This window comes from Exiguobacterium sp. CH10 (genome assembly GCF_018617635.1).
GTDB lineage: Bacteria > Bacillota > Bacilli > Exiguobacteriales > Exiguobacteriaceae > Exiguobacterium > Exiguobacterium aestuarii_A.
In genome coordinates this window covers 1-230,686 of the sequence record NZ_JACSKO010000002.1, presented here as the reverse complement: position 1 = coordinate 230,686, position 230,686 = coordinate 1, and the positions used below count along the sequence as shown (strand labels likewise).

The 230,686-nt window shown below is 47.4% G+C and carries 222 protein-coding genes, 2 tRNA genes, 1 pseudogene and 1 other annotated feature (1 of these 226 cut by a window edge); of the genes and pseudogenes, 73 read left to right on the top strand and 152 right to left on the bottom strand.

From position 1 onward, the window contains the following. The 4 genes from KNP04_RS07980 to KNP04_RS07965 all read left to right on the top strand — a co-directional run. Positions 1–1,369, top strand: partial view of a protein adenylyltransferase SelO gene (locus tag KNP04_RS07980; protein ID WP_214875291.1) — the 3' portion only. Its footprint begins 68 nt before the window's first position; the window shows 1,369 of its 1,437 coding nt (coding positions 69–1,437); its start codon lies off the left edge, out of view; it ends in the stop codon at positions 1,367–1,369. Positions 1,370–1,459: 90 nt separating this feature from the next. Then, complete coding sequence (locus KNP04_RS07975) at positions 1,460–1,636, top strand: hypothetical protein (RefSeq protein ID WP_158024788.1); 177 nt, start codon at positions 1,460–1,462, stop codon at positions 1,634–1,636. Then, positions 1,633–1,824, top strand: coding sequence for a hypothetical protein (locus tag KNP04_RS07970; protein WP_214875290.1), 192 nt, complete (start codon positions 1,633–1,635; stop codon positions 1,822–1,824). The genes KNP04_RS07975 and KNP04_RS07970 overlap by 4 nt, the downstream gene beginning before the upstream one ends. Beyond that, entirely contained in the window at positions 1,821–1,997 is a 177-nt protein-coding gene (locus tag KNP04_RS07965) for a hypothetical protein (protein WP_214760521.1), read from the top strand. Before KNP04_RS07970 ends, KNP04_RS07965 begins: the two co-directional genes overlap by 4 nt. 16 nt (positions 1,998–2,013) lie before the next feature. On the opposite strand, the gene KNP04_RS07960 is transcribed toward KNP04_RS07965, so the two are convergent. The 24 genes from KNP04_RS07960 to KNP04_RS07845 form a co-directional block, all read right to left on the bottom strand. Then, complete coding sequence (locus KNP04_RS07960) at positions 2,014–2,769, bottom strand: hypothetical protein (RefSeq protein WP_214875289.1); 756 nt, start codon at positions 2,767–2,769, stop codon at positions 2,014–2,016. An 82-nt stretch (positions 2,770–2,851) separates the two neighbouring features. Further along, positions 2,852–3,607: a hypothetical protein gene (locus KNP04_RS07955; RefSeq protein WP_214875288.1), complete on the bottom strand. Its 756-nt coding sequence runs from the start codon at positions 3,605–3,607 to the stop codon at positions 2,852–2,854. Positions 3,608–3,701: 94 nt separating this feature from the next. After that, positions 3,702–6,353 (bottom strand): valine--tRNA ligase, encoded by a 2,652-nt coding sequence (locus tag KNP04_RS07950; RefSeq protein ID WP_214875287.1) that lies wholly within the window; start codon positions 6,351–6,353, stop codon positions 3,702–3,704. A gap of 57 nt (positions 6,354–6,410) precedes the next feature. Further along, positions 6,411–6,633: a binding site (T-box leader), on the bottom strand. Positions 6,634–6,680: 47 nt separating this feature from the next. Beyond that, positions 6,681–7,985: a glutamate-1-semialdehyde 2,1-aminomutase gene (gene hemL, locus KNP04_RS07945; protein WP_214813698.1), complete on the bottom strand. Its 1,305-nt coding sequence runs from the start codon at positions 7,983–7,985 to the stop codon at positions 6,681–6,683. Beyond that, positions 7,982–8,962, bottom strand: coding sequence for a porphobilinogen synthase (hemB, locus tag KNP04_RS07940; protein ID WP_015881120.1), 981 nt, complete (start codon positions 8,960–8,962; stop codon positions 7,982–7,984). Before hemB ends, hemL begins: the two co-directional genes overlap by 4 nt. Next, on the bottom strand, positions 8,959–9,624 hold the full coding sequence (locus KNP04_RS07935; RefSeq protein ID WP_251129889.1) for a uroporphyrinogen-III synthase: 666 nt from the start codon (positions 9,622–9,624) through the stop codon (positions 8,959–8,961). The genes hemB and KNP04_RS07935 overlap by 4 nt, the downstream gene beginning before the upstream one ends. After that, on the bottom strand, positions 9,617–10,534 hold the full coding sequence (hemC, locus tag KNP04_RS07930; protein WP_214875286.1) for a hydroxymethylbilane synthase: 918 nt from the start codon (positions 10,532–10,534) through the stop codon (positions 9,617–9,619). The genes KNP04_RS07935 and hemC overlap by 8 nt, the downstream gene beginning before the upstream one ends. Positions 10,535–10,587: 53 nt before the next feature. Further along, positions 10,588–11,934 carry a glutamyl-tRNA reductase gene (gene hemA / locus KNP04_RS07925; protein WP_214760507.1) on the bottom strand — a complete coding sequence of 449 codons (1,347 nt, stop codon included), beginning with the start codon at positions 11,932–11,934 and terminating at the stop codon, positions 10,588–10,590. 184 nt (positions 11,935–12,118) lie between these two features. Continuing rightward, entirely contained in the window at positions 12,119–13,288 is a 1,170-nt protein-coding gene (locus tag KNP04_RS07920) for an AI-2E family transporter (protein ID WP_214875285.1), read from the bottom strand. A gap of 110 nt (positions 13,289–13,398) precedes the next feature. Further along, positions 13,399–13,992 (bottom strand): ribosome biogenesis GTP-binding protein YihA/YsxC, encoded by a 594-nt coding sequence (gene yihA / locus KNP04_RS07915; protein WP_074032795.1) that lies wholly within the window; start codon positions 13,990–13,992, stop codon positions 13,399–13,401. Then, on the bottom strand, positions 13,993–16,293 hold the full coding sequence (lon, locus tag KNP04_RS07910) for an endopeptidase La (RefSeq protein ID WP_214875284.1): 2,301 nt from the start codon (positions 16,291–16,293) through the stop codon (positions 13,993–13,995). It lies immediately after the preceding gene. A 73-nt stretch (positions 16,294–16,366) separates the two neighbouring features. After that, positions 16,367–17,635 carry an ATP-dependent protease ATP-binding subunit ClpX gene (gene clpX, locus KNP04_RS07905; protein ID WP_015881113.1) on the bottom strand — a complete coding sequence of 423 codons (1,269 nt, stop codon included), beginning with the start codon at positions 17,633–17,635 and terminating at the stop codon, positions 16,367–16,369. 211 nt (positions 17,636–17,846) lie between these two features. After that, positions 17,847–19,139, bottom strand: a complete 1,293-nt coding sequence (tig, locus tag KNP04_RS07900; RefSeq protein ID WP_214749748.1) for a trigger factor — start codon at positions 19,137–19,139, stop codon at positions 17,847–17,849. 89 nt (positions 19,140–19,228) lie between these two features. Then, positions 19,229–20,140: a hypothetical protein gene (locus KNP04_RS07895; protein ID WP_214819372.1), complete on the bottom strand. Its 912-nt coding sequence runs from the start codon at positions 20,138–20,140 to the stop codon at positions 19,229–19,231. 124 nt (positions 20,141–20,264) lie between these two features. Next, positions 20,265–20,338 (bottom strand) — tRNA-Arg (locus KNP04_RS07890). Positions 20,339–20,398: 60 nt separating this feature from the next. Beyond that, the gene (locus KNP04_RS07885) at positions 20,399–20,911 is read right to left on the bottom strand and encodes a metallophosphoesterase family protein (RefSeq protein WP_214875283.1); all 513 of its coding nucleotides are present in this window, start codon (positions 20,909–20,911) and stop codon (positions 20,399–20,401) included. Positions 20,912–20,916: 5 nt separating this feature from the next. Next, complete coding sequence (locus KNP04_RS07880; protein WP_214875282.1) at positions 20,917–21,507, bottom strand: XTP/dITP diphosphatase; 591 nt, start codon at positions 21,505–21,507, stop codon at positions 20,917–20,919. Beyond that, positions 21,504–22,253, bottom strand: a complete 750-nt coding sequence (gene rph, locus KNP04_RS07875; protein ID WP_214875281.1) for a ribonuclease PH — start codon at positions 22,251–22,253, stop codon at positions 21,504–21,506. Before rph ends, KNP04_RS07880 begins: the two co-directional genes overlap by 4 nt. After that, a complete protein-coding gene (gene racE / locus KNP04_RS07870) occupies positions 22,246–23,049 on the bottom strand; it encodes a glutamate racemase (protein WP_214819366.1) in 804 nt (267 codons plus the stop codon). Before racE ends, rph begins: the two co-directional genes overlap by 8 nt. A 113-nt stretch (positions 23,050–23,162) precedes the next feature. Next, positions 23,163–23,426, bottom strand: coding sequence for a phosphocarrier protein HPr (locus tag KNP04_RS07865; RefSeq protein WP_015881106.1), 264 nt, complete (start codon positions 23,424–23,426; stop codon positions 23,163–23,165). 74 nt (positions 23,427–23,500) lie between these two features. Continuing rightward, the gene (locus tag KNP04_RS07860) at positions 23,501–23,941 is read right to left on the bottom strand and encodes an acyl-CoA thioesterase (RefSeq protein ID WP_074032771.1); all 441 of its coding nucleotides are present in this window, start codon (positions 23,939–23,941) and stop codon (positions 23,501–23,503) included. Positions 23,942–23,949: 8 nt separating this feature from the next. Next, positions 23,950–24,738 (bottom strand): succinate dehydrogenase iron-sulfur subunit, encoded by a 789-nt coding sequence (sdhB, locus tag KNP04_RS07855; protein ID WP_193343274.1) that lies wholly within the window; start codon positions 24,736–24,738, stop codon positions 23,950–23,952. Positions 24,739–24,746: 8 nt separating this feature from the next. Next, positions 24,747–26,504 carry a succinate dehydrogenase flavoprotein subunit gene (sdhA, locus tag KNP04_RS07850; RefSeq protein WP_074032768.1) on the bottom strand — a complete coding sequence of 586 codons (1,758 nt, stop codon included), beginning with the start codon at positions 26,502–26,504 and terminating at the stop codon, positions 24,747–24,749. Between the two features lie 16 nt (positions 26,505–26,520). After that, positions 26,521–27,138 carry a succinate dehydrogenase cytochrome b558 subunit gene (locus KNP04_RS07845; RefSeq protein WP_015881102.1) on the bottom strand — a complete coding sequence of 206 codons (618 nt, stop codon included), beginning with the start codon at positions 27,136–27,138 and terminating at the stop codon, positions 26,521–26,523. Between the two features lie 222 nt (positions 27,139–27,360). Between KNP04_RS07845 and KNP04_RS07840 the strand changes: the two genes are divergently transcribed. Further along, the gene (locus KNP04_RS07840) at positions 27,361–27,753 is read left to right on the top strand and encodes a YslB family protein (protein WP_251125650.1); all 393 of its coding nucleotides are present in this window, start codon (positions 27,361–27,363) and stop codon (positions 27,751–27,753) included. 208 nt (positions 27,754–27,961) lie between these two features. Here KNP04_RS07840 and uvrC read toward each other — a convergent pair whose 3' ends face one another. Beyond that, complete coding sequence (gene uvrC / locus KNP04_RS07835) at positions 27,962–29,752, bottom strand: excinuclease ABC subunit UvrC (protein ID WP_074032756.1); 1,791 nt, start codon at positions 29,750–29,752, stop codon at positions 27,962–27,964. A 70-nt stretch (positions 29,753–29,822) separates the two neighbouring features. Here uvrC and KNP04_RS07830 point away from each other — a divergent pair, with 70 nt between their 5' ends. Continuing rightward, positions 29,823–31,136, top strand: a complete 1,314-nt coding sequence (locus tag KNP04_RS07830; RefSeq protein WP_214875280.1) for a dihydrolipoyl dehydrogenase family protein — start codon at positions 29,823–29,825, stop codon at positions 31,134–31,136. 42 nt (positions 31,137–31,178) lie between these two features. On the opposite strand, the gene mnhG is transcribed toward KNP04_RS07830, so the two are convergent. The 16 genes from mnhG to KNP04_RS07750 all read right to left on the bottom strand — a co-directional run bounded on the left by mnhG (position 31,179) and on the right by KNP04_RS07750 (position 44,893). Beyond that, on the bottom strand, positions 31,179–31,538 hold the full coding sequence (gene mnhG, locus KNP04_RS07825) for a monovalent cation/H(+) antiporter subunit G (protein ID WP_015881097.1): 360 nt from the start codon (positions 31,536–31,538) through the stop codon (positions 31,179–31,181). Continuing rightward, complete coding sequence (locus KNP04_RS07820; RefSeq protein WP_026826530.1) at positions 31,516–31,812, bottom strand: Na(+)/H(+) antiporter subunit F1; 297 nt, start codon at positions 31,810–31,812, stop codon at positions 31,516–31,518. Before KNP04_RS07820 ends, mnhG begins: the two co-directional genes overlap by 23 nt. Then, entirely contained in the window at positions 31,812–32,297 is a 486-nt protein-coding gene (locus tag KNP04_RS07815; protein ID WP_214875279.1) for a Na+/H+ antiporter subunit E, read from the bottom strand. The genes KNP04_RS07820 and KNP04_RS07815 overlap by 1 nt, the downstream gene beginning before the upstream one ends. Positions 32,298–32,304: 7 nt before the next feature. Then, entirely contained in the window at positions 32,305–33,789 is a 1,485-nt protein-coding gene (locus KNP04_RS07810) for a Na+/H+ antiporter subunit D (protein WP_214875278.1), read from the bottom strand. Next, positions 33,782–34,123 carry a Na(+)/H(+) antiporter subunit C gene (locus KNP04_RS07805; RefSeq protein ID WP_015881093.1) on the bottom strand — a complete coding sequence of 114 codons (342 nt, stop codon included), beginning with the start codon at positions 34,121–34,123 and terminating at the stop codon, positions 33,782–33,784. The genes KNP04_RS07810 and KNP04_RS07805 overlap by 8 nt, the downstream gene beginning before the upstream one ends. Then, the gene (locus KNP04_RS07800; RefSeq protein WP_214789438.1) at positions 34,123–34,560 is read right to left on the bottom strand and encodes a Na(+)/H(+) antiporter subunit B; all 438 of its coding nucleotides are present in this window, start codon (positions 34,558–34,560) and stop codon (positions 34,123–34,125) included. The genes KNP04_RS07805 and KNP04_RS07800 overlap by 1 nt, the downstream gene beginning before the upstream one ends. Continuing rightward, the gene (locus tag KNP04_RS07795) at positions 34,532–36,973 is read right to left on the bottom strand and encodes a Na+/H+ antiporter subunit A (RefSeq protein WP_214875277.1); all 2,442 of its coding nucleotides are present in this window, start codon (positions 36,971–36,973) and stop codon (positions 34,532–34,534) included. The genes KNP04_RS07800 and KNP04_RS07795 overlap by 29 nt, the downstream gene beginning before the upstream one ends. Before the next feature lie 347 nt (positions 36,974–37,320). Beyond that, positions 37,321–37,635, bottom strand: a complete 315-nt coding sequence (gene trxA / locus KNP04_RS07790) for a thioredoxin (protein ID WP_015881090.1) — start codon at positions 37,633–37,635, stop codon at positions 37,321–37,323. A 107-nt stretch (positions 37,636–37,742) separates the two neighbouring features. Continuing rightward, positions 37,743–38,708 carry an electron transfer flavoprotein subunit alpha/FixB family protein gene (locus KNP04_RS07785; RefSeq protein WP_214695236.1) on the bottom strand — a complete coding sequence of 322 codons (966 nt, stop codon included), beginning with the start codon at positions 38,706–38,708 and terminating at the stop codon, positions 37,743–37,745. Positions 38,709–38,722: 14 nt separating this feature from the next. After that, the gene (locus tag KNP04_RS07780) at positions 38,723–39,496 is read right to left on the bottom strand and encodes an electron transfer flavoprotein subunit beta/FixA family protein (protein WP_031421365.1); all 774 of its coding nucleotides are present in this window, start codon (positions 39,494–39,496) and stop codon (positions 38,723–38,725) included. An 80-nt stretch (positions 39,497–39,576) separates the two neighbouring features. Beyond that, complete coding sequence (locus KNP04_RS07775) at positions 39,577–40,155, bottom strand: fatty acid metabolism transcriptional regulator FadR (RefSeq protein ID WP_214695232.1); 579 nt, start codon at positions 40,153–40,155, stop codon at positions 39,577–39,579. A gap of 79 nt (positions 40,156–40,234) precedes the next feature. Further along, a complete protein-coding gene (locus KNP04_RS07770) occupies positions 40,235–41,908 on the bottom strand; it encodes an AMP-binding protein (protein ID WP_214875276.1) in 1,674 nt (557 codons plus the stop codon). Between the two features lie 136 nt (positions 41,909–42,044). Next, complete coding sequence (locus KNP04_RS07765) at positions 42,045–42,509, bottom strand: DUF4825 domain-containing protein (protein ID WP_214875275.1); 465 nt, start codon at positions 42,507–42,509, stop codon at positions 42,045–42,047. Positions 42,510–42,521: 12 nt separating this feature from the next. Continuing rightward, positions 42,522–43,646, bottom strand: a complete 1,125-nt coding sequence (locus tag KNP04_RS07760) for an ABC transporter permease subunit (protein ID WP_214875274.1) — start codon at positions 43,644–43,646, stop codon at positions 42,522–42,524. After that, positions 43,636–44,517, bottom strand: a complete 882-nt coding sequence (locus KNP04_RS07755) for an ABC transporter ATP-binding protein (RefSeq protein ID WP_214695225.1) — start codon at positions 44,515–44,517, stop codon at positions 43,636–43,638. Before KNP04_RS07755 ends, KNP04_RS07760 begins: the two co-directional genes overlap by 11 nt. After that, a complete protein-coding gene (locus KNP04_RS07750; RefSeq protein ID WP_074032742.1) occupies positions 44,504–44,893 on the bottom strand; it encodes a GntR family transcriptional regulator in 390 nt (129 codons plus the stop codon). Before KNP04_RS07750 ends, KNP04_RS07755 begins: the two co-directional genes overlap by 14 nt. Positions 44,894–45,076: 183 nt before the next feature. Here KNP04_RS07750 and KNP04_RS07745 point away from each other — a divergent pair, with 183 nt between their 5' ends. The 6 genes from KNP04_RS07745 (at position 45,077) to KNP04_RS07720 (ending at position 48,055) form a co-directional block, all read left to right on the top strand. Further along, positions 45,077–45,841 (top strand): hypothetical protein, encoded by a 765-nt coding sequence (locus KNP04_RS07745; RefSeq protein WP_251129888.1) that lies wholly within the window; start codon positions 45,077–45,079, stop codon positions 45,839–45,841. Positions 45,842–45,948: 107 nt separating this feature from the next. Then, positions 45,949–46,359: a MarR family winged helix-turn-helix transcriptional regulator gene (locus KNP04_RS07740; protein ID WP_159561951.1), complete on the top strand. Its 411-nt coding sequence runs from the start codon at positions 45,949–45,951 to the stop codon at positions 46,357–46,359. A 23-nt stretch (positions 46,360–46,382) separates the two neighbouring features. Next, complete coding sequence (locus KNP04_RS07735; protein ID WP_214875272.1) at positions 46,383–47,021, top strand: nitroreductase family protein; 639 nt, start codon at positions 46,383–46,385, stop codon at positions 47,019–47,021. Between the two features lie 27 nt (positions 47,022–47,048). Beyond that, positions 47,049–47,333, top strand: coding sequence for a putative quinol monooxygenase (locus tag KNP04_RS07730; RefSeq protein WP_214760475.1), 285 nt, complete (start codon positions 47,049–47,051; stop codon positions 47,331–47,333). A 1-nt stretch (position 47,334) separates the two neighbouring features. Beyond that, positions 47,335–47,697, top strand: a complete 363-nt coding sequence (locus tag KNP04_RS07725; RefSeq protein ID WP_214875271.1) for a DUF1304 domain-containing protein — start codon at positions 47,335–47,337, stop codon at positions 47,695–47,697. A 79-nt stretch (positions 47,698–47,776) separates the two neighbouring features. Continuing rightward, positions 47,777–48,055: a CPCC family cysteine-rich protein gene (locus KNP04_RS07720; protein ID WP_214875270.1), complete on the top strand. Its 279-nt coding sequence runs from the start codon at positions 47,777–47,779 to the stop codon at positions 48,053–48,055. A gap of 30 nt (positions 48,056–48,085) precedes the next feature. Here the strand turns inward: KNP04_RS07720 and KNP04_RS07715 are convergent, their stop codons facing one another. The 4 genes from KNP04_RS07715 to KNP04_RS07700 all read right to left on the bottom strand — a co-directional run bounded on the left by KNP04_RS07715 (position 48,086) and on the right by KNP04_RS07700 (position 50,908). Continuing rightward, positions 48,086–48,508, bottom strand: coding sequence for a stage III sporulation protein AH (locus tag KNP04_RS07715; protein ID WP_251129887.1), 423 nt, complete (start codon positions 48,506–48,508; stop codon positions 48,086–48,088). Between the two features lie 12 nt (positions 48,509–48,520). Beyond that, a complete protein-coding gene (locus tag KNP04_RS07710) occupies positions 48,521–48,883 on the bottom strand; it encodes a hypothetical protein (RefSeq protein ID WP_214875269.1) in 363 nt (120 codons plus the stop codon). A 91-nt stretch (positions 48,884–48,974) separates the two neighbouring features. Then, the gene (locus tag KNP04_RS07705) at positions 48,975–50,513 is read right to left on the bottom strand and encodes a hypothetical protein (RefSeq protein ID WP_214747869.1); all 1,539 of its coding nucleotides are present in this window, start codon (positions 50,511–50,513) and stop codon (positions 48,975–48,977) included. 128 nt (positions 50,514–50,641) lie between these two features. Continuing rightward, on the bottom strand, positions 50,642–50,908 hold the full coding sequence (locus KNP04_RS07700) for a hypothetical protein (protein WP_214875268.1): 267 nt from the start codon (positions 50,906–50,908) through the stop codon (positions 50,642–50,644). 137 nt (positions 50,909–51,045) lie between these two features. Between KNP04_RS07700 and dndD (KNP04_RS07695) the strand changes: the two genes are divergently transcribed. The 7 genes from dndD (KNP04_RS07695) to KNP04_RS07665 all read left to right on the top strand — a co-directional run bounded on the left by dndD (KNP04_RS07695) (position 51,046) and on the right by KNP04_RS07665 (position 60,132). Continuing rightward, positions 51,046–53,292: a DNA sulfur modification protein DndD gene (dndD, locus tag KNP04_RS07695; protein WP_214875267.1), complete on the top strand. Its 2,247-nt coding sequence runs from the start codon at positions 51,046–51,048 to the stop codon at positions 53,290–53,292. 124 nt (positions 53,293–53,416) lie between these two features. Further along, on the top strand, positions 53,417–53,692 hold the full coding sequence (locus tag KNP04_RS07690) for a hypothetical protein (RefSeq protein ID WP_214875266.1): 276 nt from the start codon (positions 53,417–53,419) through the stop codon (positions 53,690–53,692). 156 nt (positions 53,693–53,848) lie between these two features. Then, positions 53,849–54,949, top strand: coding sequence for a DNA sulfur modification protein DndB (gene dndB / locus KNP04_RS07685; RefSeq protein WP_015881068.1), 1,101 nt, complete (start codon positions 53,849–53,851; stop codon positions 54,947–54,949). 28 nt (positions 54,950–54,977) lie between these two features. Continuing rightward, the gene (dndC, locus tag KNP04_RS07680; RefSeq protein WP_214875265.1) at positions 54,978–56,633 is read left to right on the top strand and encodes a DNA phosphorothioation system sulfurtransferase DndC; all 1,656 of its coding nucleotides are present in this window, start codon (positions 54,978–54,980) and stop codon (positions 56,631–56,633) included. Then, the gene (dndD, locus tag KNP04_RS07675) at positions 56,623–58,635 is read left to right on the top strand and encodes a DNA sulfur modification protein DndD (RefSeq protein ID WP_214875264.1); all 2,013 of its coding nucleotides are present in this window, start codon (positions 56,623–56,625) and stop codon (positions 58,633–58,635) included. Before dndC ends, dndD (KNP04_RS07675) begins: the two co-directional genes overlap by 11 nt. After that, on the top strand, positions 58,632–59,012 hold the full coding sequence (locus tag KNP04_RS07670) for a DndE family protein (protein ID WP_214875263.1): 381 nt from the start codon (positions 58,632–58,634) through the stop codon (positions 59,010–59,012). Before dndD (KNP04_RS07675) ends, KNP04_RS07670 begins: the two co-directional genes overlap by 4 nt. A gap of 1 nt (position 59,013) precedes the next feature. Then, complete coding sequence (locus KNP04_RS07665) at positions 59,014–60,132, top strand: cysteine desulfurase family protein (protein WP_214875262.1); 1,119 nt, start codon at positions 59,014–59,016, stop codon at positions 60,130–60,132. 44 nt (positions 60,133–60,176) lie between these two features. Here the strand turns inward: KNP04_RS07665 and dptH are convergent, their stop codons facing one another. The 3 genes from dptH to dptF are packed head-to-tail and all read right to left on the bottom strand — an operon-like array spanning position 60,177 to position 67,945. Continuing rightward, positions 60,177–64,214 (bottom strand): DNA phosphorothioation-dependent restriction protein DptH, encoded by a 4,038-nt coding sequence (gene dptH / locus KNP04_RS07660; RefSeq protein WP_214875261.1) that lies wholly within the window; start codon positions 64,212–64,214, stop codon positions 60,177–60,179. Beyond that, entirely contained in the window at positions 64,195–65,604 is a 1,410-nt protein-coding gene (gene dptG / locus KNP04_RS07655) for a DNA phosphorothioation-dependent restriction protein DptG (protein ID WP_214875260.1), read from the bottom strand. The genes dptH and dptG overlap by 20 nt, the downstream gene beginning before the upstream one ends. A gap of 22 nt (positions 65,605–65,626) precedes the next feature. Beyond that, a complete protein-coding gene (gene dptF, locus KNP04_RS07650; protein ID WP_214875259.1) occupies positions 65,627–67,945 on the bottom strand; it encodes a DNA phosphorothioation-dependent restriction protein DptF in 2,319 nt (772 codons plus the stop codon). 111 nt (positions 67,946–68,056) lie between these two features. Between dptF and KNP04_RS07645 the strand changes: the two genes are divergently transcribed. From KNP04_RS07645 to KNP04_RS07630, 4 genes are read left to right on the top strand one after another with little or no spacing between them, the layout of a single operon-like run. Then, the gene (locus tag KNP04_RS07645) at positions 68,057–69,445 is read left to right on the top strand and encodes a DNA phosphorothioation system restriction enzyme (RefSeq protein WP_214875258.1); all 1,389 of its coding nucleotides are present in this window, start codon (positions 68,057–68,059) and stop codon (positions 69,443–69,445) included. 20 nt (positions 69,446–69,465) lie between these two features. After that, a complete protein-coding gene (locus KNP04_RS07640) occupies positions 69,466–69,654 on the top strand; it encodes a hypothetical protein (protein WP_214789504.1) in 189 nt (62 codons plus the stop codon). 1 nt (position 69,655) lies between these two features. Further along, a complete protein-coding gene (locus KNP04_RS07635) occupies positions 69,656–71,674 on the top strand; it encodes an AAA family ATPase (protein WP_214875257.1) in 2,019 nt (672 codons plus the stop codon). Continuing rightward, complete coding sequence (locus KNP04_RS07630; RefSeq protein ID WP_214695173.1) at positions 71,674–72,138, top strand: hypothetical protein; 465 nt, start codon at positions 71,674–71,676, stop codon at positions 72,136–72,138. Before KNP04_RS07635 ends, KNP04_RS07630 begins: the two co-directional genes overlap by 1 nt. Positions 72,139–72,226: 88 nt before the next feature. Here the strand turns inward: KNP04_RS07630 and KNP04_RS07625 are convergent, their stop codons facing one another. The 5 genes from KNP04_RS07625 to KNP04_RS07605 are packed head-to-tail and all read right to left on the bottom strand — an operon-like array spanning position 72,227 to position 76,936. Next, the gene (locus tag KNP04_RS07625) at positions 72,227–72,685 is read right to left on the bottom strand and encodes a hypothetical protein (RefSeq protein WP_214875256.1); all 459 of its coding nucleotides are present in this window, start codon (positions 72,683–72,685) and stop codon (positions 72,227–72,229) included. A gap of 33 nt (positions 72,686–72,718) precedes the next feature. Beyond that, on the bottom strand, positions 72,719–74,638 hold the full coding sequence (locus tag KNP04_RS07620) for a coiled-coil domain-containing protein (protein WP_214875255.1): 1,920 nt from the start codon (positions 74,636–74,638) through the stop codon (positions 72,719–72,721). A gap of 3 nt (positions 74,639–74,641) precedes the next feature. Then, complete coding sequence (locus KNP04_RS07615; RefSeq protein WP_214875254.1) at positions 74,642–74,812, bottom strand: hypothetical protein; 171 nt, start codon at positions 74,810–74,812, stop codon at positions 74,642–74,644. Positions 74,813–74,814: 2 nt separating this feature from the next. Continuing rightward, complete coding sequence (locus tag KNP04_RS07610) at positions 74,815–76,689, bottom strand: DEAD/DEAH box helicase family protein (protein WP_214875253.1); 1,875 nt, start codon at positions 76,687–76,689, stop codon at positions 74,815–74,817. Between the two features lie 43 nt (positions 76,690–76,732). Beyond that, positions 76,733–76,936 carry a hypothetical protein gene (locus KNP04_RS07605; protein ID WP_214875252.1) on the bottom strand — a complete coding sequence of 68 codons (204 nt, stop codon included), beginning with the start codon at positions 76,934–76,936 and terminating at the stop codon, positions 76,733–76,735. A 152-nt stretch (positions 76,937–77,088) separates the two neighbouring features. On the opposite strand from KNP04_RS07605, the gene KNP04_RS07600 reads away from it, so the two are divergent. Both KNP04_RS07600 and KNP04_RS07595 read left to right on the top strand, forming a co-directional pair. Continuing rightward, complete coding sequence (locus tag KNP04_RS07600; protein WP_196430389.1) at positions 77,089–77,781, top strand: ABC transporter ATP-binding protein; 693 nt, start codon at positions 77,089–77,091, stop codon at positions 77,779–77,781. Next, positions 77,774–80,998 (top strand): FtsX-like permease family protein, encoded by a 3,225-nt coding sequence (locus tag KNP04_RS07595; protein WP_214875251.1) that lies wholly within the window; start codon positions 77,774–77,776, stop codon positions 80,996–80,998. Before KNP04_RS07600 ends, KNP04_RS07595 begins: the two co-directional genes overlap by 8 nt. A gap of 38 nt (positions 80,999–81,036) precedes the next feature. Here the strand turns inward: KNP04_RS07595 and KNP04_RS07590 are convergent, their stop codons facing one another. The 6 genes from KNP04_RS07590 to zapA form a co-directional block, all read right to left on the bottom strand. Further along, positions 81,037–81,501 carry a hypothetical protein gene (locus KNP04_RS07590; RefSeq protein ID WP_214875250.1) on the bottom strand — a complete coding sequence of 155 codons (465 nt, stop codon included), beginning with the start codon at positions 81,499–81,501 and terminating at the stop codon, positions 81,037–81,039. A gap of 142 nt (positions 81,502–81,643) precedes the next feature. After that, positions 81,644–82,054, bottom strand: a complete 411-nt coding sequence (locus tag KNP04_RS07585; RefSeq protein WP_214760452.1) for a DUF350 domain-containing protein — start codon at positions 82,052–82,054, stop codon at positions 81,644–81,646. Between the two features lie 13 nt (positions 82,055–82,067). Beyond that, positions 82,068–84,422 (bottom strand): endonuclease MutS2, encoded by a 2,355-nt coding sequence (locus KNP04_RS07580; RefSeq protein ID WP_214875249.1) that lies wholly within the window; start codon positions 84,420–84,422, stop codon positions 82,068–82,070. Between the two features lie 15 nt (positions 84,423–84,437). Then, on the bottom strand, positions 84,438–86,132 hold the full coding sequence (polX, locus tag KNP04_RS07575; protein WP_214875248.1) for a DNA polymerase/3'-5' exonuclease PolX: 1,695 nt from the start codon (positions 86,130–86,132) through the stop codon (positions 84,438–84,440). Between the two features lie 67 nt (positions 86,133–86,199). After that, the gene (locus KNP04_RS07570; protein ID WP_074032727.1) at positions 86,200–86,736 is read right to left on the bottom strand and encodes a CvpA family protein; all 537 of its coding nucleotides are present in this window, start codon (positions 86,734–86,736) and stop codon (positions 86,200–86,202) included. Positions 86,737–86,744: 8 nt separating this feature from the next. After that, positions 86,745–86,966: a cell division protein ZapA gene (gene zapA / locus KNP04_RS07565; protein ID WP_015881047.1), complete on the bottom strand. Its 222-nt coding sequence runs from the start codon at positions 86,964–86,966 to the stop codon at positions 86,745–86,747. A gap of 217 nt (positions 86,967–87,183) precedes the next feature. Between zapA and KNP04_RS07560 the strand changes: the two genes are divergently transcribed. The 4 genes and pseudogenes from KNP04_RS07560 (at position 87,184) to KNP04_RS07550 (ending at position 89,522) form a co-directional block, all read left to right on the top strand. Beyond that, positions 87,184–88,392 carry a dicarboxylate/amino acid:cation symporter gene (locus KNP04_RS07560; protein ID WP_251129886.1) on the top strand — a complete coding sequence of 403 codons (1,209 nt, stop codon included), beginning with the start codon at positions 87,184–87,186 and terminating at the stop codon, positions 88,390–88,392. Positions 88,393–88,462: 70 nt separating this feature from the next. After that, complete coding sequence (locus KNP04_RS07555) at positions 88,463–89,041, top strand: hypothetical protein (RefSeq protein WP_251129885.1); 579 nt, start codon at positions 88,463–88,465, stop codon at positions 89,039–89,041. Between the two features lie 15 nt (positions 89,042–89,056). Next, positions 89,057–89,308 (top strand): annotated as a pseudogene (locus KNP04_RS15365) (GNAT family N-acetyltransferase); the annotation flags it as partial. A 43-nt stretch (positions 89,309–89,351) separates the two neighbouring features. After that, positions 89,352–89,522: a hypothetical protein gene (locus KNP04_RS07550; RefSeq protein WP_198929991.1), complete on the top strand. Its 171-nt coding sequence runs from the start codon at positions 89,352–89,354 to the stop codon at positions 89,520–89,522. A gap of 34 nt (positions 89,523–89,556) precedes the next feature. Here the strand turns inward: KNP04_RS07550 and KNP04_RS07545 are convergent, their stop codons facing one another. Together KNP04_RS07545 and KNP04_RS07540 are read right to left on the bottom strand one after the other, a co-directional pair. After that, a complete protein-coding gene (locus KNP04_RS07545) occupies positions 89,557–90,849 on the bottom strand; it encodes a murein hydrolase activator EnvC family protein (protein ID WP_353047918.1) in 1,293 nt (430 codons plus the stop codon). 303 nt (positions 90,850–91,152) lie between these two features. Beyond that, positions 91,153–91,671, bottom strand: a complete 519-nt coding sequence (locus KNP04_RS07540; RefSeq protein WP_214819319.1) for a VanZ family protein — start codon at positions 91,669–91,671, stop codon at positions 91,153–91,155. 161 nt (positions 91,672–91,832) lie between these two features. On the opposite strand from KNP04_RS07540, the gene KNP04_RS07535 reads away from it, so the two are divergent. Continuing rightward, positions 91,833–92,306, top strand: coding sequence for a glutathione peroxidase (locus tag KNP04_RS07535; RefSeq protein ID WP_214875247.1), 474 nt, complete (start codon positions 91,833–91,835; stop codon positions 92,304–92,306). 35 nt (positions 92,307–92,341) lie between these two features. On the opposite strand, the gene KNP04_RS07530 is transcribed toward KNP04_RS07535, so the two are convergent. Further along, positions 92,342–93,256, bottom strand: a complete 915-nt coding sequence (locus KNP04_RS07530; RefSeq protein ID WP_214695147.1) for a CAP domain-containing protein — start codon at positions 93,254–93,256, stop codon at positions 92,342–92,344. A 13-nt stretch (positions 93,257–93,269) separates the two neighbouring features. Beyond that, on the bottom strand, positions 93,270–93,722 hold the full coding sequence (locus KNP04_RS07525; RefSeq protein ID WP_214819315.1) for a MarR family winged helix-turn-helix transcriptional regulator: 453 nt from the start codon (positions 93,720–93,722) through the stop codon (positions 93,270–93,272). Between the two features lie 117 nt (positions 93,723–93,839). Here KNP04_RS07525 and KNP04_RS07520 point away from each other — a divergent pair, with 117 nt between their 5' ends. Together KNP04_RS07520 and KNP04_RS07515 are read left to right on the top strand one after the other, a co-directional pair. Further along, positions 93,840–94,253 (top strand): organic hydroperoxide resistance protein, encoded by a 414-nt coding sequence (locus KNP04_RS07520; RefSeq protein WP_074032719.1) that lies wholly within the window; start codon positions 93,840–93,842, stop codon positions 94,251–94,253. A gap of 94 nt (positions 94,254–94,347) precedes the next feature. After that, positions 94,348–95,190 carry a metallophosphoesterase gene (locus tag KNP04_RS07515; RefSeq protein ID WP_214819313.1) on the top strand — a complete coding sequence of 281 codons (843 nt, stop codon included), beginning with the start codon at positions 94,348–94,350 and terminating at the stop codon, positions 95,188–95,190. A gap of 28 nt (positions 95,191–95,218) precedes the next feature. Here KNP04_RS07515 and KNP04_RS07510 read toward each other — a convergent pair whose 3' ends face one another. The 3 genes from KNP04_RS07510 to abc-f all read right to left on the bottom strand — a co-directional run bounded on the left by KNP04_RS07510 (position 95,219) and on the right by abc-f (position 98,698). Continuing rightward, positions 95,219–96,121 (bottom strand): cation diffusion facilitator family transporter, encoded by a 903-nt coding sequence (locus tag KNP04_RS07510; protein WP_214875246.1) that lies wholly within the window; start codon positions 96,119–96,121, stop codon positions 95,219–95,221. A 109-nt stretch (positions 96,122–96,230) separates the two neighbouring features. After that, the gene (locus KNP04_RS07505) at positions 96,231–96,989 is read right to left on the bottom strand and encodes a hypothetical protein (RefSeq protein WP_214875245.1); all 759 of its coding nucleotides are present in this window, start codon (positions 96,987–96,989) and stop codon (positions 96,231–96,233) included. 11 nt (positions 96,990–97,000) lie between these two features. Continuing rightward, entirely contained in the window at positions 97,001–98,698 is a 1,698-nt protein-coding gene (gene abc-f / locus KNP04_RS07500; RefSeq protein WP_214875244.1) for a ribosomal protection-like ABC-F family protein, read from the bottom strand. Between the two features lie 368 nt (positions 98,699–99,066). Here abc-f and KNP04_RS07495 point away from each other — a divergent pair, with 368 nt between their 5' ends. From KNP04_RS07495 to KNP04_RS07485, 3 genes are all read left to right on the top strand, one after another. Beyond that, positions 99,067–99,972 (top strand): MBL fold metallo-hydrolase, encoded by a 906-nt coding sequence (locus tag KNP04_RS07495; RefSeq protein ID WP_251129884.1) that lies wholly within the window; start codon positions 99,067–99,069, stop codon positions 99,970–99,972. Positions 99,973–100,033: 61 nt separating this feature from the next. Then, positions 100,034–100,867: an aldo/keto reductase gene (locus KNP04_RS07490; RefSeq protein ID WP_214819303.1), complete on the top strand. Its 834-nt coding sequence runs from the start codon at positions 100,034–100,036 to the stop codon at positions 100,865–100,867. A gap of 12 nt (positions 100,868–100,879) precedes the next feature. Further along, positions 100,880–101,494, top strand: coding sequence for a PH domain-containing protein (locus KNP04_RS07485; RefSeq protein ID WP_214747806.1), 615 nt, complete (start codon positions 100,880–100,882; stop codon positions 101,492–101,494). Positions 101,495–101,537: 43 nt separating this feature from the next. On the opposite strand, the gene KNP04_RS07480 is transcribed toward KNP04_RS07485, so the two are convergent. Next, positions 101,538–102,056 carry a DUF1836 domain-containing protein gene (locus tag KNP04_RS07480; RefSeq protein ID WP_214875242.1) on the bottom strand — a complete coding sequence of 173 codons (519 nt, stop codon included), beginning with the start codon at positions 102,054–102,056 and terminating at the stop codon, positions 101,538–101,540. A 127-nt stretch (positions 102,057–102,183) separates the two neighbouring features. Here KNP04_RS07480 and trhA point away from each other — a divergent pair, with 127 nt between their 5' ends. The 3 genes from trhA to KNP04_RS07465 all read left to right on the top strand — a co-directional run bounded on the left by trhA (position 102,184) and on the right by KNP04_RS07465 (position 104,926). Continuing rightward, on the top strand, positions 102,184–102,828 hold the full coding sequence (gene trhA, locus KNP04_RS07475; RefSeq protein ID WP_074032708.1) for a PAQR family membrane homeostasis protein TrhA: 645 nt from the start codon (positions 102,184–102,186) through the stop codon (positions 102,826–102,828). A gap of 87 nt (positions 102,829–102,915) precedes the next feature. Beyond that, positions 102,916–103,611, top strand: a complete 696-nt coding sequence (locus KNP04_RS07470; protein ID WP_214875241.1) for a DsbA family oxidoreductase — start codon at positions 102,916–102,918, stop codon at positions 103,609–103,611. A gap of 97 nt (positions 103,612–103,708) precedes the next feature. Further along, positions 103,709–104,926 (top strand): MFS transporter, encoded by a 1,218-nt coding sequence (locus KNP04_RS07465; protein ID WP_214819297.1) that lies wholly within the window; start codon positions 103,709–103,711, stop codon positions 104,924–104,926. Between the two features lie 22 nt (positions 104,927–104,948). On the opposite strand, the gene KNP04_RS07460 is transcribed toward KNP04_RS07465, so the two are convergent. Next, complete coding sequence (locus KNP04_RS07460; protein ID WP_214875240.1) at positions 104,949–106,043, bottom strand: MBL fold metallo-hydrolase; 1,095 nt, start codon at positions 106,041–106,043, stop codon at positions 104,949–104,951. Positions 106,044–106,224: 181 nt separating this feature from the next. Between KNP04_RS07460 and KNP04_RS07455 the strand changes: the two genes are divergently transcribed. Next, positions 106,225–106,947 (top strand): DUF4386 domain-containing protein, encoded by a 723-nt coding sequence (locus KNP04_RS07455; RefSeq protein ID WP_214875239.1) that lies wholly within the window; start codon positions 106,225–106,227, stop codon positions 106,945–106,947. On the opposite strand, the gene KNP04_RS07450 is transcribed toward KNP04_RS07455, so the two are convergent. The 4 genes from KNP04_RS07450 to KNP04_RS07435 all read right to left on the bottom strand — a co-directional run bounded on the left by KNP04_RS07450 (position 106,907) and on the right by KNP04_RS07435 (position 109,267). Next, the gene (locus KNP04_RS07450; RefSeq protein WP_214875238.1) at positions 106,907–107,500 is read right to left on the bottom strand and encodes a Crp/Fnr family transcriptional regulator; all 594 of its coding nucleotides are present in this window, start codon (positions 107,498–107,500) and stop codon (positions 106,907–106,909) included. The two genes, KNP04_RS07455 and KNP04_RS07450, sit on opposite strands and share 41 nt — an antisense overlap. Positions 107,501–107,603: 103 nt before the next feature. After that, positions 107,604–108,191 carry an SCO family protein gene (locus tag KNP04_RS07445; RefSeq protein ID WP_483297970.1) on the bottom strand — a complete coding sequence of 196 codons (588 nt, stop codon included), beginning with the start codon at positions 108,189–108,191 and terminating at the stop codon, positions 107,604–107,606. Positions 108,192–108,195: 4 nt separating this feature from the next. After that, positions 108,196–108,609, bottom strand: a complete 414-nt coding sequence (locus KNP04_RS07440; protein WP_214875237.1) for a disulfide oxidoreductase — start codon at positions 108,607–108,609, stop codon at positions 108,196–108,198. Between the two features lies 1 nt (position 108,610). After that, the gene (locus KNP04_RS07435) at positions 108,611–109,267 is read right to left on the bottom strand and encodes a DsbA family protein (RefSeq protein ID WP_214819287.1); all 657 of its coding nucleotides are present in this window, start codon (positions 109,265–109,267) and stop codon (positions 108,611–108,613) included. A 123-nt stretch (positions 109,268–109,390) separates the two neighbouring features. On the opposite strand from KNP04_RS07435, the gene KNP04_RS07430 reads away from it, so the two are divergent. Further along, the gene (locus tag KNP04_RS07430) at positions 109,391–110,983 is read left to right on the top strand and encodes a diguanylate cyclase domain-containing protein (RefSeq protein ID WP_214875236.1); all 1,593 of its coding nucleotides are present in this window, start codon (positions 109,391–109,393) and stop codon (positions 110,981–110,983) included. Positions 110,984–111,030: 47 nt separating this feature from the next. On the opposite strand, the gene KNP04_RS07425 is transcribed toward KNP04_RS07430, so the two are convergent. The 3 genes from KNP04_RS07425 to KNP04_RS07415 all read right to left on the bottom strand — a co-directional run bounded on the left by KNP04_RS07425 (position 111,031) and on the right by KNP04_RS07415 (position 115,996). Beyond that, a complete protein-coding gene (locus tag KNP04_RS07425) occupies positions 111,031–111,705 on the bottom strand; it encodes a DUF6241 domain-containing protein (RefSeq protein ID WP_214875235.1) in 675 nt (224 codons plus the stop codon). 145 nt (positions 111,706–111,850) lie between these two features. Further along, positions 111,851–113,125 carry a 2-oxoglutarate dehydrogenase complex dihydrolipoyllysine-residue succinyltransferase gene (gene odhB, locus KNP04_RS07420; RefSeq protein ID WP_214696050.1) on the bottom strand — a complete coding sequence of 425 codons (1,275 nt, stop codon included), beginning with the start codon at positions 113,123–113,125 and terminating at the stop codon, positions 111,851–111,853. 18 nt (positions 113,126–113,143) lie between these two features. Beyond that, positions 113,144–115,996, bottom strand: a complete 2,853-nt coding sequence (locus KNP04_RS07415; RefSeq protein ID WP_214875234.1) for a 2-oxoglutarate dehydrogenase E1 component — start codon at positions 115,994–115,996, stop codon at positions 113,144–113,146. A 337-nt stretch (positions 115,997–116,333) separates the two neighbouring features. Here KNP04_RS07415 and KNP04_RS07410 point away from each other — a divergent pair, with 337 nt between their 5' ends. The 3 genes from KNP04_RS07410 to KNP04_RS07400 all read left to right on the top strand — a co-directional run bounded on the left by KNP04_RS07410 (position 116,334) and on the right by KNP04_RS07400 (position 118,342). Then, positions 116,334–117,266: an ABC transporter ATP-binding protein gene (locus KNP04_RS07410; RefSeq protein WP_214696054.1), complete on the top strand. Its 933-nt coding sequence runs from the start codon at positions 116,334–116,336 to the stop codon at positions 117,264–117,266. Next, a complete protein-coding gene (locus KNP04_RS07405) occupies positions 117,244–117,981 on the top strand; it encodes an ABC transporter permease (RefSeq protein ID WP_214696056.1) in 738 nt (245 codons plus the stop codon). The genes KNP04_RS07410 and KNP04_RS07405 overlap by 23 nt, the downstream gene beginning before the upstream one ends. 166 nt (positions 117,982–118,147) lie before the next feature. Next, the gene (locus tag KNP04_RS07400; protein WP_214696058.1) at positions 118,148–118,342 is read left to right on the top strand and encodes a hypothetical protein; all 195 of its coding nucleotides are present in this window, start codon (positions 118,148–118,150) and stop codon (positions 118,340–118,342) included. Between the two features lie 42 nt (positions 118,343–118,384). Here KNP04_RS07400 and KNP04_RS07395 read toward each other — a convergent pair whose 3' ends face one another. Together KNP04_RS07395 and KNP04_RS07390 are read right to left on the bottom strand one after the other, a co-directional pair. Then, positions 118,385–119,164, bottom strand: coding sequence for a sulfite exporter TauE/SafE family protein (locus KNP04_RS07395; RefSeq protein ID WP_214696060.1), 780 nt, complete (start codon positions 119,162–119,164; stop codon positions 118,385–118,387). Between the two features lie 33 nt (positions 119,165–119,197). After that, positions 119,198–119,572: a rhodanese-like domain-containing protein gene (locus KNP04_RS07390; protein WP_214875233.1), complete on the bottom strand. Its 375-nt coding sequence runs from the start codon at positions 119,570–119,572 to the stop codon at positions 119,198–119,200. 115 nt (positions 119,573–119,687) lie between these two features. Between KNP04_RS07390 and KNP04_RS07385 the strand changes: the two genes are divergently transcribed. From KNP04_RS07385 to KNP04_RS15500, 3 genes are all read left to right on the top strand, one after another. After that, positions 119,688–119,984, top strand: coding sequence for a rhodanese-like domain-containing protein (locus tag KNP04_RS07385; RefSeq protein WP_015881009.1), 297 nt, complete (start codon positions 119,688–119,690; stop codon positions 119,982–119,984). 28 nt (positions 119,985–120,012) lie between these two features. Then, on the top strand, positions 120,013–121,413 hold the full coding sequence (locus KNP04_RS07380) for an MBL fold metallo-hydrolase (protein WP_214875232.1): 1,401 nt from the start codon (positions 120,013–120,015) through the stop codon (positions 121,411–121,413). Between the two features lie 66 nt (positions 121,414–121,479). Then, positions 121,480–122,601: a TlpA family protein disulfide reductase gene (locus KNP04_RS15500; RefSeq protein ID WP_214875231.1), complete on the top strand. Its 1,122-nt coding sequence runs from the start codon at positions 121,480–121,482 to the stop codon at positions 122,599–122,601. A gap of 41 nt (positions 122,602–122,642) precedes the next feature. Here the strand turns inward: KNP04_RS15500 and nfsA are convergent, their stop codons facing one another. Next, on the bottom strand, positions 122,643–123,392 hold the full coding sequence (gene nfsA / locus KNP04_RS07370; protein ID WP_214875230.1) for an oxygen-insensitive NADPH nitroreductase: 750 nt from the start codon (positions 123,390–123,392) through the stop codon (positions 122,643–122,645). Positions 123,393–123,563: 171 nt separating this feature from the next. Here nfsA and KNP04_RS07365 point away from each other — a divergent pair, with 171 nt between their 5' ends. After that, positions 123,564–124,457, top strand: coding sequence for a DNA/RNA non-specific endonuclease (locus tag KNP04_RS07365; RefSeq protein ID WP_214819268.1), 894 nt, complete (start codon positions 123,564–123,566; stop codon positions 124,455–124,457). Between the two features lie 84 nt (positions 124,458–124,541). Here the strand turns inward: KNP04_RS07365 and KNP04_RS07360 are convergent, their stop codons facing one another. Further along, the gene (locus tag KNP04_RS07360) at positions 124,542–126,011 is read right to left on the bottom strand and encodes a catalase (RefSeq protein WP_214875229.1); all 1,470 of its coding nucleotides are present in this window, start codon (positions 126,009–126,011) and stop codon (positions 124,542–124,544) included. An 83-nt stretch (positions 126,012–126,094) separates the two neighbouring features. Then, positions 126,095–126,691, bottom strand: coding sequence for a DUF2238 domain-containing protein (locus KNP04_RS07355; protein WP_214875228.1), 597 nt, complete (start codon positions 126,689–126,691; stop codon positions 126,095–126,097). A 155-nt stretch (positions 126,692–126,846) separates the two neighbouring features. Between KNP04_RS07355 and KNP04_RS07350 the strand changes: the two genes are divergently transcribed. After that, positions 126,847–127,260 carry a VOC family protein gene (locus KNP04_RS07350; protein ID WP_214875227.1) on the top strand — a complete coding sequence of 138 codons (414 nt, stop codon included), beginning with the start codon at positions 126,847–126,849 and terminating at the stop codon, positions 127,258–127,260. Positions 127,261–127,304: 44 nt separating this feature from the next. Here KNP04_RS07350 and KNP04_RS07345 read toward each other — a convergent pair whose 3' ends face one another. From KNP04_RS07345 to KNP04_RS07295, 11 genes are all read right to left on the bottom strand, one after another. After that, complete coding sequence (locus KNP04_RS07345) at positions 127,305–128,030, bottom strand: class I SAM-dependent DNA methyltransferase (protein ID WP_047795583.1); 726 nt, start codon at positions 128,028–128,030, stop codon at positions 127,305–127,307. Continuing rightward, complete coding sequence (gene rsfS, locus KNP04_RS07340) at positions 128,030–128,377, bottom strand: ribosome silencing factor (RefSeq protein WP_074032684.1); 348 nt, start codon at positions 128,375–128,377, stop codon at positions 128,030–128,032. Before rsfS ends, KNP04_RS07345 begins: the two co-directional genes overlap by 1 nt. A 10-nt stretch (positions 128,378–128,387) precedes the next feature. Further along, entirely contained in the window at positions 128,388–128,945 is a 558-nt protein-coding gene (yqeK, locus tag KNP04_RS07335) for a bis(5'-nucleosyl)-tetraphosphatase (symmetrical) YqeK (protein ID WP_214696077.1), read from the bottom strand. Beyond that, on the bottom strand, positions 128,935–129,504 hold the full coding sequence (locus KNP04_RS07330) for a nicotinate-nucleotide adenylyltransferase (protein ID WP_214696089.1): 570 nt from the start codon (positions 129,502–129,504) through the stop codon (positions 128,935–128,937). The genes yqeK and KNP04_RS07330 overlap by 11 nt, the downstream gene beginning before the upstream one ends. Further along, the gene (yhbY, locus tag KNP04_RS07325; protein WP_074032681.1) at positions 129,501–129,797 is read right to left on the bottom strand and encodes a ribosome assembly RNA-binding protein YhbY; all 297 of its coding nucleotides are present in this window, start codon (positions 129,795–129,797) and stop codon (positions 129,501–129,503) included. Before yhbY ends, KNP04_RS07330 begins: the two co-directional genes overlap by 4 nt. Before the next feature lie 6 nt (positions 129,798–129,803). Then, on the bottom strand, positions 129,804–130,589 hold the full coding sequence (gene aroE, locus KNP04_RS07320) for a shikimate dehydrogenase (protein ID WP_214761054.1): 786 nt from the start codon (positions 130,587–130,589) through the stop codon (positions 129,804–129,806). Continuing rightward, entirely contained in the window at positions 130,586–131,698 is a 1,113-nt protein-coding gene (yqeH, locus tag KNP04_RS07315) for a ribosome biogenesis GTPase YqeH (RefSeq protein WP_015880995.1), read from the bottom strand. The genes aroE and yqeH overlap by 4 nt, the downstream gene beginning before the upstream one ends. A gap of 133 nt (positions 131,699–131,831) precedes the next feature. Beyond that, positions 131,832–132,458: a YqeG family HAD IIIA-type phosphatase gene (locus KNP04_RS07310; RefSeq protein WP_214696095.1), complete on the bottom strand. Its 627-nt coding sequence runs from the start codon at positions 132,456–132,458 to the stop codon at positions 131,832–131,834. 125 nt (positions 132,459–132,583) lie between these two features. Further along, positions 132,584–133,363, bottom strand: coding sequence for a phosphatidylserine decarboxylase (locus KNP04_RS07305; RefSeq protein WP_214875226.1), 780 nt, complete (start codon positions 133,361–133,363; stop codon positions 132,584–132,586). Further along, entirely contained in the window at positions 133,360–133,782 is a 423-nt protein-coding gene (locus tag KNP04_RS07300) for a thioredoxin family protein (protein ID WP_214696100.1), read from the bottom strand. The genes KNP04_RS07305 and KNP04_RS07300 overlap by 4 nt, the downstream gene beginning before the upstream one ends. Before the next feature lie 76 nt (positions 133,783–133,858). Then, positions 133,859–134,053 carry a YjzD family protein gene (locus KNP04_RS07295; RefSeq protein WP_074032676.1) on the bottom strand — a complete coding sequence of 65 codons (195 nt, stop codon included), beginning with the start codon at positions 134,051–134,053 and terminating at the stop codon, positions 133,859–133,861. A 162-nt stretch (positions 134,054–134,215) separates the two neighbouring features. Here KNP04_RS07295 and KNP04_RS07290 point away from each other — a divergent pair, with 162 nt between their 5' ends. Further along, complete coding sequence (locus tag KNP04_RS07290; RefSeq protein WP_214875225.1) at positions 134,216–135,028, top strand: Cof-type HAD-IIB family hydrolase; 813 nt, start codon at positions 134,216–134,218, stop codon at positions 135,026–135,028. Between the two features lie 168 nt (positions 135,029–135,196). On the opposite strand, the gene KNP04_RS07285 is transcribed toward KNP04_RS07290, so the two are convergent. The 9 genes from KNP04_RS07285 to KNP04_RS07245 form a co-directional block, all read right to left on the bottom strand. Next, entirely contained in the window at positions 135,197–135,868 is a 672-nt protein-coding gene (locus KNP04_RS07285; protein WP_214875810.1) for a 5'-methylthioadenosine/S-adenosylhomocysteine nucleosidase family protein, read from the bottom strand. 73 nt (positions 135,869–135,941) lie between these two features. Further along, a complete protein-coding gene (locus tag KNP04_RS07280) occupies positions 135,942–136,790 on the bottom strand; it encodes a YitT family protein (RefSeq protein ID WP_074032674.1) in 849 nt (282 codons plus the stop codon). Positions 136,791–136,936: 146 nt separating this feature from the next. Further along, positions 136,937–139,234: a glycoside hydrolase family 65 protein gene (locus KNP04_RS07275; RefSeq protein WP_214875224.1), complete on the bottom strand. Its 2,298-nt coding sequence runs from the start codon at positions 139,232–139,234 to the stop codon at positions 136,937–136,939. 214 nt (positions 139,235–139,448) lie between these two features. After that, a complete protein-coding gene (locus tag KNP04_RS07270) occupies positions 139,449–139,862 on the bottom strand; it encodes a YflT domain-containing protein (protein WP_214875223.1) in 414 nt (137 codons plus the stop codon). Positions 139,863–139,978: 116 nt separating this feature from the next. Then, on the bottom strand, positions 139,979–141,034 hold the full coding sequence (locus KNP04_RS07265; RefSeq protein WP_214875222.1) for a LacI family DNA-binding transcriptional regulator: 1,056 nt from the start codon (positions 141,032–141,034) through the stop codon (positions 139,979–139,981). 55 nt (positions 141,035–141,089) lie between these two features. Next, the gene (locus tag KNP04_RS07260; protein ID WP_214875221.1) at positions 141,090–142,592 is read right to left on the bottom strand and encodes an alpha-amylase family glycosyl hydrolase; all 1,503 of its coding nucleotides are present in this window, start codon (positions 142,590–142,592) and stop codon (positions 141,090–141,092) included. A 23-nt stretch (positions 142,593–142,615) separates the two neighbouring features. Next, positions 142,616–143,449, bottom strand: a complete 834-nt coding sequence (locus KNP04_RS07255) for a sugar ABC transporter permease (RefSeq protein ID WP_214696113.1) — start codon at positions 143,447–143,449, stop codon at positions 142,616–142,618. Position 143,450: 1 nt separating this feature from the next. After that, positions 143,451–144,803, bottom strand: a complete 1,353-nt coding sequence (locus tag KNP04_RS07250; RefSeq protein WP_214875220.1) for a sugar ABC transporter permease — start codon at positions 144,801–144,803, stop codon at positions 143,451–143,453. A 105-nt stretch (positions 144,804–144,908) separates the two neighbouring features. Beyond that, positions 144,909–146,174 carry an extracellular solute-binding protein gene (locus KNP04_RS07245; RefSeq protein ID WP_214875219.1) on the bottom strand — a complete coding sequence of 422 codons (1,266 nt, stop codon included), beginning with the start codon at positions 146,172–146,174 and terminating at the stop codon, positions 144,909–144,911. 370 nt (positions 146,175–146,544) lie between these two features. Between KNP04_RS07245 and KNP04_RS07240 the strand changes: the two genes are divergently transcribed. Both KNP04_RS07240 and KNP04_RS07235 read left to right on the top strand, forming a co-directional pair. Next, complete coding sequence (locus KNP04_RS07240; RefSeq protein WP_214875218.1) at positions 146,545–148,329, top strand: glycoside hydrolase family 13 protein; 1,785 nt, start codon at positions 146,545–146,547, stop codon at positions 148,327–148,329. Positions 148,330–148,489: 160 nt separating this feature from the next. Beyond that, the gene (locus tag KNP04_RS07235; protein WP_211781580.1) at positions 148,490–149,848 is read left to right on the top strand and encodes an MATE family efflux transporter; all 1,359 of its coding nucleotides are present in this window, start codon (positions 148,490–148,492) and stop codon (positions 149,846–149,848) included. Positions 149,849–149,871: 23 nt separating this feature from the next. On the opposite strand, the gene KNP04_RS07230 is transcribed toward KNP04_RS07235, so the two are convergent. After that, positions 149,872–150,612 (bottom strand): enoyl-CoA hydratase/isomerase family protein, encoded by a 741-nt coding sequence (locus KNP04_RS07230; RefSeq protein ID WP_251129881.1) that lies wholly within the window; start codon positions 150,610–150,612, stop codon positions 149,872–149,874. A 145-nt stretch (positions 150,613–150,757) separates the two neighbouring features. Here KNP04_RS07230 and ybaK point away from each other — a divergent pair, with 145 nt between their 5' ends. From ybaK to KNP04_RS07200, 6 genes are all read left to right on the top strand, one after another. Then, complete coding sequence (gene ybaK / locus KNP04_RS07225; RefSeq protein ID WP_214761060.1) at positions 150,758–151,222, top strand: Cys-tRNA(Pro) deacylase; 465 nt, start codon at positions 150,758–150,760, stop codon at positions 151,220–151,222. 19 nt (positions 151,223–151,241) lie between these two features. After that, positions 151,242–151,940, top strand: coding sequence for a CDP-diacylglycerol--serine O-phosphatidyltransferase (pssA, locus tag KNP04_RS07220; RefSeq protein ID WP_214747683.1), 699 nt, complete (start codon positions 151,242–151,244; stop codon positions 151,938–151,940). 89 nt (positions 151,941–152,029) lie between these two features. Continuing rightward, a complete protein-coding gene (locus KNP04_RS07215; protein WP_214875216.1) occupies positions 152,030–152,779 on the top strand; it encodes a carotenoid biosynthesis protein in 750 nt (249 codons plus the stop codon). Next, positions 152,745–153,443, top strand: a complete 699-nt coding sequence (locus KNP04_RS07210) for a lysophospholipid acyltransferase family protein (protein ID WP_214875215.1) — start codon at positions 152,745–152,747, stop codon at positions 153,441–153,443. The genes KNP04_RS07215 and KNP04_RS07210 overlap by 35 nt, the downstream gene beginning before the upstream one ends. Continuing rightward, positions 153,440–154,507 (top strand): glycosyltransferase family 2 protein, encoded by a 1,068-nt coding sequence (locus KNP04_RS07205; RefSeq protein ID WP_214875214.1) that lies wholly within the window; start codon positions 153,440–153,442, stop codon positions 154,505–154,507. The genes KNP04_RS07210 and KNP04_RS07205 overlap by 4 nt, the downstream gene beginning before the upstream one ends. A gap of 30 nt (positions 154,508–154,537) precedes the next feature. Then, positions 154,538–156,004, top strand: a complete 1,467-nt coding sequence (locus KNP04_RS07200; protein WP_214875213.1) for a phytoene desaturase family protein — start codon at positions 154,538–154,540, stop codon at positions 156,002–156,004. A gap of 442 nt (positions 156,005–156,446) precedes the next feature. Here KNP04_RS07200 and KNP04_RS07195 read toward each other — a convergent pair whose 3' ends face one another. The 12 genes from KNP04_RS07195 to addB all read right to left on the bottom strand — a co-directional run bounded on the left by KNP04_RS07195 (position 156,447) and on the right by addB (position 176,245). Next, complete coding sequence (locus tag KNP04_RS07195) at positions 156,447–157,286, bottom strand: phytoene/squalene synthase family protein (RefSeq protein WP_214875212.1); 840 nt, start codon at positions 157,284–157,286, stop codon at positions 156,447–156,449. Next, the gene (locus KNP04_RS07190; RefSeq protein WP_214875211.1) at positions 157,255–158,733 is read right to left on the bottom strand and encodes a phytoene desaturase family protein; all 1,479 of its coding nucleotides are present in this window, start codon (positions 158,731–158,733) and stop codon (positions 157,255–157,257) included. Before KNP04_RS07190 ends, KNP04_RS07195 begins: the two co-directional genes overlap by 32 nt. Beyond that, positions 158,730–160,223 (bottom strand): phytoene desaturase family protein, encoded by a 1,494-nt coding sequence (locus tag KNP04_RS07185; protein ID WP_214875210.1) that lies wholly within the window; start codon positions 160,221–160,223, stop codon positions 158,730–158,732. The genes KNP04_RS07190 and KNP04_RS07185 overlap by 4 nt, the downstream gene beginning before the upstream one ends. Before the next feature lie 69 nt (positions 160,224–160,292). Continuing rightward, the gene (locus KNP04_RS07180) at positions 160,293–161,324 is read right to left on the bottom strand and encodes a class I SAM-dependent methyltransferase (RefSeq protein WP_214875209.1); all 1,032 of its coding nucleotides are present in this window, start codon (positions 161,322–161,324) and stop codon (positions 160,293–160,295) included. A 100-nt stretch (positions 161,325–161,424) separates the two neighbouring features. Then, positions 161,425–161,808 carry a YisL family protein gene (locus KNP04_RS07175; protein WP_214747656.1) on the bottom strand — a complete coding sequence of 128 codons (384 nt, stop codon included), beginning with the start codon at positions 161,806–161,808 and terminating at the stop codon, positions 161,425–161,427. Positions 161,809–161,924: 116 nt separating this feature from the next. Further along, positions 161,925–164,483, bottom strand: a complete 2,559-nt coding sequence (locus KNP04_RS07170; protein ID WP_214875208.1) for a sensor histidine kinase — start codon at positions 164,481–164,483, stop codon at positions 161,925–161,927. Beyond that, entirely contained in the window at positions 164,480–164,842 is a 363-nt protein-coding gene (locus tag KNP04_RS07165) for a response regulator (RefSeq protein ID WP_074032651.1), read from the bottom strand. The genes KNP04_RS07170 and KNP04_RS07165 overlap by 4 nt, the downstream gene beginning before the upstream one ends. A 134-nt stretch (positions 164,843–164,976) precedes the next feature. Next, a complete protein-coding gene (locus KNP04_RS07160; protein WP_285801228.1) occupies positions 164,977–166,848 on the bottom strand; it encodes an ABC transporter ATP-binding protein in 1,872 nt (623 codons plus the stop codon). Then, positions 166,845–168,569: an ABC transporter ATP-binding protein gene (locus KNP04_RS07155; RefSeq protein ID WP_214875207.1), complete on the bottom strand. Its 1,725-nt coding sequence runs from the start codon at positions 168,567–168,569 to the stop codon at positions 166,845–166,847. Before KNP04_RS07155 ends, KNP04_RS07160 begins: the two co-directional genes overlap by 4 nt. Further along, on the bottom strand, positions 168,562–169,035 hold the full coding sequence (locus KNP04_RS07150; RefSeq protein WP_251129879.1) for a MarR family winged helix-turn-helix transcriptional regulator: 474 nt from the start codon (positions 169,033–169,035) through the stop codon (positions 168,562–168,564). The genes KNP04_RS07155 and KNP04_RS07150 overlap by 8 nt, the downstream gene beginning before the upstream one ends. Positions 169,036–169,212: 177 nt before the next feature. Further along, entirely contained in the window at positions 169,213–172,830 is a 3,618-nt protein-coding gene (gene addA / locus KNP04_RS07145) for a helicase-exonuclease AddAB subunit AddA (RefSeq protein ID WP_214875205.1), read from the bottom strand. Then, positions 172,808–176,245: a helicase-exonuclease AddAB subunit AddB gene (addB, locus tag KNP04_RS07140; protein WP_214875204.1), complete on the bottom strand. Its 3,438-nt coding sequence runs from the start codon at positions 176,243–176,245 to the stop codon at positions 172,808–172,810. The genes addA and addB overlap by 23 nt, the downstream gene beginning before the upstream one ends. Positions 176,246–176,404: 159 nt before the next feature. Here addB and KNP04_RS07135 point away from each other — a divergent pair, with 159 nt between their 5' ends. After that, positions 176,405–176,785, top strand: a complete 381-nt coding sequence (locus tag KNP04_RS07135) for a truncated hemoglobin (protein ID WP_214696163.1) — start codon at positions 176,405–176,407, stop codon at positions 176,783–176,785. A 55-nt stretch (positions 176,786–176,840) separates the two neighbouring features. Further along, the gene (locus KNP04_RS07130; RefSeq protein WP_214785391.1) at positions 176,841–177,230 is read left to right on the top strand and encodes a hypothetical protein; all 390 of its coding nucleotides are present in this window, start codon (positions 176,841–176,843) and stop codon (positions 177,228–177,230) included. Positions 177,231–177,262: 32 nt separating this feature from the next. Here KNP04_RS07130 and KNP04_RS07125 read toward each other — a convergent pair whose 3' ends face one another. The 10 genes from KNP04_RS07125 to KNP04_RS07080 form a co-directional block, all read right to left on the bottom strand. Next, positions 177,263–177,673 carry a hypothetical protein gene (locus KNP04_RS07125; protein WP_015880958.1) on the bottom strand — a complete coding sequence of 137 codons (411 nt, stop codon included), beginning with the start codon at positions 177,671–177,673 and terminating at the stop codon, positions 177,263–177,265. Between the two features lie 127 nt (positions 177,674–177,800). Continuing rightward, positions 177,801–180,869, bottom strand: coding sequence for an efflux RND transporter permease subunit (locus KNP04_RS07120; RefSeq protein WP_214875203.1), 3,069 nt, complete (start codon positions 180,867–180,869; stop codon positions 177,801–177,803). Between the two features lie 86 nt (positions 180,870–180,955). Continuing rightward, positions 180,956–181,426: a competence protein ComK gene (locus KNP04_RS07115; protein ID WP_214875202.1), complete on the bottom strand. Its 471-nt coding sequence runs from the start codon at positions 181,424–181,426 to the stop codon at positions 180,956–180,958. Between the two features lie 127 nt (positions 181,427–181,553). After that, the gene (locus KNP04_RS07110) at positions 181,554–182,894 is read right to left on the bottom strand and encodes a sensor histidine kinase (RefSeq protein WP_224860216.1); all 1,341 of its coding nucleotides are present in this window, start codon (positions 182,892–182,894) and stop codon (positions 181,554–181,556) included. Positions 182,895–182,920: 26 nt separating this feature from the next. Continuing rightward, positions 182,921–183,583, bottom strand: coding sequence for a response regulator transcription factor (locus KNP04_RS07105; RefSeq protein WP_015880954.1), 663 nt, complete (start codon positions 183,581–183,583; stop codon positions 182,921–182,923). Between the two features lie 309 nt (positions 183,584–183,892). Continuing rightward, positions 183,893–184,099, bottom strand: a complete 207-nt coding sequence (gene copZ / locus KNP04_RS07100; protein WP_074032640.1) for a copper chaperone CopZ — start codon at positions 184,097–184,099, stop codon at positions 183,893–183,895. Then, on the bottom strand, positions 184,096–186,207 hold the full coding sequence (locus tag KNP04_RS07095) for a heavy metal translocating P-type ATPase (RefSeq protein WP_214875201.1): 2,112 nt from the start codon (positions 186,205–186,207) through the stop codon (positions 184,096–184,098). The genes copZ and KNP04_RS07095 overlap by 4 nt, the downstream gene beginning before the upstream one ends. An 11-nt stretch (positions 186,208–186,218) precedes the next feature. Beyond that, on the bottom strand, positions 186,219–186,521 hold the full coding sequence (locus tag KNP04_RS07090) for a metal-sensitive transcriptional regulator (RefSeq protein ID WP_214696181.1): 303 nt from the start codon (positions 186,519–186,521) through the stop codon (positions 186,219–186,221). A 92-nt stretch (positions 186,522–186,613) separates the two neighbouring features. Continuing rightward, positions 186,614–188,161, bottom strand: coding sequence for a long-chain-fatty-acid--CoA ligase (locus KNP04_RS07085; protein WP_214875200.1), 1,548 nt, complete (start codon positions 188,159–188,161; stop codon positions 186,614–186,616). 100 nt (positions 188,162–188,261) lie between these two features. Next, a complete protein-coding gene (locus KNP04_RS07080; protein WP_214875199.1) occupies positions 188,262–188,735 on the bottom strand; it encodes a PTS sugar transporter subunit IIA in 474 nt (157 codons plus the stop codon). A gap of 190 nt (positions 188,736–188,925) precedes the next feature. Between KNP04_RS07080 and KNP04_RS07075 the strand changes: the two genes are divergently transcribed. Then, entirely contained in the window at positions 188,926–189,789 is an 864-nt protein-coding gene (locus tag KNP04_RS07075; RefSeq protein WP_214875198.1) for an aminoglycoside phosphotransferase family protein, read from the top strand. Between the two features lie 62 nt (positions 189,790–189,851). On the opposite strand, the gene lplA is transcribed toward KNP04_RS07075, so the two are convergent. From lplA to KNP04_RS07045, 6 genes are all read right to left on the bottom strand, one after another. Continuing rightward, positions 189,852–190,841, bottom strand: a complete 990-nt coding sequence (lplA, locus tag KNP04_RS07070) for a lipoate--protein ligase (protein WP_214875197.1) — start codon at positions 190,839–190,841, stop codon at positions 189,852–189,854. 71 nt (positions 190,842–190,912) lie between these two features. Next, entirely contained in the window at positions 190,913–191,800 is an 888-nt protein-coding gene (locus KNP04_RS07065; protein WP_214785398.1) for a Cof-type HAD-IIB family hydrolase, read from the bottom strand. Positions 191,801–191,887: 87 nt separating this feature from the next. Then, positions 191,888–193,273 carry a protoporphyrinogen oxidase gene (gene hemG, locus KNP04_RS07060; RefSeq protein ID WP_214875196.1) on the bottom strand — a complete coding sequence of 462 codons (1,386 nt, stop codon included), beginning with the start codon at positions 193,271–193,273 and terminating at the stop codon, positions 191,888–191,890. Next, entirely contained in the window at positions 193,266–194,195 is a 930-nt protein-coding gene (gene hemH / locus KNP04_RS07055; RefSeq protein WP_214696193.1) for a ferrochelatase, read from the bottom strand. The genes hemG and hemH overlap by 8 nt, the downstream gene beginning before the upstream one ends. Beyond that, positions 194,192–195,241, bottom strand: coding sequence for a uroporphyrinogen decarboxylase (gene hemE, locus KNP04_RS07050; RefSeq protein ID WP_074032631.1), 1,050 nt, complete (start codon positions 195,239–195,241; stop codon positions 194,192–194,194). Before hemE ends, hemH begins: the two co-directional genes overlap by 4 nt. 116 nt (positions 195,242–195,357) lie before the next feature. Then, a complete protein-coding gene (locus tag KNP04_RS07045) occupies positions 195,358–195,663 on the bottom strand; it encodes a MerR family transcriptional regulator (RefSeq protein ID WP_074032630.1) in 306 nt (101 codons plus the stop codon). A gap of 121 nt (positions 195,664–195,784) precedes the next feature. Between KNP04_RS07045 and KNP04_RS07040 the strand changes: the two genes are divergently transcribed. Then, positions 195,785–197,089, top strand: a complete 1,305-nt coding sequence (locus KNP04_RS07040) for an ammonium transporter (RefSeq protein ID WP_251126008.1) — start codon at positions 195,785–195,787, stop codon at positions 197,087–197,089. Between the two features lie 341 nt (positions 197,090–197,430). Here KNP04_RS07040 and KNP04_RS07035 read toward each other — a convergent pair whose 3' ends face one another. Continuing rightward, positions 197,431–198,564, bottom strand: coding sequence for an ABC transporter permease (locus tag KNP04_RS07035; protein ID WP_214875195.1), 1,134 nt, complete (start codon positions 198,562–198,564; stop codon positions 197,431–197,433). Next, positions 198,561–199,298, bottom strand: a complete 738-nt coding sequence (locus KNP04_RS07030; RefSeq protein WP_251129878.1) for an ABC transporter ATP-binding protein — start codon at positions 199,296–199,298, stop codon at positions 198,561–198,563. Before KNP04_RS07030 ends, KNP04_RS07035 begins: the two co-directional genes overlap by 4 nt. 170 nt (positions 199,299–199,468) lie before the next feature. Between KNP04_RS07030 and KNP04_RS07025 the strand changes: the two genes are divergently transcribed. Continuing rightward, positions 199,469–199,720: a GlsB/YeaQ/YmgE family stress response membrane protein gene (locus KNP04_RS07025; RefSeq protein WP_031421191.1), complete on the top strand. Its 252-nt coding sequence runs from the start codon at positions 199,469–199,471 to the stop codon at positions 199,718–199,720. Between the two features lie 48 nt (positions 199,721–199,768). Here the strand turns inward: KNP04_RS07025 and KNP04_RS07020 are convergent, their stop codons facing one another. Beyond that, on the bottom strand, positions 199,769–200,818 hold the full coding sequence (locus KNP04_RS07020; protein ID WP_214875194.1) for a hypothetical protein: 1,050 nt from the start codon (positions 200,816–200,818) through the stop codon (positions 199,769–199,771). 129 nt (positions 200,819–200,947) lie between these two features. On the opposite strand from KNP04_RS07020, the gene KNP04_RS07015 reads away from it, so the two are divergent. After that, positions 200,948–201,376 carry an HIT family protein gene (locus tag KNP04_RS07015; RefSeq protein ID WP_214819206.1) on the top strand — a complete coding sequence of 143 codons (429 nt, stop codon included), beginning with the start codon at positions 200,948–200,950 and terminating at the stop codon, positions 201,374–201,376. Positions 201,377–201,414: 38 nt separating this feature from the next. Here the strand turns inward: KNP04_RS07015 and KNP04_RS07010 are convergent, their stop codons facing one another. Continuing rightward, entirely contained in the window at positions 201,415–201,720 is a 306-nt protein-coding gene (locus KNP04_RS07010; protein ID WP_251126089.1) for a hypothetical protein, read from the bottom strand. Between the two features lie 198 nt (positions 201,721–201,918). Here KNP04_RS07010 and KNP04_RS07005 point away from each other — a divergent pair, with 198 nt between their 5' ends. Beyond that, positions 201,919–202,275, top strand: a complete 357-nt coding sequence (locus KNP04_RS07005) for a hypothetical protein (protein ID WP_214696209.1) — start codon at positions 201,919–201,921, stop codon at positions 202,273–202,275. A 61-nt stretch (positions 202,276–202,336) separates the two neighbouring features. Continuing rightward, positions 202,337–202,900: an HTH-type transcriptional regulator Hpr gene (locus KNP04_RS07000; protein WP_015880933.1), complete on the top strand. Its 564-nt coding sequence runs from the start codon at positions 202,337–202,339 to the stop codon at positions 202,898–202,900. Here KNP04_RS07000 and KNP04_RS06995 read toward each other — a convergent pair. Then, positions 202,884–203,222: a DUF1878 family protein gene (locus KNP04_RS06995; RefSeq protein ID WP_274664144.1), complete on the bottom strand. Its 339-nt coding sequence runs from the start codon at positions 203,220–203,222 to the stop codon at positions 202,884–202,886. The two genes, KNP04_RS07000 and KNP04_RS06995, sit on opposite strands and share 17 nt — an antisense overlap. Before the next feature lie 153 nt (positions 203,223–203,375). On the opposite strand from KNP04_RS06995, the gene KNP04_RS06990 reads away from it, so the two are divergent. After that, positions 203,376–204,362, top strand: a complete 987-nt coding sequence (locus tag KNP04_RS06990) for a peptidylprolyl isomerase (protein ID WP_214875192.1) — start codon at positions 203,376–203,378, stop codon at positions 204,360–204,362. A gap of 47 nt (positions 204,363–204,409) precedes the next feature. Here KNP04_RS06990 and KNP04_RS06985 read toward each other — a convergent pair whose 3' ends face one another. Next, a complete protein-coding gene (locus KNP04_RS06985) occupies positions 204,410–205,369 on the bottom strand; it encodes an HD domain-containing protein (protein ID WP_214875191.1) in 960 nt (319 codons plus the stop codon). Between the two features lie 81 nt (positions 205,370–205,450). On the opposite strand from KNP04_RS06985, the gene KNP04_RS06980 reads away from it, so the two are divergent. Genes KNP04_RS06980 through KNP04_RS06970 form a run of 3 tightly spaced genes read left to right on the top strand, consistent with a single transcriptional unit; the run spans position 205,451 to position 207,760 of the window. Beyond that, a complete protein-coding gene (locus tag KNP04_RS06980) occupies positions 205,451–206,374 on the top strand; it encodes a magnesium transporter CorA family protein (RefSeq protein ID WP_214875190.1) in 924 nt (307 codons plus the stop codon). 35 nt (positions 206,375–206,409) lie between these two features. Beyond that, positions 206,410–207,501, top strand: coding sequence for a DNA polymerase IV (gene dinB, locus KNP04_RS06975; RefSeq protein ID WP_214875189.1), 1,092 nt, complete (start codon positions 206,410–206,412; stop codon positions 207,499–207,501). A 40-nt stretch (positions 207,502–207,541) separates the two neighbouring features. Beyond that, complete coding sequence (locus KNP04_RS06970) at positions 207,542–207,760, top strand: YhzD family protein (RefSeq protein ID WP_074032616.1); 219 nt, start codon at positions 207,542–207,544, stop codon at positions 207,758–207,760. A gap of 50 nt (positions 207,761–207,810) precedes the next feature. On the opposite strand, the gene KNP04_RS06965 is transcribed toward KNP04_RS06970, so the two are convergent. The 3 genes from KNP04_RS06965 to KNP04_RS06955 all read right to left on the bottom strand — a co-directional run bounded on the left by KNP04_RS06965 (position 207,811) and on the right by KNP04_RS06955 (position 211,216). After that, on the bottom strand, positions 207,811–209,589 hold the full coding sequence (locus tag KNP04_RS06965; protein ID WP_214875188.1) for an SLC13 family permease: 1,779 nt from the start codon (positions 209,587–209,589) through the stop codon (positions 207,811–207,813). Between the two features lie 127 nt (positions 209,590–209,716). After that, positions 209,717–210,088, bottom strand: a complete 372-nt coding sequence (locus KNP04_RS06960) for a YlbF family regulator (protein WP_074032614.1) — start codon at positions 210,086–210,088, stop codon at positions 209,717–209,719. A 36-nt stretch (positions 210,089–210,124) separates the two neighbouring features. Next, complete coding sequence (locus tag KNP04_RS06955; RefSeq protein ID WP_214875803.1) at positions 210,125–211,216, bottom strand: DUF445 family protein; 1,092 nt, start codon at positions 211,214–211,216, stop codon at positions 210,125–210,127. Positions 211,217–211,285: 69 nt separating this feature from the next. On the opposite strand from KNP04_RS06955, the gene KNP04_RS06950 reads away from it, so the two are divergent. Beyond that, complete coding sequence (locus tag KNP04_RS06950; protein ID WP_353047917.1) at positions 211,286–212,137, top strand: PucR family transcriptional regulator; 852 nt, start codon at positions 211,286–211,288, stop codon at positions 212,135–212,137. 104 nt (positions 212,138–212,241) lie between these two features. Further along, positions 212,242–213,339, top strand: coding sequence for an ABC transporter ATP-binding protein (locus KNP04_RS06945; RefSeq protein ID WP_214875186.1), 1,098 nt, complete (start codon positions 212,242–212,244; stop codon positions 213,337–213,339). A gap of 42 nt (positions 213,340–213,381) precedes the next feature. Here the strand turns inward: KNP04_RS06945 and KNP04_RS06940 are convergent, their stop codons facing one another. The 3 genes from KNP04_RS06940 to KNP04_RS06930 all read right to left on the bottom strand — a co-directional run bounded on the left by KNP04_RS06940 (position 213,382) and on the right by KNP04_RS06930 (position 216,641). Next, entirely contained in the window at positions 213,382–214,032 is a 651-nt protein-coding gene (locus KNP04_RS06940) for an amino acid ABC transporter permease (protein WP_015880920.1), read from the bottom strand. Continuing rightward, positions 214,029–214,787, bottom strand: coding sequence for a transporter substrate-binding domain-containing protein (locus tag KNP04_RS06935; protein ID WP_074032611.1), 759 nt, complete (start codon positions 214,785–214,787; stop codon positions 214,029–214,031). Before KNP04_RS06935 ends, KNP04_RS06940 begins: the two co-directional genes overlap by 4 nt. Positions 214,788–214,913: 126 nt before the next feature. Beyond that, complete coding sequence (locus KNP04_RS06930; protein WP_214696236.1) at positions 214,914–216,641, bottom strand: phospho-sugar mutase; 1,728 nt, start codon at positions 216,639–216,641, stop codon at positions 214,914–214,916. Positions 216,642–216,741: 100 nt separating this feature from the next. On the opposite strand from KNP04_RS06930, the gene KNP04_RS06925 reads away from it, so the two are divergent. Beyond that, complete coding sequence (locus tag KNP04_RS06925; RefSeq protein WP_214875185.1) at positions 216,742–217,557, top strand: sulfurtransferase; 816 nt, start codon at positions 216,742–216,744, stop codon at positions 217,555–217,557. Between the two features lie 53 nt (positions 217,558–217,610). Here the strand turns inward: KNP04_RS06925 and KNP04_RS06920 are convergent, their stop codons facing one another. From KNP04_RS06920 to KNP04_RS06905, 4 genes are read right to left on the bottom strand one after another with little or no spacing between them, the layout of a single operon-like run. Next, the gene (locus KNP04_RS06920; protein ID WP_214875184.1) at positions 217,611–220,043 is read right to left on the bottom strand and encodes a glycogen/starch/alpha-glucan phosphorylase; all 2,433 of its coding nucleotides are present in this window, start codon (positions 220,041–220,043) and stop codon (positions 217,611–217,613) included. A gap of 22 nt (positions 220,044–220,065) precedes the next feature. Then, positions 220,066–221,499, bottom strand: coding sequence for a glycogen synthase GlgA (gene glgA, locus KNP04_RS06915; protein ID WP_214875183.1), 1,434 nt, complete (start codon positions 221,497–221,499; stop codon positions 220,066–220,068). 10 nt (positions 221,500–221,509) lie between these two features. After that, on the bottom strand, positions 221,510–222,715 hold the full coding sequence (glgD, locus tag KNP04_RS06910; RefSeq protein ID WP_353047916.1) for a glucose-1-phosphate adenylyltransferase subunit GlgD: 1,206 nt from the start codon (positions 222,713–222,715) through the stop codon (positions 221,510–221,512). Continuing rightward, complete coding sequence (locus KNP04_RS06905) at positions 222,645–223,799, bottom strand: glucose-1-phosphate adenylyltransferase (protein WP_214875182.1); 1,155 nt, start codon at positions 223,797–223,799, stop codon at positions 222,645–222,647. The genes glgD and KNP04_RS06905 overlap by 71 nt, the downstream gene beginning before the upstream one ends. 154 nt (positions 223,800–223,953) lie before the next feature. On the opposite strand from KNP04_RS06905, the gene KNP04_RS06900 reads away from it, so the two are divergent. Beyond that, positions 223,954–225,741, top strand: a complete 1,788-nt coding sequence (locus tag KNP04_RS06900) for a transglycosylase domain-containing protein (protein ID WP_214875181.1) — start codon at positions 223,954–223,956, stop codon at positions 225,739–225,741. A 47-nt stretch (positions 225,742–225,788) separates the two neighbouring features. On the opposite strand, the gene KNP04_RS06895 is transcribed toward KNP04_RS06900, so the two are convergent. From KNP04_RS06895 to KNP04_RS06865, 7 genes are all read right to left on the bottom strand, one after another. After that, the gene (locus tag KNP04_RS06895) at positions 225,789–226,664 is read right to left on the bottom strand and encodes a hypothetical protein (RefSeq protein ID WP_214875180.1); all 876 of its coding nucleotides are present in this window, start codon (positions 226,662–226,664) and stop codon (positions 225,789–225,791) included. Then, positions 226,661–227,218: a DUF5366 family protein gene (locus tag KNP04_RS06890; RefSeq protein ID WP_074032604.1), complete on the bottom strand. Its 558-nt coding sequence runs from the start codon at positions 227,216–227,218 to the stop codon at positions 226,661–226,663. The genes KNP04_RS06895 and KNP04_RS06890 overlap by 4 nt, the downstream gene beginning before the upstream one ends. A 228-nt stretch (positions 227,219–227,446) precedes the next feature. Continuing rightward, positions 227,447–227,920 carry a tRNA (uridine(34)/cytosine(34)/5-carboxymethylaminomethyluridine(34)-2'-O)-methyltransferase TrmL gene (gene trmL / locus KNP04_RS06885; RefSeq protein WP_026826698.1) on the bottom strand — a complete coding sequence of 158 codons (474 nt, stop codon included), beginning with the start codon at positions 227,918–227,920 and terminating at the stop codon, positions 227,447–227,449. Positions 227,921–227,932: 12 nt separating this feature from the next. Further along, entirely contained in the window at positions 227,933–228,373 is a 441-nt protein-coding gene (locus KNP04_RS06880; protein ID WP_214815494.1) for a methylated-DNA--[protein]-cysteine S-methyltransferase, read from the bottom strand. Then, the gene (gene queG / locus KNP04_RS06875; protein ID WP_214875179.1) at positions 228,354–229,502 is read right to left on the bottom strand and encodes a tRNA epoxyqueuosine(34) reductase QueG; all 1,149 of its coding nucleotides are present in this window, start codon (positions 229,500–229,502) and stop codon (positions 228,354–228,356) included. Before queG ends, KNP04_RS06880 begins: the two co-directional genes overlap by 20 nt. A gap of 67 nt (positions 229,503–229,569) precedes the next feature. Beyond that, a tRNA-Gly gene (locus tag KNP04_RS06870) sits at positions 229,570–229,640 on the bottom strand. A gap of 591 nt (positions 229,641–230,231) precedes the next feature. Next, positions 230,232–230,686: RNA-guided endonuclease TnpB family protein (locus tag KNP04_RS06865; protein ID WP_214875178.1), on the bottom strand; the 455-nt coding region annotated here is incomplete at its 5' end.

Below are 230,686 nucleotides of genomic sequence, written 5' to 3'. Positions count from 1 at the left end.
CATCCATCCGGTCGACAATCCGACACTCGTCTTGTTTAACGACACATTAGCCGCTTCACTCGGGCTTGATGCACAAACACTCAAACAAGACATCGATTTACTTGCCGGCAATCGTCAAACCGAGACGTCGTTCTCGCAAGCCTACGCCGGACATCAATTCGGCAACTTGACGATGCTCGGGGACGGAAGGGCCCTTATGCTTGGGGAGCACGTGACTCAAGACGGGAAACGTGTCGATGTGCAACTCAAAGGCTCTGGGCCGACCGAATACTCAAGAGGTGGCGACGGACGAGCCGCACTCGGGCCGATGGTAAGGGAATTTATCATCAGCGAGGCGATGCACGCACTCGGTATCCCGACGAACCGGGCACTCGCCGTCGTTCAGACAGGGGAAGCCATCATGCGTCAAGGTCCTAAGCATGGAGCCGTCCTGACCCGGGTCGCCTCGAGTCACTTGCGTGTCGGGACGTTCCAATTCGCGGCAGGTGCCGGCTCCATCGATGACGTCATCGCGCTCGCGGAGTTTGCAATCAAACGTCACGACCCTGACTTGATTGATGCACCCGATCGCTACGAACAGTTTCTCGGACGCGTCGTCGAAAGACAGGCGAGACTCATCGCTAACTGGCAACTCGTCGGGTTCATTCACGGGGTGATGAATACGGACAATATGTTCATCAGTGGAGAAGGTCTCGATTACGGACCGTGCGCATTTATGGATACGTATCATCCGGAGACGGTCTTCAGTTCGATCGACCGGGAAGGACGCTATGCCTACGAAAATCAACCGTACATCGGGTCTTGGAACCTTGCCCGACTCGCAGAGACATTGCTGCCGCTCCTTGGTGAGACGAAAGAAGAAGCAGTCGATGTGGCAAACAAACAGCTCACCCGCTATACGGAGCTATATAAAGAAGCCTACTTTACCGGACTCGCGCACAAGATCGGCATATACGTCCGAAAAGACGGTGACGATGCACTAACCGATGAACTGCTCCGCTTGATGATGGAGACAGAGGCAGATTATACGAATACGTTCCGCTCGTTGACGCTCGGTGAAATCGATTCGCTTTCATTCGCAACTCGGGAAGATGGGAAGGCATGGCTTGACGCTTGGCAAAAACGCCTAAGCGAACAAGGTCTACCAGACGAGGACGTAAGTCGAATCATGCGCCAATACAACCCGGCCATCATTCCACGTAATCATCATGTCGAAAAAGCGATTCAAGCAGCAGAACGAGGCGACTTCGGCCCGACCGAGGCGCTACTCACGATTTTGCGTGATCCTTATAACTACGACCAACCGTCTGAGTACGTATCGGCAGGTCCACCGCGGACGTATCCATACCAGACGTTTTGTGGCACATGAACCATTTCGCATTCGCGAGATGGTTTTTTTTGAATCATTTTCTAATCTTCCAACGTAAGATAAGGTATTACAAAATGGAGGTACCTATAAATGCGCTTACTCACCTCACTCGTGTCACTAGGATTTGCCTGTTTACTCGCACTCGAACTTTGGCAAGCCCCATACTTAAGCAATATCGTTTGGGCGATGCCCGTCTTTTTCTTGAGCGTGTCGTTCGTCCAGTACATGAAACATCTGAATGAGTCGGAATGGAGTGACACAAAATGAAAAAACTGATTCCATTGATCCTCATCACCACTTCAGCATCATATGTAGTGTATAGTCTATATTTAACTTTAGTCGGTCAACCGATTCAGCCACAGTTGACCGGTGTGGCAATCGGTCTTCTTTTCACGTCTTCATACTACATCACAACAGGCCGTGTGCCGTTTTGGAGTGAAGAGGAAGAGGCATGAAACGCATCTATATCGCTCTCTTGGTTATTGGTGCGACTCTATATTCCACGTATATCGTCCACCTGTTTCGAATCGGTTTCACCACCCCACTGTATACTCAACTCCCGATGCTATTGGGGATTGGAGTCATCGTCTGGTGGCTCGTACAAACAAGACCCGAACGTCGCTCTTGACGCTCGGGCCTTGATATTATTCTGAATCCTGAAAAGGAAACGATCCTGATGAAGGTTCCGGTAGAGAATCAGCTAGCTTCAACAACTCCTCTTCCGAGATATTTCCCGTTACGATGATCAGCTTACCTTGAGATAAGTAATATAAGCCGTTCCCGTATGCTTGCTCCAGTAGGTATGGTTTTGGCTGATCCGACATCTCCCCTTCGATTTCAGTGAAATCGTCCGTCTCAATGATACTGATGAGGTGTGTCTCATCGTATAACGTCCAAAGCTTCACCGGCCAATCGTTAACTGAATAGTCAGAGCTGATGACTTCCATCTCTTTGACTGGAAGATTTAATCCCTGAGTAGACGCACTGGACGTATCGGGTACCCCGAAGCGTTGCATCCCGCGATGCGCCCATCCCTTCTTTTCATCATGAATGAATACGCCAAACGGGTTCGCACGGTCAGGGACGGTCATCGCAACTAAACCGATTCCTCCGACCATCGTCTCCGTTAAAATGTGATCCTTCGACAACTGTTTTGTTGAGCCATCTTCATATTGAAGGGTGATTTGTGCCACGACCGCGTCAGAGACCTTTTCTGTCCCTGGTGGTACTTCGGCAATCATCGTCCCTGTCACTTCTGCGTCGGGAAATTGTGATTCATCGATTCCTTCCACTTGCTCTACTTTTTTCACCTCAACCGTCTCCACAGACTTCGTCTCTTTTGGTGCCATACACCCCGCTAGTCCCAACACAAGAACACAGATTACCCCGATTCGTTTCATTTCATATCCCCTCTACAATGATTCATAATGTTTACTTTCTCCAAAGCATCGATCCAAAATCTCTTTTGTACATGAAGAATCTTTATTCTGCATCATCAAAAGGAAACGACACAGATGAAGGTTCCGGTAAAGAATCAGCTAGTGTCAACAGTTCTTCTTCCAAGATGTTTCCCGTCACGAGAATTAGTTTGTCTTGACTGATGAAGTAGATTCCATTGCCGCTCGGCTGATTCAATCGATCATACTCCACTCCATCCGCCTGACGATTGATTCGCTCACCGTCGCCTACACTGAATGCATCAGTCATCAAAATGGTGACCAGTTGCGACTCATCATAGAACGACCACAGTTTTACCGGTCGTTCTACGTCATCGATTTCACTATCAATCGTATACATCAAATCTTGAGGAAGCACCAAACCGTGGCTTCTTTTTTCGGAAGCATCAGTGATTCCAAAATGCTTCATCCCATGCATGACCCATTCCCCGTCCCGTGAATAGTGATAGACGCCGAAAGAAGGCGTTTGGTTTGGATGAGCCATCGCAATCAATCCAATGTCTCCAACTGTCGTCTCATAGATGACATCCTTTGTGGAAAGGTGACCTTCCGATCCATCTTTATATTGAAGCGTGATTTGATGAACTACCGCATCTGCCAACGATTCGGTCCCTTTTGGTACGTCTTCAATGAGCGTGCCCACCCATTCACTCGTGGGTGCTTGGGACCCTTCACTCGTTTCAATTTTCTCTATATCTGTTTCGACCGACTCCGCCTTTTCCGGGGTCGAACACCCGGTCAAACATAATAATAGAACACCTAATAACCCGATTCGTTTCATCTTGTATCCCCTTTTCTACATCTATCTCTCCAAATTCTACCAAAACACAAAAAAACCTTCTTCAGAGAATTAATCTCCAAAGAAGGCCATGGTCTTACTTACGCAACTCTTCCAAACGGGCGCGGACCGCGTCACGCTTGTCGAGGTAGTCTTTTTCTTTTGCTTTTTCTTCGTCGATGACGTGAGCCGGTGCCTTGGCGATGAAGCCTTGGTTTCCGAGTTTCTTCTGTACGCGCTCGACTTCTTTCTCATACTTCGCCACTTCTTTTTCAAGACGCGCGATTTCTTCTTCGAAGTTGATGAGATCTGCGAGCGGGATGAAGAGCTCCGCTCCTGTCATGATTGCGGACATCGACTTATCCGGAGCCGTGAGGCCACGTCCGATTTCAAGCTCTGTCGCGTTCGTGAACTTGCCGATCGTCATTTCGTTCGCGCTCAAGTAACCTTGTGTCGCATCGTCGCTCGTCGAGATGAAGAGCTGGATTGGTTTCGACATCGGTGCGTTCACTTCGGCACGGATGTTACGAACCGAGCGGATGACGTTCATCACAGCTTCAAACGCTGGAACCGAATCGGCGAAGTGAAGGTCGTCACGACGCGTCGGGTAGCTTGCACGAACGATTGAATCGCCTTCGTGCGGCAAGTGCTGCCAAATTTCTTCTGTAAGGAACGGCATGAACGGGTGCATGAGACGCATGATTGAATCGAGCGTATGCGCGAGGACCGAACGTGTCGTGTGCTTCGCTGCATCGTCCTCACCATAGAGCGTGAGTTTCGCCATCTCGATGTACCAGTTACAGAACTCTTCCCAGATGAAGTTGTACAGGTAACGGCCAGCTTCACCGAACTCGTACTTGTCGACGAGGCGTGTCACTTGGTCGATCGTATCGTTCAAGCGTGTCAAGATCCACTTGTCAGCAAGCGTCTTCTCGCCCGTGAGGTCGATCTCTTCCACTTTGAGTCCATCCATGTTCATGAGAGCGAAACGGCTCGCGTTCCAAATCTTGTTCGAGAAGTTCCATGTCGACTCGATCTTCTCCCAATAGAAACGAAGGTCGTTCCCTGGTGTCGAACCTGTGAGGAGGAACCAACGGAGTGAATCCGCTCCGTACTGGTCGATGACTTCCATAGGGTCAACGCCGTTACCGAGTGATTTCGACATCTTGCGTCCTTCCGAGTCACGGATGAGACCATGGATGAGAACATCGTTGAACGGTTGTTTCCCTGTGAACTCGAGTGATTGGAAGATCATGCGCGATACCCAGAAGAAGATGATGTCGTATCCCGTAACGAGTGCGCTCGTCGGGAAGTAACGGTTGAAGTCCGATGCGTCCGTATCCGGCCAGCCCATCGTTGAGAACGGCCAAAGCGCTGACGAGAACCATGTGTCGAGGACGTCTTCGTCTTGTGTCCAGTTCTCACTGTCCGCTGGTGCTTCTTTTCCTACATACACTTCACCCGTCTCGTTATGATACCAAGCTGGGATGCGGTGACCCCACCAAAGTTGACGGCTGATACACCAGTCGCGGATGTTCTCCATCCAACGGAGGTATGTGCCTTCGAAGCGTTCTGGGACGAAGTTGACTTTCGTGTCGTCGTTTCCTTGTGCTTCGAGTGCCGCTTTTGAGAGTGGCTCCATGTCAACGAACCATTGTTTCGAAAGGTATGGCTCGATGACTGCGCCTGAACGCTCTGAGTGACCGACCGAGTGCGTGTGCGGCTCAATCTTCACGAGTGTGCCGTCCGCCTCTAAGTCTTTGACGAGTTGCTTGCGGCATTCGAAGCGGTCAAGCCCTTCGTAAATGCCTGCGTTCTCATTCATCTTCCCGCCTTCGTCCATGACGAGGATACGTGGAAGTTCGTGACGGTTACCGATTTCAAAGTCGTTCGGGTCGTGGGCTGGCGTGATTTTCACGCAACCTGTACCGAACTCCATGTCGACGTAGTCGTCCGCAACGATTGGGATCTCACGGTTCATGACCGGAAGCATGATTGTCTTACCGATGAGGTGTGTGTAACGCTCATCTTTCGGGTTGACGGCAACCGCCGTATCCCCGAGCATCGTCTCAGGACGTGTCGTCGCGATTTCGATGTGACCTGAGCCGTCAGCGAGTGGATACTTCATGTGATAGAACGCACCCTCGACTTCTTGGTAAATAACCTCGATATCCGAAACGGCTGTCTTTTGAGCCGGGTCCCAGTTGACGATATATTCGCCACGGTAGATCAAACCTTTTTCATACAAGCGAACGAATACTTCTTGAACGGCTTTTGAGAGCCCTTCGTCGAGTGTGAAGCGTTCACGTGAATAGTCGAGGCCAAGACCGAGTTTAGACCATTGGTCGCGAATCGTCTTCGCGTACTCGTCTTTCCATTCCCACGTCTTCTCGAGGAATTTCTCACGTCCGAGGTCGTAACGCATGACGCCTTCTTCACGGAGCTTTTGTTCAACTTTCGCTTGTGTCGCAATGCCGGCATGGTCCATCCCTGGGAGCCAGAGCACGTCATAACCTTGCATGCGCTTGAGGCGTGTCAACAAGTCTTGGAGCGTCGTGTCCCAAGCGTGACCGAGGTGAAGTTTCCCCGTAACGTTCGGTGGCGGGATGACGATTGTGTACGGTTGTTTCGAATCGTCCTCGTCTGCTTTAAATACATCGTTTTCTAACCAGTAGTCGTACCATTTTGACTCCGTCGCACTTGGGTCATACTTCGTCGGCATGGTGATTTCATTTGTCTCATGGGCCATGTGTGGCGCCTCCTCTATATCTTAATGAACACAAAAACGGCTTCTCTCGTCCTATACGCTAAGGACGAAAGAAGCCGTGATCTTCCGCGGTACCACCTTAGTTCGCCAACAAGTGGCGCACTCAAAATCGAATAACGGTCGATGGACCGAACTTTCTTACTCCATTCAGAAAGTCAGCTCCGAGGCGACTTCCGCGTCCATCCCTCGCAACCTTTCACCAAGCGGTCGCGTCTCTAAAAAGGAATGGATGATGCGTACTACTCCTCATCAATGCTTTTCATCGTATCTGTTAAATAATTGTAGCGACAGAAACGTCAGCAGTCAAGATTAGAGTGAAAACTCTTCTTGAAGCTCTTTAAACGTCGCTTCGACCGCTGCAATCGTCTTCTCGATATCCTCATCCGTATGCGCCGTCGAGAGGAACAATCCTTCGAACTGTGACGGTGGCAAGAATACGCCGCGCGCTGCCATCTTCTGATAGTACGAACGGAACATCTCGAGATTCGCCGATTTCGCTTTCTCGAAGTTCGTCACTTTCTCGTTCGTGAAGAAGAAACCAAACATCGAGCCGGCACGGTTCGTGTCGTGCGGGATGTTGTATTTCTCACCAGCCTTCGTGAAACCTTCCGCGAGACGGTCTGCTTTACGCTCGAACTCCGCATAGTGCTCCGGTTTGAGTTGCGAGAGTGTCGTGTAACCAGCAATCATCGCGAGTGGGTTACCTGAGAGCGTACCCGCTTGATAGATTGGACCTTGCGGCGCAATCTGTTCCATGATTTCGCGTTTCCCGCCGTAAGCACCGACCGGAAGTCCGCCGCCAATGACCTTACCGAGACATGTGAGGTCCGGTGTGACACCGAAGTATCCTTGAGCACAGTTATACCCGACACGGAAGCCCGTCATGACCTCATCAAAGATGAGAAGCGCACCATTTTGTTCCGTGATTTCACGGAGTCCTTCGAGGAATCCTGGTTGTGGTGGTACGAAGCCCATGTTTCCAGCCGCTGGTTCGACGATGACACCAGCGAGATCGTCGCCGTATTTCTCAAACGCGACGCGGACAGCGTCCAAATCGTTGTAAGGAACGGTGAGCGTATGGCTCGCGAGTTCTTTCGGTACACCTGGTGAGTCCGGGAGACCGAGTGTTGCGACACCAGAACCGGCTTTAATGAGAAGCGAGTCACCGTGTCCGTGGTAGCATCCTTCGAACTTCAAGATCTTCGTCTTCCCTGTATAGCCGCGTGCGAGGCGAAGTGCCGCCATCGTCGCTTCCGTACCCGAGTTGACCATACGAACCATCTCGATTGATGGGACGCGGTCGATGACGAGTTCTGCCATCTTCGTCTCGAGCTCGGTCGGCGTTCCGAACGTCCAGCCTTTTTCAGCTTGTTCTTGAATCGCTTTCGTGACGACAGGGTCACGGTGACCGAGGATGAGTGGTCCCCATGAGAGGACGTAATCGATATACTCGTTGCCATCGATGTCATAGACGCGTGAACCTTCACCACGTTCGGCGAAGATTGGCGTCATACCGACCGATTTATAGGCACGGACCGGACTGTTGACACCGCCTGGCATGAGTGGGCGGGCTTGTTCGAACGCTTCTTGTGAGCGCGTTTGGTTGTATGTCATGCGTAGTCTCCTTCCAAATAGCGACAGACGTCTTTTGCGAAATACGTGACGATGAGATCGGCACCGGCACGTTTGAATCCGACCATCGTCTCCATAACGATGCGCTCTTCGTCGACCCAGTCGTTGAGTGACGCGGCTTTAATCATCGCGTACTCTCCGCTCACGTTATACGCCACGATTGGCATATCGAGTGAGTCGCGCATATCACGGATGATGTCCATGAACGCGAGAGCCGGTTTGACGATCATGAAGTCGGCACCTTGTTCGACGTCCGATTGTGACTCGCGGAACGCCTCACGACGGTTCGCCGGGTCCATCTGATAACCTTTACGGTCGCCTTCACCAGGAGCCGATTGGGCAGCGTCACGGAACGGTCCGTAATACGCCGACGCATATTTTACGCCATAGCTCATGATCGGGATGTGGCTGAATCCGTTTTGGTCGAGACCTTCACGGATGGCTGCGACGAATCCGTCCATCATCGAGCTCGGCGCGATGATATCGGCACCCGCTTGTGCTTGCGTGATCGCCGTCTGGACGTGCAGTGGAAGCGATGCGTCGTTATCGACGTCCCCGTCCTTCACGAGGCCACAGTGACCTGTAGACGTGTATTCACACAGACACGTATCGGCGATGACCGTGAGCTGTGGCGCCCACTCTTTCACTTTACGGATCGCTTCTTGGACGATACCGTGGTCGTGATACGCTTCACTGCCTTCCGGGTCTTTATGTTCCGGCACGCCGAACAAGAGCACGGATTGGAGACCGAGGTCGACGATTTCTTTGATCTCTTCTTCGAGTCGGTCAAGTGAATAATTAAAGACGCCAGGCATCGAGCTGACTTCACGTTTAATGTTAGTCCCTTCAATGATGAAGAGTGGGTAAATCAAATCTTCTTTCCGAACATGATTTTCACGTACGAGGGCACGCATCGACTTCGATGAGCGAAGACGACGGTGACGGTCAAACTGGTTCATGAAAAATCCTCCCCTACACACTGTATTAATGCATCCATAGTATAACATTCTGGCACTCGTACCGGTAACGTCGACACTTGTCGGACGGCACGTTCGGTCACTTCGCCGATGGCGTACCACGTCCCGGTGAAGCGGGACAAGTGCGGTGTGAGCGCCTCGACGGCCGACGGGCTCAAGACGAGCAGCGCCTTCACGGTCTCGAGTTGTTGCTGTTGCGCCGGTGTCAACGGCACAGGAATCGTCTCGTAGACGACCCAGTCCTGCACGTGAGAGAGCATCGTCATATGCGACGTGTTCGCCAAATTGCCACGCGCGAACAAGACGACCTCATCGGCGGAAACGACATCGCGTAACTGCTCAAAGAGCGCCTCACCCGTATACGTCTCCGGCATGAGCGAGACGATAAACCCTTCCGCTTCAAGCGCCCGCTTCGTCTTCTCACCGACAGCAGCGACTTTAACGTCACGCTTCAGATTTCGAAGCGCGGGCACCGCGTTCTGGCTCGTGACGACGAGCCAATCGAATCGTTCCACGGGTGGTGGGACGTGCGTCTCTCTCGTCTGAATGAGCGGGACATGATGAACGGAAAGACCGCTCGCCTCGAGCAGCGCCCGTTGCGAAGCGGTCATTCGTTTCGTTCCCGTGTACCAGACGTCACTCATTGACCGAGGCGAGGATTTCACGCCCGCCACGTCCAAGCAATTCTTCTGCGACGTCCATTCCGAGTGCGACCCCGTCCTTTGACGTTTTCGTCACGCGGAGCACTTCTTTCCCGTCCACTGACGCGATGAGGCCCGTGAGCGTCACTTCATCACCGTCGACCGTCGCGTAACCGCCGACCGGGACGTGACAGCTTCCCTCGATGGCTTTTAAGAAAGTCCGTTCCGCTGTCGCGGCTTTTGCCGTCACATCATCATGTAACAACTGAAGCACTGCCGTTACCTCTGCATCGTCTTTACGGCTCTCGATGGCGAGTACGCCTTGTCCGACAGCAGGTACCATGACGTCCGGGTCAAGCGCTTCGAAGTCGACACGGCCCGTCCAACCCATCCGTTCGAGCCCGGCTTTTGCGAGCAAGATGGCGTTGTAGTTCTCCGAATCCAACTTCTTCAGACGAGTGTCGATGTTTCCGCGGATCCATTGAATCTCAAGGTCCGGACGTGCCGCTAAGATCTGTGCCCCACGACGGAGCGAGCTCGTTCCGACGATCGAACCTTTCGGAAGCGTCTCGAACGTGTAGCCGTTCTCGCAGATGAGGACGTCACGCGCGTCGACACGTTTTGGCATGCAGCTGATATAGAGTTCTTCCGGAAGTTCGGCTGGAACGTCCTTCATGCTGTGGACGGCGAAGTCGATATCTCCATCGAGCATCTGTTGTTGAATCTCTTTGACGAATAGACCTTTCCCGCCGACTTTTGACAATTGTACGTCGACGATTTGATCCCCTTTCGTCACGATTTCTTTAATCTCGAACTCATTTTGTGCTCCGGCTTGTTTCAATTGTTCGATGACCCATTTCGTTTGAGTCATGGCAAGTTGGGAACGGCGTGAGCCGACGATGATTTTTCGCATGTTGAGTCTCTCCTTCATAGAAAAAGGCGACACATGTCGCCTTTTATATCTTGTTAGCGCATCAATGCGCGAAGTGGTGCTTTGGCAGAAGTGGCATCTGTTTCTTCCACTTCGTCTACCGGCTGTTCTGGCAACTCGACATCGAGTCCGAACGTCTCGACAAACTGGGCAATTCGAACGTTTGCGTCCGGCTGTGCCGCTGCGTCTTTAATGTAGTCGATCGGATCACGAAGCATCTGGTTGATGATGGACTTCATATGCTTCCCGATGACTTTCTTGTCGCGCGCCGACAAGTGGTCGAGCTTACGCTCTAGACTCGTCATCGTGTCTTCTTGAATATCAAGGGCACGGGCACGCAACTCGTTCATGATCGGCACGACACCGAGCGTGACGAGCCATGTTTGGAACTCTTGAATCGCTTCATCGATCTTCATCTCGATCTTCTCGGCCTCGAGGAGACGAGCTTCGAGATTCTTGTTGACGATTCCATTCAAATCATCGACATCGAACAAATGAACACCTGGAAGTGTCGCGACCGCTGGATCGATATCTCGCGGCACAGCAATGTCAATGAGAAGAAGTGGACGTTCACGGCGCAACAATTGTGCAGCTGCTACATCGTCATATCCGATGACGGCGTCTTTCGCTCCGGTCGAACTGATCAAAATATCCGCATCGAGTAAACCACATGCGATTTCACGAATCGAATGGGCACGACCTTTGAACTTATCCGCTACTGCTTTCGCTTTGCTCTCCGTCCGGTTGAAGACGGCGATCTGTTTGGCACCAGCCTCGAACAAGTTGAGTGTCGTCAATTCACCGGTCTCTCCGGCCCCGACGACGACGACTTGCTTATCTTCGAGCTGTTGGTACATTTCTTGCGCGAGCGTCACGGCGGCCGAGCTGACCGATACAGACATTTCCCCAATTTGCGTGTCCGTATGGGCGCGCTTGGCGAGTGTGACCGCTTCTTTAAATAATTTGTTGAAGACCGTTCCTGTCGTTCCATGCTCTTGGGCACGGAAGAAACTCGTCTTCACCTGACCTAAAATTTGTGTTTCCCCGATGATCATCGAGTCGAGGCCCGATGTGACACGGAATAAGTGACGAATCGCCTCTTCCCCTTCTCGAATCGACAAGTATGGTGTGAACTGCTCCATCTCTAGGTTGAACCAGTTCGCCAAGAAACGTTTCGTGTAATAACGTCCAGTATGGAGTTGATCTGTCACGACGTACAGCTCCGTCCGGTTACACGTAGACAAAATAACCGACTCGAAAATGCTCTTCTCTTCGCGAAGTGCAATCATCGCATCCACGATTTCTTGCTCCCCAAACGAGAACTGCTCCCGAATCGCGACAGGGGCTGTCTTGTTATTTAGTCCAACGACGACAATATGCATGTATCTCTTCCCCTCATCTAAAATCCACCGACGGTTGTCTCTTCTTTTTTTCAATCTCTACCGTACATTATAACAGTTCTTATCTGGTAACTATAATCTTCTGTTTGATTTTCCTGAAATAAAATAAGAACTTTTTGTGACAAAAAGAAGTAGAAATGGCGAAACCCCATTTCTACCCTTATTCTTATGAATTTGGTGAATTCGGATCCGTGATAATCGAACTTTCTGTCTCTTCTTTGTCTAAATATTGTTCGCGCTCCCGTAATTTATAGATGCGAACGATATTCTGGACAACCGTTTTGGCGACCGCATAGAACGGTACGGCGATGAGCATCCCGATAATCCCGGCCAAATTCCCAGCCACGAGCAAGACGATGATGATCGTAAGCGGGTGGACTTTCAAGGACTTCCCTTGAATGAGCGGTGAGATAACGTTCGATTCGATCTGCTGCACGATAATGATGACGACGATGACCCAGATGACTTTGATTGGATCTTGAATGAACGCCACGATGACAGCCGGTACGGCACCTAAGAACGGTCCGACGTAAGGGATGATGTTCGTCACCATCATGAAGAGCGCAAGCAAGATAGCATAATCCACACCGACGATCCAAAGACCGATGAGTGACGTGATCCCGACGAAGAACGCGACGAGAAGTTGAGCGTTGACATAGCTTCGCACCGTCTCATGCATGTCATGCAAGATGTGGCGTGTCTCTTTCTCATAGCTCGAAGGCAAGAGTTTGACGATAGCGTCCGGCAGACGCTTCCCGTCAAGCAACATGTAAAGAAGCATGAATGGGATGACGACGATTGTGATGACCGCCGACGTCACGAATCCGACGACTTGCCCGAATGACGACGCGATGTTTCCGAACAAATCTCCTAAATACGACGTGATGTTCGTCGTCAAATTGCGGAACATCTCATCATTTTGCGCCATGAAGCGTGACAAGAACTCATTTTGGAGCAACGTGTCACGGACAGCGAACGCCTGTTGTTGAAGCTCTTTTGCGATACTTGGCATCGCATTGATGAGCGACGTGACTTGTTCAGCAAGTACCGGTCCGAGAATACTGAAGACAATGGTAAAGATGAGCACGAGACCGATCAATGTCATCGCGACCGCAAGTGCACGTTTCCCTTTCAACCGTTTTTCTAAAAAGTCGACGATACCGACCAAGAAATAGAAGAAGAGCCCGGCCACAATGAGTGGGACCGTGACGAGTGCCAAAATGACTTGAACCGGTTCAAACACGAACGAAATCTGTGTTCCGACCCAAATGACTAAAAAGATGGTCAGCGTCCAAAAGAGGGCGCGGTACCATTTGTTTTCAAACATGCGCTGCATTTCTCCACCTCGTTTACGATTATGACTATGTACTAACTATGATTATACGATAATTACCCGCTTGCGGGATGAGAAAAACAAAAAGGCGAAGGAATCCCTTCGCCCATACGTCATTCACCTTCCGTGATGAGTGCATAAATTGCTTTCCACGCATCGTCTTTTCCTTCTGCTGTTTCGGCTGAGAAAGCGACGAAACGGTCAGATGGATCGAACTGAAGCTTACGTTTTACCGCTGCCTCGTGCTTTTGACGCTGGCTCTTCTTGATCTTATCGAGCTTCGTCGCTACGACGATGACAGGAATGTCATAGTGCTTCAAGAAGTTGTACATCGTCACATCGTCACCCGTCGGTTCATGACGGATATCGACGAGTAAGACGACACCGCGAAGCGCCTCTTGACTCGTCAAATATTGCTCCATCATGACGCCCCACTTCTCACGCTCCGTCTTCGATACTTTCGCGTAACCGTATCCTGGAACGTCAACGAACATGATTTCATCATTGATGTTGAAGAAGTTGAGGGTCTGAGTCTTTCCTGGTTTTGAAGACGTCCGTGCGAGCGCCTTTCGTTGGCAAATCTTGTTGATGAACGACGACTTCCCGACGTTCGACCGTCCGGCAAGCGCCACTTCCGGTAACTCATGGACCGGATAATGGTCTGGCGCGACGGCACTCGTCACGAATTCTGCTTTGTTGATCTTCATTTAATTTCCTCCAAATGCTACATCTAGTACTTCATCGAGGGTCGTCACGGGAACGAACGTCAGTTTCTCACGCACCGTTTCTTGAATGTCATCGATGTCTCGCTCATTATCTTTCGGAATGACGATGGTCGTCAACCCGGCCCGATGAGCGGCGAGCGCTTTTTCTTTCAATCCACCAATCGGTAAGACGCGTCCACGAAGTGTGATCTCCCCCGTCATCCCGACATCGCGATGGACTTTCTTCCCGGTCAACGCGGAAATGAGTGCTGTCGCAATCGTGATCCCGGCCGATGGTCCGTCTTTCGGTACGGCACCTTCCGGAACGTGGATATGGATGTCTTGTCGCTCATAGAACGTCGGGTCAATCCCGAACCGCTCCGCATTCGCACGGACATAGCTATATGCCGTCTGTGCCGACTCCTGCATCACGTCACCGAGTTTACCCGTCAACTGAAGCTTGCCTTTACCAGGTGCGAGCGCCACTTCGATTGTGAGCGTGTCTCCACCGAACGCCGTGTAGGCAAGACCTGTCACTGCACCGATTGAGTCCTCGGTCTCTCCTTTTCCGTAACGATACTTCGGTTTTCCGAGATACGTGATGATGGCTTTCTTCGAAATCGTGACTCGTTTCTTCTCACCGATCGCGATTTGTTTCGCTGCTTTACGGCAGAGCGAACCGATGACGCGTTCTAAGTTCCGGACACCCGCTTCACGTGTGTAGCGGCGCACGACTTCATAGAGCGCATCTTCTTTGATCGTCAATTGGCTCTTCTTCAATCCGTGCTCTTTCAACTGTTTCGGCACTAAGTGACGCTTCGCGATTTCAACTTTCTCAAGCTCCGTATACCCACCGATTTGGATGAGTTCCATCCGGTCAAGGAGCGGTGCCGGAATTTGCGAGACATCGTTCGCTGTCGCGATGAAGAGGACGTTCGACAAATCGAACGGTTCTTCGATGTAGTGGTCCGAGAACGATACGTTTTGCTCTGGGTCGAGTACTTCGAGCATCGCCGACGCCGGGTCTCCTCTGAAGTCAGAAGCCATCTTGTCGATTTCATCGAGTAAGAAGACGGGGTTCTTGCTTTCCGCTTGCTTCAACCCGCGGATGACACGTCCTGGCATCGCGCCGATATACGTCCGGCGGTGACCACGGATTTCTGCCTCATCGCGTACCCCACCTAGTGAAACACGAACGAAGTGACGTTCAAGCGCCGAGGCGATCGAACGGGCGAGCGAAGTCTTCCCGACCCCTGGAGGTCCGGCGAGACAAAGGATTGGTCCACGAAGCGAGTTCGTCAACTGACGGACGGCCAAGTATTCGAGGATTCGGTCTTTTACTGACTCTAAACCGTAATGGTCATCGTCAAGGACTTCTGCCGCGTGTTTCACATCAAGCTTGTCTTCCGTCTCGATGCCCCATGGAAGGGATGCGACCCAGTCGAGATAGTTACGGATGACCGCATACTCCGGCGACGTTTGTGGGACAACGTTCAATCGCTCTGCTTCACGCATGACGTTCTTTCGAGTCGTCTCTGGCAAGTCGAGCGCTTCTAACTTCTCGCGGAGGCGAGTCGGCTCAGACTCTTGCGTTTGGTCGCCGAGCTCTTGTTGAATCGTCTTCATCTGTTCCCGTAAGTAATACTCGCGCTGCGACTGCTCAATCGACTTCTTCGTCCGCTCGCGCATCTCTTGCTCGAGTTCGATCACTTCCACCTCGTGTGCGATGATTTCAAGCAGTTCAAGCCCTCGTTTGACCGCATCTGCTTCTTCGAGCATCGCTTGGCGAAGTTCGACATCGACATCAAGTTTCGACGTGATATAGTCCGTGAGCGACTCAAGTCGCTCATACATCTCGAAACGACGACGTTCGTCCGGGGACATGCCTTTGATGTTGGCGACAAGTTTACCGAACTGCTCTTTCAACAGACGGACGAGCGCCGTACGTTCGACCTCTTCCCCTTCAGCGAGTTCAAGTGGTTCGACGTTAGCGAACCAGCCTTCATCCGTCGATTCGACCGAGTCGACGCGGACACGCTCTTTCCCGACGATGCGAACCCGAATCGTCTCGTTCGACAATTCGCTCATCTTGGCGATATGGACACGTGTTCCAATCGTGTACAAGTCTTCCGGTTCTGGTGACTCGTTCCCGGTTTCTTTTTGAGTGACGACAATTAAATCCGTTTCATGCTCCTTTGCAGCAAGGAGCGCCCGAAGTGATAACGGGCGTCCGACATCGATTGTCACACCGATGAGCGGATATACGACGACTCCTCGCAACGGAAGGATTGGTAATTTTTCCATCTACAACGCCTCCTGTGCAAAAAGGCCCAAAACTCGGAGTGTGCCGAGTGTTTGAGCCTTCTTCGTTAACAAATTATGCTGTCTCTTTGTTGTCCCCTGTCTGTTCGACAGTACCATCACGAAGGACGTATTTCGGACCGGCAAGACCCGTAATCGTTTCATCTGTGATGATGACTTTCTCGATATCGTCACGCGATGGGACGGTGAACATCACATCGAGCATCATTTCTTCGATAATCGAGCGGAGACCGCGTGCGCCAGTCTTACGTTTGATCGCAAGCTTGGCGATTTCGATCAATGCCTCGTCTGTGAACGTCAATTCGACATCGTCAAGCTCGAGCATTTTCTCGTACTGACGAACGAGAGCATTTTTCGGCTTCGTCAAGATTTCAACGAGTGCTTCCTCATCGAGTGTCGTGAGCGTCGCCATGACTGGCAAACGACCGATGAACTCAGGAATCAAACCGAATTTTTGAAGGTCTTCAGGAAGTGCGCGGGCGAGCAAGTCTTCTTGCGTCAACTCGCGATTCTCTTGATCGTTTCCGAAACCGATGACTTTCTTCCCGATTCGGCGTTTGACGACCGATTCAATCCCAGCGAATGCTCCGCCGACGATGAAGAGAATGTTTGTCGTATCGATTTGGATGAATTCTTGATGCGGATGCTTACGTCCACCTTGTGGCGGTACGCTTGCTGTCGTGCCTTCAAGAATTTTAAGAAGTGCCTGCTGAACGCCTTCACCGGATACGTCGCGCGTAATAGATGGGTTTTCAGACTTACGAGCAATCTTATCGATCTCATCAATATAGATGATTCCTTTTTCAGCCTTCTCGACATCGTAGTCAGCTGATTGGATCAATTTGAGCAAGATATTTTCGACGTCTTCACCGACGTAACCCGCTTCCGTCAAGCTTGTCGCATCCGCGATTGCGAATGGGACGTTCAAGACGCGAGCCATCGTCTGGGCGAGAAGCGTCTTCCCGCTACCAGTTGGTCCGATCATGACGATGTTCGACTTCGCAAGTTCGACATCATCTGAACGGCCGCCGGCGTTGATTCGTTTATAGTGGTTATAGACAGCTACTGAAAGCGCACGTTTTGCGCGGTCTTGTCCAATGACATAATCGTCTAGAATGTTACGAATCTCTTGTGGTTTCGGAATGTCTTTGAATTCGACTTCTTCCTCTACACCGAGCTCTTCCTCAACGATTTCATTGCAAAGTTCGATACACTCATCGCAAATGTATACGCCTGGTCCGGCGACTAACTTACGAACTTGTTCTTGCGATTTTCCGCAAAACGAGCACTTGAGTTGCCCCTTTTCCTCGTTAAATTTGAACATTCGATACACCCCTTCTGTGGTGAAAATGGATGTAAGTGCGATAAATCGCGATTTGTATTTTCTGGTGCGATGCACCGCGAAAAGACATTTTACATCTCTGCGTTGAAATAATTGTAGCATGAACATATTGCGACTTCAAAGAATTACACATCCAAAGTGTTGTGACAGAAAAAAGGACGACCGCTAGGCAGTCGTCCCACTAAAAATCAACTTACTTCGCTTTACCGTTTTCAACGAGGATGTCGATCGCTTTACGGAATTTGAGGTCACCTTTAAGTGTCTCAAGACCGCCTTGTGGAGCGAGCATCGTACGGAGTTGGTCCGGTGCGATGTTGTAAAGTTTAGACATTTCTTCAAGCTCTTTCTCAGCATCTTCGTCAGATACTTCGATTGCTTCTTTGTCAGCGATTGCTTTCAAGACGAGACGAGCTTTAACGCGCTCTTCAGCTTGCTCTTTCATCTCTTCGCGCATTGCTTCTTCAGAAGTACCAGTGAGTTCGAAGTACATGTTAAGGTCGATTCCTTGTGAAGATACACGTGAACCGAACTCTTGTACCATGCGGTCTACTTCTTGGTCAACGAGAACTTGTGGTACGTCGATTGTTGCGTTAGCAGTTGCCTGCTCAACGAGTTGGTCGCGCATTGTACCTTCAGCTTCTTGTTTCTTACCAGCTTCTAAACGCTCACGGATGCTCGCTTTCAACTCGTCGAGTGTCGAAACAGACTCGTCGATGTCTTTTGCGAACTCGTCGTCGAGTTCAGGAACTTGTTTTGTTTTCACTTCGTGAAGTTTGACTTTGAATGTCGCTGGTTTACCCGCTAAGTTTTCAGCGTGGTACTCTTCAGGGAATGTTACTTCAACGTCTTTTTCTTCACCAGCAGTCATGCCGACCATTTGCTCTTCGAATCCTGGGATGAATTGACCAGAACCGATTTCGAGTGTGTAGTTCTCAGCTGTGCCGCCTTCGAACTGCTCACCGTCAGCGAAACCTGCGAAATCAAATACAGCTGTATCGCCGTTTTCGATTGCACCTTCTTTAACAGCGAGTTCTGCGCCTTGCTGTTGAAGTGCTTCAAGTTCTGCTGTTACTTCGTCTTCTGTTACTTCAGTTGAAACAGCTTCGTACTCGAGGCCTTTGTATTCGCCAAGCTCAGCTTCTGGCTCAACCACGAATGTCACTTTGAAAGCGACTGGTTTGCCTTTCTCGAGCGTGCCGTCTACATCGATGTTTTCGAGCGCGATTGGTTCGAAACCAGCTTCTTCAACCGCACCTTGGATTGTGTCGCGGTAGAGAATGTCGAGCGCGTCTTGATAGAGTGCTTCTTCTCCATACATTTTGTTGAACATTGGGCGTGGCAATTTACCTTTACGGAAGCCAGGCACGTTCAAGTCTTTGACGACTGTTTTAAATGCGGCGTCAACTGCTTTATCAAAAGCTTCTGCAGGAGCTTCGTACGTGAGTACGCCTTGGCTACCTGATGTTTTTTCCCATTTTGCTGTCATGCTAAGTCCCTCCAACAATTCGTTTATACCGTACAAAAATGTACAACAATCCGTATTATAGCATAAATCCTCGGTATGCACACAAGGATTTAGTCTAATAACGCCTGTGTGAAGCGCAGATCCGCCTCTAAAATCGCAGCTGCCAAACCGTCGACTGCCTCGTCATGCAAAATCGCTTGTTTCGCCTGTACGAGCGCCTGCTCCACGTCCGCCATTTCAGCCGGCACATACGGATAATGCGTATACATATAGTTCATCAACAACTGAGTCCCGATCTCATCGCCCTCAACTGATTTCTGAAGCGAGAGGACGGTCTTCTCCCACGTCTCGATGTGCGATGTTGCCTCCATTTGCGACATCTCGTTCGTCGAATCCCCATCCGACCACTTGATGACCGCCAGTTCGGCAAAAGCTTTCTCTAACACGATTAATTTGACGAGCTTCGGTCGCTTGGATACGAGTAGCTCATGCAGCACATTGTCGAGCACCGAATCGATATTGAAATGAACATGTTGCAACGCCTCGATTTGTTCCCCTGTACTGCCGCGCGTCAACGTCCGTTTCAATTTGGCGATGGCCGCCGGAAACTCGGTCATCTTCAACACTTGAAGCACTTGATGTGCCTGTGTGTTGACCGTATCCTTTTTGTCTTGCCATTCGAGGTACTGGTTGATCCAGTGCGCCGCTTCAAACGGCTGGTCCCGCATGATGTAATACTGCGCGATCTGTAATCCGCCCGAAGCCGGTTCTTCCGCTTCCGCCATCTGGATGGCGACGAGTTCCTGCAACTTCTCGAGCGTTTCCGGGTCGTCCGGTTTTTCCATCGCACATTGGAAGATTTCCATGAAAATAAACGGGTCACCCGGAATCGCCTGATACCAATCCCATAAAATCGGTTCGATCCGCTGTCGCTCCCCAGAAGCATCTGCTTCTTGAATCATCTTATGCAGACGCGACCAATTCCCGGGGAACGGATAGTCCTGGTCCTTTTCCTTCTCCATCTTCCCTCACCCTCTCTTCCATTCCCTTTCATCTTCCGTTAGGACGCGATTCCTTGTCAATCGATTTCCCGGAAAATGAAAAAAGAGACGTTCTCCGTAGAGAACATCTCTATTTTAATGGAAGCGTCCCAAGAGGGATTCGAACCCCCGACCGACGGCTTAGAAGGCCGTTGCTCTATCCTGCTGAGCTATTGGGACATTGACATGAAAACTATAATAGAAAAATGGTTTCCTGTCAATCGATTTCCCATTCGAAACTCATAGTTTTCCTGCGATGTCCAAATCTTCGACGTGAGAACCGTCTTCCGAGCGATAAAAACGTACCGCTGCTTCCCCTTTTTCTAAGTCAAGAAGCGCATACGTTTTGTCCGAACGTCCACGTGGCATACGAATCGAACCCGGGTTGATGTAGACGACCCCATCCTCGATCAAAGCACCTGCCACATGCGAGTGACCGAACAAGACGACGTTCGCACCGACCTCTTCCGCCCGGTAACGCAATCGATTCAAGTCGAATTTGACGTCGTGATGATGCCCGTGGACGATGAGGATTGTGCCGGCATCCGTCGTCTCGATCCGTTCGAGCGGAAGGTCTCCACCAAAATCACAATTCCCACGGACCGTTCGATACGGCAATAGATGTTCATCGACAAGTGCGAGTTGTGAATCGCCGCAATGGAACGCGTCATCAATCTCTGCCTCGTGTCGTTCAAAAATCGTTGTCAATTCTTCCGTCAGACCATGACTATCACTCACTATTAGAAAACGCATAAGCTTCATCCTTTCATGAATGGAATGATTTCTGCCTCCAGTTTTCGTAATGCCTGTCCACGGTGACTGACGACCGCTTTTTCTTCACGTTCTAGTTCGGCCGCCGTCTTGTGGAGCGATGGGACGATAAAGAGTGGGTCGTATCCGAAACCGTTCTCGCCACGTGGGGAATAGCCGATTGTCCCTTCAATCGTTCCGCGAACGGTCAACGTCTCTCCTGTCGGTTTCGCCAGGCAGAGGGCACAGACGAAGCGAGCCACGCGATTCGTTTGCCCGTTCAATTTTTCAAGAAGAAGCGCATTGTTCGCCTCATCCGACTTTTCAGGACCGGCGAAGCGAGCTGAATATACACCAGGTGCCCCATCGAGCGCGTCGACTTCAAGACCGGAGTCGTCCGCGAGAACGGCATGCCCGAAATAGGCAGCTGCTTCCGTCGCTTTTAACGCCGCATTTTCTTCAAATGTCGTCCCTGTCTCATCTGTTTCCGGCGCATCCGGATAGTCGAGTAGTGATTCGACCTCAAATCCGAGCGGTGTCAACATCCCTTCTAGTTCTTTCACTTTTTCAGGATTGTGTGTCGCAATGATCAACTTCATAATGTCTCCTCCGAACGTTCTCCGACGTACCACCAAGAAGCACCAAGTGCCTCTTCAGCCGTCTTGAATAATGATTCGATTCCGTGTTGCGCGAGCGCGAGCATCTCGTTCATCTCTTGAAGCGTGAACGTCGCCTCTTCACCTGTCCCCTGAACTTCGACGAACCGACCGCTCGCCGTCATGACGACGTTCATGTCGACCTCAGCCGCCGCGTCTTCCATATAGTCCAAGTCGAGAACGAGTTCATCGGTCCGTCCGACCGAGATGGCTGCGACGCCTTCTTTGATTGGTGTATCATCGAGTTTCCCTTGACGGATCAACCGGTCGACGGCGAGGACGAGGGCACAAAAACCACCCGTGATGGATGCCGTACGTGTACCGCCATCCGCTTGGATGACGTCACAGTCAATCCAAATCGTGCGTTCGCCAAGACTTTCCAAGTCCACGACCGAGCGGAGTGATCGGGCGATGAGACGCTGAATCTCCATCGTCCGACCCGATTGTTTCCCACGTACCGCTTCTCGGACAGTCCGGTCACCTGTCGCACGTGGCAACATCGCATACTCGGCATTGATCCAGCCTTGCTTCTTCCCGCGAAGGAAGTTCGGAACACGTTCTTCGACAGTCGCTGTACAAATCACTTTCGTATCACCAATCGAAATGAGGACAGACCCTTCCGCATGCTTATTCACATGAGGTACGATCTCGACTGTTCGTAATTCATCAAATCGTCTCGTATCACGCAATGCCGGTCACCTCGACTTTCTCCGCATGAACCGGACGACCGAGCCATTCGCTCGCTAGTCGGTCAAACAGTTCAATATCCCCCGTCGCATAAAAGGCATGGGATGGGACAGTATCTAATCCGTTCTCAAGCTCTTGATAATCAAGCATCGCTGCGACTTCAAGCGCCGTCTCGTCACCCGACGAGATGAGGTGCACGTTCGGTCCGACCACGTCCTGGATGACAGGCGCAAGAATCGGATAGTGCGTACAACCGAGAATGAGTGTATCCATCTCGGAAGATTGTAGTGGACGCAGCGTCTCTTCCACAATTTGACGGACGCGGTCTCCCGACACGTCCCCCGCTTCGACGAGCGGGACAAAAGGCGGGCAAGCGAGTGAGTACACGTCGACTTCACCAGCCACGTGACGAAGCGCCTTCTCATACGAAGCGCTCTCAATCGTCATCTTCGTACCAATGACACCGATATGTTTGTTGCGTGTCCCTTTGACAGCCGCGCGGGCACCTGGGTCGATGACACCGATGACCGGGATATCGAGGCGTTTCCGCGCCTCTTTCAAAACAACCGCCGTCGCCGTGTTACAGGCGATGACAATCATTTTGACGTCTTTCTTCAATAGAAACTCAATGAGTTCCCATGTATAAGCTTCAATCTCATCGTGCGGACGCGGCCCGTATGGACAGCGTTCCGTATCGCCGATATAGATGATTTCTTCTTTAGGGAGTTGGCGCATCAATTCTTTGACTACCGTCAACCCGCCGACTCCTGAATCGAGGACTCCAATCGCTCGTTTCATTTTGCATCACTTCCATTCTCACCTATCTTACCAAAAAACATCAGACGGAAAAAGAAACGTTCCCATGACAAAAAAAGACGAGGTCGCCAGTGGCGCCTCGTCCCTTACCCGAATTACTGAGCAAGACCTTCGCTAGTGAGCATGTCAGAAAGCGTGTTGATCGCTTCTTCTGCATCTTCACCTTCAGCAGTGATCTTGATTGTAGAATCTTTTGCGATACCGAGTGAAAGTACACCCATGATCGACTTCAAGTTAACTGTTTTACCATTGTACTCGAGGTTGATGTCTGATTGGAACTTAGAAGCTGTGTTAACCAACTGAGTAGCTGGACGAGCGTGAATTCCTGAATCAGCAACGACTGTGAACGTTTTTTCCATGAGATGATGGTCTCCCTTCAAAATTCAATTCTACAGGCGAACCGGCAGAATATTTTTTGTTTGTGAACTCATTATCAAATGATAGCGGATTCGCAAAAATTCTGCAAGCGGTTTTTATATTCCGGAGTCCATTCCGTTGGACGACCTTCCTTCGTCAAATGAACGAGGCTCGTTCGTCCCGCGAAGAGGAGTTGTTCTCCGTCATATGCCCCGTAATGAATATCACATGAAGTGTTTCCGACCGTCAAGATATTGGCATGCACGGTCAGCTGTTGACGTGGCATGACTTGTCGAACATAGTCACATTGCGCATCGGCGACGACGACAAACCCGTCCTTCAAGGAGAATCCTGTCGCTTCTAACAACTCGATTCGCGCATCTTCGAAATAGATGAACGGGATCGTGTTGTTCATGTGACCGTACGGATCGCACTCCGAAAAGCGGACTTTCACATCGAGCGCGACCCCTGCTTTGACACGTGTTTCCCAACCTGGCTCTCGAAAGTACTTGGTCATCGGCTCGCTTATGCCTCGACCGCAGAACCGGTGCGACCTTTGTCACTACCGAAGAACTGTTTGAACGAGTGAAGCGTCGTTTGACGGTTCATCGAAGCGATAGACGTCGTGAGCGGAATGCCTTTCGGACAAACTTCGACACAGTTTTGTGCGTTTCCGCACTGCATGATGCCTCCGTCTTCCATAAGGGCTTCGAGGCGGTCTTCCGCGTGGAAGGCACCTGTTGGATGCGAGTTGAAGAGACGGACTTGCGAAATCGCAGCTGGACCGATGAAGTCCGACTTGTCGTTGACGTTCGGACACGCTTCAAGACAAACCCCACATGTCATACATTTCGATAACTCGTATGCCCATTGACGTTTGTTTTCTGGCATACGCGGTCCTGGACCGAGGTCATACGTTCCATCGATTGGAACCCATGCCTTCACTTTTTTCAACGCGTCGAACATGCGTTGACGATCGACTTGAAGGTCACGGATGACCGGGAACGTCTTCATCGGAGCGAGGCGGATCGGTTGCTCGAGTTTATCGACGAGCGCTGTACACGATTGGCGTGGCTTCCCGTTGATGATCATCGAGCAGGCACCACATACTTCCTCGAGACAGTTCATGTCCCAGTTGATCGGTGTCGTCTTGTCGCCGTTCGCGTTGACCGGGTTACGGCGGATTTCCATCAATGCCGAGATCACGTTCATGTTCGGACGGTACGGCACCGTGAATTCTTCAGTATATGTCGCTTGATCCGGTCCATCTTGGCGTTCAATGATGAAGCGGATGTCTTTTTGTTCAGATTGCATTGGCGTCGTCATTTCGTCTTCGCCCCTTTCTTCGAGTAATCCCGTTTACGTGGCGGGATTAACGAAACATCGATGTCTTCATACGAGATATCGACTTCCCCATCTTTGTAACGTGCCATCGTCGTCTTCATGAACTGCTCGTCATTACGTTCCGGGAATTCCGGTTTGTAATGGGCACCACGGCTCTCGTCCCGCTTGAGTGCGCCGAGTGTGATGACGCGTGCGAGGTCGAGCATGTGGTCGAGCTGTCGAATGAACGATGCCCCTTGGTTGCTCCAGCGTGCCGTATCCGTAGCCGAGATGTTATGGAAACGTTCACGCAATTCTTGGATTTTCTTGTCCGTCGCTTCGAGCTTGTCGTTATAACGAACGACTGTGACGTTGTCCGTCATGAGTTCACCGAGTTCACGGTGGATTTGATACGCGTTCTCTGTTCCGTCCATCGCAAGGATGTCGTTGAAGCGTTCGATTTCTTCACGCTCGTTGAAGTTGAAGAGTGCGTCAGAGACGCTTTCTGTCGCTTGGTCGAGACCACGCATGTAGTTGACAGCTGCAGGACCTGCTTCCATTCCGCCATGAACGGCTGAGAGGAGTGAGTTCGCACCGAGACGGTTCGCACCGTGCATCGAGTAGTCACATTCACCGGCTGCGAAGAGTCCAGGGATGTTTGTCATTTGATCGTAGTCGACCCATAGTCCGCCCATCGAATAGTGGACTGCCGGGAAGATCTTCATCGGTACTTTACGCGGGTCGTCCCCTACGAATTTCTCGTAGATTTCGAGGATCCCACCAAGTTTGATGTCGAGTTCTTTCGAGTCTTTGTGCGACAAGTCGAGGTAGACCATGTTCTCGCCGTTGACGCCGAGTTTTTGGTTAACACATACATCAAAGATCTCACGTGTCGCGATGTCACGCGGTACGAGGTTTCCGTATGCCGGATATTTCTCTTCGAGGAAGTACCATGGCTTCCCGTCTTTGTATGTCCAGACACGTCCACCTTCCCCACGAGCCGATTCACTCATGAGACGAAGTTTGTCGTCCCCAGGAATCGCAGTCGGGTGAATTTGGATGAACTCCCCGTTCGCGTAGACAGCACCTTGGCGGTAAACCGCTGCCGCTGCTTGTCCTGTGTTGATGACCGAGTTTGTCGACTTACCGAAGATGACCCCTGGGCCACCTGTCGCCAAGATCACCGCGTCCGATGGGAACGCTTTAATTTCCATCGAGCGCAAATCCTGACAGACCGCACCGCGGCAGATGCCTTCTTCATCGATGACGGCACGAAGGAATTCCCATCCTTCATATTTCTCGACAAGACCTTGTGCTTCATAACGACGAACCTGCTCATCGAGTGCATAGAGAAGTTGTTGACCTGTTGTCGCTCCAGCGTATGCCGTACGGTGGTGAAGCGTTCCACCGAAACGACGGAAGTCTAAGAGACCTTCTGGCGTACGGTTGAACATGACACCCATCCGGTCGAACATGTGGATGATTTTCGGTGCATTCTCTGCCATTTTTTGAACAGGTGGTTGGTTGGCGAGGAAGTCGCCTCCGTAGACCGTGTCGTCAAAGTGTTGCCAAGGAGAATCGCCTTCCCCTTTCGTGTTGACGGCCCCGTTAATACCACCTTGGGCACAAACTGAATGTGAACGCTTGACCGGTACAAGCGAGAATAGTTTTACCGGAACACCCATCTCTGCCGACTTGATAGTCGCCATGAGTCCAGCTAGACCGCCACCGATGACGATCAAACTTTGATTTGCCATGTAAAATTCCCCCTAATTACAAGATGCCTGCAAACGTCAAAATCGAACGGATGCCGACAAAAGATAGTGCCAAGAACACGACACCTGATACGTAGCTCATGAGACGTTGCGAACGAGGTGACTGTGTGATTCCCCACGTGATCGAGAACGACCAAAGACCGTTCGCGAAGTGGAACGTAGCCGAAAGGATTCCGACTATGTAGAAGATCAACATGAGCGGGTTGTCGACGATGTTTTGCATCATCTCCGCATTGACTTCTACCCCGCGTAATTTCGCTAAGCGCGTTTCCCAAACGTGCCATGCGATAAAGATCACGAGGAAGACCCCTGTGAAGCGTTGGAAGAGATACAACCAGTTGCGTGCGTATGAATAACGGTTCGAGTTAATCGATCCAAGAAACGCATAGTACACGCCGTACACTCCGTGGAAGATCATCGGCAATGCGATAATCGTCACTTCAAGGAAGTACAAATACGGTAAGTTCTCCATGAATTTTGCTGCTTTGTTGAATGACTCCACCCCATCGACGATGTAGTAGTTGACCGATAAGTGAACGATCAAAAACAAACCGATTGGAATGACCCCAAGTAGCGAATGGACTTTACGACTGAAGTAGTCACGATGCGCTGCCATTCTAGTTCCCCCTTTTCACGAGCATTGGCTCGTTTTGTCAATAAAAGCGTTTTCAAATGCAGATATAGCTTTCTGACTCCTATTCTACTCTTGTGAAAATTGTATGACAAGATAACCTAGCCGATTTGTGCCACATTCTTTTCAAAAATACAGGATGACCAAATTCCGATTGGTCGTTATAATGATATAGAGAGATTGGAGTGATGGGATAGAATGGAAACGATGAGCCAACCAATTTTCGCGATTGAACTTCTTCGCGACTATGTGTTGACGGACTTGCTTGGTGAAGATTACGCCCAAGTCATCTATTGGTCAGGAAAACGGGTCGCCCGCAAATTCCCGACGATGTCTGACGATGAACTGACTGCATTCTTCGACGAGGCAGGTTGGGGAGCGTTGACGCTCAAAAAGGAACGTGGGAGTAAATTTACATACGAACTCATCCCACCGCCCACGACCCAAGCCAAGGCGACCGGTTACTATCAGCTCGAAGCTGGATTTTTAGCCGAACAGATTGCAGGTCGTTTCCAGTGCGTCGCGGAAGGATATGCCGATCCCGCCCGAAAAATTGTCCAAATCACCGTCCAACTAGACCGGAAAGACGATTACGAATAAGAGTCGATGCGTTTCGCATCGACTCTTATTTTTGATTCTGCTGAAGTTGCTCGTTCATATACCGACGTACTTCACTGAGTTCGTGTTGATTAAACGTCACGTCTTCCCCTTCATAGCCCTGAGTCGCCTTACGAACGACCGTGACAACATTTCCCGGAAAATGTCCGTTTTCTATCAGCTAACCGAGCGCTTCACATGTTCAGATCTCTCATTCATCCGTATCCTCGTGCACATATTGAAGGACGGTCTCCGCCAGTTTTTCCGGTAGTCCCGCTTCTTTCAATTGTTCAAGCGAGGCCAGACGAATCTGTTTCATCGACCCGAAATGACGGATGAGCTGTTGACGACGTTTCGGACCGACTCCTGGAATCTCGTCTAAAATCGACTTCGTCATCTTCTTCGTGCGCAAGCTGCGGTGGAAGGTGATGGCGAAACGGTGTACCTCGTCTTGCATCCGCTGCAATAGATAAAACGCACTCGATCGTGGATGGAGTTCTACGACCGCACCATGTTCTCCAAACAACAGTTGACTCGTCCGATGTCGGTCATCCTTTTTGAGTGAGCCAACCGGCAAGTCGAGCCCGAACTCGTTTTGGATGACATCGAGCGCGGCATTCAACTGTCCGATTCCACCATCAATCAATAGGAGATCCGGTAACCGCTTGTCTTCTGTCAACAGGCGACGGAACCGTCGCCGTACGACTTCGCGCATCGTCTCATAATCATCAGGTCCTTGGACGGTCCGAATCTTATATTTCCGATACTCTTTCTTGAGCGGCTTCCCGTCTTCAAAGACGACGAGCGCCGATACGGCGTCAGCCCCTTGAATGTTCGCGTTATCGATGATGTCGACACGCGACAAGTTCGGGATACCGATTGCTTCCCCGAGTTCACGCATCGCGAGTAACGTCCGCTCTTCGTCCCGAGCGAGCAATTCGAATTTCTCGTTCAAGGCGATCGTCGCGTTCTTCGTCGCCAAATCGAGTAATTGCTTCTTCGCCCCACGTTTCGGTTGCATCACTTTCGTGCCGATGGCATCATTCAGTAAATCGAGCCGGACCGTCTCTGGTACGAGAATCTCTTTTGGCACGACGTTTTGTTCATAGAACTGGACGATGAAACTTTCAAGTTCTTCCGAAGGTTCCCCGTGCATCGGGAAGAGCGAGACATCTCGCTCAATCATCTTCCCGCCTCGCATGTAGAACACTTGGACACACATCCAGCCCCGGTCAAGTGTATAACCGAAGACGTCTCGTGCAGTCGGGTCGGCCGTAATCATGTTCTGCTTATTCATGATCGATTCGACCGCTCGAATCTGGTCGCGTAGTTCAGCAGCCCGCTCGAACTGCATGTCCTCAGCGGCACGTCCCATCTCGACATTCAGCTTCGCAAGCGTCTCGCTCGTCTCACCGTTCAAGAAACGACGAATCTCGTTGACAATCTCTTTTTGCGAATCCGTGTCGACCGCGAGCTCACAAGGTCCTAAGCACTGCCCGATGTGATAATAAAGACAGAGTTTCTTCGGCATCGGCTGACATTTGCGGAGTGGGTATAGTTTGTCGAGAAGTCGTTTCGTCTCGTTCGCCGCGTAAGCGTTCGGGTACGGTCCGAAGTAATGTCCACCGTCTTTCTTCAGCTTACGCGTCGTCAATAGACGCGGATATGGTTCGTTCGTGATTTTGATGTACGGATACGTCTTATCATCTTTCAGGCGAATATTGTACTTCGGGTCATGTTTTTTGATAAGCGTCATTTCAAGGAGCAACGCCTCGAGTTCGCTCGCCGTCACGATGTACTCAAAGTCACGAATCTCTGCGACGAGACGCATCGTCTTGATGTCGTGCGCGCCCGTGAAGTAAGAGCGGACCCGATTCTTCAGATTTTTCGCCTTCCCTACATAGATGACCTCACCATATTCATTTTTATGCAAATAGCACCCCGGTTCGTCCGGGAGCAGCGCTAATTTGTGTTTAATGTGGTCGGTATGACTCAATTCCATTCACCTCAGTTTAGCTTCCTCCTGGACGGGAAAAAGAGTGTGATATCTCGTCAGAGGAGGATTTTATATTATGAAACGATACGATGTCATCATTGTCGGTAGCGGGTCAGCAGCGAGCCAAGCCGCTTCCATTTTACGCGAAGCCGGTAAAGAGATCGCCATCATTGAAAACTGGACGTTCGGAGGAACGTGTCCTCAACGTGGATGTGACCCGAAAAAAATGCTCGCCGAAGGTGCCGAACTACTCGCCCGCACGGAACGTATGCGCGATCTCGGCGTCGAAGGAAGCCTATCCCTCGATTGGTCGTCCTTTAAAAAGCGGATTGATGAGTACCGTCTCTCTATCCCAACATCCAAAAAACAGCATTGGAACGAGATGAACATTGACTTATATCAGGGAGAGCCTCACTTTATCGATGAGGACTCCATCGTCATCGATGGTCACGAGCTCTCTGCCAACCAATTTTTAATCGCGACGGGTCAAACGCCACGCCCTCTCGATATCCCAGGTGGCGAACTGGCGATCACGAGCGATGATGTGTTCGACCTCGACGCGTTGCCTGAATCGATTCACATTGTGGGGGCAGGCTATATCGCATTTGAATTCGCCCATATTTTCCGGCGCTTCGGAAGTGACGTGACCCTTCTCATTCGTTCACGTGCGTTGAAGGCATTCGACCCGAACGTCGTCCATCGGCTCGTCGAGGAGTCGAAGCGAATCGGCATCACCGTCCGACATGACATCGAACCGACACGAATCGATGGGAACGTCTTAACGTTATCAGATGACTCTACCCTTGAAGGAGTTGTCCTTAACGCCACCGGGCGAATTCCAAGCATCGAGCGACTTCATCTCGATTCAGCCGGCGTCAATACCGATCATCATGGTGTTCAGGTGAACGAGCATCTCCAGACGAGTAATCCGAATATATACGCCGCCGGAGACGTCGCAAGCAGTCCAAACCCTGCGCTCACACCGTTCGCTGGTCAGGAAGGACGCCTCGCTGCATTGAACATGCTTCACGGGAATACACGGCCACTCCCGGAGCGTCCGGCGCCGACAATCGTCTATGCGACGCCGCCGATTGCCAAAGTGGGGCTCACTGTGGAGGAAGCGGAAGCCGAGGGCATCGACTTCGACGTGAAAGAAACGGACATGTCCCATTTCCTCACCTATTCACGCATCAATGACGCGACCGCCTATTCGAAAGTATTGTTGAGTGCGGAAGGTCATATTATCGGGGCACATCTGATTGGACACCATGCCCCGGAACTCATCAACCTGTTCTCTTTCATTATACAGAACAAACTGTCGCATCAACACGTGAAGCACTTAGAAGTCGCCTATCCGACGGCCGCCTCCGACCTAACCTATCTGATCTAAACAAAAGACGGGACTCGCCTCATGGCGAATCCCGTCTTTCTCTTATTCGATTCCTTTATCCTTGTCTTCTTTCAATGCGTCTTGTAACGACTTCTCCCAAAGAGGGACCCCTTTTGCGTGCGCCGCACGTGAGATGAGGTGCCCCCCGACAGGAGCCGTCAAGAGGACGAAGAAGAGACCGAGCAAGAGTCTTGCGTCAAATACCCGTTCATCGACATACACGTGAAGCACGGCCGCAAAGAGGACGAACATGACACCGAGTGTCGCACTCTTTGAGGCAGCGTGTGTTCTCGAATAAATATCTGGGAGACGGATGAGACCAATCGCGGCGACGACCGTGAAGAAGACGCCGATGATCGTGAAGATGCCGGTAATGAGATCAAAGATCATTGTCGCGGTCATGTTGGATAATCTCTCCCCTCTCTAAGAATTTCGAGAACGCCACCGTTCCGATGAAGGCCAAAATACTGAGTAGCAAGATGACTTCAAAATAAAGGGTCGTATCGAGCAGAATCGACAGTAACGCAACGACCGAGATGAGCGCGATCCCGATTGAGTCGAGCGCGATGACTCGGTCTGCCGTCGTCGGTCCTTTGACGACGCGATACAACATCATCAACATCGCAAGCAAGAGAATGGCGAGCGAGATGTAGATGAGAATGTCTAGTAAATCCATCACTCTGTCGCCTCCTTAATGCTTGATTCAAAGTTATCATAAATGTCTTTTCGTAAGGCATCCTTATCCGGCATGTTGAGCGCGTGGATATAGAGCACGGAATTGTCTTTTGACACCTGAACGACGAGCGTCCCTGGTGTGAGCGTGATCAGCATCGAGAGCAAGCTGATTTTCCAGCCTTTGTCGAGAGACGTCTCATATCGGAAGATTCCTGGTTGAATCTTGAGCTTCGGACTAAGGACGAGACGTAACACCTCGAAGTTCGCGAGGAACAGTTCCCGAATGAAGATGAGGAGCAATTTAAACAGACGCCAAACGCGTGTGAAGTAAAAGCTGCCTCCCCCTGACTTGAAGAATCGGCGCATCATGAACAAGATGAGCAATCCGAGTAGATATCCGACGAAGAATCCGCTCGTTGTGAACGATCCCGTGAGGAACATCCAGATGAACGCCAAGAAAAAGTTAATCAAAAGTTGATAAGCCATCTGTGTTTCACTCCTTTATCACGGCATCGATATAGATTTCTGGATTGACGAGCGGCTCAATCGCTTGCGTGATATACGGATGGATGGCTTCTGCCCCAAATCCGTATGCGACCGCAATGATGAGCAACAAGAAGACCGGTACAATCAAACGTTTCGTATAAGGGACGAGTGGTCCGTCATACTCCCGCTTCGCTTCTCCCCAAAATCCGTTCAAGAAGATTTTCATGACCGAGTAGAGGACGAAAAGACTTGATAAGAGGACAAGTAGCGGTCCGAACAGTTCTCCTTCGTCCATCCCACCTGATACGATCAATAACTTCCCGAAGAATCCACTGAGTGGCGGAATCCCTGCAAGCGAGAGCGCTGCGATGAAGAACGTCCATCCGAACAGCGGGAAGCGTGTGATGAGTCCACCCATATCGCGCAGTTGACCGGATTTGGTGATCCCAATCATCATCCCGACGAGCATGAAGAGAACTGCCTTGATGATCATATCGTGAATCAAGTAGTAGAGCGACCCTTCAAGGGACGTCTGTGTGTTGACGGAGATCCCGTACAAAATGACCCCGACCGCAATCATGATGTTGTAGATGATGATCAGCTTCACATCGTTATAAGCGATGGCACCTGTCATCCCGATGAAGATCGTGAGGACAGCGAGCACCATGAGGAACGTCTGTAAAAACTCACCGTTCCCATCAAAGAGTAGCGTGTACGTCCGTAAAATCGAGTAGACCCCGACTTTCGTCAAGAGGGCCCCGAACATCGCAAGAATCGGTGTCGGTGCTACAACATACGCTCCAGGGAGCCAGTAGTGAAGTGGGACGAGTGCCCCTTTCATCCCGAAGACGATGACAAACATCACACCGATGACGGTAATGACGTCCGGGTTATCGACGAGCGGAATCTTCATCGCCAAGTCTGCCAAGTTGAGCGTACCTGTAACGCCATAGAGCAAGGCGACCGACATGACGAAGAGTGCCGAGGCGATGATGTTCACGAGCAAGTATTTGATGGACTCACGTAACTGGACGCCACGTCCACCAAGCACAATCAACACGTATGAAGACATCAAGAAAACCTCGAAGAAAACGAACAAGTTGAAAATATCACCTGTCGTGAAGGCACCGTTCACCCCGACGAGCAAGAAGAGCATCGAGATGTACAAGTAGTTGCCTTCATATGAGTCTGAGAAGTAATGGACGGCGAACCACACGATGAAGAGCGTGAGGAGAGTCGACGTCGTCACGAGTAGGGCTGACAACATATCCGATACGAGTGTGATCCCGAACGGCGCTTGCCAGTTCCCGAGGTTGAGGGTTTGAATCCCCTCCGTGGAGACCGTGTGCACAAGGAAGAGTGACACGATCGCCGTAATAGCTAAAGCTCCAAGAGCCATCACACGCTGCAGCTGGACCCGTTTTGGCATGAACATCATGATGATGGCCGCAAGCGCAGGAATGACGATTGGAAAGACCGGTAAGTTAATCATACGATTCTGTTCCTTTCATTTCTTCCATATTGTCCGTGCTGAGCTCCTGATACGTGCGGTATGCAAGTACGAGGAAGAACGCCGTCACCCCGAAACTGATGACGATTGCCGTCAAGACGAGCGCTTGCGGTAACGGGTCTGTGAATTCAGTCACACCGTCGACGAGGACAGGGGCTGCCCCTGTCTTCAAACCTGCCGTCGTCAAGACGAGAAGGTGTGCCGCGTGACTGAACAAGGCTGTGCCGATGATGATGCGTAACAAACTTCTTGAGAGAACAAGATAGACGGCACACATCGTCAGGACACCGATGATGATGCTAACGAAGATTTCCATTATTCACTCTCTCCAATCGTTTGTATAATCGTTAGGGTGATTCCGATGACTACGAGATAGACCCCTAAGTCAAACGCAATCGCCGTATGGAGCGTCTGTTCACCGAGAAGTGGTAAGTCAAACTTCCCATAAGCATGCGTCAAGAACGGACGACCCAAGAATACCGAGTGAAGACCTGTTAAAAGTGCGATCAATAATCCCGTCGCAGTCATGAGACGGTAGTCAATTGGGAGCACGTTCGCAAGTGTCTTCGAATCAAATGCGAGTAGCAACAAGACGAGCGCGGCGGATGTCATCAATCCACCGATGAACCCTCCACCTGGTGAATAGTGACCGGCAAAGAACAAATCGATCGAGAAGATGACGATGATGAAGAAAATGATAATCGCGGCCGTCTGCAATATGACGTCATTGACGCGTTTGCTGTTTTGCTTCATGTGCACCTTCTCCTTTCGTACGTCGTGTTGTTCTAAATTTAATCATCGTGTAGATCCCGAAAGCCGCAATTCCGAGAACGACGATTTCAAACAAAGTATCAAATCCACGGAAGTCGACGAGGACGACGTTAACCATGTTTTTACCTGCTGCAAGCTCATACACGTTCTCTTTGTAATACTCCGAGATCGAAGTGAGCGATTTGTTCGTGAGCGCCATGAAGCTGAGAAGCGTCACGGTCGTCCCGACGAGAATGGCCACGATGGCATTCCCGACTTTGAAACGCATCCGTACTTCCTTCTTACTGATGTCCGGCATGTGATAGAACACGAGCAAGAACAAGGCAACCGAGACCGTCTCGATGACAAGCTGCGTGAGTGCCAAGTCAGGTGCACCGAAGAAGACGAAGAACAGTGCCACGCCGTAACCGACAACCCCGAGTAAGATGATGGACGGTAGACGCGAACGCATAAATAGAATCGCGAGTGCTGCAAGCATGACGACAGCTCCGAGCACGTATTCATACGGTGCGATCTCTGCCAAGTTCTCGAACGAGAATCGGTACATGTCGAACCACCAAATGCTAAAGAGCATCATGCCTGAGAGGAAGACGAAAATATAGATCAAATACGACCGGATGAAACCAGTCATGTAATTGTCTTTAAAGCGATATGCCGCCTTATTCGACCAGACGAGCGTACCATCGTACATCCCGTTGAGCGTCAAACGGTGCGGGATGCGGTTGTAGATGCCCATCCATTTGCCCATTTGCCAGAACAACAACGAACCGAGGAGAACGACCCCGATTGTCATGAACAACTCTGGCGTCAAACCATGCCAGAAATAGATGTGAACATCGACTTCTTGTCCTTGCGCGACGAGTGTCGGATAAATCGACTCGACGGCCGGTTTGATGAGCGAGTTCGACAAGACGTTCGGGAAGAACCCAAGACCGACAACGAGAAGCGCGAGAATGGCCGGCGAAATCAACATGCCGATCGGCGCCTCATGCGGTTGTTTCGGCAATTGATCGAACTTCGCTTTGCCCATGAATGTCCGTGTGAACAACATGATGCTATAGATGAACGTGAACACACTTCCGACGAACGCGATGATCGGAAGCAAAATCCCAATCGTATCGAGCGCGAAGAAGTCGGCCGAGAAGACTTTTGTCGTCGCCTTCAAGAACATCTCTTTACTCAAGAAACCGTTAAACGGCGGAAGACCGGCCATCGATAACGAACCGATGACGGCAATCGTGAACGTGATCGGCATGACCGTCATCAGACCGCCGAGCTTACGAATGTCACGTGTGCCCGTCTCGTGGTCGACGATCCCGGCCATCATGAAGAGTGAGCCTTTGAATGTCGCATGGTTGATCAAATGGAAGATTGCTGCGATCGTCGCGACCATAAAGATGTTGTCATCCATACCGTCATAGTGGAGCGCAGCCGCACCAAGACCGAGGAGTGACATGATCAATCCGAGCTGACTGACTGTCGAGAATGCCAAGATTCCCTTCAAGTCGGTCTGCTTCACGGCGTTGAACGAGCCCCAGAACATCGTAAACATCCCAACCCCGGCAATCGTCCATAGCCAGACCGATGACTCTTGGAACACCGGGCTCATACGGGCCACAAGATAGAGACCCGCCTTGACCATCGTCGCCGAGTGTAGGTACGCACTGACCGGAGTCGGTGCTTCCATCGCGTCAGGTAACCAGATGTGGAACGGGAACTGCGCCGATTTCGTGAACGCCCCGAGCAAGATGAGAATCATCGCGGCAAGGAAGAACGGGCTCTCGGCGATGACGCCAGAGTTCGCGACCATATCACGAATGCTGTACGAACCGACCATCGACTCGAGTAAGACAATCCCCCCGAGCATCGACAATCCACCGAATACGGTGAGAAGCATCGACTTCTGTGCGCCGTAACGTGAACGCTCTTTCTCATACCAGTAACCAATCAACAGGAATGATGAAATCGATGTGAGCTCCCAGAACATATACATAACAATCATGTTGTCCGAGAGAACGACCCCGAGCATCGCACTCATGAACATCAAGAGATACACATAGAAATGCCCGAGTGACTCTTTGTCCTTATTCAAATAATAAATTGAATATAAGACAACAAGTGCGCCAATCCCCGTGATGAGGAGGGCGAACAGTAGACTAAGTCCGTCAACGTATGCCGTGAAGTTAATCCCGAGGGACGGCATCCACGCAATCGTCTCTGTCACGACGTCCCCTGCACTCGTGATCGGAATGAATCCGGCGAAGTAGGTGACGAGCACGACCGGAACGATCAAGACGAACCAGCCTGTATGAATTTGCTTCATCCCCCGAAACAAGAACGGGATGAACGGTGCCGCGAGAAGCGGCAACAAAATAGCTAAATGTAACACCGACAAGAAAATTCCTCCTTCGAACAGAGTCGTACAATAGATTGAGCCGTAAAGTAAGGTCACTTGACTCCATCATGTCTTCCTCATGAGTATAGCGTAAATTTTCAGTCTGTTTCCATGATAAAAGCTTCCAGTCCGCGCACGCCCTCACTAAAATTCCGAATCTTTTAAATATGAAGGAAGCCGACGGAATTTCTTCAAAAAAAATTTTGAAATCAGACGATATGTATCGGATTTTTCCGTAAATGAGGGTGTGTGGAATAACTCAACCTATTCCCTACTTGCCTGTCCTTTTCCTTCTTTTCCGTTCGACAAAACAAAAAAGCAGCCGATTTCAATCGGCTGCTACGCAATTATTGTGCTGTTGCGATAAACTCTTTCAATGCTTCTTTTGGTTGGAAGCCCATTGTTTTCGAAACAGGCTCGCCATCTTTGAACATCATGAGTGTCGGGATACTTTGAATTTGGAAAGCACCTGCGACTTCAGGGTTTTCGTCGACATCGAGTTTCACGATTTGGACTTGGTCACCCATTTCTTGATCGAGTTCTTCGAGAACTGGCGCGATCATGCGACATGGTCCACACCAAGTTGCCCAGAAATCAACGAGGACTACGCCCTCTTTTACATCTTGTTCAAACGATTGAGTCGTTGCGTGTTTAATAGCCATTTGTAAAAACCTCCCCAATAAGATGAGAGAGTCCTGATGTAGAACTCTCATGCAATTCATGTTCAGAGTATACCACGGAGGGTAACAACCCCAAAACGTTTTGCTTATTAGCTATTGACGAGGTGCTTGCGGAACTCTTCTGTCAACATTGGAACGACATCGAACAAATCACCGACGATGCCATAATCCGCCACGCTGAAGATGTTCGCTTCCGGATCTTTGTTGATTGCGACGATGACTTTCGCGTTACTCATCCCTGCCAAGTGTTGGATTGCTCCAGAGATTCCGCACGCGATATAAAGGTCTGGTGTGACGACTTTACCGGTCTGTCCGATTTGAAGCGCATAGTCGCAGTAGTCGGCGTCACATGCTCCACGTGAAGCACCAACCGCTCCTCCGAGAAGTTCAGCCAACTCTTCAAGTGGTTTGAAGCCGTCTTCGCTCTTCACGCCACGTCCGCCTGCGACGATGACTTTCGCTTCCGCCAAGTCGACTTTCCCAGTCGCCTTACGAACGACTTCTTTGACGATCATCGCGAGGTCTTTCAATTCGACTGCTGGCGTTTCAACTGAGACGCTTGCACCTGCTTGACGTGCGAGTGCATCGATGTTGTTCGGACGGATTGTGAAGAACATGACCGAGTCTTTGAACTTCACTTTCTCGAACGCCTTCCCTGAGTAGATTGGGCGAACGAACTCAGCGTCACGACCTGTTCCTTCGATAGAGACGACGTCACTGATGAGTCCGGCATCGAGACGTGCCGCGAGTTTCGGTGCGATGTCTTTCCCGAGAGCTGTGTGTCCGAGGACGATCATGTCCGGACTTTCTTGCTCGATCAACTGACGGAGCACTTGCCCGTAGCCGTCTGGCGTATAGTGTTTGAGGCGATCGTCTTCAACGACGAGGACGCGGCTTGCGCCATACTCCCCGAGTTCTTGCGCGAGTGATTGCACGTGATCCCCAATCACGACTGCCGTCACATCGTCTGTCAATTGCTTCGCCGCAGCGATGGCTTCGAATGATACGTTACGTAACGCGCCTTCACGCGCTTCTGCGAGTACTAAAGCTTTCATCTATGATCTCCCCCTTAAATGACTTTCGCTTCCGTGCGAAGAAGTTGTACGAGTTCGCTCACTTGTGTCGACATGTCGCCTTCAAGGATACGGCCGGCTTTCTTCTCTTCTGGTAAGAATCGTTCGATCGTCTCGATTTTCGCTTCGATTTCATCTTCATCGAGGTCGATGTCCATGAGTTCGAGTTCTTCGAGTGGTTTCTTCTTCGCTTTCATGATCCCTGGCAAGCTCGGGTAACGTGGTTCGTTCAACCCTTGTTGCGCCGTCACAAGAAGTGGGAGTGCAACTTCGATGACTTCTGTATCCCCTTCGACGTCACGTGTGACCGTAGCCGTCGTGCCGTCGATTTCAAGAGCCGTGATCGTCGTCACGTAGTTCATGTCGAGAAGTTCTGCGACACGTGGTGCGACTTGTCCGCTACCGCCATCGATCGCAACGTTCCCTGCAAAGATGAGGTCTGCATCTTGTTCTTTCAAGTATGTGGCGAGCACTTTTGAAATCGTGACGTGGTCCGCATCTTCGACATCGTCCTCGATCGAGATACGAACCGCTTTGTCCGCTCCCATCGCGAGCGCCGTACGAAGCTCTTTGTCCGCGTCTTCTGGTCCTACCGTGACGACCGTGACCTCTCCCCCGAGTGCGTCACGTTTTTGAATCGCTTCTTCGACCGCATATTCGTCATACGGGTTGATGATGAACTCAGCGCCGTCTTCTTGAATTTCCCCATTCTCGAGCTGAATCGCTTCCTCAGTATCAAACGTACGTTTCAGCAAAACAAAAATATTCATGGTTGATCCCCCTTTAGTCAATTCTTTCCCATCATTCATGAATCAGCATTCATTTTTTGAGCTAGTGATAGGGCTCACTGTTAAGTAAGCCCCTTCTTTAACATATGGTGCACATTCGGAAGCGTCGACATCAAGTCATACTTGAAGCCGCTCGCCATCCAGCTCGTCACAACCTCATCGATTGTGCCGAAGATCATCTGACGGGCGAGTCGATAATCTAGATCCTTGTCGAACTCTCCTGTCTCGATTCCGTGTTTGACGACCGAATCGATTAAATTCAAGTATGGTTTGAGCACTTCTCCGATTTTTTGGCGAAGCACTAAGTTCGACTGTCGCAGTTCGATTTGTGTCACGACGGCAAGGTCGTAATCGGCCGACAGTTGTTTTAAATGTGATTCAATCAACTGATACAACTGATCTCCGGCTGTCGTCTCGTTCCCGATTTGTTGTTTCGAGTAGTCGATGAACAGCCCCATCTTCGCTTGGAACAACTCGATCAAGAGATGCTCCTTGTTTTTGAAGTACAAATAGATTGTGCCGTCCGCGACACCCGCCTCTTTGGCGATGGCTGTCACCTTTGCACCGTGATAGCCGTGATTGGCAATTACTTTGACCGCCGCATCAATGATTCGGTCACTTTTCGAAATATGATTTGTCATTAACCCCAAGCTCCTTACCGCTGCAGAAAAATGAATGATGGTTCATTCATTTATTATTCTATCATGCGTACGCTTGGTGTCAACTGCTTTGTTTCACTTGTTTCGCCTTCTCTTCGTCGACGAGGACACGGCGTAAAATCTTACCGACGAACGTCTTCGGCAACTCGTCACGGAACTCGTACAGCTTCGGCACTTTATAAGCCGCGAGCTTCTCACGACAATGCTTGTCGAGCTCTTCTTCGGTCACACTCGACCCGTCACGAAGGACGATGAACGCTTTGACCGTCTCACCACGATACGGGTCAGGGACACCGATACAGACCGCTTCCTTGACGGACGGATGTTCGTAGAGCACTTCTTCGATTTCACGCGGATAGACGTTGAATCCACCAGCGATGATCATATCTTTCTTCCGGTCGACAATATAGAAGAATCCGTCCTCACCCATATAACCGAGGTCACCCGTCGCGAGCCATCCATCTTTCAAAACGGCTGCCGTCTCCTCCGGTTTTTGCCAATAGCCTTTCATGACTTGTGGACCGCTCAGCATGATTTCACCGATCTCGCCGATATCTGCTTCCGTCTCTCCGTCTGCTTTTACTATTTTAGCAGAAGTATCCGACAGCGGCGCACCGATTGAGCCGACAATCCGTTTATCCCATAAGAAGTTCGCATGCGTAACCGGCGACGTCTCAGACAATCCATATCCTTCGACGATGCGACCACCAGTGATCTTCTCGAACTCCTCTTGTACCTCAATTGGAAGCGGTGCCGAACCAGAAATACACGCTTCAATCGATGACAAGTCGTACTTTTTCAGTTTCGGGTCGTTCAAGATCCCGACGTACATCGTCGGAGCACCCGGGAAGAAATGCGGCTTTTTCTTCTGAATCGTCTTCAGGACATCCGTCACTTCGAAACGCGGCACGAGGACGAGCTCATACCCGTTCGTGACACCGAAGTTCAGACAGCATGACATCCCGTAAACGTGGAAGAACGGAACGACACACAAGACACGCTTCTCGTCCCCGCGATTATACTTATAGAATAAGTTCGTGATTTGATCCGCATTCGCCGTCAAGTTGAAGTGCGTCAACATGACGCCTTTCGGAAGTCCCGTCGTCCCTCCTGTATATTGAAGAACCGCGACGTCTTCTTTTGGATCGATGTCGAGCGGCGTGACCGGATTAAAGTCTTTGTAGTCTTTAAACGGTGTCGAGCCGGTCGTATCGATCACGATATTATTTTCACGTTTCACTTTGATCGGATACAATTTGTTTTTCGGGAACGGTAAGTAATCGGCGATACTCGTCGTGATCACGGTCTGAATCTCCGTCTTCTCACTGACACGAAGCGTTTTCGGATAGAGCAAGTCGAGGGTGATGACAATTTTGACGCCCGCATCCGTGATGAGGTTATCAAGCTCCCGTTCCGTATAGAGCGGGTTCGTCTGGACGACAGTCCCTCCTGCATAGAGCACGGCATAGAACGAGATGACGTATTGAGGACAGTTCGGAAGCATGAGACTGACGCGGTCCCCTTTTTCAAGTCCTTTCGCTTGGAGCATCGTGGCGAGTCGACGTGCGGCATCATCGATTTCCGCGAATGTCCACTCTTTCCCGATAAAGGAGACGGCCGTACGATTCGGATAATCCTTTGCTGCGCGAGACAATGCCTCATAGAGCGGCTTTACCTCGTAATCAATCGACTGGGGCATACCTTCTGGATAATCTTGTAACCACGGTTTGTTCATCGCTGTTCCTCCTTGGAAATGAATACTCATTCAGTTAACTCTATTATAATGCTAAGAAAACGCTTTCATCTACCCTTTACCCGATAATTTTCAGAAAATATCAAAAAAAGCGATTGGATTTGTCATCCAATCGCTGTCATACCCGCCTAAAATAGGAATTGTTCGAATCCAGCTGTTCAAGCTTCTGATTCATTAATTGTTGTAACTCATTCTCGTGACGGATGTTCGAGAAATCCGTTCCGAACCACGCCTCCATCTCCGGTCTAGAGAAGGCATACGTCCGGTTCGGGAAAGCGAAGCGGACGATTTCCGCATTCGGAATGAGCGTGAAGTAAGTAGCCGCATTCCGAATCGTAAGACGCTCTTGCTCCGCTCGCTCCATCTCTGGATCTTCATAACGGACGGTCAACCCATAAGGACGCTTCTTCGTCTGCAACTCGACCGAGCGATAACATTCGTGTAGCGGCAAGCTCCCGGCAATCCCGACGATGGCGGCATTGTCCCCGACTTTCGAACCTCTATATTCAAAGGCGTTCGGTTCCGGATTCGTGCAACCTACTAGTGAGATGGCGAGAACGAGCAACAGACAGAAGCGTTTCATAGGTGTCCCTCCTTACGATTTGAGTTTCAAGTTGAAGCGGTAGAGCAAGCGTTTGGCGAGTAAGTGAGCCAGGAAGGCCGCAATCACAAATCCAATCACATACAAGATCATGTTTTGCGGGTACGAGATGACCGAGAACAATACGCCACCTAACATCGCGAAGCAAATGACGATGACGATATGGATGAGCCACAACCAGCTCGAGAACATGAAGAAGCGTCCGTTGTTCTCTTGCGGTGCTTCCTTGAACATCCACAACCCGAGACCGAATGTGAGCGCGATGTTCGCGATCGCAAGAATCGGGGCGTACGTGATAAAGTCAGTCCACACCGACTGATCGGTATACACTGAATACATATCGACATTGAAAATATTGTTTAGCGGTGACAAAATTCGCATCGGGATACTTTCAAACGCTTCTTCAACGAACAAGAAGAGTCGATCTGGGAAAAAGGCATAGAGTGAACCTTGGACGAGGAGTAAAATCCCCATCGGAAAGACGAGCGCGACAAACGTCCAGATGACTTGTGAGATGGACTCTCCTCCAAATGATCCCATCCATAACGAGAGCGAGAAGAATGAAATTCCAGACAGCATCAAGAATAGAATCATCGCGATCACCTTGAACTCTTTTCCTTCCATCAAGAAAGCGTAATCGGAGAAACGGATGATGAGGAACATCAACGTCCCACCGATCAAGGTCGACGTCACGATTCCTGTCGCACCGAGCACCCATTTCGATATGTATAGCTGGGTACGCGTGTACGGTAACGACATCGTGAAATCGGACATTTGGCTATTGCGTTCACTTCCGATCAACACGGACGCCATGAGGGCACCGAAGATGACAAACAAGAAAATGACACCGCCTGACGGAATGAGTCCGTTCAGACCTCCGAGGTATCCGTATCCAGATCCATCCCCGAAGAAGTCTTCCGGCACCATCTCGTTCACATCACCTGTCACGATATCTGGGAAGTCGCTCGGGTTTTGTTTAATTTCAAGAATCTGTTGTTCGTACGCATACATATCCGTCCATACCGGCACCGTGAAGGCGACGATCCCTAAGAAGACGAGCAAGATCCAAAGCAGCGACACTTGTTTCCAATCTTTCTTCAACAACACTTTAGACGGCATGGGCTTCTCCTCCTAACTGGATACGGAATACGTCTTCGAGAGACATCGGAATCTCTTCGATGAGCATCGGATTGTATGAATCGATGAACGCCTCGAGCTCGTCCGTCCGTTCTTTCGCCATGAACAGCACGACACGCCCTGTCACACTAATGATTTCAATATCTTTTCGTTCGAGCAACTCGACGGGGACATGGTCGTTGAAGACGACTTGCCACTTGATGCTGAGGGCACGCGCCTCTTCGAGCGACATGATCGCTTTGACGCGCCCTTTCTCGATCATGATGATGCGGTCGGCGATTCGTTCGAGTTCGTGTAATTGGTGGCTCGAGACGATAATCGAGCAGTTCCGTTTCTCGACCTGGGCGATCATCAGTTTCAACACGTCTGACTTGGCAACTACGTCTAAACCGTCCGTCGGTTCATCAAGCAGATAGTATTTCGCTTGGACGGCGAAAGCGAGCGATAACGTGACGAGCGCCTTCTGTCCTTTTGACAGTTGGCGAATCTTTTTGTTCTCAATGTTGTAACGCGTCAACGTCTCACGGAAAGCGGAACGATTGAACGATGGATAGATTGATTCGTATAAGTCGGTCGCTTCGTTCACCGTGTAGTGTTTGAGTGCATCCGCTGAATCCGGTACGAAGATGACGTCCCGTTTCAATCCTGCGTCTTTAAAGATACTTTTCGTTCCATATAACACGTCTCCCTGATCGGGGCGGATGATTCCGACCATTGTCCGGAGAAGTGTCGTCTTGCCGGCACCGTTACGCCCGACGAGCGCAACGATTTCTCCTGACTCGACGGTAAAGTCAATTCCATCAAGAATCGTCTGACGGTCGATTTGTTTACTCAATTGCTCAACTTTCAGCATTGGCTTCCCCTACTTTCTCATATTCGGTCCGCAATACGTCGATGGCTTCTTCTAATGGCACATTCGCATAATGGCAATCAATCGCAATCTTCTTAATCGATGCGATGACCGGTTCTCTTGATGCATCGTCGTCTACCCAGTCTTCGGAGACGAACGTCCCGCGCCCGCGCCGCATCTCGAGGAGTCCGAGTCGCTCCAACTCCTGATACGCCTTACTAACCGTATTCGGATTGATGACGAGGTCGGTGGCGAGTTCGCGTACAGACATCACCTTGTCTCCCGGACGCAAAATGCCGCGGATGACGAGCTCTTTCGTTTGATTGACGATTTGTTCGTATAGCGGTTCTGAACTCTTCATATCGATTTTGTATAACATGGGTCACACCCTCTCATAGTCAATGTCACTCTTTAAGTGTATTATATGTATTAGTACACGTAATTGCAATAGTATTTCGAGGGCACTTTCAGTTTACAGGGAAATGGAAATGATTTGAATAAGACTTTGGACCGAGGTTTCTCCACGACTTATCAGGTACATTGGGAAGGAGGTGACGAAATGATGAAAAAACGAATCGTAGCAGGCATTGTTGGCGGGCTTTTAGCTAGCGGCTTATTCGTGTATACGACACTTGAGAAATCCGAGGCACGGGATGCATATAGTACTTATGTAAAAGAAACGTATCAGGAACAACCCGACATCGAACTGTCACGGGATTGGAAGATGGGCGGTTATGTCGGGGAAGTGACATTGACAAAAGAACCATTCGCCGGCACTTATTTTCTAGAGACGTATGGCGACGGCTCCATCCATGACAACGTGCTCGAGACGTATTGGGAACGCGAGGCGGAGCGGACAATTCACGAACGGCTCGTGTCGGAAGGAATCCTAAAAGAGGAAGAGACCATCCGGGCGGAGGTGCCGATTGGAGTGTCCGATGATGCGCAAGCGAACGTCACCCCGACCCCGACGTCTATCTATGAAACGAGTCCGGAAACGTATCTCGACGTCTCGATCATGTTTCATGAAGACTGGAACAACACGGACGAACAGAAACAGCGCATTCTAAACGTCATCCGCGAAATCGAGTCTGACGTCTACTGGATCCATTTCTCGTTCGACGGGAAGCCAGGCGGCAATGACGACTATACGGAACGGTACATGATGTTCACGCGTGAAGCGTCTGATATCGATCCGTCCTTCCTCGACGTGCGGACGATTGAGGATTTGGACGCCTACGACCGTCTATACGGATTCGACGAGACGACATTCACGACAGAATATCATTTTGACGGCACCCCGATCGAAGACGAGACGACACGATAAATTTCGGTGTCGTCTTTTTTTGAGCGTTTGACTTTACAGGCAATCCAAAACGTTGTATCGTTTGACAAGTCAACGATTGATAAGTCAATTGAGAAAGGTGGGACGCAATGGACCTACGTGAAATCAGCCGATTACTTTACCAAATCAAGTTAGCGGAACAAAACGTCGCATCCTCGTTCGAACGGGAGACGGGCTTCAGCCTGACCCGCTACGAGATGCTACAAGTCGTCAAAGAACGAGGCGTTTGTTCGCAACGCGTGATTAAAGAAGAGATGAAAATCGACAATGCCGCGATCACCCGACATTTAAAGATCCTTGAGGAAAAAGGATATGTCGTCAGAGAGCGGAACGCGGAGAACCATCGCGAGATGTTCGTCCGTGTGACAGAGAAAGCAGAGCAAGACCTCGGTCACTGCGAGCGAGACGAACGGGCCAACCACCTCGTCTTACAAGCCTTGTCCGCTGAAGAGATTCAACACTTATCCGGACTGCTTCAAAAACTGAACAGTCACGCCTAAACAGAGAAAGAAGGAATTCACCAATGGCAACTACATTCGAAAACAACACATTCAAAGACGTCATGTTCGGTCGTAAATCAATCCGTGTCTATGACGAGAACGTGAAAATCTCACAAGAAGAGATGCTCGAGATGATTCAGGAAGCAACGACTGCCCCATCATCAGTCAACATGCAACCATGGCGCTTCGTCGTCGTCGAAAGCCCAGAAGCGAAAGAGACGCTCAAGCCGCTCATCCGCTTCAACACGCGTCAAAACGATTCATCTTCTGCGATGCTCCTCATCTTCGGAGACATGGAGTGCTACGAGTACGGCGAACAAATCTACGATCAAGCGGTCGCAGAAGGCAAAATGCCACAAGAAGTTCGTGATCAACAGCTCGGCGCAATCATCCCTTACTACAAAAACCTCTCGAAACAAGAGATGAACGATATCGTGAAAATCGATGCGAGTCTCGCAGCGATGCAATTCATGCTCACAGCACGTGCACATGGCTATGACACGAACCCAATCGGTGGTTTCGAGAAAGACCAACTCGCTGAAGCGTTCGGTCTCGACAAAGACCGTTATGTACCTGTCATGATCTTGTCTGTCGGGAAAGCTGCAGAAGAAGGTTACCAATCTGTACGTCTTGACGCTCAAACAGTCACTTCATTCAAATAATTTATTAAACAATCGGAGGAATTAACCATGATCTTAGTAAACGCCACATTTGATATCCAAGCTTCACAACGCGAGAACTTCTTGCGTGACATCCAAGTTTTAATCGACTCATCAAAACAAGAAGCGGGCTGCGTCGGATATGACCTATACGAGTCAACGTCTGTCGAGAACCGTTTCGTCATGATCGAGAACTGGGAAGACCAAGCAGCTCTCGAGCAGCACAACCAAAACCCGGCCCTCATCAACTTCGCACAAAACGTCGCGAACTACGTGTCAGCGAAACCAGTCATCCAAGTAGCAGCAGTCAACTAACATGTCGACGCTCACCCTTGTGCTCGGGACACTCGTCGCCATCGAATTCTTCTATATCTTCTATTTAGAGACGATCGCGACGGCCTCTTCCTCGACGTCACGTGTCTTCCGCATGTCGAAAGACGAGCTGACGAGAGACTCGGTGTCGGTTTTGTTCAAAAATCAAGGGGTGTATAACGGATTGATCGGGGTCGGGCTCTTATACGGGCTATACGTCTCCCCCAATCCGGTCGAGATTGTCACGATGATTCTGACATATATCATTCTCGTTGCCCTATATGGCAGTATCACGAGTGACAAGAAGATTATCCTGACACAAGGTGGGCTCGCCATGTTGACGTTGATCTCGATGGTGATGTCATGACAGAAAAAGCGTTCGACCTATTGAAAAGGTCGGACGCTTTTTTGCTTGTATCTACTATACTAAAGAAGAGGTGATGATTTTGAGATACACATGCCCATGTTGTGGCTACCAGACGTTAGAAGAAGAGCCGCCGGGCACATACGACATTTGTCGAATCTGTTTTTGGGAGGACGACGGGGTTCAATTCGACGATCCCGATTATGAAGGCGGTGCGAATACGGTGTCGCTTCGACAGGCTCAACAGAATTACATACGATTTGGTGCGAGTGAACGACTTTTTTCTAACTCTGTCAGAAAACCACATGAACGCGACAGAAAAGATCCGGAATGGAGACCGTTCCCCAACAAGCTGCCATAATAGTATAAGAGGTGACCTTAATCATTCATCTCATTGAATTTGCCCCCACATCGCTTCATCGACGACAAAGAACGATTCATGAGAACATACCGCGAGCACGCACGTATCCTCCGCATAAAACATCAAGTCTTCTGGAAGTTCTGGATGGATCCATCTGAACAATGAGCCACCATTCTCTTTTAGGAACTGGGCTGTCCGATAATTCATATGGAACGAATATAAATACGCCGTATCTCCAGGCAGTCTTGTCGTCTCCCATTCACTTACGATGGTTCGTTCCATCAAATCCCAACGAATCTTTTCCGTCAGTACATCCATATACGCCAAGCGCTCTTCTTCAATCTCCATTCGGCGCCTGTCTTCCACGAACGCAAAGTGAGTGCAGTGCTTAAGCAAATTATCGATGAGCGCCTCATAGCGCTTCCCCTTTATATCCTGAGTGATCATCAGCATGCTTCAAGTCCCCTATGGCGAAGAAACAAAGATACCTGTTTCTTCCGTAATCTCGAACGAATCTTGATTCCATCTCACTTCAATCGTCCCGACTCGTTCTGGTTCTTCGACACTTCGATATAATCGCCTTACCTCCATTTCGAAAGTGAAAAAGCCACTGGACTGTTTCATATACCCTTCTTCATTTACATATGTATTTGTCTGATCCCCAATCAGCGTAAATGCGTCACAGCTCTCATCTTCACATTGTACCGAATAGGTTTCCTCGAACCAGCTCACAAAGTCATCCATATCTGGACTTGTCGTATACATCGGTGTCACCCAGACTCTAGCTACAATCAACACAATGAAACCAAAGAACAACCATTTTTTCATATACTTTCCCCCGCTTTCACTATCCAAAGTCTACCATATCCAAATCATCAAATAAAAAAACCGCCCTGACCGAAGTCAGAGCGGAATCGTATTATAAAACGAAAATCGCTGCAGATACGCCGACGACACCAACGAGCGCCATCGCATATACCGGCACACGTGGCATTTCGCCATTGTTGTCGAGTGCTTTCCCGAACATGTAGAAGACGATCGGGTGCACGAGGAACGGCATCGAGAAGATGAGCGGGATGAGAAGCGATGCTTCCGTTCCGAACATACCGCCTTGGACCGCTGCGAACAAGCCGAAGTGCGAGATCGCTGACGATTGTGCCATCGTCGTGTAATCAAATGCAATCGTGCTGAACGTCAAGATGACGAGACCACCGAAGACGGCCATCATCTGCCATCCGAACGAGAACTGCATAAGGGCTTTGACTTCTTTGAAGTCTTCCCCGTTCGCCGCACGTAAGTTTTTCAACGCGAGCGCCGTGAGTGCGAGACCGATCAAGACGATGATGGCTGTCGGCCAAATCCAGAGCGCGCCGTTATCGGCACTGACTGCGAGGATCGAGAATACGAAAATGTGTCCGAAGAACGGGATGTTGATCATGATTGGCGCACGTTTTGCCGCCACTTGACCGAAGTCCCCAGCCGTACACGCACCTGTGAGACCACTGTGTGAAAGTGACCCCGCCATACCTGGCGCGAGGTTACGGATGTGACCCGTACGAGCGAACCACATGATGAGTGCGATTCCACCGAACATCCAGAACAACTGACCGAAGAAGCCGTACACGAGAATCGAGTTCATGCCTTCGATGGCGAACGCGTCACCGATTCGTGAACCACCAACCATGAAGTTGGCAGCCAAGACGACCGGAATCCCTGCGAAGAGAAGCGCGCGGACAGTCGGTCCATACGTCCAGTTATGGAAGATGGCACCGAGTGCTGACGAGATCAACATCGCGAAGAAGATTTGCGGAAGTGCGATGATCGGTTGAACTGCTGTCGCAATCAAGAACGAGACGAACAAGATGACAAGCAAGAGAACTGTCTCGATGACACCTTTTTGCATGTATACTTTCTTGTCCTGAATCTGTGCTTTATGGTCGATGAGTAAGAACGACACAGCGAGACCGAGAAGTGCGAGGATTGGGTAGTAAAGCGCAATCCCTTCTGCCGTACCTGGCTCGATTGCCATACGGAAGAACCCTTCCAAACCGACGAGCAAGAAGAACGAACGGAGGATAAAGATGAACTGCGTACGTCCTGTTCCGAGGAACATTTCCTCTTTTGCAGGAACGACGATGTCTTCCATGTCGAGCTCTTGTTTGCTTAAGATTTTACGAAGTTCCTGTCCACCGACGAAGAACGAAACGACTAATGCGATGATCGTCGTCCGTGACAAGAAGTCGACGAGCGGGAATTCAGGAAGTCCCGGTGTCGCGATGCCGAGCTCGACCATACCGAAGCCGAGACCAAGACCGAAGATGACGATGACGAGAATCGGCGAGAAGCGCGTCCCAGCCACGACCATACGAGATAAAATGACCATCGGGATGATGAAGGCCATAAGCAACCAGAATTGGTTGATGAGTTGCATTTGAGATAATTGCTGTACAAGTTCCATTGACTAACCCCTAACATAATTTTTAGCACACAATATCGAAGTGTACAGGAATGAACATTATGTGACAATAGGGTGTGATGTTTTGTAAACATTGAAAGCGGAACCAAGTGAAATTGGTCCCGCTTTCGTTAGTTATTGGATTGTCTGAGGCCCCAAATGCCTTTATTTCCTGTGGAATAAAAGAGGTCTTCTTTCCCAGTAAAGCTCGCTGAATCACTGGAATGCGCACGAATCTGTTTATTGACGTGCCCTTTCCAATCTTTATATCGATCGAGCTCGAGTTGATAATACGATTTTTCGACATACGCATAAATGTCTTTTAAAGATGCAGTCCCACCATGGTGCTGGAGGGCGAATTGGATTTTGCGTAGTAATAGGCGTTTCACATCTCTCATCTCCTTATATGAAAAGTAATTATGTATACCTAATTTATCCATACCCTTTCTAAAAAAGTTACAGGTTTTTAGGTGTATTTCCTTTATAATAGGAATATAGACCTGAATATCTCATGTTTGGAAGAAAGGAAATCGATATGACTCAAAAGCGTTACTCAAGTGAATTAGAAATTTTAGAAGAAATATCTTCTCATCATCAGCTATCACCTAGTCTTCTTCAAAATATTCTCACCACTTCAAAAGCTAATTATTATGGTGAAGCTACGTCTCCGACTAAACGCCAAAAAGAATTAGAAGAAGAATTGAAATATCTAATTAAAAAGGGGAACTCATTAACACATTCCACATCATCCAATAAAAAATCTGGGTTGAAACTTGTTCGTATTCAATTAAATAATTACAAAACATACTTAAATTCTCAAACAATTAACTTTGATACACATACAGATGATAAAAACATCGTTCTGATTGGTGGTTTGAATGGCGCTGGAAAAACAACCATTTTAAAAGCAGTTCGTTACTTATTATATGGCAAGCGTGGCATGACCGATACGGAGTTTCAACAACAGTTTACAAATACGATTAACAATTCATTCTTCGAACAAGGTGGTCGCGAAGCTAGTGCTTCTCTCGTTTTCGAACCTGGAGACGGGCATCATTACGAAATTAAAGTCGTTTGGCAATACAATAGTAAAAAACAAGTTGTGTCTGAAAGCAAGACGTTCAGTAAGCGAACGATTGGTGCAGCTCGTCCAAAACGTAATGAACAGATTGGTTCGCACAACGTAGATGATTTCAACCGTACCATCGATAAATTAATCCCATTTGAAGCTTCTCAATTCTTAATTTTTGATGGGGAAGAAATCCGACGCATTATTTCTTCTAGAAATTCTGCCGACTTTAAAGCGACAATCAGACGAATGAACGGAATGTCTTATTTCAACGAGTTAAAAGGTGACTTAGACAAAATCTATTCAAAGAAAGTCAACGAATTAGCTACCGCTCAGAAAAGTACCGAGTTGTTAAAATTCAACAAGAAAATAACTACACTCAAAGAACAATTACATGAGCTCACAGAAAAACGAAATAAAGCCGAGAGTAGAGTATCAACATACAATAAACAACTCGAGCACTTTAAGAAACTTCGAAACGAGAAGCTCATGCAGAACAACGAGTCGAGAGAACAATTTATTTCAACCATGAGTTCTTTAAGAGCACAGCATACTCAAGTATTGGAGCAAATTTCTAAGTTGTTTTTTGAGAAGGGGATTCCTTCATTTGCATCTAAAAAAATTGATGCGTTAAAAAAACGACTGACTCTAGAACAACAATTTACATCTGATCAGCAACGCGTGGAGCAGATTTTAGCACCTTATCACCAATTTATGTCTAAACTTCTTTCAGAGCCAATCGACCCACCATTGACTGAAGAACAACTGCATCAGGTTGAGGAAATTGGTAAGAATATTTGGTTATCGAAGGAGAATTATAAAGCTTCTACCACTTCAGTGAATCAGCAAATTTGGCACGACCTTTCGCCAAATGACCGTAGACTGATTATGAATGTAGACGCATCTCGCACTAAGGAAATGATTGTTGAACTAATCAAGAAAGAAAAGAATCTTAAACATTCAATTGATCAGCTTCAGCAAAAAATTGATTTAGCCCCTTCGGCAATCAGTGTTGATGAAGAAGATAAAAAGATTCAAGAAATTACTGAGGTGCTCGGTAAAACTAAGAGCATTTATCTCAACATTAAAAAGAAAGAACAAGAGTGCATTCAAGAAATTCGTTCTCTGGAATCAAAGCTAAAAGGAACAAAATCTACTGCAACAAATGCAATCGAGTTAGCTGATGATGTACAGCTTTATGGAAAAATCAAAGAAGCAATTGATGAGTATTCAACAAAAGTACTAGATTGGAAAATTGATTTGATTAGTGAGCAATTCGATCATATGTTGAACAAACTTATGAGAAAACAAGATGAATTCGGTCGTGCTTTCGTTGATCGCCGTAAAATGATGATACGCATTGAAAATGAGCGCGGCGCTGAAATTTCAGTCGAAGAGCGTTCAGCCGGTGAAATGCAAATTATCTCCTCTGCATTTATTTGGGGAATGATCAAAGCAGCTGATTTAGATTTGCCTATGATTATCGATACGCCACTTGGTCGCTTAGACAGCTATCATCGCAAAAATCTAGTCGAACATTTCTATAAACATCTCAGTAAACAAGTTGTGATTCTCTCAACTGATACGGAAATTACTCCGGAATATGTAGAGTTGATGAAGGAATATACTTCAAAACAAATCATGTTGGACTACAACCAAAAAGAGAAATATACGCTTATTCGCGAAGGTTATTTCGAATTAGTGAAAGGATAAGATTATGGATTCTAAAGGAATTAAATTGTCACAAATAAGTAAGAATCGAATCGATACTATTATTGGACACATCGAACATTACGTTCCGAAAGACACGAGACCATTTGTTGTAAAACTAAGTCTGATGCACGGAATTGAAAATCACTCCGTTTCATCTGTACTCCCTACCGAATTGAGTTCAAGTGCTTGGGATATGGGCTCAATCATTAATGGAAATGATTACTTACTCGCTAAACACCTTATCATCAACGAACTGCAAGAAGAAATCGATGATGAGAAAGTTGTTCGAGACCATATGAAACGTTTCATTGAGTTAGGTGTGAAAGACATTGCTTCGTTGCTCGAATCAGATGATGCAATTTTTGAAGAAGAATTTTTAATTAAACTTCTTTCCGTATAATCTCAGCGATTTCGCTGAGATTTTTCTTACGAAAATTTCTAATTTTTGTTGAGCTGTTCGCTTTTTTCATACGAACAGTTATGTTAGACTTTTTGTATAAAAACATTGTATTTATTTAAAATTACGTACGTAATTTTAAATAAAGGAGGATAACTCATGGATCCTAATTTCAGCTATAACTTCCCCGCATTACGAGGAAAACAGGCAGAAAAAGAATATTTCGTCGTTATGTGTCCATTAAAACTGATTCCAAAAATCTTCTTATTCGATGAAGAGGAAGTCCCGCCACAATATCGCTCACAGCGGATTTTGAATAAATCTAGAGTTCCAGACATTACAAATTACATCGTAGATCAGTCCAAGGACTATGTATTTTCATCCCTTACAGCTTCCATTGATGGTGAAATTCAGTTCACTCCATTTACAGATGAACCAAACTTTAAAGACTTAGGCAAACTCTCAATAGCACTGGATTCCCGTTTTTTAATTAATGATGGTCAACATCGAAGAGCAGCGATTGAAGAAGCTTTAAAAATCATGCCTGAGCTTGGTAATGAAACAATTTCTGTTGTATTCTTTCATGATGAAGGTCTAGAACGATCTCAACAAATCTTTTCAGATTTGAATCGACATGCCGTTAACACGACGTCATCTATCGGTATTTTATATGACCATCGCGATCAGTTATCGCTCCTAACTAAAGAAATCGTTGAAGAGATTCCGTTGTTAAAACGGTATACAGAAATGGAGAAAACGTCCCTCTCCAAGAATTCACCAAAACTTTTAGCGTTGAATCATATTTATAACGCGAATAAGCGATTGATTAATAAGAAAAAAGGTGCTCTTTTAACTGAAGAAGACGCATTGAACATCAAAACGTTTTGGCTAACTCTATGCAATAGTATTCATGAATGGGAACAAGTATTTAATAAAGAAATCTCCCCTCGTGATTTACGTATGATTTCAATTGCGGGTCAAGGTTTATTTATCGAAGCAGCGGCTGAAGTTGCGCGCTCTTTAATTGAACAAAAACCTGATACATGGACAGCCTACCTTACAAAATTTAAAGATATTGATTGGAGCCGTTCAAACGAAAAAGATTGGAAAGGTCGTGCCTTTAACGAAAACGGCAGAATTTTAAAGAACAACTACACTATTCGATTGACTGCCATACGAATAAAATCGCTAATCGGCATCAAGCTCACGAAAGAAGAGAAAGATTTCGATCAACAAAAATCAAGCATGAACGTATTATGACTGTTTTGGCACGAGAGGATGACAATTTATGACACAAGGTATTATTAGTAACTTATTTACTCAGCATGAAGGAAATACTGTTTCTAGACGCTCCATCGATTTGATCAAACGTGTGTATTTAAATGACACACGTCCATGGGTGGTCGGATTTAGTGGCGGAAAAGATTCTACACTAACGACTCAACTCATTTTCGAAGCGTTGCTAGAGCTTTCACCAGAACAGTTGCATAAGAAGGTATTTATCATTTCTTCTGACACTTTGGTAGAAAACCCACTCGTCGTTTCCATGATTAACGGCTCTTTACACCGCATGCAAGAAGCCGCTTTAAAATATAATCTCCCGATCGAAACACAAAAAGTTAAACCACTTACAGAAAAAACTTTTTGGACGAATATTATCGGACGTGGCTATCCTACTCCGAACCAAACGTTTAGATGGTGTACAGATCGTCTTAAAATCGACCCTGCTAACCGCTTCATTAAAGATAAAGTGTCGAAATACGGCGAAATTATTATGGTACTTGGTGTCCGTTCATCTGAGAGCACGAGCCGAGGCCAATCAATAAAAGACCATGAGATTTCAGGTAGCGAATTGATGCGACACACATCACTTGCGAATGCTTATGTATTTGCTCCAATTAAAGAATTTGTTCTAGATGATGTATGGAGCTACCTTCTTCAAAACCCAGCTCCGTGGGGAGAAGACCATCACAAGCTGCAGAAAATGTACATGGATTCAAGTAGCGAATGTCCATTAGTCGTTGACCAAAACATTAAAGAAAGTGCTGGTTCTTGTGGGAATAGCCGTTTTGGTTGCTGGACATGTACGGTTGTCAATCAAGATAAATCGCTTACTGGTTTTATTCAAACTGGTGAACATGACTGGTTAAAACCATTATTGAAATTCCGTAATAAAATGGTGCTCATTCGTGACGACCGTTCTAAACGAATGCATAAACGAATGAATGGTGCCTTCTATTTATTAGAAGTTCAACATGAAATCAAAGAAGATGGAATCTATATTGTTCAAAAGAAAAAAGGCGGTCGTGCTGCTACTTCTCATAAAGTAGTTGACCGAATTGAAGATTTGACTGATGAGTCTGTTCTTGCCGTTCCTAAAGCACAATTAAGTCAATTTATCGCAAAACACAATATTGACTTGAGCAAACCTGAAGAGTTTAATATTCAGTTTGTCGTTACCGAAACAAACGAGGATGGGCAATCTGTATACTCACACCTTGGTCTTGGTCCTTTCACACTAGCTACTAGAACTGAACTAATGCGCGACTTATTGATTTTACAACGTGATTTAAAAGTTCCAAATTCAGTCGAGTACAAATTAATTCAGGATGATGAGTTACGAGCAATTCGTCGCTTATGGCTCCGTGAAGGTGATTGGAACGATACGTTACCAGAACTTTATCGCGAAGTATTCGGCGTCGACCTGGATTGGGAACATGATGATCGTCAGATTCTAACAAGTGACCAAGCGAATGATTTAGAACTTCTTTCTCAAAAGCATGGTCTTGATTTCAATATGGTTCAAAAACTATTTACAACAGCAAATGATTTTCTAGGTGTAAAGGTTAAACGAGGATTTAATAAAGATGTCGCTGCGCTATTGAGCCAAGACTATTTAACCCTTTACAAAGAGCAAGGAGTTTTAGAGAGAGATGAAGATTGAATCGATTGTCTTAAAGAATATTGGAGCATATAAAAATCAAACATTTGATTTCAAGAATGAAAACTCTAATAAAAATGTTATTTTAATCGGCGGGAAAAATGGAGCGGGTAAAACAACCTTTTTAAACGCACTTCGCACTGGATTATATGGTAGTCAGGCGTTTGGGATTAAAGCACCCACTCCATCTTACTTCAAAGAAATTGAGAAATTAATCAATAGCGAAGTAAGAGATCAACGAGAAAGATATAGTACCACTAAACAAGTCTCAAAAATTCAAATTACGTTTACAACAACAACGAATCAAACAACATCACGCTATTTATTTGAACGATCCTGGGGAATCGATGCTAAGAATATTAAAGAATACTTTAATATCTATCGCGATGGAAATACCTTTGCACTAGCAGAGAAAGATAAGAGTCAAGTCTATTCATTATTCTTAGAACGCACTCCCCTCTATTTGTTTAATGTCTCATTATTTGATGGAGAGACAATTAATCAAATTATTAATGAAGGGAAACTATCTGAGTACCTAGATGATTTGATGAAAAGTGCATTTAAATTAGAGATTCCAGATTTATTAACGGAAACAATCGAATCACTTGTACGAGACGAAGCCAAGACTAAGCTATCTAAAGATAAATCAAAACGTTTAGATGAGCTTAAAAAACAGCTAAGTGAATCCGAACAAAAATTGCAAAACGTTCAAGTCGATAAGTCTCAGCTTCTTCAGAATATCGAAGTTAGTGAAGCAGAAATCACTGCCTTCTCTGAATCGTTACGCGCACACGACGTGATTAGTAAAGAAGAAGAAGCAAAATTGAAAGAGGAAATAAGAAACCTAGAGCAAGAACGACAGAAATTAAAGCAGTCTACGTCTGACTTTTTCAGTGAGTACTACGCTTTTTCTATCAATCATCACTTGCTTGAAAAAGCTGCAGAACAAGTAGAATCAGAACTATTGGTGAGAAGTGTAGAAGATTTAGAAAAAATCTTCACCGATGAGTTCTATAAGAATGTTTCACGTAATTTAGGAGGATCTGTAGAACATGATTCACTGAAGAATGAGTTCAATGCGGCTTTAAAAACGGCTGTTCCGAAAACTGAAATTATTCATGATGCTTCGTTCGGTTCGAAGGCAAAAGTTGAAAATATGATTTCTTCAGTAAACGCTCAATCTTCCTCATCTCTCTTGGCAAACATTAATCGCGATGACGAAATCATAGAGGAACTGAAGATATTACGACGAAAACTAGTGATTCGAGAAGAAAATCATGCGGATTTTGAAAAACAATTTGAGGAATTGAATCAACTCAAAGTTAGTCATCTTCATTTGAACGAGCAGTTAGAACGTATTGTTAAACTTGAAGAAGAGCTCCAAAATCAGTACTCGATGTTAGTGGAAGAAAACGCCTCACTTCAACAAGAAATCGAGAAAATCACTTCAAAATCGAGCTTATTATCGCAAAATGCGACTTCAACATTAGCTTTACTAGAAGACTTCAAACTTCAACAGCGATATAAAGTCATTCGGAGTGTTGAAGAAAATGCGTTACGCATGTTAAAAACATTGATGCGTAAAGAAGATTACGTAGATAAGCTATCGATTCTACCCGAAGATTTCTCGTTAACTTTGTCATCTAAGGACCAGTCTCAAATTTCTGTAGCTACGCTATCTTCTGGTGAGAAACAGATTCTACTTCTTTCATTAATCTGGGCAATTTTCAAAGTTTCCGAAAATCAAATGCCATTTATCTTCGATACTTTGTTAGGCCGATTAGATCGAGATCACCGTTATAACATTTTACGTAACTTACTTCCTAACTTTGGTGAACAAGTGTTAGTGCTATCTACAGACTCAGAGATTAGCAAAGATTACTATGATGTACTCAAACCATCGATTTCTAAAGAGTATAGTCTTCAGTTTGATAATGAACATTTAGAAACACGAGTCATTCCATCGTATTTTGAATTTGAAAACGCGCAGGTGAAAAACTCATGAACTACCGTCTTAAATTAACTGAACAAACGCATCTCTATTTTAAAGAGATTGCAAACTCAACTCATATCACACCAAACATCCTAGCTCGTTTCGCCGTTGGAATATCATTAAAAAACGAAAAAACTCCATCAAGCGTTAAAGGTCAGCCCATTTCTAATTTTGAAATCAATCGTGCTACCTTGACGGGAGAACACGACGAGATGTTTAAAATGATGATTCTTCAACATGCTAAACGCCATATTGAGGAAGAACGATATTTTCCAGATTACTTTAATGCACATATTACTCGAGGTGCCGAAGAGCTTTATCAAATGTTCCAATTTTCTAGAAGTACCAATCAATTCTTAAGAGAGTTATTGACTCTCCAGGAGGGATAACATGCTTTATCTAGACAACAGCTCAACGACACCTGTGTATCCAGAAGTACTTGAAGAGATGCTCCCCTACTTTCTTGAAGAGTTCGGAAATCCTTCGAGTAAGTATTATTCACTGGCAGAAAACTCCAAAAATGCTGTTGAACATGCTCGTGAACAGTTAGGTAAATTTCTTAACTGTTCTTCTACCGAGCTGTACTTTACTTCAGGAGCGACCGAAAGTAACAACTGGATTTTAAAGAGTGTAAGTTCAACCTTACCGGATCATCAAGTGATTACTACGGTAACTGAACATTCATCTAATTTAGAAATCGCAAAGTATTTAAATGAGCAGCTTAACATTCATGTTGAATACTTGTCAGTCGATCAATTCGGTAGAATCAATTTTTCTGAATTAGAGTCTCTACTAAAAAAACGCCCTACTTCACTCGTTTCAATCATCTGGGGAAATAACGAGTTAGGATCTTTAAATGACATTCAGAGAGCTTCTGAACTAGTTGCTCAATATGGTGCACTCTTTCATACTGATGCCACACATGTCGTCGGAAAGATGAGAATCAACCTGTCAGAACTGACGAACGTTCATTTCTTATCCGCTTCTGCGCATAAGTTCAACGGTCCAAAAGGTATCGGCATCGCTTATGTACAAAAAGATGAGGATGGCATCCCAAGGAAATTGACACCACTGATTCATGGTGGTGGTCAAGAACAAGGCATTCGAGGCGGAACACTTGCTGTTCCTTTAATTGTTGGAATGGGAAAGGCAGCAGAAATGCATCAGGCATCCTTGTCTAAGAACATTCAAAAATTGCAAAAACTTGAACACCAATTGGTTCAACTTTTATCTCAAAAATTCGGATCGAACATACGCTTCAATAGTGATCATACGGATAAAATACCGGGAATTGTGAATGTTCAATTTATCGGGATTAATAATGAAGTACTCGTGAAACAACTAGCTCCTGTCATGGCGGTCTCAACTGGATCTGCATGTAGCTCCAGTAAACCAAGCCATGTACTTCAAGCGATTGGATTAACATTAGATGAAGTACGATCATCCATTCGATTTTCACTAGCGTCAAACATTGAGTCAAAAGACTTAGAGATTTTCAAAGAACTGTAAGTAAACGACCGGCTTAAATTAAATTTAAGCCGGTCGTTTTACGTTCAAATATTATTAATTTTGAAGGTTTCAAGCATTTCTTCTCTTGGAATATCCTTTTTCCCATCTATAATAGATTGTCGGATTTCTTCAATCGAATACGATCCACCACTTATACCGTACTGTTCTGGTAAATTAAGCAACAGAATATCGTCATCAACTCGTTCAATAGATGAAGTTGTTTCTTCTGTTCTAAAAGAAACGACAACTCCTTTATTAAAGTATTCGGTTAGTTCATTTGAAATCTCATACTCCCCTTTCATCAATCTTTCGATGACTGAGAGTCGATTCTGCTCGAAGTCATAATTTTTTTCTCTCTCGCTCCACAACTTTCCTTCAAATAGTTTTTTAGCATTTGCTAAGAAGAGATGTGCAAAGAACATTCGATAGTACTGTTGAGAGAATGTAGTTTCTGTCTCACCCACACCCAATTCAAAATCGAAGAGAGATTTTGTACGAACAACTTGGTTTCTCGCTTTATCTATGACATTACTCAAGTTTCTACCGATTTTCACTTCAATTGGATAGAAGTGCATTTTTAACTTACCGTCCGTTTCCTGCATCCCGATCAAAAGTAAATCATCTGAATAACTACCTGATTTACCTAACGCTTTTACAGTGAAAGGTGAATTCGCGTGGTTTAACCCGATTGCTTTCGCCACACGCAAAATTTCCTCAAGGGAAATCGGAACCCAAGTAATATCATCAGTTGTGAACATCGCCAATGAATACTTGACGGCTGCCAACAAACTGAATTTCTCACGACTTTTATGCACGTTACGTGCCGTTTCATTACTAAGACCTTGTTGAATCATTGAAAGTAACCATTCTCCGTTGATGACGTTGAACGTTTGAATGATTTCTTTAATACTCTCATCCGTATTCAAATCCGGCTTCTCATGATTCAAGTAATCTTTAATCACTGCCTGATATTGTGCCGTTTTCTTCGTGACGGTAATAGCATCATATCGGTAAGAAGACGACTGATCATTATAATGAATGATAATCAATTCATTGTCTGGATTTCCTTGTTTAGAAGAAAAATAGCCTAAATCCACAGTAGGTTCAATTAATGTAACCCAGTGTGAGCTCTCATAAATATTTTGCAACTTATAGCCGTCGCGTGCATCTGTAATACTAGCCAGTGCTGTAACGCCATGTGCAAATGAGCTACTTCCGTTATCTTTCATGTGTACGTTTAATTCATTAAATGATTTGGCACATCGTAGTAACAAGTCTTCTTCTTCAATTGCATAACCTCGAAGACCGAACCCCATGCTAAATTGACCATCTTTGACTGTCGGTGCAAGTGTCGAATACAAGCCGTTCATGGCGTTACCACTTTTGATATACTCCATTTTGTCTGTGATGACTTGTTCTTCACCACTCATTTTATAGAAACTGATATGAGCATAGTCAAAATCATTAAAGTGCTCATTTTGAATATGGTAGTGATTAATCAGCGACTGAATTTTCTCCGCTACTTCTTGAGGAGAGAGAATGAAGTTTTTAGGAATAAGTGCGTATAGATATTCAAACTGTTCCCAGTCATCGTCCATAAAATCTTTTGCTGCAAATTGATCGAAAGCACTTCGGTATCGACCTGAATCGCAGTAAAGTCTCACTTCTACAGGAATGACTTCATCTCTGTTTTTTTCATAGCTGTCTTTTAGTTGTCGGAAAATCCATTCAACAATACCTTTTAGCACCATCTCATCATTACGAATTTCAATCACATTTAAATATAATGGTGCTCTAGCAACTTGATTTTTCTGATTAAAGAGTGACGTAAAGTGATCGACAAATTGATTTAGCTTTTCTTTAACCACTTCGGATAAAAAGCGATCGGCTTCAGCGACAACAACTTCTTCTTTTGCTCGATAGACCATCCATTCTGGCAAGTCCGATTGGGATTCTGCCTTGTAAGCTTTACCATCAAACCATAGATATGGGGCTAGTGCATCGGCACGTAAACGTTTCAGTACACTTTCCGAGATTTCCTCTTCACCAAGTTGAATATTTAATTCTAACTGAAATGCAACATTCACTGGATGGAATGGAGTAAAGTAAACAATCTGTTCTTTTTGGTTAAACAGTACACCTAATCTTAAAATTGAATACCCCACTTCAAACAATCGATCTGCTTCTTGAATCGATTCAATCGCCTTTACATAGGCTTGAACGTAATTTAAAGCAACTCGTTTGTATTCATCGTCCCAGTAAGCCAACATAGGCACAGTTTTTTTAATTTTAAAGTGGTTCAAGAACAGATTATATGCTTCTCTTAATTCATAATATGGTCCGAATTCCAAATCAATAGGACTGAGGACGCCTGCCGAAAGAACAGCAGTCTGCATACTTTGATTGACCCATTCCATTTCGTAGTCCAAAAAATCTTTATACTCGTTTTGTGGATAGTAAATTTGATTCTTCAAAATCAATTTCCCATCCGTACTAAGTACAATAGATGCTCGCTTTTCACGCTTTTCTTTATATAATCGGATATTTGGAATCGGGTGTGGCTTTGAAGCATCAACACTCAATTTAATATTAATTGGTTGCGATTCTCCAACAACTAGTTGCATAAACTGATCTTCTTCAAACAAATCCTGATCAAAGTGATACGTCACATTAGGTTCCTCTGATACTTTAACCAGGGATTGTTCTTGGAAAATAGGTTCGTGTGAGCCGTCCCCTAGACGTAATTCGCCTTCTTTATTACCGAGAGTCAGATATTCGGTATCATTCTCTTTTAAACGCTTCACTTCGTATGTTCCAGCATAATCTTTAAGAACTTCATTAGAAAACGGGAAAATCATAATATTTAGCTCTGAGTACAACGTATTTTCATTTTTCACTTTATACTTCACAGTACATTGCGCAGTATTTTGAACTTGATTAGAAGTTATTGTCAAATTAAGATTGTTCGTTTTCACATTCGAAGTTACTTCAAGTAACGGGTTACAATATTCAATTTTGACTTGCGACTGTTCTAAGCTCTTTCGAACACCTTTACCTTCTATAAGATATTTAAACTTTAAGCTGATTTCTTTTTCATGAGACGGATTAAAAATTGCAATGTAACGTATACGTTTTCCTGTTTTAGTCGTTTTATGTGGTCGATCCCACACCGCTACTGAAGAGTGATCATTAACATTTGTAACTTCCTCAAGTTCAAATACTTTTTTATTTTTTTCTGCTTTGAGTTTGATTACTTCTTGTAATGTTAATTCATTCCAGTGATCATGTTTGAGTTTATTGACACCTTGTTCGTTAAATTTTTTCGGTAATTGTGCTTCAGTCGTTTCATTAAAATGACTCTCTTGTACAAATTCATACAAATCTCTGTTCTCACGAAGTCGTTCTCGAATCTCTTTTTTGGAGGACGTTTGGATAAACGAATCAAGCTCCTGGTCGTGGAAGAACCTTAACTTCAGAAAATCTTTTTTTGAAAGTTCTGTTTTTTGCATGAGAGAGAGAATCTCTTCGAAATCAAAGAAAGATACTCCTTTAAATGAGTTAAACTCTTCTTCAATTTCTTTCAAGTGAAAATTAATCACTTCAACTAGTGCGCCCTTATTTTCAGACATTTGCTTAAGTTCATGCTTAAGTTCTTCTAAAATCTTTTGAGGATTTAATGGCATTCCTTCTTTTTGAAGATTTGCACCACCACCATCGATACTATCAAGTTGCCCGTGATAAATGACGAGTAATGAGCGATTTATTCCTTCTTCTTCTTGTTCACTAACCAAGTTTCGAAGTTTGACGAAGAAATCAGGTTGAATTCCTTCGCTTTGAGTAGCAATGATTAACTCACTTGTCCCGTAGTCAATCGTAATCGTTTCATATTCAGTAACTCCGTTTAACTTATATTCAAAAGCTTTAACCTGATCTTTCGCTTCCTGCTCGAGATAGTCTTTTAAATATTGAACATGACTCTCTTCTTCGAGTTGCAAAAAATACTTATCTCCAGGCTTAGGCGTGTTTACTAAAAAATGGCCATTTATTTTTTTCGTGACATACTCATAAAATTGGTTTGACATACTGCGCCTCCCCACTATCGCTCTTCTTATCGATAACATTAATTTTTTCTAATAGTTGTAAAAGGGCAGTTGATGATTCGTTATCAAAGTTAATGCCTCTTTTACTTAATCTTTCTAATAGTTCTACAAATGTGATTCGGTCATTTTTACAACTCACAGCGCACATCAGAATTAACATCTCCTGATTCAGAGACAATACATATCCAAGACGCCCACGACGCTTCGTAAAGTGCGATTTAGCAATATTTTTTGCATGATCTCCATAACGAGACTGTGCTTCTTTCGGAGTTGTCAGCTTCATCGCATTGAATAGTTGTTTAGCCGCTTCATTGAAGGTTTGAGTTTCATTCACATTATTCTCTAAACCTGCATAGGTGAGAATTCGCTCAGTCTGCAAATCAATATCTTTCAAAAATTGAACTTGATCAGCATCACTAAGCATGTTGAAGTGTTGAAAAATTTCATCATACGTCATGATTTTAGATTTTTCATTCTCTAATGATTGGTTAATAGAGTTACAACTCAACTGAGCCATCGTCAACTCATGAACAAATAAATTTTCACTCGCACTCGTTAGCAGTCCCATACCCGAGTTCATTGTTTTTCTTCTTGATGTAACAGTCGTTTCGTTATGAATTGTGTAGTACATTTTTGATGGATGATTCCAGTTAGACGTCTCAAAGTTATTAATCTTTATTGTCGTTTGAGAAACAATAAAGTGTAGGTAATACTTCAATAAATTATTAATTTCTTTCAAAAAATATTGCGGATGCTCTGCCAAATAGACAAAATCCTCACCTAATAGTTTTATTGGCAATGAAGAATAAAGGGCATGCTCTGCTTTATATTCTTTTTTCGTTAGATTCGGTAATAAATTTACAATCATTTTGTCTAACAAAGTTTCATTTTGGCCTGCTTCAAAAACCTGTTTAACCTTTTCGATTTGCACTTCATCTAACGCATGTTGCGTCAAATCCGCTAGAAAAGTACCTAACTTTTTCTTCGTCGCAGGATTGCCTTGGATGTACATGAACATACTTGGATGGGTAACGTTCAATCCTCCATCCCGTTGTAAAAGTAATTCACTAAAGAAAGTATGAATTTCATCTTCATGCTCCGGTTGATTCTCGACTCGCTCTAATACACCTTCTAAAAGATAGTCCGTATTGAAAGACTTAGCTGACAGTTCTACATTCAGAAGTCTTCTAGAATAAGCACCGATTTCCTTTTCCCAATCGGAAAGAGCGTTTTTAATTGAATCACTCTTTCCTGTTGTGAAAGGGAGTATTTGATAAAAATTCGAAGTTTGTCGCTTCGTGATTTTCTTTCGACTTTTGTCTAAGACAATGACTTGTTTTTCATCGAAAATTTTCTCTGGTAATAATCTCATTATTTACACCTGCTTTCACAACTTACAATTTACTAAATACGATTTTTTCTTCATTACTAAATGGGTCAGCTTCTTGTTTTAAAACGAAGGTTTCTCCAGTTTGGACAACATAAATCAACACTTCTTCGTTGTTTGTATTGTGTGTGCGAATCGCATTTGCGAATTCACTGAATCGGATGGCATCGTCGAAATCAATCTTAGAAGGTTGATATCCTTTATCTATTTTTGAAATCAAACTGAACATCTTATAATCGATTTCTAGCTTAATTCTTTGTTTGCGCTCACCCACTGCAAATTGAATAAATAAAGAGTTTCTGAATTGAACCACTTTCTCTTCATTTTTTATCGCCATACTGATTGGATCCAATGTAAAACTAACTGGTTTTGCTATACGATAACGCTTTGAAATTTTTGCATTCGTATCAAACAAATATTTTTTTTGATCTTTTTTAAATCCAAACCATAACATAAGTGCATTCTCAAATTTCTCGTAGAGAGTCTTTAGTTCATATTTTTGACCAGTGTAATAAGCAAATAGATATTTTGAGAATGATTCAACCGTTGTTTGTGTAATATTCATTTCTCTCGGATTGGACAAGTACAGTAGTCTTAGTAATGATTGTGTGTACTCAGTAACCAATTCACGATCTAATAGATCAAGTTCATATGTTTGACGAGTCAATTCATCAAATCTAGAGATAAACCCACTCACATCTGACTCTAAATTGATTTGAAGAATGATTTCATCTATCTCTTCGGAACGAGAAGCAACCGGATCTTCATTTCTTAGCATGATTGATATAGGTGAGTCATTTTGAGTTGTAAATATTTTTTGATGAAGACCGTGGATAAGTAACGTCTCAAGTACAATTTTTTGTTTACTAATATTTGTCCAATTTCCTGGAATCATGATTTCGTATATTAAGTTAAAAAATTGGCGCATAGATAAAACTGCTTTTTCTTTTAAGAGAGAACTTGCGATGATGTTTACGAAGTTGCGTCTCACTTGTTGATTACCCATAAGTAAAAAATTGCGGTGGATAATCGAATCGATTCCTCTCTTCACATCTTCTTGATAAGCCAAATAAAATGGGTTTTCTTCATTTGGATCGAACATCTTTGATAGAATGCCCATTAAGAAATTCGATTCTACGCCACCTTTAGTAAGTTCATACATTGGATAATCTGAGAAACTGACCATGGAAAAATGGTCATGTTGCGTTTCTTGGGAAATCTCATTCTCAAAAATACCTGATTGCTCAATATATGAAGTCAATGAAATGAACGTGTAATGATTGTCGATTGAACTCGCAAAGTCATATAAAAACTTATGTAGTACGCCTAAGTTGATTGCCAGCACAAACTCTTCCGAACCCTCTTGTAAATGTTGATCAGAAAACGGAATTAACTTCTCAAGTAAAGTTTCCATTGCAGTTTTTCGCGGAGAAAGGCTTTCTGTCGCATCATTCCAGATTTTATTTTTATATCGATTCATTAATTCAGGTTCAGCAGATTGAAGATGTGAAAGAATATGCGATTTCCCATCTCCTACACTACCGATTAAAAGCGTTAACCGTTTTTGTGCAGGTTGTTGCAACATCTGAATCAATCTATTTTCGATTGGACGTTCTACGTGTAAATATTGTTTTAAAGAACTTAATGGAAGTTCTGCACTTTCAACCGCCTCTTTTGAAGATTCATTTAGTCTGGACATCAGATTGTATAGATAACTCTCACTATCTTTTTCAATTTGAGGTAAGAAATCAAATAGTTTATTTGATTCATTTTTCTCCACACTTATTTTTTCAGTAGGTTCCTCTTTAGGCGAAACAGAACTGAGCGCTTTTAGTTTTTCCTCTAGTTGCGCTTCTAAGATTTTTAAAATATCATCATGCCCTCTGCCATTACTTTTTTCAGCTGGATGAGTAGGAGGAGCGTATCTAGGTATAGATGGTGGATTTTCATAACTAAGGACGTACGATTCTACAATGTTATATAAACTCGACCAGATTTTCGGGAGAATTTCGTGTGCCTCTTTTGTGAATAATTCATGGGCCGCACTATTTCCGTTCCTACGGACATAATGAAGATCTGAAGCTAATTCGCGGTCGATGATTTCTTCAGATTGCAACAAACGAATGTTATCGTTTAAATTGTATGTATTTTGCAAACCGCTCACTTCTAACCACTCATTCACGATTGCTTCAATCATTTTTCTGGCATTCAGAAGAGCAAAGTCTGTTTCTTTAGAATAGTATTTATCTTCTACAATCTGTGCCAACTCTTCCGCTTTCGGATTAATTGGTTTTAGAAATGAGAAAAAGTATTCCATGTCATTCATTCCTTTCAATCACCTTGATAACTTTTTTATTAACTATATTCTTTATTATATCTATAATAAGGGTATATGGTAGGTTTTACCTACTCCTATATATGATAAAGGAGCTATTATATGGATTCAACAATTCTATTTCCTTCTTTACCTAAATGGTTTACACCACGAGACTATCAATTAGATGCCATACAAAGATGGACTGAAAACGGATATCACGGTTTGCTGGAAATGGCAACGGGAACCGGAAAAACGCTGACAGCTCTCACAGCCATTACAAAGCGCTTTGAGGAAACCCAACGTTTAGCAGTCGTCATTCTATGCCCTTATCAACATTTAGTAGATCAATGGGCAAAAGATGCCGAATCTTTTGGAATGGATCCAATTCTATGCTATGGTTCAAAATCTCAATGGACATCACTCTTGTCCGGGAAAATTACTCAATATAATTTTAAAATAAAAAATTTTATATGTGTGATCACTACCAATAACACATTTAAAAATGCTCATTTTCAAGCTCATCTCAGTCGAATATCCGATGGTGGAATGATTGTTGCAGACGAGGCACATAACTTAGGTACAAAACAATCTCTTCAGTCACTTCCACCAACATTCAAAAATCGATTAGCACTGAGCGCTACTCCAATAAGACACCATGATGATATCGGAACGGAACAGTTATTAAATTATTTTGGTGGGTCAATATATAAGTTTACTTTGGAAGAAGCGATTAAAAAAGGGTTTTTGACAAAGTATTATTACTACCCTCACCTAGTCTCTTTAACAGAAGATGAACTGGAAATTTATCATGACCTTACGAACAAAATTTCGAAATTAATTAACCTATCTGATCAACAATCAATCGAAGCCACTGGAAATAACACTGGTGCATTAGAGATGTTATTAATTAAACGGGCTCGATTGATTAATTCAGCTCAACAAAAAGATATTTTATTGAAAAAACAGCTCAAAATGCAAGAAACTCTTAACCATACAATTGTCTATTGTGGCGACCATTCAAAGGATGATCAACGTCATGTAGATCACATTGCACAATTTTTACATGACGATTTGAACATATCAGCGAAAACCTTTACGTCAACTGAATCAAAAGAACTACGACAGACGCTATTAAAGGAGTTTTCTGATAATACGATTCAAGCACTTGTCGCAATCCGTTGCCTAGATGAAGGCGTAGACGTTCCTTCTGCTGAGACCGCATATATTTTAGCTAGTACGACGAATCCAAAAGAGTTCATTCAACGTCGCGGACGAATTTTGCGAAAACATCCCGGGAAAGAATATGCTTATATTCATGATTACATCGTCATTCCACGACCTTTGACAGAAATTGATTTACTAACAGATAAAGAATTTAATATTGAACGTCGATTATTGATGAATGAGCTAAAGAGGGTAAATGAGTTCGCATCAATATCAGAAAACCATTATCAAGCACTTCAAATTTTAAATCCGATTAAAGAGGCTTTCAATCTTGTCGACCTATAAACTAAGAAGAGGTGATTATGATGAATCCAAATCAATCAAATAGCGAAAATGATGTATATGCATTACTAAGCGAGTTATCAGAAACGGAACAGCAAATTCTACAAAATATTATTCGTTTAGAAAAAGACTACTTAGATAAAGAAGGTTCATTTACTGCTGCGCAATTACCAGATGAATTTTCTAAACTAATTAAAAAGGAGTACATCTGACATGATTCTTAAGCAAGTCATCATTGAAAACTTCCGTCAATACTACGGGCAGAATACGATTGAATTTGCACATGGATCAGGAAAAAATGTTACTGTCATCCATGGTGAAAATGGGAGCGGTAAAACAGCATTACTCACAGCTTTGATTTGGGGATTTTATGGACGAGAACTCAAATTACCGAACCCTGAATCTATTTTTAATAATAAGGCTGTTCAAGAGAGCACAAAGAGTCAAGATGATTTGATAACAGCAGTACAAATTAAATTTGAACATAATGATTATGAATACGAATTACGACGTACTTTACACGCAAAATTTGATCATGAACACAATATTCTCAATCTACCTAAAAACAAGACAATCAATCAAAAGGTTGAATTGATCAAACGTAATATCGATACGAATCAATCCACTAAAATTAAAGATATTTCATACGAAATTAATCGCATTTTGCCATATAAATTGCATACATTCTTCTTCTTTGATGGTGAACGAATGGATCATCTAGGAAAAAAAGAGGCATATACTGAAATTCGTGACTCAATTAAGCGAATGATGGGATTAGAGTTATTTGATAATTCAATCGAGCACTTAAGCAAAACCATTATTAAACTTCGTGATGAGGTATCCAAAAACGTCAAAAGTGAATTAAGTGATAAATACTTGCGCATAAATCAACTTGAAGATGAAAAGATTAAAAAGAAACAACAACTCACTGAGACACGACAAGAACTTTCTGCTGCTCAGAGTGAATTAAAAAGTATAGAAAATGCATTACGTAATGGGGAAGAAACAAGAACCTTTCAGGTCACGCGAGATCATCTAATTGAGTCAATCACAGAAACAAAAAATGCCTTTGATGAGAAACTAAAAGAGTTGAGAATCCTACTATCTCGGTCAAGTCATTTAGCTTTTTCAACCTTACCAATCAAAAGATTTCAGCGGATTGCTCATACAAATGACCAAGGTACGATCGAAAAATTGATTCATCCTGATTTAATCCCGACTTTACTATCAAACGGGAAATGCTTATGCGGACACGAACTTGAGACGACAACAATTGCATCTTTAGAAGAAGTTCAACAAGAGGTCATAAATCTATCTAGTTCAAAAAATGAAATGGACCAACTTTATTTCCAATTAAGCGGATGGGAAGTTGCTAGAACTCATTTTTACACGGAAATCAAAAGGCTTGTTGGTGAGCGTGAAGAATTAAGAGAAACACTCAGAGGATTGGAAGAGGAGTTACGAGAAATCGAAGAACGTATGAAAGCCAACTCTCGTAATATCGAAAATTCATCTAATCTAATTGAAAGAGAATCATCCGTTCGGACTGCAATCGTAAAAGCAGAGGCGAATATAGAAAATTTAATCCGTTCCATTGACGACATCTCAAAAGAAGAAGACCTCTTAAATAAAGAAGTTAGTAAACTGACTAAAGCAGAAGAAAGACAGTTAAAACTACAACTTGCTTTGGAGTCTGCTACAAAAGTAAAAAACACTTTGATTGGTCTATTAAAACTGAGAGAGTCTCAAGTGAAAACTGAATTGGAAGAAAAGATTAAGCTCACCTATTCTCAGTTATTACGAAAGGATTATCCGATCTCGCTTACTGATAATTACGAACTCCTCGTTTCAGATGTAAACGGAGGTAGTATCGGTTTATCACAAGGAGAATCACAAATTACGAGCCTTGCTTTTATCGGAGCCATTGTTGATTTAACACGAGAGTATAAAGACAAAGAAAAAGGCCATGCTTTAGATGAAGATTTGAAACTAGGAAATATTTTCCCACTTGTAATGGATTCCCCATTTGGAGCACTTGATGCAGATCATCGGTCTCGTGTGGCAACGAATTTACCGAAACTATCTGACCAGGTAGTTGTCATTGTATCTACTTCACAATGGCGTGGAGAAGTGGACGAAGCTATTAATCATCGGATTGGAAAGTCATATAAATTACTCAACTACACCAATGAAGATACAGGAGAATACACTGAGATTGCGGAGGTAATGTAATGGCAAAACGTTCTGTGCGTCGGGATAGCACGCAAGATCATATGTACGCAACGTTAAAAGAAGATGCTCAACTATTCGAAACTTATAAAGATGCTTTTATGGCCGCTTTGCTGTTTGGTTATAGCAATGAACGAAGAAAAAAAGTAAAGCCAGGTCCTGAAATTTTGTTAGGCATTTTTTCAGAACAAGATTTACAACTCATGAAATTGATTATGCATTTAGAAAATACGTTTGAACGGTTCTCAGTCGACAACGATTCTGAGGATGAATCAGAGGTGACACTCGAAAATTACGAGATTATCGAGGAATATGCTGCGGGAGGATTAGATGCTCTTTATCAAGAGCTAGAAATCTTCTTGAGCGATCCAGAGTCTGCACAAAATGCTTATTTAGATTTAATGATTGAATACGAAAACAAAAAGTTCAATACCGAAGATCTAATCAATGAACTTCCATTTAATTAAGAGAACCGCCTACAAACGTATCACTGATTTGTAGGCGGTTTATATTAATTTCCACATAAAAATATAAATCGAAATTCTATTTACGTCCTTAAAAATCATTAGAATTTAATAACCGATGATATGCCACTAAAAATATTTCTATATCTCCTGTTTTCGGAATATTGTCTTTTATAATATTCATACCTCCAGCAGCATAACTATTTAAAAGTTCAAACCCTTTCTCACTAAGTTTAGTACTTGAATCAGTTTCAATTAACTGTAAAATCAATTCCTCGACACTTGATCGATCTTCAGCATTTATTCCTTGTCTTTCCATCTCTGAGTTAATTAATAAACCAATAATTAAAGGGAATTTGCCTGTGTAAGATTGAGGATATCCTTCTATAAAATCAGCAATTTCATACTCACTTTGTTTTCCTAGCTTATTATTGTTCAATCCTATCAATAAACACAAATAATATTTATCAAATAACAGCTTAAATCTATTCTCTTTTTGATCTATCAATTTATAATATTCCCTTGCTTCTCTAGGTAATTTAAACCCCATATTTTTAGTCTCCATTTCTGTATTTGTTAATATTTAAATATCGGTTACCTCTTGAAACGTTGAGAATTTTTCTTTTCCTGAAACACAATGTGTTTTATCATTTCCCTTAAATATTGTTAAAAATTGGACGTCATTTTTAAGGGCATAGAAGTAGTCTGTAAAACCTTCTCTCTCCCCAGACGTTATAAAAATAATAAGCTGATTAAACAAATTAGGTATTATTCGAGAAACTTCCCGTCTTACAGACAAATCTAGTGAACCTGCAGGTGAATCGACTACAAAAGGTAAATCGTGGGCGGACGTTTCAAACATAGACCCTAAAAAAGAATATGCAATTGCTAAGGATTGACCTTCACTCGCACCCGATTTTCTAGCTAATTTTAGATAACCTTCTATCTCTTCTACTTCAATTCGTTCAGTTTTGATAATTTGTGAAAGTTTTTCATTTGTTTCATTCTTAATTCTTTCTTTTAACTTCTTTATCGTTAGTTGCTCTACCTCAGTAAGGATGTTTTTGAACTTTTCAGAATTTCTAAGCAATATCACTGTATCTGATGCTTCAGCTATTTTTTCTCTAATTTTAATTAGCTTTTCATGACATAATGGTATATTCTCTGTCTCGTTAATGGTTTGTTTTTCAAACTTGTCATTAGTAGTGAGTATTCGCTTTTTTTCTATTAAGGAATCTATAACTTGTTCCAATTCAATTTTTTCAATCTCTAATTTCTGTAGCTCAATGTCTCCTGCTTCAGATCTAATAGTTTGGATTCTATCCAATTCACTTTTCAAATCATTTCTTCTAATTATTAGCTTATTTAATTTTTCAATTTTTTGGTTTACTTCTTCATTATAACTTCTTAAGTTAATTGAACTTTTAATTAAATTGATTACACCAATTTGATCGTCGCCTAAGTAATCTTCCGATTTACTAAGAATATAATTTTTTTCGTCTGTCCCAATTGGTCTTCCACATATACAGCTCTGATTATTAGACAGATCCTCAAAAAACTGTTTTGACATAGTTCTAGGTAACTTTAATTTTTGCATATTAGAAGATAATAAAATCAATTTATCCGCCACTACTTTAGACATTAGAAATGGGTCTCTAATATCTTCTAAAATTTCATTTATTATTTTATTATTTTCAACTTGAATAGCTATACGTTCTTTTTCCAAATTCTCAAACTGATCTCTTAATTTATAGTCCGATTTAATATATTCTGATATTTCACTTGAAATTCGGTCACGTCTCGCTTGTTTTTCTACTATTTCATTTTCAAGTTTAGTTTTATATATACTTAATTCCATTAAATTTTTGTTGATTTTTTCTTCTTCATTTTTAAGACGAGACAATCCTGATATAGTTTTAGTACCAGTCTTCTCCACATTTCTTTGTTTTTCGGTTACTATTAAGGAGATTCTATTTTGAATGTCAGTTATTCGATTAAGTTGATATAAATAACGTATTGTTCTTTCTGCTTCAACACTCTGATTACCAATAATTTCTTTTGCTAATTCGCCATCGAAGATGAACCGTTTTACAAATTCGGTAGTAAATGTACTTTTTAAAGATGATGGCAACTTAAGTCCCATCTCTAGACCACCTATTTCACCAGATTTAGTTGTTTGATAATATGCTTTACCTTCCAAGTAATTTAATTTTAAAGCTACCAAATATGTCGTTCCATCAATTAACATTGTAACTTTGAATTCTCCAATACTTTCTTTAGATTCGGGTGGTTTAAAACTCAAAACTTGGTCTTGAGTCCACTCAACAGCTGACTCATCAAAAATTGCTCTTAATAAAGTTTGTGTAGTTGTTTTTCCATACCCATTAGGCATCATTATAAGATTTATTTTATACGGTGAATTTGTTTCATCCTCAACCGAAACGTACAAATTATTTACGCCTCTAATATTTATATATTTCCAATCAAGTATTTTTAAATTCATCCGTCAATCTCCCCTTTCCATTAGATCAATAACACTTAAAATGTCATCCTCATGGTATGTTTCTTGTAAGGCATTATTTATAAGACGTTTTACCCTTCTTTTAAATTCCTCGCTCTCTTTAATTTCTTGAAGCACTTCTTCAATGGCTTCGTTTAATTCTCTATTTTTATCCACGTCTATACCTCCGCTCTTGTTTTAGCTATCTCATTCAGCCAACTACTACGTTCTTTATCTGAATTTTCAGAATCGCTAATCTGCACAAAATCTAACACAAAAGCGCGCTTTTTAGGGTTAGAGAAATCTAGTCTTAAGCTTCGTCCAATTCTTTGAATAGTTTGCACTTTAGCCTTGTCAGCAGAAAATAGAATAATGTTATTTACTGAACTGATATCAATTCCTTCAGAAATTCTCTTGCTTGTAATTAAACAATTTAACTCTCCGTTACTAAAACGAATTAAATTTTCTCTATCGTCTTCTCCGTAATACGTATGATAGTTTGATTCGTATCTAATAATGATATCTTGTACATCTTTACCAAATTCTTTTGTCTCAACAAAAATAATTGATCTACTTAGAATCTCATTGTTTTTTTGTAAGAATGAGTAAAACACAGGCAATTTAGCTTTTGAAACTTTTTTTATTTTCGCTAGATCTCTATACAAATTTTCATTTGACACTAATTCTCCAGCTTTTTTCTTGGCATTAAAACTTGCGATAATACTCTGAGCTTTAGTTCTATCTTCTTCTGTTAATTTATACTCTAATGAAGTGTAGTCAAATTCACATAATATTCCCCGCTTTATTGCGTCCACTAGACTAAATTCAAATATTTTATAACCAATTTCTTCTTCAATAAATTTATTTCCAACATCATCAAATTCTCTTTCCGGCGTAGCACTAAGTCCTAATCTATACTTGAAAAGCTGTAATTTCCCGCTCAATTTTTCCACCAATCTTTCTGAACCTAGACCATGTACCTCATCACAAATAATAATAGAGTTATTAGCTATTCTTTTTTTTAGAAAATCAATATTCTCTATTAAAAATTCTCTTGAAATGACTAATATCGAATCTGTAGGATTTAATAAAAAATTTGCAATATCTTTGTAGTTTGCAAATTGCTTGAATACTTTCAACTTAGTCCGTAATCCAGCCTCTTTAGTCCATTGCTCCAATAAGTCCGTCCCACTCACAGTTATGACTGCACTTTTTATAGAGTCATTGTTTATAAAAAAATTGACTATACTCAACGCAGTTCTTGTTTTCCCGGTACCTGTCGCCATTTCAAGAATTCCATTTCCTACTTTCAAAAATTCTCGAATAGCATCCTCTTGATGTCTCCATTTATTTATTTCTTGTTGCTTATCTGAAAGTTTATAAGGTCGTTTTAGCGTACGTAATTTAAAGACCTCTTCTTTTATTGCAGAAGGCAAATCATATACAGTCAAATTCTCGTCAAAATTATTCCAAATTTTTTCAAATCTATTTATGTCATTCTCAACAAATTCATTTAAGCCCTTCCATGTAGGGAATACTTTTATACTTTCGTAATTACTTTCACCTTTTATACTGTCATTTACTGAACCGTTAAATGATACTATTTCATCCTCCCCGTAAAAAATTCCGAACTTATCATGAAAATCTCCCCCATTTAATTTTTTTGTAGGAATCGCAAATTTAAATTCTAAAATCCCATCATATATTAGCCATGAGATTGAGTTTAAAGTCTCTTCTTCCAGTAATTTTTGGATTTCTTTAACATCTTTTTTTAAAATTGACACTAAATCAATATCTTTTGGTTCAAGCACTCCATTAGAGAGTGATTCTAAGTCTTTGGCATCTAATATTGGACTAGTAATCCATCTAGCAGTGCCACCATTTGAAGCAAATTGACTTAATCCATGTGCATTTTTTGCTATCCAACCAGAAGTAAAATATCCTACTCCCCTGTCATACCTTTTTGCCCACTTAAAACAAGGTTCATACAGTTCCAATGTGAAATTGTTATCAGAAGTATTTAAAAATAAAGGGATATTTGGATAGTCATGCATTTAAAAAACATCCTCCTTCATGATTTAAAATTGTAGTAAAGCTCTACTCCACCACCTCAAACGCCTTCACATAAGCCACATGATCCAGCGTCACAATCAACTCGTCCTCAAATTGCACAAATCCATCACTCGCATGTCGAAACGATTGGTAAATCGACTCTAATGCCTCATATCGTGTATCAGCTTCCACCATATAAGTCAGCACTTCTTCGTTAATTAAATGGAATTCGATTTCGAATGATTTCATCTTCTCTCCTCCTCACTCTTCTATACCCGTTCCCGATTCGAAAAAATACAGCTATACATTGGAATGTTTTTCCTCTAATCTGAAAATAGTCAGAATATTACGCGCTCTTACATATTTTCACTAAACATTAGGTAAAGGAGAGAATTTACGGTATGGCTTATCACTTCACATGCGAACACTTAACAAAACGCTTTGATACTGGTGACGTCAAAACGGTCGCCTTGAAAGATATCAACCTCCGCTTCGAGCACGGGGATTTCATCTCCATCATCGGACCATCGGGGTCTGGGAAGTCGACGCTCCTCAGTCTGATCGGTACACTCGACCGTCCGACAGAGGGCACGTTGCTCTTCAACGACGAACCGATCTCGACGCTATCTGCGAAACAACTCGCGGACTTCCGATTCGAGAACATCGGCTTCATCTTCCAACAGTTCCACCTCATCCCGACACTGACGGCGCTTGAGAACGTCATGTCCCCGCTCTTCGGACGAAAAGTCGATTACGATGTTCACGAACGCGCGCTCGAACTGTTGAAAGAGGTCGGTCTCGCTGACAAGGTCGATTCGTTACCATCCCAACTGTCAGGTGGTCAGCAACAGCGCGTCGCCGTCGCTCGCGCCCTCATTCATCGCCCGAAATGGCTCCTCGCCGATGAGCCGACGGGGAACCTCGATACACACACGGGTGACGTCATCTTTGACCTGTTGATCCGGTTGAATCGCGAGAACGGATGTGGCGTCCTCTTCGTCACCCATGACCCGGAACTCGCCGACCGGGCCAACCGAAAAATTGAGATGCGCGACGGGCAGGTCGTCGCCATGAGCGACGTCCATCATGCTTAAGTTCATTTGGAATTCATGGTGGCGGAATAAAGAACGGTTCATCCTGCTCATGGTCGGGATGCTCATCGTCAGTACCGGGCTAAGCTATCTTCTCGGCGTGACCCAGGCGAATAACGGGACGGTCGTCAACGAGCTACAGAAACGTTGGGACTCGTCTTATCACATCGTCGTCCGTCCGGAAGGCAGCCGAAGCGTGACGGAGGACTTGAACTTGCTCGAGCCGAACTATATGAGCGGACTCGAAGGCGGGATCACGCGCGAACAATACGAGACGATTCAACAGATTGCCGACATCGATGTCGCGGCACCGATTGCCATGATCGGGTCGACTTATTCAAGCTCGTTCACGCAAACGCATACGTTTGATAAAGCGGGTCTCTATCGCCTCAAGATGAACACACTCATCGATACGGGCATTGAAAAAATCAATGACTTCCAAGACTTGAAAGCCTACTTTTGGGTTGGCTGGATGCCAAACGGTGATTCCACTCACATCGGAATTGGCCCGACCGCCCTATATGAAGAATTCCCACTCAGTTACGGAAGCGATGTCATGCTCGCGGGGATCGACCCGGTCGCCGAAGCGAAACTCGTCGGGTTAGACGATGCCGTACAAGCGACAGCGTTCAGTCGTTACTTCAATGAAGAGGATGTCCCAGAGCCTTACGATGAAGACATCACGACAATTCCGATTTTGATGAGTACAAAAGACTACGTCGATGCCTCGATCAACTACACCATCGAAGAAGTCGATGCCGATACGAGCGACGCAGAAAAATTCATCAATACGTATTTAGAGAACGGAAAAGAGGAATACCTGGATAGTTTGGAAGGGACAAAAGTCGTCTCATACGACTTTACAGCCCAACAAATGCACGACAATATCACAAAACACATTTTAGAAGGGAAACCGCAGCCACAAGACCCTCGTCTCACAATGGAATATACGTGGATTGCCGAGAAGGCGTCACCGCTCGTCTATGAAGGTGTGACGAGCCCGTTCCCGAAACGGTGGCCGTACTCGTATCAAATCAAACCGTTCCTCGCTGAGGGTGAAGTGAAGTATGGACAAGAAAGTATGTATCGTAAGTCCAATTTATACGCGGAAGACCTTAACGATGTGCCGAAAGTGAAATATAACTACATCGGCTTATTCGACCCATCGAAACTAAAGCTGTCGAAAGATCCGTTGACGGAACTTCCGATGGAGACGTATTTCCCGGCAAGCGCCGAATGGGTCATGAACTCGAAAGACGAGCCGGTCAACCCACCGACGACCGTCAAACCGACGAATAACCCATATAGCTTCTTGACGAAACCACCTTCGATGTTGACGACACTCGACGCGGCTTTCGCCATCGCCGGTGACAAGGCCATCTCGGCCATTCGTGTCAACGTGAAAGGCGTGGACGTCTTGAACGAAGAAAGTGAAGCGAAGCTCCAAGCAGTCGCCAAAGAGATCGAGGACAAGACCGGTCTCATCACGGACGTCACGCTCGGCTCATCTCCACAATACGCCGTCACGTATCTCCCAGGTTTAAAAGGAGAAAGTTCGCTCGGTTGGATCCAGCAGCCATGGATTAAGATTGGGTCGTCGATTACGATTTTCCAAGAAGCGAAACTCGGCTTCTCCGGTGTCGTCGCGAGTGTCATCCTCGTCGCGATGCTGTATGTGTTCAGCTCGAACATCATCATGTTGTACGCTCGGAAGAAAGAATTCGCCATCCTGTTGTCGCTCGGTTGGCGGCCGAGTCAGCTGTCGAAACTGTTATTCTTAGAAGCCACAATCCTCGGGTCGATGGTCGCGCTCATCTCGTGGATGATTCTCGGGACGTTCCTTTGGACGGCAGCCGGCTCGACATCGATTACCCGCATCCTATTGATTGGCCTAGCCGGTCTCTTGATTTACTGGCTCGGGACACTCATCCCGATTCGACTCGTCCGTCGCATCAAGCCATATGAAACGATGCAGTCTGGTGAAGTCTCAAAAGGACGACGTCTCGGCCGTTCGCGCTCAAGCGTCGGCATGAGCTTGAACCAACTCGTGACGTATTGGCCACGGACGTTGTTGTCGATTCTCGCTATCGCCTTACCGACGAGTCTCTTCGGCTTCTTCTTGTTCGTCACGTTCCGCCTCCAAGGTGTCTTGTATACGACGTGGATTGGTGAGTTCGTGGCACTTGAAGTCGGGACGATGCATTATGTCGCCATGGGTGTCGCCTTACTGATTGCGATGCTCACGACGACCGAGATCATGTGGCAAAACGTATCCGAGCGCAAGCCGCAACTCGCCGTCTTGAAAGCGCTCGGTTGGCAGAACACGTCCATCCGTCGTCTCGTCTTGACAGAAGGTGCGTTGACCGGATTCTTCGCAGGACTACTCGGTGTGACCTTCACCATCATCATCGTCACAATCATGTATCAACAGTTCCCGACGTCAGAGCTACCGTTCTTGTTTGCGACCATCCTCATCCCGGTCGTGACAGGTGTCTTAGGTGCACTGCTTCCTGCTGAACGTGCGGTCCGCATTACGCCGGCTGAAGCAATCGGTGGTCATGTCGTCAACCAGAAACAAGTCGAGAAACGATTCCGCTTCGTCCTAGGAACGACAGCGACGGCACTCGTCGTCGGGATCATCAGCTTGTTCGTCTTCACGTCACCAGAAGTCAAGCCGGTCACGGAAGAGGCGAAATCGACACCAGCCCCGACCGCACAGACGACGGGTGCAAAACAGGCTGATTTAAAAGCAGATAAACCGAAAGAAGCCAAAGCCACCACACCAAAAGAAGATGACCTTCAAAAAATCATGAACCTCGGCACGTTCCAAACGTTTATCGGGGATCCACGAATGAAGAAGCGTGAATTCCAAGTTGGTGAACCCGTTTACGCCTCTCCGGACGGAACCGAACCGGAAGATGGAAAACGATTCGTCAGTCTACCGCTTACGTTGTATGACAAAGATAAGGGCTATGGTGGCTATGCGGACTATCGTCCGAACGGATTCCGCATGTACACGCCAGATGGGACGGAATACAGCCCCGTCGACATGGTCAACCACAATAAGAAAGCGTTCCAAGGTGGCTTCCGTTACAAGCCAGGCGAGAAATCCGAAATTGATTTAGTCTTCCTCGTTCCAGAGAAAGCGAAGACGCTCGTCTTGTTCGCTTCGAGTGATGCCATGCCGAAGACCTATACCGTCAAAATTGATGTCCCTTAAATAAAAAAAACGTCGCCCCGAGTCGGGACGACGTTTTTTTATTCGGCTTCTTCTACGATTTCGACACGTACCCCCGTGTCCCCGACTTTCCCTAAATCTTCTACGGTCGGGTCTTCATACGCCAGGACATGAAACTCCTGCTCGATTGTGCGGATGACATAATGCGAAAGCATCCCCCGCTCGCTGTTCACTCGATTTGTTCCCATCCCTTCATGTACGTATGACATGAAACGGGACGTCGTCAGCTTCACGATTGGGTGGTCGTTCCATAATCCTTCTTCCTTCAGACCGTGCTCTTCAAGTGTTCCAAGAAAGAGCGCATACTGTTCGAACCGAATCCGGATGCGGTCGCGCTCAGCGTCCCATGTGAGAAGCATCGTCGGGTCCGAAGCTCCAAAGAACGTCCACTCTAGAGGATAATACGCTTCATTCTTCATTTGAAAGGATTCCGTGTCGAGTACGTAATCCGTTGCCGTCATGAGATGGTGTAGTAGATCAATCATTCATTCGCCCCCCTAATCAAAAAGCGATGCCTCACGACATCGCCTTTCTCCTCAATAAAAGATATACCATAGCGCCGCTGCCACTAAGAACAGCCCGGCCCCGATGAACAAGATTTTTGCCAATCGTTCGTATACCATGTCTTCACCTCACCAATGCCGCGCCGACGACGAGGGAGACCCCAATCGACAGCAAGAATGCCAACAACCCGACGGCGATATTTCCTTTTTGAATCTCGTCGTTCACCTTCAGCGTCGGTGTCAAAAATTCAAACAACCAGTATGTCGCGAGGAGCAAGATAAAGCCGAATCCTCCACCGACGAAGATGTCGATCGTGCTATCGTGATAGCTCTCGACCACACGAAAGATGTTGGCGAGACCGACAATCTTCCCACCTGTCGCCAAAGCGACAGCGATATTTCCTTTTTGAATCTCGCGCCAGTTGCTGTATGGCGTCGTCACCTCGAAGATGGCAAGACCGACGATAATCATCAGCCCCGCCATCGAATAGAGGCCGAACGATTCCAGCATGACGGCAAACGTAATCGTACCCATTCCCCGACTCCCCTTACTTCAGTTCGACGACCGTGACACCGAGTCCACCTTCACCCATTCCTCCTGGGCGTTGACTCTTCACGTGACGATGTCCTTTTAAAAATTCTTGTGTCGCCTGACGCATCGCTCCTGTACCTAAACCATGGATGATGCGGACGTTGTCATAGCCTGACACGAGTGCTTCATCGATATACTTATCTAGACGCATGAGCCCCTCTTCGACACGGACGCCGCGGAGGTCGAGCTCGGACTTCGTCGAACTCTGACGTTTGAGCGAGCTTCCTTTCGATTGAAGCGGCTTCTCTTTCGATGGACCGATCTTCTGAAGGTCGTCCGCTTTGACGTTCACTTTCATGATGCCGACTTGGACGTTGTACTCGTTGTCGTTGATTTGTTTCACGATGTAGCCTTTTTGGTTGAACGTCGTCACTTTCACTTCTTCGCCTTTACTGAACGTACGTTTCTGTTGGGCTTTTTGTTTCACTTTTTGGATCTTTTTATCTTGAAGCGTCGGTTTGGCCGACTCGAGCTCTTTCTTCGCTGCGATAATCTCATGCTCTTTGACGATGCCCTGCTCCCGAAGCTTCTTCAAGCGGTCGATGACTTCGTTCGCCTGACGCTTCGCCTGTTCGACGGCCTTCTCGGCTTTCGCCTCGGCCGCGCTGTACAAGTTGTCGCGTTCGCGTTCGAATTCGGTCATCTTCGCCTCAAACGCTGCTTGCTCTTCTTCGAAGTCATGGCGTTTGACGAGGAGTTCTTGCTCAAGCTGTTCAGCGCGTTGTTTCGCCGCTTCGAGCTCATTGATCATTGATTCGACAGACTCCGCGTCACTACCGACGTGGCTTCGTGCCTTGTCGATGACTTGCTCGGACAATCCGAGACGACGGCTGATCTCGAAAGCGTTCGAGCGACCCGGCACACCGATCAAGAGGCGATACGTCGGGCTGAGCGATTCGATATCAAACTCCATCGAGGCGTTCATGACACCTTCACGATTATAGGCGTATGCCTTCAATTCTGAGTAGTGCGTCGTCGCCGCGACACGTGCCCCGCGACGTTTCACTTCATCGAGAATCGCGATGGCGAGGGCAGCACCTTCTTGCGGGTCCGTCCCGGCACCAAGCTCATCGAAGAGGACGAGTGACATGAAGTCGATTTTGTCGAGCATGCCGACGATGTTCGTCATATGCGAACTGAACGTCGAGAGACTCTGTTCAATCGATTGCTCATCGCCGATATCGGCATAGACGGCGTCAAACACAGAAAGCTCTGTCCCGAATTCTGCTGGCACGTAGAGGCCTGACTGCACCATCAACTGGAGGAGTCCAATCGTCTTCAACGTGACCGTCTTCCCGCCGGTGTTCGGTCCGGTGATGACGAGCGACGTATAGTCTTCCCCGAGCTCGACCGTGATCGGCACGACCTCATCTTTCGGGATGAACGGGTGACGTGCTTGTTTCAACTTGATCTCACGGTTGTCGTTCAACTTCGGCTCGGTCGCTTTCATCTCTTGTCCGTAAGCGACTTTCGCAAAGATAAAGTCGAGTTCGGCCAACACGTCGAGGTTCGTCATGATCGCATCATGGACCCCCCCGACTTCGTTCGAGAGCGCGCTCAAAATCCGATCGATCTCGGCGCGTTCCTTCAAGCGAACTTCTTGAATCTCGTTGTTGATCGAGACAATCGCTTGCGGCTCAATGAAGAGCGTCTGACCAGAAGCCGACTGGTCATGGACGATCCCGCCGAACGCTTGACGGTACTCTTGTTTGACCGGAACGACATAGCGGTCGTTTCGAATCGTGACGATGGCGTCTGAAAGCATCTTCGCATTGTTGCGGAGGATGTTGTCGATGCGTGACCGGACACTGCCTTCAAAGCTCCGGAGCTGTGTCCGAAGTCCACGGAGTTGTGAGCTCGCCGAGTCTTGGACCGTCCCTTGGTCATCGATCGCATGACGAATCGCCTGTTCGACCTCGATGAGCTTCGTCAACTTGTCTGCATACTCGTCAAGGCGTGGAATGCGAATCTCCTCGTTATCCTCATGGAGTTTCTCGAAGAAGTTCTTCACTTGGCGTCCGCCATACATGACGGCGGCGACGGCGAGCAGTTCGCTCGTCGAGAGGACCGAGCCGATGGCGGCCCGTTTCACTTCCGCGCGGACATCCGTGAGCCCACCGAGCGGCAGACGGTCACGGAGACGCACGACCTCGGTCGCCTCTTTCGTCACATTCAAATTCGAGAGTACCCGGTCGTACGAGTAGTCCGGTTGCATCTTGAGCGCCAAATCTTTCCCGAGCGAGCTCGACGCGTGTCCGGCAAGCTGTTGACGCAATTTTTCATATTCTAATACGCGTAACGCGTGGTCCATCTAGCATGTTCCTTTCTATCGCTTCGCCGCGAAGAACGCCTTGGCGTCCTCAAACGAGAAGCAGTTGATAATATCCGATGGCTCGAGATAGGCTTTCCGTGCGTGTAACACGCCGAGTGCCATATCTTCCATCATGTCTGGGTGGTGTGTGTCGGTGTTGATCATTACTTTGACGCCCGCCGCCTTCGTCTTCTTGAGCGTCGATGCCGTCAAATCGAGGCGGTTCGGGTTCGCGTTCAACTCGAGCGCCGTCCCCGTCTCTTTTGCGAGGGCGATCAACTTGTCCTCGTCAATCGGATAACCGTCGCGACGACCGATGAGTCGTCCCGTCGGATGCGCGATCACGTTGACGTATGGTGAACGGCAGGCGTTCTCGAGACGTGCCATGATCTCGTCGACGGATTGGTCCATCTTCGAATGGATCGAGGCGACGACATAGTCAAGCGTCTCTAAAAATTCTGGCTCATAGTCGAGCGTCCCGTCAGGACGGATATCCATCTCGACGCCACGCAACACGTTCATCTCATGTGTCTTTGCGGCTTCACGGATTTCCTCACCTTGTGCCTCGAGTCGCTCCTCCGTCAAGCCATTGACGAACGTCAAATACTTCCCGTGGTCGGTGATGGCCATCCACTCATAGCCGCGCCCTTTCATCGCCACGACAATCTCATCGACGGTCAACTTCCCGTCCGACCAGACCGTGTGCATATGCGCGTCTGCCTTGATGTCTTCGAGCGTGACGAGTTTCGATAAGTCGTGCTCGAACTCGGCGTGCCCTTCCCGAAGCTCGGGTGGGATGAAGGGGAGTCCGTACCGTTCGAACAGCTCTTCTTCCGTTTCAGGTTGCCACAGCCCGTCTGCCGTTTCGACTCCGTATTCCGAAATCGACTCTCCTTTTGCTTTCGCGAGTTGGCGCATGCGGACGTTGTGGTCTTTTGAGCCTGTGAAATGATGAAGCGTCGCGGCGAATGCGCCCGGTTCGACCATACGGAAGTCGACCGACACCATTTCCTCACGTTCGAGGACGAGCGATACTTTCGTCTCCCCTGCCGCGATTACTTCATTGATGAACGGCAAGGCGAGCAACTTCTCTCGAAGCGCGACCGGTTCCTCGGTCGCAATGATAAAGTCGAGGTCTTTACATGTCTCCTCTGCCCGGCGGAAGCTTCCCCCGACCGAATGACGTAAGACGAGCTCTTCTTTCTCCAATACGTCGTTGATTTCTTCGACAATCGGTCGCATGACCGCATAGGCCAATCGTTCCGGACGCGACTCGAGATTCTTCGCTGCGGCGAGTAGCTTCTCGACACTTTTCGCTCCGAATCCCGGGAGCGATGCCGCCGTCCCGTCTTCAAGCACGCGGATGAGGGACTCTAAGTCGACGACCCCGACTTCACGGAGTTTGGCGAGTTTCTTCCCGCCGAGTCCTTGAATTTTCAAAAGCTTCATCAAGCCGAACGGGATCTCTTCCTGAAGCGCCTCGAGCACTTCGCTGTGACCTGTATCCCGATACTCTTCAAGGACGGCCGCCGTTCCTTTGCCGATCCCTGAGATGGACGTCAAATCGTCGATGTCCTCGAGTTCAAGGTCCGTATTCTCTAGAGCCGTTGCGGCCTTACGGAACGCATTGATTTTAAACGGGTTTTCCCCTTTGATCTCCATATATTGCGCGATCTTCTCGAGCAACATCATCGCTTCTACTTTATTCATATGCTTCCCCCTCTTCACACAGAAAAGACCGAGATACAAGCACTAGCTTGCATTCCGGCCTGTCGTGTCACAACATCTTATTTGAAAACCAATCTGATAGATATGGCGTGTCTTGAATGATAAATGTCGCAAGCGACGAATTGTCGACAGCATTTTGAACGCCTGCCATCGGCACGAACGCAATCACCCAAAGGATGAAGAATGTGATGACATACGCCTCGAAGAATCCGAGGACTGCTCCGATCAACCCTTTTAATTGGCGCAAGATCGGCAAGTCTGTCAAGAAGTCGAGCATCGCCAAGATGAGATGCAAAACAAGTTTCGTGATGAGGAACAAGACGACAAACCAAAAGACGTTATAAAACGTCATCTCAATCCCTGAAAGCGAGTTGAGGTCCAAGACGCCGCCAGGGAGCGTTCCATCAAGCTGAGACGGATACGGGATCCAGAGCTTGAACGCTTCGGCTAAATCTTTATAGTACGTGTTGGCGACGAGAAAACTGATGATGAGCGCGACCCAATGGCCGAGCTGTAGAATCGCGCCACGACGGAAGCCGTTGACGATTCCAATAAACAAGAAAAACAGTATAAGTAGCGTAACCATGGATTGATTTATTCTCCCATATTTCGTTTAGTTTTGACGTGGTCGCTCGCGATTTGAATCGCAGCCAAGACCGCTGCCTGACGAGCATCTAAATGAGGGGATTGTTCACGAATCTCGCGGATCTTACTGTCGACCAAAAAGCCTACTTCCCTCACATGATCAGCGGGTTCTTCGCTCACGATCGTATAGTCTTGACCCGCAATGTGAATCGTTGTTCGTTGTAACTGCACGCGCACCCCTCCTTTACGTCTGTCAGCATTAATCATAACATCGTTTTTATATTAGGAAAAGGAGAAGCCCCTTCCCTTGATATGTACAACATTTTCTATTACCCTTCTATGAAGTTGTCAAACGTCTTTCTTCAGGAAAATTGCAAGAGATGGTGGCAACATTTCGTGAAATGTGCGAAAATATCAACTATTCAAACAAACAGAAAGGGTGATTGATTTGAAATTACGCATTGGCCTTTTAGGTCGCATCATCATCGCGATCGCTTTCGGGATTCTGCTCGGGAGCATCGTACCAGAAAGTCAGAACTGGATCGTTCGGACGTTCGTGACGTTCAACACGGTCTTCGGGCAGTTCTTAGGCTTCGCCATCCCACTGATCATTCTTGCTTTCATTATCCCTGGAATCGGGGAACTCGGAAAAGGAGCAGGAAAATTAGTAGGACTCACAGCACTCATCGCTTACGCTTCAACAATTGTCGCAGGAACGCTCGCATATTTTGCAACGAGCAACTTGTTCCCGCAAATTTTGTCACGGTCGACGGAAGGAGCCGAAAACCCAGAAGAAGCCTTATTGAAAGGGTTCATGGAATTTGAGATTCCACCGGTATTCGGTGTCATGACCGCACTCATTTTAGCTTTTGTCATCGGGATCGGGATTGCCGCAATCGAAAGCAAACGGTCACTCGACCTCGCCATGGATTTCCGCGATATCATCGAGCTCTTAATCAGTAAAGTCATTATTCCATTACTCCCATTCCACATCGCCGGAATTTTCATGAACATGACGTACGCTGGTCAGGTCGCTGAGATCCTCTCGGTGTTCTCGCTCGTCTTCGTCACAATCATCGTTCTTCATTTGACGATGCTTATGATTCAATATTCAATCGCAGGTGGTCTCAACAAAGAGAATCCGTTCAAGTTGCTCAAGACGATGATGCCGGCTTACTTCACAGCCATCGGGACGCAATCATCGGCTGCGACAATTCCAGTCACGCTTCGCCAAGCGAAGTTGAACAATACGGATGAGGGTGTCGCGAACTTCGTCATCCCGCTCTCGGCAACAATCCACTTGTCAGGCTCGACGATTACACTCACGTCGGTCGGTGTCGCGCTCATGTACTTGAACGGCATGCCGATGTCATACGCGATCGTCCTTCCATTCATCCTCGCACTCGGTGTGACGATGATTGCAGCACCTGGTGTTCCAGGTGGAGCCGTTATGGCATCTCTCGGATTGTTCGGCTCGATCCTCGGGTTCGACGCGACGATGCAAAGCTTGGTCATCGCACTCTACTTGGCGCAAGATAGCTTCGGGACAGCTACAAACGTCACAGGCGACGGTGCCATCGCAAAAATTATCCACTACTTCAAACACAACACGAAACTTCTCGACAACACAGCGTCGAAGCAAGAAGATATCGCATAACGTACAACGCATAAACGGGCAAGCCATCAGGTTTGTCCGTTTTTGTCTACATCGAATAGGAGAGATACATATGGAATGGATTGAATGGAAAGACCCGAATCACTTCGCTGACCGCGTCATGGACGCATTGTTAAAAGAAGAAGCCAAGAATAGCCTCATGATCGGCGTATTAAATAACGTGATTCAAGGCGTCTATGAGACGTTTCATCAATTCACCGTCGAAGAGAATGGTGAACTCTTCGCCATCCTTCAAGTGACACCGCCCCATCCGCTCCATTACATTGTCGTGGACACGGAACGGGAGGACGAACTCCCTGCCTTCATCATCCCGCACCTTCTCGAAAACGAGATCTCGTTCATCGAGGTGGTCTCAGAACGTAAGCAAGCCGAACGGTTCGGGAAAGCGTGGCAAGAAATCACATCTGGGACGAGTGAGATGTTCATGTCACAAGGTCTTTATCGACTCGACGAGGTGGAAGACATCGAGATGGCGAACGGTCACATGCGAAAAGCGACAACAGCCGATCAAGCACAACTCGAAGCCTGGTATAGCGCCTTTGAAGCCGAGTCGGGGCTTCGCTCTTCACCTCCTGAGAAAGTGACGAAAGCAATCGACACGATGCTCAAGAATGATGACGCCGTGTTCTAGGAAGTCGATGGACAGCTTGTCTCGTGTGCGAAACGCTCACGTCCGACCGAGAACGGCATCACCGTCTCGTTCGTTTATACGTCACCTGACGCACGTGGAAGAGGTTACGCTCGCAGTCTCGTTGCAGACCTTAGCCGTCAATTACTTGAGACGAAATCGTTCTGTGTCCTCTATACGGATTTGACGAACCCGACGTCAAACAAAATCTATCAAGAAGTCGGGTATGAACAGATCTTGGACTCTGCTTGGGTCCGACTCGCTAGATGAAACGAATCGCCTCCCCTATACTATTAGGTGGAGGCGATTTTTCATGGCTAGATTCCGAATTGTTTTACGTGCACTTGGCGTGGCACTCCTTCTTTATATGTTAATCGTCGGTGGACAGAGCGTCCTTGATGACCCGAACATCGATACGCTATGGCTCAGTGTCATCGGTGCCGCACTCTTGACGTTTATCGTGTATCAGACAACAAAAAAGTGATCGACGCGTTCGTCGATCACTATATTTGTGTTGATTAGAAGAATGATGCTGGGTTGACTGTGCTTCCCGCGCTCGATGAAGAGTACGAGTAGCCGCCACGGTGAATCTCGAAGTGAAGGTGTGAACCTGTCGAGTTCCCTGTGCTACCCATGCCGCCAAGGTTTTGACCTTGTGACACGCGTTGACCCGCTTTAACTGAGACCGAGCTCATGTGTGCGTATACTGTCGTCCACACTTGTCCGTTGATGACGTGTGCGATCATGACGTGGTTTCCGTATGCGCCACCCCAACCTGCACGGAGGACCGTACCAGTTTGTGCTGCATAAATCGGTGTACCAACTGGACCTGCGATATCAAGACCGTTATGGAACGAGTATCCGTTCGCACCGCTCGCTGCGCCCCATCCTTGTGAGAGGCGACCGCTTGCTGGACGTTGGAACATCCCACCGCTCGCTGGTGCAGACGCTACAGGTGTTGACGCTGAAGCGCTAGAACCACTGTTGCTTGAGCTTGCACTTTGTTTCTTCTTAGCAGCTGCTGCTTCTGCCGCTGCACGACGTGCTTCTTCTTCAGCACGACGTTGTGCTTCGATTTCTGCTTGAATCGCTTGTTCTTGAGCTTTGAGCGTATCTTCCATCTCTTGTAGACTCATGAGTTTTGATTCGAATTTCACTTTTTCAGCTTCGAGTTTCTTGATTTTCGCTGCACGCTCTTTCATTTTTTGATCGAGCTCTTTTTGGCGTTTTTCAAGTTCTTCTTTTTGCTTCACGAGTGAATCTCGTTCTGCTTTTAATTCAGCTTGCGCTTTCGCAAGTTTTTCTTTCGTTGCTTCATATTCTTCGAAGATCTGTTGGTCGTTCTCTTGAATCGTACCAGCTGTGATCATACGTGTGATCAAGTCACCGAAGTCTTTTGAACCAAAGATGAACTCAGCCCAGTTGACTGACGAGCCACCGTTCTTTTGCATCGTCGCCATACGGTCTTTCATGAGTTCCTCTTGTGCTTTCATTTTTGCTTCGTATTTTTTGATTTGCTCTTGAAGCTTTTGAATTTTTTCTTCAGTTGCACGGATCTCAGCTTTTTTCTGAGCGACATCGTTGATGACGTCTTGGAGTTCAGCATCTAACTTGTTGATTTCTTGTTGCTCTTTGCTGATGGCTTGCTCACGTGATTGAATCGAAGAGTTTGCTTTCGACTGCTCGCTGCTATTCTTTTGTCGTTGTTCTTGTACTTTCTTCTGCTTCTCTGTAAGTGAGGCTGCATAAGTCGGTGACGTTCCGCCGATCAAGAGTGCGCCTAGAGTGACTGTGGCTGCAAATTTCTTCAAGTTACCCAATGTGCTTCCCTCCGCTGATTCCTGTGTATTTTTTATCTATAGTCGTTCAAGTATTTTCTATAAGACGAGTTGCGAAATTTCATTCGCTCTGTGACTCATTATAGCAATCTAAACCAAAAGTTATTTTACACTTATATTTCATTCGTATGACATTGACCTAATTTAGGTTTTATCCCTTAAAAAACGTGGGTATAGACAATATTTTATTTGGTTCGTTGTCACAAAATAGTTTTTAAAATAAGAAAAGCACTTTAAGAAAGCGCTTTTCACATAACAACCTATATCATTTTTTTACTACCTTAATGCGACATACCCAGCTCGTTTCCCTCGTTTTCGTTTTGAACGAAGTAATAAGAAGCCACCAATCAGCACGACTCCTGCAATCGCCCCACTACTGTCCAATAGAACATCTTGCAGTAACGGCGTCCGCTCTGGTGTCAAACTCTGATGATACTCATCAAAAATGGCGACCGTATTGGCAAGCGTCCAAGCGAACAATAGGATCAGCCCGGCATGAAGGTTCGTTCTCGAAATCGCCTTGACGAACAAAGCACCGAGAGCGAAGAATGTGACGAAATGCGCCGTTTTCCGCATCAAGAACTCGATGAGCCCAACTGTCCCTAACGTGTCGAGCGACACTTCTTTGCCTGCATAGTCAAACTCGACGTTTGCTAACGTCGGCTCGATCCAGCTCCAATCGAATCGCTCGAGTGGCGAAACAATCGATTGGTCTGAGTAAGGTGTCGCACTCGAGAAGAATAATCCAATCAAAATGAGCGCGATCCATATAAATTCATTTTTTAAAAGTCGCATAACACCGTTCCTTTCTACAACGAGTTTCATTATACGGATTGTACATCACGAAATATGTAACAGCGACATCATGATTTCATAACAATTTGATTGCACGCAACGCGTTCAAAGTCGTGACCTCGTTACTCTCTTGGTATACTAAAGAAAAAGGGGGAATAGACATGATTTATGATTTTGAAGCATTGGACATGAAAGGACATCTACAACCGTTAGCTACATATAAGGGTGACGTCTTACTCATCGCCAATACGGCAAGTAAGTGTGGATTCACACCACAGCTCGAAGGTCTCGAGTCGCTATACAACTCGTACAAAGGACAAGGCCTCCAGATTCTTGGTTTCCCATGCAACCAGTTCGGACATCAAGACCCGGGCTCAAACGAAGAGATTCAAGAGTTCTGTCAACTTAACTATGGCGTATCGTTCCCGATGTTTGCGAAAGTCGATGTGAACGGCAAAGACGCGCACCCACTCTTTACGTATCTCTCAAAAGAAGCACCTGGACTGCTCGGCTCGAAAGCGATCAAATGGAACTTCACGAAGTTCTTAGTCGACCGTGACGGGAACGTCGTTGAACGCTTCTCGCCACAGACGACACCGGCCGAGATTGAGGATGCGGTTAAAAAGCTCATCTAACTCAAAAAGGATGGCTCCGAGAAGGAGTCATCCTTTTATCTAGGGGTAATAAAGTTAATCGTATAGAACGGACTGTTCTCATCGTTGTAGGCGAGTCCGACGGCAGCATGACTGAATCGAGGTTGCATGATGTTCTCACGGTGCCCCTTCGAATTCATCAGCCCCCAATGCGCATGGAATACGCTCATCTGTCCCATCGCCAAGTTCTCTCCGGCCATCGAGTACGACAGTCCCGCTTCATCCATTCGGTCGAACGGGTCACGGCCTTCCGGATCCGTATGACTAAAGAAGTCGTTCTCCGCCATGTTCTGACTGTGGGCCCGGACGACCGGATAGAGCGGCTCGTAGTCGGCGAGCGCACTCAAATCATATTTTTCACGGTCCCAGTTCATCAAGATCCGCATCAACTGTTCGTTCGCGACGGTCCCTTCCGCGGAAATGTCACCGTAGTAACCGTCACTCGCCTCTTCCACTCGGCGATCAACCGACAAGACTCCTTTCAAACGGTCGTCGTCATGTTGGTCGAAGAAGAGCGTGACATATTGTCCATCAATCGCAAACACCGAAAAGGATGGATCGTCCGGGATCAGGTAGCGATTCAACCCTTTGTTGTAAGACGTCACTTTCTCAAAGCCAATCTCCTCGACTTGGTCACGTGTCGTCTCATCAAGCACGAGACCGCGATACGTGCTTCCTGTCTCGAACTGATAAAATCCTTTTTTGGCGCCGTCCTCGTCAATGAGTTCAAGGCCACGATCTCCGCCACGTTCGACAAGGTACCAATCATGCCCGGCATATTGGCTCGTAAACTTCGGTGCATCCGTCGCACGTTCCGTCGCCACCTCAGACTCCACTTGAATGCTCGTCGGGGCAGAGACGTTCGGCATCTCATATTGCCAAGCCATATACAATCCAATCCCCATCAAGAGGATGATCAATTTTCGAAACATGGCTCCTCCTTCCTTACTGCTCGCGCTGACGCTCCCCGAAATCGTGAAGTCTTTCCTTGATATCGGTGAGCATCCCCATGTATGCGACATATGTCGCTTCGTCTATATTTAGCATACCACTGACTTGTAACGGCACATCGGCTGCCTGCTCACGCAACGCGCTACCACGATCGGTCAAACGAACGACGACTTTTCGCTCATCGTCTGTCGCCCTACTCTTTTCGACATACCCGATTTGAATCAATCGTTTCACGAGCGGGGACAATGTGCCCGAGTCGAGTGTCAGCCTCATTCCGAGCTGACGCAAATCGATGCCATCCTCTTCCCATAAGACGAGCATGACCAGATACTGACTATATGTCAGGTTTAGCGGTTCTAAAATTGGGCGATATAAACGGGTAAGCTCTTTTGAAGCGGTATACAATTGAAAGCATATTTGGTGTTCGAGTTTTAATGTTTGTTCCATACGTAATCCTCCGTACTCTTCTTTAGCCAAGCATATCACTTGCGAAACTTTTTGACTGCTCTATAATTTAAATTGTGCACAACTTAATTGTTTAAAATGAAATGGAGGAATTGAATCATGAAATCACTATTCACAGCATCAGCAACTGCAATCGGTGGCCGCGAAGGTCATGTGAAATCAACAGACGGCGTCATCGACATGGACGTCTCAATGCCAGGTGCGAAACACGTAGACGGCGCGACAAACCCGGAACAACTTTTCGCAGCGGGATATGCGGCTTGCTTCGGTAGTGCCCTCAACCTCATCATCGGGAAAGAACGTGTGAAGACAGACGGATCGAGCGTCACAGGCCATGTCACATTGAACCAAAACGATGAAGGGTTCTTCATTTCAGTCGAGCTTGAAGTCGAAATCAAAGGTGTCGACCAAGCGACAGCAGAACGCCTCGTTGAAGAAGCACACCAAGTGTGCCCTTATTCAAAAGCGACGCGCGGCAATGTCGATGTGAAATTGACAGCCAAAGCAGCATAATCATCCATCCCGCTCGTAGGAGCGGGATTTTTTTTGCTTCCCCCTACGTGTCGGGGTAAGATAGAGGCACAATGAGGGAAGGGAGGGAGCCATGATGAAGAAGCATAAATCGACGTTCGTGTTTGTCGCTCTCGGCATTTTGCTGTTCACGGCGACGTATAATGCGCTGACCGTTCAGACGTACGACGTGCCGTCTGACAAGCTGTCAGCGGATGAATCGCTTCGCATCGTGCTTCTCTCCGACTTACATAGTGCCTCGTACGGTTATAAGCAATCGATTTTGATCGATCAAGTCCGTGCGCAAAAGCCAGATTTGATTGCCCTGCCGGGGGACCTGCTCGACCGCTATCGTTCTCCTGAACCTGCTTTCGAGCTCGTCGAGGGACTCGCCGGCATTGCGCCGATGTATTTCGTAACTGGGAATCATGAGATTGACAACTCCGCCGACTACATTCGTCATGATGCCAAGAATGTATTTCGTTCTCACGGGGTGACCGTTCTCGAAAACGAATGGGAGCCAATCACCATCAATGGGGTCAATCTCGTCATCGGTGGATTAGAAGATCCGTTACGAACATATAACGAAAATATTTATGGGAGTTGGGAAACTGATGTCGCGACGGCAATGCAAGACATTGATCCGGACGAGACGTTTAACTTATTACTTTCCCACCGCGCCGAGGAAGTTGACACGTATTCCGACTTACCTTTCGACCTCGTCTTGTCCGGTCATGCCCACGGCGGACAAGTGAGGATTCCATATTTATTGAACGGGTTGTTCGCCCCTGATCAAGGATTTTTCCCGAAATATGCAGGCGGTCTTTATGAACACGAGTCGTTCACCCACGTGATCGGACGGGGATTCAATTATAGCTTTAACGTGCCTCGCATCTACAACCCACCAGAGATTGTGGTGATTGACGTGCACGGCAAATAACGGACACTCGGGTGAGTGTCCGTTTTGCTTACCAAATGATTCGCTCCTCGCAACATTGTCGTTCACGTTCGACTTGCACCGTCGAGCGCTCGAACGTCCCATATTTACGAATCCGTTCGGTCACTTGACGTAACACGGCCTGGTCGTCCGTATCTTCTCCAATTAACACATGGCACGTCGCCGCATGCTCACTCGAAGAGATTGACCAGACATGCAGGTCGTGTACCTCTTTCACCCCTTCGACTGTGGCAATCTCTGCTTGCATCGCCCGGACATCGATTTGTTCCGGTGACCCTTCCATCAAGATGTGAATCGCATCGCGCGTCACGCGATAGCCGCTAATCAAGATGAGGATAGCGACAAACGCACTCGCGACCGGGTCCGCCCACGTCCATCCGAACGACATGATCAAAAGTGCTGCCGTGATGGCACCGACTGACCCCAGCAAGTCTCCGAACACATGAAGCAACGCACTCTTCACGTTCAAATTATCTTTTTCTCCGCGCATCAAAATCCAAGCGGCGAGGATATTGACGAGTAGTCCGATGATGGCGACCACGAGCATTCCCCCACTCAAAATTTCTGGTGGAGCACTCAATCGCTGATATGCCTCAATTAAGATATAGATCGAGATGACGAGTAAGGTCAGCCCGTTAATGAATGCCGCTAAAATTTCAAAGCGTCGATATCCAAACGTCCGGTTCGGTGTCGCCGCCTTCGCCCCGAATCGGACAGCTAGGAAACTGAGTCCTAAAGCCGCCGCATCCCCGAGCATATGCCCCGCATCGGATAAGAGTGCCAAACTGTTCGTCCAAAGTCCGCCGATGACCTCGACGACCATGAACGTCGCAATCAACAGAAAAGCGAGGAACAGCGCACGTTGATTCGTGGAATGATGATGGTGATGGTCGTGATCATGATGATGTCCCATAACTGACGCCTCCTTCTACTTCTTATCTTATTCCATTTTTACGAAACATTCAAACGTTCATTTGAATGAAACATCATAAAAAAACGGGAGATTCCTCTCCCGTCTTGTCTTACTTGTGCTCGAGACGCACACGCATCACACCGCTGTATGGGAAAAGCTTCAACTGAACCGTCTCCCCTTCGTACCAAATCCCAGTTGCTTGTTCGTTCGTCGGTGTCACGTCAGGTGTTGCGACTGCTTGGCGATCCCAATCGATGGCTCGCACTTTTTGGTCCCGTACCATCAAGAAGAACCCATCATAGAAATGGTATTCGTTCACTTGGTCACGCTGAACGGCAGTCGGGCTACCAAGTTCGGCGCGCACGGTCGCCACATCTTTGCCAATCCAATCAAGGTCGGTCTCCGAAGCGCTCGGGACGACTTGTTGCCACGCGGCGATCACGTCATCGTCCGACAAGGCCAGAGCATCCGTCGTCACACTCTCTTCCGTAACCCACCCCGTCATGCGTTCATTTAGCTGTACTTTCACGAAGCCACTGACCGTCTCCAAACGTTCGAAACGATCACCGAGGTCGGCCTCATAGACGACTGCGACACGGTCATCTGCATAGACTTTCGTATACGGTTGCCCGATATAGATTGTATCGGCAGACTCGGTTTCGGTATCGGTCGGTTGTTCCGACTCGGAATCGACCATCTCGGTCGCAATCTCATCTGATTTCGGTAAAGCAGACTCTCCTTTTTTGTCGATCAGTGCCGCGAACGCGATGATCCCGACCAAAGCGAGGACCAAGGCTACCGCAGTCGTCACCCGGAATACTCGTTTACGCTTTCGTGTCGTCGCGCGCGACAATCTTCCTCCATTCATGTTCTTCACTCCTACTCGATTCGATTCATTTCACTCGTTTCGTCAAATGGTAGAAGGTTTCCTGCCTCGTCAAAAAATTTCAAGTCGTGTTTTGTCAATTCGTCCATCGTTTGCATCATCTGCTCGACATCAACCGGTTCATCGTTCTCCATATTCTCACGAATACGAATCGTTTTACCGAGCTCGATTGTCCGCGAGGTCAAGCGATGAAAGTAGCGATCGTGCGTGATAAGCAATAATCCACCTGGATAAACAGACAAGGCCGTCTCGATTTGTTCCCGTGTCGCCACATCTAAATAGTTCGTCGGTTCATCGAGTGCCAACAGATGCGCGTCGGAGAAATAGAGAATCAAAAAGGCGATCCGACACTTCTCCCCCATACTCGCCTCGTCGATGGGCTGATGCACTTCATCCCGACGGAACAAGAAGTGCGCAAGCAGCGTCCGAGCCTCCGTCTCCCCAATGTCACTCTGGGCGAGTAACGCATCGAGCAATGTCCCCGTCTTCGGTAAACGTTCGAGCGTTTGCGAAAAATACCCAATCTTCAGACGAGGATGCCGCTTGATGACACCTGAAAGCGGTGCTCGTTCACCAATCAGCACATTCAACAACGTCGTCTTTCCACTTCCGTTCGGTCCGATGATGGAGAGGCGTTCTTCTTTTTTAATCGAGAAGGAAATCGGTTCATAGAATGGCTTGTCGTATCCAAACGTCACCTCTTCACACGTCAGCCACGTCTTCGCTTCGAGCTCATCTGCCGCAAATTGGACGGAGATGTCCTTCTCTTCTTTCGGCTTTCGTGGACGATTGTCTTCGAGGTGTTTGAGCTTCTGTTCCCTCGCCTTCATTTTAACAGCGAGATTGGCCGCTCCTTTTTGCGCACCCGGACTGCGGACACTGGCTGTCGCTTTCGCCTTCAAGTGCCAACCTTTGTATTGGGCAATCATATCGAGCAACTCTGCTTTGCGGCTCACGTAGCGGGCATGGGCTCGTTCGTCACGCAGGCGTTCGTCCTCTTTTTGACGTCGATACGCCGTATAGTTCCCCGGATATCTGGTGACTTCCCCATCCAACAGTTCGAGTATGACCGTCGCAACATCATCCATCAGTTGACGGTCGTGGGAGATGATCAGCACCGTCCCGTCGAATCGATTCAGCCATTTCGTGAGCCAGTCAATCGACTCGACATCCAGATGGTTCGTCGGCTCGTCGAGTAGGACGACGTCGACCTGCTTCATCGTCAAGGTCGAGAGTTGTGCCCGTGTCTTCTCTCCCCCGCTCAAATCGTTGATGTTTTGGTCAAGTTGACCGTCCAACCCGAGTCGGGTCAACGCTTGCGTCGCCTCTTGCTCCAAGTTATACACATCGAGTGACAGCGCTCGTTCATAAAAACGCATGACTCGCACCTCATCACCAGAGGACACTTCTTTATAGAGCGCATACCGTTCAGGATCGCTCCGCATCACCCACTCCAGGAGTGACATGTCCTCCGATTCAATCGTCTGCCGGACGAGCCCTACCTCACCGTGACAGTCAATCATTCCGGCTTGTGGTGTTAATTCCCCTGTTACGAGTCGGAAGAGTGTCGTCTTCCCACTCCCGTTCAGTCCGAATAACACAGCGCGTTCTCCGGCTGCGACCTCAAAAGAGACCGCTTCAAATAATGGTTTTCGGTCATAGTCGAACCGAACTTGTTTGATTGCTAACATCTGTTTCACCTCGCTCATTTTTCCGATACGCGATGAAACAAAAAAACACCATCCGCTCAAAGTGCGGTGGTGTGAAGGAATCCGTTCAAAGAGGAAAGAGAGCGTTTCCCGCACTTGAAAAATGGACACACTTCACCCGTGACTGTTCAAGCGAACAGTGATGATTCGTCTCATCGTTGGAGTGAACGTGTTTTTTTCATGGCACGGTGTACCTCTCTTTCCTAAGTTACTGCCACCGTATCAAATTGAAAGCGGATTCGCAAGAGTGTACCCCACAATCTCCCATTTTTTCTACTCCTTTAGGCGGATGCGATGCACTCTTCCCCGCGTTATGATGACAGTATATTCGAACAGTGAGGTGATGCATGATGCGTCGACGCATCCTCGTTCCGAGTGCCGTCTTGGCGAGCGTCGGAACGTTTCTTTATACACGATTCAAACGACGGCTCCCCCGCCCACGTTTTAAATGGCCGGAACGTCCAGAACTGACAAGCATTGATGAGACGCATGTGCAAGCGACGTGGATCGGGCATTCGACCGTCCTCATCCATTGGTATGGACTCAAAATTTTGACGGACCCCGTCTTCTCTAAGCGAATCGGTGTCCATTTAGGACCGCTGACAATCGGCATGAAACGTCACACGGCTCCCGCCCTCTCCATCGAGGATATCGGACCGGTTGACGTCATCTTGCTCAGTCACGCCCATATGGACCACTTTGACCATAAAAGTTTAAAACGACTCATCACCCGCGAGACGATTGTCGTCTCCGCTCCAGGGACGAGTCGCCTGCTCCGTCGATACCCGAGTCTGCAGACACTCGAACTGCATCCGCATGACAAAGTGACCTTGGCGAACGGACTCGATGTCCGGGCCATCCCCGTTAAACATTGGGGCAACCGTTTCCCATGGGACAAACATATGGGCTATAACGGCTATCTCCTCAAATACAAAGGGATTCGGATGCTGTTTGCGGGAGACACGGCGTATACCGACTCTTTCAAAGGGCTCGCTGACCGTGAACCGATTGACCTCGCGTTCTTCCCGATCGGCGCTTATCAACCGGACTCGTTCCAAGAGGCGCACTGTACCCCCGAACAGGCTTGGATGATGTACAAAGAGAGCGGGGCGAAGCGCTTCTTCCCGATGCATTGGGACACGTTCGTCCTCTCTTATGAGCCGGTCGAGGAGCCTTATCATCGGCTCGTCGCGGTCGCAAAACTGGACCGTGACCAAATTGTGATCAAGTCGCACGGGGAAAGCATCCGTCTGTAGTTTTTACTTTCCCTTCACCCAAAATTTCGGTAACGTTAGAGACGAGAGGGAGGGATTTGTTATGGAATGGACGACGTTGAATAATAACGTCAAGATGCCGATGCTCGGGCTCGGTGTGTACAAGGTCGAAGACGGCGCGGTGACGGTCGATACGGTCAAAGCTGCGCTTGATTCGGATTATCGTTTGATTGATACGGCTGCGATTTATCAAAACGAAGAAAGTGTCGGACAAGCGCTTCGTGAAGCAGGGATTCCTCGGGAAGAAGTGTTTGTGACGACGAAGCTTTGGAATGAGTTCCACGGGTTCGATGAGGCGCTCCAAGCGTTTCAGGATAGTCTCGACCGACTCGGTCTCGAGTATGTCGACTTGTTCCTCATCCACTGGCCGATGCCCCGTTTTGGGAAGTTCGTCGAAACGTATAAGGCACTCGAACAGTTATATGAAGAAGGACGTGTCCGTGCGATCGGCGTCTCGAACTTTGAAGTCGAGCATTTAGAACAAATTATTCAGTCGTGCTCGATCGTCCCGGCCGTGAACCAGGTCGAGATCCATCCGTATTTGTCTCAAAAGGAATTGATTGCTTTCTGCAAACGATATGACATTCAAATTCAAGCGTGGAGTCCACTCATGAAAGGACGCGAAGCGCTCGAAGATGACACGATTGTCGAGATTGCGAACCGTCACGGCAAATCACCGGCTCAAGTGATCTTGCGCTGGCACTTACAAAACGGGGTCGCCGTCATCCCGAAATCGGTGACACCAAGTCGAATCAAAGAGAATATACAGGTATTCGACTTTACGTTGACGAAAGAAGAGATGGCGGCCATCGATACGCTCAACCGTAATGAGCGGACCGGCTCTGACCCGAAAGAGATGCATAAAATCCATTATTGAGGAGTGAATGACATGTTCAAAAAACTGGCTTCTGATTTGACTGGCTTCAGCGACATCGGTGAGGTGATTGACCCGTCCGACTTCGATAAGGCGGATGCGGATGATTACGTCCTTCACGAAGACAATGAAAAGATTTATTTCTTGATCAAGTCGAAATCAGATGAGTATTGTTTCACCAACTTGTCGATGATTCACCTCGATGGAACGAGCGCCATCAGTTCGAAGCGCGTCCTCTATCGTTATCCGTATTCACATTATCCAATCAAGCACGTCATGTTTGAGACGGCGGGTACGGTCGACCTCGATGTCGAAGTCAAATTCTCAATCGGCGACAAAGCGTACTCGATCGACATCAACAAAAAGCAAATCGAGCATGTGAAAGATTTGTATAAGGCACTCCTCGCGATCGAAGAAATCCAACGGGAAGGTCGTCGCATGATGGAGTATGCGAATACGTCGCTCACACACTCGGTGTCGATTTTGAGCGGGCTTCGCGAAGGCGACATGAACGTACCGAACACGTTCAAGGAATTGAACGAGCAATCGTTCGATTGGCTACAACGTCACTATCATGAGTGGAACCGAAAAGACTTCGGTGCGGTATACGAGAAGTACATCAATAATTAAACAACAACTCCTCCGTGGGACATTCGCCCTTGGAGGAGTTGTTTCATTTCTCATCAATCAACTGCTCGGCCAATCGTTGATACAAGTGGCTCATGTGCACGGCAGACGCAATGGCGAGCGTTCGCTGCACACCGTTCTCTTTTTCGAGCGATGCATGTAACAGCGTGTCAGCCTGGGCTTCAAACGCTTCTAGATTCTTCACTTTTTGCGCCTGATACGCTTCATAAAAGTCCTCAAGTGAGAACGTCTCGTCCGACTCGTTCAACGGACGGAGCGTCTCTTTGATGTCATTGATCGACAAGAGACCTTTCATCTCATAGATCAAACTGAGTAACATCAGATGTTCATTCGTATACTTTTTATTTTTGACAGGATGGAACAACTTGCCCTTGGCGTAGTTGTTGATCATCGTCTTCGTCAAAATCGTCTCATCCTCGTCCCGCTTCATCTTCCCATAATGCTGCTCGAACAATTGGATGACCTGGTCCATGTATAAATCGACAGTCGGCAATACGTCCCTAGGGAGCGTCCCTTCCGTTTCGGTAATATTCTTCGCTTTCATCCGTCTCACCTCACCTTCAAGTATAAAGAAAACTCTCATTTGTCGAAAGGTACACCTTGCTGTTTGTTCTTCTTCAGTATATCATGTAGTTATCGATACTACATGATGTGATAAGGAGTGTTTTTACATGAATTCGATTTTCCGTGAACCGATCAACGCGCTGACGCATCTCGCCGGTGCGGTGCTCGCTTTCATTGCGCTGATTGCGATGGTCGTCAAAGCTTCACTACTTGGCTCGCCGCTTGCGATTATGGCTGCGATTTTATTCGGGATCAGCCTCGTCTTTCTTTACTTATCGTCAGGTCTTTACCATAGCATCATCGCCTCACCGAACGTCATCGCCTTCTTCCGGAGAATCGACCATGCGATGATATACGCATTGATTGCGGGTACATACGCGCCGCTCACGCTACTCGCGCTCGAGGGACCGACACGCTGGGTTCTCTTCGGTACCGTACACGCACTCGCCTTGTTCGGCATCGTCTTCAAACTCGTCTGGTTCCATGCACCGCGTTTCTTATCGACCGCGCTCTACATCGGGATGGGCTGGCTGTCCGTCTTCTTTATCGGACCGCTCCATGACGTAATTGGTAACGCCGGCATCTTCTGGCTCGTCCTCGGGGGCGTCATGTATACGATTGGTGGGCTCATCTACGGGTTCAAGCCAAAATTCGTCAACTGGCGGGGATGGGGATTCCATGAGGTGTTCCATTTGTTCATCTTGTTCGGAAGCTTTGCCCACTTCGTCTGCGTATTCTGGTATGTCTTTTAAGTCCTCCTATCGGGGGACTTTTTTTGTGAGCCGTTTCCTGTACTTTGAATTCAAGATTTCCTACACTAGGGACAGGAGGGATTTATGATGAAAATTGAAGTATGGTCAGATTATGTCTGCCCGTTTTGTTATATCGGGAAGCGTCGCTTAGAAGAGGCGCTCGAACAGTTCCCACAGGCGGACCAAGTGGAAGTCGAATTCAAGAGTTTCGAGCTCGACCCGAATGCGCCGACGAACGATTCACGTACCATTTATGAGGCACTCGCAACGAAATACCGTATGCCGATCGAGCAGGCAAAAGGGACGACGGCTCAAGTCGCCGCTCAAGCCCGCGAAGTCGGACTCGATTACGACTTTGAGAACATGGTCGTCACCGGTACACTCGACTCGCATCGTTTGACGCATTATGCGAAGACGGTCGGGAAAGAAAAAGAATTGTCGGAAGCGTTGCTTCAAGCTTACTTCGTCGATGCCAAGCACATCGGGAACCACGATGTCCTGCTCGAGATCGCAACAAATGTCGGTCTTGACCATGACGCTGTCCGTGACGTCTTGACGACTGACGTGTATACGGAAGACGTTCGTGCCGAAGAGAAGCGCGCAAGCGACCTCGGCATCACAGGTGTACCGTTCTTCGTATTTGATAACAAATACGGGGTGTCTGGTGCTCAACCGACGGAAGCGTTCACGCAAGTGCTCGAAAAAGTCTGGTCTGAGAACAACCCGACAATCCAAGTCCTTTCGAACGGTGCGACGTGCACCGACGACAACTGTGATATTTGATTGATGAAGAAGCCGACATTCGGCTTCTTTTTTGTGGTATTCTCCATCCTACTACTTGATAATAGTGATTAGCATATAAGAATCGAGGACTACATCTATGTGGAAAAATCGGAACGTCTGGATCATCTTGACGGGCGAATTCGTCGCCGGTCTTGGTTTATGGCTCGGCATCATTGGAAATTTGGAATTCATGCAAGACCGCGTCCCCTCTGACTTTGTGAAGGCGGTCATTCTCGCTATCGGCTTACTCGCCGGGGTCGCCATCGGTCCGCTCGCAGGACGCCTCACCGACCAAGGCTCTAAGAAAAACATCATGCTCATCTCAAGCATCGTCCGAGCGCTCAGCGTGCTCTTCATGTTCGTTGCCATCGAGACGAATTCGGTCGTGTGGATGGTCGTCTTTTTGATCATTTTACAAGGGTCGGCGGCTTTTTACTTCCCTGCCCTACAAGCAGCGATTCCGCTCATCGTAAAGGAACGGGAACTTCTCGCCTTGAACGGTGTCCATATGAACGTTTCGACGTTATCACGCGTCATCGGGACGGCGATTGCCGGTGTCTTGTTGACACTGATTTCGCTCCGTAACGTCTATGCGCTCTCGCTCGTCGCCTATCTGTTGCTTGCGGTTGCGACGCTCTTCTTAAAGCTAGATGAATCGAAGACACCGTCGGCGAAAAAGATCGATGCGAAGGCGTCGAGTGGCTTCAAAGATGTCTTTCCAATCATCAAATCAATCCCGGTCATCTTCATGACACTCGTCATGACGCTCATCCCGTTACTCTTTATCGGGGGATTCAACTTGCTCGTCATCAACATCAGTGAGTTGCAGGATTCGACGGCAATCAAAGGATGGATTTATACGGCCGAAGGACTCGCCTTCATGACAGGTGCCTTCATGATCAAACGGATCGGCGAAAAATTCTCGGCGTTCTCGATTTTATTCTCGTTCTCGTTTTTGATCGGTGTCGCGCAACTGATGCTATATTTTGCAGACATCCCGTTCATGTCGATTGCGGCGTTCGTCGTATTCGGCTTCTCGGTTGGTTGCTTCTTCCCGACGGCGGTCACGATTTTCCAGACACGGATGCCAAAAGAATATCACGGGCGCTTCTTCTCATTCCGTAACATGCTCGACCGGATCATCTTCCAAATCGTCTTACTCGTGACAGGGTTCTTCCTTGATTTGATCGGACTTCAGCTCATGGTCGTCTTGTTCGGAATCAGTTCGATTGCGATGACCGCAGCGTTCCTCGTCTATACACGTAAACATAAACTGCATATCGAAGAAGACGCTACTGAGAAGATCTCTTCTTAATTAAAACAAGCGATGACCGATGTCATCGCTTGTTTGCGTCTTGAAGCTCTCGCCACCACGTCGTCGTATCATTCCGACCGTCGAGCGTAATGCGCTCTCCGATCTTTGGAGTGAGGACGACTTTTTTCGGTAAGAGAGACGTCATCTGTTCCGCCGGGTCAAACCAATCGTGGAACGACAGTGTGAACGCACCCCAATGAATCGGCATCATTTGATCGGCGCGTAAATCGTGAAACGCCTGTGCCGTCTCTTCCGGCTGCATGTGGACGTCTGGCCAGCGCACGTCATATTGTCCGCATTCGAGTGCGGCAAAATCGAACGGTCCGTACTGTTCGCCAATCATCTTAAAGTGCGGCGCGTAGCCGCTGTCCCCGCTGAAGAAGAGCCGGTCTGTCTCGCCGAGGACGACCCATGACGCCCATAACGTGCTGTTGCGGTCCGTCAACGAGCGGCCGGAGAAGTGACGTGCCGGCGTACATACAAACGTCCAATTCCCGAACGTATATGACTCGTTCCAATCTCGCTCCACGATTCGCTCTGCGCCGACACCCCATCGTTTCAAATGACTCCCTACCCCTAGCGGCACGATGAACATGGCGACCTTGTCTTTAATCGCAAGGATTGTCCCATAATCGAGGTGGTCGTAATGGTCATGCGTCAACAAGACGACATCAATCTCAGGCAAGTCTTCGAGGTCGAACGGTAAATCTTCACTGAAACGCTCATTTTTAGCAAATGGGAGCGGCGATGGGCTGCGTCCGAACATCGGGTCGACGAGCATCGTCTTCCCGTCCATTTGAACCATCAGCGCCGAATGACCGAGCCAATAGATTCTCGTGAAGCTCGAACCCGTTTTCTCCTCGAAATCGATTGGCACAATCGGAAGGCGTTCACTAGGCTTCCGAAGCGACGTCACATCACGATAGTCACGAGCCATCGATACCATGTCCTCCGCAGAGAAGTTCATCGGTGTCTCGTATTGATTACGGAATTTCCCGTTGACCTGGTTCGGGGATTGAATCGATTTCGGTTTTCGTCCGAGTGGTTTGTACTGTGTCAGAATCGTCCCGGTGACAGCCGCCATTCCGACTAATGAGAGCAACATCGTCTTTTTCATCTAGATCCTCTTTTCTACAAGTTCGTTGCATTGATTATAACGTGCATGTCTCCATCTTAAATCGGTTAGTATGCAGATTCACTCATCTTTCAAAAAATGGCGTGTTCTTGACTTAAGTCAATGTGCACCTGCTCCCATCCTTTTATGATGGTGACAAGATCATTCGAAAGGAGTTTTTCTCATGACCCATTTAACTGTCCGTTCACAGCAACGTGCCGCGCTTTGGTCTGGAATCGCACTCGTCCTCATGGCACTCGTCGCCTTTTTCGCGCAAGGATACGTTTACCAATCACTCGTCATCGAAAATGAAGCGATGACAACGTATGAGAACTTAGTCAGTCATCCGACGCTGTTCCGTCTCGGTATCATCGGCTGGGGCATCATTGTCTTGCTAGACCTGATTGTCGCCTACGGACTCTATCGTTTCTTCAAACCGTTTCATACCACATTCGCCTTACTCATCGGGACACTTCGCTTCCTTTATTCGTTCATTCTCGCCTTCGCTGTTTTACGTCTCGTTGAAGCCGAGCGACTCCTCGATACTTCCACTTCAGCTAGACAAGTGTACGAAACGGTCACGTCATTTGAAACCATTTGGTCGCTTGGCTTGATCGTGTTCGGTCTTCACCTCATCGCAGTCGGATGGGTTGCGATGCGGACCCATTTCATTCCAAGAACGATTGGCATCTTACTCGTCGTCGCCGGTTTCAGTTATACGATTGTTCATGCCCTTTACCAATTCCCCACGCTTGAAAGCATGACGACTTTACTCGAGCTCACCCTCATGCTTCCGATGTTCGTCGGCGAATTGGCATTTGCCGTATGGTTGATCGTGAAAGGAAGATTACTTCCTACACATGATGTCACTCGACAATCCGCAGGTGACGCGTCGCCCGCTTCTTGATCCGACTGAGTGACTCCGGTGTGATGCCGAGATAGCTCGCCAGTTGATACTGAGGGACCCGATGAACCAAGTCGGGTCTCTTCTCCATCATGGCCTGATACCGTTCTTCGGGTGTGGACGACATGAACGAGGCGAACGCATCGCGCATCGTCCCCATGTCTTCTTGCATCATGTCACGCGTCATCGCCTCAAGTACGGGATTCATCTCGTATTGATCCTGCTCTGCCGTAAGGTCGCCGACGACGAGACAACATTCCTCTATACACGCTAACGAATACGGTGATCGTCCATCTGTATGATGTTTCGTCAATATGGTAATACTCTGTTCTTCGGTGATGAAATCGACAGTGTGCTCATTCCCGTCTTCGTCGACTTTATATTGACGAATGCAGCCACTCAGTACGAAATAGCATTTAGTCGGGACGTCTCCTTGATGCAATAGAGTTGTCCCTTTCGGAAACGTGGCAATTGGTACATCCGCTACTAACCGCTCACACTCGGTATCACTCAAATCCGTAAACCGTTTCATGTATCGAATCAAGACGTCTTTCATCCCGTTCACTCCTTTTCAAGGAAATCGATTTAGTCCCTCAAGTATAGCAGGTTTCATCATTCAAAAAGACCTGCCCCACTGCTTTGGTGGGACAGGTCTTTTGTTAAGACTTTTGTAAGATTTTAATGTCGTTGATAATGTCTTCTGTCGGGACGTCTTGGAAACCAGGATACGCTTTGATGATTTTGCCTTCCTGGTCGACCAAATAGAAGTACGTAGCATGGTCGACTTGTGTACCTTCTTCAGGCTTCCGGACGAGCGCTTTGAAGTTCTCTTGCGCGAACGTTTCGATTTCGTCTTGTGAGTAGCCCGACAAGAATTGCCAATCCGCTTTCGAAAGGTCATAACCGCTCATGAATTCTTTCATCTTCTCCGGAGTGTCCACAGTCGGGTCGACACTGAACGAGACGAATTGCACGTCTTCGACGCCCTCTTCTTCGAGCGCTTCATTCAGCTTCGTCATGTTGTACGTCATCGGCGGGCAGACCGTCTCACAGCTTGTGAAGACGAAGTCTGCCATCCACACTTTCCCTTTTAAATCGTCGAGACTGACCATTTCTTTTTCTTGGTTCATGTATTCGAACGATTCGACTTCCCAGTTGAGCGGATCCTCGATTTCTTGTCCGCATCCTGCTAGGACGATGAGCATCGTCATCAAACTACCGATCCACCATTTCTTCACACGTTCCAACTCCTTATCGCTTTTTGACATTCCACATGACGATGGTGATGAGCGTGAAAGCCGTCAATGCGAGGAACGGAATCGTGATGAATCCGAACCAGTTGATGTATTGACCGCTACACGGAACACCTTGTGCACAAGGCTGAATTTCAGCAAATCCTGGCACTTTTTGTACCAAGTAATGGTAAAGTGAAACAATACCGCCTATGATAGTAAGCGGTAACACATATTTTCGTACCGCCCGATCGTCCGTGAAGACGGCAATCCCTAGGATAATCGTCAGCGGATACATAAAGATGCGTTGAATCCAGCATAGCTCACATGGCACAAACTCTCGAATCTCACTGAAATAGAGACTCCCGAGTGTCGCCGTCAACGCGACGAGCCAAGCGAGATACAATCCATATTTTTCGAAAAATGACTTCATCTTATAAATCCTGCTCGATCAACTGTTGGATTTGTTCGTAGTCGAACGGGTCCTCGAGCATCACACCGTTGATCATGATCGAAGGTGTGAATTGAACACCGTTCTCTTTCACAAGCCCGTCGTCCGTGCTGACTTTTTCGAGCACGGTCGAGTTTTCGCCCAGGTCTTGTTCAAGTTGTGCCAAGTCGACCGATGTCGTCTCACCTGCGATTTCTTTCAACTTCTCGACCGTCACCCATGCGTTGTCGTGTTGTTGTGAAGCCGGTTGCGCGTCATAGAGCGCTTTATGGAACTTCCAGAACGATTCAGGGTCTTGCTCGTACACCGACTCGGAAGCGAGGGATGCCAAAATCGATTCTTGTCCGTGGAACAAGACGTTAATATAGCTGAAGCTGACATCTTCCTTGTCGAGATAATCCGCTTTCAGTTGCGGGTAAATTGTTTCGCCCCACTGTTTACATGATGGACATTTATAATCTCCGAACTCGACAACCGATACTTTCGCGTCCGAGTCTCCGAGTGTCGGTTGTCCCTCGATTGACACGTGATCGCCTCGGTCGGCCGTTGTCGGCTCATCTTGATTGAGCAAGACGAACACCAATGCAATCAATGCGACCGCAACGACGGTTGTGATGACCAACCATTGATTCTTTTTCATTTTCTTCACCTCTATTTATTTTTCGACTCGTCTTTCATTATAGCGGAAGCTCTTTCACCTATCATGTGTTCGACTCGTTTTTCATAATTGTCTTCATTTCAAGCTTTAGGAGGTTTTACTCGCATGATCAAGTCTTTTACGATGCGCCTCGGACTCATTTTGGCGCTCAGTATTGCCACACTCGTCTTTTTACTGACGATTGCACTCACATCCCTGATCAGTCATCGGGCATCTGATTCACTCGAACAAGAAATCGGGGAACGTCTTTCGACAACATCACATCAATTGGCGGACAAACTCGACTTTTATATGTGGTCACGCTATCAAGAAGTCCAACTCTTGCAAGGTCTCGATTTAGGGGACCCGGACGCGACACGACGACTGCTCGATCAAGTCCAGTCGAACATTCCGGCATTCTCTTGGATGGGTGTCACGGATGCGGAAGGGACTGTCGTTGCTTCCACGAACGGCATACTCGAAGAGGCATCCATCGCCGAGCGCCCGGTGTATCTCGAAGCGAAAGAAACTCCTTTTATTGGTGACGTCCACGAGGCAGTCCTATTAGCTGAACTGTTACCGAATCCGACGGGAGAACCGCTCCAATTCGTCGATATCAGTGTCCCTTTATTTCAAGACGGGACATTTCAAGGGGTGCTTGCCACTCACTTGAGTTGGGCATGGGGAAAAGAAGTACTCGGACATTTTAATCGGACGCTTCATGAACAAGTCGACGATACGGATTTGTTCGTCGTCAGTGAACGAGACAACGTGGTGCTCCTCGGTCCAGACGACCTAATCGGAAAACCACTCCCTGTGTCGTTTACGGAAGGGGCTTCCGTGAAAGAATGGGAGGATGGACAGGACTATCTGACGGGGATGTCGATTGGGGAAGGGTATGATGAATATCCTGGACTAGGTTGGCGCGTCGTCATCCGTCAACCGGCATCCATTGCGTTCGCACCGGTCGAGGCGTTAGAAACGAGAATTCTATGGATTGGCCTCTTCGCATCACTTGTGACGGCCGTCCTCGGTTGGTTACTCGCTTCCGTCGTGACGAGACCGTTGAAACGAATTACTGAAACGGCTTCGCTCATGGAGCAAGGAAAAGCCAATACATTCCCGCATCAATCCGGAATCGAAGAGATTGAGTCCCTCGCATTCGCACTGGAATCGCTCGTCACATCCCTCACAGAATCAGAATCGGAACGGGTGCACTTTGAGCTCCTTGCGAACCGTGACGCGCTGACCGGTCTCTCGAACCGTGTCGCCTTACGTGAACAGTTGAATCAATTGCACGCTTCGAAAGAACCGTACGTTTTCTTTTATATCGACCTCGATGGGTTCAAGGCGGTAAACGATACATACGGTCACGCGGTCGGGGATGAATTGTTAGTCGAAGTCGCACAGCGGCTACGAACACTTACGATTGATGAGGTGTATCCGGTCCGCTTGAGCGGAGACGAATTTTTCCTGATGTTCCCGAGACATGGGCGTTCGATTCAGGGTATTCATGAAATCGGTACATCCATTATTGCTACGCTCTCACAACCTGTGATGCTCGACCTCGTTTCAGTGAAGGTCGGGGCAAGCATCGGCGCATCGATTTGGTCGCCAACCGAACCTCCACATGTCGCCATCGAACAAGCGGACAACGCCTTATATCGGTCAAAAGCGAACGGGAAAAAGCTGCTTTCGTTCCATGAGTCGTTCGAATGATTACTGGCACCCATACGAAAAGGAGTTCATGATGAACTCCTTTTTGATTACTCTTCTGTTTCCGTATTCACGTCTTCCTTCTGCTCTTCCTCTTCTGGCATCGGCTCCAAGTCCATCGTATATACGTATTCCTCACCGAAGTTGTTCAAGATGAACAGTTCTTCTTCCGCACGTGTCGCGAGTCCGTTCGAGAATCCGATGACGGCGTACATCTCCTCTAGAAGAACGTCTTGCTCTTTGTCAATCTCATCAAAGATGGCTTGTTCCCATCGTTCGATGATTCGACCGAGTTGAAGGTAGTCTTCGCTTTTAATTTTATTTTTGTCGCGCAGCAACTCTAAATAGTCGCGGACCTCTTTCAGATTGTCGTGCGTCATCGGGATGGCACCCGCTTTTTCTGTCGCCAAAATCTTTTGGTGCGTCATCAGATGCATCGCTTCGACGAGATTTCCTTTGTTCAATTTTTTCTCATCGTCAAAGACGAGTCCTGTCGTCTCCTGCGGATTGATTCGACGCGTCACGTTTTGACGCTGTCCGAGCGGGTCTTCTTCTTTGATGATGTCAATCAATTCAAGCGCCCGCTCATACTCTTCTTCCGTCAAATTGTCCCGGTCGAGTTCACTTTGATTCGGTCCCATCCAATACTGATAAAACGCATATGTAGCAACAATCACTATAACTAAGACAAGTCCCATCCAAGGAAACCATTTTTTCCATTTCATTTTCCATTCACGCCCTTTTAGTGATTCTCTCCATCAAGGATAACATATACACCTTGCTAAAAATTCCAATAAAAGGTTTTTCGTCATGACCTTAAACAAAAAAGTACCCACCTCCTGATATCGGAGCGGGTACTTCCTCTGTATCTTATGCCTCGAACAACAATTGTTCTGGATCTTCAATCATCTCTTTGATGTGCTTGAGGAATGTCACAGCCTCACGACCATCTACGATTCGGTGGTCATATGAGAGTGCGACATACATCATCGGACGGTTTTCCATCGTGTCCGCGTCGATTGCGACTGGGCGGAGTTGAATCGAGTGCATTCCAAGGATAGCAACTTGTGGTCCGTTCAAGATTGGTGTTGAAAGAAGTGAACCGAACACGCCACCGTTTGTGATCGTGAACGTACCACCAGTGAGGTCACTCAAACCAAGCTTGTTGTTACGTGCTTTATCCGCAAGGTGAAGGATGTCTTTCTCGATTTCACCGAAGTTTTTACGATCTGCTTCACGGACGACAGGAACGACAAGACCGTCTGGTGCCGATACGGCAATTCCGATATCGTAATACTTCTTCAAGACGATTTCATTTCCTTGGATTTCAGCGTTCAAGTAAGGCATGCGCTTAAGAGCCGCGACCGCTGCTTTCGTGAAGAATGACATGAAGCCGAGTTTAACATCGTTGTCTTTCACGAATTTCTCTTGGCGACGTTTACGAAGTGCCATGACCGCCGACATATCGATTTCGTTGAACGTCGTGAGCATTGCTGCCGTCTGTTGCACTTCTACGAGACGGTTGGCAATCGTTTGACGACGACGTGTCATCTTGATGCGCTCTTCTTCTTTCCCACTTGCAGCCGGTTGTGGTGCTGGAGCTGCGGCAGCTGGTTTTTGCTCTTTCACAGCTGGTTTGTCTTCATGTTTTGAAACGTCATGGACATTGATGCGTCCCATCGGATCGTTCGTTTGAACAGCTGAGAGGTCGATCCCTTTCTCACGAGCGAGCTTGCGTGCAGCAGGTGTTGCGATTGGCCCTTTACCCGGGCTCGCGACGTGCTCTTCACGTTTCTCTACTTTCTTGCCTTCTTCAACAGACTCCGTTTTCTTCTCAGTCGGCGCTTCTGTTTTTGTTTCTGTCGCGTTTTCTGTCTTCGTCTTCGTCGCGACAGCCGTTCCGCCACCAGAACCTGAACCGAGACGTGCAATGACGTCGCCAACTTGAACCGTATCCCCTTCTCCGGCAAGTTGTTCTTCTAACACACCCGCTTCGTCAGCTGGGACTTCGATATTGACTTTATCCGTCTCGAGCTCGACGATGGCTTCCCCTTTTTCGACTTGGTCGCCTGGCTGTTTGAGCCATGTCGCGACCGTTCCTTCCGTAATGGATTCTGCTAATTCAGGTACTTTAATTTCGACCACAATGAGTTCCCCCTTAACTTATTTACGATCTTTTTGGTATGTGCTCGTGCCTGCACCGCTCGAGACGACGTCGCGAGAGAGTGCTTCACGGATGATGCGTGCTTGTTCTTGTTTATGGGCTGTCGGATTTCCTTCAGCCGGGCTCGAACGACGGCGACGACCGATGTAACGAACGTCGAGTCGGTTCGTTGTGACCGCTTCAAGGCGAGGCTCGATGTACGTCCAAGCCCCCATGTTTTTCGGTTCTTCTTGTACCCAGACGATTTCGCGCGCGTTCGGATAACGGCTGATGACGTCACGAATCTCGCGTACCGGGAACGGGTAGATTTCTTCGACCCGGATGATGTGCAAGAAGTCGAGCGACTCTTCTGACTTGCCGACCGCTTCCGCGAGGTCGATCGCCATCTTCCCTGTGCAGAAGACGAGACGTTCGACTTTCTCTGCGTTCTCACCGAGACCTGGCTGTTCAACGATTGGTTTGAAGCTCTCTTCCGTGAACGCCTCGATTGGTGACGTCGCGAGCGGATGACGAAGCAGACTCTTCGGTGTCATGATGATCATCGGGCGAATCTCTTCTTTGCCGAGCATCTCAGCTTGGCGACGGAGAATATGGAAATATTGTGCCGCAGATGAAAGGTTTGCGACTGTCCAGTTTTTCTCACCGGCAAGCGTCAAGTAACGCTCCATCCGTGCACTCGAGTGCTCTGGCCCTTGTCCTTCGTAACCGTGTGGCAAGAGCATGACAAGCCCTGATTTTTGACCCCATTTCGCACGACCTGCCGAGATGAACTGGTCGAACATGACTTGCGCCGAGTTCGCAAAGTCACCGTATTGGGCTTCCCACAATACGAGCGTGTCTTGGGCGAACACGTTATAACCGTATTCAAATCCAAGAACTGATCCTTCTGAAAGCGGGCTGTTGTAGACAGAGAACGAAGCTTTTGCCGTCGACAGCTGATGGAGTGGCGAGAACTTCTTCCCTGACTCGACATCGTTCAACATGATGTTCCGTTGAGCGAACGTTCCGCGCTCCGAATCTTGACCGCTCAAGCGAACCGGCGTACCGTCTGAAAGAATCGAAGCGAAGGCGAGCGTTTCCGCATGACCCCAGTCAATCTTCCCACCTTCACCAAAAGCGTCACGGCGACGGTCGAGTACTTTTTGAAGTTTGTGGAAAACACCGAATCCTTCTGGCCAGTCAAGCAACTCTTCGTTCAATTGCGTGAGGAGTTCGAGTTCCACGCTCGTATCGACTTTCGGGAATCCTTTATGGACCGCGTCCGGCAAGACGATGTCAGCATCCTCTTCTTCAGAAGGAACGAGGTCACGCGCTGCTTTAAGTTCTTCTTCAATCTTTTGCTCGATTTGTGCTTTCTCATCTTTTGTCATGACGCCTTCTGCCTCGAGTTGCTCGGCATATACGTGACGGACAGATTGATGTCCTTTGATCGCTTTATAAAGAACCGGGTTCGTATTCATCGGTTCGTCCATTTCGTTGTGACCGTAACGACGATACCCAATCAAATCGACCAAGATGTCTTTATGGAACTTGGCACGATACTCACTGATCAATTTTGCGACGGCGACACATGCTTCCGGGTCGTCTGCATTCACGTGGAAGACTGGAATCTCATACCCTTTGGCGATATCACTCGCGTAACGCGTCGAACGTGAATCATTCGGGTCCGTCGTGAAACCGATGGTGTTGTTGGCAATGACGTGAACCGTTCCACCCGTACGATACCCCGTCAAGTTCGTCATGTTGAGCGTCTCCGCTACAATTCCTTGTCCCGGGAACGCCGCATCTCCATGAATCAAGATTGAAGCTGCCAAATCATCCTGCTGGACAGCCGATCCTTTTTCAGAACGATCATCTTGTGCGGCACGTGTGTACCCTTCGACGACAGATCCGACGAATTCAAGGTGACTCGGGTTGTTCGCCAAGTTGAGACGTACTTCTTTTTGTTGTTCGACGACTTTACGATCAAGTCCAAGGTGATATTTCACGTCGCCTGACCAACCAAAGTTGATGCCGATTGACCCTTCAGACGGAATCAATTCTTTGTTCGGTGCATGCTGGAACTCCGCAAAAATCATCTCGTATGGCTTGCCGAGTACGTGAGCGAGTACGTTCAGACGTCCACGGTGTGCCATCCCGATATTGATGTGTTCAGATCCGCTCGAGATGAGTCCGCCGACCATGGCGTCGAGTAACGGCACCATCGCATCCAATCCTTCGATGGAGAAGCGTTTCTGTCCGACATACGTTTTATGAAGGAATGATTCAAACAGTTCGGTCTCAGCTAGACGTTTGAACAATTCGATTTTTTCTTCTTTTGAGAAGGTTTGTTTCAATGCGCCTTGTTCGACTTGACGGCGAATCCACTTCTTCTCTTCCATATCGTCTAAGTGACGGAGTTCGATTGCGACCGTACCTGTATAGACGTCAAGCAAGTGACGGAATAACTCAAGGGCACTTGCATTTGGTTTCGGTGCATCGTCCGAAAGAAGACGGGCCGGAATTTGTTTTAAATCTTCTTCTGTCAAATCATAACGAGACAGTTCGAACAATTCCTGTTCGCGCGGATGATCTTTCAACGGATAAATATCCGCCGCCTTATGACCGAACGCACGGATATCGTTGACGAGACGTGTCGCCGAAACGACTTTCTCTAAGTCAAACGACGGACCCGAGACCGGTACTTCTGTCGGTGATGATTCTGGTGCCCCGTTCTCGTCGAAGTAACGACGTGTCTCCTCATCGACCGATGACGGGTCTTCCAAATATTGCTCGTACAGTTCAATGATGTAGCCTAAGTTAGGACCATAAAATGCTTGCGATTTCTCGTGAACATTCGACGACTCTCCCATTGAATAAATCCCCCTTATCCATTCCTAAACGTCCAATCTGTGAACGCTTTCATTTTAACATGTAGCCCGAAGCCGTTCACTCTTCTCTTACCCTAGTGAACAAAACCAAATCTTGCCTCTTACGCTCAACTTCATACTACACCTTTCATGCTAGAAAGACCCTTACAAATTCACAATTCGTCCATACTATTTCGATAAGTTTTGCTTATCGATAAATTGTGTCTCAGCGGATTTGTTTCAAACATTTCAAAAAAAGATGAAACCTTATTTCAAACAAGCCCGTAGAAGGGGGTGTAGGAAGAACACTATCACTCAAAAAAGAAAGCTAGGTGACCACATGTTATCCGTACAAAATGTCCATAAGAAGATGGGAAAAGCAACGGTATTGACGAATGTCAGCTTTGATGTCGTCCCGGGTGAAATCTTTGGTTTCCTCGGACCGAACGGCGCCGGGAAGACGACGACGATCCGAATCATTACAGGCCTCATGCCTGCAACACATGGAACCGTGACGGTCGATGGGTATGACGTCGCGAACAACCGCCAAGAAGCACTCAGCCGAATCGGAGCCATCGTTGAGAATCCTGCGTTCTATCCGTACATGACCGGTCGTGAGAACTTGATTCATGCCATGAACTTGATCCCGAACTTAAAGAAGGTCGATTTGAATGCGCTTGGTGCGCTCGTCGGACTCGACGGAAAGCTCGATATGAAAGTGAAACAGTATTCGCTCGGGATGAAACAACGCCTCGGGATCGCCCGTGCCTTGTTGCATAATCCAAAAGTACTTATCCTTGATGAGCCGACGAACGGTCTCGACCCAGCCGGGATTGCTGATCTCCGGAATTACTTACGCCACCTCGCGGACCACCGCGGCATCGCCATCCTCATCTCGAGTCACTTGTTGAGTGAGATGGAATTGATCACGGACCGCTTCGCCATCATTGACCAAGGACAAATCAAATCGGTGGAAGACGGTCAGACGAAAGCCGATAGCGTCATTCTCTGTAAAGTTGCCAAAGAACAGATGAGCGATGCACTCGATGTCGCCGCTCTCGCCTTCGATGATGTAAAAATTATTCAACAGTCAGCCGAGTCGTTCATCGTGCCACGTCAGGAGACGGATATCCCCGTCTTATTGAAACAGTTGATTGAACGGGACATCGCCGTCTATCAAATCGGTATGAAACACGAGTCACTCGAAGAGCAATTCTTGAAATTAACGAAAAAAGAAGGAGGTACGAACAATGCGTTCATTACTCAGCAATGAATGGATGAAGTGGCGCCGCACGATTAAGCCTTACGTCGCCTTAGGTGTATACACCGCGATCATCCTCATCGTCTATGCCGTATTGGCGAGCGGAGATGGGACACCGGAAGCGGCATCGTTCTTCGAATTCTCAACGATGGGCGCCATCGCCTTCCTCAGCATCTTTACCATCGTCTTCACGGCCGAGATGGTCGGGAATGAGTTGAAATTTGATACGTTGAAGCATCTTTTGATGAGCCCGTATTCCCGAGACCGCATCTTGTTGTCAAAACTCGTCATGTCCGTTCTCGTCATGTTGCTCCAATTCGTCTTTATTTTAGTTGTCGCGTTCGGGTTCTCACTCACGTTAGACGGCTCTGTCACATGGGACGTCGTTCGCCCTATTCTCATCAGTGTGAGCGGACCAATCTTCATCATCTTCTTGACGCTCATGTTCTCGGTCGTCTTCAAGTCAGTCGGCGTCGTCATCGGTTTCACGGTGCTCGCGAACTTCGCCTCAAGTATCATCGGGGGTCTTCTCGTTGCCTGGAAACCTGAACTCGCAAAATGGATTGTCTTCTTGCATACAGACCTTTCTATTTATGATGTAAATCCAGAATTCATGAAAGCGATGGATGCCACGATGGGCTTCTCCATCTTTTATGTCGCCCTTCATATCATCGCCTTCTATCTCATCACGGCATTTATGTTCCGTAGCAAAACGTTTGCGGAATGAGAACAGGTCCCTTTTGATTCAAACGAATCGAAAGGGACTTTTGTTTGTCTCTATATGTGTGATGACTTTAAGACACCTTTGTCACACAACCTCAACATTCTGTCAGAAGTCTCCCACCTGTATGCGATATGATGAAGCTAACAGCACGTAAGAAGGATGTGACAATATGGCTCTCACGATTGGATTAGCATTGCTTGTCTGTTTGATCGCACTTATTTTTACTATCATGGTCGGACTCGGGAAAGACCGCTCCACGTACAGCCAAAAGAAGAGCTGGTCGATGGTTTCTTGGCTCTACATTATCTTGCTCCCCGTCTCGTTCATCGGACTCGGACTTCTCTACTATTTCATTACGAAATAATGCAAAAAATCACGATGCCAGAATATAGGCATCGTGATTTTTTTACGCGATTAAGTCACTCCAAATTTTGATGGTACTCGCTAAGATGAGTAACGCTAAAATCCATTGAAGCGCTTTTGTATTCATATTCTTCCCGACATTCGCCCCAATCGGTGCAGCAATCAGACTCGCGATAATCATGATGATTGCCGGACCCCAGACGATTTGATCGGTGATGATTTTACCGAACGTCGACCCGATCGACGAGATAAATGTGATAGCGAGTGAACTTGCGATCGCCATCTTTGTCGGAATGCGCAAGACGACGAGCATGATCGGCATGAGAATGAATGCCCCTGCCGCTCCGACGATACCAGCTGCAATCCCGACGACGAAAGCTGAGCTGGCCGCGATCACCTTGTTGAACTGTACTTGGTCAAGCGGCATATCGTCCACTTGTGGCTTCGGTAAGAACATCATGATCGTCGCAATCGTCGCAAGTACGGCGTAAACGACATTGATCATCGTCTCCGATAAAATTGTCGACCCGTATCCTCCAATGAAGCTCCCAATCAAGACCGCCACACCCATATAGAGGATTAACTGTTTGTTTAAGTATCCACCTTTACGATAGGCATAGATTCCACCGATTGTCGCAAAGAACACTTGAATCGCACTGATCCCCGATACTTCGTGCGCGCTGAACGCCGCAAATCCTAAGATTGGTGGAATGTATAACAGCATCGGATACTTGATGATCGACCCACCAATTCCGACCATCCCTGAAATGAACGACCCGATAAACCCAATTAGAAAGATTGTAATGATAAACCCGAACTCCATATTGACTCCTCCATTTACTCTCGTATTCTCTACTTATTCAATCGATTCCCAAGCTATCATACCGCCTGACACATCATAGATTTTCGTATAGCCTGCCTCTTGTAATCGGTTAGCAGCCTGGGCACTTCGATTACCGCTTCGACAGATGACGTAGATTGGCTCATCTTTCGGATACGGTAACTCGTTGGCATCTAATGAAGATAGTGGTGCGTTCACCGCCCCTTCAACATGCCCCCCCTCGTATTCAGACGTTTCTCGCACGTCAAGGAGTGTTATTTCCTCGTTTTCCAATTTGTTTTGTAGAGTTTCAGCATCGATTTTCGTGATTTCATCCTTTTCTGATGTGATTACAAAGATAAAAATCACCAAAACAGCCAAAATCCCAACAAATAAGGAAATTTTCTTCATGTTTTCCCCTCCAATTCTTTTCACTTGCGCTCATTATACCTTAGGGGGTATATTAAAGCCAACGAAACATTCTCGTTGCCAAAAACCTTAAACACGAAAAGGAGATCAAAGACTCATGAAGACGATTACGACTACTGAATTAGAAGCGTTACTTCAAGCTGACGACTCACTCAACCTCATCGATGTACGAGAGGTAGATGAATATGCTGGAGGTCACATTAAACAAGCGAAAAACGTACCACTTTCTGAATTCGGAGCAAAAGTCGATGAGCTCGATCGCTCTAAACCGATTCACGTCATTTGCGCAGCCGGTGGACGCAGCATGAACGCATCCGCTTATCTCGACTCACTCGGGTTCGATGTCACGAACGTCGACGGTGGGATGATGAGCTGGCAAGGCGAAGTCGAATAAACGATTACATTCATAGGGGGAAATTGATATGCTATTACGTTATTTTTATGATGAGAAATTAGCGCAAGCTTCATATATGGTCGGATGCCAAATGACAGGAGAAGCCATCGTCATCGACCCGGCCCGTAACATCGAGCCATACCTTCAAGAAGCGAAAAAAGAAGGCATGAACATTGTCGCAACAGCTGAGACACACATTCATGCGGACTTTGTATCGGGCTCACTCGAACTCGCGAAGCGCACAGGTTCGAAAGCTTATTTATCAGATGAAGGCGATGCTTCTTGGAAGTATGCGTTCGCCAAAGACATCGACGCACAACTCGTCAAAGAAGGCGACACGTTCAAAATCGGAAACGTGACACTTGAAGTCATGCACACACCGGGTCACACACCGGAACACATTTCATTCCTTCTGTATGACCGGAACCAGACACAACCGATGGGCATCTTCACAGGCGACTTCGTCTTCGTCGGAGATATCGGTCGCCCCGACCTCCTCGAAGAAGCAGCCGGTGTGAAAGGAACGACGGCAATTGGCGCGGAACAAATGTTTGATTCACTCAAGAAATTCATGGCGCTTCCTGACTTCGTTCAAGTTTGGCCAGGACACGGTGCAGGCAGTGCTTGCGGGAAAGCGCTCGGCGCGATTCCAACGTCGACGGTCGGTTATGAGAAAGCGACGAACTGGGCGCTTCAAATGACGGATAAAGATGCCTTCATCAAAGAGTTGACGACGGATCAACCAGAACCACCGAACTACTTCGCCATGATGAAGAAAGTGAACAAAGAAGGCATTCAAGTGACGACGAATGTCGCTCGTCCTGAAGTCGTCGGTTCAGATCGCCTTGATACACTCGTCGAAGAGACGCAAGTCGTCGACACGCGTAAAGGGGAAGACTTTGCGAACGGACACGTACCTGGGACAATCAACATCCCATACAACAACAAGTTCGTCTCGTGGGCAGGCTGGCTCGTCAACTTCGACAAAGACATCACACTCATCGCAAATGCGGAAGAAGTCGATCAAGTACAGACCGACCTTCAATCAATCGGCCTCGATCGTCTTCGCTTCATCGTTCCGGTCGAAGAGCTCGACGCTTCACTCTTGACGGAAACGTATACCGACGTGACGGCAGAAGAAGCGATTGAAGCTGCTGAAAAAGGTGACGTCTTCGTCCTCGACGTTCGCAACGCGACAGAATGGAACGCGAGCCATTACGAAAAGGCAGAGCGCATCTTGCTCGGTAAACTCACACGTGATCACGAAGGTCTTCCGACCGATCAAACGATTGCAGTTCACTGTGCGTCAGGCGTCCGCTCACGCATGGCAGCAAGTGTCCTTCAATCACTCGGCTACAAAGATATCCATAACATTCTCGGTGGCTACGGCGCGATGAAGACTGTCTTAAACGCTCAACAAATCAAGTAATGCTATACTGACTATGAATATGGCGCCCGCTTCGAGAGGGGCGCCTTTTGTTTAGGAGGGAAAGACGTGGTCGCTATCGGTCCACTTAACATTCGTGTCGATTTACTCATTTTTTTAGTAAGCCTTGGTATCCTTTACGGGATCTTTCGTTTCCTCGGTCTAACGAGCAAGCAACGTGAAGCCGTCATCGGTACATGGTTCTATGGATTTCTCGCCTGGAAAGGGAGCGCCATCCTCATCGGTCTGTTGACGACTCGTGATATTTCTCTTGCCCTCTACGCTACGGGAGGTATATGGTCTCAATGGATCGCGACCGCTGTTGTCCTTTGGCTCGTCTATCGACTCGATCGAGACCTCTTAGGATATTGGATGCTGAGCGGGCTCCTCATCTGGCTCGGGATGACGCTCGCGGTTCCGGTATACGGGACGATATTCTCTCTACCCGATCAGCCGATTCATCTATGGAGCGCTATCCTTATCCTCATACTATTCGGGATGACGTGGCGCTGGATGCATGCGCCGACTCGAGGACACATCCTTTGGACCGTCCTTGGCGCATCTAGTATCTGGCTGTTTCAGTCGTATGCGGTTGGACAAGTAAAATGGTGGATGATGGGCATTTCCCTCATCCTGTTCGGGTTTTCGCTCTATGTCGCTCGTCCTTCAAGAAGAGTCGTACAATTGAGTATCGGTGCTCTCGTCTTGCTCGCGGTCGTGAATGCTGCCCTACCGGAACGCGCGACACAAACGATCACGACAGAGACGGCATCGACCGGTCTAAACATCGGTCAAATCCCCCCATCGTTTGAGTTACAACGAACTGACGGGAGTACGTTCGACTTAGCATCGTTACGCGGTCAACAAGTCGTCGTTAATTTTTGGGCGTCCTGGTGTCCTCCGTGTCGCGCAGAAATGCCGGACATGGCGACGTTCGCAAAAGAACGAGACGACGTGACGATTGTCGCCGTTAACACGACGACGAGCGAACGTGACCCGGACAATGCCGTCTCGTTCGTCGAACCGTACGAAGACGCGTTTACCGTTGTCTATGACCGTGACGGTCAAGTCGGGGATGCGTACCGGATTCAGGCAATGCCGACGACATATGTGCTCGATACATCCGGTGTCATTATCGCGAAACAATTTGGTGCCATCGACAAGAATTGGCTCGACGCTCAAGTGAATTGAACATGACAAAACCGCCGACAGTGATTTGTCGGCGGTTTTGATTATTGCTTCAAGTAACCCTGTGCTTTCAAGAAGTCTTTGACGTCAAGACGCGTCGATTTTGACAACATGCGTCCCATTTGTCCAGTCCACGTATCCTTACGCGGGTTCGAGCCACGGACCATATAGTAATCGTGAATTAACGCATCGTAATCGGAAAGGGACTGCTTCATCCGTTCTGGATTCGCTTCATACGTATTCTCATGGTAAACATGATGGAACGGTAAGCGTGGTTTTTGATCCTCGACTGAAGCCGGTACACCGACGGCCATGCCGAAGAGCGGGATGACCCGTTCCGGCAAATCGAGCACTTCTTTAACCGCAAAGAGGTCGTTCCGAATGCCACCGATATAACAGATGCCGAGCCCCATCGATTCTGCCGCCACTGCCGCATTTTGTGAGGCGAGTGCAGCGTCGATTACAGCGACAAGCAACTTCTCATCAGTCTCAAGCGTCGCAGACACTTCAGCTTCCTGTAGCTCACCAATCATTTCATGGCGATGTAAATCCGCACAAAAGACGAAAAAGTGACCGTTTTCGACGACATAAGACTGGTTGCCCGCAATCTCGGCAAGTCGTTTCTTCTTCGCTTCATCGGTCACCCCGATGATGGAATAGGCCTGGATAAAGCTAGATGTCGATGCGCGTTGGGCGCTCTCAACGATGGTCTGAATTTGTTCATCTGTTAATGTCTCGTCTGTAAAGTCACGGACGGAACGGTGGTTCAATAATGTCTCAATCACTTCGTTCATACGTTCTTCCCCCTTTTTTTCAATCTTGGCACAAGCTTTCTGAATCCACAAATGAGAGGAATCCGTCGGGCACATTTTGAAAGGGGGACGCTCACTTCTTGCTTTCGTATGCTATCATTATAATTTACATAGTAAATACGATAGCGTAACTTTGAATAAGGAGCGAGATACATGAAAAGAATACCATTTTACATTCCATTCTTGCTTGGGGTACTGCTCCTCTCAGGTTGTACGGATGCCGATGTGAGCGCCCCGACGTCGACTGATGAAACGACCGAAGAGAAACAGACACAAGAAGAACAAACCACCGATGCGCCTTCACCTGAACAGGAAGAAGATTTATTCGAAGGCTATACACAAATCGAGGTCGATGGCGGTGATCAGTCCGGAACACGTGAAGCGAATGTCGTCGTCGATATCGGCTTCGGCGACCGTGAGTACTGGGCATTCACGAACGAGCATGGTCAATTGATTCGTGTCATCGCCGACGAAATCACGCTTCAAGACGATGAGACCGAAGACGTCAATTCTTCTGGTCGCTATTATTCAGACGAGGCGAAAGTTCCAGGTGTCGAAGACCCGAATCTCGATGAAGGTCATATCATCGCTGATTCGCTCGGTGGTGTCTCGAACGCCTATAACATCACACCACAAAACAGTGCACTCAACCGTTACGGGGACCAGGCGTTCATGGAAGATGTCATCCGGAAAGCTGGCGGCGCGAAAGACTTTGAGGCCATCATCACCTATCCGAACACGACGACACAGATTCCTTCCCGCTACCAGTATACGTATACCGTACGAGGCAATACGGTCACGGATACGTATGATAACGCGGACCCAGAAGAAGTGAACGAATCGCTTGATTTGACGGACGATTCTCCACCTGACGTGACGACGGAGCCTGTCGAGGAGCGAGACTTATCCGATATCGACGTTGACGGAAACGGACAAGTGACAATCAAAGAAGCGAAAAATGCCGGATTTGAGATGCCGATCACGCGTGATCATTGGTTGTACCAGTATATGGACGACCGTGACGGTGATGGGATGGTCGGTGAATAACCACGATTGACGAGACGTTTCTCTATAAGAGGGGCGTCTTTTTTGAATACAAAAAAACCGCGGTATGTGACCGCGGCTACTCGTTTAGTTCGACATTTGGTTCAAGAATGGTGCGAGATCAACGTTCAACTCGTTTGAGAGACGTTCCCCAAGTTCACGATCCGCACGATAGAAGTTGCAGATCAAGAGGAGAACCGTCTTCTCATGACGAACTTCTTTGATGTGAGCGACGAGGTTGCGGATAAGCGCATCCTTCTCTTCTTGAGAATAACGGCGATACACTTCTCCGGCCTGACCGAAGTCGTTCGTCTTCTCAATCTTCTGACGACCTGTCACGCCTGTGATCGGTTGCGGCGTTTCGATGTAATCCGCATTCGGCTTTGGCGCGTCTTCATAGCGGTTCGGCTCGTAGTTGACTGGACTCGTCTGTTGCTTGAATGGCATCGCCCCGTCACGCTGGTTGTTCGCGACTTGAGCGAACGGACAGTTGATCGGAAGTTGAAGGTAGTTCGGCCCGATGCGGTGACGCTGCGTATCCGAATACGAGAAGAGACGTCCTTGGAGCATCTTGTCTTCCGACGGCTGAATTCCTGGGACGAGAACCCCCGGGTTGAAGCCGACAGATTCTGTCTCAGCGAAGAAATTGTCGACGTTCTTGTTGAGGGTCATCGTTCCGACCAATTGGTATGGGATGACCTCTTCGAACCAATCTTTCGTCGCATCGAGCGGATCGAAGTCGAAGTTATCCATGTCTGCCGGGTCTAAAATTTGTACGTATAGATCCCATTCTGGATAATCGCCTTGCTCAATCGCGTTGAACAAGTCACGTGTTGCGTGGTTGAAGTCTTCCGCTTGAATCTTCGCGGCTTCTTCCATCGATAAGTTTTGAACGCCTTGCTTCGGTACCCAGCGCATCTTTATGTACACTGTGTTGCCAAATTCGTTCACCCATTTGAAAGAGTGGACGGACGATCCGCGCATATGACGATACGATGCCGGAATGCCTTCGTCACTGAATAAATGAAGAAGCATGTTTGTTGATTCCGGTGTGAGCGACATGAAGTCGAAGAAGCGGTCTGGGTCTTGAAGGTTTGTTTGTGGATCCGGTTTGAGCGAGTGAATCACGTCCGGGAATTTAATCGCGTCACGGATGAAGAAGACCGGCAAGTTGTTTCCGACGAAATCATAGTTCCCTTCTTCCGTATAAAACTTGACGGCGAATCCACGCGGGTCACGAAGTGTCTCCGGTGAACCTAAACCGTGGATGACAGTCGAGAAACGCGCAAACACAGGTGTCTCTTGCCCCTCTTCTTGCAAGAATGCGGCTTTCGTATATCGTTTCATACTATTTTTTACAGTGAAGACACCATGTGCCCCCGCCCCTCTTGCGTGAACGACGCGTTCTGGTACACGTTCACGGTCGAAATGCGCTAATTTCTCAATTAGTTGGTAGTCTTCGAGAAGCGTCGGGCCCCGACGACCCGCAGTGATGGAGTTGGCGTTATCCCCGATTGGTGCGCCTTGGTTAGTAGTTAGTTGACGGTGTTGATCCATATGATTGCCTCCCATTATTTATAATCATTACAATCTTGATATTAATCAAACATTAGAATGATTACAAATAAAAAGCTCGTGAATCACGAACTTTTTTTCATGTGTCTCTTTTGTTTGGCTTTTTCACGTTGATGAAGCGTTACGACGAAGAACGCGGCGAGCACTCCACCAAGTGACCCAGCGATGATGTCGACCATCGTATCGTCGTTCCCGTTCCCTTGCATCGTTGTGTTTAAGATGACGTCGGATGTAAATTCATACATTTCCCAAAGCGCCGCACCAGCCATAGAAAAGACGACGATATAGACAAATAAGAAACGTTTTGGAATCTCAGTCCGAATGTCGTCACCGAGTCGACTGAAAAAGTCGAATCCTAAGAATGCGAGAAAGATACCGCTCAAGAGGTGTAGGAACGTGTCCCACCAGCCGTTCCCGTACAATCCGACAATTGATCCTAAATACTGTGAGGCAAACAAAAACAGGATATAGGCCACCTTCATCTTGCTATCGAGTTCTGTTTTAAACGTCTTTTCAATAAAGAACGGGATGAGACCCGAGATGATCCCGGCTCCCGCCACACTTGCATCGAACCAGGATTCTTCAATGATCGATGTCACGAGTATGACCGCCATGAACAAGACGAATCCGAATTCGAGGATACGCCCTTTCGTGAGCTTCATGATACTTCGCCTTCTTTCATCTAATTTGTTCTCTATTAGCTTTATTCCCAAGTCTCAGTTGTGTTCAACCACACAATCGAATTTAGTTGGACTCACTTGTCATTTGCGAACATACGTTCTATAATAAATATTATGAATCCGAGGAGGAACTTGCTATGCCGATCAATCCGTATCTCAATTTTAACGGGAATTGCCGCGACGCCGTGAACTTCTATGCGGACGTATTCAACCATGCCGCTCCAGACATCATGACGTTCGGTGACCAACCTGGTCCAGACGGTCAACCGGTGCCGAGTGAAATGGCCAATCTCGTGCTGCATACCCGACTATCGATTCACGGCTCATCGCTCATGTTTTCTGATGCGATGCCTGACGGACCGGTCACGTTTGGGGACAATGTCACGCTCGCCGTTGTCACGGACGACCTCGATGCCATCCACCGCGAGTTCGATGCACTCTCTGTGAATGGCCGTGTCTTGATGCCGCTTCAAGAGACGTTTTGGAGCAAGGCATATGGCATGCTCGAAGATCAGTTCGGTGTCCAATGGCAGTTTAGCCACGAAGCGTAAGGACGACAAAAAAATCCCCGATTCTTGACGAATCGGGGATTTGCTTATTTTTGGGCTACGAAGAAGATGCGCTCGGCATCCGCTCCCGGTGCATGTTCGGTAAAATCAGATGTGACCGATTTGACGTGGAACCCGGCACCAATCAACCATTGCATGTACTGCCCTGGTTCATATGTCCGTTGCTCATGCGTCTCCTCGATCCGCTCGTACGTCCCGTCTTCAAGCGCGACGAAGAACGTCAAATCGTGAACGACTGAGAGCGGTGCCTCTCCCGGGTCGGCAAACCAGATATACGAGCAGTCTTCCCCATTTGACGCGTACGTCTTTTGGTTGAAGAGCGTCTGCATCTTATTCGGAGCATGAACATCAAAGATGAACAGTCCGCCCGGTTTGAGTTGGTTGTAGACAGATTCGAACGTGTCGATCACATCGGCCTCATCCCGAAGGTAGCAGAGCGAGTCACAGAGAATCGTCACCGCATCGACCGGTTCCGGTAATTCCAACTCACGCATATCTTGTTCCCAAAGTGGCAACTCGATTTCTGCTTCGAGTGCCTTTTCTTGTGCGACTTCGAGCATCGACTCCGATAAGTCGATCCCCATCACGTCGTAATGTTCGGCGAGACGAATCGTAGCGGATCCTGTCCCACATCCGACATCCGCGAGTGTCGCGCCATCTTGGACGTGACGACGCACGAAAGCGACCCACTCATCATACGGCGCGTCTTTCATTAACTCGTCGTATACATAGGCGAATCCTTCGTATGCCATTAGCCGACTTCCACTTCGACGTGCGGCGCGTCAGCCCACAATTTCTCTAGGTTGTAGTAATCACGGTCGTCACGATGGAAAATGTGAACGACGACGTTCTCGAGGTCAGCAAGTACCCAACGTGCCGTGTCCATTCCTTCAAACTTGTGGAGTGGTAGGTCATTTTCGCCAGCGACATCTTTGATCTCACGTGCGATTGCTTCGACTTGCTTCTCCGAGTTCCCGTGACAGATGACGAAGTAATCCGCGATCGGCGAGATCCCTTCCATGTCGAGTACAACGATTTCCTCGGCACGTTTATCGTCAGCCGCTTTAACAATCAATTCTAATTCTTCTCTTGCAGTCATATTGACCCTCCTAAGGTGTATTCACAAAATCATTATACGTTTCAATCGTCAGTGGAAAAATGCGCACCGACTTCTTCAATAAAAATTCAATCGTTTGGCGCAGTGTCGCGACAACCGCCCCTTCGAGCGAATGCGCTGCCTCTACTCGCAGGCGATCAACCCCTGGATAATTCCGATTCGGTTCGATGGCATCGGCCACGAACAGGATTTGATCGAGACGAGACATCCCAGGCTCTCCCGTCGTGTGATTCCGAATCGCCGATAGTACGGTTTCCTCGAGTTCATACTGACGGGCAAGCAAGATCGCACCGACCGGCGCATGCAACAACTCGTCCCCGTACTCAAGAAGGCTTGAATCAAGTCCCTCTTCGATGACGACTTGACGCATCTCTTCCGTGTCAAAGTACTTGGCGTAGTCATGAAGCATCGCTGCTAGACGAGCCTCTTCGACGTTCTCGCCGTACTGAACCGCCATCCGCTCTGCCGTCTCGACGACACCGAGCGTATGGATATAGCGTTTTTCTGGTAGCGTCTGTTTAATCAACTCATGCGCTTCTTCAAACGTCATACAGCTTATGCTCCTTCACATACGTCTCGACGAGCGCCGGGACCAAATATTTGATGGATTTGCCTCGCTTCGCCCGCTCCCGAATATCGGTGGACGAAATCTCAAGTTGCGGCATATCGATTGGACGAACGTCCGCCTTCTCTGGAATCAAGTAACGCGTCCCAGGACGGGCGACGGCGCCGAATGCGACGAGTCGGATAAGTGTCTCATAGTCATGCCACGACTCGAGTGCAACGAGCGAATCCGCTCCAATCAAGAAATAGAACGTATCGTCTGGATGCTGTTCGATCAACCGCTTCATCGTCTCCACCGTATAAGACGGCTCACTCCGTTCAAATTCAATCAAGTTCAGCTTGAAGTCTGACTGACCTTGAATGGCGCGGCGGGTCATCTCGATTCGATGGTCTGCCGAGCTGAAGCCGACCTTGTGTGGCGGAATCGCAGCCGGTAAAAACCAGACTTCATCGAGCTCAAGTTGTTCGCGAGCTTGTTCGGCGATCAACAGATGTCCGAGATGCGGCGGGTCGAACGTGCCCCCCATCAAACCGATGCGGCTCATGGGAGTTTGATTTGGCGATTTTCTTTCTCAGTCGCCTCTTTGTATAAGACGATGACTTTACCAATGACTTGAACAACCTCAGCTTTTGTACCTTCTGATAATTCGCCGGCCACGTCTTTTGGCGTGTCCATGCAGTTTTGAAGTACTTGAACTTTGATCAATTCGCGTTTTTCGAGTGCGTCCACGATATCTTTACACATCGCTTCGCTGACCCCATTCTTCCCAACTTGATAAATTGGTGAGAGATGGTGCGCTTCTGCGCGTAAAAAGCGTTTTTGTTTACCTGATAGCATAGTATATTATTCCTCCAATAATCCTTCGATTAACTTTTTTCCGATGGTTTCGTCCGGTTTCACGCCCGTCCATTTTTCGAACGAGAGCGCGCCTTGCCCGACGAACATGGCTACCCCTGTCACAATGATGGCCCCGCGATGTTTCGCTTCACGAAGCATCGGGGTGACAAGTGGACGATATATGATATCACAAACGACCGTGTTTTGTCGTAGTCCTTCTAATGAAAGTGGTGTCGAGCTCTTGTCCATGCCGACAGAAGTGGTCTGAATGATGACCTCATATTGCGAGACGTCGACCTTTTCGAACGTCGTGTACGTGACATCGAACACGTCTGCGAGTTCTTTTGCCCGTTCGACTGTCCGATTGACAATCGTCACCTGACGCGTCGGTAGTGCCTGTACGATTCCACGCGCGGCCCCACCTGCACCGATGACGAGGACTTGTCCTGTCCAATCGGTGAACGGTGTCAGTGCTTGAACGAGCCCTGCACCGTCTGTATTCGTTCCGACAAGGCGTCCGTCTCGCTTATACACCGTGTTGACAGCACCGGCAAGTTTCGCTGCCTCATCGAGTTCATCGACGTAACGAACGACTGCTTCTTTATACGGAATGGTGACGTTGAATCCGTCCCATTCTCCGTCCCGCATCGCTTCGAACAGTGCTGGTAAGTCGCTCGTCATGGCGTCAATGGCCTCATAACGCCCGAAAAGCCCAGACGCCCTCAACCACTGCTCGTGCAGCTGGGGAGAGAGCGAATGAGCAATCGGGTGGCCGATGACAGCCAGATTCATACGAGCGCCTCGCGGAGTGTGACTGCGACGCCTTTCGGAGCCCAAGCCGCAATGCGACCGCCTTTACCGTGAATCGCGACCCATCCGAGGCCACTGAACACGATGTCTGTCTTCACACCGTCTCGTAAGCTAAATTCATGGCGTACGAGTGGTGGTAAGATTTCGAGCGTCTTCTCGTTCGGTGGATTGAGCATTTTCCCAATATGCTGGTCATAGAGCTCATCCGCGCGTTCGAGTTTCGTACGGTGTGCTTTCAACTCGTTCGACATATAGATGACGAACGATCGTTTATTGCCTTCCAAGTAATCCAAGCGTGCCAAACCGCCAAAGTAGAGCGTCTGTTGCGGGTTTAATTGGAACACATGTGGCTTGATTTCTTTTTTCGGCGTGATTGTCTTCAAGTCTTTCGCATCGACGTAATGCGCCATTTGATGACGGTTGATGATCCCTGGTGTATCGTACAAGTTCGCATCATCATCAAGTGGGATATCGATCAAGTCAAGCGTCGTTCCCGGGAAATGACTGACGGTGATGATGGCTTCATCCTCTTCACCGAAACGTTTGATTACCTGGTTGATGAGTGTCGATTTCCCGACGTTCGTACAACCGACGACAAAGACGTCTTTGCCTTTTCGGTAATATTCAATCTTCTCTGCGAGTTCATCGATGCCGTGTCCTTTTTTCGCACTGATCAAATGAACGTCAATCGGGTTCAAGCCGAGCTCTTTCGCTTCAGCCTTCATCCAGTTCGCCATCCGGTTTGGGTTGACGGATTTCGGCAACAAGTCAACCTTGTTCCCGACTAAGAGGACCGGGTTCGACCCGACAGAGCGTTGTAGACCCGGGAGCCAGCTGCCATTGAAGTCGAAAATATCGACAATCTTGATGACGAGTGCCTCTTTTGAACTGATGCCGTTCAAGATGCGTAAGAAGTCATCGTCTGACAACTCGACGTCTTGAACTTGGTTGTAATGCTTTAATTTGAAACAACGTTGGCAAATGACGATTTCTCGGTCAAGTGCCGATTTTGGTGCATATCCGACCCCGTTTGGGTCTTCCGTTTGGATGGCTACGCCGCACCCAGCGCAATATCGTTTGGTTTCTTCCATAGTTGTACTTACTGCCGTTCAGGTTTCCCCTTCTTCATTCGCCGTAGCACCTCGCTGCTACTCCTGAAGCGTTAATTCCGACGCCTTGGTCGCCGTACATGGGCAGCCTCCTTCTTCCTGTGCGTTCGAGGTCTTATTCATCTTTTTTATGTGAATCTTTGGAATGTGGATGCATCGCTTCGCCGATTTTTTCAGCGACCGCAACTTTCGCCCGCTGTGCGTCGACAGCAAGCTCTTCCACTTTTTTCGTGATCAATACATACTTCCCGCGACGCTTCATATGCGCAAAGACAACCTTCTCAAGCATCCGGTTGAATTTCGTGACGAGCCCGTCCGTTTTGACGACCGGTTGAACGTGGATGACATGGATGCCAGCCATATTCGCACCGAGTACGTCTGTAAACAACTGATCCCCTAAGAAAATGGCTTCTTTCGGTGAATAGCCGTATTTTGCGAGCGCCTCTTTGAAACCGGATGGTAACGGCTTCTTGGCACGCGCGACATAATGAAGACCGAGCGGCTCCGTAAACGTTCGTACACGGTTCTCGTTATTATTTGATACGACAATCACATCGAAACCGTATGATTTTACTTTTTCAAGCCACATCAATAAAAGCTCAGGCGCATGCGGAACATCCCAGGCCACGAGTGTATTATCAAGGTCGGTCAAAATGACGCGTACCCCACGGTCTTTCAATTCTTGTAAGTCGATGTCAAACACAGTCGCGACGAACTGTTTCGGATAAAGTCGATTAAACACGTAAAATTCCTCCAATTAGCTAAACGATTCAACTACTTATACAAGTATTGATATCCCTTCTATGGTAAACGAAAACCGACCAAACGACTAGTCTATCGTTCGGCCGGAAGAAAATTGATACAAAATTAGTTGGATTTGATCGTCCCGATGACGTCACCGAGTCGAACCGGACCCATTTTTTCATGGTCCATTTGAATCGCATCTTTCTCAAAACAAAGCACGACCGTCGAACCGAATGAGAAGTATCCGACTTCTTGCCCTTTTTCCGCTTGATCGCCTTCAAGTGTCCACTCAATCGTGTTCACGTTCAAGGCACCGACCATGATATGCTCATACGTCCCAGCCGGACTGTCAAAGCGCGTCACACGACGGTAGTTACGAGAGAGCGGTCTCACCGTCTCCGTCAATCCAAGCTCGTTTACGGGTGCCGAGCGGTCCCCAAGTTCATAGTGACTGAGCACACGACCCGAGAGCGGCGTATGGACGCGGTGATAATCACGCGGGCTGAGGTACAGGACAACGACCGTTCCGTCAGCGTAACGTCTCGCCTCTTGTTGAGAACCAAGCAACTCCGCAAGCGTATACGATTGTCCCTTCACCTCAAAACGGCTATCCTCTGAGATCGATTCGATGACAGATAACTTTCCGTCACACGGTGAAACGAGTGTCTCGGAAGACTCATCGATCGTACGCGCTCCCGGCTTCAAATGGCGTGTAAAAAATGCATGGAGCGACGGATAGGCATGAAGCGGTTGTTCTGCTTCCTCCACCGCAATGTCATACACTTTGGCAAACGAAGGAATCAAGTGGCGACTCACGCTTGATTCCGCAAAGCGCTTCAAGCGTGTAGCAATCCAAGGCGAGGCGTTCAACTCAAATAACGTTTGGTAGAAACGACGCTTCATTCCTCTTTTGCCTCCTCATTTTTAAAGAATGTTTCGTATTGTTGTTCAGAGACCGCACCTTCAATGCGACCGACTTCTTTTCCATCTTCGAATCGGATGATCGTCGGTGTTCCATTGATGCCGTAAGTTTCCCATACGTTATGGTCTGCCAAGTTGATCGATACCGCATCATATTCTTCGATGAGTGGTTCGACATACGGTTTCACTTGCTCACAATATTCACAACCTGTTTGCCAGAAGTAAGCGACGACCTCGCCGTCCTGGTCTAACTGTTGCTGTAATTCGTCTGCAGTGACGGCATTGACGCCCTCTTCTTCATTGGCTCCGTTTAAGAAGAACAACAGACCGATTCCGATGACGATAATCGCTCCGATGATAGCGAACGTGATAAAATTCGCGCGTTTTTCAGGGTTTTTCATAATGCATGATCCTCCTCTTATGTTAAGTAAAGAAAAAAGACTGACTCATGCACGAGTCAGTTTGATTGTAGACGGCTTACTTCTCTTGTGCAACGTCGCTGATTCCCATGTCTTGGTTTAAGACATCGAGAAGTGCAACGAAGATTGTGATGGCCACGCCAAATCCTGTCGCGAGCATCGCGTTGAACTCTACACCATCAACAGCAGAAATGATAAATACCGCTGTATTTGAGAGCACAATCGCCCAGATCAATGTCACTAAATAACGCATTGAACGTCCCCTCCATCTCACAGATGATTCGTAAAAATTCATACGACATTAGTATAGCATTGTTCGAATGGAATATGTGACTTCGATTCTATATTCTTTCCGTCAAATCGAAAAATGTGATACGGTCGTAGAAACATCATTGTGAAGAAAAGAGGATGACTGATGTCACGTTATTTAATCGCAGTTGATTTAGATGGAACGTTATTAAGAGATGATAAAACAATTAGTGAACGAAATCTCCGTGCCCTTCAAGCGGCACGTGAAGCTGGTCATGAAGTCATGATCGCGACAGGGCGTCCAAAGCGCCATTCAATCATGTACTATGAGCAAATGGGATTGACGACTCCGCTCGTCAACTTCAACGGCGCCCTCGTGCATCACCCGAAAGATGCGAATTACGCGGTCACACACCGCCCGATTCCGCTCAAGACCGCACACGATATCATTGAAGAGGTCGCCGATACGAAAGCCCATAACATCGTCGTAGAAGTGACCGACCACGTTTATTTCCAAAAAGACCCGCAAGAGTTTTACAGCCCGTATGCAGAACGTGCGCTCAGCGTCACGTCTGGTAACTTGTTGACGCACTTGCAAGATGAGCCGACGTCATTATTGATTCACGCGACAAAAGATCACGTGGCGCACGTCCGCTCGCAGCTCGACGACCTTCATGCCGAGGCAGTATTGAATCGTCAATGGCGCATGCCGGAGCACATGATTGAAGTCATGAGCAAAAACACGTCGAAGGCACTCGGACTCCAAGAAGTCTCGAAGCACTTGAACATCGACCGGAAACAGATCATCGCGTTCGGTGATGAAGAAAACGACCTTGAGATGCTCGACTATGTCGGGACAGGTGTCGCAATGGGGAATGCCATCAACCAACTGAAAAACGTGGCCAATGAAGTGACGGCTTCGAACATGGACGACGGAATCGCCCTCTTCCTAGAAGAAAGACTTGGGATCAAATCATAACGAAAGTACCGACCTAGAAAAGTCTGGTATTCAACCATTATCAAACAGAGGATTTTCTTCCTGAGTAGGATGAAGATCCTCTGTTTTCGTATCCAAACATCCGCCGAAGGTATCCGAAACTCCAAGCGTACAACTGTCATTTTCGTTCAGACACTTTGAATCCTATAATCAAAGAAAACGCATCAAGTAGTCATCAAAAATTTTAGCCATCACTACAGGCGTATTCTTCACATACACATCAATCTGTTCAGCATTCGAAACAAATGGGTCTCCCTGCCTCTCATCTTTTGGAAAGTCAGAAATCCCTTTGATGATAATGCACTCGACATGATTCTTTCTGCAGATATATGAAATGGCACCCGCTTCCGTATCAGCAATCGTGATCTCATGTTCGTTCAACTCTACATAATCCTTCCACATCACGACAGCCCGGTCAGCCGTTGCAATCGTCCCCGTCAAAAAATCACCCCCGTAGTGAGAGAGTGGTATGTCAACGATGAAAGATTGTTTGATCATCGGTTCTACCTCTTTAACCGTACAATCATATTGCACGGCACGATGCGGTACGATGACGTCTAAATGACCGTACGTGTCATCTATTCCGGCACACGTTCCCGCCACAATCACCTTATCCAAGTCAAAACGAGAAATCATGTATTGATTGGCCCCGACCCCGTTCGCTTTCCGTACACCGGTGAAATAAAAAATTAACTCAGTATCATTTACTTTCTTCAGAAAAAACTCTCCGTACGGATATTCACAACGTTCTTCATTGCTCACTTCAAAATAGTCTAATGTCGCCTCGTATTCCCATTTCGTCGCAATACTGACCCCAATCATCATCTATCTTCCCCAATCAATTGATGTATTACATACATAATAACCCCTACTGATCACTTCAGTAGGGATTAATTTAGCGACGGAACGTTCCTTCGACATCCTCTGTCGGCAAGATATTGATCCAAACCGATGGGTCTGCATCTTTACAGATCCGTGTGATTTCACGAACCTCGTGTCGTTGGGCGACCATCATGAGCGTCGCTTTCTCGACTTTCGAGTACGTACCGATTGCTGGCATGAGCGTGATGCCACGGAACACGTGTTGATGCAATTCTTTCGTCACTTCATCTGGATGGTTCGTCACGATGAAGAGCGTCTGACGCTGCGTATTCGTGTAAATCTCATCGATGACTTTTGATGTCACATACAAGAACACGATTGTATAGAGTGCTGTCGGCCATCCGAACAAGGCACCCGCTGCGAGCGCAATCATCATGTTCATCAAGAAGAGGTAGACACCGACCGAGTTGTTCGTGAATTTCGCAAGAATCAACGCGACGATGTCAAAACCTCCCGTCGAGGCACCGTACCGAATCGTAATCCCAGATCCGATCGCCAAAAGCACACCGCCGAACACGGCGTTCAATAACGGGTCGTCCGAGAGGAGCTGCGATTGCGGAAGCATACGAATGAACAACGTGACCGAGGCGACACTGACAAGCGTATGGATCATCATATTCCGCCCGAGCATAAAATAACTAACGACGAGCAGTGGTGCGTTCAGAATAAAGAACCAGAGCCCTTCCCCTAGTTCAAACGGTGTACCAGCTAGTAGTGCTGTCAAGATTTGGGCAAGGCCCGTAAATCCTGTCGAATAGACGCCGGCTGGAATTAAAAATAATGTCATGGATAAGGCAACAAACAATCCTCCGATGATCGAGACAACCCCGATTCGTGTATGTTCTTTAACGGCTTCCGTCAAGCTTCAACTCCCCTTTCTCAAAATAGCTAAGAATCAAGATAACATAGATTATTCATGCTGCATACAGCAAATATGCAGGAAATCCGATAAGTTTTTCATACAAAAACAAGCCGACCGAGGTCGGCTTGTTCGTATGAAGCAATTGGTCACGCTTTCACTGTTTCAATTGTAATCGATTCATTCGCAGGAACCGTTACTGCATTTCCATACACGTGAAGCGTTACATCTGTACCACCTGTTTGTTTGATTGTCACTTGTTCACGTGATGATGTGACCGTTAAGTGATGACCACGCCAGAGCATGTTGAACGAGTAGCCGTTCCAGTCTTTCGGAATCATCGGGCTGAACGAGAGGTGATCCTCTTGGATGCGCATGCCCGCGAAACCATGAACGATGGACATCCATGAGCCGACCATCGACGTGATGTGCAACCCATCTTCTGTATCATTGTTGTAGTTGTCGAGGTCAAGACGTGCTGAACGTTGATACAATTCAACCGCTTTGTCCTCATAACCGACTTCTGCCGCAATGATTGAATAGACACATGGTGACAAGCTCGACTCATGAACCGTGCGTGGCTCATAGAAATCGAAGTTTGCACGTTTCTGTTCAAGCGTGAAGCGATCACCGAACGTGTAGAGTCCTTGAAGGACGTCCGCTTGTTTGATGAAGTTCGAGCGGAGGATGCGATCCCACGACCAGTTTTGGTTTAGTGGAAGGTGTTTCGGATCGAGGTCTTTCACTAAGATTTGTTCTTTATCCATGAAGCCATCCTGTTGCATGAAGACATCTGGCACGAGGTCATCTTTTGGATAGTACATCTTCGTTTGGATATCCGCCCACTTTGCGAGTTCCGCGTCTGTGATGCCAAGTGTCGACACGAGCTCTTCGAGACGTGCAGGTTCTGCTTCTTTCAAGTAGTTATACACTTCTTGTGTATACTCGAGCGTCCACGCGGCAATCAAGTTCGTGTACCAGTTGTTGTTGACGTTGTTGTCGTATTCGTTCGGACCTGTGACGCCTAGGATCATATACACATCTTTGTGTGGCACAAAGTTGACACGGCTAGCCCAGTAACGCGAGATCTCGACCAATACTTCAAGTCCGTATTGTCCAAGGTAAGACTTGTCGCCTGTGAAGTTCGTGTAGTTGAAGATGGCATGGGCGATTGCACCGTTCCGATGAATCTCTTCATGCGTGATCTCCCACTCGTTATGGCACTCTTCCCCGTTCATCGTGACCATCGGGTAAAGCGCACCTTCCATACCGACATTCTTCACAGCGTTCTCTTTTGCTTGTGGCAATTGATTGTGACGGTATTTGAGCAAGTTCCACGAGACCTCTGGTTTAGCAGTCGCCAAGTAGAAGTGGAGGCAATAAGCTTCCGTATCCCAATACGTCGCACCGCCGTACTTCTCACCTGTGAACCCTTTTGGCCCGATGTTGAGACGAGAATCTTCGCCCGTATACGTTTGATACATGTTGAAGATGTTGAAACGGATTCCTTGTTGCGCTTCGATATCTCCATCGATTCGAACGTCCGCATCTTCCCAACGTGCGAGCCACGCTTCCGTCTGTTCAGCGAGGAGCGTCTCAAATCCTTTTTCAAATGCCGCTTCGACGCGTTTCATCCCTGCAGATTGAAGATCCTCAATCGCATGGTCGCGGTTCGTCACGACAGATACATATTTATAGGCTGTCGCCGTCTCACCGGCAGTCACATTGACCGTGAATTTGTTCGCCACGAAGAGGTCTGTCGCTTCAAGCACTTCACAACGAGCGCCTTCTACGTCCGCAATCATCGATGCCGTAACGTGCCAATCGAGTTTTTTCGTCTTCGTCGTCACGAAACCGAAGCGTTCTTCGATGCCACGGTCGACCGGGAGCCAGAACTTCTCATCGTAGTTCGAATCTTCATTCTCGACATCGCCGTCTAAGTATGGCGTGAACTCGATTTTCGCTTCGTAGTTCACCGGTGTGACGTTGTAACGAATCGCTAATACTTCTTTATCGACGATTGAGAAGAAACGGACGACTTCCACTTTTGTCTCTTCTGTGCCGTTCATCAATGTGAACGTCCGTGTGAGTACACCACGCTGCATATCCAATTCGCGTGTAAAGTCTTTCACGTCCCATTTTGCCAAATCGACAGGTGTTCCATTGATCGCGACGCGTAGACCGATGACGTTTGTCGCATTCAATACTTTGGCAAAGTATTCAGGATATCCGTTCTTCCACCAACCGACACGTGTTTTATCCGGGTAATAGACGCCCGCCACATAGAATCCTTGGTGCGTATCATTCGAGTAATCTTCCTCGAAATTTCCTCGCATTCCCATGTGCCCGTTTCCGAGCGATGTGATCGATTCAGCAAGACGGTTTTCTTTCGGGTGAAGACCTTCTTCTGTTACTTTCCATTCATCGACTGCAAACAATCGTTTCATCTGTCTGCCACTCCTTTTTCTCTACAAGGCTACCTTCGACGGACAACAAGTTCATGCAACCGTTTGTCTATGAAAGCGCTGTATTTAATCTCACCTTTCATTTTACACAACTGAAGTGAGAATGCAATCGTTTGCATAAAACTTTTTCTTTCTTTTTTTGTCACATTTTTAGAGAAAAAAGACTGCCTCTCGCGGAGACAGTCTTAATGGGTCATCACTTTTGATTTTCTTCATCCTCACCGAACGCCGCATTCGCCTCATGCCCTTCGAATAGAGCGCTCCGACCATCATTGAACCCCGTATCAGGTTCATCGATGACGAGCACATATCCGCCTTGTTTCAATTGTGCATGTGCTCGCTCCACCTCATCATCTGAGATGCCTAAATCGTGTAGCGCCTGTTTCATATCTTTGCCCTGACTTGTGTCGCCCTGAAGGTTGTCTAACCAAGACGCGTCATCATTCTCCACGTTTACGTTCGTCTCGTGTTTGAGTACGTGGACAGCGTCTTCCTGTTCGGTCACGACATATAATTCTCCTTCATCATAACCATTTTCATTCAGTTCGTTAATTTTAGAAAGCAGGTTCTCTTTCGTATCGTATGTTCCGACAAATCGTTTTTTGCTCATCTCAATCCATCCTTTCAGTTTCAATCCGTTCGTGAGAAATGTTCCCCACTTCAGGCGACTTCAATCAACAGGATATGCAAAAGACGACCTCGCTCCTCGCGAGATCGTCTAGATGATTAAGAATTTGATTCGAGTGTCTCCGCTTTGCTCTTTTTTTGTCCACATGATTGGCGGACGACCAAATAGTGTGGAACGATGACGCGTTTCCCGTATGGTGGGGCATTATCGCTAATTTGTTCAATCAAGCAATTCGTCGCCTCAAAGCCGAGACCGAAAATGTTGATCTCGACCGAAGTGAGCGGCGGGTTCGAGTGCTCGGCGATATAGACGTTATTGAAACTGACGACAGCCACATCTTCTGGAATCTTGAGTCCCATCTCACTGAGTGTACTGATGACCCCGAGTGCCATCATGTCATCACTGACGACGACAGCTGTCGGTGGCTCTTCATTTTGAAGCAACTCCCGGACAGCTTTTGCGCCGCCCTTCGTCATAAACTCAGCTCGTGCGATATAGTCCTCACATACCGGGATACCCGCTTCCATGAGTGCAGTCGCGTATCCGTTTCTACGGTCTTGTGTCACGGCGAGCTTGTCCGATCCCCCGATAAAGGCGATGCGACGGTGACCTAAATTATAGAGATGCTTCGTCACTTCGCGTCCGGCCAAATAGTTGTCCGTATCGACGTACGTAATCGAAGAAGCGTCCCCGAACGGCTTCCCGACCACGACGAACGGAAACTTCGTCTGACGTAGATATTGGACGACTTGGTCGTCTTCACGTGAATAGAGGACGATGACACCGTCGACGCGGCGTCCTTGTACCATCTCGATCACACCCGATAATACCTCTTCCTCTGTCACACCGGTCGTCATATAAAGTGAATAACCGTTTTGGTGCGCCTTTGTGCTGATTCCTCGCAACACTTCTGGGAAGAATGGGTTTTGGAGAGTCTTTGTTGCCGCACTCGGCATAACGAGACCAATCGACTGTGTCGAGCGGTTGGCAAGACTTCTTGCATGAATGTTCGGATGGTAACCGAGCTCTTCCATGGAGTTTCTGACCCGTTCTTTTGTCTTCTGACTGATTCTTGGACTGTTGGCGATGACGCGAGATACCGTCGACGGTGCGACGTTCGCGTGCTTCGCAACATCTTTAATTGTGATTTGCATGGTGTTCCCCCCTGCTTCCGTGAATTCAATTCGTGCCTTTCGGCGTGTCATATCTTTATTTGCGGCGCTTCCACATGACCAAACCTGTCAAGAAAATCGGAATCGTGACAACAATCAACCCGATCATCCACGGATTTACCGATGACTCCTCAACAATGTAAGCGTTCGCACTTTCGCCAGATAGTTCAATTGTAAACGTTCCGCGTTGATCTGTGACCAGTTGTGAGAATAATAGACCACGAAGTCTTGTATCTTCCCCGATTTCACTGACCTCGATCTCAATCTCTCGATCCTCACTGTTCATGTTGATCGCATATAACGCGACGTCATCCCCATCTTTACGTTCAAAGACGGCCATTCCATCTTCCGATGCAATCATACGCTGTTCACCTGTCGCAAAAACAGGATACTCTTCACGCATGCGGTTCATCGTTGCGACGTATTCGTGTAACTCTTCATTTCCCGGGAATTCAGTCATGACACGGTTCGCCGGGTCGGCTCCACCTGTCTGTGCATTTTCAGTCCCTTGGAAGACGATTGGCATACCCGGTGACGCATAAAGCGCGAACAACCCGAGGCGCAACCGTCGTTCCGCCGATTCCACGCCGCCGAGTTCAGCCATATGCATGAACCGTTCGACATCATGGTTATCGAGGAACGTCGCCATCTGATTCGGGTCGTTAAAGAACGTTTCGGCATAGCTTGCGGCAACATCGATCTCATCGACGTTCGCCTGCTGTTGCGTCATCGTTTTTGATACCCGGTCGTAGAATGTAAAGTTCGTGATGCTGTTAAACCCGAGGTCGTCATACTGCGCGACGTATTGTGGGTCCGGGTCAAATACTTCAGCGAGTAAGTAAAAGTCTGGGTCGACCGACCGAACACCTTCGACAAAGTCTTTCCAGAACGCCTTATCGACGTGACGGACCGTGTCGAGACGGTAGCCATCGATGTCTGTCTCTTCGATCCAATACTTTGCCGCGTCGATCAAATACGATTTGACTTCCGGGTCTTCTGTCTTAAAGTCCGGTAAGTCGAATAACCAGTGCGTCTCGACCTGCTCCTGATCTTTCCAGAATACGATCGGCAACTGTTCGTGGAACCATTCCGGTTTTTCTTCCACCCATGGATGGTTCGGGCCGACGTGGTTGACGACGAAATCGAGAATGACTTTCATGTCTCGCTTGTGTGCTTCCTCGACAAGTTCTTGTAAATCTTCTTTCGTCCCGAATTGCGGGTCGATGTTATAAAAATCTTTAATCCAATACCCGTGATAGCCGTCCGGCATATTTTCAAAAACGGGTGTCAACCAAATCGATGTGAAGCCGAGTGACTCGATATAATCGAGCTTTTCGATGACCCCGCGGATGTCTCCGCCATGAAACGCTTTCGGATCATCTTTGTCGACTTGCTCATTGTTGTCCGGGTTCCCGTCAACAAATCGGTCGACCATAATAAAATACATGCGTTCTTGTTCCCAAGTAGCTGCTTCCTTTGCACCGACGACTGTCGGAAACAAAAGAAGCGACAGGAGCACGAGCACGACGCCTCGCCTCATATCGCTTCCTCCTTTTACGAGTATTATCCTTTCGTACCACCCGCTGTAAGGCCAGAAACGAAGTAGCGTTGGAACATGAAGAACAAGATGACAATCGGAAGGGCTGAAAGAACCGCACCCGCCGCGAATAACGTGAAGTTATTATCGAACTGTTTCGAAATCATGTTGTAAAGACCAACTGCCAATGTTTGTTTCTCTGGTGAACGAAGGACGAGCGATGCCAAGATAAAGTCGTTGAATGGTCCCATAAAGTTAAAGAGAGCAATCGTTGCGACAATCGGCTTCGCAAGTGGCAAGATGATTTGCCAGAAGATTCGGAGGTGACCTGCACCATCCATGCGGGCGGCTTCGTCAAGTTCTTTTGGAATCGTGTCGAAGTACCCTTTCGCCAAGTACGTGTTCATCGGAATCGCACCACCTGCATAGAGCAAGATAAGTGCTGTATGTGTGTCAAGAAGACCTAGCATGTTGAGCAATACATAAATCGCGATGATCGCAACGAACTGTGGCACCATTTGAAGGACGAGGAACAAGACGAGTGAGTTCTTACGTCCGACGAAACGGTAGCGTGAGAAGACGTAACCAGTAATCGTCACCAAGACGACCGAGAGCGCCATCGTGATGAAAGCGATTTTCAACGTGTTCACATACCATAAACTATAATCCGAAATCGTTAGGTCAAACAAGTTTTTATAGTGAATAAACGTCGGGTTAGCTGGAATAATCGTTGACGTAATCGTACGCCCCGGGTTGAATGAAGTACCGACAACCCAAAGCATCGGATAGAGAATGATGATCGACGCAAGCGTCAAGATGACATACGAGATCGCCAAATTGATTCGTTTTTGTTTTTTCATATCAGATCATATCCTCGTCTTTGAAAGATTTTGTCCGACGGAACTGGATCACGGCAAGTGTCATGATGAAGAATGACAAGATGAGTGTAATCGCAGCCGCAAGTCCGTATTGCGGGTTGGCACCGAGAGACAATTTGTAAATCCAAGAAATCAAGATGTCGGTACCGCCGGCCGTTTGTCCAGGTACAGCAGGGCCACCGCCATTAAAGAGATAGATAATGTTGAAGTTGTTGAAGTTGAACGTGAACTGCGTGATCAAGATCGGTGCAGTTGCGAACAAGAGCATCGGCAATGTGATCAAGCGGAACTTATCAAAGATGGTTGCTCCGTCAATCGTCGCCGCTTCATACAAGTCACCAGGAATCGACTGAAGGACCCCTGTCATGAGCGTCATGATGAACGGGAATCCGAGCCACCATTGAATGAGAACGAGTGCTGTTCGTGTCGCCGTCGGATCGGTCATCCAGTTGACTGGGTCAAGACCGAGTGCCGGCAAGATCGTCGTATTGAACACCCCGAACGATTCGTTGAACATCGAACGGAAGATCAAGATTGTGATGAATGCCGGAACTGCCCAAGAAAGAATCAAGATTGAGCGGAACAAGCGACGGAAACGAAGTCCTTCTTGGTTCAAGAGTACCGCAAGGAAAATCCCGATTGCGATGACACCTGTCGTTGAAGCGACTGTCCAGACAAGCGTCCAGCCGAGTACCCCGACGAACGTGTCACGGAAGATATCGATTTCAAAAATACGCGTAAAGTTCTCGAATCCGACCCATTCGACGAGTTTCGCTGGTGGTGCATTGTTGTAGCGATAGTTCGTGAAGGCGATCAAGAATGTAAAGATCAATGGAAGAATAACTGTAAACACTAACAAAATGAGTGATGGGATTAACATTAAGTATGGGAATCCATGGTCACGCAAGTTGCGAAGTTGCATTTGGAACGATGGAAGGTTTAGATGCTGATCACGAGCGCGACCGACACGATAGGCGTCACGAATGTTCCAAACATAGAACGCGATTCCGAAGAAAAGTAGAATTAACGCGACAATCCCCTCGACCATCAAGAAGATGGAGTGGTCGTTACGAGGTCCTGGCACTTCACCAAGCGTGATCAATCCCCAAAGTCCTCCACGGTCACCTGGTCCGGCGCCCGCCCCTTTGAAAAATAGATCATAGTTTACGGCAAAATAAGATACGACGATGATAAAGAACGCTACCGCCTTCGCGTATTGTTTGTTATATAACTGTCCGAGTCCCGGAATGATGGAAAGTAGTCCCGCGTTCCGAGCATGGTTTGTAGGCTTGTCCGGGCGTTGGTCCGGTGTTTTAGGGTTCGCAATTGCAGCCATCCTCAGTTTCTCCTTTCGATTTGAGCAAATCAATCAAGCAAACGTTTGCTCAATGCTAGAAAATGAGGGGGAACGCCATGTGGCGCACCCCGTCATTTCAATTCCTTATTGATTGTTTGCTTGGATTTGTTGCTCGATGACTTTCACTGCATCGTCTGCAGATTTTTGTGCATCTTGTTTACCAGTAGCTACAAGCTGAAGTGCTTGTGCCATTGGCTCCCAAACTTGTCCCATTTCAGGAATGTTCGGCATTGGGATTGCGTTTGTCGCTTGGTCGAATACCGCTTTCGCAACTTCGTTCGACGTGATTGTTTCGTTCGACTCGAGTGCTGCTACTGGTGGGATTTCGTTGTATGCTTCAAACATTGCCAATGCGTTTTCTTCATTCGTCAACTCTTGAAGGAACATTTCAGCCCACTCTTGGTTTTCTGTGTAAGCTGAAAGGGCATATGTTTTCACACCCATGAACGTCTTGATTGGCTCACCGTTCGGAAGTGTTGGCATAGGAGCCGCTCCGAGGTTTACGCCCGCATCTGTGTAACCAGCTACAGCCCATGGTCCGTTCATGACTGAATGTGCTTTCTTCTCAGTGAAGAGTTGGTCCATCGCTTGGCCACCAGACTCACCGATCAATCCTTTAGGGAAGAGGCCTTCTTGATACCATTTACCGATATATTCGAATCCTTCAACTGCGCCTTCGTTGTTTAAACCGATGTCAGATGGGTCGAGTGCGCCACCGTCCTCTTTGAACACGTATCCGCCGAATCCAGCGACAACACCGTGTGCGAAGTAGAAGTTATCCCAAAGTGCGAGGAATCCGTACTCGCCGTCAGCTTTCACATCGTTTGACAACTTGTAGAGGTCGTCCATTGATGCTGGCGCTTCAGCCATCAAATCTTTGTTGTACATGAGAACTGGTGTCTCAACTGATTTTGGATATCCATAAGCTTGACCATCGAACATGACAGCTGATTTCGCAGCGTCTGTGAATGCGTCAAGTGATCCTTCGTCAGCGATTGGAGCCAAGTGACCTTGGTCAGCGATTGTACCGATTTGGTCGTGTGGTACGAGAACGATGTCTGGACCTTTACCAGCTGGACCGTCAAGCGCAAGCTTGTCTTTTTGGTCTGTCATCTGTACTTCGACGACTTCAACTTTTACGCCATGCTCTTCTTCGAACGCCTTCGCAACTTCTTTCGTTGTTTCAGACTTTTCGATGTCTTCCCAGATGACGATCTTTTCAGGTTTGTTCTCGCTTGAAGAACCACCTTCGTTAGAAGATCCGTTGTCTGTTCCGCCACCACATGCAGCAAGTGCACCGAATGCGAATACTGCTGTTGAAAGTCCTGCTACCATTTTTTTCATCTTCATGATGAAAAACCTCCCCAAGGAAATAGTATGGTCAGATTTGCGCAATCGCACGACCACGTCAATTTTAAAACTCCGCTACGAAATTGACACGGTAGTGAAAACGTTTGCATCCTCACCTCAATTTTTATTATACAGTTGTGAAAGCGTTTTACAAGTCTTTTTTTACACTTTTTTTACGTCTGTTGACCCATTTATGTAATTTATAAAATTTTGTTCTCAAATCTTCACTTTTTATGAGTTTCAGCAATTGACAAAATGTAAACGCTTTATTACCCTTTGCTTGAGCAAACGTTTTCGCAACACCTATTCTCTTTGATTCACAGTGTTGTAAAATGATGTCATCCCCTATAAAGAAAGGAATGTTTTCCTTATGATGAAAGAAGCGATTTATCATCGTGCCATGTCCCCGTTCGTTTACAAATATGACCGTGAGACGATCCACATCCGTTTTCATACGAAACGTGGAGATATTGAATCGGTCGATTTGATTTGGAACGACCCTTACGATTGGCATTCTGAAGACCCGGCCATGTGGAATTTTGACCCGGACAAGCCGAGCTACTGGCGTACATACGAGACTCCAATGGAGAAAATCGGTTTTGACGACGCCTATGACTACTGGTTCATTGCCATCAAGCCACCGTTCCGACGTCTACGTTACGGCTTCCGTTTAAATGATGGACAAGAGACGGCCGTCTATACCGAAAAAGGATGGTTCGAAGAAAAACCGCTCGATGACACGGGCTATTACTTCTGTGTCCCGTTCATCAATCCGATTGATATCTTCCACGCACCGTCATGGGTGAAGGACACGGTTTGGTATCAAATCTTCCCGGATCGCTTCGCTAATGGAGATGCTTCACTTAATCCAGAAGAGACACTGCCATGGAACTCGACAGAGCCGACAATCACAAACTTCTTCGGTGGGGATTTCCAAGGGGTGATCGACCATATCGACCACTTGGTCGAACTCGGGATTACCGGAATCTATTTCTGCCCGATTTTTAAAGCGACGACGAACCACAAGTACGATACGCTCGACTATATGGAAATCGATCCACAGTTCGGGACAAAAGAGAAATTTAAAGAAATGGTCGACCTTTTGCACGAGAATGGCATCAAGGTCATGCTCGACGCCGTCTTCAACCATATCGGATATCACCACCCATGGTTCCAAGATGTCGTCGAGAACGGTCCGTCTTCTGAGTATCGCGATTGGTTCTATCTTCGCGATTTCCCTGTCGTCACAGAACCGAAGCCGAACTATGATACGTTCGCATTCGAGAAGAACATGCCGAAGATCAATACGGAGCATCCAGAGTTGAAAGCTTACTTATTAGATGTCGCCCGTTACTGGGTCGAAGAGTTCGGTATCGACGGATGGCGCCTAGACGTCGCCAACGAAGTCGACCATGCATTCTGGCGTGACTTCCGTAAGGCAGTCAAGCAAGCGAACCCAGAAGCCTACATCCTCGGGGAGATTTGGCACGATTCACAACCTTGGCTACAAGGTGATCAGTTCGATGCCGTCATGAACTATCCGTTCACGAACGCAAGCTTGAACTATTTCGCACTCGACCGGACGACGGCTTCTGAGTTCCGTAACGAATTGACGCGCGTCGAGATGATGAACACGATGAACGTCAACGAAGTCACGTTCAACTTGATTGACTCACATGATACACCACGCGCGTTGACGCGGGCGAAAGGTCATAAAGGAAAATTCAAGCTCTTGATGACTTCGATGCTCACGTACACCGGTAGCCCGTGTATTTACTATGGGGATGAAATCGGACTCGAGGGAGAACAAGACCCGGGCTGCCGTCGCTGCATGCCGTGGGACGAAGCCGAAGAAGATCGTAACCTCTTCCGTTACATTCAAAAGCTCATCCAGCTACGGAAAGACCATCCCGTGCTCGCAAACGCCGGCTCGTATCGCTTCAACTTGGTCGACGACGCCAACAATGCCGTCATCATCGAGCGATGCACGAAAGATGAGACGTACTTGGTCTACTTCAACAACTCGGACTCTACTTCGAAACTAAGTCCGCTCGGTTATCGTGGCGCCGCCTACGACTTGTTACACGACCGCGATCTCGAGTCACTCGAAATCGAACTGGCACCATTTAGTTCAGCTATTCTGAAATTGAAATAATTTCGAAAATCACCTGATTTCTTCGGGTGATTTTTTTGTTGAAAATAATTTGGCAAACCCCCTATCTTTTTCATTTTATAAGGAGTAAGATGACCTTTGACATTTTTATAAAGCAAATAGTTAACAGAAAGAATTATAGAGAAAAGGGAGAATACACTACATGCAGACGAAACAAACGGAACAGCTCACCCTGTTCAAACTGTCGTGGCCGATTTTTATCGAACTTGCCCTCCACATGGGGACCGGGATTATCGCCACATTGATGCTCGCACACTACTCAGACGCCGCCGCTTCGGCCGTCGGGGTTGCCAACCAAATCTTGAACGTGTTCTTGATTGTCTTCAGTGTGACGTCTGTCGGGGCGACCATCTTGATCGGTCAGGCCATCGGGGCTGGGCGCATGAAGAAGAGTCGCGACTTCGCCCGCTCCGCCGTCAGTTTGAATATGTGGCTCGGTGCAATCATGGTCGTCGTCATCTTCTTGTTCGGTGAAACGTTTTTACGCCTGTTCGGTCTTTCGGACGAACTGTTTGCACACGGGCTGTTGTTCCTGCAAATCGTCGGCTTGTCGCTATTCACCGAAGCACTCATCATGGCACTCAGCTCAATTCTACGAAGTCACGGTATGACGAAACATGCCATGCTCGCGACGCTTCTGATTGATATCATCACTGCTGTTGGTGCCATCTTTGCCGTTACCGGCTGGTTCGGACTTCCGGTCACTGGCGTTGCCGGTGTCGCTTGGGCCATCGTGATCGCACGATTCGCCGCCATGGTACTTTTGTTCTGGCTCGTCAAACGGAAGCTAATGATCCGCTTCCCGTTAAAAGAAGTGATTCGTCCTAAGAAAGACGACATCCAGTCGCTCCTTCAAATCGGTGTCCCTTCTGCCGGAGAGAACTTGTCTTATCAAGCTTCACAGATCATCATCACCGGTTTCATCGCGACGATGGGAGAAGCTTCCCTCGCCGCACGGGTATACGTCATGAACTTGTCGATGCTCGCCTTCTTGTTCACCGTCGCCGTCGCGCAAGGGACACAGCTCTTGATCGCGCGAGATATCGGGGGCAAACGTTTCAAAGAGGCGTATCATCGCGCTGTCAAGACATTGAAGATTGCCATGTTCGCCTCGTTCGTCGCCTCTCTCGGGTTGGCGGTATTCAGCGAGTCGCTACTCGGGCTCTTCACGTCAAACCCTGACATCATCGCGGTCGGAGTGCCAATCTTATGGGCAACGCTCATTTTAGAGCCAGGTCGCGCCATGAACATCGTCTTGATGGGATCGTTGAAGTCCGTTGGAGACGTCCGTTTCCCGGTCATGATTGGAATCGCCTCGATGTGGGGCGTCGCCGTAGCGTTCAGCTACTTGTTCGGTCTTCAAATGGGGCTCGGCATCCTCGGGATTTGGCTCGCCTTCTCTCTCGATGAGTGGTTCCGCGGTTTCTTCGCGTTCCGCCGTTGGAAGTACGGAACGTGGCAACAAAAAGGATTCCAGTTCGAAGCCAAATCAACCACGTAAAAAAGCGGCCGCGGCCGCTTTTTTTATTTCATCAAAAATGCCTGCATCGCCTGACGGTGTACGTCCGTGTCCCCACACTTTCGTTGCCAATCGATTTCTTCATTCAATCCCTCTTCAAATGAAGCAGCCCGCATGAGCGCCTTCATCCCTTGAACAGCGACCGGTGATTTCGCAGCGAGTGTCTCTGCGTAGGAAGTCAATCGCTCCGTATACACCGCATCTTCCACGAGCTCTGTGACGAGTCCGAATGTGTGCGCTGCCTCCGAGTCGATCGTACTGCCACTCCACAACCAATCTAATGCGAGGTCGTCTCGCATAAGTCGACGTAAGTGATACGGTCCGCCTGCATCTGCGACCAATCCGATTTTGATGAACGCCGAGCTGAACTTCGTCGACTTGGCGACGATACGGACATCAGCCGCGAGTGCCAAACTGAGTCCCGCTCCCGCCACGACGCCATGAATTCCCGCGATGAGCGGCTTACGGCACGAGAAAAGCGCACGAACGAGTGGATGATATACCTCTTCTAAATATTCCCCGTAATCTGCATCGCTCTCAATCGTTAAATCTTGTCCAGATGAGAATGCCCGCCCTTCTCCGACAAGGACAATGACACGAACCGCGTCGTCCTGATCAAATTCATCGATTGCCGTTTTCATTTCACGTAGCAACGTCTCGTTCAAGGCGTTCAGCTTTTCAGGTCGGTTTAGTTTCAACCACCCTACCCCATTGTGCGTCGTCAATTGAATCGTCTCCACTTTCATTCCCCCTTCTAAAATGAATCACTGTTCATTTCTTCGCCATTCCGTCAAACTCCTTCCTTTACTGAAAAGTTTTTTGAAGTTCAATTGCCGTGAAGTTGGTTGATTTGCTATTCTAAAAGGAGTCGGTCACGAAAGGATGAGTCAGATGCAACTGACAAACGCCGCTCGGCAACTGAAACAAAAGAAGATTCCGTTCGCTTATCATACGTATGAAGTCGATGAAACCGATGTCTCTGCCAAACATGTCGCAAAGACGTTGCATAAACCGCTCGATGAACTGTACAAAACGATTTGTCTCATGAACGAGAAAAAACAATACGCCTTCTTTCTCATTTCTGGAGAACGTGACATCGATTTGAAGGCAGCCGCGAAAGCTTGGGGAGCGAAGAAAGCATCGCCTGTCCCGATGAAAGAGCTCGAGGCACTGACCGGATACATCCGGGGTGGCGTCTCTCCCATCGGGGCGAAGAAGTCGTTTCCCGTATACCTGCATGAGGCAGCTAGAGAGAAAGAGACCATCACGATCTCTGCCGGGAAACGTGGCTATCAAATCGAGTTGAAGCCAGAAGATTTACTGCAATTCACAAACGGTCGCTGGTTTAGCCAATGACCTTACTGGGGGAAAAATTATGTGGAAAGAACGCATCCGCTCGTGGATTCCAAACTCCTTTACGTTCGGAAATTTATTTTGTGGTGTCGTCGCAATCGTCTACGCCGCACGTGGTGACTTCTCAAACGCCACGTTGTTAATCATCATCGCGATGATGCTCGATAGCTTGGACGGGCGCCTCGCCCGTATGCTCGGAGTCGCTGGAGACTTCGGGAAAGAGCTAGATTCGCTCGCTGACATCGTCACGTTTGGTGTCGCACCGGCGATGCTCGCCTATTATACGTTTTTCATTGATTACGGCAATTATGGATTGTTCTTTGCGGCACTCTTCCCGCTATTTGGGGCATACCGCCTCGCTCGCTTCAACTTGTCCGCGACAAACGTTGCGGCGAGTTACTTCTCCGGTGTCCCGATTACGGCCGCCGGTGGGCTCCTCGCCGTCATCACGACGTTCGGGGACCGCGTCAGCGAACTGTTGACACCAATTTTCTTCACAGGGCTCGCCCTGTTGATGGTCAGCCGTGTCCGCATCCCGAGTTTCAAAGATGTACCACTGCCGCGTCACTCGTTCATCATTACCATCAGTCTTGTCTACGTGACGTATATGATGTTCGCCCGTTGGAAAGAATGGCCGACGTTCTGGTTCATCGCCGTTCCGTTTTATGTCTTATTCATCGCTTTCTCTTTCGTGAAAAGACGGAAGCGGATGGCCAATTAAGAGTCTCGTTCGACGAGGCTCTTTTTTCGTACATGCATTTGTTAGACGAAGACTGAGATGAGCTTTAGAATGAAAGAAGAGGTGATGGAATGAAAGTGTATCCGTTTATTTGGAAATGGTTTCTTGTTTGGTATTTCATTGGATTGATCTTAGTTGGATTCGACCTGCTTCCGCCTTGGCTAGAGTGGGCAAACCCCGTCTTTTTATGGCTCGCCGGTGCGATCGGCGGAACGATTCTTTATCAAGGGATTCGACAAGGTGTTTGGATTGTTCCGTTTATTTTCTTCGGTTCAATCGCCGTCGAGACTCTCGGCGTGAAAACGGGGTTCCCGTTCAGCGAATACGTCTATGCCGAGGCATTCGGTCCGACTGTATTTGGAGTCCCTGTCACGATTGGGGCGGCATGGCTCGCCGTGATCGGTTCAAGTTTCGCTGTGGCGCGTCTATTCACATTCCGCAACAACATTTTATGGCTCGTTCCGATTCTTGCCGTATGGCTCGATATGGCAATCGATCCCGTGGCGGCAAACGTGAAAGGCTACTGGGAATGGGCCAATGACGGCTTGTATTATGATATCCCGACGCAAAACTTTATTGGATGGTTTGGATTATCCCTTATTTTCTCCTGGATTTTGCAGCGTCACGAAAGAGCTGTCGATTCTATGTTCATCCAGCACGGCGTTTACTTGTTCGTCATGCTTCATGCCCTCTTTGGCGTCACGGCCGTGAACGCAGGTCTTTATGGGATCGGCTTCCTGAGCATTCTGACGTCTGGGGTGATTTTTTTAGAAAGGAGAGATCGCGATGATCGAGTCACACAAAAAGAAATGGTTCAATAACGTATTCTCAACGTTCGTAAGGGAACGTCAGATTCGTCCGACGTTTCATAATATTTTTATTCGAACCGATGACATCCCAACGCCTGGTTTAATCTTAAGTACGCACAGTGCTTGGTGGGATGGACTCGTCATGTATATGGTGAACGAACATTTTTTGAGACATGACATTCATGTGTTGATGGATGAGGACGGATTGCGTCGTTTCCCGTTCTTTCGTCACCTTGGGGCCTTCTCTGTAAAAAAGGGAAGTCTTTCCGATGTGCGTGCTTCCCTCGCTTATGCGAATGAGTTGCTTACTTCAGGCAAATCGGTGTGGATGTATCCACAAGGTCGAGAAGTCCCTCAAGAGATGCGTCCCATCGAAATCGAATCGGGGGCGACCTTGTTACTGAATGAGCGCCCTCTTCATTTATGTGCCATGTATTATGCATTCGAAAGCCATGCCGAGCCCGTTGTCTATGTTCGATTCCGAAAGCACAGTGTGACCTCGTCGGCACGGAGAGCTCAAAAACAAGAGATTGCGCAAGCACTCGAGCAGTTGTATGACGATGTCAGACATGACGTCATCACGCGTTCAACCGCCTATGTTCCTTTGTTCCGTCCGCGACGCAATCTAGCCGAATGGACAGAAACGTTCGTCCGACTCGGGAGGGAAAATTCATGATTCTTTGGTTCATGACCCTCTGCATGCTCATCTTTACACTCGTGAATCTAGCGTTTTTACGACCACTCGCAAAACCTGGGAAAACACCGGCGACAGCCGTATGCATCCCGATGCGGAACGAGTCACGACATGTCGACCGATTGATTACTAATTTACAAATGGCAATCCCGGAGAATACTCATGTCTACATTTATGAAGACCGCTCCGAAGACGATACATATGAACGATTGAATCGCGCAATCGGGGACGATTCCCGATTCACCGTCATTCAGGGAGTCCCTTTGCCTGATGACTGGGCCGGGAAAGTCCATGCCTGTCATCAGCTTGCAACACACACGACCGAACCGTATCTCCTCTTTTTAGATGCGGACGTCACTATCGATTCGAGCTTCATCCCCCGCATGCATGCGACACTCGCTCGTGAAAAGGCTGTCTTTCTATCCGGATTTCCCCAATTTCCGACATCGACATTTCTCGGGAAATTGTTGATTCCGATGCAACATGTGCTCATCGCCCAACACCTGCCTTTGTTCTGGCGAAAAGTGAAACACCCAGCATTCGCGGCAGCGAACGGAATGAATGTACTTGTCGAACGAAATAGTTACGAAGAGATTGGTGGGCACGCTGCAATCCGTTCATCGTTGATTGATGACATTGATTTATGTCGTACGTTCAAACGTCATCAAAAAGTGACGTCACTCGTTCAAGTCGCCCCGTTCATCTCTTGTGATATGTATGAGACGAATGAAGAAGTATGGAGCGGGTTTTCAAAAAACGTATTCAAGGGAATGAATGAATCAGTAGGACTCGCCTTGTACTTCTTGACGTATTACGGGATTCAGTTGACCGCCATGTTCGCATGGCTATTTTCACCAAGTTGGCAAACGATCAGTGCGGCACTCTTCGTACTCCTCGCCCGACTTGCTGTCGACATAAAATCTCATGAATCCGGTACATGGTTGCATCCACTCAGCTTGATCGCTTATCTGACCTTACTCGGGAACGCCGTCATCCGTAAATGGAGACGTCTACCGATCACATGGAAAGGTCGCCATTATTCCTAATCGAGCGTCTTACTTAAGGGGGACAAATGTATGAAGCAAATTGTTGTCATTGGAGCCGGGTTAGGTGGACTGAGCGCTGCCGTCACGCTCGCCACACACGGCTATGACGTCACGGTCATTGAGAAGAATGAACATGTCGGCGGAAAACTCATGCCCGTCATCACTGACGGGCACCGTTTCGACTTCGGTCCGAACACTATCACGATGCCAGATGTGTTTCGTTCCGTCATCCGAAACAGCGGTGCCAATCCAGATGACTATTTCGAATTGATCAAACTCGATCAACATACCGTCAATCATTATTCAGACGGTTCCTCGTTCACATTTAGCGCCGACCGGGCACAGCTCGAGTTGGAAGTGCGACGATTGACGAATGATCAAATGAAGAAAAATCAATTACAAGCTTATTTAGATGAAGCAGAGAAGTTGTTCCGAATTGCGAACGAACGCTTCTTCACTCGTATGGAGACAAAATTAGATCCCGGTCTTTGGGCGGACATGGTAAAAGTACACCCGCTGCAAAGTCTGCATGCCCTTCATCAGAAATACTTCAAAGACAAGCGCATCATCCAGGCACTCGACCGATATGCGACATACATCGGCAGTAGCCCATACGTGACACCTGGCACGTTCGCACTCATCTCTCATTTAGAATTGAATGAAGGGGTCTATTTCGCCAAGGGAGGCAACTGGAACATCGCCAAAGGATTTGCGAAGCGAGCGAGTGAACTTGGGGTGACATTCCGACTCGGACACGAAGTGACGAAAATTGAAGTCTTGAACGGGAAAGCTCATGAAGTCGTCGTTGATGACAAAGAAGTCATCTCTTGTGATGCCGTTCTGCTCAATGGCGAGCTGCTCACGCAATATCCTCGACTTGTCGACGCGAAAGACCGACCTTCTTTCCCGGTCCCGACACGCGATACCGTCGAGCCGTCTATCTCTGCATTCGTGTTAATGATTGGGTTATCGAAACGATTGAACCTCGCCCATCATAACGTCTATTTCTCTGACGACTACGAGCGAGAATTCAAGGCACTCTTCCAAGAAGAACGCTATGCGGATGAGCCGACCATCTATATCTCTAATTCATCCGCAACTGATCTATTGATGGGTGAGGCAGGTGACAACCTGTTCATCCTCGTCAATGCCCCAGCTCATTTGACTAATATTGATGCCGATACGTATGAGCATTTGATTCGTCGTCGGTTGCGCGCGTTCGGTGTCGATTGGGAAGATGAGGAAGTCCTCTTCCATCGACGCGTGACACCACAAGACTTGAGCCGTGACTTTTATGCCTATTACGGTGCTCTTTATGGCACGTCGGCCAACTCGAAAAAAGGTGCATTCTTTAGACCGGCAGCCCGCTCGACGGACGTGTCGAACATCTGGTTTGCAGGTGGTTCGACCCATCCTGGAGGAGGGAGCCCGATGGTCACGCTTTCAGGACAATTCGCGGCACGATCGATGTTAGAGGACATACCTCTGACAATATGAACATTTTGTGAACGCGAGTTTCGACACTTGTCGACAATTGAAAGACGTGATAATATCATATTCGAGTTCAAGCAGTTCTGTAACGTTGGTTACACCTGTAGCGATCGAATGGCTTCCCCGAGCCTTATCGCGTTTTGAACTTGTCACACCCGAGAAAAAGTGATGAGCGAGTTTCCCCACTCGTATCCCGTAGTTGAGACAGCTTGCGTATGATGTTCCCCCTTAGTCCATCAAGCATCCTGTTTCAACGAAGATGTCCCAACTGATTCATTCCCCATGAATCCCGGCACATCTTTAGGGCTTCATCACAAATCGATTCATTCATTTCCCCGATGAATGGATCACATAACGCTTACGCCACTTTTGGTCCCCCGCCAAAAGTGGTTTTTTTTGCGCAAAAAAACTGTAGACGCCCAAAAGCGCCTACAGCGAGTCAAATCATTTAAAGTTTTGCTAGCAACTTTCCTTTTTGAAGCGTCGATACGTATGCACGCTTTGTGAAGACATCGTATCCGTTCGCTCGAGCCGCATCTAAAATCCCTTCGTACAGGAGCGCTGCCGCTTGAACTGGCTTTCGACTGGCCGGTGGATAGAGGTGATGGGTTCCACGTGCGCGTTCATACAAGAATTCCGCGCGTTTCGCCAACGCCTCCCATAGTTCGATAAAAGCAGGTGTCACTTCTCGTTGCTGTAACATCTCTTCAGTTACAGCGAACTGTCGCATCATCGTCCGTGGTAAATAAATGCGGTCTCGGTTCAAATCTTCCCCGACATCTCGCAAAATATTTGTCAGTTGCATCGCAATTCCAAGGTCAATGGCCCCTTGCCGAAGCTGGCGTTTCGTCGCGGCATCTTGATTCGGAACAAGAATCGGGAGTAGCATCAGACCGACCGTGCTCGCCGCATAGTAGCTATATTGCTCGGTCTCTTCGAGCGTCTCATATCGCGACTTATGTAAATCCCACTTCATCCCTTCTGCCAGCTCGAAGAAGGGATCGACGTCCATCTCATAGCGCTGCCATACATCTCGAAGGGCCACCCATAGTGCATCGTCTTGATGATAACCGGCCAAAAAACGGTCGAACGCATGCAAAAATGACGCCAGACTTTCTTCTGGATGATCCGATTCATCGACTGCATCATCAAGGGTCCGACAAAACGTATACACGGCCATGACCGCTTGACGATCTGGTTTTGAGAGCAAAGAGAAGGCCCGATAAAAAGTCAGCGAGCCTTTCTTCATGATTTCCTCACATTGACGATACGCTTCTTGTGTCGTCACGATGTATTGCCCCCATTTCTTCTTCCATTTTTTTCACGAGTAACTGTGACCCAATCATGACGATCGGCACGCCACCACATGGATGGACAGATGCACCAACCGCATACAATCGTTCGATTTTTGGGAACGGTCTTGCCTGTGGCTTGAAGGCGGCTGATTGAGACAACTTCGGTGCAATCCCAAAGCTTCCTCCTTCAAATAGACCGAAACGCTCAGCGTCCATCGGTGTCCGGACTTTCATCTCGGTCACGCGTTCACGAAAATCTGGTACGAGTGCCTCGATTCGTTCGAATAGATGATCAATCGTCCCTTGCGTCTCAAAGTCTTCCCGTTCCAATTTACGAGGTACCGGAACGAGGACATATAACACGCTCGTCCCATCCGGCGCTAGTGTCGCATCGATCCGTGATGGATTGAACGTGTACATCGCCGGATACTCACTTAGTTTACCATCCTCAAAGATTGTACGCATCGATCCTTCAAAATCGTTTGGTAAATCAAATTGATGGACCGGTAAATCTAGTGCGCCATTGACAGTAAAGTACAGGAGTAACGTACCGCTGGACGGTTCGTATGTCTTTGGTGTGACGCCATCAATGAGTCGCTCCATGAGTGGGAAGTCCCCATTCACGACGACCGCGTCATAAGACACATATTCGTCATTGACCGTGACACCGTCCGCCACTCCGTTCGTAACGTGGACGCGATTGACGGTCGCATTCATCACAAAACGGACACCTCGACGCTTCAGCTCTTGTTCCATTTTCGCCGCAAGCGAGAAATATCCTCCTTTTACGTACCAGACTCCCTCTTCCTGTTCGCGATACGGGATCAGTCCATATAAAGAAGGCGTCGCATAAGGATTCCCGCCGATATAGAGTGTCTGTAAACTGTAGGCGACACGTAGGCGTTCGTCCTCAAAGAAACGTTTCATGTTCGCATGGGCCGTTTCATATGCTTTCAGACGCATCAGGAGGAGCAATAGTTTAGGCTCGAACAATTCCGTTTTTGATGCGTAGCTTCGGTCCAAAAACGTATCGAATCCAATCCGATACTCTTCTTTCTTCTGCGACATATAATGACGAAACGCATCCCCTTCACCGAACGTTCGCTCGATTTCTTCTGCCTGTCGTTCGATATCGCGATATTTGTAGAATGATGTCCCGTCTTGATAACGTAAGCGATAGAGCGGGTCAACTTCGAGTAACTCGACTTCACTTTCCGGTACCCCTGCTTCAACCAACTGTTGCTTCAGTTTACTCGGTAACAAAACGATCGTAGGCCCTTCATCGACTTTCGCCCCATTCTCAAACTCAACATAGTTCAACCGTCCACCGACGCGTGCTTCTTTCTCATAAATCGTGATATTTAGCGACGGGTTCCGTTTCGTCAATAAGAGGGCGGCATAAAGTGTACCGACCCCGGCTCCGACAAAGCTGATGTTCATCGGCCGACACCTGCCCGTTCACGCAACAGGTTCGTCGTGATTCGCGCCGATTCAAAAATCGTCGGAAGTCCACTTCCCGGATGCGTTCCCCCGCCGACGAGCCAGACGTTGTCGAGCTCTTCAAATTGGTTGTGCGGACGGAAATACATCATTTGCGATAGATTATGGCCAAGGTTAAACGTTGCTCCTTCATATACACCGAACGTCTCCCAATCCATTGGCGTCAACGTCTCCATCACTTCAATATGTTGTCGGATGCCTCGGTACGGTGACCGTGTCTCAAGGGCGTCGAGCACACGTTCTGTCATCGTCGTCTGTAGTTCGTCCCATGGGAGACCGGATAAGTTATTCGGTACCGGTACGAGCACGTAAAGCGATGACTTTCCTGAAGGCGCGAGCGTCGGGTCGATGCGTGAGGCGTTTTGAACGTAAAACGAGAAATCCTCGCTTAGTTTCAACTCTTGCGTCATCTCTTTGACGTTCAACTCATAATCGTCTGCAAAGTGAATCGAATGATGCGCCACGTCTTCGTATATGTGATCGAGTCCGAGATAGAGCATGAACGTCGAGCACGAATAGCGCTTCTTCTTCAGTTGAGCCGGACTCCACTTCGATAGTTTACCGTCAGGAACGAGCGACGTCATCGCATGTGCAAAATCAGCACCGATTACGACTTCATCGAACGCATAATGGACGCTTCCGGCCACGAGACCTGTCACTTTCTTGTCCTCCATGAGGAGACGCTCCACCGGTTCTCCTAGACGAATAGAGCCACCTTCTTCCTCTACGACTTTTGCCATCGCATGGCAAAGTTGATTCACTCCCCCAATCGGGTGATGAACCCCATATGCGTGTTCCATATACGATAAAATGGAGAAACCGCCCGGGCATTCCCAAGCGGACATGCCTAAATATTTTGCTTGGAACGTGAACGCATACTTCAACTCTTCGCTCGTGAAGTACTCGGACAAGACATCATAAAGCGACTTCCCAATCGACAGGAACGGCAGTGCTTTGAGCACACGCAACGAGACGTAATCGGTCAATTTATCATGTGCGGTCTGTAAGACAGGCATCAACTTGGACAGCTTGATTGCCTGTTCGCTCATGAATCGTTCATACCCTTCCCCATTTCCCGGGAATTGTTCTTCGATGGCTTGATGCATCTGATCACGATCTGTCGTCATCGAGAGCTGACGCGTACCGCGGTCGAAATACAAATCATACATCGGTTCGAGCCGTTTCATCTCGACGTAATCATGTAAATCGCGTCCGGTTTCTTCAAAAATTTCTTCTAAAATATACGGCATATTTAAAAACGTAGGTCCTCGGTCAAACGTGAACTCGCCGACTTGGAGACGTGACGTCCTTCCTCCGACAAACGGTTGTTTCTCAAATACGGTGACGTCTACCCCACGATGCGCCAGTAGCATCGCAGCAGCCAACCCACCAGGTCCTGCCCCTATTACGGCAACTCTTTGTTTCGACACACTCAACAACTCCCTATGTGAATAGTCTCTTATGCTTCTCTATCATTATAGAAATGACCGGAGACAAGTTCAATTTTCAATCGGTTGATTGAGCAGGTTCTTGCTTCCTCGCTCGGCGATGACGATGTACCAAGATCCTTCTGGGATGAATGGGATAAATCGAATTTGTTCAAATCCGACTTCTTGCATCTGTCGGCGTAATCGTGGAATGGTCGGGAGCGGATACAAGTTGTCATGAAGTGTCATGAATGCGTTGAATGCAGAAGCGAATCGTCCGCCGAGTGCCGTCTCTGCAAGCGGCGTGACGAGGACCGCGACCCCGTTCTCTTCTAAACGATCCCGAAGTCTCTCAAGCAGTTTGATCCGCTCTTCTGGTGAAAAGTAATAGAGCATATTGTTCATCATGACCGCATCGAACTGCTCATCCGTTTCCCAGTTCATAAAGTCGGCGACTTCAAAATGAATATCGCCCCGTTCATCACGAGATCGCGCCTCTTCGATGACCTCTTCCTCTAAATCGATGCCTGTCAGTTCCCAACTCGGTTCGAGCGCTTGTAATTTACGTAAATAGCCACCGTGTCCACATCCGATATCAAGCATCGATTGGACATTCGCCTGGCGTAATAACTGCTGTACAATCGGGAATGCGACCGTTTCCACAAGGGTCGACGTTTTCGCGACGACTTGACCGTGTTCGGCCCCATCGAATGTCTTTTGTTTTCCGGACTCTAAAAATTCCGGATAAGCGATCAACGCAGGGATATGGAGTTCCATCATCTCTTGAAGCATGAATCCGATGCTCCGTTCGTCGTTACCGGATAATTGATATTTTAAGCCACGTGTCGGATAGTAGCGCCAGCCTCTCTTCTTCAAATGACGCACTGCAACCCCGACTTCTAACCAGCGCTCTAACGCGAGTTGTGTCAACGGGCGTTTGAGTCGTAAATTCATCTCTGCCATACTTGCACCACCTTGAAGCGCATCGAATAGGCCAAACTTATATCCGATATAGCCGTGCCATAATGGTAAGAACGATTCCGTTTGTTTCATCCATTTCCGTGCGTGCAATACGCGTGTCCATTCCGTCATTTGTTGATCCATCGTTTCACCTCATCGTCATGATTACTGATTTTTTTATTTTCCCCTAATAATTTGTCTACAAACAAAAAATTCCCACTTCGGTGTGCGAAGTGGGAAAATCTTATTGAATGAAGCTGTTGAAGAACGATTGTCCGTACGGTAGTGCGTAACCGATAAAAATCGTGACGAGTGCCAATACGATAAATCCGCCGAACAAGGCGTTTGATGGTTTTTTCTTTTTCACTTTGACGAGCGTCATCTCACCAAAAATCAATGCCAATAGTCCAACTGTGATTTTCACGTGATAGAACGTGCCGCCTCCGTTCAATTGAAGATAGAGATAAAGTCCTGTTCCGAATGCGATGAGTAACATGAGTCGAAACGCCATATGTGCGATCTTTCCACTCTTGTTGCCGTTCTTGTAACCAATATAGGCAACGGCAAACAAAATAAGTAACAAAATCCAGCTCGTAACGTGCGTGTGCAAGAATGCAATCAGTGGCATTCTAATGCCCCCCTTTATGTTGTTGTACAGTCTTCATTGTACACGAACCCTCTCCTGATTGGTCAAGCGAACGCTTTCGTAAAAAAAGAGCCATCCCTCAAGGATGACTCAATTCATTATACTGGTGTCGTCTCTGCCTCTTGGACAGCGTATTCATAGCTAGGAATTTCAACGATGAAGGTCGATCCCTCGTGTTGAATCGATTCCACATGAATTTGACCATTATGGCCACGGACGATTTCTTGACAGATTGGTAACCCAAGACCCGTTCCACCGATTTCACGGCTATCGGAGTTATCAACGCGATAGAACTTATCGAACAAGCGGTCGAGCGCGTCGCTCGGAATTCCGATTCCTTCGTCCTTCACTTTAATGGATACGATTTGTTCATGATGGGCAAGCTCCACCGTGATTTTCCCACCACGTGGAGAATACTTCACCGCATTCGACAGAAGATTACTCATCAGTTGCTTGAACTTCTGGCAGTCAACGAACAACTCATAAGGACGTGCGTCATCTGCGATTAATTCGAATTCGTGCTTCAAAGAAGACGCTTCATAGAACGTCAACATATCACGGACGACCGGTTCGATATCAAGTTGTTCCCGATCGTACATCTGGCTGCCGGATTCCATCCGCTGCACATCGAGAAAGTCGTTGACGAGGTGCGTCAGACGTTCCGTTTCCGCATGAATCGTCTCTAAATATTTTGCTTGTTTCTCATTTGGTAACTGCTTCTTCACCATCAATTCTGTAAATCCGTAGATAGACGAAAGTGGTGTCCGCAATTCATGAGAAATCGTAGAGATAAATTCACTCTTCAGTCGCTCAGCCTCTGTTTCACTCGTAATATCCCGGAAGACGAGAAGCGTTCCTTTCGAAAGACCGCCGACGATGATCCGTTCTGCATACATCTGCAAGTTCATTTCACCTTTACGGATTGAGAAGCTCACACTGTCATGCGGGAAGTCTTCGGTGAACAATCGATTGGTGTACTTCGTAAAGTCTTCCGCTTGATCCACGGTTTCGACAAGACGATTGCGCCACTCTTCCCATGATTCTTCTTCAAGGTCCTGCGCGCTGACATCACTCAGTTCTGGGAACATCTCGTAGAGTGGTCGGTTCACGAAAACATCATCCGTCGCATGTTCGATATAGACGACCGCCTCTCGAATCGAGTCGAGGATGCGTTCTGTCTTCCCTTTTTCCCGCTTCATCTCTTCGAATAGACGCATCCGCAAGAGCGAAAGTGAAAGCTGGCGAGCGAACGACATGATGTCACCCATCTGCGTTTGTGTGAAACGGTCTTTATAACGAACCAAATAGATGAACGCAATAATCGAGTCATCTGTCGGGTCATGGACCGGCACCGCCGTCTCAAACATATAGTACGGATACGGGAGTGGGTGGTCACTTGCGACTTGTTTCGATGAATGGACTGTCGTCTTCAACGTCATTGCTCGTGTCAACACGGAATTCTCACTATCGAGCAATTGACGTGACAACGTATCATTCAAGCCATGGCTCGTCACGCGGTATGTGCCCGATTCATCGACGAAGACGAGTGCACCGACCTCTGAATCAGTGATAGTCACGAGTTTCTCGATAATCTCTGGATAAGCCGTCAGCGAATCACGTGACGCTAACGTTTCCGTCAATTCGTTTCGGTAAGCGAGATGTTGTTCGTTTTGTTGAGTCTGTTCGAGAATCTCTTCAAGCTCTTGTTGCTGTGCCTGTAGCTCTTCTTGTTGCGCAATCAATTCTTCTTGCTGTGCTTGAAGTTCATGGTTCTTTTCAATCAAATGACGTTCGTTGTCACGAAGTGTCTCGGCCATCTTATGGAACGAGCGAGACATCGTCCCGATTTCGTCTTCACGCTCCATTTGATCGCTCAAGTCGACAATTTCACCTTTCAACAAACGGTTCGAAGCAATCGAGAGTTTTGAAATCAAGCGTGTTTGACGACGAAGGAATGGTTGGACGAATAACAAAATCAATGCGGCAAATGAGGCGATGCTCATGATCCACAAGAATTGAAGCATGTTATTGTTTTGGCGCCATTCAGCGTAGACGGTCTCTTTTTCAGCTGACATTAATTGACGATATTCCCAAAGAGCAGACTCTACTTCATCAATTGGCCCTAAAATATCGATGCCTCGCTCCGGGTTAAATTGGACGAGCCCTTGGTCAATCAAACGTTGAGCCGTCGGTAATTCGGCAATTGTCTCGGCATCGATAAACGTTTCCGTAATCTCGCCATTTAATTGTGCCTGCGCATACTCATATGTCACCGGAATGATGACGTCATAGTAAAAGTCATGGAACTGCTGTAAATCTTCAGCAAACAACTCACCTTGGCGAGTAGTGACTTGCGTTTTAAACCAATTAATTTCTTGTTGGAACTTCGCTTCGTTCGCACTTGCCCGTTCGAGAGACGAGGTATCTCCAAACAAGAGATATCCACGTGTGTCGTACTGATCAGCCTGCCAATCATCCCAAAGTGAAGTCAAACGATTAACGCGTTCGTCCACTTGACGCAACTTCGCCTCATTCGCCTCGAGTCGATTCTCGATATAAAAATATGTCAGAACCGATCCAACCAACGCAATGGCGAGGAACGAATAGAGGACGACCATGATGTCACGTCCGAGTTTTTGTTTAAACCACCTTTTCACTTCACGATGCCTCCTATGATTTTGACAAGTTCAAGTGGGCTAAACGGTTTTGAAATGAAGTAGTCGACACCAATCTCATTCGCGCAATCACGGTCAGATTGTTGGCTTTTCGCTGTCAACATCATCACTTTCGTATCTTGCCGCCCTGGTAACTTCCGTACTTTTTCAATGACCTCAAGCCCTGTCATGCCGGGCATCATATGGTCCACAATTACCAAATCATATTCGTTTTCTTCAATCAATCGATAGGCCTCTACTCCATCTTGCGCCTCATCGATGTCATATCCTTCATCTTCTAATGTATCCATAACGAGCATGCGTAGTACTTCTTCGTCTTCCGCAAGTAAGATTTTAACCATAGTCGTTCCTCCATTTTTTATCCCATTTAATTATTTTAACGGATTTGTAATTGTTACACAAAACAAAAAGACGTACGAAACCTATCTTCGTACGTCTATTGCCTAATCACTTGAGCGCAAAACCTGTATTCTTCTCATACAACTTCTTTTTCAGCGAACTGGCTGTTGTATAAATCTTCGTAAAAACCACCGGCTTCAAGCAGCGATTCATGTGTACCTTGTTCGATGACACGACCTTGGTCCATCACTAAGATCAAGTCTGCATCTTTAATCGTTGATAAACGGTGTGCAATAACAAAACTTGTTCGCCCATTCATCAACCGCTTCATCGCCTGTTGAATCAAAATCTCGGTGCGCGTATCCACACTCGATGTCGCCTCGTCCAAAATCATAATCGGTGGATTAGCGAGAACCGCTCGCGCAATCGTCAGTAACTGTTTTTGACCTTGTGAGATATTATTCGCTTCTTCATTCAAGACGGTGTCATATCCGTCTGGCAACGTCCGGATGAACGAGTCCGCATGCGCCGTCTTCGCCGCATTGACGATTTCTGATTCGGTCGCATCGGTTTTCCCGTAAGCGATGTTGTCACGGATCGTCCCATTAAAGAGCCACGTATCCTGTAAGACCATCCCAAACGTATGACGTAAATCTTGTCTCGACATTTTACGCGAATCTTTCCCATCAATCAAAATCTCTCCACCGTTCAATTCATAGAAACGCATGAGAAGATTGATCAATGTTGTTTTCCCAGCACCGGTCGGACCGACGATGGCTACCGTTTGTCCCGTCTTCACATCGAGATTCATATCTTGAATGAGTAGATTCTCTCCATATCCGAAGTCGACGTGACGGAATGCGACATTCCCTTCAGCTCGATCCAAGCGATAAGTCGTTACTTCTTTTACTTCTTCCTCTTCGTCTAACAACTCGAATACTCGTTCCGCTGCAGCGACCGTCGACTGGACGATGTTTGCGATGTTCGCCGTTTGCGTAATCGGCTGGGTGAACTGTCGTGTATACGTGATAAACGCCTGAATATCCCCGATGGAGATGCTTCGTTGTGTGACTAAAATCCCACCGACGACACTGATCAATACGTAACTGATGTTCCCGATGAACATCGTCATCGGCATGATGATCCCTGAGATAAATTGCGCTTTGCGTCCGGCATCATAGAGTTCTTCATTCACCTCATCAAACTCACGGACAGCTGTCTCTTCACGCCCGAACGCTTTGACGACTGCGTGTCCGGTATACATTTCTTCCACATGCCCATTCAATCGGCCGAGATGACGCTGTTGATCGGAAAAGTATTGTTGTGACCGCTTTAGAATCGGGCGAATCGCAAAAATCGTGAGTGGTAAAGACACGAGAGAGATAACCGTCAATAGCGGACTGATGGACAGCATCATAATCAAAATCCCGACAATCGTGACGATCGAGGTAATGAATGACGTCACACTTTGTTGAAGCGTGCTCCCAATCAAGTCAATGTCGTTCGTCACTCGGCTCAACGTCTCTCCATTCGAACGTCCATCGTAATATTTGAGCGGAAGTCGTTCTAACTTTTTATTGACGTCTTCCCTTAAATCATAGACGGTCTTTTGCGCAACCCCTGACATTAAGTACTGTTGAACGTAGTTAAATAGACTGCTGATGACGTAAAGTCCTGCGAGTAACGACAAGATTTGTCCGATTCTCGTGAAATCGATCTCCGCGCCGGGTACACCGGTGAATTTCGCATAGGCTCCTTCAAATAGCTCCGTGATAGCAATTCCCATGATCTTTGGACCAGCAATCATAAAGACTGTACTTAAAATTGCTGCGACAAAGACCGCAATCAGTGTGTTTCGCCGTGGTTTCAAATAGGCAAGCAGACGACGGAACGTGACTTTGAACTCCTTAGGCTTCTCGCCCATCATCATCATGTTCCCACCGCCAGGACCTCCTGGACCACCATGCCCGCCATGAGTTTGTCGCGTCGCTGTTTGTTTCTCACTCATGCGATTTCCTCCTCAGACAATTGCGACTTCACGATTTCTTGATAGACCGCATTCGTCGCAAATAATTCCTCATGTGTACCGATCCCGGCCACACTTCCTTCTTCTAGTACGATGATACGATCGGCATCCATGATCGTACTCACCCGTTGTGCGACAATCAAAACGGTCGCATCCTTTGTCTCTTCTTTTAACGCCCTGCGTAGCGCGGCATCCGTCTTGAAATCGAGTGCCGAGAAACTGTCATCGAATACATACAAATCTGGTTTTCGAACGAGCGCCCGTGCGATGGAAAGACGTTGCTTTTGTCCACCCGATACGTTCGAGCCACCTTGCTCAATCACAGATTCAAATCGATCTGACATCTTCTCGATAAAGTCGCTCGCCTGCGCGATGGATGCGGCATGTTCGACTTCTTCGGTCGTCGCATCAGCTTTCCCATATCGAATGTTCTCAGCAATTGTACCTGTGAACAGCAACGCCTTTTGTGGAACGAATCCGATTTTTGAACGGAGTTCTTCTTGCGATACGGCTTGAACATCGACCCCGTTCACGCGAATCTCTCCAGACGTCACATCATAAAATCGTGGAATCAGATTGACGAGTGTCGACTTACCAGACCCCGTTCCACCAATCACCGCCGTGACTTCTCCTGGGTTTGCTGAAAAACTGACATGTGATAATGCCGGCTCTTCGGCACCCGGGTAAAAGAACGTGACATCGTCAAATACGAGAGTCCCGTGCTCAACGTCGGCCGTCTTCGTACCGTCATCCACTAGTGAAGGAGTCATCTCGAGCACTTCATTGATACGGTTCGCTGATACGGACGCTCGCGGAATCATGATGAACATGACAGAAGCCATGACGAGCGCGAACATGATTTGCATGACATATTGAATGAACGCCATCAAATCCCCGATTTGCATCGCCCCGTTATCGATTCGGATGCCTCCGAACCAGATGACGCCGACGACGGTCAAGTTCATGACGAGCATCATGGCCGGCATGAGGAACGCCATGATTTGGTTGACTTTAATCGAGACGTCCGTCAATCGTTCATTCGCCTCTGTCAAACGAACTTGCTCTTCTTTTTCACGATTGAAGGCCCGAATGACACGAATACCCGTCAAATTTTCTCGTAAGACGAGATTCAATCGATCCAATCGTTTTTGTACTTTCTTGAAGAGCGGCATCGCTTTCCAGAAAATAAGGAAGATTGAGATGACGAGAACAGGCATGGCGGCAACGATGACGAGTGACAACGTCGCATCTTTTGACGTCGCCATAATCAAACCACCGACGAACATGATCGGTGCACTGACGACCATCCGAAGCATCATGATGATGACTTGTTGGACTTGCGTGATGTCGTTCGTCGTCCGCGTGATGAGCGAGGCCGTGCCGACCCGATCAAACTCTTCAAGTGAGAAACGCTCGACATGGTTAAACACGCGTCTTCGTAAATCACGTCCAAATCCCATCGCCGCTTTCGACGAATAAAAACTTGCCACGACCGCTGCGAGTGCCCCAAGCCCGGTCACACCGAGCATGATGCCGCCCATTTGCCAAATATAGCCCGTGTCTCCTGTCACGACCCCGTTATCGATGATATCCGCCATTAATGTCGGTAAGAATAAATCTGCTAACGACTGTGCGAACACAAATAACAAGACCATGAGGACGGCCCATTTATAAGTAATCAAACGTTTTAACAACTTAATCATGACGACATCCTCCTTCACAATCTATGAACCCTTCGTTCAATCCATCTGCAATCTGTTGATGCGCTTCAATCATATGGCGATACGTCTCTTCATCTAAACGAGCGAGGATTTGATTCAACTGATGTTCGGTTCCTTCTTCTTGCTGTTCAATTTCCTCAATCAATCGCTTGCCGGATTGATCGATTGTCAATACCACTTCGCGTCGATTGTCCGGGTTGATGTCTCTACGAATGAGCCCTCTTTCCACAAGTCCATCCAATGATTGACTCAACGTGCTCTTCGGCATCCTTGTACGCTGAACCAACTCTTTTTGAGTGATCGCCCCTTGTTCATTCAACATCATCAGTCCGTGAAGCTGTGGCAAGGTAAGATCGTTTTGTTGGGCCGTCTGATGCATGAGACGAATCAACACACGCTGGACGCGCCAAAACGATTGCATCATCTCCCGCGCTCTTGTTGCGCTCATCTCGGTCATATTTGTTCACTCCTTTTATCGTTCCGTTTCGAATTGTTCTATATGGAACAATTACTTATATAAAATAAATTACTCCTCCTCCACTCACTTGTCAACGATTTAGAATGTGAAGATGCACATAACAAAAAGAGCGATGTCATGTAGCTGACATCGCTCAACGTGTAACCTTTATGAAGTTGTCACCGTGACGATTTCCTGTAAATCAAGTGAGTAAATGAGCGTCTGTTCAACGCGAATCTCCCAAATCGTCTCAATGGCCTCTCGATACAGTTGCAACTGAATCGCGTATCGCTCACGCAGCCGCTCGTGTGCGTCTTCACGAGATTCAGACAAATGGACGACGGCATCTGATTTATAATCCAACAGGACATACGATGTTCCGTCGAAATACAGACAGTCGATAATCCCTTGAATCAAGACGTCCTCATCCGTAAACTGTCCATCCGGGTTGACTCGTTCAGCTGGTACGGTATAGGTGAATGGAAGCTCTCGCCACGCCGTGCCTCGCTCAAGCGCGTCGGCGAGCGCCTGTCCGACTTCAGTCTGGAAAAATGCTTCGACGTCAGGAATGGCAAGACGCGCCGTCTCAGCCTCGACCGGACTGAGCATTCCTTGCTGCTCCCATTTGTCGATTTGCTCGACAATCGGTTGATTCGGGTCAGCCATTTGGAAAATCAAATGTAACGTGGTCCCCCGTTCGGCACCAGTCTGTTTCACTTGACGCCATTTCGGCTCCCGATAAGGTGTATCAATTGGACGAACCGGGTCTTCGAAGGCGGCTTGTTCCAGTTGCATCGCCCGTTTTAATTCCGTCACCGTCTGTTTTGCCGCTGTGCGTACAGCATCCTGAGCTGGATAGCTATAAGTTAACGCTTTGTGGACGGCACGAATCGTCTCATCCTCATTTTGAATAGGAAAATCAATTGCTTCAAATCGTTGCACATGGTGGAGTTGTGCCATCATTTCTTGAAGTGTCGCAATCTCTGCAAGATCGTCTTCTCCAATCAAACGATACGTCCACGAAGTCGATTCATAAAATGAAGCAGGTACCGTGAAACCGAACGACTCGATAAATGTCGAGGCACTCGGCAAACGTAAGAGTGCTGGCGCAATCCAGTCCAAATACGTTTTCGCCTCTCGTCTCGCCTCACTTGCTAATAATTCCCCAGATTGCCCGACCTGTAGCCATTGCTGGAGCTGCTTGGCTGAATCTCCAACCGTACCGACGAGAATGAGTTTCTCTTTTGCCCGTGTCAATGCGACATAAAGGACACGCATCTCTTCGGCTTTCATCGTTGCGTCCAAATCTCGTCGGATCATCTCTTTCACGAACGTTTCCGATTTCGTGCGTGTCACGACATCAATCGCATCGAGTGAAATCCCATATTGCTTATGGAAAATGACGCGCTGTTTCTGGTCGAGTGTATTGAACTGTTTCCCGAGCTGGGCGACAATCGTCACCGGGAACTCGAGACCTTTGGATTTATGCACAGTCATGATCCGAACGACGTTCTCCTCATCGCCGAGAGAACGCGCCTCGGATAAATCCTCCCCTGTATCCTGCAATCGGTCCATAACACGTAAGAAGCGATACAGTCCACGATAGCCGCTTCGCTCGTAAGAGAGGGCGCGGTCATAAAGCGCTTTTAAATTTTCCTGGCGCCCTTTTCCACCTGGCAATCCACCTGAGAAGTCATAAAACCCGGTGTCGTTAAATAGCTGTTGAATCAATTCGGACAAGCTATGGTTGCGTGCATACGTACGCCAGTGAGAAAGACGATCGAGAAATTCCCCACACTTCACGCCAAGCTCATCATCGTCATCCGCTTTTGCTTTCAAGGCTTCAAAGAAAGAATCTTCGGACTCGAGTCGGATTCGTGCCAATTCCCCATCATCAAATCGGAACATCGGGGAACGGAGCGCACCGGCGAGTGGGATGTCCTGAAGGGGATTGTCAATCACTTTCAAGAGAGCAAGAATCATTCGAATCTCTGTCGCTTGAAAATAGCCGCCATCTGAATCCGTATAAGCCGGAATGTTGTACTGTGTCAAAATGTCCATCAACTGTTCAACTCGTCCTTTTTTCGAACGGACGAGAATCACGATGTCCCGGTACTCACAGTTTCTTAGTTGGCCCGTCACTTCATCCGTCACTTTGAACGGTTCTTCCCCAGATACTAATTCTAGGATTCGAGTTGCGATCGCTCGTCCTTCCACTTCCTGTTTCGATAATTCACGACTTGTCCCGTCGACGATCATGAATTCAGGATTCGCTGGAATCGGTTCATATTCACGACCCGGCACGAGTTGAGCGGCCTCATCATAAGCGATTTCTCCGACCTCTTCGTCCATGAGCTGGACGAACAAGTCATTGATTCCATGAAGCACCTCTGCCCGACTGCGGAAGTTTTGAGAGAGATCAATTCGTTTTCCCGTGTCCGCCTGTTTGAAGCGCGTCGCCTTATCGATGAAGAGACCCGGCTCCGCATGACGGAACCGATAAATCGACTGCTTGATGTCTCCAACCATGAACAGGTTCCCAATCTCTTCCCGTTCATTTGCGACCAGGTTGATAATCGTCTCTTGAATTTCGTTCGTATCTTGATATTCATCGACGAGTACCTCGACGAAACGTTCCTTGTATAGAGCGGCGACATCAGACGGTCCATCCTCCTGCCGTAAGATGGCGAGCGCATAATGTTCCAAGTCGCTAAAGTCGACGAAGGCTCGGTCACGTTTCGCTTGCTCATACGCTGTTCCGAACGCACGGACCGTTCGAACGAGCGTCTTGACGAGAGGTTGTTGCATCGAGACGCTCTCTAATAGATCCGCCCCACTGACACGTGCCCGTTCAGCAGCTGCCGTCAACTTCTTCTTCGCTTGATCGTACGCCGGTTTGAGCACCTCATGATAAATTTGATGCTCCTCTTTTTTAGGGACGGCTTTCATCGTCCCAAACCTCATCGCACGTGCGGCCGTTTCGAGTTCACTCCAGACAACCTCTTCCCCTTCTAACTGTTCAAACGGGAAAATCGCCTGACGAATGTTTTCCGACTGCGGCTCATAGCCCGCAACCCGAAGTTCCGCCTCGAGCTTCCGCAGGTCACGCACCGCTTTCTCAATGTCCTGCCACAGCATGTGACCGAACTCGATGAGGATGGCTTCTTGATCCGGGTCATCTCCGAACGAATACATCGAAATGAGTTTGTCCAAATAGGCGTCAGGGTCTGGGAGTGTACGAGCATAATGATAAAGACCAAGAATGAGGTCTTCGATTTCGCTATCGCCACGGTCTGACGTATAGGCATCGACGAGGGCGAAGAAATCCGTATCTTGCTTTCCGTACTCCTCTTCAAGCACCTCTTCTAACACATCATCTTGTAACAACACGAGGTCACGTTCTTCCGCAATCTTGAATGCCGGGTCTAAGTCTAACAAATAGTAATTCTCACGAATCACTTCTAAGCAAAACGAGTGGATGGTTGTAATGAGAGCCCGGTTCAACATTTGTCGTTGTTTTCGAACGTACTCATTCGTCGGGTCGTCGCGCAACGCCTCTTCGAGCGCCTTTGCGATGCGTCGCTTCATTTCTGCAGCTGCCGCGTTTGTAAACGTGACGACGAGCATACGGTCTGCCGTCAACGCATCCGCTTCGTCCAGCAATCGGCTAGACAACCGTTCAACGAGAACTGCTGTCTTTCCTGAACCGGCCGCAGCCGAGACAAGTACGTGACTTCCCCTCGCTTCAATTGCGGCGAATTGATCATTCGTCCATTTCACGGTCATCCCCTCCTAACTCCTGAAATACATCTTCTTTCTCTAACTTTTTCAATTTGCGTGGTTCATTCGCGAGCGCCTCGTCAAAATGGCAGACACTCTGGTACGGACACGTCTGACACGGGCGGCGCTCTTTATATTCGTAAGGTTCTACGTTAATCTTTCCTTCATACATCTCTTCGGCACTCGATTTGACGACGTCAAACGCATGGTCCATCAATTGTTCGAGTTGAGGTGGTGTGACAATCTTCTTCAGTGTATTCGAATCAGGTGTGCCATCTTTTTTATATTTAACCGGGATGACAATCGATTTTTTCGAAGATCCTTTCGCAGAGCGGTCCATCATCTCCAAAATTTCCGGATCGTCGACCAATAACCCCTGCATCTGATACGACTCCAATACTTTCTGTCGCGTCTCTTCCTCAGATCCAGCAGGTGGGACGAGTGGGCGATGAACGTGGAAATACAGTGCCGCAGCCGGCGCCACGTTCTCTTTCGTCCATACCTCTGCCTGTTCAATCAGTACTTTCAAGTAGATGAGCATCTGCATGGCAAGACCATAGTAAATTTCCGCGAAGTCGACTTCACGCTTGCTCGACTTGTAATCGACGATACGAACATACAGCTGATCGTGGACCATCGCCGTGTCGACACGGTCGATTCGGCCGATGAGCTCACACGTTGCCCCATTTGATAACGTGAACGAGACAGGTGGGAACTGCCCACTCCCGAATGCGAGTTCAAACGATTTCGGGTCAAATCCGTCCCGTTTCGACTGTTCAATCAATACTTCTGCCGTCTTGCTGACGACGTCCGTCAATTTTTTCTTTAAATAGGCGTAACGATTTGAACTCATCAGAATGGCGTGTTGGATTTCAGGCGTCACGAGTTCTACTGCCTGTTCCGCTAAGTTCACACATTCATCAGGTGCCACATCCCGCCATTCTTTTCCGTCCATCTTCACCGTTTGTGACATATGTTCAATCGTTCGGTGATACAAGTTTCCGATATCCGGTGCCTCGAGTCGATACAATCGGCGTTCCTTCAGACGCAAGCCATAACTCGCAAAATGTTTGAACGGACATGCTTGGAACGTCTCGAGTCGCGAGACACTCGCCCGAATCGAGGGTGTATAAAGAGATTTGGCCACATCGTCGTCTAGTGATTTCGGGATATTTTGATAGAACAGGGCGCTCGTCAACAACTGCAAACGTTCACGACCGTCCGGATGTTTTAACAGTTCGTTATAAACGGCGAACCACATATCTTGAATCGGATAATGACGACTCAATCGTTGAAGTTCAAGAGCCGTGACCGCTGCCGTCTGGTTCACGTTCGTCAAAAAGGCGAATTGGTCACGTGGTCGGTGCTCTCCTGCCTCGGCAAAATGTGTTTTGATGATGTTTTTATGGAGACGCGCTTTCAAATCAGCGATGAAACGTGCCGGTTGAACCGCTTTACCGGTTCTGTCGACGAGGGCGTAACTAATATAGAGACGCTCACTCGGTGCCGTCACTGCTTTATATAAGTAATACGTTTCATCATCGAATAAGTGCTCGGTCGCTTTCCCGGCACGCAGTCCGTTCTCATGCATAAAGTCCAAGTCGTGATCGGTCAACAATTTGGACTGTGTCGTGACGAGAGGGATTTGATCTTCATTTGCCCCGAGCAAGAACACCACTTTTTTATCAATCAATCGACCACGGACATAGTCCGTCACCGTCAACTGATCGAGTGAAGGTGGAATGAGCGCATAACGTAGACTGTCTAGCCCAGTGTCCATCATCTGAAGAAACAGTTCCGTCGACAGCGTTTCTTCCGGAGCTGCCGCTTCCAATTGTTCGAGTAGATGTAAGACCGCGTCCCATACTTGGGTATGTTCACGCGCTTCGAGCAACTGCGCTTCTTCAATCGCCTCGTCACGCCAATGGGTCAAACAGTCGGATACACCAATCCGCTCCAAAAAGGCATACATGGCATGCGTATAGGCTTGCATCGTCTTCGCCTGCTTCAAATCCGCTAACAACGGATCGAACGTTTCGATGACGCGTTCCCGGTATCGATTCAACTCCACTTCAACGTCTAGCTCTTCACTCGTCAGTCGCGCTTCTTCCCCTGTACGACGACGCAATTGCCATGCATCGTGCCAATGATAGTGTTTGATCCCGCGCTCAATGACGAACGCTTCGAGACGGTCAACTGACGTGCGTCGATGTGTCGGGTCGAGGACGACGAGTTCCGTCTTCAATGCCCGGAAGACCGCCTCCTCCCGATAGCTACGCAAGGCGATGTCGATGGTTGCTTTCAACAATTCGACGAGCGGATGGTCAAGCATCGGTTGCCGTTCATCTAGGAAGTAAGGGAGCCCCATCTTTTGTAACGCCTGCGATGCCAAATCGCCATACTCTTCGAGTGAACGCGAAATGAGCGCGATATCTCGGTAACGATATCCTTCTTCACGGGTGAGTCGGATGACTTCTCGAACGGCCGCTTCCACCTCGACAGTCCGGTCGACGGCAGCATGTAAATCGACGCGGTTCTCTGCCCCTGTATACGGCTCTGCCGTCATCTGGTCAAACGTCGCCTCTAAATAGCGAAGGCTTGGATGCGTATAGCGATAGATGGTGTCATACGGTTTGTCGACCGATGGAAGTTGCCGTTCCGACAAGAGTTCCTTGAAGCGCATGAGCGTCCGTTGCGTCGGTCCAAACAATGGGTCAGGACGATACATCGATGAAGGGTCGAGCGTCAGCAACACATCGACGTCGACTTTTTCCGCAAGACCGACAAGGACGGCTAATTCCTGCTCCGAGAACTCATTAAACCCGTCCACGTAAACACGGACTCCCGTCAAATCCGTCTCGGGCAACAGTTGCAACAGGACGTTGAAGTAATCTTCCGCATGTAGCGACTTCCCTTCTGTCATCTTTAAAAATCCTTCATAGATGATGGAGAGGTCCTGTAACTTCAAGGCACGGTGTTGCGCTTGTTCACTCAACCGCAACAGATGTTCGGGTTCGACAAGTCCTCGCTTCAACATCGAAATCAATTGGTTCAACTCTTCATAAAATCCGAACTGGTTCATCGTTCGACGGAACAGGGTCAATCGTTCCTCGCTCATCTCGACGACTCTCCGCAACAACAGATGTGTCCCCGTCTGATCTAAAAATTGGTCGGTCGCCACTCCCGCATCCCGCATCATCAAAAATGCAAGACGGCGCATCGATAGTACTTGGATTCTTGTCGAGCCGCGCAGGCCGTCCACTGTCGCCATCTTCTTCTCCATTTCAAACGACATTTGGTCCGGCACGATCATATAAATCGTTGGTCCGCTCGGATTTTGTTTCAGTTCTTGAATGACCTGTTCGATCATCCGTTCACTTTTCCCCGTTCCCGATCGACCGACGTGAAAGGTTACTGTCATTTTAGCGAACACTCCTTCCCTTTTTTCTTTCATTATGAACCATCCGCTCTTATTTGTAGAGGGAAACCTCCTCTTTACCCTAGTCAAAAAAGTCACAGCTTGCATCATTCCCATTTTTAGTCGAAATCGATTAGACTGAACGTATGAGGGGGAATGAATGTGAGTGCCTATGAACAATTTGGAGGCGAAAGCGGCGTTCAACAACTCGTTGACGCGTTTTATGACCTCGTCTATGCCGACCCGATTCTACTTCCACTGTTTCCGGAAGACAAAGAGCGGGTGAAGCAACATCAATTCGAATTTTTGACCCAATTGCTTGGTGGTCCGAAGTTGTATTCGGAACGTCGCGGTGGTGGGAATTTAGCGATGATTCATCATGAACATCCGATTTCTGAGACCCATGCCGGGCATTGGCTCGGATGTATGGAGCAAGCGCTCAAGACAGTCGATGCGCCAGAATCGATCAAACGTCAGCTCTTCCAGCGACTGATCATGTCCTCTTCGAATGTCGTCCGGGTTTGCTCGCATCATTTTGAGTAGTCACAACTATAAAAAGTGGGTATGATAGGAAAGTAAGTAAAGGAGGTCGTTTCACATGACAGAAGAAGAAAAAAAAGAAGTCGTCTCATCTGAAGAAGAGGGGACAGAAGAAAAAGAAGAAACGGTAGTCCTCGCCGACGCGCTTGATGAAGCTAACGAAGCTGCTGAAGCAGAAGAAGATGAGGACGATGATGAGGATCAACCGGAAGAGAAGAACATGGATCACATCAAAGGCGTCTTCAACTACGATCATGAAAATGGTCGTGAGTACCGTGTCGTCTTTTACAACGATCGCAAAAACTTAGTGTTCCGTGAACTTGGAAACGGCAAAGTCGAATTTGTCGGACGCTTCACGGACGATGCATACGACGAAGAAAATGAGGCAGAAATGCGTGAACTCGGGCAACGTGAACTCGAGCGCATCCTCGCTGAACGCTTCAAATAAAAAAATCGCCGAATTTTTCGGCGATTTTTTTATTAGTTCTTCTTATTTCGTTTCTTTTTACGGAGTGCGTATGCGACACCAGCAATCCCACCGACAACGGCAAGTCCGGCAACAACCGGAACGAGAACACGTTTCGTTGGAATCATCTCTTTCACACGCTCATACGGTGTTGGTGTCGAAAACTCTAACTGTACAGCTGTATCACCGTGTCCATGCGCCCGTGCCTTACGTGACGCATCCGTGACGACGACACGTCCAGTCGTCCAGCGGCGGTTCCCATATTCGTCCACATATGGACGACGTACACGCTTCACGTCGCGTACCATCTTCCCACGCGCACGGTCCGGTCGAACGACACGCTCACTCGACCAAGAACGGCTCCCCGTCACGCTGTATGCGGGTCGTACTTTACGGCGATTAAGCCAAGTATATGAATCGTTCATTTTCAATTCCCTCCCATACTGTTCAAAACCTCTCTTCTAATTATACCCATACAACATCACCCAAAACATGTGACAAATGGTTCAAAAAAAGATGTGACACCATACGGCATCACATCTTCAAGCTGAATCATTCTGTAAACGGTTTGTCCTTGTGACGGCGTTTCGCCAAAATCAGGTAGTACGCCGGAACAAGCACGAGAGTCAACACAGTCGAGAATAGAATACCCGATACGATGCCGATCGCAAGTGGTTTGAAGAGCGGGTCTTCTCCAAGTGCAACCGGTAGGAGGGCAACGACTGCGGTAAGTGCTGTTAAGAGAATCGGACGAATCCGAGCACGTCCGGCTTCGTACACGGCGGTCGTGACCGGTAAACCTTCACGAATTCGTTGTTCGATAAACTCGAACAGGACGACTGCGTTCCGGACGACGATTCCCGCAAGCGACACCATCCCCATCGATGCCATGAAACTGAACGGCGTCTGTGTCACGAACAACCCGACGACCGCTCCAGCAATCGCGAGATAGATTGTGAACAACACGAGAAGTGGTAGTGACAATGAGTTAAACTGGAACGCGATGATCAAGTAAATCAAGAACAAGACGACGACGAACAATGTCGCAAGCTCTAAGAAGAACTCGTTCTGCGTATCGCTCGCTCCGGACTGGTCGAACGTGATTCCTTCATCCTCTAACCCAGCCTTCGCATCATCCAACACTTGCTCGACATCTTGCTTGAACGCATCTTCATCCGTGCCTTCACTCGCATAAATTTGGAGTGTGACCGAACGTTCCCCGTTCTCGCGAGGAATTTGTTGAATTTGCTCAGTCGTCGTTTCTGTCACGAACGTGCTAAGTGGTGCAACAGGTGGACCGGCTTCCGTTTCGACCGGGATTAAAATATCATCAAGAGCAAGTGCCTCACGGTTTGCTTCCGCATCGATGACAATCTTCACGTCACGCTGTTCCACACCGTCATCGAACGTGCCGATTGGAATCCCGTCTGTGACGAGTCGGATTTGATCACTGATAGCTTTCGCTGTGACACCCGCTTGGGCCATCTCCTCACGATTTAGCTCGTATGTGAGCGTTTGGAACGGCTCTTTGATGTTATCGAGAACGATGGCACCATCGATTTCTTCCAAGTCGGCCTTCACTTGGTCACGTGCAGCGACGAGCTGATCAATCGTTTCGCTACGCATCGTGAATTCGACAGGAGCCGATGCCGGTGGTCCTTGTTGTTGCGTATCTAAGAAGATTTCTGCATCAGGATATGCTTCACGCAATTCATTCGTGTATTTATCAATCAACTCGATGGCATCGATTGATTCATTATCGACACGAACGACGACTTGCCCTGTGTTTTCACCGGACTGATCGAGTCCACCCGTGAATAGACCAGGAAGTCCACCACCTGCAAAGATTGATGTTTCAACGACCCCGTCCTCTTCTTGGAACCTTGCTTCGATTTCTTCAAGACGTGCTTCTGTCTCTTCTAAATCCGTCTGTACTGGCAACGTTACACTTGTCACGACTTCCGGACGGTTCGCCGCCGGGAAGAACTCAAACGGCGTGAGAAGAATCAAGCCATATAACGCTGTCGTGATGACGAAACCGACAATCCCGAACGTCCAAGGACGTTTCGCGACACTCGGTAACAGACGGTCGGCATAGAAGTTACTGAGACGATTGAGCGGTCCGCCGAGCCAACCCGGCTCACGCTTCGATACTTTCACTTCTTTTCGGTTCAAGCGATACTGTGCGATCGGCACGAGCGTCAAACTGATGACCATCGAGGCCAAAACAGAGAGCGCGAGCACCGTCGGCAAGGCACGGATGAAGTTTCCGTTCGCGCCAGACAGTAAAGTGAGCGGAAGAAAGGCGAAGACGACCGCGAGTGTCGACGTGACAATCGAGCCCCATACTTCTTTCGTTCCACGAACTGCTCCGAGCATCGCGGAATCACCACTACGGTACCGTCGTAAAATGTTGTCGTTGACGACGATCGCGTCATCGACCAAAATCCCCAAAGCGATGATTGCTCCGATAATCGAGATCTGGTTCAAGTCGACCCCGGTGAACTGTAATGGGATCAACGCGATCAAGAATGACAGCGGGATCGCCAAACTGACGATGATTGACCCAGAGAACGTGAGACCAATCGTTGTCACGGCGATGACGGCGATGATCGCGATAATGAATTCACGCGTCAGCGACGAGAAGATTGCATCGACAGCCTTCGCCTGTTCATAATACGGAACAAGCTCAAAACCGTCCAAATCTCCAAGACCGTCTTCCACTACCTCGTTGACACGGTCTTGCATCGTCGGGATATCCAAACCTGACTCAATCGGTACAGTGATGGAAACGGCTGGTTTTCCGTCTAGTGAAACGAGGTCCGTCTCACTTTTCGCTGTCTCTTCAACCGTTCCGACATCTTCTAACAAGACAGGCTCTCCGTTAAATGAACCGACAATTACTTGCTCCATGTCATTCACATTCGTCAAGTTGTCGATTGCCAGTTGATAAATGCCTTCATCGGTCGATTGGCGACCGAGCGGTGTCGTTTTATACTCTTCGTTGATTGCTGTCAACACGTCAGGGAAGGCGAGCTGCCGTGCACTGAGTTCTTCAGAGTCGAGTGAGACGACATACTCTTGCTCCGGTAGACCCTTGACGGTGACTCCTGTCACACCATCTGTTCGTAGAAGGTTCGATTCTAAATCCTCGATGTCTGCACGAACATCCTCGAATGATTCACGATCATCCGCAGTCAACAAGTAAGAGGCGACCGGTAATTGACCGAGCGAATCATTGACTGTCGGTGCGAGTGCATTTTCTGGCAGCTTTGGTGTTGCGTCAGACAAAGCTTGGCGTACGTTCGCCTGAAACTCTGCCTGATCAGTCCCATCTGCATACTCGACCGTAATGTTTGAGAACTCTGAAGCCGAAATCGACGTCACGTTCTCCACTCCTTCTAGACTACGTAGTTCTTCTTCTAACACGCCGGTCACACTACGTTCAACTGTTTCGGCCGTCGCACCAGGATATGGTGTTTGAACAAGTACGATGTTGATTCCCGTTTCAGGAATCTCACGTTTAGGAAGCTGGAAGAACGTCAGCACACCTACGACGATTGCGACGAGAAGAAACACGATGACCAGTTTCCCTCGTTCAATCATTTTCTCAAAAAACATAAAAACCCCTCACTTTCGGAAGATGTGCAAATACACATATGATATCTCTTCTTCATCATAGAGGGGTTTCGTATTGAATTCAATCCTTAAGCGTGTTGCAATGTGCTGCCATGGAAACGTTTTTGAAAAGCGTATGATAATTCGATTGACCGTTGTTTTTGCCTTGCCACCGTATGGTCGGATACGTGAACCTTGACTGATTCACCTGTCAAAAACTGAATGAGTGTCTGATTTCCGTCTTTTTTGATGGCTGTCACGTGCTGAAAATTGATCCACGCACAGTCTGGACTCTCCTTTGCAATCGTCGGAAAGAAGACCGCGTCAGCGTGCCAATCCATCACGACAGGTGTCTTCCGATGTGGACCCAGGACGTGACGCGCTGCTTCGATTCTGCCTTGAATGCTCGATCCATAGTACAAACATGCATGTTCTAATAGGTCGATGGGTGACCCTTTCACTCGCATCACGCCTTCCGGTTGATACACGAGCGTCTCCGCTTCGCCAAACTCGTTAAATACAGGAATTAAAGCTCTCGTTTCATTGGTCAATCTACTCATCTTTTCATCCCCCATAACGTATGTAATGACTTACATGTCATTCATACCAGGATTCTGCACGCCCCGCAAATCGACTTTTTGACATTTCCCATAAAAAAACCAGCCGTTTCTTGGCTGGTTTTCAAAATCAAGCGTTAGATTTTAAAGCATGGTTCGGTTTGAGTCGCGGAAAATAAAATCTCACCGCAGTTCCGTCTCCTGTATTTCGAAGGGAGACTTCCCCTGTGTGAAGTGTCACAATCCGTTGGACGATAAATAACCCGAGTCCGAACTTCCCTTGTTTGCCACGAGAGAACTGATGGAATAAATCAAGGCTCTCGTCAACGGGTGGTCCATCATTAAAGATGATGATTTCCACGCCAGACTCGTCTCGGTTCAAGTCAATTCGGATGCATGTCTCCGCATAACGAAGCGCATTGTCGAGGACGTTCTCGAATGCGACCCGGATTTGTTCCCCGTCCCCGAGCATCTCGCCACCTTCACCGTTAATTTCCCAATCAAGCTGCCCTCTCAGTTTAAAGCGCGCGACAAGGAGTTCCATCAATTTATCCAAATTGATCGGTTCAAGTTTCATCTCTTGTCCTTTGAAATATTCGAGCTTCGTCACGTACAGCAAGTCGACAACTTTCTTTTCGAGTCGAGATGCCTCTTCGTCAATGACTTCAGAAGACCCTTTCAAGTCTCCTGTCGGATAGATCCCGTCACCGATCGACTGGGCATATCCACGGATGACCATAATTGGCGTTTTCAAATCATGTGAAATGTTTTGGAGTAATGCTTGTTGAGCGAGATCCTGTTCCTTCAATTCTTTGCGCATGGCATCGATTGAGTGGGCCAATTGTCCAAGTTCGTCTTGACGATCTAGTGGAAGAGCCGTCTCCCATTGGCGATTCGAGATTTTCTCGACCGCGCGTTCCATCTCGACAATCGGTTTCGTCAACTGGCGAGACATGAGCAGTGCCGGGATGAGTGACAAGAGGCTGATGACACCGATCAGAATTGAAATGCGCCAATATAACGTCGATACTAATTCACGACGGTATGCATCCCAAGCATATGAAGCTTGATAGACGATCGTTCCATCATATTCATTTTGACGAATAATGTAATAGACGTCTTCCCCATCAATCGTCGTCTGATATCGCTCGACTTGCCCACTTTGATTCAACGCTTCTTGATACATGCGATTCGTCAATTCGAGCGGTGCCGATCCGTAAATGATTCGTCCGTTCGGAAGAAAAATCAGTTGGTTGACCGAACGTGACTCTTGTTGACGTCGGTCATACTCAATCGGATTTTGTGGATAGTTCTCTAATTCGTTCGTGTTGCCCAAATAGTAGTCTACATCTCGTAACGTCTCATATACTTGTTCATCGATGAACTGGGTGATGGAAGAGCGTATGGTGATCAAAATCATGAGCGCGAGGGTCACGATGATGAGCAAGATGAGTACCCATATCTTCCACATGAGACGCTTTGGCTTGAGGGCGTTCATCATGGTCTGACGAGACGGTAGCCGATACCGTAAAGCGTTTCAAGCTCGAGTCGGTGCAATTTCTTGCGAACGCGGCGCACCAAATCATCGACGACTCGGTCCGAACCGAAATAATCGTTCCCCCAAACTCCTTCAAGTATCTGTTCACGCGATAAAGCCGAACCCGGATGTTCGAGGAAGAGAAGGAGTAAGTCGAATTCTTTCGAAGTCAAATCAATCTCTTCGTCCCCATGTTTGATGAGTCGTTTGTCCGGATAGATCGTATACTCCCCGTACTCGATATGTTCATTCGACTTCGACCCATAGACACGGTCAATCAACTTCTTAACGCGTATGACAAGTTCTCTCGGAAGGAACGGTTTGGCGATGTAGTCATCTGATCCCATCTCAAGACCGATGATTTTGTCGATGTCCTCATCTCGGGCTGAAATGAAGATGGTCGGTGTATTGGCATTGACGGCCTTGATTTGTTTCAGCAATTGAAAACCATCCAAGTCCGGCAGCATGATGTCAAGCACCCATAAGTCTGGCTGATCCGGGATCGCTTCTTGCGCGGATGTCCCGTCCGCGAATGAGCGAACGTTGTATCCTTCCTGTTCTAGATACGTGACGAGCATTTTATTCAAGTTTGCTTCATCGTCGACTAAGTAGATTGTATACATTCAAGTCACCTCAACACGTTTTTTCTCATCATATCAAACAATTGTCGTGAAATGATGGGAAAGGTTTAGAGTCAAAAAAAAGAAGGCAACGAAATCGCACCTTCTTCAACGTACTGAATTTGTTCGTAGCTGTTGCGCCAAAAACGCTGTTCCCCCACTAATCAACGCCAACACTCCACTGATCATGATGATTTCCATGATGTCCGCCTCCTGTTGATACCGATTCTCATTATCAACTTAAATATAGCACACATCCTATTTGTTGAATACAACAAAAAAAGTCCCGATTTTACTCGGGACCCTTCGTCATTATGCCTTTACGTCGTATCCTTGCTCTTCGACTGCTTCGACCATCGCCTCGCGTGAGACAGAATCTTCGTGAATCACGTCGACCCGATGCTCTTGGAGTGATACGGTTGCTGATTCGACACCGTTCAATTCATTCAACGCTCCCTCAACGGCAGCTTTGCAGTGATTACATGTCATGCCTTCTACTGTCAATGTTGTTTCTTTCATGATGATGATCCTCCTTGTGTTTTTAATCGTAATGCGTTCAAGACGACAGACACCGAACTGAACGCCATCGCCGCACCGGCAATCCATGGGGCAAGTAACCCCGCTGCAGCGACCGGTATGCCAAGACTGTTATAAGCGAGCGCCCAGAACAAGTTTTGACGAATGTTTTTCATCGTCAAACGGCTCATATTCATCGCCCGGCTCACACCTTCAATGTCATGCCCTACAATTGTAACATCTGCCGCCTCGAGTGCGACATCTGTACCGCTCCCAAAAGCAATCCCGACGTCTGCGACCGCAAGGGCAGGAGCATCGTTCATACCGTCCCCCACCATGGCGACACGGCCTGATTGCTTCAAGCGTTCGATTTGGTCTGCCTTCTCGACCGGAAGGACTTCGGCAATGACATGATGGTGTGGAAGGCCAAGTTCGTCGGCAATCGCATAAGCGACTTCTTTTCGGTCACCCGTCAAGACATATACGTCACGTGTTTGGCTAAGTGCCTGCACGACATCGCGGCTTTTCGGTTTCAATTGATCCTGTAGTCCGAACGCCGCGACAATCCCTCTCTCATCTGCGACATAGACCGGGGTCATCGCTCGCATCGACCAATCTGGCAAGTTGTATCCGAGCTCTTCCATCATTCGAACAGACCCGATGATGAGTTCTTTCCCGTCAACGACCGCTTTGATGCCACGACCCGCCAACTCTTCGACTTTCGTCACGACACCATCGCCATGTTCTCGACCGATCGCCGCCGCCAAAGGATGTGTCGATTGGCGTTCTGCCATGACGGCACGGCGGAGCGCCGCTTCATCTCCGAACGTTTCTACCACTTCCGGTGTTCCGTTCGTCAATGTTCCTGTTTTGTCAAAAACGACGATGTTTGCTTCATTAAGTGACTCGAGTTGCCCGCCACCTTTGAACAACACACCTTGTTCTGCCGCTCGTCCGGTTCCGACCATGATCGATGTCGGCGTTGCCAATCCGAGGGCACACGGACAGGCAATGACAAGTACTGCGATCGATGCACGAATGGCCGTATCGATATCATTCAAGAGAAACGCCCAGACAGCGAACGTGACGGCACTGATGGCTACGACAATCGGCACGAACACACCAGAGATACGGTCGGCCTGCCGTTGAATCGGCGCCTTATCTGTTTGTGCCTGCTCGACGACACGTACGATTTGAGCGAGCATTGTCTCTTTCCCGACTCGTTCTGCCCGCATAAGGATTCGGTGGGACTGGTTGATCGTACCGCCGACGACTTCAGCATCGACCGTTTTCTCGGCAGGAATCGATTCACCGGTCAACATCGATTCATCGATGACCGTCTCCCCTTCGATGATGCGTCCGTCCACTGGAATCTTTTCTCCCGGACGAACAACGAGAACATCTCCTGCCTTGACGAGTTCAACGGCAACAGACCGTTCTTCTCCGTCGACAAAAAGGATCGCCTCTTTCGCCTGAAGCGATAAGAGTGATTTCAACGCATCGGTCGTCTTCTCTTTCGCTCGTCCCTCTAACCATTTCCCGAGCAATACGAGCGTGATGAGGACGGCACTCGTTTCGAAGTAAAGATGTGGATTCATCGGGTGCACAATCATTTCAAAAATGGAATAAAAGTATGCGGCCGACGTTCCCGTTGCGACAAGCACATCCATGTTCGCCGAGCCGCTCTTCAAGCTCTTATAGGCCCCTTGATAAAACTGTGCCCCAATCCAAAACTGGACGGGTGTGGCAAGAGCGAGTTGCCACCATGGGTTCATCAGCCATGGTGCATGAAATCCGAGTCCTGGTATATGCGTCAACATGACGAGGAGTAAAGGTGCCGACAACAAAGCAGAGATGATGACTTTCCGCTGTAATGGACGTAAGTCATGCGGTGGCGCCATCTCCACTTTTGGTTCAGCTCCATATCCGATTTTTTCGATTCGGGCGATCAGTTCTTCTTCTGTAATGCCTTCATCGACACGAATGGTTGCCGTCTCGAGCGGCAGGTTAACCGTCGCTTCGACACCGTCCATTTTGTTCAACACTTTTTCAATTCGTGCCGAACAAGCCGCACAGGTCATTCCTTGTATGGATAACTCAACGGTTTTCATGAAATCCCTCCTTATTTTTTGATGCGGCTGACAATCGTCATCAATTCATCAATGTAAGGTTCCATGTTTTCCGTCTCACTTGCGTGAACCAAACACTTGCGCATATGGCGTTCTAACAGTTGCATCTCGACTTGCTTCAGCGCGGCCTGGATTGCTGACGTCTGTGTCAAAATATCGACACAATAGCGGTCATTCTCGACCATCTTTTGAATTCCCCGGACTTGTCCTTCGATTCGTTTTAGACGCTTTCCGAGTGCCTCCCGCTCAGCATCATCACGCGGAACGAGTGGTTGTTCATGCAAAAATTCATCCATGTTGATCACCTCACCACCAATATACCCCTACCCCGTAATAGTGTCAAATGAAAGGATAAAAAAAGGAACGACATGAAGTCGCTCCTTTCTACTCAACTATTTTGGAATGCCTCGCTCTTCAAGACGGTTCGTAAAATCTTACCTGTCGTATTTCGCGGAAGCTCTTCGATGATTTCAATATAAGTCGGTTGCTTATATTTCGCCAACTTCGTTTGCGTGTACGCACGAATATCCTCTTTTGTCACATCTTCATGTTTCGTGACAACGAACGCTTTCACCGCTTCGCCTTGCTCCGCATCCGGCACACCGATCACCGCCGCTTCCACAATATCAGGATGTTGATATAGAACTTCTTCTACCTCACGAGGGTATACATTATAGCCTCCGACGATGACCATATCCTTTTTCCGGTCGACGATATAGAAATAACCGTCCTCGTCACGTCGAGCCAAATCCCCTGTATAGAGCCAGCCGTCGCGAAGCGTCATCATCGTCTCTTCCGGTAACTTGTAATACCCTTTCATGACGTTCGGTCCACGTACAATCAACTCTCCGACTTCACCGACGCCGACTTCTTCCCCAAGCTCGTCGACGACTTTGTTTTCGACATGAACGATGGAAGGTCCGATCGATCCCGCTTTTCGCTCGCCGTGAAGCGGGTTGAAGCAAGTGACCGGTGACGCCTCAGACAGACCATACCCTTCGAGAATCTTACATTCAAACATCTGCTCAAATGACTCGAGCAATTGGACCGGTAAACTTGCCCCTCCTGAGACGAACACGCGGACATGTTTCAACGCGGACGTATAGGCCGGTACTTTCATCGCCGTCTGCAGCAAGAAGTTGTACATCGTCGGTACTCCTGCAAAGAACGTCACGCGATGCTTTGGCACCAAGTCGAATACATCTTGTGGTGAGAACTTTGGTAAGATGACAATCGTCGCCCCACGAAGGAGTGGTGCATTCACAATGACGGTCAAACAGAAGACGTGGAACATCGGCAATGCCGCTAACGCTTTATCCTCTGGTGTAATGTCCAAATACTCCCCGATTGAATGCGCATTCGAGAACAGGTTCTGGTGCGTCAATAATGCGCCCTTCGGCTTCCCGGTCGTCCCACTCGTATAGAGAATGACGGCAACCTCTTCTTCATCGACTTCAATGAACGTTCCTTCTGTCGCAGCGAACGCTTCCGCAAACGGGATAAACTCAATTTCGCCTTCACGCTTCAATGCCGGTACGTCCGCATATGGGACAGAGATGACAAGTTTCAACTGAGGTAACTTCGAGAGTGCAGCTTCTGCCTGCGCGACGAGCGGTGACAAGCCAACAATTCCTTTGACGTCTCCATCAAGTAGAATGTAGGCCATTTCATCAGGCGTGTATGTAGGGTTGATCGGAATGACGACCCCTCCACGTGACAACACGGCGAAGTACGCGATCAAGAACGCTGGGCTGTTGCCGAGAACGAGGGCGACGTGATCGCCTTGTCCAATCCCTTTTTGTTCAAACGTCGATGCCATCGCCTTGACTTGCCCATAAAACTGTCCGTAACTCACTGTGTCTTCCCCAAACACATACGCCGCTTTTTGCGGGTGAGCGGCCACCACTTCTTGTAGTGACTTGACTAAGTTTGCCATGGTAATCCCCCTTTAAATGAATGATGATTCACTTTTGAGCCATAAAAAAGAGCACGTTGTCCGCGCTCTTTTCAATTACTTCTATTGTACATGAAATGTTTCAATAAGAAAACGCTTCCAAAAAGTTCGTCTGTACATGATATAATCCGGTACGACTTTTGACATGAACGAGTGCTTGGAGTGCCTCATCATCCATGAGTAAATCATCAATCAATTTATGATACGCCTGCTTTTTCGGTTCCGTTGTAGCTGTAATCAATAAGATGGCTTTCGCGTTAATCGTTTCACCAGTGATCGTCTTCATCTCGCATGGATTCAACAGATGAAGGAGTGAGATGCCGTCTCGTTTTGAAATATAGAGCGGTACGTCGATGACAGCTACCGGCTCGGCCACGTCACTCACTCCGGACGGAATAATCGCTTCTTGATCTAGGATTACTCGTGTAAATGAAGAATCGACAACCTCTTTACGTTCCAACTCTAGCCCTACCGCCATGACAGCCCGTTCAAACGTCGCTTGTTCCGTTACCCACATCCGACTTGGATCCATCCATTCACTGAGCCTTCGATACATGGTTACTCCTCCTATTTTGATCAGCCTCTACGAAAGCGTTTGCATAAATTATGATACGCCTTATTTTTTTTAGGTGCAATCTGTAGCATCAACGTTCACGAAACTGCCAAACATCTATAATCCTTTGCTATACTTTGGAGTAAAGTATTTTAGTCAGATGTATAGATTTTTGTATTGAGGGGGGAGAACATTGCTCGAAAAACTTATTCATATCTTTGATTTGGACATCCAACATTCCGCTCCTGTTGAAAATTCATTTAGTTCAACTGTTTATCGATGTGTGCAAACTAGTGGTGAGACTGTCTATATCAAAATCCCATTCTCGAGAGTGAAATTGTTTCGTGAACTTGAAGCTTACCGACTTTTAAAAGCTCACATTCCAATCCCGACATTGCTAGACTTTTGGACCGGTGATGAACATTCAATCGGTGCCCTGCTCTTGAAAGAATCAACCGGTGTACAACTTTCCGTAGATTCATCGGCCACAATCGCTTTTCAGGTGGGACAAGTGCACGCTAAGATGCATTCCATTCCACAACCAGCTAATCAAAAGACCACATATATCGAAAATGTTTTTCAAGAGTGGCCACAATTTCTAGATCGTCAATTTTATAGTTTTGCGATAGATGCAAAGCCTTTGTTGGAGGAATCATTATATAACAAAGCCATTCATACTTTTGAAAAAATGAAACTGCAGCTCCCAGAATCTGATGGACCTAGTTTTATACATATGGATTTTAGACCAGGTAATATCCTTGTCACATCATCTGAAGTCTCAAGTTTGATTGACTTTGAAACCGTTCGTTTTGGTTCAACAGAAGTCGATTTCACTAAGATTTATCGGGACTATCTGAGTCATGACTTACAGTTATATGAAGCCTATCAAGAAGGTTACACAAGTATTCGACCATTGATCGATCTCGAACGTGTTCTTCCGTTTTATCGATTTACTGATGCTTTTAACAGTATTGGGTGGTGTAATCGTAGAGGACTTGAACAAAATATAGATTTTTATGAGAGAAACCTAGACATCCTTAAAGCAGAAATAAGTTAACCTTTCTTTGAATCACATCAAAAAGGTGTTTCGGAAATGCATCCCGAAACACCTTTTTACTTTTAACTAATCAAATCAACCAATTCCTCGAGCTCAACATTTCCGAAGTAGTGCTTCAGATCGAGTTGTAACAATTGCTCGCGGATAGCCGCACGTTCGAAACGAGTCCCGACGAGCGCCTGCTCGACATCTTGGATGTCACCGACACCGAAGAAATCACCGTAAATCTTCGCTTCAGTGATCGTTCCTTTGTTGACGTTCAAGCGGACATCGATTGTCCCGATTGGGAAACGACGTTTCGACTCGACATCAAACTTCGGCGATTTCCCGAAGTTCCAGTTCCAGTTCGCATAACGTTCTTTCGAGATATCATGGACAATTTCCCAATCCTCGTCACGAAGCACGTAACGCTCTGGCTGCTCTCCATCGTAAATCGAATGGAGCAACGCCTCGACGAAATGTTCCATTTCCATCTCACGCTCTAAAAATTCAGTGATGTTCGCCACACGGCTACGGACCGACTTGATTCCTTTTGAACGCATTTTCTCTTCCGAAACGTTGAGCGAGTTGACGACTTCTTCAATGTTCGAATTGAACATGAGCGTCCCGTGGCTGAACATGCGTCCGCGCGTCGTGAATTGTGCGTTCCCGCTGATTTTACGTTCACCGACCTGAATATCGTTACGGCCTGTTAGCTCCGCCTCGACACCGAGGTTACGTAAGGCATCCACGATCGGTTGCGTGAACTTCTTATAGTTATTGAACGAGTTGCCATCGTCTTTTGTGATGAAGCTGAAGTTCAAGTTTCCTTCATCGTGATAGACGGCACCGCCACCAGAGAGGCGACGTACGACATCGATGCCGTTCTCTTCAATGTACTTCAAGTTGACCTCTTCAGACGTGTTTTGGTTTTTCCCGATGATGATCGATGGACCGTTAATATAGAACAAGAAGTAGTCTTCATGGTCTACGTTCAAGTGTTTTAAGATATACTCTTCGACCGCCAAGTTAAGCTTTGGGTCGCGGATATCTGGATTAAAAATAAATTTCACAGTCTATTTCCTCCTAGTCGGATGTTCGTTACTCGTATTATACGAGACGAGACGATGACTCGACAAATCTTTTACTTCCACTCACCTGTCATCACTCGTTTCAAGGCATTCGCCACCCCATACTCGTCGTGACGCTCTGTGACGTGGTCGCTGATAGCAATCAAGTCCTCATGGCTGTTCCCCATCGCAATCCCTTTTCCGGCCACTTTGAACATCGGTACGTCATTCAAGTTATCACCGATGACGACGACTTCTGATAAATCGATACCGTAATGTTCAGCGAGCTTCGTCACACCGTTTCCTTTATCTGCGCCGTGTGCCATCACTTCAATGTTGTCATTACCTGAAGATGTGACGTACACACCTTCGACTTGTGCTTCGATTTCTTTCCAAAGCGCCGTCATTTTCTCGAGATGGCTTGAAAACGCGATGAACTTATAGACACGTCCTGCTTCCTCACGAATGAAGCTCTCGATGTCGTCGACAATCTTGACGTCTTCATTGACATAATAGCGATTCTTAAAGAATTCATACATCTCGAGCGAGCGGTCGTCACCATTCGCTTTCAGGTTTTTCATCGATGCTTCAATCAAGTCGCCACGGCTCGCCACGAGTCCAGCTTCCGTGTACATCTCGTAAAAGACGTCCGCATACTTATGGTCTTGATGAAGGACTTCAATGACCTGAAGTGCCTCTTCGATCGTCAAGTCGATCTCATGAAGGACTTCTCCTGATGTGTCGAGCACGCGTCCCCCATTCGACGATACGATTGGGCAAGAAAGGCCAACCTCATCTAGGATTTGTTTCGCATTCACATAGTTGCGCCCCGTCGCAATTGCGAATCGAATGCCTGCTGCCTCTGCTTCACGAACGATTTCTGCCGTCTCGTTCGCAATCTTGGTGTGGTTGTGCAAAATCGTACCGTCCATGTCTGATACAAAAAGTTTATACGTTGCCATCTTCCATCACTCCTTTTTCTCTTTCGCTTCTAACTATAACAAAAAGAGAGGGATTCGGAACAATCCGAACCCTCCCTTCATCAAATCTCAATTTTTTTCACGCAATGCCTTCACTTGTTCCCGCACACTCTTCACACAGTCCGGCATCCCGATTCCGTCATAGGCGATTCCAGCCAGAATAACTCCAGGATATACCCGGCTCATCTCGGCACGAAGCGCTTTGACGCGATCCGCATGAAAGACGGCATACGGTGGCAGCCCGTCACGAAGTCGACTGACGACTGCCTGAATCGGATCACGGTGAATTTTCATGAGACCACGAAGATCACGTAACGCTGTCTCGATGATTTCTTCATCGGACGCTTCCACGATATCATCTGCCCCCGGGCGACCTAAAAAGACGCGAAGGACGTGATACCCTTCCGGCACGGCATGTGGCCATTTCTGGTCGATGAACGTACACGCCGTTATCGTCACGTCTGCTTCCTGACTCGTCACAAATCCTGTTCCGATGAATGGGAGCTCGATATCTTCTTCCTTAAAGACAAGCGAGCAAGTCGCTGTCGCATGTGGTTTCATATCCGCCAAAAAGTCACTGTCGACTTTCGGGAGGAACTGACGAATGAGACGTGGTGGGACCGTCAATACGAGATGATCCGTATCGATATCTCCACGACCCGTAAATAACCGATAACCGTCCTCGCGCTCGGACACTTGTTCGACGGTACAGTTCAATACGACCTCCGTCCGTTCTAATCGTTCAGCCAGTCGATCCGTAAGTGATTTGAGTCCTCGCTTCAAGGAGGCGAACTGACCGACCTTCTTCGCCCCGACTTCCGCGACCCGTTGTTCGGGACGTAGATGACGCATCCCTTCATACAAGTTCCCGTATTTCTTTTCTCCCTCGATGAACTGCGGGAAAGTCGACATCGCACTCATTTGATCGATGTCCCCGGCATAGATGCCAGAGAGCAACGGTTCGATCAAGCGGTCGACGATTGGGTCCCCGACACGTTCACGAAGGTAAAGACCAAGTGAGACGTCCGAGTCTGGAACTTCTACATCAGGTGGTGTCAGTAACATCTTCTTCAAAGCTTCGTGTTCTTCTTCCGAGAGCAACGTCGTCTCACGAAACGCGTTGACATCTAGCGGAATTCCCATCACTGTCTGCTTCGGAATCGGATGGAGTCCGTCATGATGGAGAACGTAAGCCTGTCCGACGCCGTTTCGAACGAGTTCATCACCTAAACCGACGTCTTCAATCAATTCTGTCATAGCTGTCTTTCGAAAAACGTACGAATCCGGTCCACGTTCAACCGCAAACTCGCCCGTCTCATACGTGTCAATCTTCCCACCGAGACGGTCTGTCGCCTCGAGCAATGTGATTGAAACGTCTTCCGGCAAATAACGCTCCGCATAAAAAGCGGCGGTGAGACCTGTGATCCCACCACCGACAATCGTAAATTTACGCATGATGCACAATCACGCTTTCCATTCGATCCGCGATGGCTTCGATGAAGCTTCGCTCTGCATTTGGCATAGCTGGACGTGCGTAATGGACACCGAGGCGGTCACAGACGACTTTACATTCGACATCGTTGTCGAACAATACTTCGAGGTGATCTGCGACAAAGCCGACCGGCGTGTAGACGAACGCTTCGTAGCCATGCTTTTCATAAAGTTCAGCCGTTAAATCTTGCACATCCGGTCCAATCCATGGATCCGGTGTATTTCCTTCTGACTGCCAACCGACTTCCACGTTCGGTACACCTGTCGCCTGAGCAATCTTATCTGCTGTCTCCTTCAATTGATCTGGATACGGGTCGCCCCCAGCCAAGATCTTTTCAGGAAGACTATGTGCCGATACGATGAGGCATGCTTTTTCAGCCGGTACAGGCAAGTTCGCGAACGTCTCTTTGATCGCCTCTGCCCACCAGTTGATAAACTTAGGTTCGTCATACCATGAGTCGACTGAACGGATGTCGATGCCATACTTCGCTGCTTCTTCATGAGCACGACCGTTATATGACTTGACGCTATATGAAGAGTAATGAGGTGCCAAGACGACCGATACCGCTTCTTTAATGCCGTCGTTCGCCATTTGCGCGACCGCATCTTCTACGAACGGTTCGATATGCTTCAATCCGATATACAGTTTGAACTCGATTTCACCTACATGGCGCTCATTCAAGATGTCACGAAGCGTCTCCGCTTGATCGATCGTGATTTTTGCGAGTGGAGATACGCCGCCAATCGCTTCATAGCGTTCCGTTAAATCTTGGAGCGCTTCCGGCGATGGTTTACGTCCGTACCGAATGTGCGTGTAGTAGCGTTCGATATCTTCCGGCTTGTACGGTGTCCCGTACGCCATGACAAGTAGTCCGACTGTTTTCATGATTCATTGCCTCCCATTTTTTCGCGTGAGTAATCGTGAATGAATGCCGTCAATTTGACGAGTACGGCTGGATCGACTTCCGGGAACACCCCATGCCCCAAGTTGAAGACGTATCCTGGCTGCTTCATTCCTTCATCCAAAATCTCTTTTACCTTCTCTTCGATGACCGGCCACGGTGCCAGTAAGAATGACGGGTCTAAGTTTCCTTGGACAGCCTTTGTGATCCCGCGGTCGCGCGCTTCTTGTACCGATAGACGCCAATCGAGCCCGACCACATCAAGCGGAAGGTCGTGCCATTCTTCGATTTGATGGCTCGCTCCGACTCCATGCATGATGAGCGGGATGTCGAGTGAACGTAATTCTTTGAAAATTCGTTCCGTCGTCGGCTTGATGTAACGCGCGTAGTCTTTACGGCTGAGCGTCCCGACCCACGAATCAAACAATTGGAACGCTTGAATGCCAGCATCCGCTTGCGCTTTCGCATACGTGATGACCATATCACCGAGTTTTTCCATCAATGCATTCCAGACATCCGGTTCTGCATACATGAGCGCTTTCGTGCGATGGTAGTTCCGTGATGGACCACCTTCGATCATGTAGCTCGCCAATGTGAACGGCGCCCCTGAAAAGCCGATGAGCGGTACTTCTAATCGTTCCCGAAGTAAACGGATTGTGTCGAAGACGTATGAGATATCATCTGGGTTTAACGGCTTTAAGCGTTCCACATCTTCCATCGTTCGATATGGGTTGTCGATGACCGGTCCGATTCCGCTCTTAATCTCGACATCCACTCCCATCGACGGAAGTGGCGTCATGATGTCTTTATATAGAATGGCCGCGTCGACTCCGAGTTGTTTCACCGGAAGTTCCGTGACATATGCACAAAGTTCAGGATCATGCGTGATCTCGAATAGTGACCTCGTCTTTTTAATCTCTCGATATTCCGGTTGATAGCGTCCGGCTTGGCGCATATACCAAACAGGTACATAGTCTGTCGCCTCTCCTTTAAACGCTTTTAAAATAGTATCGTTCATACGTCGCGTCATTCCCCTCTAAATTTCTCCTACACTCTTTATTCTCGTGTTTGTGAACTCAAAAACATTATACAGAAATTAATTAGAATTATGCTAATGTGAAGCATTTTCATTGTGTTTTCTTTGTGTCATTTTTTTGTCGGAAATGTTCGGAAAGCCGAATTCAACTGACCACGAATCAAATCGTCACGCTGCTTCGCCGACAATCGACGCTCGCGCTCTTTAATATCTTGAATTCGCCACCCATCTTCTAGCTTGGTCGCGACTTCGACCAAACGCTCCACGTCATGGAAAGAATATTTACGTGAACCGCCTTTCGTACGTTCAGGAAAGACGAGACCTTTTTCTTCATAATAGCGGACCTGACGCTCAGAAAGTCCCGTTAATTCAGTCACGACGCCCATCCCGATTACTTTCTTCGATTTATAGTCCATCCGTCCTCGCCCTCCTTAATAAAAGAACTATGTCAGATAATCTGACAAAATGCAATCCAACATCAAATTTTCGTTTTACACTGAAGTCAACTTTTGGAAAGCACCTAAGAAAAAGGAGGGCATGAACATGGAAGACATTCTCTATTATATGGACACGCTGTATGTACTCATCGCTGCATTGCTCGTATTGACAATGCAATTAGGTTTCGGACTACTCGAGACAGGGACGCTTCGGGCGAAGAACGCCGGGCACGTCGCGGTCAAACAAATTATCAGCCTCTCTGTGGCGGCACTCGCTTTTTGGGCGGTCGGATTCGGCCTCTCATTCGGTGACGGAACAACTTGGTTTGGGACAGAAGGTTTCTTCTTAAGCGGATCGTTCTCAAGCCTCGATTGGGCGAACGTATCAATCGACATCAAATTCTTATTCCAGTTATCATTCGTTGCTGTATCCCTCGCCATCGCTTGGGGTGGATTTGCGGAACGGGCTAAGCTTTCTGCCTACGTTCTCTTCGGTATCTTCTTCGTTGCCATCCTCTACCCAATCGTTGCACGCTCAGTATGGGCTGGCGGAATGCTCGGATCGATGGGGATGCAAGACTTCGCAGGTTCGGCGGTCGTTCACCTTCAAGGTGGGATGGCGGCTCTTATGGCGACCATCATCTTGAAACCACGTCGCAAAACGGAATCACTCGCTGGTCATAACCACGTCTTGACGGTCGTTGGTGGTCTCGTACTCTGGCTTTGCTGGTTCGGATTCAACGCTGGTTCAACGATGTCGGTCGCTGACGGATTCTTCGGTTACGTGGCGTTGACAACAATGCTCGCAACAGCAGCTGGTGCACTCGGTGCCCTTGCCATCGTCATGATTCACCGTAAAACGGCAGACATCCCGACGATTGTCAACGGTGTTCTCGGAGCACTCGTTGCCATCACAGCAGCTTGTGCGTTCGTAGAGCCATGGGCAGCAGTCGTCATCGGTGCCCTCGCATCGATCGCAACATACGGAACGAGCATCTTGATGGCAAAATATGTGGATGATCCACTCTGCGCCTTCTCTGTACACGGCGTGGCTGGTATTATCGGGACACTCGCACTCGGCTTCTTCGCTTCTCCTCGACTCGTCGAAATTACAGGTATCGGTTCTGCAGGTCTCTTCTACGGCGGCGGATTGACACAGCTCGGCGTTCAGACACTCGGCGTATTGATCGCCATGGTCATCGCTGGTGGCGGAAGCTATGCGTTCTTGAAACTCCTTGACGTCACAATCGGTCTTCGCGTTACAGAAGAACAAGAAGATGTCGGTCTCGATATCGCAGAGCATGGTGTCTCAGCATATGGTGAAGTCGAAGAAACAACAGAGAAACCAGGACGCCTTCCGAAGATTCTCGGTTCGAGCGTATCGGTCATGTCTCCTAAAAAATAATTCGAACTAAGGAGGGGTTAGTCACCAAAATATGGTGACTAACCCTTTTTCGCTTTACACCAATTCAAATAACGGTAAAATGAAGTCGTGAAATTTTTACGCATCATGACATTTACTGGAGGTATGACTTATAAACGCTCTTGATTTCGCACTATTCTTACTCGTTTTTATTTCCGTTATGATCTTCTTTTTTGTAAAGTTCATCAATCGACCGAAAAGAAGATGAACGACTATTAACATGTCAAAAAATCATCTATCGCTTAATACAAAATGAAAGACGAACGAGATGTTGTTTGAACCGTCTCGTTCGTCTATTTTTTTGTATATCTATTCGTCACTATTTACGTCAACCGTCTCAAGTAATAACGAATGACCACGATGGATAAAACCAATCCGACCGCCGCGTCCCATGTCGCGCCAAACCCAATCGAGGCGAGTACGAGCACGAGGGATTGTATGATGAGTAACCGCATCGCCCACCACGAATAGCCTTCGATCCGTTCTTTACGGGTAATCGGTAACCAGGACACGATGGAAATCGCCTCTAATCGTTTAAACAATGGAACGAGCTGTAACGCCGTCAATCCAACGAATAGTGGTGTGACAAATCCGACATACCAACCGCCTGACATCCACATGACGATGAGCGCCACCACTGTCAACCGAAGGATGAGGTCGAGCGAGTCGTTTGAACGAATAATTCGAAGTCCGTACACGTAACGGGACGCATCGACGCGTTGGAGCACTCGTTTTTCGAGAATCTTTGTCAGTAGTCGTCTTTCCCGCACTTCTTCTTTTAAGGTCGGCAAGTCGACAAACCAGCTGATCACCCGTTCAAACTGAGCCCGACTCTTCTCTTCAAGCGCCAACCAGTGTAAGAGTGGGATTCGCTCGTTTCGTTTCACATGTAAGAAAACGAACGGCATGAACGCCGGCACCCATGCCCACTCTGTCCAATCCATTAGTAGACAAGCGCCGCTCACGAGCGCGAACGGAACGATGATCCATTCGCGTACCCCTTCCACTTTTGCCAATCGACCTGCAGCCGACAGTAACATCATCGTGACAACGAACGATAATACCTCAATTCCCGTATAGCTCTCCGTCCGCACGAGAAGCGGCAATAAAATGAGTAAGACGAGAAGTGCTCGGATTGTCGCAAATCCGATATTGAACAAGCGCACACCAATCATATAGGAACGAATCATTCCTAATTCAGGGAGTAGGAACACTTGATCCGCCTCTTGGATAAACGTTCTCGGACGATGACCGAGCGGGATGAGAATGAGCACCGCCGCGGCAATCCATGCCCCCGGGAACGTCCCATCAATACGTTCTAAAAAGTTGTTGTAGACGAATGCCCCGTAAATCAAAGTGAAGTAGAGCGTGAACAAGAGTCCGCCGTTTGCGACGTAGCGACTATATTTGACGACCTCTTCCATCCAATTGCCGAGTCTTGATTTAAATCGATTCATGACGACCGTTCCTCCGACGCAATCGCCTCTACATAAATGTCATCGAGTGTCGCATCAGGTGACAATTGATACTTGTCTCGCAACTGTGCGGCCGTCCCGTTCGCAATGACGATACCTTGATGGAGGAAGACGAAACGGTCGCAATGCCGCTCCGCTGTCTCAAGAATATGGGTCGACATCAAAATCGCACAGTCTTGTTTGTATTCATCAAACAGTTGGAGCAGCTGACGAATCGCTAACGGGTCGAGACCGACGAACGGCTCATCGACGATGAGGAGCGGCGTCTTCGTCACAAGGGCGCATAAGATCATCGCCTTTTGTCGCATCCCTTTTGAAAAGACGGACGGGAACCAAGTAAGTTGTTTTTCCATTCGCATTTCTTTTGCTAAACGCTTCGTTCGTTCGGTCAATTCTTCAGGACTTACGTCATATGCTTTCCCCATCAACTCGATGTGTTCTTGTAAGGTTAACGTCTCGTATAAAATCGGTGTCTCCGGTATGTAACTTACTTTCTTACGATATCTTTTTTCTGAAGACTCTACTGTTTCTCCATCAATTTCGATTTTTCCGGATAGTGGTGACAAGAGACCCAAAATGTGTTTGATCGTCGTCGATTTTCCAGCTCCATTTAGCCCTATCAACCCAACGAGCTCTCCTTTTTTCACTTCAAATGAAACGTCGTGCAAAACTTGCTTTCCGATATATCCGCCGTTCAATCGATCGACGTGCAGCATGAAAACCACACCTTTCATTTTCAACTTTTTTTCGTGGTATATGTTTTAAATGTTGTCACATGGGAATAATCTGAACTGTAAGGCATTTTAAAATAAAACATCAATACTCCCATTGTTCCACAAAATCGTTGAAAAGAACAATGGGCAAACAGAGGAAGGAGAAATGAATGATGGGGTTTATTCTTTATTTGATTATCGGAGGTATCATCGGTTGGTTAGCAGGATTAATTCTAGGTAAAGACGTACCAGGTGGAATCATCGGTAACATCATCGCAGGGATCATCGGTGCTTGGTTGGGTGGACTCATCTTCGGTGATTTCGGACCAATCGTAGCGGATATCGCGATTATCCCAGCTCTTATCGGTGCGATTATCCTTATTTTAATCGTATCGTTCGTCATGAAATCAATGCGTAAGAAATAATTATTTATGTACAGGAGGGGCTTCCGTAATGGAATGTCCCTCTTTTTTTCATTGAATCAATAAATACATCGCGTCATTTTTTTCAATAAACTGCTTCTCCGTTTCAAGACCAAAGAACGTGAAGAATGATTCGAAGAAGGATTGACCGTAATCCCAATCTGTTCCGAGTTGGTGTTCTGTCTTTTCTTTCGGTTCGCCGAGTAACGCAATCAAGTCGTCTGGTCGTTTATCAAGATCGATTAAAACTGACTGCACGTCTCCCTTTTCAAACACGACAGTCAATCGCTCATAATCCCATTCATCGTCACGTTTCCCATCCGGCTCTCCTAACGTTTCTTGAACCTTTCCTTCCGATTGTCCAATCAACGAATCAATCGTTTCTAACGGATGACCCGTTTGCGCTTCTACTTCGATCTCAATCAACTCTGCCCGCTTCAAATCGAACTGTCCCGCAATCGCTTCACTCGATTCCGGCATCAATGCATACTCGAGCGATTCAGGAGATGTTAATTGAATCGTCTCTGTTTCGGACACCGTCTCACCATTCGCCACGGCGACCGCCTTCACATCATAACTTCCTGGCATCTTCTCGAACGTGAATCGTCCGTTCGCTTCATCAATCCGACCGACGCGCTGCCCATCGACCCAAATATTCGTCAACGGTACGTCTGAAGTGACATCGATTCGTTGTGGCAATAACTCAATCCGATAATCTGAAAAGCCAAAGCGCCCTTCACCTGTATCAATCAATCGAAACAGCCCTTCCGCTTCCATGCCTTTCGTCCGATTCGCACGATCTTGTGCGACTTCGGCGATGGCATCGCCACGAATGGATTTTTCATCGTTCAGCCAGCCCATAAACCGCAGTGCCTCAGCACGCGTTAACGTTTCGCCTTGATATTCTACCTTTTCCTCAAAGAAAGCACGGTCTTCCTCTAATAAGGCCTCTTTAAATGCGACGTGAATCTTATCTTGCTCCGCCGCTGGTTTGTATCCATATATATAGAAGACAATGGCTCCGACTAAAATAGTGAAAATAGATAATAGAAGAATCATTTTGGGATGACGTTCTTTCTTTCTACTTCTTGTATACGACATCTTTTCGCCTCCTTTCTTCAGTGCTTACTTCAAGTATAAAAGGAATCAATCTCCCTTCCAATCGTTCTTGCGCCTGAATTTCCGTGGTATGATGAAACAGAAATGACTTTTTAGAATGGAGGAATGAAGATGCATACCGATCCAACCTGTATCTTTTGCAAAATCGCTCAACAAGAAATCCCGTCGTATCGGGTATATGAAGATGAGGCGGTCGTCGCTTTCCTCGACCTCTCGCAAGTGACAAAAGGTCACACGCTCGTCATTCCGAAGCACCATGCGAAAAACGTTTACGAGCTACCTGAAGATGTCGCAGCGGACGTCTTCAAACGCGTTCCGACCATCGCCAAGGCCATACAACGCGAAACAGGGGCAATCGGCATGAATGTCTTGTCGAATGCCGAGGAAGTTGCTGGACAAACGGTCTATCACTTCCACATTCATTTAATTCCACGCTTCGGACACGAAGACGGATTCGGTGCAAAATGGATCACACAAAATGACGCGTTCACGTCTGACGAACTCACAACCCTCGCATCGAATATCCAAGCACACGTATAAGACAAACTAGGACCCGTCAATCGATGACGGGTCCCTTTTTATGATTGATTGATTGAATCAAGGTGACGTTTCCGTTCTTCTTCTAATTGTGCTCGCTCGACCTGAAGTTTGATCGCCACTTCATATAACTGTTGACGCGTTTTGACAGATGTCGCTTGTTCAAATTCTTTTCTTAATTCGGTTAGACGGGTATCTATTTCAAGCACTCGTTTTTCTCGTATCGATTCTTCGCGTGCCTGCTCTGTTTGTTTCGACGCTTCATACCCCGCCTCTAGTGTGTTCATAATGGAGTCGGCCCAAGTGTCATCTCCCAGTCGTTTTGCAGCGAGATATAGGTCAAGCATGTCATCTACCCAACGCTTCGCTTTCTCCACTGAGGATCACCTTCCTTTACCTGTATTTTAAAATAAAATGATTTTTCGGTCAAAATTGAATGTTCTGAAAAATTTTATTTGCGATATAGGTTTTTAATCACTCTTTTTTGGTAAAATAATATGAAAAGAATGTAATTCGGATTATCCGAGCTTGAGGAGGGGAATGTTTTGTCGAGTCGCCAACGTCGAGATTGGATTGCTTTCGGCTTTGTTTTAGCATTTTTAGGAGTTGCCACGTTTAAAAAACTGGCGAGAGGTACCGCAAATGATGCTGCTGCTCAACAACATCGAGCATCCACAATCACTACGCTAAAAGAACAATTTGGGAATGTGGCGAAACATGCATCGCAAGTTGCCGCCGCAGGGAAACTGCAAGGAAAAGAATTGACTGATCAAGTGAAAGCCGAAGTCGAACGCTATCAACAAGACATTCAGCCTTCAGTCGAGCGAATTCAAGGGAACCTTCAGGAACTCTCGAACGTACAGTCTGCTATGACTGACAACACTGCCAATCAAACACAATGAGTGTTTGAGGTCATCGTCCGTCGATTACTTTTGATTTTTTATCCGGAAAGGATGGATCGAAATGGAACACGAAAAAGAATTCACTGGCCCTGAGGCCATGCTCTATAGCCACAAAATCATTCAATTGAGTAAGGCTTTGTGGAAAACCGTCGAAAAAGATTGGCAAAACTGGATTAAACCATTCGATTTAAATATCAATGAGCACCATATCTTATGGATTGCCCACGCGTTAGGCGGCGCATCGATCTCTGAAATTGCAAAATATGGCGTCATGCACGTCTCGACCGCTTTCAACTTCTCGAAGAAGTTAGAAGATCGTGGATTACTTACGTTTTCGAAAAAAGAGACGGACAAGCGAAACACGTATGTCCAATTGACACCTGAAGGAGAATCGTTGTTGCTTGAAACGATTCACGCGTTTGATCCAGAAGGAAACGGCGTATTCCGCGCTTCACTTCCGCTCCAAGAACTTTATGGCAAGTTCCCTGACTTAACAGACATGACGGCCATTGTGCGTCGTTTATATGGGGACAACTTCATGGATATCTTTGCAGAAACATCAAAAATGATCACAGAAGAGGCAGGCAGACGTCCTGATGAGGATGAACTCAGTCAAGAAGCCTAACCTGCCGATAGAGTGGCTCTGTGACGTCTAACTCGATTCCTTGACGGACGCATGCCCCAAGAATCGTTTTCACGTCGAGCCTTGAATCTAACATACCCACAAAGTGGACGAGCAACGGCTCTATGGACGTAAACCCATAGCGCATTTGCTCGTTTTGTCGTGCCCGAATATCATCAAGCAATTGATAAAACGCCTCTACGTCCTGCTTTGTCAAGTTCGCTCGAATCACTTCATATTCAAACGGACGGTCCGTCCAATCGACAATCTCGAGTAAGATCTTCATCTGATATGATAAATGCTCGACCTTCTCTTCTAGTGACACTACCCTCACCCCATCATTTCACATTCTATTACATCATTATACGACAGGATTGTGTGCTATGATACTGTACAGACAAGAGAACAGCTGTCATGATTAGGAAAATGTGATATAGTCGGACTTAGAAACTTTAAAGAATTATTAGGGGTGGAATACATGTCAAACGGAATGACAAACGAACCAAAAAAGCAAGATAAAAAATTCTCAACCGGTGCTCTCGTCGGTGCATCTGCACTCGCACTCATCATCGGTGCTGGCGGTACGTATGCTGCGACAAACGCAGGTGGCGAATCAGACGATTCAGCAGTCGTCACATATAAAGGCGGCGAAATCACACGCGGTGAAATCGCAGACATGAGTTACGACCGCATGGTCCCACAACTCGCATTCCAAGAGACGATGAATGCACTTCTTGAAAAAGAATATGGTGACCAAGTCGAGCAAGAAAAAGTAGATGAAGAGTTCAGCAAAACAGAAGAACAATTCAACTCAAAAGAAGAATTCGAACAAGCGATTCAACAAGCCGGCATGAGCGGTACAGAAGAGTTCAAAGAAGCGCTTCGCGGACAAATGCTTGTCGATGCAGCTAAATCTGAACTTGTCGACGTGACGGATGAAGAAGTCGAAGCACAGTTCGCCAAAGAAAACGTGGAAGTGGAAGCTAGCCACATCCTCGTCGAATCAGAAGAAGAAGCACAAGACATCATCAAACAGTTGAATGACGGTGCAGACTTCGCTGAGCTCGCGAAAGAAAAATCAACAGATACAGGTTCTGGTGAACAAGGTGGAGAGCTCGGTTTCTTCTCTACCGGCACGATGGTACCTGAATTCGAAGAATATGCATTCAAAGAAGACGTGGTTGGAAAAGTCTCTGAGCCAATCCAATCGCAATTCGGTTTCCACGTCATTAAAGTGACAGACCGTAAAGAGAAAGACTTGAAACTCGAAGACGAGAAAGATCGCATTCGTGAAGAGTTGGCAACAGAAAAATCAGCTTCTGTCGATGCAAACAAAATTTACGCGGAGTTGATTGAAAAATACAACGTTGACGTAAAAGATGCAAAAGCAGAGCAACAATTTGACGCTGTCAAAGAAGCAATCAAAAACGCAGACGAGCCTTCTGAAGAGTCGACTGAACAATAAGACAAAAATGGCACTCCGTAATGGAGCGCCATTTTTTTATGGACATATTATAACTTTGGACGATAGAAGGCACGGTTATCGAGTGCCATGACACGCTCCGTAAACGTACCCGGCTCGACACCTTCATACGCTTTCTCGAACATGTTCATCCGCGCGTCGATGTTGTCGATGAAGAATAACATCTCCGCTTCAGGGAGTTGTGGCGTATTCGCCGATCCCCACTCCGGTTTCCCATGATGACTTAAGACGAGATGTTGCAACAACGTTGTCACTTCTCGGTCCGTCCCGAGCTCACGTGAGACGACTTCTAGTTCAGATGCCATGAGTGAGAGATGGCCGAGCAACTTGCCTTCAAGCGTATACTCTGGGGTGATTGCATCCGATAACTCGATGACTTTCGCCAAGTCATGCAAGATCACACCGGCAATCAACAGGTCTCGGTTCAACGATGGATACAGGTCACACATCGTGTCCGCAAGCTTCAGCATCGACATGACGTGGAATGCGAGTCCGGAATAGACCGCGTGATGATGTCGCACAGCAGCTGGATACGTGAAGTATGCCTCTTCGTGACGATTGACGATTTCTTCAACGAGACGACGAATCTCATCGTGTTGCAAGGACGTGATGAACCCACGGATTGTCGTTTCAAGTTCCGACTTCGGAATCGGCGCCGATCGAACGTACGGGGCAATATCGACTTCTTGCTCGATGATTGAAATTTGCTTCAACTTCAATTGCGTCCGTCCACGATAGTCCATCACTTCACCCGCCGCATGGACAATTTTTTTCGTCGCATACTTTTCGGTATCCGAACTATCCCATAATTTCGTTTCGATTTCGCCACTCTCGTCGCAAAGGATTAATGTTAAATAAGGCTTTCCGTTCCCGGCAAGTCCCTTATACGATTGTTTGATCATGACATATTGGTCTAGCGTGTCGCCCACTTTGAGCTGACCGATTTTTGTCGTCAATGAAAGCACCTCTCTCTTATTCAGTACCTTCATCTTATCGAAACTTTGCCATAGATGCCAACATTCCTGACAATTTGGGAATACTACTACTATAGCGAATTGGAGGAATAGACGATGGAATGGGATTGGTACACGCGCCCCGAGGATTATGTGGAAGTAGATTCTAAATATGCACTGGCCTATACGTATTGGCTCGAGCAGTTGACGACCGCAAGCGTCACAAAAATCGTGGTCGAGGATGGTTATATGTACGGGTCACTCACACTCGACTACGAGCAGTTAGAACGTGAGCCGCAGAAAATCGGGCACTATTTTATCGGTCCTGATTTTTTATGGACAATTGGATTTGACGATTTGCATCACGAATCGGTCCTTGCGAAAGACTGCAACTCACCGATTGAAGCGTTCTATGAATTGCTTGCCGAACGGATGAACAATTACTTTCACGGAATCGATGAATTCGAAGAACGACTTCTCGTGGCCCAGCGAGAAATGGCAGGACAAGTTCCTGCCACGTTCATGAATGAAATCTTTGGTCTTCGGAGTGAAATCGAACGTTGGTCCGATACGGTCACTCCTTATAAAGAACTCGTCATGGCAGGACGTGAGGCCTTTCTCGATATCGACCTACAAACGTTGAGACCTTACCAACTCGCGGATTATCGAGTCAGTCGACTATTGACGCTCATCAATCATTATCAAGGTGACGTCATCGCGATGACAGACCTCGCCTCGACACTTTCTAACTTTCGGGGAAATGAAATTATGAAGGCTCTCACCGTCTTCACGGCACTCACGACCCCTGTCGTGGCGTTCGGCGCGGTATGGGGAATGAACTTTAAAGCGATGCCTGAACTAGACTGGCCGCTCGGTTACGCCTTCGCCTGGTTGATGATTCTATTCTTCACACTCCTTATTCAAGTGTGGTTGAAACGAAAGAATTGGATTGGCTCGTTGTTACAATTCCCGAATCAAACCACTTCATCAAAGAATAAGACGAAACAAAATTCTAAAAAAACGAACAAAAGTTCGTTATAATAAAGAAAAGAGATTTTCACAGGAAAGGTGATGTTATGGAACGACTCATCATTCATGTGGACATGGATGCCTTTTATGCCTCCGTCGAACAACGGGATCGTCCAAATTTACGCGGAAAACCTGTCATCGTTGGTGGACCACCTCACAGTCGTGGAGTCGTTGCCACTTGTTCATATGAAGCGAGGAAGTACGGCGTACACAGCGCGATGTCATCACGTCGCGCTTTTGCCTTGTGTCCACACGCCACGTTTGTCAAACCACGATTCCAAGCCTATCGACAAGTTAGCGCGCAGGTCATGGACATCTTTAAATCGGTCACTCCTCTCGTCGAACCATTATCCCTTGATGAAGCCTATTTGGACGTGACCGAAAATACGCTGTTAAGTACATCGGGTCCGTTTATCGCCCGTTATATTCTAGGAGAGATTAAACGCCGTACCGGTCTTACGGCATCCGCTGGCGTCGCGCCTTCAAAGTTTGTCGCAAAAATCGCGTCCGGTTTTGAGAAGCCGAACGGCCTTACCGTCGTCTCACCTGAGAAAGTCGCTGATTTTCTCTCTCCCCTCTCTATCGAAGCAATGCACGGTGTCGGGAAAGTGACCGCCCAAACGCTTTACAGAAGTGGCTATCATACAATCGGTGACCTTCAACAAGCTCGTCCCGAACAACTGAAGGCTATTTTTGGACATGATCGCGGGCAACAACTGTACGAATTGGCACATGGACGAGATACGCGTCCTGTCGTCGCCACACGAGAGCGTAAGTCGATCGGATCGGAAACGACATTTGCGTTTGACATCGATGACCCAGAAGAAGTATTCGAACGGGTCATTCCCGAAATGGAGGACGTGTTGCGTCAGCTCGACCGCCGCGAACTGAGTTGCCAAACCGTCACGATCAAATTAAAGACGAGCGAATTTCAGGCTAGAAGTCATCAAATCAAATTGAATCATCCGACGCATGACCATGACGAGATCCGTCGACTAGCAAGACGTCTGTTTGATGAGATGAATGTCACCGAGCCCGTCCGCTTGATTGGACTGACCGTATCCGACTTGATTCCTCGAACTGAATCCACACGGCAACTGACATTTGACGAACTGACGAAACCTTCTCTTGAAGAATGAATGACCATTCATTAAAATAAAGACAAAGGGGGTCGTGTGAATGGAGACATACACGGTGACAGGATTTGAGAATGATGGCACGCTCGTGTTGAATGAAATGTTCGAAGCAAGCGATGATCAGTCAGCCAAACAGCAAGGACTCGACATGCTTCGAGCAGCAGGGCATGAACATAAAGGCGCGCGCATCGTTCGCCGGGGACAACTCATCTATTTCGAACGTTGCAAATTACCGGGGAAATTAAAAGGAACGGCATCCTAAGACAAGGCAGACCGACATAAGCGGTCTGCCTTTCTCTATTCAACACAACGTTAGAATGGAAAGAGAAACAGAATCATCAGGATTCCGACGATCCCGGTGAGCAGTTGTAACGGCACACCGACTTTGACAAAGTCTATAAACCGATAGCCTCCTACACTAAACACCATCGCATTTGTCGGAGAACCGAACGGTGTCATGAAAGCAAGGGAGGCTGAAATGGCGACAGCGATGACGAACGGGACTGGACTGACTGCCATGGATTCCGATAGGGCGATGGCTAGCGGAATAAACAAGATTGCGGTCGCGGTGTTCGAGATGATTTGACTGAGGACCATCGTCGTAAGAAATAAAACGACGAGGACCCAGGCAGGACCAAAGCCCGCGAACGACCGCCCAATCCAGTCGACAAGCCACGTCATGATGCCCGCCTTCTCAAGCGCCGTTCCTACCGGGATCATCGCGGCAATCAAGACGAGTGAAGACCATTGAATCGATTGATACGCAATGTCTAGGTGGCGCACGGCGCCGCTCATCACCATCGCCAGTGCTGCCAGCCAAACCGCAACGGTCGGGTCGACCCATTCAAAGACGAACAACGTCATCATCATGACCATGATCATGCCAGCCGCAAGTTGGTGATGACCCGACACCGTTCGATTCGCTATATCCGTCACCCGCTCGTTCGAAAGGAGCAATCGTGTATCTTGTTCAACTCGCTCTAAATCCTCCCACTTGCCATGCACCATCAACAAATCCCCTTGTTTTAGCGGCAGATCTTTCAGGCGTACTTGTGCAACTTCTTCTTGGGGGCGGATGACACGCAAGACGTTCACATGATATTCATTCCGTAGCTGGCTCTCATATAGACATCTCCCTACAAGTTGACTCGATCCTGGAATCGTGAACATGGCGATGCCACCGATCTTGTCATAGACGCTAGTTGCCTCAACCTTCTGAAACGGAATGTGTTGTTGTTCCGAGAGAGAACGGACTCGTTGCTCATCCCCACTGATGAGGATCGACCCAGCACGTAATACCGTGTCGGCGCGAGCAGTTTCGTATTGTTTACCTATTCCTTTCACTCGTTCCTTTAATACGATGATACCGTCACGCGACCACTTCAGTTCACTTAATCGCTTACCAATCAACGGATGTACCTTGTCAATCGACAGGACATACACGTTCGGGTTGATTGTCTCGCTTGCCCCGCCTCCATCCCATTCCCTTGAACAATTCTGATCGAGCAAGCGATTCCCAATGAGGCGAAAATACAGCAATCCGACAACCATCACGACCGCACCAATCGGGAACAATGAAAAAAAGCCAATCGGCACATCAATCAGATCTCGTAGCGATTCAGCTGCGACAAGGTTCGGGGGTGTCCCAATTAAAGTCATCGTCCCTCCGATGCTCGAGAAAAAAGCAAGTGGCATCAGGTACGTCTTTGCGGATCGTTTGATTTGTCGGGACATCGCCATGAGGACAGGAATGAGCAATGCGACCGTCCCCGTGTTCGACATGACGCTAGAAAGCAGGGCGACGGTCAACATAAACAGATAAAAGAGCCGTGTCTCGCTTCCGTTCGCATATGGGATGAGTGCAGATGCCAATCGTTCCGCTAAACCGGAATGAAACAACCCTGCTCCAACGATGAACAGTCCAGCAATCATCAAGACGACTGAATTTGAGAATCCCGCCATCGCCTCAACAGGCGTCAATTGATTAGTTAGGACGAGACATAAAAGACCAATCAATGCGACCAAGTCTGCTCGGAGCCAACCTGTTATGAAAAAGAGAATCATCCCGAATAGAATGAGCACGGTCCACATGCCAGTTCACCCTTTCCTCACCATTCTACTTTCATTATAAACCCTTTATGAAAACGCTTACTTAATTCATGTGACAATCTCATCAACAAAAAAACGGATGGCTCGATCGCCATCCGCTTCTCACATCTTATTGAACTTCGTTTTCATTCACCATCGGCGCGTAAAGCTCTTCAAGTGGTTTCATGATAATTTTCGTTACTTCTGTAACGAGCTGGTGCATGCGTTGCTCTTCTTGCATGAGCTCCATGATCAATTCGTTCTGTTGAACGCTCATCATTTTCGTTTGCGCATCCATCATTTCCTGCTCAGAGATTTCCTCTCCTTGCATTTGCTTTTGTTGAAGCGTCATTTGGATGTTACGGAAGTCAGCGAACAACTGGTTCGCTTCCGCATCCGCATTGACACGATCGTATAAAGAAGAGAGTGTTGTGAACTCTTCAGAATCGCGAAGTGCTTTCTCCAATTGGTAAGCTTGGTCGTACAAGTTTGTTTGTGACATGTAACGTCCTCCTAAATGCTATTAGGGTCTAGCTCATCATAAGATGGCAATTAACCCTTGAATCAACCCAATCATACCACCTAACAGCGCTCCAAGCCATGTTATTGCCCGGAACTCTCGTTTCGAGATCGATAAAACAATCTCTTCGAGGTACGAGGTGTCGAGTGACTGGACTTGTTGCTGTACGATTTGATCGATTTTTAAGCGATCCATAATCGTCTCCATTTGATTCGTGAAGCGCTCAATGACAAGGGTGGCCCCTTGAGGCACGAGTTCATCGACGACACGAGATTCGATGGACTCGGTATACGACGAGACCGGTCGATCCAACAATTGTCCAATCGGCAAACGTGTGACGACTTGTTCGGTGATGCCATCGATGAGTCGAGCTTCTAAACGTTCATCAATTAACGTATCGATCGTCTTTTCACTGAATCGTTCGAACTCACGCGTAATCATCGTCGTCATACCGTCACGAGTCGACTGACCTCGTAAAATATTGACGATTTCCGGTCGAACCATCTCGACAAAATTCATATTTTGAATGAATCCCGCGATAAATCCAAGTCGACGTTGAACGAACGAATCGACCATATGACGAAGTTGCGCCTCACCTTCAGGAGAATAAAAATACTCTTCCGATTTGACGAGAAGTGCGTCAACAATTTCAGGAATGACTGCCCGTACGCGATCCATCCCTTCTTCTCCAAGCAATTCAAACAACTTCCGTTCTTTCACGTCGGCCATGACGCTCGTTAGCTCGTCACGTAACTTTTCATCCGCCGACATAAGGATGCGTGCCTCTGCGTTCGGGTAGATGGGTTCTACGAGTTCTCGAACGGTTTTATCCGAGCGTAGCATCGCCTGAACTTCTTGTTGTGCAAAGTGTGTAATATGCGTCGTCACTTGATCATCCAATAATCGTTTTCGCATGCCTTCCGGCGTCAATAAGTGTTTGACGACCGTTTTCCCTAAGCTAGATGCCAATTCATCCCGACGTTTCGGAATGAGACCTGGTGTAAAAGGAATCCGGAATGAACCGATATATTTCGGTTCATGTGGCCGGAACAACATCTTGATGGCGAGAAAGTTCGTCACGCCACCAATCGTCGCCCCAATCACAATCATGAGTAAAATCTTTAATAACCCGTCCAAACTGCAAGCCTCCGATCTGAAATATGATACATTGTTGATGAGGTGATAGTATTGAATACGTTTGATCGTATTAAATCGATTTTTCCGACTGCTGTCCATCGGTCGGAAGATGCATCTGGTGACCTTGACTGGTTCGAGACGCAAGATGGTACCATATTTGGGCTCCCGACGTTCGAATTGACCGAACGTGAACAGCAATTGCTCCGCATGTGGGCGACCCCGTTCCTTCAGTCCGACCCACATCAGCGAAAATGGCAAGAACGCCTTCAAGATGAGACGTACCGTCTTGAACAATCGTTTCGGCTCATCTCTCTTTCGCTCCAAGAAGCAGAAGAGGAAGCGTTCGAATCATTCATCAGCATCATCCACGACTTCATGCCACATGCAGAAATCGTGTTGATCACAACCAAACATATCGAACTCATCGAACGAGACACGTTTGTCGACCTTCAGGAGTTCGAGGACGTCTTGCGTGCCATCGCGAGCGATTGCTTCATCGAAGCACACGCTGTCTATAGCGAACGTTCTCAAGGTCCTCTCGCCCGTGTATATCGTCAACATCAACTGCTCATGCCATACGCTCGTCTATCTACTAAAACTTACCCTGCTAGTCAATTATTATACCATTATTTACTACAAGAGCAGGACTTAAAAGAGCGGAACCATATCACGGCCTCACTCATGGAGATGCTTGATTTATCGATGATTGAACTGCTTGAGGCGTTGTTCAGTCATTCATTAAACGTCTCCCATACGGCCAAAGCACTCTTCATGCATCGAAACACGCTGAATTATCGACTTGATCGTCTGTTCGAGACGACGGGTTATGATGCACGGAAGTTCTATGACGCGAGTCTCCTTCAACTAATGGTCACGTTGCACAAATCCGATTGACGGTTTTTGTGCAACTTGTCTATATTCAATGCAAGCGGTTTCATCATATAATCGTTCTTGTAAGCGCTATTATAAACATACAGATTCTTTAGGAGGCTAACGACATGGCAGAAATTCGTTTAGAACACATTGATAAAATTTACGATGGTGGCGTCAAAGCCGTCAGCGATTTTAACTTACACATCAAAGACCGTGAGTTCATCGTCTTCGTCGGACCATCTGGTTGCGGTAAATCGACGACACTTCGTATGATCGCAGGTCTTGAAGAGATTTCAAACGGTGACTTTATCATTGACGGGAAACGAATGAACGACGTTGCTCCTAAAGATCGTGATATCGCCATGGTCTTCCAAAACTACGCACTCTATCCGCACATGAGTGTCTATGACAACATGGCGTTCGGCTTGAAGCTTCGTAAGTTCCCGAAAGACGAGATTGATCGTCGCGTAAAAGACGCTGCTCGTATTCTCGGGTTGGAAGAGTACCTCGAGCGTAAACCAAAAGCGCTCTCAGGTGGACAACGTCAGCGTGTTGCCATCGGTCGTGCCATCGTCCGTGACGCAAAAGTCTTCTTGATGGATGAGCCGCTCTCGAACTTGGATGCAAAACTTCGTGTACAAATGCGTAAAGAAATCATCCAACTTCACAATCGTTTGGATACAACGACAATCTACGTTACCCACGACCAAACAGAAGCGATGACACTCGCAACGCGCATCGTCATCTTGAAAGATGGTCTTATCCAACAAGTCGGTTCGCCGAAAGAAGTATACGACAACCCAGACAACATCTTCGTCGCTGGTTTCATCGGTTCACCTTCGATGAACTTCTTCCGCGGTACACTCGCTGAAGGTAAATTCATCACGAACGGTGAAGAAGTCAACGTTCCAGAAGGAAAAATGAAAACACTCCGTGACCGTGGCTATGTCGGAAAAGAACTCGTCCTCGGGATTCGTCCAGAATCAATCCATGATGAGCCAATCTACATCGACTCACCAACGACACACACGTTCAAAGCGCACATCGACGTCGCTGAGCTCATGGGTTCTGAGTCTTACCTCTACGCTGAACTTGGTGGACAACAGTTCACAGCACGCGTTGACGGCCGCTCGAACATCCACATGGGTGACGATGTCGAACTCGCACTCGATATGACAAAAGCACACTTCTTCGACGGAGAGACAGAACAAGTCATCCGTTAAGCCATACAAAAAGCCTCGATTCGTCTGAATCGAGGCTTTTTCTTATCGAATCGCGTAACGCTGTTCGAGTTTGTGTTGACCGGCTTGAATCAAGGTCGATAAGATCCAATAAATCGAAGCCGAGAACAAGAGTAACGGCATGACCAAATACGTCGTTGCGGCAATTTGGTCAGACACATACGTTAACTCCTGAACCGCGATGACCGAACCGAGTGACGTCGACTTGATAATGTCGATGACCGAGTTCGAGACAGGCGGGATGGCGCGAGAGAGCGCCTGTGGGAAAATGATGTCTTTGAAACGCTTCATTTTAGGGATTCCTAGCGCGACACTCGCCTCTACCTGTCCTTTATCGACAGAGTTGATGGCTGCCCGGAACGCTTCCGAGATATAGGCCGCAAAGTGGAATCCAAGTCCGAAGATGAGCGCCTGCATCCCACTGAGTTGCACGAACCCAGTGAGACCGACATACAAAATCAATAATTGAAGTAAAAGCGGTGTTCCACGGAAGAACGAAATGTACGTCCGTGTGAACAACCGTACAATTTTAATCGGGCTACTATGAAGTAAAGCGATGATCAGACCGAGAGCCAAGGCGAGAAGAATCGACAGGACACTGGCGATCAACGTGAGCTGGACGGCTTCAAGATAGACCGAGCGGTTATCTATGACGGTCGTGATCAGTTCATTCATTGACTGATATCCTCACCGAAGTACTTCTCACCGATTTCCTGCATCGTACCGTCTTCTTTCATTTCCGCAAGTGCATCGTTCAACTTCTCAAGAACGTCGCTATCTTGACGTGTCATGAATCCAGCTTCGCTTGTATTGAAGATGTCACCGACTGCTTTGACGTCATAGCCTGTTTTTTCAAGCTCTGTCAAGATGAAGAGACGGTCGTTCAATGCCGCATCAAGACGACCGACTTCGAGGTCTTGAAGCACTTGGTTCGCCCCTTTGTAATATTTCACTTCAGCGCCAGCTTCTTCAGCCATTTGCGCATAGACTGAACCTTGTGTCGATCCGACTAATTTGCCGTCGAGGTCTTCTACTCCTTGGATATCGTTGTTATCTGAACCAACGATGACTTGAGCACCTGATACTGCATATGGGTCAGAGAACGCATACTTCTCTTCACGCTCAGGTGTGATGCTCATTTGGTTGGCAATCATGTCAATGCGTTCTGCATCAAGTGCTGGAACGAGTCCTTTGAAGTCCATTGCCTCATACTCTACTTTATAACCGGCACGTTCTGCCGCTTCGTTCAAGACGTCGATATCATATCCCATCAATTCACCTTTATCTTTGTATGTGAACGGTGGATATGTCGCCTCTGTACCGACAGTGATGACTGCTTCGTCCGCTCCACTGTCTGTTTCATTACCGCAAGCTGCGAGAAGCCCTACTGAAGCTCCGATTGCGAGTACGCTTGTTAATGTCTTTTTCATGATGATTCCGCCTTTCCTATAATCCTTATATGATTACACGGTTTTAAACAATAACCTCATCATACTGGCGTGATGTCTTCATGTCAAACAAAAAACATCACCCTATCGCTAGAGTGATGTCTCCCATCAATCGATGGCTTTCGCCTGTTTCATGACGTCCGCTTCAATCGCTTCACGTTTCGCTGTCGTTTTCTCGGCGCGATCCGCATGCACACTAAAGTAAAACTTGATTTTCGGCTCTGTGCCAGATGGACGAAGGCAGAACCAAGACCCGTCGGCAAAGACGAATTTCAAGACGTTCGATGACGGCAACTCGATTGCTTCAGACGTGTTCGTCCGTAAGTCAGTCGCCACTTGTTTCTTATAATCTTCGAAACGAACGACTTCGTATCCCCCGACTTCTTTCGGCGGATTGGCACGGAACGCTTCCATCATACGACCGATTTGTTCGAGACCGGCTTTCCCTTTCAACGTCATCGACTGTAATGACTCTTCATAGAAACCGTACTTCTCATAAATCGACTGCAACGCATCGTAAAGCGTCCGACCGTGCTGTTTATGATATGCCGCCATCTCCGCTGCGAGTAGACAAGCCTGAACCGCATCTTTGTCACGGCAGAAGTCACCGATCAAATAGCCGTAGCTTTCTTCATAGCCAAAGAGGAATTCATATTCGCCTGATTCCTCGTATTGTTTGATTTTCTCCCCGATGAACTTGAATCCTGTCAACGTGTTCTCAAGATGTACGCCGTATGCTTTCGCAATCGCAGCCCCAAGTTCCGACGTGACGATTGTCTTGGCGACGAAACCATTCGATGGGAGTGTTCCCGTCTCACTCTTTTGTGACAAAATATATTCCATCAGGAGCGCACCTGTCTGGTTACCGGTCAAGACGAACCATTCCCCGTCACGTCCGCGTACTGTCAAGCCGACACGGTCCGCATCCGGGTCCGTCGCCATGAGCAAATCGGCTCCGACGCGATCCCCATATTCCATCGCTAGTTTAAACGCAGCTTTTTCTTCTGGGTTCGGATAACTGACGGTCGGGAAAGCACCGTCTGGTTCTGCTTGCTCTTCTACAATCGTCACATGGTCAAACCCATACGCTTTCAACCCTTCCATGACCGGACGGCGTCCCGTCCCATGGAGTGGCGAATACACGATTTGAAGGGGACTGTCCTGTACGTCACGATGAATCCGAATCGACTGGAGTGCTTCCATATAAGCCTCATCGACGGATGGGTCGACTGTGACGAGTAGTCCTGTTTGACGAAGCGCCGCCTCATCTTCGATATCAATCTTCAACTCATCTTCAATCGCATTGACGTAACTGACGAGTTCATCCGCTTCTGCTGGCGGAAGCTGTCCACCGTCTGCCCCATACACTTTGAACCCGTTGTATTCAGGCGGGTTATGACTCGCCGTGATGACAATACCACCGAACGCATTCAAGTGACGTACGGCAAACGAGAGTTCCGGTGTGGCGCGCAAACTTGGGAACAAGTATGTCTTGATTCCGTTTGACGCAAGTGTCCGTGCCGCCTCTAATGCAAACTCTGGTGAAAAGTGGCGCGAATCATGGGCGATCACGACGCCGTGACGTTTCGCTTCTTCTCCCGAAGCTGCGATAAAGTCAGCAAATCCTTGTGACGCTTTTCGAATCGTATATACGTTCATTCGGTTCGCACCCGGTCCGATTTCTCCACGCATCCCGCCTGTCCCGAACTCAAGCGTCTTATAAAATGCGTCTTCTAACGTTGTTTCATCTTTTGCGAGCTCCTCAAGTTCCGCACGTAAATGCGGCTCAAGTCCTTCAAATTGATTCCAACGGTCATACGTTTGTTGCCATGTCATGATTCATTCCCCTTTCACCCTCAAAAAATTCAATCGAAGTACTCGCCAATTGCTTCCATCTTGTATACGATGAGAGTAACGAAACCTCGAGGTGATATTAATGTTTCCAACAATGCGTGCCCAAGAATTAAAACAAATCGTGCATACGAACTCGATTCGTTTCATCGATTGCCGATATTCGCTAAACGACGCGTCCTATGGTAAATATGTCTACCGAAAGGGACACCTTCCGAACGCTGTCTTTCTCGATTTGATGGAAGACTTGTCCGGTCCGCTCGGCGAGCATGGCGGGCGTCACCCGCTCCCTTCAAAAGAAGCGTGGACGGCAACACTCCGTCGCATCGGCTTGAAAAAAGAAGATTTGGTCGTCATTTATGATGACGGCTTCCCGTTCGCAGCTCGTGCGTGGTGGCTCTTGAAATGGGCCGGTCACGAACGTGTCGTCGTCCTAGAAGGCGGCATTCAATCTGGCATCACTTATTGCGGTGAGACCACGACCGACGTGCCGAACTATCCAGCGAGTGACTATGCCCCAGATTTTCAAGACGACATGATCGCGACACTTGAAGAAGTGAAAGCCGCTACGAGCGGTTCACTCTACGATTCGCGAACAGAAGATCGGTTTAACGGGACACATGAACCAATTGACCAAAAAGCAGGTCATATCCCAAACGCATTACTCTGTTCTTATGCCGAAGCCATCACCGAGCTAGGCACATTAGAAGATTTTCACGATTTAAAAGAACTTTATAAGGACGTTCTTACCGTGGAAAATCCAATTTTTTATTGCGGTAGCGGCGTGACCGCCTGCGTCAACATTCTGGCGCTGCACGCTCTTGGGAAAGACGATGTTCGACTTTACCCCGGATCCTATTCTGACTGGATCAGCTATCCAGAAAACGAGGTCCACCCGTAACGGGTGGATCGTTTTTATTTTACACCGAAGTTAATGTTATTCCAAAATAATCTTCATTTGACGCTCGTTGGTTTAATGTTCCAGACTGCGTTTGCATATTCCGTGATTGTTCGGTCACTCGAGAAGATTCCCGATTTTGCCGTGTTGACGATTGAGCTCTCTGCCCAACGCGGACGGTCACTGAAGACTTCGTCGACGCGTCGCTGTGCTCGCATATAGGAGATGAAGTCTTTCAATACGAGGAAATCATCGTTATAGACGAGGAGTGAGTCGAAGATCGACTGGAACTGATATTCACCGACCTTATCAAATGTACCGTTGACGAGACCATCGACCACATCTTTAATTTCTTGGTGGGCATGATAGATTTCCGACGCATGGTATCCTCCGAACTTTTTGTAGTTCATAACTTCTTGTGGGGATAACCCAAAAATAAAGATATGATCGTCTCCGACCGCGTCACGAATCTCGATATTCGCACCGTCTAACGTACCGATTGTCAACGCACCGTTCATCATGAACTTCATGTTTCCGGTACCCGACGCCTCGTAGCTCGCTGTCGAGATTTGTTCGCTCAAGTCAGAGCCTGGGAAAATACGTTCTGCCATTGAGACACGATAGTTCTCAAGGAAGATGACTTTAATGAATTGGCTCGCCCGCTTATCTTTATTGATCAACGTGGCGAGGGCATTGATGTAGCGAATGATTTCCTTCGCGTAATAGTACCCCGGTGCCGCCTTAGCGCCAAAAATGAACGTACGAGGAACCATCGTAAACGTTGGATCCGCTTGAATCTTCAAGTAAAGCGCATGGATATGAAGTGCATTTAAAAGCTGACGCTTATAGGCGTGGAGACGTTTAACTTGAACGTCAAAAATGGAATGCGGGTCAATCGTTTCTCCCGTCTCCTCCTGAATATAAGCTGCCAAATCAAATTTATTTTGTTGTTTAACATCCATCACGGTTTCTTGGAAGCTCTTATCTTTTGAGACACCCATCAACTTTTCCAAGTCGTTCGGATGTTCGATCCATGATGGTCCAATCGCTTCCGTGATTGCGTCAGACAGTCGCGGATTCGATTTCAAGAGCCAACGTCGATGCGTGATCCCGTTCGTTTTGTTGTTGAATCGCAGTGGGAACATCTCGTATAAGTAACGCATCTCGCGCTGTTTTAAAATATCGGTATGGATTTGGGCAACCCCGTTCGTGGAATGTGAGCCGACGACAGCCAAGTTGGCCATGTTGATGTGCTCATTCGATACGATTGCGATTTCACCCATATGTGATTCCAGATGAGGATAGTTGACTAATACATCCCGACAGAAACGTCGATTGATTTCCTCGATAATTTGATACACGCGAGGTAATAGCCGTTGATACATCTCGACCGGCCATTTCTCTAACGCTTCGGCGAGTAACGTATGGTTCGTAAACGACATGACGCTCTTCGTGATGCGCCACGCCTCGTCCCAACCGTACCCATGCTCATCCATCAAGATTCGCATCAATTCAGGAATCGCAACAACCGGGTGTGTATCGTTAATATGGATCGCATAATGATCGCCTAATTGTTTGAGCGACTTATTGCGCTTCAAATAGGAAGCAAGCATCGATTGAATCCCCGCCGACACAAAGAAATACTGTTGTTTCAAACGCAGTACTTTTCCTTCATACGTCGTATCATCTGGATACAAAAATTCCGAAATGGTCGCAATCGACTGTTTGTATCGCAACAAGTCTTTGTACGTCCCTTTCGTTTTCTCTAAATACGCCTCATCGTCAAGCGGCGACTCCGCATTCCAAAGACGTAACGTATTCACGACGTCATTTTGATAGCCGATAATCGGCATATCGTAAGGTACCGCTCTTACGACTTCATCCGGATGATGGACGACGCGTAACCGGTCTCCGATTTGCTTCATCTCAATCCATCCACCGAAATTGATATCGACCGCTTTATCCTGACGTCTCGTCTCCCACATATTGCCGTCACGTAGCCAGTTGTCCGGTAACTCGACTTGATACCCATCGACAATCTTTTGTTTAAAGAGACCATAGCGGTAACGGATCCCGTTTCCGTGTCCAGGTAAACTGAGCGCGGCCAATGAATCGAGGAAGCAGGCTGCTAAGCGGCCAAGTCCCCCGTTCCCAAGTCCCGGTTCTGGCTCTATCTCCGTGATGTCCGTGAAGTCGTATCCAAGATCCTCGAGTCCTTCTTTGACGAGTTCTAACACGTTGAGACTCAACAAGTTGTTATACAGGAAACGACCTAATAAAAATTCAAGCGAGAAGTAGATGACTTGCTTGCTGTGCTTTTCTTCTTGACGTTCTCGCGTGTGGATCCATTTTGGCATGGCTTGTTCGCGTACCATCGTTGCCAAGGTTTGATACACTTCCTGCTCTGTCCCATCTTCGATCGACTTCCCATTTAATGCGATGAATCGTTCTTTAAACGCGTCGACAAAGCTCTGTTTATCTGTGAACATAAATCACGTTAGCTCCTTCCACTCATGCGAATAAATGATATAACTCACGATATTGCTTGGCGGATTGTTTCCAGCTAAAGTCCGCGGTCATCGCCTGATGGACGAGGGCATGCCAATTTTCTTTCTCATAGAAGACACGAATCGCTTTTTCGATCGTTGCCAACATCTCATGGGCATTGTAGTTCATGAACCCGAATCCGGTACCTTCTTGCGTGAATTCGTTATATGGCTTCACCGTGTCACGAAGTCCACCCGTCTCACGTACAATCGGCAATGTTCCGTAGCGCATGGAAATCAATTGACTGAGTCCACAAGGCTCAAAACGTGACGGCATTAAAAAAGCATCCGATCCAGCGTAAATCAAGTGAGCGAGTTCGATGTCAAAACCGATGTAAGAGCCCACTTTCCCTGGATGTGCTGCTGTCATCTCGTGAACGATTCCTTCATATTCTGGTTGTCCTGAACCAAGGAATGCAAATTGGCATGGCAATTGACCAAGTTCTTCAAAAACACCATTAATTAAATCGAGGCCTTTTTGGTCGACAAGACGGCTGACGAACCCGATGAGCATGACATCATCTCGAACCTCAAGACCAAGTCGTTCTTGCAAAGCTCGTTTATTGGCGAGCTTTCCTTCTTTGTACGTATCGAGGTTATACGTCTGTTCGATTCGCGCATCTGTGTTTGGATCGTTCGTCGCCAAATCGATGCCGTTTAAAATCCCTCGGACTTCAACCGCGCGATGACGTAACGCCCCGTCTAAGCCTTCCCCATAATACGGTTCCATGATTTCGTCACGGTATGAGGGGCTGACGGTCGTGATTTGGTCGGAATGAACAATTCCAGCTTTCATGTAATTGACGAGACCGTTATGTTGAATCCCTTCGGCCGTAAAATGCTCAGGACCGAACTGTAATAGTTCTCCAAGAATCTCTTCCGGGAAAATTCCTTGGTACTGCAAGTTATGGATGGTATAAACCGTACGAATGCGTTGATACGCTTCAATATGTTGATAATGAATACGTAGAAAGGCCGGTAGAATACCGGTCTGCCAGTCGTGACAATGAAGAACATCAGGTACTTCTTCCATTTTCCCAATCATCTCAAGGACTGCCCGTGAGAAGAAGGCGAATCGTTCCGCATCATCAAAGTGTCCGTATAAGACACCGTCGCGTTTAAAGTAGTATTCGTTATCGATGAAGTAATATGTGATGCCATCTCGCTCTAATTTCAAGACCGCGCCGAATTGCTTCCGCCAACCGACCGGAACGATGAGGTCGAATAAATACTCCATCTCGTCCACATATTCAGCAGCAATCGAGCCATATTTCGGCATGACAACACTCACTTCTTCTCCTAAATCCGCCACCGCTTGAGGGAGCGAACCGACAACGTCGGCGAGCCCCCCCGTTTTCATGAACGGTGCCGCTTCTGAAGCAACATACCAAATTTTCATAAAATCCTCCTCACACCACTGTTCGTTTTGCGATGACAATCGGTTCGTCGATTGTACCTCGGATGACTTGCCCCCGTTTTACGACAACTTCTTTATCAAGAATCGCATTTTCGACGACAGCGCCTTCTTCAATAATCGACTTCGACGAAATGATTGAGTTTTTCACGCGTGCGTGCTTACTCACTTGAACACCACGGAAGAGAATACTGTTTTGAACTTCACCATGGATTTTACATCCGTTCGCTACGAGCGCTTCGTTCACTTTTGACCCTTTCAAATAGCGAGTCGGTGGCTCATGCTTGATCTTCGTATAGATGTGTGGGAAGTCATAGATGATTCCTTCTCCACGAAGCAGTCGCATGCTCTCGTTATAGTACGAAAGTACCGAATGAATAGCCTGCATTTTACCGACATAATGGTATCCGTGAACATGCAACCGATGGAGCTGTGGACGGATGACACCGTCTAACAAGTCATATTCTCCTTTAGACGTCGCTTCGTCGACGAGACGCATAAAGAGGTTTTTTGACATGATAATCGTTTCTGTGAATGCATATTCATCATCCGGCGAAAAACCACGTTCTGAAACACCGACGACGCGATCATTCTCACCAAGGCGAATCGGACGACAGTAGCCACACTTCTGTTCGTGCGTCGTATAGGCAAGTGTGATGTCTGCTCCCATCGACTTGTGATGTTCGAGCATGTCGTTGTAATCGATTGTCGTCAACACATTTGATCCCGTGATGACGACGTACGGCTGTTTGCTGCGAATGAAATGTTCACGGTGCATCGAGAAGTTGGCCAAATCACCGAGATACGCTTCCCCGTCAGGTTTTAAGGCAGGCGGGAAAATATGAAGTCCGCCCTGTGAACGGTCCAAGTCCCATTCTTTTCCTGATCCGAGATGGTCCATCAACGAGCGGTACTTGTCTAACGTGAAAATCCCCACTTGACTGATGTTTTGTGTAATCATATTCGTCAACGTGAAATCAATTAGACGATAGCGTCCCGAAAATGGAACCGCTGCTAAATTGCGATGACCTGTGAATTCCGGAAACAGACCTTGCTCCGTGCCTAAGTTAATGACCCCTAATAAATCGTTCGTCAACAGTAACGCCTCCTTGCGTATCTCTTTACTCGTATCAAACTCGTTGTTTGAAGACGGTGCCGCTTTCAATGTTTTCGTGTGGTTCAATAACAACGATTTCACCACCCGGCTCACCGACTGTCGCGCCGTCTTCTATGACTGCACAGCTTGCGACAATGGCTCTGTGAATTGTTACATCCTTCCCGATTCTAGCCCCCGGCATGATTACCGAGTCTTTCACGAGCGATCCTTCGCCGATACGAACGTCATAGAATAGAACCGAATGTTGTACTTCCCCTTCGATATGACACCCTTCATTGATCACAGACTGTTCGACGCAGGCATCTTTACCGATATATTGCGGCGTCTGATTCGGATTGACCGAATAGATTTTCCAGTTTGGATCGTACAAATCGAATGGTGGTTCTTCCTCAAGAAGATCCATATTCGCTTCCCAAAGCGATTGAATCGTCCCAACATCTTTCCAATAACCTTTAAACTTATAGGCGAAAACATCTAGTCCTTGGAGAAGCGTGTTTGGAATGATGTTCTTTCCGAAGTCAAAGCTTGATGTTTCATCTTCCGCATCTTTAATCAAATGCTCGCGCAAGACGCTCCAGTTGAAGATATAAATCCCCATCGATGCCAAGTTACTCTTTGGATCTTCAGGTTTCTCTTCAAACTCATTGATGCGAAGGTCATCCGCCGTGTTCAAGATTCCGAAACGTGAAGCTTCGTCCCAAGGCACTTCCATGACGGAAATCGTCACATCGGCTTGTTTTTCTTTGTGGGCTTCGAGCATCTTTTCGTAGTCCATCTTGTAGATGTGGTCTCCTGATAGGATCAAAACGTAATCCGGATCGTAATCATCAATGTAGCTCAAGTTACGATAGATCGCGTTCGCTGTCCCTTCGTACCAATTTTTCCCCGACTGTGCTTGGTAAGGTGGGAGAATGGCTAAGCCCCCGTTACGACGATCTAAATCCCATGCCGTCCCAATTCCTAAGTAACGATTCAATTCAAGCGGCTCGTATTGCGTCAACACCCCGACTGTTGTAATTCCCGAGTTCGTGCAGTTTGACAATGGGAAATCGATGATTCGGTACTTTCCGCCAAAATGAACGGCAGGCTTCGCCGTTTTTCGCGTGAGAGGCCCCAATCGTTTTCCTTCTCCTCCCGCAAGGAGCATCGCAACCATTTCTTGCTTCATAAATAATAAGCCTCCTCAAAATCGTAATATACAATCCCTTTTACCCTTTTTCGCTCTTTCCTAAAGTATTCCTTCTCGAATTATTATATGATAACGTTTACATTTTTATTTTTTTGTAAATTTGACGATATAATGAATAGAAAGAGGTGAAACGATGAGAGCTTGGATTGGAATCTTGTTTTTTGCAGGACTATTAGCAACTTCTTTGACGCTTGCGAATGCATTGAAAGAAGAAATCGAAAAGACAAATGAAATTTTATCTTGGGGACAAGAACTAGTGTCAGAGCAACCACTCTCGTCGAAGCATGCGATCACGCTCGCGTACAATGGTGGCGAACAGCAGATTTACTTGGCAGGTCGCCGAAATGATGTCTCCCCAAAGGCATTACCTGAGCACATTCAAGAAGCCATCATGATCATTGAAGACCGAAAATTTAATGCCCATCCCGGCTACGATTTGAGCGGGATTGCCCGGGCATTTATTAATAACGCGAACGAGACATCTGTTCAAGGTGGAAGTACAATCACCCAACAGCTCGCACGAAATGTTTATCTCACGCATGAACGGACATATGAACGAAAAGTGAAGGAATTATTGATTGCACGAGCATTGGAAGAAAACTATAGCAAGAAAGAAATTTTAACTGCTTATAGCAACGTCATTTTCTTCGGACATAACGTATATGGCATTCAATCTGCGGCCGATACATACTTCTCGAGACCGCTCGCCGACCTCAATTGGAATCAACTCGCGTATTTGCTGACGGTACCGAATAACCCGTCACTCTATGATCCGCTCAATCCGTCAGATGCATATTTCGAGCGAAAAGACCGGATTTTGACACAACTATTCGAAGCGGGCGTCATCTCAAAAAGCGCCTATGATCAATATCATGGTGTAAAACTGCAAGCCGCTTATCGAAGTCAAACGATTCAATATCCGGACTATATGGATACGGTCGTTCGTGAAGCGATTCAGTTAGTACGCTCTCGATACGATTTAGATGATGCCGAAGCAAGAGACTATTTATCGACGCATGAAGCAACGATTGAGACATATCTGTCGACAGCAAAACAGACGAAAGCGAAGCGCGTGATGAGTCAGCTTCCATCCGGGTTAAACGGAGGATATACGGAACTGACACCACAAGGACGAATCGTGGCGATGGTTGATTCGGAAATGACGCAAGTCGGTGAGTTCAACCGCGCAACCCAAGCCTACCGTCAACCGGGGTCCGCAATCAAACCGATTCTCGTGTTCGCCCCATTCATTGAAGAGACGGGGGCGACGCTTGAGACGGTTCTCGATGGACGACCAGCTTGCTATGGTTCTTATTGTCCAGGTAACAGTCATAATCGCGTGTTAGGCGATGTGTTATTGAAAGATGCAGTCGCCTATTCCTACAACACGCCGGCCTTGGCTGCTTTCTCTGTCGTTGATCAACCACGCGCCTATAAGACGGCCGATATGATGTTCAGTCAATGGGATGAACAGGACGAGAACTTAGCGAGCGCGCTCGGCGGTCTCACGCAAGGGGTCTCCCCGAAAGAGCTTGCTGCCGCCTACACACCATTCTTAAACAAAGGCGTCTATACGTCGGGTCATACGATTAAACAAATCACATTCAAAACGGATGAGCCCGCATTGACTCCTATCTTGACCGAGGAGGCAGTCTGGTCTCCCGATACGATGACTACGATGAAAAAGGCTTTAGCGACCGTCACGACATACGGGACGGGACGTTACGCGAGTAAGGTGAAACGTGATTATGAGTACCTCGGAGGAAAGACAGGGACAACAAACGATAATAAAGATATGTGGTACGTCGGACTTACAGATCAAACGATCACCGCCATTTGGCTTGGGGCCGACACGCCTCGACCGTTCCCCGAACTTGCCAACCGTGCTTACCCGGCAATCGTCTGGACAGAGGCACATTGATTAAAAAGAGTCAGCTGAATTTTATCAGCTGACTCTTTTTTGATGACTCACCCTCTGCGTTCGATTCGCATATGATAATTTCCCCAGTGTTTCAATAATTCATCGTGATTTATGAGTTTCCATGGGTTAAAACGAACTTGACCGTGCTTGTTGAAATATAGGTTTTCTCGAACACAGTAGCTGGCGTGAATAAGTTGCTCTTGTTCGTTCCAAAAAGTAAAGACGTCACCTGCTTCCGGAACAGCATCCGTCACCGTTTCAAAACCGCTCTGCTGAATCGTCTGAAGAAATGTCTCCGGATGAATCCACTGGTGAATCATCCACTCATGTTGTGTAGCTGCGAATAACGTCGCCGCCAGACAATTACTCCCTTCATATATCGGAAATGTGTTCGCATATGTAACGAGATGTGCTGGTGTCCGTTCATCACATCGTTCCCCTTCCCACGTATCCCATTCTTTCGCATAACTAAATACAAGAGAATGACGCATGTTCAATGAAAGTTCATTCCAGTTCGACTCGTGTAAGACGATGAAAGATTGCCCATCCTTCTCCACGATTGCGTCATCGGATACCTCATTCCGCTGCTCAACGGCAAGAGGTAAAACAAGCCCACGATTCGTCTTCACCTGATATTCAAGAAGACGGGACTTGATGTCCTGACGTAAACCATCAACCGCGTTTGACGGGGCATGGACAACATGTGTGACGCCTTCTCCCATCATCCATGTCAGATAGGCATTCGAAAGATGCGGATTTTTATAAGCGGGGTGACGGGAAAACTCTTCTCTCGGTAAAATGAGGACACTACTCGGCAAATCTTCAAAGAAAGTAGAATCAATCCAGTACAACGTTTCTTTTGGAACAAACGTCTGACACCACGCCTCTATTTCATCAAACGTCGGCTCAAATTTCTCTCTCATAAGATGATATCTCCGACAGAATTAAACAGCCGCAGAATCGACCATCCTAACCCACTGATCAATGTCGCCCACATGACACCTTGCATGAGCAACAAGCCGATGGCACGTGGAACGGACATCGATTGACTCACTTGCCAGACGTAGTAAAAGAGATACATCAATAACGTACAGACGAGGACGGCCATGACGGCAAGTAATGTATTGAGAAACAGAAAACTGATCCCAGAACCGATGAGGAAAATAATCGCCCCAGGTTTAAGCCGATGGAGTGACGTCCCGTTTGTTTCTCGCGCAAAAAAAGCGAAGCCGAGTTGATTGAACGTATCGGCGACCAGTTTGAGTGCACTAAACAACATAAAGAAGATGGTGAAGAACACGACAAGTACGAATACTTTCGTTTCTTGCACGGATAACAGTTCAATGATTTCACTATATACGCCAATTTGATTCAGCCACTGGATCACATACTCGGACGTCGCAATCGCAAGTGACATGGAAAACAAAATAATTCCGATGAGTGGGGCATAGCTCAGTAAGTACACATTCGTTTTCATGTTCCTTCTCCAATTTCACAGTAATTTCTTATATTCAGTGCAATTCTACTACCAAGTATATTATACTATTTATAGTTATGGAGATTAAAAGGGGGATTTTTGGATGGGCCTATTATTGATGGTTGGAATCAGCGTCGTCTTCCTCGCAGCGATTTTGACAGCTGGATATAACCGTAAACCTGAGGGTAACGAATAAGAGCCGGGATTCTTTACGAATCCGGCTCTTTTTTATTTCAACCCTGCATATCCTTGTTGGCGTAGAGCCTCATATACAATGATGGCAGCTGTATTCGACACGTTCAATGAACGGACGAGGTTCGATTGTGGAAGACGGATACAACGGTCTAAGTTGTTCTCAATCACTTCCATCGGTAATCCTTTCGTTTCACGACCGAACACAAAGAAGTAGTCGCCTTCTACGTCCGAAACGTCTAAATCGCTCGGATATTGTTCTCCGTACTTCGTGATATAGAAGAACTGTCCGTCCGGATGCTTCTCCCACAATTCCTCTAACGAGTCATGGTAGCGTACATCGACAAATTGCCAATAGTCTAGCCCTGCGCGCTTCAACATTTTATCGTCTGTCGAGAAACCGAGCGGACGAATCAAATGGAGGACAGAGTTTGTCGCCGCACACGTACGCGAGACGTTTCCTGTATTTGCTGGTATTTCTGGTTGAAACATTACGACATGAATCGCCATAGTTCATTTCCCTCACTTTTTCATTTCTAATTCAAGAAGACGTTGTTTTTCAGACAACCCTCCTGCAAAGCCGACAAGCTTCCCACTGCTTCCAATCACCCGATGACACGGAAATAAAATCGGTAACGGATTTCGGTTGAGCGCTTGGCCGACGGCACGAACAGCTTTCGGCCGACCGATTTGTTCTGCAATTTGTTTATATGTCCGTGTCTCACCGTATGGAATCGTCAACAATGCATCCCATACTTCCTGTTGAAATGGTGTTCCCTTCATTTCGATGTAGGTACGATCTGATTCATGGAACCCATGCTGCTCGACGCGCATCATGAGATGTTGTAACCAGTCAGGAGCTTCTTCTGACGGTTCATATGTGGTGAACTCAAGAGCTGTCAGTTTGCCTGCTGCGTTTAATTCATACGCTAACGGTCCCCATTTAGACGACACGATCTTCATGTGTCCACTCCTCTCGATAGATACGAATTTCTTCATGTACCATGTCAGACACTTCTTTACGTTCAATTTCTTCAAAAATCGATTCGGCATCAGGACCAAGAATTGCACCGATCGCCCATACCGCAGTCGCTCGCATGTCCTCTCGTTCATCGTTTCGGATGAATTCACGTAAAATCGGAATCGCAGATGGTTCCCGGTAGTGCGCGAGCGCCAAAATTGCATTTCGCTGGATTGGTTTCTTCCCGCGCCACGCACCTGATAAATGCCCAAACTTTTGTTTAAACTCTCGATTACTCAATGTCAAGAGCGGCTCTAACAGCGGTTTGACGATTTCTGCTTCCGGTAACAATTCTTCGTGGTGACGCCAATCCTTTTTACGATTATACGGGCAAACTTGCTGACACGTATCACATCCGTATAAGCGACCTCCGAGCTTCGAGCGAAACTCTCGTGGCATCAACGTCTTCATCTGCGTAAGATAAGCGATGCAGCGTTTCGCATCCAGCACGCCCGGTTCAACAAGTGCTGTCGTCGGGCAGGACGTCATACATTTATTACAGTCGCCACATCCATCTTCAATCGCTTCATCCGGCGGCAAATAAACATCTAAAATCATTTCCCCTAAATATAAGTACGATCCTTTTTCGGGTGAGATGATGGAGCAGTTTTTTCCGCTGAAGCCGATTCCGGCTCGTTCAGCGACAGCTCGGTCTACGAGCTCACCCGTATCGACCATTGAGCGCGTACGCACTCCAGGAACCAACTCTTCAATGTACGTTTGAAGCTGCTCTAATCGATTGCCGACGGCGCGATGGTAATCCAGTCCCCACGAGGCTCGGGCAAATAGCCCACGTCTCTCTCCAGCGACACTTCGTGGTGCATCCTTCAACTTACTTGGATAGGCAATCGCAATCGCAATGATTGACTGGGCTTCTTCAAGTAAAAGTTCCGGATTTGTACGCTTCTCTAGGTCGGGCTCTTCAAACCCAGAGGCAAACCCTTTCTCTTGCTGCCGAATAAGTCGCTGTTTCATGACGATGAACGGATCAGCCGTTGTCACTTTCAACTCGTCGATCCCGATGGTTTCGGCATACTCGAGGATTTGTTGTTTTAATGTGTATGGGTCCATTCCGTTCACCTCCTCTATATATTTTCGCATACAAAAAATCTCTCCGCCACTCGGCAGAGAGATATGAAGCGGGTGAAGAGAATCGAACTCTCGTCATCAGCTTGGAAGGCTGAGGTTTTACCATTAAACTACACCCGCATGAAATATTGTTGTCGTTCAAGCGACTACAGTTAATATACACCTATACCATTAAACTGTCAACAAGTATTCGTAAGTTTTTCTAAAATCACTGAAAAAAATATTTCGATATACCTTAATCACTAATATTATGCCAATACAAATAGCGATTCAAGTTGTCTGATTACACGAAATGCTCGTCCACGCCCTTCTGTCTCGGCATATGTCAACTCCATAAAGCGTCCTGATTGATACATATTGATCCAAAAGAAGGAATCTTAGATATGGTTATTTTCCCCTCACTCCTTCTCACAATGGAGATTCATTCAAGTAAGTTTCAGGATGCTCTTTCTAAAATCAGATATTCTGTCGTCGCAGCCACTCTTGTTCGTGAGAAAACAAGAAGCTCCACTTTTTCTTAAGAATTCAGTCAAATATTCGAATCACGTCTAAGTGACTCGAATAGCGAGAAAGAAAAGTCATTGCCACAAGTGAACTACTCGCCACTTATTTGCTTCGCAAATTGAAGGGGGAGCTTCTTGGGAAGACCGTGCTCTCACCAGCCACGGTTATGGACCAAGCTCGTCGGGCAGTCCCTGCCCTGAAGGATTGTCAGTCGGCCAACATCAACAGGTTGATGCTCGCGTTGATGTCACGGTCATGATGCGCGCCACAGGCACACGTCCATTCACGGACATCCATCGCCTTCTTCTGACCTTTCTCGCCACAAGAAGAACAGATTTGAGTGGATGCGAACCATTGATCCGCCTTGATGAGCGTCCGTCCGTAGAAGTTTGACTTGTACTCGAGTTGACGGACGAACTCATGCCAGCTGACATCCCCGATGGACTTGGCGAGCTTATGGTTTTGCATCATGTCCTTCGACTTCAATGTCTCCACGACGATGACTTGGTTCTCGTCAACGATCCGTCTCGACAGCTTGTGAAGGAAGTCCTTGCGTTGGTTGGCAATCTTTTCGTGTTTCTTCGCCAAAAGTAATTTGGCTTTTTCACGATTCTTGCTCCCGATCTTCTTTCGCGACAGCGCCCGTTGCGCCTTCTTGACCT

Coding starts and splice junctions, on each gene's coding strand:
- KNP04_RS07515 (WP_214819313.1), top strand. CDS start 94,348: ATGAAGAAGCATAAATCGACGTTCGTGTTTGTCGCTCTCGGCATTTTG.
- sdhB (WP_193343274.1), bottom strand. CDS start 24,738: ATGCAATCTGAACAAAAAGACATCCGCTTCATCATTGAACGCCAAGAT.
- KNP04_RS07895 (WP_214819372.1), bottom strand. CDS start 20,140: ATGGAGAAGGAAAAGGACCAGGACTATCCGTTCCCCGGGAATTGGTCG.
- KNP04_RS07120 (WP_214875203.1), bottom strand. CDS start 180,869: ATGTTTTTTGAGAAAATGATTGAACGAGGGAAACTGGTCATCGTGTTT.
- KNP04_RS07580 (WP_214875249.1), bottom strand. CDS start 84,422: ATGGACCACGCGTTACGCGTATTAGAATATGAAAAATTGCGTCAACAG.
- KNP04_RS06935 (WP_074032611.1), bottom strand. CDS start 214,787: ATGAAAAAGACATTAACAAGCGTACTCGCAATCGGAGCTTCAGTAGGG.
- racE (WP_214819366.1), bottom strand. CDS start 23,049: ATGAAACGAGCGATTGGAGTCCTCGATTCAGGAGTCGGCGGGTTGACG.
- KNP04_RS07760 (WP_214875274.1), bottom strand. CDS start 43,646: ATGCCGTCTAAAGTGTTGTTGAAGAAAGATTGGAAACAAGTGTCGCTG.
- KNP04_RS07245 (WP_214875219.1), bottom strand. CDS start 146,174: ATGAAGATGAAAAAAATGGTAGCAGGACTTTCAACAGCAGTATTCGCA.
- KNP04_RS07265 (WP_214875222.1), bottom strand. CDS start 141,034: ATGCAAATCACAATTAAAGATGTTGCGAAGCACGCGAACGTCGCACCG.
- KNP04_RS06980 (WP_214875190.1), top strand. CDS start 205,451: ATGGAATGGGATTGGTACACGCGCCCCGAGGATTATGTGGAAGTAGAT.
- KNP04_RS07765 (WP_214875275.1), bottom strand. CDS start 42,509: ATGAAACGCTTCTGTCTGTTGCTCGTTCTCGCCATCTCACTAGTAGGT.
- KNP04_RS07230 (WP_251129881.1), bottom strand. CDS start 150,612: ATGAAAGTGGAGACGATTCAATTGACGACGCACAATGGGGTAGGGTGG.
- KNP04_RS07190 (WP_214875211.1), bottom strand. CDS start 158,733: ATGAACATCAGCTTTGTCGGAGCCGGGGTCGGTACACTTTATGCCGCC.
- KNP04_RS07670 (WP_214875263.1), top strand. CDS start 58,632: ATGAACTACCGTCTTAAATTAACTGAACAAACGCATCTCTATTTTAAA.
- KNP04_RS07540 (WP_214819319.1), bottom strand. CDS start 91,671: ATGCGACTTTTAAAAAATGAATTTATATGGATCGCGCTCATTTTGATT.
- KNP04_RS07330 (WP_214696089.1), bottom strand. CDS start 129,504: ATGAGCCGCATCGGTTTGATGGGGGGCACGTTCGACCCGCCGCATCTC.
- KNP04_RS07000 (WP_015880933.1), top strand. CDS start 202,337: ATGGAACACGAAAAAGAATTCACTGGCCCTGAGGCCATGCTCTATAGC.
- KNP04_RS07885 (WP_214875283.1), bottom strand. CDS start 20,911: ATGCGTTTTCTAATAGTGAGTGATAGTCATGGTCTGACGGAAGAATTG.
- KNP04_RS07030 (WP_251129878.1), bottom strand. CDS start 199,298: ATGCTGCACGTCGATCGATTGAACGGCGGATATATCGGAAAGCAAGTT.
- dndC (WP_214875265.1), top strand. CDS start 54,978: ATGACACAAGGTATTATTAGTAACTTATTTACTCAGCATGAAGGAAAT.
- trhA (WP_074032708.1), top strand. CDS start 102,184: ATGAATTCGATTTTCCGTGAACCGATCAACGCGCTGACGCATCTCGCC.
- ybaK (WP_214761060.1), top strand. CDS start 150,758: ATGCAACTGACAAACGCCGCTCGGCAACTGAAACAAAAGAAGATTCCG.
- KNP04_RS07510 (WP_214875246.1), bottom strand. CDS start 96,121: ATGGGACATCATCATGATCACGACCATCACCATCATCATTCCACGAAT.
- KNP04_RS06965 (WP_214875188.1), bottom strand. CDS start 209,589: ATGTGGACCGTGCTCATTCTATTCGGGATGATTCTCTTTTTCATAACA.
- KNP04_RS07210 (WP_214875215.1), top strand. CDS start 152,745: ATGATCGAGTCACACAAAAAGAAATGGTTCAATAACGTATTCTCAACG.
- rsfS (WP_074032684.1), bottom strand. CDS start 128,377: ATGACTGCAAGAGAAGAATTAGAATTGATTGTTAAAGCGGCTGACGAT.
- KNP04_RS07535 (WP_214875247.1), top strand. CDS start 91,833: ATGATTTATGATTTTGAAGCATTGGACATGAAAGGACATCTACAACCG.
- KNP04_RS07405 (WP_214696056.1), top strand. CDS start 117,244: ATGCGTTCATTACTCAGCAATGAATGGATGAAGTGGCGCCGCACGATT.
- KNP04_RS06895 (WP_214875180.1), bottom strand. CDS start 226,664: ATGAGAGAGAAATTTGAGCCGACGTTTGATGAAATAGAGGCGTGGTGT.
- KNP04_RS07430 (WP_214875236.1), top strand. CDS start 109,391: ATGATCAAGTCTTTTACGATGCGCCTCGGACTCATTTTGGCGCTCAGT.
- KNP04_RS07160 (WP_285801228.1), bottom strand. CDS start 166,848: ATGAGTGAGAAACAAACAGCGACGCGACAAACTCATGGCGGGCATGGT.
- KNP04_RS07860 (WP_074032771.1), bottom strand. CDS start 23,941: ATGACCAAGTACTTTCGAGAGCCAGGTTGGGAAACACGTGTCAAAGCA.
- KNP04_RS07130 (WP_214785391.1), top strand. CDS start 176,841: ATGACAGAAGAAGAAAAAAAAGAAGTCGTCTCATCTGAAGAAGAGGGG.
- KNP04_RS07640 (WP_214789504.1), top strand. CDS start 69,466: ATGAATCCAAATCAATCAAATAGCGAAAATGATGTATATGCATTACTA.
- KNP04_RS07710 (WP_214875269.1), bottom strand. CDS start 48,883: ATGAAAAAATGGTTGTTCTTTGGTTTCATTGTGTTGATTGTAGCTAGA.
- dptH (WP_214875261.1), bottom strand. CDS start 64,214: ATGTCAAACCAATTTTATGAGTATGTCACGAAAAAAATAAATGGCCAT.
- nfsA (WP_214875230.1), bottom strand. CDS start 123,392: ATGAACGAAGTGATTGAGACATTATTGAACCACCGTTCCGTCCGTGAC.
- KNP04_RS07635 (WP_214875257.1), top strand. CDS start 69,656: ATGATTCTTAAGCAAGTCATCATTGAAAACTTCCGTCAATACTACGGG.
- KNP04_RS07045 (WP_074032630.1), bottom strand. CDS start 195,663: ATGGACTATAAATCGAAGAAAGTAATCGGGATGGGCGTCGTGACTGAA.
- KNP04_RS07750 (WP_074032742.1), bottom strand. CDS start 44,893: ATGTTATACAAAATCGATATGAAGAGTTCAGAACCGCTATACGAACAA.
- dptG (WP_214875260.1), bottom strand. CDS start 65,604: ATGAGATTATTACCAGAGAAAATTTTCGATGAAAAACAAGTCATTGTC.
- KNP04_RS07970 (WP_214875290.1), top strand. CDS start 1,633: ATGAAAAAACTGATTCCATTGATCCTCATCACCACTTCAGCATCATAT.
- KNP04_RS06920 (WP_214875184.1), bottom strand. CDS start 220,043: ATGTTCACAGATAAACAGAGCTTTGTCGACGCGTTTAAAGAACGATTC.
- KNP04_RS07380 (WP_214875232.1), top strand. CDS start 120,013: ATGCTATTACGTTATTTTTATGATGAGAAATTAGCGCAAGCTTCATAT.
- KNP04_RS07235 (WP_211781580.1), top strand. CDS start 148,490: ATGCAGACGAAACAAACGGAACAGCTCACCCTGTTCAAACTGTCGTGG.
- KNP04_RS07450 (WP_214875238.1), bottom strand. CDS start 107,500: ATGAAAGACGTCTTGATTCGATACATGAAACGGTTTACGGATTTGAGT.
- addA (WP_214875205.1), bottom strand. CDS start 172,830: ATGACCGTGAAATGGACGAATGATCAATTCGCCGCAATTGAAGCGAGG.
- KNP04_RS07630 (WP_214695173.1), top strand. CDS start 71,674: ATGGCAAAACGTTCTGTGCGTCGGGATAGCACGCAAGATCATATGTAC.
- KNP04_RS07455 (WP_214875239.1), top strand. CDS start 106,225: ATGACCCATTTAACTGTCCGTTCACAGCAACGTGCCGCGCTTTGGTCT.
- KNP04_RS07125 (WP_015880958.1), bottom strand. CDS start 177,673: ATGAACGATTCATATACTTGGCTTAATCGCCGTAAAGTACGACCCGCA.
- abc-f (WP_214875244.1), bottom strand. CDS start 98,698: ATGTTAGCAATCAAACAAGTTCGGTTCGACTATGACCGAAAACCATTA.
- KNP04_RS06945 (WP_214875186.1), top strand. CDS start 212,242: ATGGCAGAAATTCGTTTAGAACACATTGATAAAATTTACGATGGTGGC.
- lon (WP_214875284.1), bottom strand. CDS start 16,293: ATGGAAAAATTACCAATCCTTCCGTTGCGAGGAGTCGTCGTATATCCG.
- KNP04_RS07975 (WP_158024788.1), top strand. CDS start 1,460: ATGCGCTTACTCACCTCACTCGTGTCACTAGGATTTGCCTGTTTACTC.
- dndD (WP_214875264.1), top strand. CDS start 56,623: ATGAAGATTGAATCGATTGTCTTAAAGAATATTGGAGCATATAAAAAT.
- uvrC (WP_074032756.1), bottom strand. CDS start 29,752: ATGGAATTGAGTCATACCGACCACATTAAACACAAATTAGCGCTGCTC.
- KNP04_RS07010 (WP_251126089.1), bottom strand. CDS start 201,720: ATGCTTGACCTATATCTCGCTGCAAAACGACTGGGAGATGACACTTGG.
- KNP04_RS07410 (WP_214696054.1), top strand. CDS start 116,334: ATGTTATCCGTACAAAATGTCCATAAGAAGATGGGAAAAGCAACGGTA.
- KNP04_RS07600 (WP_196430389.1), top strand. CDS start 77,089: ATGGCTTATCACTTCACATGCGAACACTTAACAAAACGCTTTGATACT.
- KNP04_RS07770 (WP_214875276.1), bottom strand. CDS start 41,908: ATGAACAAACCGTGGTTACAAGATTATCCAGAAGGTATGCCCCAGTCG.
- KNP04_RS07480 (WP_214875242.1), bottom strand. CDS start 102,056: ATGAAAGCGAAGAATATTACCGAAACGGAAGGGACGCTCCCTAGGGAC.
- KNP04_RS07700 (WP_214875268.1), bottom strand. CDS start 50,908: ATGAGAGATGTGAAACGCCTATTACTACGCAAAATCCAATTCGCCCTC.
- KNP04_RS07840 (WP_251125650.1), top strand. CDS start 27,361: ATGAGCCAACCAATTTTCGCGATTGAACTTCTTCGCGACTATGTGTTG.
- KNP04_RS07530 (WP_214695147.1), bottom strand. CDS start 93,256: ATGTTTCGAAAATTGATCATCCTCTTGATGGGGATTGGATTGTATATG.
- KNP04_RS07810 (WP_214875278.1), bottom strand. CDS start 33,789: ATGATTAACTTACCGGTCTTTCCAATCGTCATTCCTGCGCTTGCGGCC.
- KNP04_RS07255 (WP_214696113.1), bottom strand. CDS start 143,449: ATGAAAAAACAAAAACGAATCAATTTGGCGATCTCGTATGTCATCTTG.
- KNP04_RS07395 (WP_214696060.1), bottom strand. CDS start 119,164: ATGGAGTTCGGGTTTATCATTACAATCTTTCTAATTGGGTTTATCGGG.
- copZ (WP_074032640.1), bottom strand. CDS start 184,099: ATGAAAGAAACAACATTGACAGTAGAAGGCATGACATGTAATCACTGC.
- KNP04_RS07845 (WP_015881102.1), bottom strand. CDS start 27,138: ATGGCAGCGCATCGTGACTACTTCAGTCGTAAAGTCCATTCGCTACTT.
- KNP04_RS07355 (WP_214875228.1), bottom strand. CDS start 126,691: ATGAAGCTCACGAAAGGGCGTATCCTCGAATTCGGATTCGTCTTGTTC.
- aroE (WP_214761054.1), bottom strand. CDS start 130,589: ATGAATCTGGCTGTCATCGGCCACCCGATTGCTCATTCGCTCTCTCCC.
- KNP04_RS06930 (WP_214696236.1), bottom strand. CDS start 216,641: ATGACATGGCAACAAACGTATGACCGTTGGAATCAATTTGAAGGACTT.
- yihA (WP_074032795.1), bottom strand. CDS start 13,992: ATGAAGATCAACAAAGCAGAATTCGTGACGAGTGCCGTCGCGCCAGAC.
- KNP04_RS07730 (WP_214760475.1), top strand. CDS start 47,049: ATGATCTTAGTAAACGCCACATTTGATATCCAAGCTTCACAACGCGAG.
- yhbY (WP_074032681.1), bottom strand. CDS start 129,797: ATGCTATCAGGTAAACAAAAACGCTTTTTACGCGCAGAAGCGCACCAT.
- KNP04_RS07495 (WP_251129884.1), top strand. CDS start 99,067: ATGCGTCGACGCATCCTCGTTCCGAGTGCCGTCTTGGCGAGCGTCGGA.
- KNP04_RS07920 (WP_214875285.1), bottom strand. CDS start 13,288: ATGCAGCGCATGTTTGAAAACAAATGGTACCGCGCCCTCTTTTGGACG.
- KNP04_RS07385 (WP_015881009.1), top strand. CDS start 119,688: ATGAAGACGATTACGACTACTGAATTAGAAGCGTTACTTCAAGCTGAC.
- KNP04_RS06880 (WP_214815494.1), bottom strand. CDS start 228,373: ATGAAGATCGTGTCGTCTAAATGGGGACCGTTAGCGTATGAATTAAAC.
- KNP04_RS07715 (WP_251129887.1), bottom strand. CDS start 48,508: ATGCTGATGATCACTCAGGATATAAAGGGGAAGCGCTATGAGGCGCTC.
- KNP04_RS07690 (WP_214875266.1), top strand. CDS start 53,417: ATGCACGGAATTGAAAATCACTCCGTTTCATCTGTACTCCCTACCGAA.
- KNP04_RS07570 (WP_074032727.1), bottom strand. CDS start 86,736: ATGGTTACGCTACTTATACTGTTTTTCTTGTTTATTGGAATCGTCAAC.
- KNP04_RS07365 (WP_214819268.1), top strand. CDS start 123,564: ATGAAAAGAATACCATTTTACATTCCATTCTTGCTTGGGGTACTGCTC.
- KNP04_RS07815 (WP_214875279.1), bottom strand. CDS start 32,297: ATGGCTTATCAACTTTTGATTAACTTTTTCTTGGCGTTCATCTGGATG.
- KNP04_RS07555 (WP_251129885.1), top strand. CDS start 88,463: ATGGAATGGATTGAATGGAAAGACCCGAATCACTTCGCTGACCGCGTC.
- KNP04_RS07090 (WP_214696181.1), bottom strand. CDS start 186,521: ATGGATGAATTTTTGCATGAACAACCACTCGTTCCGCGTGATGATGCT.
- KNP04_RS07520 (WP_074032719.1), top strand. CDS start 93,840: ATGAAATCACTATTCACAGCATCAGCAACTGCAATCGGTGGCCGCGAA.
- yqeH (WP_015880995.1), bottom strand. CDS start 131,698: ATGGAAGAAACCAAACGATATTGCGCTGGGTGCGGCGTAGCCATCCAA.
- pssA (WP_214747683.1), top strand. CDS start 151,242: ATGTGGAAAGAACGCATCCGCTCGTGGATTCCAAACTCCTTTACGTTC.
- KNP04_RS07490 (WP_214819303.1), top strand. CDS start 100,034: ATGGAATGGACGACGTTGAATAATAACGTCAAGATGCCGATGCTCGGG.
- KNP04_RS07865 (WP_015881106.1), bottom strand. CDS start 23,426: ATGGAAAAAACGTTCACAGTCGTTGCTGATTCAGGAATTCACGCTCGT.
- yqeK (WP_214696077.1), bottom strand. CDS start 128,945: ATGACGTTTGAAGAAGCGCATGAGTTGATTAAACAGACGCTACCAGAA.
- KNP04_RS06960 (WP_074032614.1), bottom strand. CDS start 210,088: ATGTCACAAACAAACTTGTACGACCAAGCTTACCAATTGGAGAAAGCA.
- queG (WP_214875179.1), bottom strand. CDS start 229,502: ATGGACCCATACACATTAAAACAACAAATCCTCGAGTATGCCGAAACC.
- KNP04_RS07400 (WP_214696058.1), top strand. CDS start 118,148: ATGGCTCTCACGATTGGATTAGCATTGCTTGTCTGTTTGATCGCACTT.
- KNP04_RS07215 (WP_214875216.1), top strand. CDS start 152,030: ATGAAAGTGTATCCGTTTATTTGGAAATGGTTTCTTGTTTGGTATTTC.
- KNP04_RS07470 (WP_214875241.1), top strand. CDS start 102,916: ATGAAAATTGAAGTATGGTCAGATTATGTCTGCCCGTTTTGTTATATC.
- KNP04_RS07645 (WP_214875258.1), top strand. CDS start 68,057: ATGGATTCAACAATTCTATTTCCTTCTTTACCTAAATGGTTTACACCA.
- KNP04_RS07260 (WP_214875221.1), bottom strand. CDS start 142,592: ATGAGGCGAGGCGTCGTGCTCGTGCTCCTGTCGCTTCTTTTGTTTCCG.
- tig (WP_214749748.1), bottom strand. CDS start 19,139: ATGACAGCAAAATGGGAAAAAACATCAGGTAGCCAAGGCGTACTCACG.
- KNP04_RS07505 (WP_214875245.1), bottom strand. CDS start 96,989: ATGAATGGAGGAAGATTGTCGCGCGCGACGACACGAAAGCGTAAACGA.
- KNP04_RS07585 (WP_214760452.1), bottom strand. CDS start 82,054: ATGGGTACGATTACGTTTGCCGTCATGCTGGAATCGTTCGGCCTCTAT.
- KNP04_RS07605 (WP_214875252.1), bottom strand. CDS start 76,936: ATGAAATCATTCGAAATCGAATTCCATTTAATTAACGAAGAAGTGCTG.
- KNP04_RS07830 (WP_214875280.1), top strand. CDS start 29,823: ATGAAACGATACGATGTCATCATTGTCGGTAGCGGGTCAGCAGCGAGC.
- KNP04_RS07165 (WP_074032651.1), bottom strand. CDS start 164,842: ATGGTTAAAATCTTACTTGCGGAAGACGAAGAAGTACTACGCATGCTC.
- KNP04_RS07735 (WP_214875272.1), top strand. CDS start 46,383: ATGGCAACTACATTCGAAAACAACACATTCAAAGACGTCATGTTCGGT.
- KNP04_RS07180 (WP_214875209.1), bottom strand. CDS start 161,324: ATGGATCAACAAATGACGGAATGGACACGCGTATTGCACGCACGGAAA.
- KNP04_RS07020 (WP_214875194.1), bottom strand. CDS start 200,818: ATGTCGTATACAAGAAGTAGAAAGAAAGAACGTCATCCCAAAATGATT.
- KNP04_RS07115 (WP_214875202.1), bottom strand. CDS start 181,426: ATGAGTAGATTGACCAATGAAACGAGAGCTTTAATTCCTGTATTTAAC.
- KNP04_RS06985 (WP_214875191.1), bottom strand. CDS start 205,369: ATGAAGGTACTGAATAAGAGAGAGGTGCTTTCATTGACGACAAAAATC.
- KNP04_RS07460 (WP_214875240.1), bottom strand. CDS start 106,043: ATGAAAAAGACGATGTTGCTCTCATTAGTCGGAATGGCGGCTGTCACC.
- KNP04_RS07205 (WP_214875214.1), top strand. CDS start 153,440: ATGATTCTTTGGTTCATGACCCTCTGCATGCTCATCTTTACACTCGTG.
- trmL (WP_026826698.1), bottom strand. CDS start 227,920: ATGGCGATTCATGTCGTAATGTTTCAACCAGAAATACCAGCAAATACA.
- KNP04_RS07800 (WP_214789438.1), bottom strand. CDS start 34,560: ATGAAGCAAAACAGCAAACGCGTCAATGACGTCATATTGCAGACGGCC.
- KNP04_RS07935 (WP_251129889.1), bottom strand. CDS start 9,624: ATGAGTGACGTCTGGTACACGGGAACGAAACGAATGACCGCTTCGCAA.
- hemG (WP_214875196.1), bottom strand. CDS start 193,273: ATGCGTAAATTTACGATTGTCGGTGGTGGGATCACAGGTCTCACCGCC.
- KNP04_RS07820 (WP_026826530.1), bottom strand. CDS start 31,812: ATGGATTTACTAGACATTCTCATCTACATCTCGCTCGCCATTCTCTTG.
- KNP04_RS07610 (WP_214875253.1), bottom strand. CDS start 76,689: ATGCATGACTATCCAAATATCCCTTTATTTTTAAATACTTCTGATAAC.
- KNP04_RS07465 (WP_214819297.1), top strand. CDS start 103,709: ATGTGGAAAAATCGGAACGTCTGGATCATCTTGACGGGCGAATTCGTC.
- KNP04_RS07785 (WP_214695236.1), bottom strand. CDS start 38,708: ATGAAAGCTTTAGTACTCGCAGAAGCGCGTGAAGGCGCGTTACGTAAC.
- KNP04_RS06900 (WP_214875181.1), top strand. CDS start 223,954: ATGAGAGCTTGGATTGGAATCTTGTTTTTTGCAGGACTATTAGCAACT.
- KNP04_RS06940 (WP_015880920.1), bottom strand. CDS start 214,032: ATGAATGAACTGATCACGACCGTCATAGATAACCGCTCGGTCTATCTT.
- KNP04_RS06990 (WP_214875192.1), top strand. CDS start 203,376: ATGTCAAACGGAATGACAAACGAACCAAAAAAGCAAGATAAAAAATTC.
- hemC (WP_214875286.1), bottom strand. CDS start 10,534: ATGCGAAAAATCATCGTCGGCTCACGCCGTTCCCAACTTGCCATGACT.
- KNP04_RS07595 (WP_214875251.1), top strand. CDS start 77,774: ATGCTTAAGTTCATTTGGAATTCATGGTGGCGGAATAAAGAACGGTTC.
- KNP04_RS07550 (WP_198929991.1), top strand. CDS start 89,352: ATGGCTAGATTCCGAATTGTTTTACGTGCACTTGGCGTGGCACTCCTT.
- hemE (WP_074032631.1), bottom strand. CDS start 195,241: ATGACGCGACGTATGAACGATACTATTTTAAAAGCGTTTAAAGGAGAG.
- KNP04_RS07345 (WP_047795583.1), bottom strand. CDS start 128,030: ATGGCATACGAAGGATTCGCCTATGTATACGACGAGTTAATGAAAGAC.
- KNP04_RS07155 (WP_214875207.1), bottom strand. CDS start 168,569: ATGATTAAGTTGTTAAAACGTTTGATTACTTATAAATGGGCCGTCCTC.
- KNP04_RS07300 (WP_214696100.1), bottom strand. CDS start 133,782: ATGAAAAACCCTGAAAAACGCGCGAATTTTATCACGTTCGCTATCATC.
- KNP04_RS07950 (WP_214875287.1), bottom strand. CDS start 6,353: ATGGCCCATGAGACAAATGAAATCACCATGCCGACGAAGTATGACCCA.
- KNP04_RS07175 (WP_214747656.1), bottom strand. CDS start 161,808: ATGCCACTGATTGCATTCTTGCACACGCACGTTACGAGCTGGATTTTG.
- KNP04_RS07105 (WP_015880954.1), bottom strand. CDS start 183,583: ATGTATACAATCTACTTAGTCGACGATGAAGCAAACTTGAATAAAATG.
- KNP04_RS07285 (WP_214875810.1), bottom strand. CDS start 135,868: ATGATTGGGGTCAGTATTGCGACGAAATGGGAATACGAGGCGACATTA.
- dptF (WP_214875259.1), bottom strand. CDS start 67,945: ATGAATGACATGGAATACTTTTTCTCATTTCTAAAACCAATTAATCCG.
- KNP04_RS07780 (WP_031421365.1), bottom strand. CDS start 39,496: ATGAATATTTTTGTTTTGCTGAAACGTACGTTTGATACTGAGGAAGCG.
- KNP04_RS07085 (WP_214875200.1), bottom strand. CDS start 188,161: ATGGCAAACTTAGTCAAGTCACTACAAGAAGTGGTGGCCGCTCACCCG.
- KNP04_RS07745 (WP_251129888.1), top strand. CDS start 45,077: ATGAAAAAACGAATCGTAGCAGGCATTGTTGGCGGGCTTTTAGCTAGC.
- KNP04_RS07305 (WP_214875226.1), bottom strand. CDS start 133,363: ATGAAGCGTCGTTTCTACCAAACGTTATTTGAGTTGAACGCCTCGCCT.
- KNP04_RS07200 (WP_214875213.1), top strand. CDS start 154,538: ATGAAGCAAATTGTTGTCATTGGAGCCGGGTTAGGTGGACTGAGCGCT.
- KNP04_RS06905 (WP_214875182.1), bottom strand. CDS start 223,799: ATGAAGCAAGAAATGGTTGCGATGCTCCTTGCGGGAGGAGAAGGAAAA.
- KNP04_RS07425 (WP_214875235.1), bottom strand. CDS start 111,705: ATGAAATGGAAAAAATGGTTTCCTTGGATGGGACTTGTCTTAGTTATA.
- KNP04_RS07965 (WP_214760521.1), top strand. CDS start 1,821: ATGAAACGCATCTATATCGCTCTCTTGGTTATTGGTGCGACTCTATAT.
- KNP04_RS07960 (WP_214875289.1), bottom strand. CDS start 2,769: ATGAAACGAATCGGGGTAATCTGTGTTCTTGTGTTGGGACTAGCGGGG.
- KNP04_RS07040 (WP_251126008.1), top strand. CDS start 195,785: ATGAACATGGAAGACATTCTCTATTATATGGACACGCTGTATGTACTC.
- KNP04_RS07080 (WP_214875199.1), bottom strand. CDS start 188,735: ATGTATCGAAGGCTCAGTGAATGGATGGATCCAAGTCGGATGTGGGTA.
- KNP04_RS07705 (WP_214747869.1), bottom strand. CDS start 50,513: ATGGAACTTGTACAGCAATTATCTCAAATGCAACTCATCAACCAATTC.
- KNP04_RS07775 (WP_214695232.1), bottom strand. CDS start 40,155: ATGACAAATCATATTTCGAAAAGTGACCGAATCATTGATGCGGCGGTC.
- KNP04_RS07525 (WP_214819315.1), bottom strand. CDS start 93,722: ATGGAACAAACATTAAAACTCGAACACCAAATATGCTTTCAATTGTAT.
- KNP04_RS07035 (WP_214875195.1), bottom strand. CDS start 198,564: ATGAATCGATTTAAATCAAGACTCGGCAATTGGATGGAAGAGGTCGTC.
- hemL (WP_214813698.1), bottom strand. CDS start 7,985: ATGACATACAACCAAACGCGCTCACAAGAAGCGTTCGAACAAGCCCGC.
- KNP04_RS07360 (WP_214875229.1), bottom strand. CDS start 126,011: ATGGATCAACACCGTCAACTAACTACTAACCAAGGCGCACCAATCGGG.
- dinB (WP_214875189.1), top strand. CDS start 206,410: ATGGAACGACTCATCATTCATGTGGACATGGATGCCTTTTATGCCTCC.
- KNP04_RS07415 (WP_214875234.1), bottom strand. CDS start 115,996: ATGGGAGAGTCGTCGAATGTTCACGAGAAATCGCAAGCATTTTATGGT.
- KNP04_RS07150 (WP_251129879.1), bottom strand. CDS start 169,035: ATGAGCGCAACAAGAGCGCGGGAGATGATGCAATCGTTTTGGCGCGTC.
- KNP04_RS07955 (WP_214875288.1), bottom strand. CDS start 3,607: ATGAAACGAATCGGGTTATTAGGTGTTCTATTATTATGTTTGACCGGG.
- KNP04_RS07065 (WP_214785398.1), bottom strand. CDS start 191,800: ATGGCAACGTATAAACTTTTTGTATCAGACATGGACGGTACGATTTTG.
- KNP04_RS07435 (WP_214819287.1), bottom strand. CDS start 109,267: ATGAAAAAGAATCAATGGTTGGTCATCACAACCGTCGTTGCGGTCGCA.
- KNP04_RS07485 (WP_214747806.1), top strand. CDS start 100,880: ATGTTCAAAAAACTGGCTTCTGATTTGACTGGCTTCAGCGACATCGGT.
- KNP04_RS07095 (WP_214875201.1), bottom strand. CDS start 186,207: ATGAAAACCGTTGAGTTATCCATACAAGGAATGACCTGTGCGGCTTGT.
- KNP04_RS07250 (WP_214875220.1), bottom strand. CDS start 144,803: ATGGCTGCAATTGCGAACCCTAAAACACCGGACCAACGCCCGGACAAG.
- hemH (WP_214696193.1), bottom strand. CDS start 194,195: ATGAAAACAGTCGGACTACTTGTCATGGCGTACGGGACACCGTACAAG.
- KNP04_RS06955 (WP_214875803.1), bottom strand. CDS start 211,216: ATGATTGTGATTGGGGCGACGATTGGTGGCGTGACGAACTTTCTCGCC.
- KNP04_RS07015 (WP_214819206.1), top strand. CDS start 200,948: ATGCATACCGATCCAACCTGTATCTTTTGCAAAATCGCTCAACAAGAA.
- KNP04_RS07240 (WP_214875218.1), top strand. CDS start 146,545: ATGATGAAAGAAGCGATTTATCATCGTGCCATGTCCCCGTTCGTTTAC.
- polX (WP_214875248.1), bottom strand. CDS start 86,132: ATGAATAAAGTAGAAGCGATGATGTTGCTCGAGAAGATCGCGCAATAT.
- sdhA (WP_074032768.1), bottom strand. CDS start 26,504: ATGGCAAATCAAAGTTTGATCGTCATCGGTGGCGGTCTAGCTGGACTC.
- KNP04_RS06925 (WP_214875185.1), top strand. CDS start 216,742: ATGTTTCCAACAATGCGTGCCCAAGAATTAAAACAAATCGTGCATACG.
- glgA (WP_214875183.1), bottom strand. CDS start 221,499: ATGAAAATTTGGTATGTTGCTTCAGAAGCGGCACCGTTCATGAAAACG.
- trxA (WP_015881090.1), bottom strand. CDS start 37,635: ATGGCTATTAAACACGCAACGACTCAATCGTTTGAACAAGATGTAAAA.
- KNP04_RS07270 (WP_214875223.1), bottom strand. CDS start 139,862: ATGAGCAAAAAACGATTTGTCGGAACATACGATACGAAAGAGAACCTG.
- KNP04_RS07350 (WP_214875227.1), top strand. CDS start 126,847: ATGCCGATCAATCCGTATCTCAATTTTAACGGGAATTGCCGCGACGCC.
- dndB (WP_015881068.1), top strand. CDS start 53,849: ATGGATCCTAATTTCAGCTATAACTTCCCCGCATTACGAGGAAAACAG.
- KNP04_RS07275 (WP_214875224.1), bottom strand. CDS start 139,234: ATGAAACGATTGTTTGCAGTCGATGAATGGAAAGTAACAGAAGAAGGT.
- KNP04_RS07620 (WP_214875255.1), bottom strand. CDS start 74,638: ATGAATTTAAAAATACTTGATTGGAAATATATAAATATTAGAGGCGTA.
- hemA (WP_214760507.1), bottom strand. CDS start 11,934: ATGCATATTGTCGTCGTTGGACTAAATAACAAGACAGCCCCTGTCGCG.
- KNP04_RS06890 (WP_074032604.1), bottom strand. CDS start 227,218: ATGAAAACGAATGTGTACTTACTGAGCTATGCCCCACTCATCGGAATT.
- KNP04_RS07625 (WP_214875256.1), bottom strand. CDS start 72,685: ATGGGGTTTAAATTACCTAGAGAAGCAAGGGAATATTATAAATTGATA.
- KNP04_RS07590 (WP_214875250.1), bottom strand. CDS start 81,501: ATGATTGATCTACTACACCATCTCATGACGGCAACGGATTACGTACTC.
- KNP04_RS07725 (WP_214875271.1), top strand. CDS start 47,335: ATGTCGACGCTCACCCTTGTGCTCGGGACACTCGTCGCCATCGAATTC.
- KNP04_RS07025 (WP_031421191.1), top strand. CDS start 199,469: ATGGGGTTTATTCTTTATTTGATTATCGGAGGTATCATCGGTTGGTTA.
- KNP04_RS07290 (WP_214875225.1), top strand. CDS start 134,216: ATGTCACGTTATTTAATCGCAGTTGATTTAGATGGAACGTTATTAAGA.
- clpX (WP_015881113.1), bottom strand. CDS start 17,635: ATGTTCAAATTTAACGAGGAAAAGGGGCAACTCAAGTGCTCGTTTTGC.
- KNP04_RS07440 (WP_214875237.1), bottom strand. CDS start 108,609: ATGAAGTCATTTTTCGAAAAATATGGATTGTATCTCGCTTGGCTCGTC.
- dndD (WP_214875267.1), top strand. CDS start 51,046: ATGACTCAAAAGCGTTACTCAAGTGAATTAGAAATTTTAGAAGAAATA.
- KNP04_RS06970 (WP_074032616.1), top strand. CDS start 207,542: ATGGAGACATACACGGTGACAGGATTTGAGAATGATGGCACGCTCGTG.
- KNP04_RS07295 (WP_074032676.1), bottom strand. CDS start 134,053: ATGCGTTATTTAGTGACATTGATCTGGGCGATTGTGCTCTCAAATACA.
- KNP04_RS07665 (WP_214875262.1), top strand. CDS start 59,014: ATGCTTTATCTAGACAACAGCTCAACGACACCTGTGTATCCAGAAGTA.
- KNP04_RS07110 (WP_224860216.1), bottom strand. CDS start 182,894: ATGTGGAAGATATGGGTACTCATCTTGCTCATCATCGTGACCCTCGCG.
- KNP04_RS07805 (WP_015881093.1), bottom strand. CDS start 34,123: ATGGAAATCTTCGTTAGCATCATCATCGGTGTCCTGACGATGTGTGCC.
- hemB (WP_015881120.1), bottom strand. CDS start 8,962: ATGAACCAGTTTGACCGTCACCGTCGTCTTCGCTCATCGAAGTCGATG.
- KNP04_RS07755 (WP_214695225.1), bottom strand. CDS start 44,517: ATGCTGAAAGTTGAGCAATTGAGTAAACAAATCGACCGTCAGACGATT.
- KNP04_RS07740 (WP_159561951.1), top strand. CDS start 45,949: ATGGACCTACGTGAAATCAGCCGATTACTTTACCAAATCAAGTTAGCG.
- mnhG (WP_015881097.1), bottom strand. CDS start 31,538: ATGACCGCGACAATGATCTTTGATCTCATTACCGGCATCTTCACGATC.
- addB (WP_214875204.1), bottom strand. CDS start 176,245: ATGACAGTAACCTTTCACGTCGGTCGATCGGGAACGGGGAAAAGTGAA.
- KNP04_RS07880 (WP_214875282.1), bottom strand. CDS start 21,507: ATGAAGTTGATCATTGCGACACACAATCCTGAAAAAGTGAAAGAACTA.
- KNP04_RS07390 (WP_214875233.1), bottom strand. CDS start 119,572: ATGAAGAAAATTTCCTTATTTGTTGGGATTTTGGCTGTTTTGGTGATT.